Source organism: Lentibacillus salicampi, assembly GCF_004565465.1.
Classification (GTDB): domain Bacteria; phylum Bacillota; class Bacilli; order Bacillales; family Amphibacillaceae; genus Lentibacillus; species Lentibacillus salicampi.
On the sequence record NZ_SRHY01000003.1, the window covers coordinates 1 to 230,686 of the forward strand.

Annotated in this window: 223 protein-coding genes, 2 tRNA genes, 1 other RNA gene, 1 pseudogene and 5 other annotated features (1 of these 232 cut by a window edge); of the genes and pseudogenes, 186 read left to right on the plus strand and 41 right to left on the minus strand. The window is 43.1% G+C overall.

All coding sequences use genetic code 11. The annotated features are described in order from the left end of the window. The first annotated feature begins 182 nt into the window (after nucleotides 1-182). Nucleotides 183-941, plus strand: coding sequence for an SDR family oxidoreductase (locus E4U82_RS03470; protein ID WP_135108656.1), 759 nt, complete (start codon nucleotides 183-185; stop codon nucleotides 939-941). Nucleotides 942-1,028: 87 nt separating this feature from the next. Beyond that, the gene (gene ald, locus E4U82_RS03475) at nucleotides 1,029-2,147 is read left to right on the plus strand and encodes an alanine dehydrogenase (RefSeq protein ID WP_135108657.1); all 1,119 of its coding nucleotides are present in this window, start codon (nucleotides 1,029-1,031) and stop codon (nucleotides 2,145-2,147) included. A gap of 263 nt (nucleotides 2,148-2,410) precedes the next feature. On the opposite strand, the gene E4U82_RS03480 is transcribed toward ald, so the two are convergent. Continuing rightward, nucleotides 2,411-3,508, minus strand: coding sequence for a M24 family metallopeptidase (locus tag E4U82_RS03480; RefSeq protein ID WP_135108658.1), 1,098 nt, complete (start codon nucleotides 3,506-3,508; stop codon nucleotides 2,411-2,413). Nucleotides 3,509-3,671: 163 nt separating this feature from the next. Between E4U82_RS03480 and E4U82_RS03485 the strand changes: the two genes are divergently transcribed. From E4U82_RS03485 to E4U82_RS03505, 5 genes are all read left to right on the plus strand, one after another. Further along, on the plus strand, nucleotides 3,672-4,343 hold the full coding sequence (locus E4U82_RS03485) for a PspA/IM30 family protein (RefSeq protein ID WP_135108659.1): 672 nt from the start codon (nucleotides 3,672-3,674) through the stop codon (nucleotides 4,341-4,343). Between the two features lie 106 nt (nucleotides 4,344-4,449). Further along, nucleotides 4,450-5,130: a metal-dependent hydrolase gene (locus E4U82_RS03490; RefSeq protein ID WP_135108660.1), complete on the plus strand. Its 681-nt coding sequence runs from the start codon at nucleotides 4,450-4,452 to the stop codon at nucleotides 5,128-5,130. A 119-nt stretch (nucleotides 5,131-5,249) separates the two neighbouring features. Beyond that, nucleotides 5,250-6,005, plus strand: coding sequence for a prepilin peptidase (locus E4U82_RS03495; RefSeq protein ID WP_135108661.1), 756 nt, complete (start codon nucleotides 5,250-5,252; stop codon nucleotides 6,003-6,005). A 77-nt stretch (nucleotides 6,006-6,082) separates the two neighbouring features. Next, entirely contained in the window at nucleotides 6,083-6,304 is a 222-nt protein-coding gene (locus E4U82_RS03500; RefSeq protein ID WP_135108662.1) for a hypothetical protein, read from the plus strand. Nucleotides 6,305-6,382: 78 nt separating this feature from the next. Continuing rightward, a complete protein-coding gene (locus E4U82_RS03505; RefSeq protein ID WP_135108663.1) occupies nucleotides 6,383-7,690 on the plus strand; it encodes a DRTGG domain-containing protein in 1,308 nt (435 codons plus the stop codon). A 17-nt stretch (nucleotides 7,691-7,707) separates the two neighbouring features. On the opposite strand, the gene E4U82_RS03510 is transcribed toward E4U82_RS03505, so the two are convergent. Further along, a complete protein-coding gene (locus E4U82_RS03510; protein ID WP_135108664.1) occupies nucleotides 7,708-8,001 on the minus strand; it encodes a YtpI family protein in 294 nt (97 codons plus the stop codon). A 105-nt stretch (nucleotides 8,002-8,106) separates the two neighbouring features. Here E4U82_RS03510 and E4U82_RS03515 point away from each other — a divergent pair, with 105 nt between their 5' ends. Next, nucleotides 8,107-9,054, plus strand: a complete 948-nt coding sequence (locus E4U82_RS03515) for a DHH family phosphoesterase (RefSeq protein ID WP_135108665.1) — start codon at nucleotides 8,107-8,109, stop codon at nucleotides 9,052-9,054. A 285-nt stretch (nucleotides 9,055-9,339) separates the two neighbouring features. Here the strand turns inward: E4U82_RS03515 and E4U82_RS03520 are convergent, their stop codons facing one another. The 3 genes from E4U82_RS03520 to ytrH form a co-directional block, all read right to left on the minus strand. Continuing rightward, nucleotides 9,340-9,537 carry a YtzJ family protein gene (locus E4U82_RS03520; RefSeq protein ID WP_135108666.1) on the minus strand — a complete coding sequence of 66 codons (198 nt, stop codon included), beginning with the start codon at nucleotides 9,535-9,537 and terminating at the stop codon, nucleotides 9,340-9,342. 105 nt (nucleotides 9,538-9,642) lie between these two features. Next, the gene (ytrI, locus tag E4U82_RS03525) at nucleotides 9,643-10,143 is read right to left on the minus strand and encodes a sporulation membrane protein YtrI (protein WP_135108667.1); all 501 of its coding nucleotides are present in this window, start codon (nucleotides 10,141-10,143) and stop codon (nucleotides 9,643-9,645) included. Then, nucleotides 10,143-10,475, minus strand: coding sequence for a sporulation membrane protein YtrH (ytrH, locus tag E4U82_RS03530; RefSeq protein ID WP_135108668.1), 333 nt, complete (start codon nucleotides 10,473-10,475; stop codon nucleotides 10,143-10,145). Before ytrH ends, ytrI begins: the two co-directional genes overlap by 1 nt. Nucleotides 10,476-10,622: 147 nt before the next feature. Here ytrH and dnaE point away from each other — a divergent pair, with 147 nt between their 5' ends. From dnaE to E4U82_RS03570, 8 genes are all read left to right on the plus strand, one after another. Further along, nucleotides 10,623-13,988, plus strand: coding sequence for a DNA polymerase III subunit alpha (gene dnaE / locus E4U82_RS03535; RefSeq protein ID WP_135108669.1), 3,366 nt, complete (start codon nucleotides 10,623-10,625; stop codon nucleotides 13,986-13,988). A 233-nt stretch (nucleotides 13,989-14,221) separates the two neighbouring features. Continuing rightward, nucleotides 14,222-15,430, plus strand: a complete 1,209-nt coding sequence (gene ystJ / locus E4U82_RS03540; protein ID WP_167751327.1) for an NADP-dependent malic enzyme — start codon at nucleotides 14,222-14,224, stop codon at nucleotides 15,428-15,430. Nucleotides 15,431-15,499: 69 nt separating this feature from the next. Continuing rightward, nucleotides 15,500-16,114: a FadR/GntR family transcriptional regulator gene (locus tag E4U82_RS03545; RefSeq protein ID WP_245183523.1), complete on the plus strand. Its 615-nt coding sequence runs from the start codon at nucleotides 15,500-15,502 to the stop codon at nucleotides 16,112-16,114. Between the two features lie 118 nt (nucleotides 16,115-16,232). Continuing rightward, a complete protein-coding gene (gene accD / locus E4U82_RS03550; protein WP_135108672.1) occupies nucleotides 16,233-17,093 on the plus strand; it encodes an acetyl-CoA carboxylase, carboxyltransferase subunit beta in 861 nt (286 codons plus the stop codon). After that, nucleotides 17,090-18,040, plus strand: a complete 951-nt coding sequence (accA, locus tag E4U82_RS03555; RefSeq protein WP_135108673.1) for an acetyl-CoA carboxylase carboxyl transferase subunit alpha — start codon at nucleotides 17,090-17,092, stop codon at nucleotides 18,038-18,040. The genes accD and accA overlap by 4 nt, the downstream gene beginning before the upstream one ends. 211 nt (nucleotides 18,041-18,251) lie before the next feature. Next, nucleotides 18,252-19,211: a 6-phosphofructokinase gene (gene pfkA, locus E4U82_RS03560; RefSeq protein ID WP_135108674.1), complete on the plus strand. Its 960-nt coding sequence runs from the start codon at nucleotides 18,252-18,254 to the stop codon at nucleotides 19,209-19,211. A 21-nt stretch (nucleotides 19,212-19,232) separates the two neighbouring features. Next, nucleotides 19,233-20,993, plus strand: coding sequence for a pyruvate kinase (gene pyk / locus E4U82_RS03565; RefSeq protein ID WP_135108675.1), 1,761 nt, complete (start codon nucleotides 19,233-19,235; stop codon nucleotides 20,991-20,993). Between the two features lie 44 nt (nucleotides 20,994-21,037). Next, nucleotides 21,038-21,424, plus strand: a complete 387-nt coding sequence (locus E4U82_RS03570) for an FxsA family protein (RefSeq protein ID WP_135108676.1) — start codon at nucleotides 21,038-21,040, stop codon at nucleotides 21,422-21,424. 285 nt (nucleotides 21,425-21,709) lie between these two features. Here the strand turns inward: E4U82_RS03570 and ytvI are convergent, their stop codons facing one another. Continuing rightward, on the minus strand, nucleotides 21,710-22,819 hold the full coding sequence (ytvI, locus tag E4U82_RS03575) for a sporulation integral membrane protein YtvI (protein WP_135108677.1): 1,110 nt from the start codon (nucleotides 22,817-22,819) through the stop codon (nucleotides 21,710-21,712). A gap of 278 nt (nucleotides 22,820-23,097) precedes the next feature. Between ytvI and citZ the strand changes: the two genes are divergently transcribed. The 10 genes from citZ to E4U82_RS03625 all read left to right on the plus strand — a co-directional run bounded on the left by citZ (nucleotide 23,098) and on the right by E4U82_RS03625 (nucleotide 34,351). Further along, complete coding sequence (gene citZ, locus E4U82_RS03580; protein WP_135108678.1) at nucleotides 23,098-24,207, plus strand: citrate synthase; 1,110 nt, start codon at nucleotides 23,098-23,100, stop codon at nucleotides 24,205-24,207. A gap of 88 nt (nucleotides 24,208-24,295) precedes the next feature. Beyond that, nucleotides 24,296-25,570 carry an NADP-dependent isocitrate dehydrogenase gene (gene icd / locus E4U82_RS03585; RefSeq protein WP_135108679.1) on the plus strand — a complete coding sequence of 425 codons (1,275 nt, stop codon included), beginning with the start codon at nucleotides 24,296-24,298 and terminating at the stop codon, nucleotides 25,568-25,570. A gap of 17 nt (nucleotides 25,571-25,587) precedes the next feature. After that, the gene (gene mdh, locus E4U82_RS03590) at nucleotides 25,588-26,526 is read left to right on the plus strand and encodes a malate dehydrogenase (RefSeq protein ID WP_135108680.1); all 939 of its coding nucleotides are present in this window, start codon (nucleotides 25,588-25,590) and stop codon (nucleotides 26,524-26,526) included. A gap of 251 nt (nucleotides 26,527-26,777) precedes the next feature. Continuing rightward, nucleotides 26,778-27,470, plus strand: a complete 693-nt coding sequence (locus E4U82_RS03595; protein WP_135108681.1) for a response regulator transcription factor — start codon at nucleotides 26,778-26,780, stop codon at nucleotides 27,468-27,470. Continuing rightward, nucleotides 27,470-28,852 (plus strand): two-component system histidine kinase PnpS, encoded by a 1,383-nt coding sequence (gene pnpS, locus E4U82_RS03600; protein ID WP_135108682.1) that lies wholly within the window; start codon nucleotides 27,470-27,472, stop codon nucleotides 28,850-28,852. Before E4U82_RS03595 ends, pnpS begins: the two co-directional genes overlap by 1 nt. Before the next feature lie 66 nt (nucleotides 28,853-28,918). Further along, complete coding sequence (polA, locus tag E4U82_RS03605; RefSeq protein WP_135108683.1) at nucleotides 28,919-31,558, plus strand: DNA polymerase I; 2,640 nt, start codon at nucleotides 28,919-28,921, stop codon at nucleotides 31,556-31,558. Nucleotides 31,559-31,570: 12 nt separating this feature from the next. Next, nucleotides 31,571-32,395: a DNA-formamidopyrimidine glycosylase gene (gene mutM, locus E4U82_RS03610; RefSeq protein ID WP_135108684.1), complete on the plus strand. Its 825-nt coding sequence runs from the start codon at nucleotides 31,571-31,573 to the stop codon at nucleotides 32,393-32,395. 15 nt (nucleotides 32,396-32,410) lie between these two features. Continuing rightward, a complete protein-coding gene (gene coaE / locus E4U82_RS03615; protein WP_135108685.1) occupies nucleotides 32,411-33,010 on the plus strand; it encodes a dephospho-CoA kinase in 600 nt (199 codons plus the stop codon). A gap of 137 nt (nucleotides 33,011-33,147) precedes the next feature. Further along, entirely contained in the window at nucleotides 33,148-33,693 is a 546-nt protein-coding gene (locus E4U82_RS03620) for a shikimate kinase (protein WP_135108686.1), read from the plus strand. 91 nt (nucleotides 33,694-33,784) lie between these two features. Beyond that, nucleotides 33,785-34,351, plus strand: coding sequence for a Uma2 family endonuclease (locus E4U82_RS03625; RefSeq protein WP_135108687.1), 567 nt, complete (start codon nucleotides 33,785-33,787; stop codon nucleotides 34,349-34,351). 982 nt (nucleotides 34,352-35,333) lie between these two features. Here E4U82_RS03625 and E4U82_RS03630 read toward each other — a convergent pair. From E4U82_RS03630 to E4U82_RS03650, 6 genes are all read right to left on the minus strand, one after another. After that, nucleotides 35,334-35,957: a papain-like cysteine protease family protein gene (locus E4U82_RS03630; protein ID WP_135108688.1), complete on the minus strand. Its 624-nt coding sequence runs from the start codon at nucleotides 35,955-35,957 to the stop codon at nucleotides 35,334-35,336. A gap of 65 nt (nucleotides 35,958-36,022) precedes the next feature. After that, a complete protein-coding gene (locus tag E4U82_RS20750; protein ID WP_483414087.1) occupies nucleotides 36,023-36,316 on the minus strand; it encodes a Spi family protease inhibitor in 294 nt (97 codons plus the stop codon). 111 nt (nucleotides 36,317-36,427) lie between these two features. Further along, nucleotides 36,428-36,922: a GNAT family N-acetyltransferase gene (locus E4U82_RS03635; protein WP_135108689.1), complete on the minus strand. Its 495-nt coding sequence runs from the start codon at nucleotides 36,920-36,922 to the stop codon at nucleotides 36,428-36,430. Between the two features lie 18 nt (nucleotides 36,923-36,940). Beyond that, nucleotides 36,941-37,315, minus strand: a complete 375-nt coding sequence (locus E4U82_RS03640) for a VOC family protein (protein WP_135108690.1) — start codon at nucleotides 37,313-37,315, stop codon at nucleotides 36,941-36,943. Nucleotides 37,316-37,514: 199 nt separating this feature from the next. After that, on the minus strand, nucleotides 37,515-38,654 hold the full coding sequence (locus tag E4U82_RS03645; RefSeq protein ID WP_167751322.1) for an ArsR/SmtB family transcription factor: 1,140 nt from the start codon (nucleotides 38,652-38,654) through the stop codon (nucleotides 37,515-37,517). A gap of 381 nt (nucleotides 38,655-39,035) precedes the next feature. Continuing rightward, nucleotides 39,036-39,638: a DUF5694 domain-containing protein gene (locus tag E4U82_RS03650; RefSeq protein ID WP_135108692.1), complete on the minus strand. Its 603-nt coding sequence runs from the start codon at nucleotides 39,636-39,638 to the stop codon at nucleotides 39,036-39,038. 166 nt (nucleotides 39,639-39,804) lie between these two features. On the opposite strand from E4U82_RS03650, the gene E4U82_RS03655 reads away from it, so the two are divergent. The 11 genes from E4U82_RS03655 (at nucleotide 39,805) to E4U82_RS03705 (ending at nucleotide 50,464) form a co-directional block, all read left to right on the plus strand. Beyond that, complete coding sequence (locus tag E4U82_RS03655; protein WP_135108693.1) at nucleotides 39,805-40,836, plus strand: glyceraldehyde-3-phosphate dehydrogenase; 1,032 nt, start codon at nucleotides 39,805-39,807, stop codon at nucleotides 40,834-40,836. 115 nt (nucleotides 40,837-40,951) lie between these two features. Then, nucleotides 40,952-41,374, plus strand: a complete 423-nt coding sequence (locus E4U82_RS03660; RefSeq protein WP_342447715.1) for a cytosolic protein — start codon at nucleotides 40,952-40,954, stop codon at nucleotides 41,372-41,374. A gap of 26 nt (nucleotides 41,375-41,400) precedes the next feature. After that, nucleotides 41,401-41,871, plus strand: coding sequence for a transcriptional regulator NrdR (gene nrdR, locus E4U82_RS03665; RefSeq protein WP_135108694.1), 471 nt, complete (start codon nucleotides 41,401-41,403; stop codon nucleotides 41,869-41,871). A 38-nt stretch (nucleotides 41,872-41,909) separates the two neighbouring features. Continuing rightward, complete coding sequence (locus tag E4U82_RS03670; RefSeq protein ID WP_135108695.1) at nucleotides 41,910-43,241, plus strand: replication initiation and membrane attachment family protein; 1,332 nt, start codon at nucleotides 41,910-41,912, stop codon at nucleotides 43,239-43,241. Between the two features lie 21 nt (nucleotides 43,242-43,262). Further along, nucleotides 43,263-44,201 carry a primosomal protein DnaI gene (dnaI, locus tag E4U82_RS03675; RefSeq protein ID WP_135108696.1) on the plus strand — a complete coding sequence of 313 codons (939 nt, stop codon included), beginning with the start codon at nucleotides 43,263-43,265 and terminating at the stop codon, nucleotides 44,199-44,201. A 250-nt stretch (nucleotides 44,202-44,451) separates the two neighbouring features. Continuing rightward, nucleotides 44,452-45,309, plus strand: a complete 858-nt coding sequence (ytxC, locus tag E4U82_RS03680) for a putative sporulation protein YtxC (protein ID WP_245183519.1) — start codon at nucleotides 44,452-44,454, stop codon at nucleotides 45,307-45,309. Between the two features lie 916 nt (nucleotides 45,310-46,225). After that, complete coding sequence (thrS, locus tag E4U82_RS03685; RefSeq protein ID WP_135108698.1) at nucleotides 46,226-48,151, plus strand: threonine--tRNA ligase; 1,926 nt, start codon at nucleotides 46,226-46,228, stop codon at nucleotides 48,149-48,151. A 192-nt stretch (nucleotides 48,152-48,343) separates the two neighbouring features. Continuing rightward, nucleotides 48,344-48,471 (plus strand) — a sequence feature (ribosomal protein L20 leader region). Nucleotides 48,472-48,543: 72 nt separating this feature from the next. Next, entirely contained in the window at nucleotides 48,544-49,047 is a 504-nt protein-coding gene (infC, locus tag E4U82_RS03690; protein ID WP_135108699.1) for a translation initiation factor IF-3, read from the plus strand. A 29-nt stretch (nucleotides 49,048-49,076) separates the two neighbouring features. Continuing rightward, the gene (gene rpmI / locus E4U82_RS03695) at nucleotides 49,077-49,274 is read left to right on the plus strand and encodes a 50S ribosomal protein L35 (protein ID WP_135108700.1); all 198 of its coding nucleotides are present in this window, start codon (nucleotides 49,077-49,079) and stop codon (nucleotides 49,272-49,274) included. Nucleotides 49,275-49,326: 52 nt separating this feature from the next. Continuing rightward, complete coding sequence (gene rplT, locus E4U82_RS03700) at nucleotides 49,327-49,683, plus strand: 50S ribosomal protein L20 (protein ID WP_135108701.1); 357 nt, start codon at nucleotides 49,327-49,329, stop codon at nucleotides 49,681-49,683. Between the two features lie 208 nt (nucleotides 49,684-49,891). Then, nucleotides 49,892-50,464: a TVP38/TMEM64 family protein gene (locus E4U82_RS03705; protein ID WP_135108702.1), complete on the plus strand. Its 573-nt coding sequence runs from the start codon at nucleotides 49,892-49,894 to the stop codon at nucleotides 50,462-50,464. Nucleotides 50,465-50,527: 63 nt separating this feature from the next. Here the strand turns inward: E4U82_RS03705 and E4U82_RS03710 are convergent, their stop codons facing one another. After that, nucleotides 50,528-50,920 (minus strand): sigma-w pathway protein ysdB, encoded by a 393-nt coding sequence (locus tag E4U82_RS03710; protein ID WP_135108703.1) that lies wholly within the window; start codon nucleotides 50,918-50,920, stop codon nucleotides 50,528-50,530. Nucleotides 50,921-51,060: 140 nt separating this feature from the next. Between E4U82_RS03710 and E4U82_RS03715 the strand changes: the two genes are divergently transcribed. Continuing rightward, entirely contained in the window at nucleotides 51,061-51,546 is a 486-nt protein-coding gene (locus E4U82_RS03715) for a dUTP diphosphatase (protein ID WP_135108704.1), read from the plus strand. 65 nt (nucleotides 51,547-51,611) lie between these two features. Further along, on the plus strand, nucleotides 51,612-52,697 hold the full coding sequence (locus E4U82_RS03720) for a M42 family metallopeptidase (protein ID WP_135108705.1): 1,086 nt from the start codon (nucleotides 51,612-51,614) through the stop codon (nucleotides 52,695-52,697). A gap of 161 nt (nucleotides 52,698-52,858) precedes the next feature. Here the strand turns inward: E4U82_RS03720 and E4U82_RS03725 are convergent, their stop codons facing one another. From E4U82_RS03725 to sspI, 6 genes are all read right to left on the minus strand, one after another. Further along, nucleotides 52,859-53,509 carry a lytic transglycosylase domain-containing protein gene (locus E4U82_RS03725; RefSeq protein WP_135108706.1) on the minus strand — a complete coding sequence of 217 codons (651 nt, stop codon included), beginning with the start codon at nucleotides 53,507-53,509 and terminating at the stop codon, nucleotides 52,859-52,861. 65 nt (nucleotides 53,510-53,574) lie between these two features. Further along, nucleotides 53,575-54,246: an ABC transporter ATP-binding protein gene (locus tag E4U82_RS03730; RefSeq protein ID WP_135108707.1), complete on the minus strand. Its 672-nt coding sequence runs from the start codon at nucleotides 54,244-54,246 to the stop codon at nucleotides 53,575-53,577. Next, nucleotides 54,239-55,357, minus strand: a complete 1,119-nt coding sequence (locus E4U82_RS03735) for an ABC transporter permease (protein WP_135108708.1) — start codon at nucleotides 55,355-55,357, stop codon at nucleotides 54,239-54,241. Before E4U82_RS03735 ends, E4U82_RS03730 begins: the two co-directional genes overlap by 8 nt. Then, nucleotides 55,354-56,574, minus strand: coding sequence for an ABC transporter permease (locus E4U82_RS03740; protein WP_135108709.1), 1,221 nt, complete (start codon nucleotides 56,572-56,574; stop codon nucleotides 55,354-55,356). Before E4U82_RS03740 ends, E4U82_RS03735 begins: the two co-directional genes overlap by 4 nt. An 18-nt stretch (nucleotides 56,575-56,592) precedes the next feature. After that, the gene (locus tag E4U82_RS03745) at nucleotides 56,593-58,176 is read right to left on the minus strand and encodes a flagellar basal body-associated FliL family protein (RefSeq protein WP_135108710.1); all 1,584 of its coding nucleotides are present in this window, start codon (nucleotides 58,174-58,176) and stop codon (nucleotides 56,593-56,595) included. A 299-nt stretch (nucleotides 58,177-58,475) separates the two neighbouring features. Continuing rightward, the gene (sspI, locus tag E4U82_RS03750) at nucleotides 58,476-58,700 is read right to left on the minus strand and encodes a small acid-soluble spore protein SspI (protein ID WP_135108711.1); all 225 of its coding nucleotides are present in this window, start codon (nucleotides 58,698-58,700) and stop codon (nucleotides 58,476-58,478) included. Nucleotides 58,701-58,968: 268 nt separating this feature from the next. Between sspI and E4U82_RS03755 the strand changes: the two genes are divergently transcribed. The 3 genes from E4U82_RS03755 to pheT all read left to right on the plus strand — a co-directional run bounded on the left by E4U82_RS03755 (nucleotide 58,969) and on the right by pheT (nucleotide 63,537). Further along, nucleotides 58,969-59,715: a TrmH family RNA methyltransferase gene (locus E4U82_RS03755; RefSeq protein WP_342447716.1), complete on the plus strand. Its 747-nt coding sequence runs from the start codon at nucleotides 58,969-58,971 to the stop codon at nucleotides 59,713-59,715. A 346-nt stretch (nucleotides 59,716-60,061) separates the two neighbouring features. Continuing rightward, a complete protein-coding gene (gene pheS / locus E4U82_RS03760) occupies nucleotides 60,062-61,111 on the plus strand; it encodes a phenylalanine--tRNA ligase subunit alpha (RefSeq protein ID WP_135108712.1) in 1,050 nt (349 codons plus the stop codon). Next, nucleotides 61,111-63,537, plus strand: a complete 2,427-nt coding sequence (gene pheT, locus E4U82_RS03765; protein ID WP_135108713.1) for a phenylalanine--tRNA ligase subunit beta — start codon at nucleotides 61,111-61,113, stop codon at nucleotides 63,535-63,537. The genes pheS and pheT overlap by 1 nt, the downstream gene beginning before the upstream one ends. Before the next feature lie 404 nt (nucleotides 63,538-63,941). Here the strand turns inward: pheT and rnhC are convergent, their stop codons facing one another. Further along, on the minus strand, nucleotides 63,942-64,871 hold the full coding sequence (gene rnhC / locus E4U82_RS03770; protein WP_135108714.1) for a ribonuclease HIII: 930 nt from the start codon (nucleotides 64,869-64,871) through the stop codon (nucleotides 63,942-63,944). 426 nt (nucleotides 64,872-65,297) lie between these two features. Between rnhC and zapA the strand changes: the two genes are divergently transcribed. The 12 genes from zapA (at nucleotide 65,298) to uvrC (ending at nucleotide 78,575) form a co-directional block, all read left to right on the plus strand. After that, on the plus strand, nucleotides 65,298-65,561 hold the full coding sequence (gene zapA, locus E4U82_RS03775) for a cell division protein ZapA (RefSeq protein ID WP_135108715.1): 264 nt from the start codon (nucleotides 65,298-65,300) through the stop codon (nucleotides 65,559-65,561). Nucleotides 65,562-65,564: 3 nt separating this feature from the next. After that, nucleotides 65,565-66,122, plus strand: coding sequence for a CvpA family protein (locus E4U82_RS03780; protein ID WP_135108716.1), 558 nt, complete (start codon nucleotides 65,565-65,567; stop codon nucleotides 66,120-66,122). A 119-nt stretch (nucleotides 66,123-66,241) separates the two neighbouring features. Continuing rightward, nucleotides 66,242-67,960 (plus strand): DNA polymerase/3'-5' exonuclease PolX, encoded by a 1,719-nt coding sequence (gene polX, locus E4U82_RS03785; protein WP_135108717.1) that lies wholly within the window; start codon nucleotides 66,242-66,244, stop codon nucleotides 67,958-67,960. Between the two features lie 50 nt (nucleotides 67,961-68,010). Next, nucleotides 68,011-70,350 carry an endonuclease MutS2 gene (locus E4U82_RS03790; RefSeq protein ID WP_135108718.1) on the plus strand — a complete coding sequence of 780 codons (2,340 nt, stop codon included), beginning with the start codon at nucleotides 68,011-68,013 and terminating at the stop codon, nucleotides 70,348-70,350. 21 nt (nucleotides 70,351-70,371) lie between these two features. After that, nucleotides 70,372-70,785 carry a DUF350 domain-containing protein gene (locus tag E4U82_RS03795; protein WP_135108719.1) on the plus strand — a complete coding sequence of 138 codons (414 nt, stop codon included), beginning with the start codon at nucleotides 70,372-70,374 and terminating at the stop codon, nucleotides 70,783-70,785. Between the two features lie 189 nt (nucleotides 70,786-70,974). Beyond that, the gene (locus E4U82_RS03800; RefSeq protein ID WP_135108720.1) at nucleotides 70,975-72,660 is read left to right on the plus strand and encodes a long-chain-fatty-acid--CoA ligase; all 1,686 of its coding nucleotides are present in this window, start codon (nucleotides 70,975-70,977) and stop codon (nucleotides 72,658-72,660) included. A 136-nt stretch (nucleotides 72,661-72,796) separates the two neighbouring features. After that, the gene (locus E4U82_RS03805) at nucleotides 72,797-73,384 is read left to right on the plus strand and encodes a fatty acid metabolism transcriptional regulator FadR (protein WP_135108721.1); all 588 of its coding nucleotides are present in this window, start codon (nucleotides 72,797-72,799) and stop codon (nucleotides 73,382-73,384) included. Nucleotides 73,385-73,401: 17 nt separating this feature from the next. Then, nucleotides 73,402-74,175 (plus strand): enoyl-CoA hydratase, encoded by a 774-nt coding sequence (locus E4U82_RS03810; RefSeq protein WP_135108722.1) that lies wholly within the window; start codon nucleotides 73,402-73,404, stop codon nucleotides 74,173-74,175. Nucleotides 74,176-74,205: 30 nt separating this feature from the next. Beyond that, on the plus strand, nucleotides 74,206-74,979 hold the full coding sequence (locus tag E4U82_RS03815) for an electron transfer flavoprotein subunit beta/FixA family protein (RefSeq protein WP_135108723.1): 774 nt from the start codon (nucleotides 74,206-74,208) through the stop codon (nucleotides 74,977-74,979). Between the two features lie 23 nt (nucleotides 74,980-75,002). Continuing rightward, the gene (locus E4U82_RS03820; protein ID WP_135108724.1) at nucleotides 75,003-75,971 is read left to right on the plus strand and encodes an electron transfer flavoprotein subunit alpha/FixB family protein; all 969 of its coding nucleotides are present in this window, start codon (nucleotides 75,003-75,005) and stop codon (nucleotides 75,969-75,971) included. Between the two features lie 154 nt (nucleotides 75,972-76,125). After that, a complete protein-coding gene (gene trxA, locus E4U82_RS03825; protein ID WP_135108725.1) occupies nucleotides 76,126-76,443 on the plus strand; it encodes a thioredoxin in 318 nt (105 codons plus the stop codon). A gap of 338 nt (nucleotides 76,444-76,781) precedes the next feature. After that, a complete protein-coding gene (uvrC, locus tag E4U82_RS03830) occupies nucleotides 76,782-78,575 on the plus strand; it encodes an excinuclease ABC subunit UvrC (RefSeq protein ID WP_135108726.1) in 1,794 nt (597 codons plus the stop codon). A 124-nt stretch (nucleotides 78,576-78,699) separates the two neighbouring features. On the opposite strand, the gene E4U82_RS03835 is transcribed toward uvrC, so the two are convergent. Then, nucleotides 78,700-79,137 carry a YslB family protein gene (locus tag E4U82_RS03835; protein ID WP_135108727.1) on the minus strand — a complete coding sequence of 146 codons (438 nt, stop codon included), beginning with the start codon at nucleotides 79,135-79,137 and terminating at the stop codon, nucleotides 78,700-78,702. A gap of 280 nt (nucleotides 79,138-79,417) precedes the next feature. Between E4U82_RS03835 and E4U82_RS03840 the strand changes: the two genes are divergently transcribed. From E4U82_RS03840 to E4U82_RS03855, 4 genes are all read left to right on the plus strand, one after another. Next, nucleotides 79,418-80,038 (plus strand): succinate dehydrogenase cytochrome b558 subunit, encoded by a 621-nt coding sequence (locus E4U82_RS03840; RefSeq protein ID WP_135108728.1) that lies wholly within the window; start codon nucleotides 79,418-79,420, stop codon nucleotides 80,036-80,038. A gap of 115 nt (nucleotides 80,039-80,153) precedes the next feature. Beyond that, entirely contained in the window at nucleotides 80,154-81,905 is a 1,752-nt protein-coding gene (gene sdhA / locus E4U82_RS03845) for a succinate dehydrogenase flavoprotein subunit (RefSeq protein ID WP_135108729.1), read from the plus strand. A gap of 16 nt (nucleotides 81,906-81,921) precedes the next feature. Then, on the plus strand, nucleotides 81,922-82,686 hold the full coding sequence (gene sdhB / locus E4U82_RS03850) for a succinate dehydrogenase iron-sulfur subunit (RefSeq protein WP_135108730.1): 765 nt from the start codon (nucleotides 81,922-81,924) through the stop codon (nucleotides 82,684-82,686). A gap of 422 nt (nucleotides 82,687-83,108) precedes the next feature. Then, nucleotides 83,109-83,552: an acyl-CoA thioesterase gene (locus tag E4U82_RS03855; RefSeq protein WP_135108731.1), complete on the plus strand. Its 444-nt coding sequence runs from the start codon at nucleotides 83,109-83,111 to the stop codon at nucleotides 83,550-83,552. 117 nt (nucleotides 83,553-83,669) lie between these two features. Here the strand turns inward: E4U82_RS03855 and E4U82_RS03860 are convergent, their stop codons facing one another. After that, nucleotides 83,670-83,894, minus strand: coding sequence for a helix-turn-helix domain-containing protein (locus E4U82_RS03860; RefSeq protein WP_135108732.1), 225 nt, complete (start codon nucleotides 83,892-83,894; stop codon nucleotides 83,670-83,672). A 260-nt stretch (nucleotides 83,895-84,154) separates the two neighbouring features. Here E4U82_RS03860 and E4U82_RS03865 point away from each other — a divergent pair, with 260 nt between their 5' ends. The 13 genes from E4U82_RS03865 to yihA all read left to right on the plus strand — a co-directional run bounded on the left by E4U82_RS03865 (nucleotide 84,155) and on the right by yihA (nucleotide 96,964). After that, complete coding sequence (locus E4U82_RS03865) at nucleotides 84,155-84,604, plus strand: MarR family winged helix-turn-helix transcriptional regulator (RefSeq protein WP_135108733.1); 450 nt, start codon at nucleotides 84,155-84,157, stop codon at nucleotides 84,602-84,604. A gap of 21 nt (nucleotides 84,605-84,625) precedes the next feature. Continuing rightward, the gene (racE, locus tag E4U82_RS03870) at nucleotides 84,626-85,444 is read left to right on the plus strand and encodes a glutamate racemase (RefSeq protein ID WP_135108734.1); all 819 of its coding nucleotides are present in this window, start codon (nucleotides 84,626-84,628) and stop codon (nucleotides 85,442-85,444) included. A 143-nt stretch (nucleotides 85,445-85,587) separates the two neighbouring features. Then, nucleotides 85,588-86,688: a GerMN domain-containing protein gene (locus E4U82_RS03875; protein ID WP_135108735.1), complete on the plus strand. Its 1,101-nt coding sequence runs from the start codon at nucleotides 85,588-85,590 to the stop codon at nucleotides 86,686-86,688. Nucleotides 86,689-87,148: 460 nt separating this feature from the next. Further along, a complete protein-coding gene (gene rph / locus E4U82_RS03880; protein ID WP_135108736.1) occupies nucleotides 87,149-87,916 on the plus strand; it encodes a ribonuclease PH in 768 nt (255 codons plus the stop codon). Continuing rightward, a complete protein-coding gene (locus tag E4U82_RS03885) occupies nucleotides 87,913-88,509 on the plus strand; it encodes an XTP/dITP diphosphatase (RefSeq protein WP_135108737.1) in 597 nt (198 codons plus the stop codon). The genes rph and E4U82_RS03885 overlap by 4 nt, the downstream gene beginning before the upstream one ends. A gap of 17 nt (nucleotides 88,510-88,526) precedes the next feature. Further along, nucleotides 88,527-89,048: a YfcE family phosphodiesterase gene (locus E4U82_RS03890; protein WP_135108739.1), complete on the plus strand. Its 522-nt coding sequence runs from the start codon at nucleotides 88,527-88,529 to the stop codon at nucleotides 89,046-89,048. 137 nt (nucleotides 89,049-89,185) lie between these two features. Next, nucleotides 89,186-89,259: transfer RNA gene (locus E4U82_RS03895), tRNA-Gly, on the plus strand. 13 nt (nucleotides 89,260-89,272) lie between these two features. Next, nucleotides 89,273-89,346, plus strand: a tRNA-Arg gene (locus E4U82_RS03900). 151 nt (nucleotides 89,347-89,497) lie between these two features. Next, nucleotides 89,498-90,478 (plus strand): tetratricopeptide repeat protein, encoded by a 981-nt coding sequence (locus E4U82_RS03905; protein WP_135108741.1) that lies wholly within the window; start codon nucleotides 89,498-89,500, stop codon nucleotides 90,476-90,478. Between the two features lie 141 nt (nucleotides 90,479-90,619). Further along, a complete protein-coding gene (gene tig, locus E4U82_RS03910) occupies nucleotides 90,620-91,906 on the plus strand; it encodes a trigger factor (RefSeq protein ID WP_135108742.1) in 1,287 nt (428 codons plus the stop codon). Nucleotides 91,907-92,359: 453 nt separating this feature from the next. Further along, nucleotides 92,360-93,640, plus strand: coding sequence for an ATP-dependent protease ATP-binding subunit ClpX (gene clpX, locus E4U82_RS03915; RefSeq protein WP_135108743.1), 1,281 nt, complete (start codon nucleotides 92,360-92,362; stop codon nucleotides 93,638-93,640). A gap of 425 nt (nucleotides 93,641-94,065) precedes the next feature. Then, the gene (gene lon, locus E4U82_RS03920; protein ID WP_135108745.1) at nucleotides 94,066-96,402 is read left to right on the plus strand and encodes an endopeptidase La; all 2,337 of its coding nucleotides are present in this window, start codon (nucleotides 94,066-94,068) and stop codon (nucleotides 96,400-96,402) included. Beyond that, nucleotides 96,383-96,964 (plus strand): ribosome biogenesis GTP-binding protein YihA/YsxC, encoded by a 582-nt coding sequence (yihA, locus tag E4U82_RS03925; RefSeq protein ID WP_135108747.1) that lies wholly within the window; start codon nucleotides 96,383-96,385, stop codon nucleotides 96,962-96,964. Before lon ends, yihA begins: the two co-directional genes overlap by 20 nt. A gap of 43 nt (nucleotides 96,965-97,007) precedes the next feature. Here the strand turns inward: yihA and E4U82_RS03930 are convergent, their stop codons facing one another. Continuing rightward, the gene (locus tag E4U82_RS03930) at nucleotides 97,008-97,499 is read right to left on the minus strand and encodes a LiaI-LiaF-like domain-containing protein (RefSeq protein WP_342447717.1); all 492 of its coding nucleotides are present in this window, start codon (nucleotides 97,497-97,499) and stop codon (nucleotides 97,008-97,010) included. A 223-nt stretch (nucleotides 97,500-97,722) separates the two neighbouring features. On the opposite strand from E4U82_RS03930, the gene hemA reads away from it, so the two are divergent. The 8 genes from hemA (at nucleotide 97,723) to E4U82_RS03970 (ending at nucleotide 106,479) form a co-directional block, all read left to right on the plus strand. Beyond that, nucleotides 97,723-99,093 carry a glutamyl-tRNA reductase gene (gene hemA / locus E4U82_RS03935; protein ID WP_135108918.1) on the plus strand — a complete coding sequence of 457 codons (1,371 nt, stop codon included), beginning with the start codon at nucleotides 97,723-97,725 and terminating at the stop codon, nucleotides 99,091-99,093. Nucleotides 99,094-99,111: 18 nt separating this feature from the next. Further along, entirely contained in the window at nucleotides 99,112-99,933 is an 822-nt protein-coding gene (locus E4U82_RS03940) for a cytochrome C assembly family protein (protein ID WP_135108750.1), read from the plus strand. Between the two features lie 21 nt (nucleotides 99,934-99,954). Continuing rightward, nucleotides 99,955-100,884, plus strand: a complete 930-nt coding sequence (gene hemC, locus E4U82_RS03945) for a hydroxymethylbilane synthase (RefSeq protein ID WP_135108751.1) — start codon at nucleotides 99,955-99,957, stop codon at nucleotides 100,882-100,884. Continuing rightward, nucleotides 100,884-101,648 carry a uroporphyrinogen-III synthase gene (locus E4U82_RS03950; RefSeq protein WP_135108752.1) on the plus strand — a complete coding sequence of 255 codons (765 nt, stop codon included), beginning with the start codon at nucleotides 100,884-100,886 and terminating at the stop codon, nucleotides 101,646-101,648. Before hemC ends, E4U82_RS03950 begins: the two co-directional genes overlap by 1 nt. A 15-nt stretch (nucleotides 101,649-101,663) precedes the next feature. Continuing rightward, on the plus strand, nucleotides 101,664-102,644 hold the full coding sequence (gene hemB, locus E4U82_RS03955) for a porphobilinogen synthase (protein ID WP_135108753.1): 981 nt from the start codon (nucleotides 101,664-101,666) through the stop codon (nucleotides 102,642-102,644). A 21-nt stretch (nucleotides 102,645-102,665) separates the two neighbouring features. After that, on the plus strand, nucleotides 102,666-103,955 hold the full coding sequence (gene hemL, locus E4U82_RS03960; protein ID WP_135108755.1) for a glutamate-1-semialdehyde 2,1-aminomutase: 1,290 nt from the start codon (nucleotides 102,666-102,668) through the stop codon (nucleotides 103,953-103,955). A gap of 395 nt (nucleotides 103,956-104,350) precedes the next feature. After that, nucleotides 104,351-105,394, plus strand: a complete 1,044-nt coding sequence (gene spoVID, locus E4U82_RS03965) for a stage VI sporulation protein D (protein ID WP_245183520.1) — start codon at nucleotides 104,351-104,353, stop codon at nucleotides 105,392-105,394. Nucleotides 105,395-105,465: 71 nt separating this feature from the next. Next, nucleotides 105,466-106,479: a phosphotransferase gene (locus tag E4U82_RS03970; RefSeq protein WP_135108757.1), complete on the plus strand. Its 1,014-nt coding sequence runs from the start codon at nucleotides 105,466-105,468 to the stop codon at nucleotides 106,477-106,479. On the opposite strand, the gene E4U82_RS03975 is transcribed toward E4U82_RS03970, so the two are convergent. Continuing rightward, nucleotides 106,476-106,664 (minus strand): hypothetical protein, encoded by a 189-nt coding sequence (locus E4U82_RS03975; RefSeq protein WP_135108759.1) that lies wholly within the window; start codon nucleotides 106,662-106,664, stop codon nucleotides 106,476-106,478. The two genes, E4U82_RS03970 and E4U82_RS03975, sit on opposite strands and share 4 nt — an antisense overlap. Nucleotides 106,665-106,866: 202 nt before the next feature. Further along, nucleotides 106,867-107,094: a binding site (T-box leader), on the plus strand. A gap of 56 nt (nucleotides 107,095-107,150) precedes the next feature. On the opposite strand from E4U82_RS03975, the gene E4U82_RS03980 reads away from it, so the two are divergent. Further along, the gene (locus E4U82_RS03980; protein WP_135108760.1) at nucleotides 107,151-109,802 is read left to right on the plus strand and encodes a valine--tRNA ligase; all 2,652 of its coding nucleotides are present in this window, start codon (nucleotides 107,151-107,153) and stop codon (nucleotides 109,800-109,802) included. 24 nt (nucleotides 109,803-109,826) lie between these two features. On the opposite strand, the gene E4U82_RS03985 is transcribed toward E4U82_RS03980, so the two are convergent. Next, nucleotides 109,827-110,687 carry an ATP-grasp domain-containing protein gene (locus E4U82_RS03985; RefSeq protein WP_135108761.1) on the minus strand — a complete coding sequence of 287 codons (861 nt, stop codon included), beginning with the start codon at nucleotides 110,685-110,687 and terminating at the stop codon, nucleotides 109,827-109,829. Nucleotides 110,688-110,697: 10 nt separating this feature from the next. Continuing rightward, nucleotides 110,698-111,591 (minus strand): ATP-grasp domain-containing protein, encoded by an 894-nt coding sequence (locus E4U82_RS03990; RefSeq protein ID WP_135108763.1) that lies wholly within the window; start codon nucleotides 111,589-111,591, stop codon nucleotides 110,698-110,700. 163 nt (nucleotides 111,592-111,754) lie between these two features. Between E4U82_RS03990 and E4U82_RS03995 the strand changes: the two genes are divergently transcribed. From E4U82_RS03995 to yajC, 27 genes and pseudogenes are all read left to right on the plus strand, one after another. Then, nucleotides 111,755-113,047 carry a bifunctional folylpolyglutamate synthase/dihydrofolate synthase gene (locus tag E4U82_RS03995; RefSeq protein WP_135108764.1) on the plus strand — a complete coding sequence of 431 codons (1,293 nt, stop codon included), beginning with the start codon at nucleotides 111,755-111,757 and terminating at the stop codon, nucleotides 113,045-113,047. 93 nt (nucleotides 113,048-113,140) lie between these two features. Further along, entirely contained in the window at nucleotides 113,141-114,877 is a 1,737-nt protein-coding gene (locus E4U82_RS04000; protein ID WP_135108766.1) for a sensor domain-containing diguanylate cyclase, read from the plus strand. A 119-nt stretch (nucleotides 114,878-114,996) separates the two neighbouring features. Continuing rightward, nucleotides 114,997-115,929, plus strand: a complete 933-nt coding sequence (locus E4U82_RS04005) for an SPOR domain-containing protein (protein ID WP_167751323.1) — start codon at nucleotides 114,997-114,999, stop codon at nucleotides 115,927-115,929. A 197-nt stretch (nucleotides 115,930-116,126) separates the two neighbouring features. Next, nucleotides 116,127-116,816 carry a RadC family protein gene (gene radC / locus E4U82_RS04010; RefSeq protein WP_135108769.1) on the plus strand — a complete coding sequence of 230 codons (690 nt, stop codon included), beginning with the start codon at nucleotides 116,127-116,129 and terminating at the stop codon, nucleotides 116,814-116,816. 250 nt (nucleotides 116,817-117,066) lie between these two features. Then, complete coding sequence (locus E4U82_RS04015; RefSeq protein WP_135108770.1) at nucleotides 117,067-118,107, plus strand: rod shape-determining protein; 1,041 nt, start codon at nucleotides 117,067-117,069, stop codon at nucleotides 118,105-118,107. A 12-nt stretch (nucleotides 118,108-118,119) separates the two neighbouring features. After that, the gene (gene mreC, locus E4U82_RS04020; protein WP_135108772.1) at nucleotides 118,120-119,001 is read left to right on the plus strand and encodes a rod shape-determining protein MreC; all 882 of its coding nucleotides are present in this window, start codon (nucleotides 118,120-118,122) and stop codon (nucleotides 118,999-119,001) included. Then, nucleotides 119,001-119,549 (plus strand): rod shape-determining protein MreD, encoded by a 549-nt coding sequence (gene mreD / locus E4U82_RS04025; protein WP_209300536.1) that lies wholly within the window; start codon nucleotides 119,001-119,003, stop codon nucleotides 119,547-119,549. The genes mreC and mreD overlap by 1 nt, the downstream gene beginning before the upstream one ends. 31 nt (nucleotides 119,550-119,580) lie before the next feature. Next, nucleotides 119,581-120,267, plus strand: coding sequence for a septum site-determining protein MinC (gene minC / locus E4U82_RS04030; RefSeq protein WP_135108920.1), 687 nt, complete (start codon nucleotides 119,581-119,583; stop codon nucleotides 120,265-120,267). Beyond that, nucleotides 120,260-121,057 (plus strand): septum site-determining protein MinD, encoded by a 798-nt coding sequence (gene minD, locus E4U82_RS04035; protein WP_135108775.1) that lies wholly within the window; start codon nucleotides 120,260-120,262, stop codon nucleotides 121,055-121,057. Before minC ends, minD begins: the two co-directional genes overlap by 8 nt. Before the next feature lie 126 nt (nucleotides 121,058-121,183). Next, the gene (locus tag E4U82_RS04040) at nucleotides 121,184-121,945 is read left to right on the plus strand and encodes a M23 family metallopeptidase (RefSeq protein WP_135108777.1); all 762 of its coding nucleotides are present in this window, start codon (nucleotides 121,184-121,186) and stop codon (nucleotides 121,943-121,945) included. Continuing rightward, nucleotides 121,932-122,795 carry a site-2 protease family protein gene (locus E4U82_RS04045; RefSeq protein WP_135108778.1) on the plus strand — a complete coding sequence of 288 codons (864 nt, stop codon included), beginning with the start codon at nucleotides 121,932-121,934 and terminating at the stop codon, nucleotides 122,793-122,795. The genes E4U82_RS04040 and E4U82_RS04045 overlap by 14 nt, the downstream gene beginning before the upstream one ends. Nucleotides 122,796-122,868: 73 nt before the next feature. Beyond that, nucleotides 122,869-122,943 (plus strand) — a sequence feature (ribosomal protein L21 leader region). 13 nt (nucleotides 122,944-122,956) lie between these two features. Further along, a complete protein-coding gene (gene rplU, locus E4U82_RS04050) occupies nucleotides 122,957-123,265 on the plus strand; it encodes a 50S ribosomal protein L21 (RefSeq protein WP_135108779.1) in 309 nt (102 codons plus the stop codon). 12 nt (nucleotides 123,266-123,277) lie between these two features. Then, nucleotides 123,278-123,604 carry a ribosomal-processing cysteine protease Prp gene (locus E4U82_RS04055; RefSeq protein WP_135108781.1) on the plus strand — a complete coding sequence of 109 codons (327 nt, stop codon included), beginning with the start codon at nucleotides 123,278-123,280 and terminating at the stop codon, nucleotides 123,602-123,604. Between the two features lie 19 nt (nucleotides 123,605-123,623). Then, on the plus strand, nucleotides 123,624-123,914 hold the full coding sequence (gene rpmA / locus E4U82_RS04060; protein WP_135108782.1) for a 50S ribosomal protein L27: 291 nt from the start codon (nucleotides 123,624-123,626) through the stop codon (nucleotides 123,912-123,914). Between the two features lie 104 nt (nucleotides 123,915-124,018). Next, a complete protein-coding gene (locus E4U82_RS04065) occupies nucleotides 124,019-124,555 on the plus strand; it encodes a Spo0B domain-containing protein (RefSeq protein WP_135108783.1) in 537 nt (178 codons plus the stop codon). Between the two features lie 3 nt (nucleotides 124,556-124,558). Then, complete coding sequence (gene obgE / locus E4U82_RS04070; protein WP_135108784.1) at nucleotides 124,559-125,839, plus strand: GTPase ObgE; 1,281 nt, start codon at nucleotides 124,559-124,561, stop codon at nucleotides 125,837-125,839. A gap of 43 nt (nucleotides 125,840-125,882) precedes the next feature. Next, nucleotides 125,883-126,734, plus strand: a complete 852-nt coding sequence (pheA, locus tag E4U82_RS04075) for a prephenate dehydratase (protein ID WP_135108786.1) — start codon at nucleotides 125,883-125,885, stop codon at nucleotides 126,732-126,734. A 137-nt stretch (nucleotides 126,735-126,871) separates the two neighbouring features. Further along, a pseudogene (gene safA, locus E4U82_RS20615) lies at nucleotides 126,872-127,016 on the plus strand (SafA/ExsA family spore coat assembly protein); the annotation flags it as partial. Nucleotides 127,017-128,117: 1,101 nt separating this feature from the next. Then, nucleotides 128,118-128,864, plus strand: coding sequence for an NAD(+) synthase (gene nadE / locus E4U82_RS04085; RefSeq protein WP_135108789.1), 747 nt, complete (start codon nucleotides 128,118-128,120; stop codon nucleotides 128,862-128,864). Between the two features lie 64 nt (nucleotides 128,865-128,928). Then, complete coding sequence (locus tag E4U82_RS04090; RefSeq protein ID WP_135108790.1) at nucleotides 128,929-129,486, plus strand: YhcN/YlaJ family sporulation lipoprotein; 558 nt, start codon at nucleotides 128,929-128,931, stop codon at nucleotides 129,484-129,486. A gap of 238 nt (nucleotides 129,487-129,724) precedes the next feature. Next, a complete protein-coding gene (locus tag E4U82_RS04095; RefSeq protein ID WP_135108791.1) occupies nucleotides 129,725-130,456 on the plus strand; it encodes a YebC/PmpR family DNA-binding transcriptional regulator in 732 nt (243 codons plus the stop codon). A 113-nt stretch (nucleotides 130,457-130,569) separates the two neighbouring features. Beyond that, nucleotides 130,570-131,172, plus strand: a complete 603-nt coding sequence (gene ruvA / locus E4U82_RS04100; RefSeq protein ID WP_135108793.1) for a Holliday junction branch migration protein RuvA — start codon at nucleotides 130,570-130,572, stop codon at nucleotides 131,170-131,172. 15 nt (nucleotides 131,173-131,187) lie between these two features. Then, nucleotides 131,188-132,189, plus strand: coding sequence for a Holliday junction branch migration DNA helicase RuvB (gene ruvB, locus E4U82_RS04105; protein ID WP_135108794.1), 1,002 nt, complete (start codon nucleotides 131,188-131,190; stop codon nucleotides 132,187-132,189). After that, nucleotides 132,186-132,383: a DUF2905 domain-containing protein gene (locus E4U82_RS04110; protein ID WP_135108796.1), complete on the plus strand. Its 198-nt coding sequence runs from the start codon at nucleotides 132,186-132,188 to the stop codon at nucleotides 132,381-132,383. The genes ruvB and E4U82_RS04110 overlap by 4 nt, the downstream gene beginning before the upstream one ends. A gap of 19 nt (nucleotides 132,384-132,402) precedes the next feature. Then, a complete protein-coding gene (queA, locus tag E4U82_RS04115; protein WP_135108797.1) occupies nucleotides 132,403-133,440 on the plus strand; it encodes a tRNA preQ1(34) S-adenosylmethionine ribosyltransferase-isomerase QueA in 1,038 nt (345 codons plus the stop codon). Nucleotides 133,441-133,572: 132 nt separating this feature from the next. After that, the gene (gene tgt / locus E4U82_RS04120; protein WP_135108798.1) at nucleotides 133,573-134,712 is read left to right on the plus strand and encodes a tRNA guanosine(34) transglycosylase Tgt; all 1,140 of its coding nucleotides are present in this window, start codon (nucleotides 133,573-133,575) and stop codon (nucleotides 134,710-134,712) included. Between the two features lie 19 nt (nucleotides 134,713-134,731). After that, nucleotides 134,732-135,001, plus strand: coding sequence for a preprotein translocase subunit YajC (gene yajC / locus E4U82_RS04125; RefSeq protein WP_135108800.1), 270 nt, complete (start codon nucleotides 134,732-134,734; stop codon nucleotides 134,999-135,001). A 101-nt stretch (nucleotides 135,002-135,102) separates the two neighbouring features. On the opposite strand, the gene E4U82_RS04130 is transcribed toward yajC, so the two are convergent. After that, nucleotides 135,103-135,480 carry a TIGR04086 family membrane protein gene (locus tag E4U82_RS04130; RefSeq protein ID WP_135108802.1) on the minus strand — a complete coding sequence of 126 codons (378 nt, stop codon included), beginning with the start codon at nucleotides 135,478-135,480 and terminating at the stop codon, nucleotides 135,103-135,105. 140 nt (nucleotides 135,481-135,620) lie between these two features. On the opposite strand from E4U82_RS04130, the gene E4U82_RS04135 reads away from it, so the two are divergent. After that, on the plus strand, nucleotides 135,621-136,913 hold the full coding sequence (locus E4U82_RS04135; protein WP_135108803.1) for an ArsB/NhaD family transporter: 1,293 nt from the start codon (nucleotides 135,621-135,623) through the stop codon (nucleotides 136,911-136,913). A 961-nt stretch (nucleotides 136,914-137,874) separates the two neighbouring features. Here the strand turns inward: E4U82_RS04135 and spoVB are convergent. Then, complete coding sequence (gene spoVB / locus E4U82_RS04140; RefSeq protein WP_135108805.1) at nucleotides 137,875-139,428, minus strand: stage V sporulation protein B; 1,554 nt, start codon at nucleotides 139,426-139,428, stop codon at nucleotides 137,875-137,877. A gap of 128 nt (nucleotides 139,429-139,556) precedes the next feature. On the opposite strand from spoVB, the gene E4U82_RS04145 reads away from it, so the two are divergent. The 7 genes from E4U82_RS04145 (at nucleotide 139,557) to dtd (ending at nucleotide 148,382) form a co-directional block, all read left to right on the plus strand. Beyond that, entirely contained in the window at nucleotides 139,557-139,856 is a 300-nt protein-coding gene (locus E4U82_RS04145; RefSeq protein ID WP_135108807.1) for a post-transcriptional regulator, read from the plus strand. 46 nt (nucleotides 139,857-139,902) lie between these two features. Continuing rightward, nucleotides 139,903-142,173 carry a protein translocase subunit SecDF gene (gene secDF, locus E4U82_RS04150; protein WP_135108808.1) on the plus strand — a complete coding sequence of 757 codons (2,271 nt, stop codon included), beginning with the start codon at nucleotides 139,903-139,905 and terminating at the stop codon, nucleotides 142,171-142,173. Between the two features lie 122 nt (nucleotides 142,174-142,295). Continuing rightward, nucleotides 142,296-142,628 carry a LapA family protein gene (locus tag E4U82_RS04155; protein ID WP_135108810.1) on the plus strand — a complete coding sequence of 111 codons (333 nt, stop codon included), beginning with the start codon at nucleotides 142,296-142,298 and terminating at the stop codon, nucleotides 142,626-142,628. A 56-nt stretch (nucleotides 142,629-142,684) separates the two neighbouring features. Beyond that, nucleotides 142,685-145,012 carry a single-stranded-DNA-specific exonuclease RecJ gene (gene recJ / locus E4U82_RS04160; RefSeq protein ID WP_135108812.1) on the plus strand — a complete coding sequence of 776 codons (2,328 nt, stop codon included), beginning with the start codon at nucleotides 142,685-142,687 and terminating at the stop codon, nucleotides 145,010-145,012. Next, complete coding sequence (locus E4U82_RS04165; RefSeq protein WP_135108814.1) at nucleotides 145,002-145,514, plus strand: adenine phosphoribosyltransferase; 513 nt, start codon at nucleotides 145,002-145,004, stop codon at nucleotides 145,512-145,514. Before recJ ends, E4U82_RS04165 begins: the two co-directional genes overlap by 11 nt. 198 nt (nucleotides 145,515-145,712) lie before the next feature. Continuing rightward, nucleotides 145,713-147,914 (plus strand): RelA/SpoT family protein, encoded by a 2,202-nt coding sequence (locus tag E4U82_RS04170; protein ID WP_135108921.1) that lies wholly within the window; start codon nucleotides 145,713-145,715, stop codon nucleotides 147,912-147,914. Between the two features lie 21 nt (nucleotides 147,915-147,935). After that, complete coding sequence (gene dtd, locus E4U82_RS04175) at nucleotides 147,936-148,382, plus strand: D-aminoacyl-tRNA deacylase (protein WP_135108816.1); 447 nt, start codon at nucleotides 147,936-147,938, stop codon at nucleotides 148,380-148,382. Between the two features lie 62 nt (nucleotides 148,383-148,444). On the opposite strand, the gene E4U82_RS04180 is transcribed toward dtd, so the two are convergent. Further along, nucleotides 148,445-149,491 carry an N-acetylmuramoyl-L-alanine amidase family protein gene (locus E4U82_RS04180; protein ID WP_167751324.1) on the minus strand — a complete coding sequence of 349 codons (1,047 nt, stop codon included), beginning with the start codon at nucleotides 149,489-149,491 and terminating at the stop codon, nucleotides 148,445-148,447. Between the two features lie 92 nt (nucleotides 149,492-149,583). Here E4U82_RS04180 and E4U82_RS19795 point away from each other — a divergent pair, with 92 nt between their 5' ends. From E4U82_RS19795 to ssrS, 4 genes are all read left to right on the plus strand, one after another. Further along, on the plus strand, nucleotides 149,584-149,757 hold the full coding sequence (locus E4U82_RS19795; protein ID WP_167751325.1) for a sigma factor-like helix-turn-helix DNA-binding protein: 174 nt from the start codon (nucleotides 149,584-149,586) through the stop codon (nucleotides 149,755-149,757). 49 nt (nucleotides 149,758-149,806) lie between these two features. Beyond that, nucleotides 149,807-150,031 (plus strand) — a binding site (T-box leader). Between the two features lie 180 nt (nucleotides 150,032-150,211). Next, nucleotides 150,212-151,492, plus strand: a complete 1,281-nt coding sequence (gene hisS, locus E4U82_RS04185; RefSeq protein ID WP_135108818.1) for a histidine--tRNA ligase — start codon at nucleotides 150,212-150,214, stop codon at nucleotides 151,490-151,492. A 2-nt stretch (nucleotides 151,493-151,494) separates the two neighbouring features. Beyond that, nucleotides 151,495-153,261 carry an aspartate--tRNA ligase gene (aspS, locus tag E4U82_RS04190; RefSeq protein ID WP_135108819.1) on the plus strand — a complete coding sequence of 589 codons (1,767 nt, stop codon included), beginning with the start codon at nucleotides 151,495-151,497 and terminating at the stop codon, nucleotides 153,259-153,261. A gap of 119 nt (nucleotides 153,262-153,380) precedes the next feature. Continuing rightward, a non-coding RNA gene (gene ssrS, locus E4U82_RS04195) (6S RNA) lies at nucleotides 153,381-153,566 on the plus strand. A 369-nt stretch (nucleotides 153,567-153,935) separates the two neighbouring features. On the opposite strand, the gene E4U82_RS04200 is transcribed toward ssrS, so the two are convergent. Next, on the minus strand, nucleotides 153,936-154,586 hold the full coding sequence (locus tag E4U82_RS04200) for an RsfA family transcriptional regulator (RefSeq protein ID WP_135108820.1): 651 nt from the start codon (nucleotides 154,584-154,586) through the stop codon (nucleotides 153,936-153,938). Between the two features lie 428 nt (nucleotides 154,587-155,014). Next, nucleotides 155,015-156,301, minus strand: a complete 1,287-nt coding sequence (locus E4U82_RS04205; RefSeq protein ID WP_135108821.1) for a replication-associated recombination protein A — start codon at nucleotides 156,299-156,301, stop codon at nucleotides 155,015-155,017. A gap of 151 nt (nucleotides 156,302-156,452) precedes the next feature. Here E4U82_RS04205 and cymR point away from each other — a divergent pair, with 151 nt between their 5' ends. The 18 genes from cymR to E4U82_RS04295 all read left to right on the plus strand — a co-directional run bounded on the left by cymR (nucleotide 156,453) and on the right by E4U82_RS04295 (nucleotide 173,400). Continuing rightward, a complete protein-coding gene (gene cymR / locus E4U82_RS04210; RefSeq protein ID WP_135108822.1) occupies nucleotides 156,453-156,872 on the plus strand; it encodes a cysteine metabolism transcriptional regulator CymR in 420 nt (139 codons plus the stop codon). A gap of 30 nt (nucleotides 156,873-156,902) precedes the next feature. Beyond that, nucleotides 156,903-158,045 (plus strand): cysteine desulfurase family protein, encoded by a 1,143-nt coding sequence (locus E4U82_RS04215; protein WP_135108823.1) that lies wholly within the window; start codon nucleotides 156,903-156,905, stop codon nucleotides 158,043-158,045. A 15-nt stretch (nucleotides 158,046-158,060) separates the two neighbouring features. Then, nucleotides 158,061-159,170, plus strand: a complete 1,110-nt coding sequence (mnmA, locus tag E4U82_RS04220) for a tRNA 2-thiouridine(34) synthase MnmA (protein ID WP_135108824.1) — start codon at nucleotides 158,061-158,063, stop codon at nucleotides 159,168-159,170. A gap of 35 nt (nucleotides 159,171-159,205) precedes the next feature. After that, nucleotides 159,206-159,874 (plus strand): tetratricopeptide repeat protein, encoded by a 669-nt coding sequence (locus E4U82_RS04225; RefSeq protein ID WP_167751326.1) that lies wholly within the window; start codon nucleotides 159,206-159,208, stop codon nucleotides 159,872-159,874. A gap of 18 nt (nucleotides 159,875-159,892) precedes the next feature. Beyond that, a complete protein-coding gene (gene recD2 / locus E4U82_RS04230; RefSeq protein WP_135108826.1) occupies nucleotides 159,893-162,217 on the plus strand; it encodes an SF1B family DNA helicase RecD2 in 2,325 nt (774 codons plus the stop codon). Nucleotides 162,218-162,357: 140 nt separating this feature from the next. Further along, the gene (locus E4U82_RS04235) at nucleotides 162,358-162,549 is read left to right on the plus strand and encodes a hypothetical protein (RefSeq protein ID WP_135108827.1); all 192 of its coding nucleotides are present in this window, start codon (nucleotides 162,358-162,360) and stop codon (nucleotides 162,547-162,549) included. Nucleotides 162,550-162,595: 46 nt separating this feature from the next. Continuing rightward, the gene (locus tag E4U82_RS04240; protein ID WP_135108828.1) at nucleotides 162,596-163,663 is read left to right on the plus strand and encodes an AI-2E family transporter; all 1,068 of its coding nucleotides are present in this window, start codon (nucleotides 162,596-162,598) and stop codon (nucleotides 163,661-163,663) included. A gap of 377 nt (nucleotides 163,664-164,040) precedes the next feature. Beyond that, nucleotides 164,041-166,683 carry an alanine--tRNA ligase gene (gene alaS, locus E4U82_RS04245; RefSeq protein WP_135108829.1) on the plus strand — a complete coding sequence of 881 codons (2,643 nt, stop codon included), beginning with the start codon at nucleotides 164,041-164,043 and terminating at the stop codon, nucleotides 166,681-166,683. Nucleotides 166,684-167,002: 319 nt separating this feature from the next. Then, nucleotides 167,003-167,272: an IreB family regulatory phosphoprotein gene (locus tag E4U82_RS04250; RefSeq protein ID WP_135108830.1), complete on the plus strand. Its 270-nt coding sequence runs from the start codon at nucleotides 167,003-167,005 to the stop codon at nucleotides 167,270-167,272. Next, nucleotides 167,273-167,701, plus strand: a complete 429-nt coding sequence (ruvX, locus tag E4U82_RS04255; protein WP_135108831.1) for a Holliday junction resolvase RuvX — start codon at nucleotides 167,273-167,275, stop codon at nucleotides 167,699-167,701. Between the two features lie 2 nt (nucleotides 167,702-167,703). After that, entirely contained in the window at nucleotides 167,704-167,994 is a 291-nt protein-coding gene (locus tag E4U82_RS04260; protein ID WP_135108832.1) for a DUF1292 domain-containing protein, read from the plus strand. Nucleotides 167,995-168,170: 176 nt separating this feature from the next. Next, complete coding sequence (gene mltG, locus E4U82_RS04265) at nucleotides 168,171-169,289, plus strand: endolytic transglycosylase MltG (protein ID WP_135108833.1); 1,119 nt, start codon at nucleotides 168,171-168,173, stop codon at nucleotides 169,287-169,289. Nucleotides 169,290-169,510: 221 nt separating this feature from the next. Further along, a complete protein-coding gene (locus tag E4U82_RS04270; RefSeq protein ID WP_135108834.1) occupies nucleotides 169,511-170,170 on the plus strand; it encodes an O-methyltransferase in 660 nt (219 codons plus the stop codon). Then, a complete protein-coding gene (gene udk, locus E4U82_RS04275) occupies nucleotides 170,163-170,789 on the plus strand; it encodes a uridine kinase (RefSeq protein WP_135108835.1) in 627 nt (208 codons plus the stop codon). Before E4U82_RS04270 ends, udk begins: the two co-directional genes overlap by 8 nt. 254 nt (nucleotides 170,790-171,043) lie before the next feature. Continuing rightward, on the plus strand, nucleotides 171,044-171,520 hold the full coding sequence (gene greA, locus E4U82_RS04280) for a transcription elongation factor GreA (RefSeq protein ID WP_135108836.1): 477 nt from the start codon (nucleotides 171,044-171,046) through the stop codon (nucleotides 171,518-171,520). A 211-nt stretch (nucleotides 171,521-171,731) separates the two neighbouring features. Beyond that, nucleotides 171,732-172,379 (plus strand): DUF1510 family protein, encoded by a 648-nt coding sequence (locus tag E4U82_RS04285; RefSeq protein WP_135108837.1) that lies wholly within the window; start codon nucleotides 171,732-171,734, stop codon nucleotides 172,377-172,379. A 25-nt stretch (nucleotides 172,380-172,404) separates the two neighbouring features. Next, on the plus strand, nucleotides 172,405-173,094 hold the full coding sequence (gene mtnN / locus E4U82_RS04290) for a 5'-methylthioadenosine/S-adenosylhomocysteine nucleosidase (protein WP_135108838.1): 690 nt from the start codon (nucleotides 172,405-172,407) through the stop codon (nucleotides 173,092-173,094). A 78-nt stretch (nucleotides 173,095-173,172) separates the two neighbouring features. After that, complete coding sequence (locus E4U82_RS04295; RefSeq protein ID WP_135108839.1) at nucleotides 173,173-173,400, plus strand: YrhC family protein; 228 nt, start codon at nucleotides 173,173-173,175, stop codon at nucleotides 173,398-173,400. Between the two features lie 24 nt (nucleotides 173,401-173,424). On the opposite strand, the gene sigK is transcribed toward E4U82_RS04295, so the two are convergent. The 8 genes from sigK to E4U82_RS04335 all read right to left on the minus strand — a co-directional run bounded on the left by sigK (nucleotide 173,425) and on the right by E4U82_RS04335 (nucleotide 180,158). Beyond that, on the minus strand, nucleotides 173,425-174,132 hold the full coding sequence (gene sigK, locus E4U82_RS04300) for an RNA polymerase sporulation sigma factor SigK (protein ID WP_135108840.1): 708 nt from the start codon (nucleotides 174,130-174,132) through the stop codon (nucleotides 173,425-173,427). A gap of 398 nt (nucleotides 174,133-174,530) precedes the next feature. Then, nucleotides 174,531-174,908, minus strand: coding sequence for a monovalent cation/H(+) antiporter subunit G (gene mnhG / locus E4U82_RS04305; protein WP_135108841.1), 378 nt, complete (start codon nucleotides 174,906-174,908; stop codon nucleotides 174,531-174,533). Further along, a complete protein-coding gene (locus E4U82_RS04310) occupies nucleotides 174,889-175,200 on the minus strand; it encodes a Na(+)/H(+) antiporter subunit F1 (protein WP_135108842.1) in 312 nt (103 codons plus the stop codon). Before E4U82_RS04310 ends, mnhG begins: the two co-directional genes overlap by 20 nt. Next, complete coding sequence (locus E4U82_RS04315; RefSeq protein WP_135108843.1) at nucleotides 175,197-175,673, minus strand: Na+/H+ antiporter subunit E; 477 nt, start codon at nucleotides 175,671-175,673, stop codon at nucleotides 175,197-175,199. The genes E4U82_RS04310 and E4U82_RS04315 overlap by 4 nt, the downstream gene beginning before the upstream one ends. A 6-nt stretch (nucleotides 175,674-175,679) precedes the next feature. Next, nucleotides 175,680-177,155, minus strand: a complete 1,476-nt coding sequence (locus E4U82_RS04320) for a Na+/H+ antiporter subunit D (RefSeq protein WP_135108844.1) — start codon at nucleotides 177,153-177,155, stop codon at nucleotides 175,680-175,682. Then, nucleotides 177,148-177,486, minus strand: coding sequence for a Na(+)/H(+) antiporter subunit C (locus E4U82_RS04325; RefSeq protein ID WP_135108845.1), 339 nt, complete (start codon nucleotides 177,484-177,486; stop codon nucleotides 177,148-177,150). Before E4U82_RS04325 ends, E4U82_RS04320 begins: the two co-directional genes overlap by 8 nt. Then, on the minus strand, nucleotides 177,487-179,823 hold the full coding sequence (mbhE, locus tag E4U82_RS04330) for a hydrogen gas-evolving membrane-bound hydrogenase subunit E (RefSeq protein WP_135108846.1): 2,337 nt from the start codon (nucleotides 179,821-179,823) through the stop codon (nucleotides 177,487-177,489). A gap of 194 nt (nucleotides 179,824-180,017) precedes the next feature. After that, nucleotides 180,018-180,158 carry a sporulation histidine kinase inhibitor Sda gene (locus tag E4U82_RS04335; RefSeq protein ID WP_135108847.1) on the minus strand — a complete coding sequence of 47 codons (141 nt, stop codon included), beginning with the start codon at nucleotides 180,156-180,158 and terminating at the stop codon, nucleotides 180,018-180,020. A gap of 368 nt (nucleotides 180,159-180,526) precedes the next feature. Here E4U82_RS04335 and E4U82_RS04340 point away from each other — a divergent pair, with 368 nt between their 5' ends. The 11 genes from E4U82_RS04340 (at nucleotide 180,527) to E4U82_RS04390 (ending at nucleotide 189,489) form a co-directional block, all read left to right on the plus strand. Then, entirely contained in the window at nucleotides 180,527-181,066 is a 540-nt protein-coding gene (locus tag E4U82_RS04340; RefSeq protein ID WP_135108848.1) for a YqeG family HAD IIIA-type phosphatase, read from the plus strand. Nucleotides 181,067-181,068: 2 nt separating this feature from the next. Continuing rightward, complete coding sequence (gene yqeH, locus E4U82_RS04345; protein ID WP_135108849.1) at nucleotides 181,069-182,169, plus strand: ribosome biogenesis GTPase YqeH; 1,101 nt, start codon at nucleotides 181,069-181,071, stop codon at nucleotides 182,167-182,169. 182 nt (nucleotides 182,170-182,351) lie between these two features. After that, a complete protein-coding gene (aroE, locus tag E4U82_RS04350; protein ID WP_135108850.1) occupies nucleotides 182,352-183,197 on the plus strand; it encodes a shikimate dehydrogenase in 846 nt (281 codons plus the stop codon). Nucleotides 183,198-183,200: 3 nt separating this feature from the next. Next, nucleotides 183,201-183,491, plus strand: a complete 291-nt coding sequence (yhbY, locus tag E4U82_RS04355) for a ribosome assembly RNA-binding protein YhbY (protein ID WP_135108851.1) — start codon at nucleotides 183,201-183,203, stop codon at nucleotides 183,489-183,491. Between the two features lie 124 nt (nucleotides 183,492-183,615). Beyond that, nucleotides 183,616-184,185, plus strand: coding sequence for a nicotinate-nucleotide adenylyltransferase (locus tag E4U82_RS04360; RefSeq protein WP_135108852.1), 570 nt, complete (start codon nucleotides 183,616-183,618; stop codon nucleotides 184,183-184,185). Then, nucleotides 184,172-184,756, plus strand: a complete 585-nt coding sequence (gene yqeK / locus E4U82_RS04365; protein ID WP_135108853.1) for a bis(5'-nucleosyl)-tetraphosphatase (symmetrical) YqeK — start codon at nucleotides 184,172-184,174, stop codon at nucleotides 184,754-184,756. Before E4U82_RS04360 ends, yqeK begins: the two co-directional genes overlap by 14 nt. Beyond that, nucleotides 184,749-185,108, plus strand: a complete 360-nt coding sequence (gene rsfS, locus E4U82_RS04370) for a ribosome silencing factor (RefSeq protein WP_135108854.1) — start codon at nucleotides 184,749-184,751, stop codon at nucleotides 185,106-185,108. Before yqeK ends, rsfS begins: the two co-directional genes overlap by 8 nt. Nucleotides 185,109-185,110: 2 nt before the next feature. Beyond that, nucleotides 185,111-185,863 carry a class I SAM-dependent DNA methyltransferase gene (locus E4U82_RS04375; RefSeq protein ID WP_245183522.1) on the plus strand — a complete coding sequence of 251 codons (753 nt, stop codon included), beginning with the start codon at nucleotides 185,111-185,113 and terminating at the stop codon, nucleotides 185,861-185,863. Between the two features lie 120 nt (nucleotides 185,864-185,983). Then, nucleotides 185,984-186,571, plus strand: a complete 588-nt coding sequence (locus E4U82_RS04380) for a helix-hairpin-helix domain-containing protein (RefSeq protein ID WP_135108856.1) — start codon at nucleotides 185,984-185,986, stop codon at nucleotides 186,569-186,571. 68 nt (nucleotides 186,572-186,639) lie between these two features. Then, nucleotides 186,640-187,203 carry a ComE operon protein 2 gene (locus E4U82_RS04385; protein ID WP_135108857.1) on the plus strand — a complete coding sequence of 188 codons (564 nt, stop codon included), beginning with the start codon at nucleotides 186,640-186,642 and terminating at the stop codon, nucleotides 187,201-187,203. 9 nt (nucleotides 187,204-187,212) lie between these two features. Next, nucleotides 187,213-189,489 carry a DNA internalization-related competence protein ComEC/Rec2 gene (locus tag E4U82_RS04390; RefSeq protein ID WP_135108858.1) on the plus strand — a complete coding sequence of 759 codons (2,277 nt, stop codon included), beginning with the start codon at nucleotides 187,213-187,215 and terminating at the stop codon, nucleotides 189,487-189,489. An 80-nt stretch (nucleotides 189,490-189,569) separates the two neighbouring features. Here E4U82_RS04390 and E4U82_RS04395 read toward each other — a convergent pair whose 3' ends face one another. Next, a complete protein-coding gene (locus E4U82_RS04395; protein WP_135108859.1) occupies nucleotides 189,570-189,704 on the minus strand; it encodes a YqzM family protein in 135 nt (44 codons plus the stop codon). A gap of 308 nt (nucleotides 189,705-190,012) precedes the next feature. On the opposite strand from E4U82_RS04395, the gene holA reads away from it, so the two are divergent. Further along, nucleotides 190,013-191,029: a DNA polymerase III subunit delta gene (gene holA / locus E4U82_RS04400; protein ID WP_135108860.1), complete on the plus strand. Its 1,017-nt coding sequence runs from the start codon at nucleotides 190,013-190,015 to the stop codon at nucleotides 191,027-191,029. Nucleotides 191,030-191,073: 44 nt separating this feature from the next. Here holA and rpsT read toward each other — a convergent pair whose 3' ends face one another. Beyond that, on the minus strand, nucleotides 191,074-191,340 hold the full coding sequence (gene rpsT / locus E4U82_RS04405; RefSeq protein WP_135108861.1) for a 30S ribosomal protein S20: 267 nt from the start codon (nucleotides 191,338-191,340) through the stop codon (nucleotides 191,074-191,076). A gap of 458 nt (nucleotides 191,341-191,798) precedes the next feature. On the opposite strand from rpsT, the gene gpr reads away from it, so the two are divergent. The 37 genes from gpr to E4U82_RS04590 all read left to right on the plus strand — a co-directional run. Beyond that, nucleotides 191,799-192,896, plus strand: a complete 1,098-nt coding sequence (gene gpr / locus E4U82_RS04410) for a GPR endopeptidase (protein ID WP_135108862.1) — start codon at nucleotides 191,799-191,801, stop codon at nucleotides 192,894-192,896. A gap of 112 nt (nucleotides 192,897-193,008) precedes the next feature. Next, nucleotides 193,009-194,190, plus strand: coding sequence for a stage II sporulation protein P (gene spoIIP / locus E4U82_RS04415; RefSeq protein WP_135108863.1), 1,182 nt, complete (start codon nucleotides 193,009-193,011; stop codon nucleotides 194,188-194,190). Between the two features lie 11 nt (nucleotides 194,191-194,201). Beyond that, the gene (locus E4U82_RS04420) at nucleotides 194,202-194,513 is read left to right on the plus strand and encodes a hypothetical protein (protein ID WP_135108864.1); all 312 of its coding nucleotides are present in this window, start codon (nucleotides 194,202-194,204) and stop codon (nucleotides 194,511-194,513) included. Nucleotides 194,514-194,666: 153 nt separating this feature from the next. Then, the gene (lepA, locus tag E4U82_RS04425) at nucleotides 194,667-196,472 is read left to right on the plus strand and encodes a translation elongation factor 4 (RefSeq protein ID WP_135108865.1); all 1,806 of its coding nucleotides are present in this window, start codon (nucleotides 194,667-194,669) and stop codon (nucleotides 196,470-196,472) included. A gap of 75 nt (nucleotides 196,473-196,547) precedes the next feature. Further along, entirely contained in the window at nucleotides 196,548-197,708 is a 1,161-nt protein-coding gene (gene hemW / locus E4U82_RS04430) for a radical SAM family heme chaperone HemW (RefSeq protein WP_135108866.1), read from the plus strand. Nucleotides 197,709-197,784: 76 nt separating this feature from the next. Next, nucleotides 197,785-198,816: a heat-inducible transcriptional repressor HrcA gene (hrcA, locus tag E4U82_RS04435; RefSeq protein WP_135108867.1), complete on the plus strand. Its 1,032-nt coding sequence runs from the start codon at nucleotides 197,785-197,787 to the stop codon at nucleotides 198,814-198,816. Nucleotides 198,817-199,294: 478 nt separating this feature from the next. Next, nucleotides 199,295-199,891, plus strand: coding sequence for a nucleotide exchange factor GrpE (gene grpE / locus E4U82_RS04440; protein ID WP_135108868.1), 597 nt, complete (start codon nucleotides 199,295-199,297; stop codon nucleotides 199,889-199,891). 29 nt (nucleotides 199,892-199,920) lie between these two features. Then, entirely contained in the window at nucleotides 199,921-201,762 is a 1,842-nt protein-coding gene (gene dnaK, locus E4U82_RS04445) for a molecular chaperone DnaK (protein ID WP_135108869.1), read from the plus strand. A 205-nt stretch (nucleotides 201,763-201,967) separates the two neighbouring features. Next, on the plus strand, nucleotides 201,968-203,086 hold the full coding sequence (gene dnaJ / locus E4U82_RS04450; protein ID WP_135108870.1) for a molecular chaperone DnaJ: 1,119 nt from the start codon (nucleotides 201,968-201,970) through the stop codon (nucleotides 203,084-203,086). Between the two features lie 73 nt (nucleotides 203,087-203,159). Continuing rightward, entirely contained in the window at nucleotides 203,160-204,116 is a 957-nt protein-coding gene (prmA, locus tag E4U82_RS04455) for a 50S ribosomal protein L11 methyltransferase (protein WP_135108871.1), read from the plus strand. 1 nt (nucleotide 204,117) lies between these two features. Continuing rightward, nucleotides 204,118-204,876 (plus strand): 16S rRNA (uracil(1498)-N(3))-methyltransferase, encoded by a 759-nt coding sequence (locus E4U82_RS04460; RefSeq protein ID WP_135108922.1) that lies wholly within the window; start codon nucleotides 204,118-204,120, stop codon nucleotides 204,874-204,876. After that, on the plus strand, nucleotides 204,876-206,228 hold the full coding sequence (gene mtaB / locus E4U82_RS04465) for a tRNA (N(6)-L-threonylcarbamoyladenosine(37)-C(2))-methylthiotransferase MtaB (protein WP_135108872.1): 1,353 nt from the start codon (nucleotides 204,876-204,878) through the stop codon (nucleotides 206,226-206,228). Before E4U82_RS04460 ends, mtaB begins: the two co-directional genes overlap by 1 nt. A gap of 89 nt (nucleotides 206,229-206,317) precedes the next feature. Next, a complete protein-coding gene (deoC, locus tag E4U82_RS04470) occupies nucleotides 206,318-206,989 on the plus strand; it encodes a deoxyribose-phosphate aldolase (RefSeq protein ID WP_135108873.1) in 672 nt (223 codons plus the stop codon). 143 nt (nucleotides 206,990-207,132) lie between these two features. After that, nucleotides 207,133-207,306 carry a 30S ribosomal protein S21 gene (rpsU, locus tag E4U82_RS04475; protein ID WP_135108874.1) on the plus strand — a complete coding sequence of 58 codons (174 nt, stop codon included), beginning with the start codon at nucleotides 207,133-207,135 and terminating at the stop codon, nucleotides 207,304-207,306. A 19-nt stretch (nucleotides 207,307-207,325) separates the two neighbouring features. Further along, entirely contained in the window at nucleotides 207,326-207,772 is a 447-nt protein-coding gene (locus E4U82_RS04480; RefSeq protein WP_135108875.1) for a GatB/YqeY domain-containing protein, read from the plus strand. A gap of 471 nt (nucleotides 207,773-208,243) precedes the next feature. After that, nucleotides 208,244-209,506: an NfeD family protein gene (locus E4U82_RS04485; RefSeq protein ID WP_167751329.1), complete on the plus strand. Its 1,263-nt coding sequence runs from the start codon at nucleotides 208,244-208,246 to the stop codon at nucleotides 209,504-209,506. Nucleotides 209,507-209,532: 26 nt separating this feature from the next. Next, on the plus strand, nucleotides 209,533-210,537 hold the full coding sequence (gene floA / locus E4U82_RS04490; RefSeq protein ID WP_135108877.1) for a flotillin-like protein FloA: 1,005 nt from the start codon (nucleotides 209,533-209,535) through the stop codon (nucleotides 210,535-210,537). 30 nt (nucleotides 210,538-210,567) lie between these two features. Beyond that, on the plus strand, nucleotides 210,568-211,056 hold the full coding sequence (locus E4U82_RS04495) for a hypothetical protein (protein WP_135108878.1): 489 nt from the start codon (nucleotides 210,568-210,570) through the stop codon (nucleotides 211,054-211,056). Nucleotides 211,057-211,167: 111 nt separating this feature from the next. Further along, nucleotides 211,168-211,449 carry a sporulation protein YqfC gene (gene yqfC / locus E4U82_RS04500; protein ID WP_135108879.1) on the plus strand — a complete coding sequence of 94 codons (282 nt, stop codon included), beginning with the start codon at nucleotides 211,168-211,170 and terminating at the stop codon, nucleotides 211,447-211,449. A gap of 209 nt (nucleotides 211,450-211,658) precedes the next feature. Then, complete coding sequence (gene yqfD, locus E4U82_RS04505; RefSeq protein ID WP_135108880.1) at nucleotides 211,659-212,879, plus strand: sporulation protein YqfD; 1,221 nt, start codon at nucleotides 211,659-211,661, stop codon at nucleotides 212,877-212,879. 2 nt (nucleotides 212,880-212,881) lie between these two features. After that, nucleotides 212,882-213,841: a PhoH family protein gene (locus E4U82_RS04510; protein ID WP_135108881.1), complete on the plus strand. Its 960-nt coding sequence runs from the start codon at nucleotides 212,882-212,884 to the stop codon at nucleotides 213,839-213,841. A 76-nt stretch (nucleotides 213,842-213,917) separates the two neighbouring features. Next, nucleotides 213,918-216,068 carry an HD family phosphohydrolase gene (locus tag E4U82_RS04515; RefSeq protein WP_135108882.1) on the plus strand — a complete coding sequence of 717 codons (2,151 nt, stop codon included), beginning with the start codon at nucleotides 213,918-213,920 and terminating at the stop codon, nucleotides 216,066-216,068. Continuing rightward, nucleotides 216,068-216,532, plus strand: coding sequence for an rRNA maturation RNase YbeY (gene ybeY, locus E4U82_RS04520; protein WP_135108883.1), 465 nt, complete (start codon nucleotides 216,068-216,070; stop codon nucleotides 216,530-216,532). Before E4U82_RS04515 ends, ybeY begins: the two co-directional genes overlap by 1 nt. Next, entirely contained in the window at nucleotides 216,522-216,890 is a 369-nt protein-coding gene (locus E4U82_RS04525; protein WP_135108884.1) for a diacylglycerol kinase family protein, read from the plus strand. The genes ybeY and E4U82_RS04525 overlap by 11 nt, the downstream gene beginning before the upstream one ends. Nucleotides 216,891-217,074: 184 nt before the next feature. Further along, nucleotides 217,075-217,977 (plus strand): GTPase Era, encoded by a 903-nt coding sequence (era, locus tag E4U82_RS04530; RefSeq protein WP_135108885.1) that lies wholly within the window; start codon nucleotides 217,075-217,077, stop codon nucleotides 217,975-217,977. Nucleotides 217,978-218,059: 82 nt separating this feature from the next. Next, the gene (locus E4U82_RS04535; protein WP_135108886.1) at nucleotides 218,060-218,206 is read left to right on the plus strand and encodes a YqzL family protein; all 147 of its coding nucleotides are present in this window, start codon (nucleotides 218,060-218,062) and stop codon (nucleotides 218,204-218,206) included. 35 nt (nucleotides 218,207-218,241) lie between these two features. Next, nucleotides 218,242-218,985 (plus strand): DNA repair protein RecO, encoded by a 744-nt coding sequence (gene recO / locus E4U82_RS04540; RefSeq protein ID WP_135108887.1) that lies wholly within the window; start codon nucleotides 218,242-218,244, stop codon nucleotides 218,983-218,985. Nucleotides 218,986-219,047: 62 nt separating this feature from the next. Further along, nucleotides 219,048-219,222 (plus strand) — a binding site (T-box leader). 114 nt (nucleotides 219,223-219,336) lie between these two features. After that, entirely contained in the window at nucleotides 219,337-220,215 is an 879-nt protein-coding gene (gene glyQ, locus E4U82_RS04545; RefSeq protein ID WP_135108888.1) for a glycine--tRNA ligase subunit alpha, read from the plus strand. Further along, entirely contained in the window at nucleotides 220,215-222,299 is a 2,085-nt protein-coding gene (gene glyS, locus E4U82_RS04550; RefSeq protein WP_135108889.1) for a glycine--tRNA ligase subunit beta, read from the plus strand. The genes glyQ and glyS overlap by 1 nt, the downstream gene beginning before the upstream one ends. Nucleotides 222,300-222,385: 86 nt before the next feature. Next, entirely contained in the window at nucleotides 222,386-223,021 is a 636-nt protein-coding gene (gene ccpN, locus E4U82_RS04555; RefSeq protein ID WP_135108890.1) for a transcriptional regulator CcpN, read from the plus strand. 15 nt (nucleotides 223,022-223,036) lie between these two features. Then, nucleotides 223,037-223,840, plus strand: a complete 804-nt coding sequence (locus tag E4U82_RS04560) for a pyruvate, water dikinase regulatory protein (protein ID WP_135108891.1) — start codon at nucleotides 223,037-223,039, stop codon at nucleotides 223,838-223,840. A gap of 602 nt (nucleotides 223,841-224,442) precedes the next feature. Further along, nucleotides 224,443-226,257, plus strand: coding sequence for a DNA primase (gene dnaG, locus E4U82_RS04565; RefSeq protein ID WP_135108892.1), 1,815 nt, complete (start codon nucleotides 224,443-224,445; stop codon nucleotides 226,255-226,257). Nucleotides 226,258-226,281: 24 nt separating this feature from the next. Then, nucleotides 226,282-227,403: an RNA polymerase sigma factor RpoD gene (rpoD, locus tag E4U82_RS04570; RefSeq protein ID WP_135108893.1), complete on the plus strand. Its 1,122-nt coding sequence runs from the start codon at nucleotides 226,282-226,284 to the stop codon at nucleotides 227,401-227,403. A gap of 271 nt (nucleotides 227,404-227,674) precedes the next feature. Further along, a complete protein-coding gene (locus E4U82_RS04575) occupies nucleotides 227,675-228,094 on the plus strand; it encodes a c-type cytochrome (RefSeq protein WP_135108894.1) in 420 nt (139 codons plus the stop codon). A gap of 108 nt (nucleotides 228,095-228,202) precedes the next feature. Next, nucleotides 228,203-228,916, plus strand: a complete 714-nt coding sequence (locus tag E4U82_RS04580; RefSeq protein WP_135108895.1) for a tRNA (adenine(22)-N(1))-methyltransferase — start codon at nucleotides 228,203-228,205, stop codon at nucleotides 228,914-228,916. Next, nucleotides 228,897-230,012 (plus strand): Nif3-like dinuclear metal center hexameric protein, encoded by a 1,116-nt coding sequence (locus E4U82_RS04585; protein ID WP_135108896.1) that lies wholly within the window; start codon nucleotides 228,897-228,899, stop codon nucleotides 230,010-230,012. Before E4U82_RS04580 ends, E4U82_RS04585 begins: the two co-directional genes overlap by 20 nt. A gap of 182 nt (nucleotides 230,013-230,194) precedes the next feature. Then, nucleotides 230,195-230,686 carry the beginning of a DEAD/DEAH box helicase gene (locus E4U82_RS04590; protein ID WP_135108897.1) on the plus strand. It continues 822 nt past the right edge of the window, so 492 of the gene's 1,314 nt are visible here — the first part of the coding sequence; it begins with the start codon at nucleotides 230,195-230,197; the stop codon falls past the right edge of the window.

Here is a 230,686-nt window from a genome sequence, read left to right on the forward strand (position 1 = left end):
CCTCAATTTTGGCTTGTTTTTTGTGGTAAATTAACAATACCTTATATTTGAGTGTGCTGCCACTTTAATTTACTGAGATATTTGAGAGGGATGGTTTTAAGCCATCGCGATAGCGATTTTGTTCAATTTCCTGTATCATGAGCAGTTCACCTTTTATAAATGTAAAAAAGGAGGAATGGTTGATGGGACATGCATTAATAACGGCAGGGACATCAGGTCTGGGCAGACAGGTGATCCAAGCATTTCTGGAAGCCGGCCATTGTGTTACAACAACGTATTACAGCAATGCTGAAAAGGCCCGGGAAGTCCAGTACGAACTAGCATCTTACAGCCATTTATTACATATTGAACAAGCAGATGTAACGAATAAACAAGACATAGCAAATTTGGTGAACCGTGCAGTGGATCATCATGGTGGCATTGACTATTTAATCAATAACGCAGGACCGTTTGTATTTGAACGGAAAAAACTGCTTGATTATTCGGATAATGAATGGGATGAAATTGTTAATGGTAATCTGGATGCTGTCTTTTATTTACTGAAACAGACAGTACCTTATATGCGAAAACAGCGGTTTGGCAGAATTGTTAATTATGGTTTTCAGGGAGCAAACAGTGCTTCCGGTTGGTTGTACCGCGCAGCATTTGCAGCGGCTAAGAGCGGTTTGGTTTCATTGACGAAAACCGTGGCATTTGAAGAAGCCGAATATCAAATCACATCGAATATGGTTTGCCCGGGGAATATCGTCGGCGAGATGAAGGAAGCAGGCATTGAAAAAAGCAGAAAAGTGCATGATGACAAGACACCAATCGGAAGGCCCGGCACCGGAGAAGATATTGCACGCATGATTATGTATTTATGTGACCCGGATTCCGATATGATTACAGGGTCTGTTTTTGAAATTACGGGCGGTATTGACGTCATCAATCGCTATCGATGACGTTTTAATGTGTTTTTTGAGAGAGTTTGTTATAATGAAAGTGTTTTCAATTATCTTTATTACATATTATTCTAGGAGGTATATACATTGGAAATTGGTGTACCAAAGGAAATTAAAAACAATGAAAATCGGGTTGCTATGACACCGGCTGGGGTGGTCACATTAAAGAGTGCAGGGCATGAAGTTTATGTGCAGACTGGTGCCGGATTGGGATCTGGTTTTACCGATGAGGCCTATGCTGATGAGGGAGCAGTGATTGCCTCGACCGCGGAAGAAGCCTGGTCAAAAGAAATGGTTATGAAAGTCAAAGAACCGCTGCCCGAAGAATATGGCTATTTTTACGAAGGTCAAATTTTATTAACGTTCCTGCATCTGGCAGCGGAACCGGAATTGACGAAAGCATTAATTGATAAAAAAGTGGTTGGCATCGCCTATGAGACCGTTCAACTTGGAAATGGAGCGTTGCCGCTATTGACACCGATGAGTGAGGTAGCTGGGCGGATGGCTTCACAAATTGGTGCACAGTTCCTTGAAAAAACCAAAGACGGGAAAGGTGTTCTGCTTTCCGGTATTCCGGGTGTTCAGCGCGGAAAAGTGACGGTCATCGGCGGTGGCGGTGTCGGAACCAACGCGGCTAGAATTGCGATGGGGCTCGGTGCCGATGTGACTATTATTGATTTGGATCCCGAACGGCTGCGACAACTTGATGAAATGTTTGGTTCGGATGTCAACACGTTGATGTCCAATCCAAAAAACATTGCGGATGCGGTGTCTGAGTCTGATCTTGTGGTTGGAGCTGTTCTGATTCCAGGAGCTAAGGCGCCGACGCTGATAACAGAAGAAATGGTCAAGGCCATGCCGGAAGATTCGGTTATTGTTGATGTTGCCATTGACCAGGGTGGCGTTGTGGAAACAAATGACCGGATTACGTCGCACGATAACCCGACATACAAAAAACATGGCGTTGTTCATTACGCTGTTCCGAATATCCCCGGCGCAGTGCCGCGGACAGCAACGATTGGACTGACCAATGTAACCGTGCCGTATGCACTGCAATTGGCCAATAAAGGCTACCGGCGGGCTTGTCTTGATAATGAAGCGTTGCTGAAAGGTATCAACACTGTGGATGGGTATGTGACATATCAAGCCGTTGCTGAAGCCCATGACTTGCATTATGATGATGTGCATACACTGCTGAATAAATAATCAAAGCTGTCTCTGATTTAGTAGCAGATTGTTCAACGTAAATGGATAAAAAATGCACCCTGAATTGGGGTGCATTTTTGTACGACGGGCAGCCACACAAAAAGTACATCAGCTTACAAATGTAATTTTATGGACTTCCAATGAGCAACACAGTCCACCACTGGACGGCTCTTTGTTATTTGTTGATATCTACGGCAAGCGATTCCCTGATCGGACCAAACATAAAAGCACACAGAACCGACCAATAACTTCTCATGCACACTTCATCCCACGATCTGCAGTTCTTTTGGAAAGGTGGTTAATGCTTCAGCGCCGTTATCTGTCATGAACACCATATCTTCAATTCTTACGCCACCTTGACCTGGCACGTAAATCCCCGGCTCAATGGTATAACACATACCGGTCTGGAGTGGGAGTTTGTTTTGACTATGCATGGATGGGTATTCGTGTGTTTCAATCCCGAGTCCATGACCAACGCGATGGGTAAAATAGTCGCCATAACCGGCTTGTTCAATTGGCCGGCGTGCAGCTGAGTCAATTTCACCGACTGCCGTTCCTTTTGTGGAGGCGTTGAGCGCTTTCGTTTCTGCCTCAAGAACAGTTTGATAAATCGTCTTCTGCTCAGGCGTGATTGATTTATAAGCGACTGTCCGGGTCATATCGGAACAATAACCTTCATAAACGACTCCAAGATCAAACAGCACCAAATCGCCTTTTTCAACTTTTTTCATGGATGGCGTCCCATGCGGCGATGCCGTCTTAGCACCGGACAGGGCCATCGTTGAAAACGACATTTGCTGAACGCCTTGTTTTTTCAGTTCATATTCAATTCGTGCAATAATTTCCAGTTCAGGAACACCCTCATTGATGGACCTGATTCCTGTTTCGATTCCAAAATCAGCAAGCTCTGCAGCCTGTTTAAGGAGCTGATATTCCTCGTTGCTTTTAATCACCCTTAAATTGGCTAGTATTTCCTGTGCATCGCTGAATCTGGTATCCGGCAGCACGGACTTAATATGATGAAACCGCTCCATTGTCAGATGGTTTTGCTCGACTGCTGCGGATTCAGGAATGCTGTCATTGCGCATCAGAAATTGATAAAACAGTTCCCATGGATTTTCACTGTCACTGTACGCGATGATTTCGTGTTTCCATCCAGCATTTTTGGCATCTTCTTTCTCCATCGCGGGAACAATTAGTAAGGGATCGTGGTACTTGCTGACATAGACAGCGATAACGCGTTCGTGCGGATCGGTATAGTAATTGCTTAAGTAGTAAAAGTTGGCGCTTGATGTCACAAGGATACTGTCCAGGTTATTTGATTTCAGTTCGTTATAAAGTGTGTTAAGTCTTTCCGTCATTGTAAGCACTCCCTCTTCATACGATTTAGTCCATTATAACAAACCAAATACAAAAAAGTCGCTTCAGGATTGAAACTTTTCCCGGGCAATATCGTATGACATAGAGAATCATTCAAACTGACGGACCATGACTGACATAAATTTTAAAAAGGAGGCTATCTGTATGTTTAAATTTTTCAAACGTGTGTCGACAGTAGTTGGTTCTGAGTTGAATGCCATGCTTGACAAGGCAGAGGATCCGGTGAAAATGCTTGACCAGTATATCAGGGATATGGAAAGTGACATCAGGGAAGTCGAATCAGCTGTATCCAAACATGTGGCCAATGAAAAAATGCTTAAACGAAAAAGAGATGATGCACAAGCCAAGGTGAAAAAACGGCAGGACCAGGCTGAACAAGCGATTGAAGCAGATGATGAAGATCTGGCAAAAAGAGCACTGGAAGATAAAGCAGAACATCAGAACCAGGCTGAATTACTGCAGGAATCGTGGGAGCAGGCAAACAAAGACAGCAATAGTTTACGCGAAAAGCTGGATGAAATGAAAAAAGAATACCAGCAAATGAAATTGAAAAAAGATTCACTGCAGGCTCGTGCGGAAACCGCTAAAACCAAAACGAAAATGAACCGGACCATGTCTGCAATCGGCAGTGATGAGTCCAAAAAAGGGTTTGAACGGATGGAGGAAAAGGTACTGCAGTATGAGGCAGAGGCGGACACCAGTGAGGACTTTTCACAAGAAAGTCGTACATTGGATGATGAATTTGACAAATTGAATAACCATCGTGATGTTGATGATGAGCTGGCTGAACTCAAGAAGAAAATAGGAAAAGAATAGTCGTTTACACGTTATGCATGAAAAAAAGTTAAAACGGGTAAAGGAATCATTAGGGCCTCTATCGAATATAGAGAGCGCAGACTATTTTGCAAAAGGAGCGATATTCATGAAAGTATCCTATCATGGCCATTCTGTCGTTCGGGTTGAAACAGACAAACATACCATTTTAATTGACCCGTTTATTTCTGGAAACGAAGCATGTGATCTTGACGCTGCATCTGTTAAAGCGGATGTCATCCTGCTGACCCACGGGCATAATGATCACGTCGGGGATACCGAAACGATTGCCAAACGCAACGACGCGCTGATTGTAGCCCCGAATGAACTTGCTGATTACCTTGCGGGTAAAGGGTTGAACACACACAATATGCATATCGGTGGCGCACATGAATTTGATTTCGGAAAAGTGAAATATACCCAAGCTTTTCACGGTTCATCATTTACAGAAGAAGATGGTACGATTGTTTATACCGGAATGCCGGCTGGAATCCTGCTGACCGTCGATAGCAAGACGCTTTACCATGTCGGCGATACTGGCTTATTTAGCGATTTGAAGCTGATCGGCGATATGAATGATATCGACATTGCATTTGTGCCAATTGGTGATAATTTCACAATGGGGCCTCATGACGCACTCATTGCCTCAGACTGGATCAATGCCAAAACCGTCGTTCCGGTTCATTACAATACATTCCCAGTGATTGAGCAGGATCCGGATGATTTCGCCTCCAAGGTGAAAACCGGCAAAGGACTTGCGATGAAAATCGGAGACTCAGTGGAACTCTAAATGAAAAACGTGAGCGGGAATGCTCACGTTTTTAACTTCAGTAAAGTTTCTGACGATACATACCTTAAGAAGATGCTATAATAAGTTTAACCGCATAGAACGTAATAAGGAGCAATGTTATGGATAACATGTTAATACTGCTATTTTTTCTTCTTGGACTTATCTTCGGTTCATTTTTCAATGTAGTCGGATTGCGTGCCCCCCTTAAACAGCCCTTCGTCAATGATCGGTCGATTTGCCCGCAATGCAACCATCAGCTGAAATGGTATGAACTCATCCCCATTTTGTCTTACATATTCCAACGTGGCCGGTGCAGACACTGTCATAAAAAAATTTCATACCTTTACCCGTTAATTGAGCTACTAACCGGTCTATTATTTGCGTTTAGTTACATCAAGGTCGGATTGAATGCGGAAATGATGACGGCATTGTTATTCGTATCGATGCTGGTTATTATTTTTGTCTCGGACATGGCCTATATGCTGATTCCGAACAACATTTTGCTCTTCTTTTTGCCCCTGTTTATCGTGATGCGTATCATTCATCCGCTTGACCCGTGGTGGTCCTCAATTATGGGCGCACTTGCCGGGGGAATGATCATCGCGTTGGTCATTCTCGTGAGCCGTGGCGGTATGGGGGCAGGGGATATGAAACTGTTTGGTCTTTTAGGCATTATCCTGGGATTTGAAAAAACCTTGCTGACGTTATTTCTTTCCTGCATGATCGGTGCTGTCCTTGGACTCGTGTTGTTGTTACTGAAAGTCATTAACCGGAAGCAGCCTGTTCCATTCGGCCCGTATATCGTTGTTGCAGCGATGACAGCCTATTTCTTTGGTGATGCTGTATTAAGCTGGTATTTTAATGATTTGATGTAAAGACATGAACGTTTCCCTCTCATAAGTTCTGTTCCATCCGTGTTTATCATAGATTAACAGCAAGGGAGGAGATAGACATGCAGCATTATGCGATTTTACGGTTGCTTCTGGCGGGTTTTTTCCTTTATGTGGCCTGGCCCGTTATTCCGAGTGCTGTCACACCGGAAGCCGTTCTGTTTTGGGGTGCATGGCTTGGTTTTTTTGTCCTGGTGGTAGGGGCGAATTTTGCTACACTTATGCAAATGACCGAGCCGCCGATTATGGAACAGGATAGAACAGGGACACGGCAGCAAGCTTAACCATTGAGGTTTCAATGTATCAACTGTATAATAAATGACAAGTATACGTACTAGTACAGTTGAAAGTCGGTGAACCGGATGGCTACCAAACATGAACAAATTTTGCAGCATATCTTATCGCTGGAAATCGGGCATAAAATTTCGGTCAGACAGATTGCAAAAACACTGAATGTCAGTGAAGGCACTGCCTACCGGGCCATTAAAGAAGCTGAAAATCAGGGGATTGTCAGTACGATCGAACGTGTGGGGACGATTCGAATTGAGCGGAAAAAAAAGGAGAACTTTGAACGGCTGACGTTTGCAGAAGTGATCAAAATCGTTGATGGACAAGTATTAGGTGGCCGGAGGGGGTTGCATAAAACATTAAATAAATTTGTTATCGGAGCGATGCAGCTGGATGCCATGATGCGGTATACTGAAGCTGGTTCACTGTTAATCGTTGGTAACCGGGTGAAGGCACATGAACTGGCATTAAATGAAGAGGCAGCGGTTTTAATTACGGGCGGATTTGATACAAATGATGACATTAAGCAGCTGGCAGATGAAAAACAGCTTCCGATTATGTCGACAAGCTATGATACATTTACGGTTGCTGCCATGATTAACCGAGCGATATACGACCAGCTGATCAAAAAGGAAATTGTATTTGTCGGCGATATTTATACACCTTATGATGAATCGTTATATTTATATACAAAAGATACGCTTGAGCGCTGGTATGTGTTAAACGCGCAGTCTGCCCATACACGCTACCCTGTCGTCGATACAAAAGAGCGTGTCACCGGTATGATTACATCAAAAGACCTGATCGGGAAAGACCGAGACATGCGTGTTGAAAAAATGATGACGCGGAATCCGATTACCGCCCAGGAAAAAACATCATTGGCTTATGTGGCCCATATGATGGTGTGGGAAGGGATTGAGATGGTCCCTGTTGTGGATTCCTCCTATAAACTGCTCGGCGTTGTGTCACGCCAGGACGTTTTGAAAGCATTGCAGCAAATTCAGCGTCAGCCACAGACGGGTGAAACCATTGATGATATTGTTGCAAGTAATCTGGTTCCGGCAGAAGAGGATCAGACCGTTTTTCATGCACATGTGACGCCGCAAATGACCAACCAACTCGGCACACTTTCGAATGGTGTGTTCACATCGTTAATGACTGAAGCAAGCAGTCAGTTGCTAAGACATCATAAAAAAGGTGATCTTGTCGTGGAAAATCTGACGGTCTATTTTCTGAAGCCGGTACAAATTGACAGCAACGTGATAATCAGGCCGAAGCTGATGGAAGCCGGACGTATTTACGCAAAAATCGATATCGAAGTTTTTAACGGCAAGACAATGGTCGGAAAAGGTCTCCTCATGGCCCAATTAATCGACCGTTAAGCGCTGGAGGCGGCTGTTTACTCCGCATGTAGCCGCCTCCATTCATGACGGTAGTGTTTGGTTTCTTTCATGCCAACATATAAATTCGTGCCGCCGAAAATCAGAAAAACAATCCCGATAAATAACGAAATCCGTGTTTGATAAAATAGATATTGGTTAATGGCAAAAAAGAAAATAAAACTTCCGAGACAAATCCGTGACTTTGCGTTAAAATAAGCTTGAGTCAGCCTGTCATCACTTTTGACAATGGCTACTTTGTAATAAACCCACAAAACGAGTGAGAGTACGATAATCATTGGAAAAATAATCATAACATCTGCTCCTAATCCATTTAAGTCTTTATACAGTGTAGCTTGTTTTGTACCATTAGGAAAGTAATCCAAATCAATTAAATGTGACAAAGTCAGGAGAATTAAATGAGCATACAACCTATTATACAGGCAATCAAAACTTATGACACAATTATTATCCACCGGCATGTCCGGCCTGATCCGGATGCATACGGTTCACAGGCGGGCCTGAAAGAGATTATTGCACAATCATTTCCGGATAAAAATGTCTATATCACCGGTGAACAGGATCCATCCCTGGATTTTCTGGCAACAATGGATCATCTCGACGATCATACATACGAAAACGCACTTGTCATTGTCTGTGATACCGCTAATGCCACCCGTATAAGTGATGAACGTTATGATTTGGGAGATAAATTGATTAAAATTGATCACCACCCAGTTGTGGACGATTATGGGGACGTGGCTTGGGTAGATACGACCGCGAGTTCGACGAGTGAAATGATCTATGATTTTTACTTAACAGCGAAACATGAAGGGTTTATCATTAGCGATGAAGCTGCTCGCCTGCTTTACGCCGGAATCGTCGGTGATACGGGAAGGTTTTTGTTCCCGAGTACAACAAAGAAAACGTTCCAGCATGCCGCTGAGCTTGTGACGCATCATTTTGACCGTTCGAGTCTTTATGATGGTATCTACTGCATTAAGAACAATATGGCGAAACTGCAGGGTTATGTTCTGCAGCAATTTAAGCTTTCAGAATCCGGATTGAGCTCAGTGAAATTGACCAAAGCCCTGTTGGACGAATATGGTGTCAGTCCCATGGAAACCGGTCAGCTTGTAGGGGTCCTCGGGGATATTGAAGGAATTAAAGCCTGGGTACTATTTATTGAAGAAGAAGATATAATCAGGGTGCGTTTACGTTCAAAAGGCCCTGTTATCAATGGCATCGCCGCTAAATATAATGGTGGCGGACATCCAATGGCCTCAGGTGCAACTGTCAGCACCTGGGAGGAAACCGATAAGGTGATTAAAGACCTTGATGAGGTATGCAGGAATTATGAAGCGTAGTACGATTAGGGGCTGGGGTTGGAACAAAACTCAAACATCTAATATAAAAACGTATGAGTTAAGATGTGTGAACCATCATTTTGAAAAAATACTTCGCTAATGCTAAACACATCTCACTATAAAATAAAAATCCGAACAGATTTTAAATTTCTCTAAGGAATTTTCAATCATTGCTCGGAATTTTATTTTGCTAAATTTGTCTCAGCCTTCTTTAAATTAGGAATGTAAGTAATGTTCTAGCTGTTATATGCATGAACGGCCGGGGTAAAGGTGAATTTAACGATGCTAGGAGCTTTTCCGTGCTGGAAGGGGAATAAACCAGCATCCGGTGTTTGCCTGATCATAGTGGACGTAGAGTTCTTCCCGTTGAATCGCGCGCTGCATCAGCCGAATCAACTCTGCTGATTCCGCATAAGCCGATTTTCCTTCTTTCAGCCGGGTCATTTTCTCATCACGTAATTGTTGTTGATGGATAACATACATATGAATTCAACTCCCTCCTGAAAAAGTCATCTGGTACTACTATTAGTATAGTCGTTAAGAGCAAAAATGACCGTAATTCTGGCAATATTTCATGAAATATTCATATTAATTGGAAATATCCGCCTCAACGGCGATTTTAACCGTTTGATGGATGACAAGTGTCTCAACCGTAAACTGGTACGTGAAATCATCAACTGTAAAATCCTTGCCTTCAATGGTCGCCTTTAATAAGTCATCACTTTCAGAAATAATCGATACATTTTTGCCTACAATATGTGTGATTTCCTCCCTTATCAATTCCTCCAGGTCATGTATAATTAAGCTATCTGACAGATCTTCTTCGTTTGTAATCGTTATGTCAATTGTTTCCACTTTAATCGGTTCTTTTGATTTTTCGCCGAGGTTTTCGTTGTCCTCTAGCAATGCTTCATTCTGATTCCTAAGTTCAGTTACCTCTGATTTCAGATCACGATTTTCTTCCAGAAGGTGACTGTACATTGATCCATGCATATAGACAAATAGAAGATAGGCAATGACCGCCCCGGCAAACGTTCCGGCCAAAAATCGTTGAACAGACTTCTTTTTATGATACGGGGGAATATGCATTAGCCGACATCCTCCTGGATCAGCCAGCTGATAATGAGGATTCCGGCTTTAACGCCGCCCATCGCGGTTAAAATAAGCATGATTTGTTTAAACAGGTCAAAGGTTGATCCGTCCAAAACTCCTTTTTCAAAATTGGCGATGGCATCAAATGTACCGCCAATCGCTGCTACAATGGCCCAGATTCTTAATCGATCTGCAATTCTGTTCATTTGGGTGAATGGGGCATCACCTGTTGCAAATGCGCCGATACTGCCAATGATGGCCCCGCCTATAATGACACCGAATGCTATAAAAAAACAATGAATGAGCTGCGCTATGAACCGTTCTTCCATCATTTACGCCCCTTAACGATATATATTGTTAAATTTTATGATATGGATGGACAAGATATGCCGAGATGCGTGAAATGTATCAAATGCAGTTTTTTTCGGGATTAGCTATAATAAGAGTATAGAGTGAAAAAGGAGAAGTGGGATAGCATGGCGTTTACACATTTGCAAGTTCGAAGTGGATACAGCTTCATGAACAGCACCATAACCATCGAAAAATTGGTTAAAAAAGCACGGGAGCTGCAATTTGATGCGCTGGCACTTACCGATGAACATGTTTTATATGGTGCTATCCCATTTTATAAGGCATGCCAAATGAATGGGATTAAGCCGATCATTGGTATGAACGTGACCGTTACTTCTGAGGGGGAACACCCAGACTATTGTGTGCTTTTGGCTGAAAATAACCAAGGATACCAAAATTTGATTCAATTAAGTACACATATTCAGTTATCGCAAACAGACGCCATCAGCCATTCGGAACTGGCGTCATACAGTGATGATCTGGTCTGTATCATCTTGACAGCTGAATCCAGACTGGGCGGATTATTAGTGGAGGAACCGTATGATCAGGTCCAGGCATACTTGAAGGCAGCTTGGCATATGTTTGAGCGGGAAGATCTTTATCTCGGCGTTCAGGACCATGGGCAGCCTGTAGAACACAGGATAAACCAGGCCATCAAAGCTTTCCAGGAAACGCACGAAACAAAAGCCGTCTTGGTGAACGATGTCAGGTATTTAGACAGGAAAGATGATGCCGCCTATGATTGTCTGCGCGTGATGAAACAGGATAAAAAATGGCCGCTTCGTATAACAGACCGCACTGTTCAAGACCGCCACCTGCGATCAGCGTCTGAGATGGAAGAACTGTTTGGAGACGATTGGCCTGAAGTGGTTCGGGAGAGTGGTGTCATCGCAGATCGCTGTCATGTGAACCTGGATTTTGACAGAAGAATGCTGCCATCTTATCCAGTTCCGGAACAGACGGATGCCCATACATACCTCGAAAAATTATGCAGGGAAAATGTACAACGAAAATATCGAGTTGTCACAGACGAAATTGCTGATCGACTTACCTATGAACTGGGGATTATCCAGTCGATGCAGTTCAGTGATTATTTTCTGATTGTCTGGGATTTTGTTTCTTATGCAAAGGAACACAACATATTGGTCGGACCGGGCAGGGGGTCTGCTGCTGGTTCACTTGTTGCTTATGTACTGGGGATTACGGAGGTTGATCCGATCAAATACGATCTATTGTTTGAACGATTCCTGAATCCCGAACGTGTGACGATGCCCGATATTGACATTGATTTTTCCGACAACAGACGGGATGAGGTCATTGATTATGTCCGGAACAAGTATGGCCATGATCATGTTGGGCAAATTATTACGTTTGGTACGTTTGCAGCCCGGTCCTTACTGCGTGAACTTTTTAAAACAATGGATGTTGACCAGCAGGACGCTTATTTTATTTTAAAAGAAATTCCCGTTCAGGCAAAACAACCGATTGCAGCGTTTGTGAAAGAATCACAGGATCTGCAGCAGTATATCAAGCAATCGGACAAACTGAAAATTTTATTCACCATTGCAGCGAAATTGGAAGGACTGCCGAGACATATGTCCACACATGCTGCCGGTGTCGTTATCAGTGAGGAACCACTTGTTGAACATGTGCCACTGACTATTGGTACGCACGAAACCTACTTGACCCAGTATGCCATGAATGATCTCGAATCAATCGGTCTGTTAAAAATGGACTTTCTGGGATTGCGCAACTTAACATTATTAGAGAGAATTTTGCAGACACTCCGCTATTCAGCCAATCAAACAATCACACTGGCGGATATACCGGAAGAAGACGCTGAAACGTACTCACTACTGCAAAAAGGGCGAACGAACGGTGTTTTTCAACTGGAGTCACAAGGTATGAAACAAGTACTGACACGCTTACAACCGACAACATTTGAGGATATTGTGGCGGTCAATGCTTTATTCCGCCCAGGCCCGATGGAAAATATTCCGGTTTACATTGGTCGCAAACATGGGAAAGAGCTAATCGACTATCCGCACCCCGATCTGGAGCCGATTTTGAAAAAAACATACGGGGTTCTGATTTACCAGGAACAAATTATGCAAATTGCCCATAAAATTGCGGGACTTTCACTGGGACAGGCAGATATCTTGCGCCGGGCAGTCAGTAAAAAACAGCAGCACCTGATGGATGAACAGCATGACACCTTTGTTCAGGGCTGCCTGGATAATGGATACACGGCGTCTGTTGCTGAGGAAATGTTCCAGTGGATTGTCAAATTTTCCAACTACGGCTTTAACAGGAGTCATGCGGTTGCCTACAGTAAGATCGCTTATCAGCTGGCCTATCTAAAGACTCATTATCCTGCCAGCTTCTTTGCGGAATTATTGAGCTCTGCCGTCAATCAGCAGGATAAAGCAGATATGTATATCAAAGAATTGAAGGCATCGGGTTTATCATTAGCTCCGCCCGCCATTAATCACAGTTTTGGTAAATATTCTGTAGAGAATCATCAGATACGGATGGGGTTCCAATCCATTAAAGGCATCGGACATCAGGTCATTAAAGAAATCATTCGAGTGCGAAAAGACGGCCCATTCAAAAGTTTGTTTGACTTTTGCCTGCGGGTATCGGTGTCAGTAATCAATCGTCGAACATTGGAGACGCTGATCATGGCTGGTACTTTTGATATGCTGTATGACAACCGCGCAAGTCTCCTGGCATCGATTGATCAAGCTTTGGAACAAGGTGAGCTGTTTAAAGAGTTCGGCGGCCAGTCAAGTTTATTTCAGGACAAACTTGATTTGGAAGAAAATTATGTCGCGATAGAAGATTTCAGTCTGATGAAAAAGCTGGCTGATGAGAAAGAACTCCTGGGCATTTATGTCTCCAGTCATCCGTTTTATAATTACCGGTCTGTATTAAAGGCCAATGGTTATATCACGATGACAGATGCACAAAAATTGACTAAAAAACGGAACCTGAAGAGTGCTGGGATCGTACAAACCATTAAAACAATCCGTACGAAGCGCGGCGACCCAATGGCATTTTTAACGATAAGCGATGAAACAAGCGACATGGAAGCCGTCGTTTTCCCTGATCTGTACAGAGACGTTCACCGCTGGCTTCTAGAAGAGATGATGGTAACATTTACCGGAAAAGTTGAAAGCCGGAACCATCAGCTACAGTGGATTATGTCCGGTATGGATGCGTTGAACGAGCAGGAATGGGAGGTTGATCAGAACGAGCGTTTATTCATTAAAATAACAGATGGTAAACGTGAAAATGCTATAGAAGTCTTGAAAAACATGGCAAACCAACATCGTGGCAGGACCCCTGTTATAGTTTATGATCAGGGGGAAAGGACGACCTACCAGTTATCGTATGCCTATTTAATTCAGGCGGATCACGAATGTCTTGAATCGCTCAGAAATCATTTTGGGACAGATAATGTTGTATTGAATCAGGTTGAAAGATCATAAGGTAATCGTTTATAAAGGCTATTTTCGCTTTACATAGACAAGCGATTTGTTATAATGAAACCAGTAAGTGGTCAGACCACCTTGTTAATTTGAATTCCAAAGGAGTTGGATCCTGGAGCCTTCCGAACCTCCTGCATGATGTGGACGGTTTGCCGGGAGGTTCGACGTGACTTTTTGGGCTACCCTATAAAGGAGTGAGCAGTGTGCCAAATTTAAGAGACGAAGCGTTGCATATGCATAAAATGAACAAAGGAAAACTTTCCACAGAAACAAAAGTCCCCGTTCGCAATGCCCGGGATTTAAGCTTAGCCTATTCCCCTGGTGTGGCAGAGCCTTGTAAAGAAATCTACGACCGTAAAGGTGCGGTTTATGATTATACCATGAAGGGCAATATGGTTGCAGTTGTGAGTGACGGGTCTGCTGTCCTGGGACTCGGCAATATTGGACCTGAAGCGGCGTTGCCAGTCATGGAAGGGAAGTCCGTCCTGTTTAAAAGCTTCGCAGGCGTTGATTCTTTTCCAATTTGTCTCGAATCACATGATGTCGAAAAGATTGTTGAGACCGTTAAATTGATGCAACCGACATTTGGCGGGGTTAATCTGGAAGATATCGCAGCACCAAACTGTTTCATTATTGAAGAACGCCTGAAAAAAGAGACCAGTATTCCTATTTTTCATGATGATCAGCATGGAACAGCTATTGTTACCGTAGCCGGATTGATGAATGCTCTGAAACTATCGGACAAATCGTTTTCGGATATTAAAGTCGTGGCGAATGGTGCAGGTGCTGCCGGAATCGCCATTATAAAATTATTGTATAACCTCGGTGTGCGTGACATGATTATGTGTGATTCTAAAGGTGCCATTTTTGAGGGAAGATCATATGGCATGAACGAGGTTAAGGAAGAAGTCGCCAAAATGACTAACAAGGATAAGCAAGAAGGCTCACTGGACACGGTCCTGGAAGATGCGGATGTCTTTATCGGGGTTTCCGTTGGCGGATTGTTATCGAAAGAAATGGTCCAAAAAATGAGCGATGACCCCATTATTTTTGCGATGGCAAACCCTGATCCGGAAATTACACCAGACGATGCAAAAGAAGCAGGTGTCAAAGTGATTGGCACCGGACGCTCTGATCACCCAAATCAGGTTAATAACGTCCTTGCCTTCCCTGGTATTTTCAGAGGGGCATTGGATGTCAGGGCAACCCGTATTAATGAAAAAATGAAGATTGCTGCAGCTGAAGCAATTGCGTCACTTATAACCGATGATGAGTTAACGGAAGATTATGTGATACCGGGCCCGTTTGACTCAAGAGTCGCACCTCTGGTAGCATCCAGTGTTGCCCGTGCGGCTATGGAATCGGGCGTGGCAAGAATCGAAGTTGATCCGGAAAGTGTCGCCGAAAAAACACGAAAGCTGACAAAAATTGATGAGGAATAGAAACTCTTAAAGTCCGAGTTCACCAGACGTTTTGAACAACCTCTTAAAGGAGTGGCTGCGGCTGTGTCCATGTCACCAAAACACAAAGTATACCAAGGGGTTTTACAGGAAATCCGCAAGTATATCGATGATCATGAGCTGAGACCGGGCGATAAACTTCCATCTGAGCGGGAACTTTCTGAAAAGCTGCAGGCCGGAAGATCCTCGGTCCGTGAAGCATTAAGGGCAATGGAGTTATTAGGACTGATAGAAACGAAGCATGGAGAAGGCACATTTTTAAGCCATTACCAGCCGTATCACTCAGTTGAAGTTCTGTCGTCATTTATTCTTCAGGAAGCTAAAACAAAGAGTGATCTATTATTTGCCAAAAAAATTATTGAAAAAGAAGCGGCCAGAATCGCGTATGCGTATATTCGTGATGAAGATATCGGCGAGTTGTATGGGATTATTCATGACAATACATTGAACAGTAATGAAAAACATGTGGCTTTTTTCCAATACTTATTTTATAAAACTGAAAATCTGCTGCTCGCCAGGGTGTGGCAGTTGATGGATGAATTTTCCTATACGATTGCCAGTCTTTCTTATGATCAGTCATTTTATTTGAAGCTGATCCATCTTTATCAATCAAATGATTATGGTAAAATAGAAGATTTGTTTAATACATTGCCGGTAAAAAAATAATTTCCGGCTTTTCGGCTTTTTACCCCTTGAGAGACTGGATATCAGTTGAATTGTATCTACAGGCGTTTAATAAACACAAGCGCTTGCCCTTGCTGTTGTTAAAAAAGGAGGAATTCCCTTGCTTAAAGATTTTTTTGGCAAGAAAAAGAAATATGCTACCATTCCAAGTGAACAAAGCAAGCATGATGTTCCTGAAGGGTTAATGAAAAAATGCAGCAATTGTCATAAAATCTATTATCGCAAAGAAATGAACAAAAACATCAATGTTTGTCCAAACTGTGGTTATCATCACCCGCTGACGGCCTGGGACCGGATTGACAGTTTAGTCGATGAGGGGTCATTTGAGGAGTGGGACCAGCAGCTTACAACAACAAACCCGTTACAATTTCCCGGTTATGAAGAAAAAATTGAGAAGGACCGCCAAAAGACCGGTCTGAATGAAAGTGTCGTGACCGGAAAAGGATTGATTGACGGGCATATGACCGCATTTAGTGTCATGGATTCGAATTTTCGAATGGGGAGTATGGGATCGGTTGTGGGTGAAAAGATTGCCCGGGCAATCGAGAACGCCAATGACCAGTCACTTCCGTTTATTATTTTTACTGCTTCAGGTGGCGCCCGGATGCAGGAAGGTGTTTTAAGCCTGATGCAAATGGCCAAAACGTCAGTTGCCGTGAAGCGTTTTTCTGAAGCGGGCGGTTTGATGATTTCCGTTATGACACACCCGACGACCGGTGGGGTGTCTGCAAGCTTTGCATCGATTGGTGATTATAATTTTGCTGAGCCGGGCGCCTTGATTGGTTTTGCCGGGCGCCGCATTATTGAACAGACCATTCGTGAAAAGCTGCCGGATGATTTTCAGACGGCCGAATTTCTATTAAAGCACGGTCAGCTTGACAAGGTTATACACCGGCACGAATTGAAGTCTCTCCTTTCAAAATTGGTTTCCATGCATCAGAAAGGCGGGGAAAAATCGTGAAACAAGTACTGGATTTTGAAAAGCCGATTGCCGATTTAAGAGAAAAAATTGTTGAGTTAAAGTCGTTTACCGAAGACAGCGACATGGATTTAACAGACGAAATCAGTACACTGGAAAAGCGCCTGGAAACGCTGGAAAACGACATCTATGGTAACCTCCAACCGTGGCAGCGCGTTCAGATGGCCAGACATCAGGAGCGGCCGACGACATTGGATTACGTTGAGCGATTGTTTACGGATTTTATTGAATTTCATGGTGATCGTTTCTATGGTGATGATGAGGCCATTATCGCAGGTATTGCCCTTTATCAGAATAAGCCTGTAACCGTCATCGGACATCAACGCGGAAAGGATACGAAAGAAAATATCCGCCGCAACTTTGGCATGCCTCATCCTGAAGGGTACAGGAAAGCATTGCGGCATATGCAGCAGGCTGAGAAGTTCAGCCGGCCCATTATATGTTTCATCGATACCAAAGGCGCCTATCCGGGAAAGGCTGCTGAAGAACGCGGTCAAAGTGAAGCAATCGCCAAAAACCTGATGGAGATGGCCGGACTGAGGGTCCCCATCATCTGTATCGTTGTTGGTGAAGGCGGAAGCGGTGGTGCACTGGGACTTGGAGTCGGCGATCGGATTCATATGCTGGAGAATTCCACCTACTCGGTTATTTCGCCTGAAGGAGCGGCAGCATTGCTTTGGAAAGATTCCGGGATGGCACAGCAGGCAGCGGAAAACATGAAGATCACTTCATATGATCTGAAAGAACTTGATGTTGTTGATGATATTATTCCGGAACCAAGAGGCGGCGCCCATCGTAATCTCGAATTACAGGCAGAGAATATTGATGCTGTATTAGCCAAATCGATAGATGAACTGATGGACACCCCGTCAGATGCATTACTTGAAAACAGATGGGAAAAATATCAAAAAATGGGTGACTATAAATAGCTTAAAATAGAACCTGCCTGAGGAGGTTGACATGTGTCAGCCTCTTTCGCGCTTATAATGGTTGTTTAAACAGTCATTCGTCGGGGGCGACAAGGACTTAGCCTGCGAGCAGATTTTATATTGAACACGCATTTATAGCTGAAATAATTGATATTTTTTCTGTTTACAATTATCTTGGAAGTAGTGACAACGAGAGACTTGAGGTGAAAGCATGAAGAAGATTGGTGTTTTAACGAGCGGAGGCGATGCACCGGGTATGAACGCAGCGATCCGCGCGGTGGTGCGGAAAGCTATTTACCATAACATTGAAATATATGGTGTTAAAAATGGGTTTCAAGGTCTGATCGACGGTAATATTGAAAAGATGACGATCGGCTCTGTAGGTGATATCATTCAGCGCGGTGGTACGATATTACGTTCTGCCAGATGTGATGAATTTAAATACGATCAGGGACAGAATAAAGGTATTGAGCAAATGAAAAAGCATGGAATCGAAGGACTGATTGTGATCGGTGGTGATGGAAGCTTTCGCGGGGCCCAAAAGCTGACTGAGAAAGGCTATCCATGTATCGGAATTCCGGGTACCATTGATAATGACATTGCTGGCACTGATTTTACAATCGGGTTTGATACGGCTTTAAATACTGTGATTGAAGCCATTGACAAAATACGTGATACGGCCTCATCACATGAACGGACATTTATGATCGAGGTAATGGGCAGAAATGCTGGGGACCTGGCACTTTGGGCCGGTCTTGCCGATGGTGCGGAAAGTATTCTCATCCCAGAAAAACGGGATGAGATGAATGATATTATTGATCGTTTGAAGCGTGGGCAGGAACGCGGCAAAAAACATAGCATCATCATTCTCGCAGAAGGGGTCGGCAGCGCATTTGACTATGCGGATAAAATAAAAGAAACCGCCGATTTGAAGACCCGTGTGACTGTATTAGGCCATATCCAGCGCGGCGGATCACCGACTGCGTCTGATCGTGTGCTGGCAAGCCGGCTTGGCGCCCAGGCAGTTGACTTGCTATTGAGTGGTCAAGCGGGAAAAATAGCGGGAATCCAAAATAATCAGTTGGTCAGTCATGATATTTCGGAAGTGTTAGCAGAGAAACATACAATCGATATGAACATGTATCAATTATCCAAGGAATTATCGATTTAATTATGTAAGGAGGCGCTTGAAATGCGGAAAACAAAAATTGTATGTACGATCGGCCCTGCATCAGAATCAGTCGAAACTCTGATACAGCTGATCGAGGGTGGTATGAATGTTGCGCGGCTGAATTTTTCCCATGGTGATTTTGAAGAACATGAACGCCGTATTCAAAATATCCGGGAGGCAGCAGCAAAAACAGGGGAAACCATCGCGATTCTTCTGGATACTAAAGGTCCTGAGATCAGAACAGGCATATTCAAACAAGGTGAGGCAGAAATTGTTAAAGACAGTATCGTTCATGTCACCATGGATGAAGTGGAAGGGACAGCTGAACGCTTTTCCGTCACTTACGCCGGACTGGTTGACGATGTTCATCCGGGTTCCAAAATATTGCTTGATGACGGTTTAATCGAATTGGAAGTACTGGATGTTAACCGGGAAGAGAAAGAATTGAAAACAAAAGCATTGAATTCCGGCATCATTGAAAATAAAAAGGGTGTCAATGTACCGAATGTCAGTGTGAATTTGCCTGGCATCACGGAAAAGGATGCCAGGGATATTGAATTTGGCATTGAACAGGGCGTTGATTTTATAGCGGCATCGTTTGTTCGCCGTCAGTCCGATATCCTGGAGATACAGGGATTGCTTGAAGAACATGAAGCAACACACATTAAAATCATTCCGAAAATCGAAAATCAGGAAGGAATTGATAATATTGATTCAATCCTGGAAGTGAGTAACGGGCTGATGGTCGCACGTGGTGATCTTGGAGTGGAAACGCCGGCTGAGGATGTGCCGCTCGTTCAGAAAAAGCTGATTGCAAAATGCAACACAGCTGGTAAACCGGTCATCACGGCTACCCAGATGCTTGATTCCATGCAGCGGAATCCGCGCCCGACAAGAGCTGAAGCTTCCGATGTTGCCAATGCCATTTTTGACGGTTCAGATGCCATCATGCTTTCAGGGGAAACTGCTGCAGGTGATTACCCCGTAGAATCAGTCCAAACCATGAGCAACATTGCGTTAAAGGCGGAGACAGGCCTGGATCATAAACTCATCCTGGATAACCGGTCGAAATCGGTTGATATGACGATAACGGATGCGATCAGCCAATCGGTCACACATACTGCGATGAATTTAACTGTGAGTGCCATTATCACGCCAACGGAAAGCGGACATACTGCCAGGATGATTTCGAAATACCGGCCGGAAGCCCCGATTATTGCTGTCACGTTTCATGAAAGTGTGAATCGTCAGCTTTCACTTGTATGGGGTGTGCATGCTGTGATGGGCAGTAAAGCAGGCTCAACGGATGAAGTGCTGGATATCGCCATTGATCAGGGATTGGGCACCGGTCTATTTGAACGCGGGAGCCGGGTTATTATAACGGCTGGAGTTCCAATTGGTGAAAGTGGTACGACCAATTTAATGAAAGTTCATGTCATTGGTGATGTCATGGCAAAAGGGCAAGGCATTGGACGCGGCAATGCATACGGCAAGGCTGTCGTCGCAAAAAATGCCGCGGAAGCAATGGAGAGAGTCACTGAAAATGATATACTCGTTACGTATGGAACAGACCGCGACATGATGGAAGCAGTCGAAAAAGCAGCCGGTATTGTTACAGAAGAAGGCGGGCTAACCTCACATGCGGCGGTTGTTGGATTAAGCTTGGGCATACCGGTCATTGTCGGTGTCAAAGACGTGTTTGACAAAGTTCAGGATGGAACAGATATCACCATTGACGGAGCAAAGGGCGACATATACAACGGTCACGCACGCGTACTGTAAAAAAATTGATATTTCAGGGTTACAGATTGAAAGGGGGCATTCAGATGCGGTGGTTACTGCTTGCTTTAATAATCGTACCCGCCATTGAAATTGGCGTGTTTATATGGATCGGCGGCATGATAGGCGCTGGATGGGTCGTCGGGTTAATCATTTTAACTGGGGTTCTGGGTGTATCACTTGCCAAGAAAGAAGGTTTTGAGGCATGGAGAAGGGCGCAAAACGCCATGAACCAGGGACAACCTCCAGGTGATGCATTAATCGATGGTATATGCATTTTTACCGGCGGCGTTTTCCTGTTTGCCCCCGGGTTTGTCACAGATATAATCGGGTTTGTTTTGGTGCTCCCATTTACCCGTGCTCCCTTTAAAGGAATGCTGGAAAAGACGTTCCGCAAGTGGGCGAAAAATAGCACCATTATTTACCGCAGATAGTGCGTGTTCAAAAAGGATGAAAAGGACCGAGAAGTTCGAGGCGGCGCAGTTTCGATTGCGGGCTTCTCGCGTGTTGTGGTGAGTTCTGCGTTGGCGATTGACGTGGACGGTTTTAGCAGAACTTCCCCTATGCCTTTAGATACATGAGCATAAGGAATGCTTTACTGAATCCGCATCGCACGCGAGCATTAGTGGTTTTCTTTTCCAAGGGGCGGAGAAACAAGCCAACGAAGAATTTCGACGTGTCATTTTCACCGGACTTTTTGAACAACCTCAGATAGTCAATCAGGAACCCTTAATGAATCGTCCAGCCTCGTGGATAATTCCAGCCTGATAAAATGCATTTCCGATCATGATGAATAAGGGTCCCAGAAGCAATCCAAATGCTCCCCATATCTGAAAACCGATGAAGAGAGCTACCAGAGCTGCGAGTGGATTGATCCCGACACGGTCGGATACAATCTTTGGCTCGAGCACCTGGCGCTGAATAACGACAATCATGTACAAAATGGCCAGGGCAATGGTCAAAGCATAGTCGGCTGTTAAAAACAAATAAATGATCCATGGTACAAAGATGATGCCTGTCCCGATGAAAGGTAGAATATCGGCTGCGGCAGCAAATAGTGCAATCGTTAAGGCGTAATCGACCTGGAATAGCAAAAGCCCTGTCAATATGGTCAATGACGTGATAGAAATAAGAAGCAATTGTGCTTTAATGAAGCCGGCAAATGCTTTTTGCAAATGATTCCACACATTGCTGCCTGAGCGTAGTATTTTCTGGGGGATCATTTTTTTTGTGCCTATCACAAGGGCAGGCCAATCTTTCGTCATAAAAAAGACTGCCATGATAATAAACAGAAAAACCGTAAAAGATCCGGGCAACAACGTTAACGCACCCGGTATTTGCAGTAACAGGTTTTGCAGAATACCAGTACTGAATGATGCGAACTCATTCATGAACTGATTGATGCTTTCATTAATGCTTTCCTGTTGGTCCGGGCTCAATGTATGCACAAAAGACGCAAGCTTATGGTACAATGGCAGAAGTTGCTCGTTCATAAATTTTTCCGCGATCAATACGACTGTATGGAAGTGGTCGGGTATATTGTTTGCTAAATACGTTGTACCTTGAATCAGCTCCGAAATCATCAGGATAATAAATCCTAATAAAACAGTAACTGCAAGTGTGAGAACGGCAAAAGCGGCGACACCACGGGGCATTTTGAGTGTTTTTTCCAGAAATGTGACCAGCGGATTGAGAAACAATGCAAGAATGATGGCCAGCAAAAATGGGTAAATATATGGAAACGTGTATTGTATGATTAAAAACACGGTTAAAACGGACAATACAATGATCATAAACCGCAGAAGCTGGTATATTCTTAGCTTGTACATTCAAAACCCCCCCATAAACAGCATCATCATGCCCGTACTATGTTACATATGACGAAAAACGGGAAAATAGACTTGGGGCAGAAATTTTACGCTTAAGAAAAGATGATTAAGGCAAAATTATTGTTGAATTTAATCGGTTTCAATTCACAGAATGCGAATAATACTTTATAATTGTCCATGGATGGGCGATGTTATGTGTTAAAACATTGTCAAATGCAATAACGCGTTACTTTATCCTAAGTTAATGAACAATTCATAGAAAAAGGAGAGGGTTTGTTATGGCAAAAGGGCTTGAAGGGATTGTTGCAACAGAAACGTCCATTAGTTCAATCATTGATGACCAACTGACGTATGTTGGCTACACAATTGATGATCTCGCGGAAAATTCCAGTTTTGAAGAAGTTGTTTATTTGCTCTGGAATTTGAAATTGCCGAAAAAAGCCGAACTGGATGAGTTCAAGGCAAACTTGGCTGCTGAGATGGAGCTACCGGAAGCGGTGATTGATCATTTACGTTCATATGACTTATCAACGGTACACCCAATGGCGGCGTTACGTTCTGCTGTCTCGATTTTAGGGCTGTATGATGAAGAGGCGGACGTGATGGATGAAGCTGCCAATAAGCGAAAGGCAGTCCGTCTTCAGGCGCAAATAGCTACCATCGTCACGGCTTTCGCACGTATTCGTAAAGGCAAGGAGCCGGTTAAACCGAAAAAAGATTTGAGTTTTGCCGCCAACTTTCTTTATATGCTAAATGGTGAAGAACCTAAAGATATCGAGGAGGAAGCCATTAACAAGGCGCTCATTCTGCACGCTGATCATGAGTTGAATGCCTCTACATTTACGGCTCGTGTATGTGTCGCGACGCTATCGGATATTTATTCCGGTGTAACGGCTGCAATCGGCGCATTAAAAGGGCCGTTGCATGGTGGTGCAAATGAACGTGTGATGGCGATGCTGACAGAAATCGGTGAAGAGGATAATGCAATCCCATACATCAAGAAAAAAATGGACAACAAGGAAAAAATTATGGGGATGGGGCACCGTGTCTATGAAAATGGTGACCCACGTGCTAAATTCCTGAGAGAGATGTCAAAAGAACTGACGAAAATTACCGGACAGTCAAAATGGTACAACATGTCCATCAAGATTGAAGAATTTGTAAAAGAAGAGAAAGGTTTGCCTGCCAATGTGGACTTTTATTCAGCTTCTGTCTATCACAGTCTGGGAATTGACCATGACTTGTTCACACCAATCTTTGCCACAAGCCGTATATCCGGTTGGCTGGCCCATATTCTTGAACAATACGATAACAATCGTCTGATACGTCCGCGTGCCGAATATGTCGGACCCAAAACACAAAAGTATGTACCAATTGAGGAACGCTGAAGAATGAGTAACATCCTGCGGACACAAGCATTCCGCTGAATGATATGTTAAACTGATGATGTATAAGGATTAATAGGAGGTCTTTTTTATGACACAAGGTGAAAAAATTACGGTTGACAATGGTAAGATGAATGTTCCAAATCGTCCGATTGTCCCTTTCATTGAAGGCGATGGGACAGGTCCGGATATTTGGGCTGCAGCACGTCGTGTTATCGAAGCTGCGGTTGATAAAGCATATAATGGTGAAAAAGCCATTGACTGGAAAGAAGTATACGCCGGTCAAAAAGCCTATGACAAAACCGGTGAATGGCTTCCGGATGAAACGCTTAAAACAATTGACGAATATAAAATTGCGATCAAAGGCCCGCTTACCACACCAATCGGCGGCGGAATCCGCTCCCTGAACGTTGCATTGCGCCAGGAACTGGATTTATTTACCTGTCTGCGTCCTGTCCGTTATTTCACTGGTGTTCCATCACCTGTCAAGAATCCGGAAGATGTCGATATGGCCATTTTCCGTGAAAATACGGAAGATATCTATGCCGGAATCGAATGGCAAAAAGGCACAGATGACGTGAAAAAAGTAATCGACTTCCTGCAAAATGAAATGGGCGTCAACAATATCCGTTTCCCTGAGACTTCCGGAATCGGTGTGAAGCCGGTCTCTGAAGAAGGAACAAAGCGTCTGGTGCGTGCTGCTATTGATTACGCGCTTAATGAAGGACGGGAAAGTGTTACTTTAGTACATAAAGGTAACATCATGAAATTTACGGAAGGCTCATTTAAGAACTGGGGCTATGAAGTTGCTGAACAGGAATATGGCGACAAAGTGTTCACATGGGCTGAGTATGACCGGATTGTCGAAAAAGATGGTAAAGATGCGGCAAATAAAGCACAGGATGAAGCCGTCGCTGCCGGCAGGATTCTCGTCAAAGATGCCATTGCTGACATTTTCCTGCAGCAGATTCTGACTCGTCCAAAAGAATTTGATGTTGTTGCGACAATGAATTTGAATGGGGACTATATTTCCGATGCATTGGCTGCACAAGTTGGCGGAATTGGTATTGCACCGGGAGCAAACATCAACTATGATACCGGCCATGCGATTTTTGAAGCAACTCACGGGACTGCGCCAAAATACGCAGGCATGGATAAGGTCAACCCATCTTCCATGATTCTTTCAGCCGTATTAATGCTGGAACACCTTGAGTGGCGGGAAGCTGCTGATTTGATCACAAAAGCAATGGATAAGACAATCGCGTCCAAAGTTGTCACTTATGACTTCGCTCGTATGATGGATGGTGCAACGAAAGTGAAAACCTCCGAATTCGGTGATGAACTGATTAAAAATATGGATTCGTAAGGAAGGCAGGGACGAACATGGCTATCAAACGCAGGAAGATTTCTGTCATTGGCTCTGGTTTCACTGGCGCTACGGCTGCTTTAATGATGGCACAAAAAGAACTCGGGGATGTCGTGCTGGTTGACATCCCGGATATGGAGGACCCGACAAAAGGAAAAGCATTGGATATGAAAGAAGCAAGTCCTGTACAGGGGTTTGATGCGAATGTCATCGGAACTTCCAATTATGAAGACACGAAAGACTCTGACCTCGTTATTATTACAGCCGGGATTGCTCGCAGGCCCGGCATGAGTCGTGATGACCTGGTGAACACCAATGCGAAAATCATGAAAACTGTGACACGGGATATTGTGAAATATTCGCCGGAGACCACGATTGTTGTATTGACCAATCCGGTTGACGCCATGACCTATACGGTTTTCAAAGAATCCGGGTTCCCTAAAGAACGTGTCATCGGCCAATCCGGTGTACTGGATACAGCACGTTTTCGCACTTTTGTAGCGGAGGAACTGAACCTGTCTGTCAAAGATGTTACCGGGTTCGTTCTTGGTGGACATGGTGACGACATGGTACCATTAATCCGCTACTCATATGCTGGCGGGATTCCGCTCGAAAAATTAATTTCCAAAGACCGTCTTGACGAAATTGTAGAGCGTACCCGTAAAGGCGGCGGCGAAATCGTTGGATTGCTGGGCAACGGTAGCGCTTATTATGCCCCAGCCGCCTCTCTGACCGTTATGGCAGAAGCGATTTTGAAAGATCAGCGCCGTGTGCTGCCATCGATTGCATATTTGGAAGGCGAATATGGATACAAGGATATTTATCTGGGTGTGCCGACTATCATTGGCGGAAATGGTCTGGAGGAAATCATCGAACTTGATCTGACTGCTGACGAGAAAGCCCAATTGGACAAATCAGCGGATTCTGTAAAGAATGTCCTTGATGTATTAGGGTAGATTTCAATGAAAAAAGCTTCTCCTGACACATATAGCACAGGAGAAGCTTTTATTTTTCTGATGGTTCTTTTTTGTGTAATTGAAAGCGATTACAATATGGTGGTCTGCAATTGTGAGGACTTGACCCGGAAAAGAGCACAGATGGGTCTGGCTAACTATGTAAATTTTTCTTAACATACGGGTTGTTCACTTTTTCCATCTTTCATTGTATGATGAGGATAGCTTAGATGTCATAGAAATGGGGACAACAGATGGGGAAACGAATTCTGATTGTTGATGATGAAGCATCGATTGTGACGTTGTTAATATTTAATGTGGAGCAGGCCGGATTTGAAACAGATGTTGCATATGATGGTGCGGAAGCGATTAAAAAGGCTGAATCCGCTGATTTTGACTTGATTATTTTAGATCTGATGCTTCCGGAAATGGACGGAATGGATGTCTGTAAACATCTGCGAACAAACAAAATCGATACGCCGATTCTGATGCTGACAGCAAAAGATGAGGAATTTGATAAGGTGTTGGGGCTGGAGCTTGGGGCTGATGATTATTTGACGAAACCATTCAGTCCTAAAGAAGTTGTTGCCCGGATTAAAGCGATATTAAGACGCTCCGAAAAAACCGAAGAAACAAATACACTTTCAATTCAGATCGGGGACTTAATGATTTATCCTGATCGCTATGAAGCCGAAATAAAAGGCGAGGATCTGACATTCACCCGAAAGGAATTCGAACTCTTATATTATCTTGCATCCCACAAAGGGAAGGTTTTGTCACGGGATCAGCTGCTGAGTGCTGTATGGAATTATGACTTTGCCGGGGACACCCGTATTGTTGATGTGCATGTCAGCCATTTACGCGAAAAGATTGAACCAAAAAATAAAAAACCCGCCTACATTAAAACGGTGCGCGGGCTTGGTTATAAAATGGAGGAACCGAAATAATGCTGCCTTTATTTAAAAAACCGTTACTGGCTTACAATGCAGGACTGTTCATTCTGGTTGCTGTAACGGGAATTGCCATTGGACAAATGACCTCCGAATACATTATTCTCGTGTCAATTTTAATCGTGGAATATGTGATTCTGCTGGTCATCATGCTGCATGTTTATGATAAATACATGAAGCCGATTAAAAAGACATCCCTGGCGGTTGATGAGCTTGTAAAAGGGAATTATCGGGCAAGAATCCACCATGCCGAGGGTGGGAATATTGGTGAACTGAACCATAAATTGAATGTCCTGGCACGAAATCTGAGTGAATTTCAAATACAGGAACAGGTACATGAGGAGCAGCTTTCGACGGTTATTGATAACACACAAAGCGGTTTAGTGCTGATTGATGAAAAAGGGTATATCCACTTGGTTAATCGTAAATTTATAGCCATGTTTGGCGGTAATGCCCATGATTATCAAGGTTACTTGTACTATGATGTATTGGAAAACGAAACCATTCATGAGACAGTCCAGCAAACCTTTTTGTATGAGAGGAATATTAAACACTCCTTTACCCAGATAGTCGGTGTCGGCAAAAAATACATTGAAATTGTGGGTGCGCCCATTTTTAATGAGCGTGATATGCTGAAAGGCGCTGTGCTCTTGTTGTATGATATCACCCATTTGAAAAAGCTGGAATTGATGCGGAAAGACTTTGTCGCGAATGTTTCGCATGAGTTGAAAACACCGATCACATCCATTACAGGGTTTACTGAAACTTTGCTCAATGGGGCAAAAGATGAACAGGAATCACTCGATCGGTTTCTGAAGATTATTTATGATGAAAGCTATCGTCTTCAGGGGCTGATTGAAGATTTACTGACATTATCAAGGCTTGAAGCTGATGAATTTAAAATAGCGCGCTCAACGGTCGATATGAATCAGCTGGTTCAAGACATTCTACCGATAACTGAAGAACGGGCAAAACAGAAAGGCATCACGCTGACTTCGGATGTGAGGGACACGATCATACTAAAGGCAGATGGTGAGCGCATTAAACAGGTGATCATCAATTTATTGAACAACGCTATTAGTTATACCCCGGAAGATGGTGCCGTGAATTTGACGGTAACGGATGAAGGGGGAACAGTTCATATCCAAGTATCCGATAATGGGCTTGGCATCCCGCAAAAAGCTGTTTCCAGGATTTTTGAGCGCTTTTACCGTGTAGATAAGGCCCGAAGCCGGAATACAGGGGGAACAGGATTGGGATTGGCAATTGTCAAACATATTGTCGAAGTGCATGATGGAGCAATAGAAGTCGAAAGTGAGCCCCATAAAGGGTCGGCCTTCCACGTCTATTTGCCAACAAATGATCCGGCATCCTCTTAATAGGGGGTGCTTTTTGTTATACTATGTTAAAATGATAGAAGAACGGTATGATCGGAGGACGTTTTGATGCGTAATAAACTTGTATTGATTGACGGAAACAGTGTGATTTATCGGGCGTTTTTTGCCTTGCCTTTATTGAATAATGATAAAGGTGTTTACACCAATGCGGTGTATGGCTTTACAAATATGCTTTTGAAAATTCTCGGTGATGAACAGCCGACCCATATGCTGGTGGCGTTTGATGCCGGAAAAACAACATTCCGTCATGAAACCTACAAAGAATATAAAGGCGGACGGCAAAAGACACCGCCCGAATTGTCCGAACAGATCCCACTTTTGAAAGAAGTGCTTGATGCATTCCATATTTCCCATTACCAGCTTGATTTGTATGAGGCAGATGATATTATTGGCACCCTTTCCAAACAGGCGCAGGAAAAGGATTGGGATGTGACGGTTATTTCTGGTGATAAGGACTTGCTGCAGCTTGTATCGAACGAGGTTACGGTAAACTTGACCAAAAAAGGAATCAGTGATGTGGAACCTTATACACCGGCTTTTATGCAGGAAAAAATGGCCATTGCCCCTGAACAGATTATTGATTTGAAAGCATTAATGGGCGATAGTTCTGATAACATCCCAGGTGTGCCCGGTGTCGGGGAGAAAACGGCGGCAAAACTGCTGAAACAATTTGAAACGGTCGATAACGTGTACGAGCACCTTGATGAAGTCAACGGGAAAAAATTAAAAGAAAAACTGGAAAATCATAAAGATGATGCATTCATGAGCAAGAAGCTTGTCATTATTGACCGTGATTCACCGATTGATGTTTCACTGGACAAGGTTACTTATGCAGGATACCCGCAAGCGGAAGTCAGTGCCATCTTTAAGAGTTTGGGCTTTCAGTCACTTCTGAATCGGATCGATGGGGAGCGACGGGATGAAGAAGAGGAGCGCACTGAACTGAAGCATATCGATTATACGATAGCAGATGAAGTCACTGCAGATATGCTGGGTGATGAGTCGGCAGTGGTACTGGAAATGCTTGAGGAGAATTATCACTACGGCAGGATAGAAGGCATCGGTGTGGTGAATCAATCCAATGCCTATTTTATCCCGACCGAAACGGCTGTCGAATCGGAAGCATTTAAAACATGGGTTGAAGACAGCAACCGGTCAAAAGTTGTGTTCGACGCCAAGAAAACGCTGGTAGCTTTATTGAATAAGGGTATCCATATCAGAGGCATCACGTTTGACATGTTTCTGACATCCTATCTGCTTAATCCGGCGGAGAATAACCATGATATTCCTGCCATTGCTCATCGGATGGGTAAGACAGACGTGTTGTATGATGAAGAAGTTTACGGAAAAGGTGCCAAAATGAGGGTACCCGAACAGGGCATCCTCAGTGAACATGTCGCCCGGAAAACAAACGTTCTTTTTCAAATAAAGGATGAGATGAAGGAGCCGCTAAAAGCGAATGAACAATATGAACTGCTCAAAGAACTGGAAATGCCGCTTGCTCTTATTTTAGGTGAAATGGAACATACCGGTGTGCTGGTTGACACGGACCGTATCAAAGAAATGGGTGATGACCTGAAACAGCGGTTGAATGATTTGGAACAGGATATATATGGTCTTGCCGGCAGGGAATTCAATATCAATTCACCGAAACAACTTGGGCCAGTTCTGTTTGAAGAGCTTGAGTTGCCGGTCATTAAAAAGACAAAGACCGGATATTCGACAGCAGCGGATGTATTGGAGCAGCTGAAAAATGAACATGAAATCATCCCGAAACTGTTATTGTACAGACAGCTCGGTAAACTGCAATCAACTTATATTGCCGGTCTCTTAAAAGTCGTGGACTCAGACAGTAACAAAATCCATACGCGCTTTAATCAGGCACTGACACAGACTGGCCGTTTGAGTTCAGTTGACCCGAACTTGCAAAATATCCCGATCAGGCTTGAGGAAGGGCGTAAAATACGACAGGCATTCGTCCCATCCAGGGAAGGCTGGATCATGTTTGCTGCCGACTATTCCCAGATCGAGCTCCGAGTGCTCGCACATATTGCGGGTGATGAAAAACTCGTTGAGGCGTTTACGAACGATTTGGACATCCATACCCAGACGGCAATGGATGTGTTCCACGTTGACCGGGAAAACGTCACAGCTAACATGCGGCGTCAGGCCAAGGCAGTCAACTTCGGAATTGTGTACGGTATCAGCGATTATGGACTTTCCCAAAGTCTCGGCATCACACGCAAGGAAGCCAAACAATTCATTGAGCGTTATTTTGAAAGCTATCCTGATGTCAAAGCCTATATGGATAACATCGTGCAGGAAGCCAAACACCAGGGTTATGTGACCACGCTGATGAAACGCAGACGTTATTTGCCGGAAATTACAAGCAGGAATTTCAACCGGCGTTCATTTGCCGAACGGACTGCCATGAACACCCCTATTCAGGGAAGTGCTGCCGATATTATTAAAAAAGCGATGATCGATTTGCACGAAAAACTGCAGGATGAGAAAATCGAAGCACGAATGCTGCTTCAGGTGCATGACGAGCTGATTCTCGAAGCACCAAAAGAGGAGATTGAACAACTAAAAGAAATCGTACCAGCGATCATGGAAAAAACTGTGGATCTGAACGTACCATTGAAAGTCGACTATGAATATGGTGACAGCTGGTTTGATGCAAAATAAGGGGAAGATGAAATGCCGGAACTGCCGGAAGTTGAAACGATAAAAAACACACTCAAACGATTTGTCATCGATAAAACAATAACCGATGTTACGGTATTTTGGCCGAACATTATCAAACGGCCGGATGATGCTGAACAATTTAAGGATCTTTTACATGGACAGTCGATACGCGACATTCATCGAAAAGGGAAATTCCTGTTATTTGAACTGGATGATGCCATACTGGTATCCCATTTGCGGATGGAAGGCAAGTACAGTGTCCACCCGTCAGGGGAGCCTGTCAAAAAACATACACACGTCATTTTTACGTTTAACAGTGGTGAGGAGCTCCGCTATAATGACGTACGGAAGTTTGGGACAATGCATCTGTTTAACAAAGGTGAGGAACGGCTTGGTAAACCGTTAAATCAATTAGGTCCGGATCCATTTGATGAAGCATTTACGGTGGATTATTTTTACCAAAAGCTGAAAAAAACAGACCGGCAGATCAAATCGGTGCTGCTGGATCAGACGGTTGTCGCCGGTCTGGGAAATATTTATGTTGATGAAACGTTATTTAAGGCGAAAATCCATCCGTTAAGAAAAGCACGTCAATTAAAGAAAAGAGAAGTTCAAGCCATCCGGGAAGCAGCTATTTCGACACTGCGGGAGGCGGTGGCTCAGGGCGGCACCACCATCCGCTCGTATGTGAATTCCCAGGGTGATATGGGCATGTTTCAGCAGGAGCTGTTTGTTTACGGACAGGAAAACGAGCCATGCAAAGAATGCGGCAGGCCGATCACGAAAATGAAAGTCGGCGGACGCGGCACACACGTCTGCGTCTCATGTCAAAAATGAAGTGAGGAATGTATCATGACATTGGTAATTGGACTGACCGGAAGTATCGCAAGCGGCAAAAGTACCGTCTCATTAATGTTTGATGACTTTAATATTCCGGTGATTGATGCAGATAAGATTTCGCGGGAAGTTGTGAGGCCGGGCGAGAAGGCCTATGAGCAAATCGTGGACACATTCGGCGGTGAAATTTTACGGGATGATCAGACAATCGACCGAAAAAAATTAGGTGCCATTGTTTTTGAAAACGAAGATAAACGCCAGGCATTAAACAGCATTGTCCACCCGGCAGTCAGGGAAAAAATGCTGGAACGACGGGATGCTCATGTGGACACGGGAGAAAAATGTGTTGTGCTGGATATCCCATTACTGTTTGAAAGCAAACTGACAAACTTCGTGGATAAAACGGTTGTCGTCTATGTCGATGAACAGGTGCAGCTGGAGCGGCTAATGGATCGTGACGGTTATTCGGAAAAAGAGGCGTATCAGCGGATTCATGCACAGATGCCGGTTAAGGAAAAGGCGGAACTTGCTGATGCTGTTATTGATAACAATGGGTCAAAATATGATGCGTATCAGCAGTTGGAATCCCTGCTGCGGGAATGGGATGTTTTGTGATTCAGCATCTGGAGAGAAAGAAAGAAGAGGAATATTGATATAATAACAGTCTAATAGGCTTTTTGAACAACCGCTATATGTTACATTTGCAATAAATTACCACTTAACATGTTCTATGGAGTTGGAGTGTAAATTTGATGAAAATTATAATTGTAGGGGTATCTTGTGTTGGAAAATCTACTGTAGGCAGGATATTAGCTGATGAACTTGGCTATAAATTCTTTGATTTTGACATAGAGGTTGAAAAATACTTTAACAGTCACATTACCTTTTTAAAAAATGAATACCCTCTTGAGATTGCCTATAGAGAAAAGGTAAGTGTCGTTTTAAGCAAAATTCTCAAAGAAAATAATAATCATTTTATTCTTGCCATGCCACCAAGTGGACTGATGGATCACTATTGGAGATTAATCAACAAGGATGATCGTCTTATTACAATTGCGTTATGGGATAAGGCGAAAAACATTCTGGACAGGATTACGTTTTATGATGATTACACAAAACCAATGGAATCACCAGTAACCAAAGAAAATGAAAAATACTATTTGAGGGAAATAAGACTGGACATGGAGTATTTTGGCAGAAGCCATAAAAAGGCGGAAATTCAGAAGGACATCGATGGTAAAAGTGCTTTGCAGGCAGCAGATGAATTAAAAGATCTGCTTTCTGCTGAGGAACGGTAAAGAATCGGCCAGCTCAGTGGTACCTGAACAATTACAAAAAAGATGGATTGAACAATCATACGTTTGCTATTAATACGGTGAAAGGGTGGGAATGTTGGATTTCCGGGGGAAAAGAAACGTAACTGAGGAAGAATTTTATCAGCTACGGGAGAATTCCGACCGGATAATGGAGTATATCGATGGTAAAGTGTTTATATCACCATCTCCATCGACAAAGCATCAAAGAATTTCCGGCCGCTTGCATGCACAACTGTTTCAATTGCTGGATGGCTCCGATTGTGAAGTGTTTCATGCACCTTATGATGTTGAATTAACACATGATGAAATCGATGATACAACGATTGTGGTATCTGACCTGTCAGTCATCTGTGATAAGAGTGGATTAACCGGGGAAAAATATGTTGGCGTTCCTTCTATGATTATTGAGATCGTAGGCCCATCCAACCAATCTCATGACCTGGTTTATAAACCCAAACTCTATATGAAATATGGCGTGAAAGAGTATTGGATTGTGAACCCTATTTTGAATACAGTACAGGTTTATACCCTTGATGTTAATAAGGAATACCGGCTGCATGACATTGCAAAAGATAAAGGCAGCATCCATTCAACCATACTGTCAGAATTTATAGTAGACATTGAGGGCATTTTCGATTAACAGTTGAAAATAGCTCAGTTCTTTGTAGATTTAAAATAAAAATCGTCCAAAACGGATGTAAAACCTAAGTCAGCAAAAGGGCTGGAGCCTGCTTTTGATTATGAAATTGATTGAAACAGGCTCTTATATGTTTCGTTAGGAAGTATTTTTGTGAAATAGTTTATTGTTTTATGCCTGTGTTATTCAAGAATATGCCCTAATATGCAGACTACCGATGACTCTTATTCCATTACTGCGACCTATTGCGGAAGACTCGTACATTATCCTAGGGTATTCTAAATTTTTCATTCTCGATATTTGAAGTGTCTTAAAATAATACTGGCAAGGATGCTAATGCCATAAAATCCTATAAAGGTATATAGATTAAAAAAAATAGAATTTGTATGGACGTTTAAAATAGTTGACCGGTAAATTACTGAATTCGGGTCTTTAAAACTTCCCAATTCCCGAAATAGACTGATTGCAAATTTATATTCAAACAGTCCGCAACCAACAATAACGACTAAAATAATTAATGAACTGAGGTAAAATGCGATGTTCGTAACAGGTCTCCACCTTTGATAGACCAATAAGCTAAGAATAACACAGGAGTGTAGAAAGATTCCCACTACAATCGGAAAGAGAAGCAAAAATGGATTACCATTTCCACCTGCCATTTGAGGGGGAAATGTGGATATATACATAAGAAAGAACCCAATAATAGAGATGATTATCTCTGCTACAAAAATACCTATCCCTGTTTTCTCTCGAAAATTATGTTTTATGAAAACAAATAATTGTTTTCTTGTTGCATAAAAAACCAAAAGGAATACAATAACTGAAAGTCCCAGGAAAATCACTAACATAATTTGCTCCTTTCAGTATTTGCGGATAAAAATACTAAATTAAATAGGAACGGCAACTATTTGAGGTAAGATCAATGGTCCTTTAACCTATAAATAAAGGTCAGGAATCGTTGCCATTCCCAATTCAGGATATTTGACTAACGCATCCATACGATGTCGAGATCTTGATCGTTAGCGGACCAATCAACCCAGTGTGTAGCATCGTTGTTTTTCCCACCGTCAGGGTCTTTAATAGCAATTTTCCAATTTCCTCTATTTTCATTATACCCAATGATAGTGTACCAATGCCAATTGCTAAGATGCTCCGTTCCATTCATATCGGTTTGTGCACCAAGAGGATCGTTGCTATTAATAGCAGAGGTTATTTCTGATATACTTGGGGACTTGTCTTGATGGTTACTCCAAGCTGATGAATCATGTGTGACGTGTGCATACATACCTTTATTCCAAGGGTAAAGAAGAGTTCCGGTATAAAAAGATCTCATTTCACCATACAGATGGTTAATTAAATTTGCCCGACTGCCATAAACAGCATTATCCCTGACTGAATAGCCCATTACATCATGGTAGTAATCTGCTATCATTGCTCCAACAGCAGGACCACAAGCCGAATTTGGATGATTAACACCGTTCCTCCTTTGCCATATTCTATCAACATTTAATAATTTTCCATCATACGCCCCAGCAGGATGTATAGATTCAATAAACTTATCGTTTAAAAGTTGATCCCATCTTTCCTTAGCATTTTTACTTTTTTGCAAACTCACTAATTTTTGATTTGAAATTTTTTTATATAACTTTGAATTAACTGATACACTTTTGTTTTTTAATCTATTAAGAGTCCTTTCTTTTTTTTATGAAATTTTTTTCGTAATTCATTTTTGTTTTTTGCAAAGGCAAAATTGTTAAAACCAGAATAATACACATGTTGATAATTCTTTTTCTTTTGCAGGTACGATTTTAAACTACCGCCTTCACTATACTGCAAAATTGGGGCGATTGATCTATTGGCCGAGACGATGATGTAACCAGTGTGATTGCCATTTTTTTTGCCCTCTAAATAATAACCAATTAGAGAATCATTTTTGTTGTATAACTTTTGGCCCGATAATGGAACAATCCCTTATTTAATTTTAACATAATCTACCTTGTGGACAATATGAAATCCAAAGGGATAATACGGAACTATTTTTTAAATAATACTCAAATCACCATCCAGTAAACCGGGCTATTACAATAACCTTGCATAGCGCAACGAAACTTGCTGTTCATCTGTTCCGGTCGGCGTCACTCTTCTTTCCTGGTAGACGAAACCACGTGATTCATAAAAAGGGATACCACGCTGATTACCTTCCTGAACGGATACCCATTGTCTCTCAGCACCATTTTTTATATGATCTTTGGTTAGTGCCTCGAGCAAATATGTGCCAATACCTTTATACCGGTAACTCTCATCAACATAAAACATGAAAATCTCTGCCGTATCTGATCCAGTCATACCGCCGCCAATCACGCCGGCAATTTTTGAATCCGCCAGTGCAACATGTGTATAGGCACCTTTTCGAATATCTTGACGTACCCGGTCATGATTATACCAAAATGCAACATTCTCTCGCTGGTATTCTTCGCTGAGCGTACCTTCAACTGTTTGCCTCCAGCCCGCCGCACAAACGGCGGCAATGGTTTCTGTATGTTCTGTTTGTGGTTTAATGATTGCAATATCCATTTACAGTTTTTCCTCTCCTTATGACAATGGCTGGACAACCCAAATCCAATAACCATCCGGGTCAGCTATGACAGCTTCCTTCACACCCCAATCCCGGTCCACAGGTTCCTGAACGATTTTGCCACTGCCGCTTTTGATGGATTGAACAGCCGCCGTGACATCATCAGTCATTAATTCAAAGGTCACACCTTTTTCAACCGGTTCAGGCTCGTCAATGATATGCAGCATGATGGTCATTTTTCCATCACCACTCCCGACTGAATAGTTGGCCATCCCGTTTTCCACGAAATCTTCCCTAAGACCCAACACTTCTTTATAGAAACTTCTGGATCTTTCCATGTCCTTCACCGGGATCACGATCGTGTTGAGTTTTTCAATTTTAAAATTTGCCATTTGTAATGCCTCCTTGAAATATTAAGCTGACAGTCAAATTCTTTTCATTTATGGTTGTATAAAGGACAAACAGCAGCAGTATGCCGAACAGCAATGCCATAAAAACATGGTTCCTATGGGCGACAATGCCGCGGCAATCATAGTAAATATTAAAATTAAATACTAATTATGGCATCCATGGATTTTTATCGATCACCACTTACTGGAAAATTACTTCCAACACGTTTATCACGCGTTTAATGGCTTTCTTGTTGATTGAAAAGTACTTTGTAGTACCTTCTTTGCGAATTGAAACGAGCCCGGATTTGTGTAATTGGTTCAAATGACGTGATAGCGTGCTTTGTTTCATATCGAGCCTCGTGACGATTTGCTGGGCAAACATCTCCGTGTTGTCTGCAAGCAGGCCAAGAATTTCTAATCGTGTCTGATCGCCAAGGCCTTCGAAGGCGGGTGACATAGCGGTCAAATGTTTTCCCGATGCATTCGTTTTTCTTTCTGATGTATTGATGGAAGGTTCGAACATAACATACATATGCTGGTTGGTATTTTCAAAGGTCAGCAGTCTTCCCAAATTAACAACCGGTATAAATGTCAGTTGTTCTGATCGTTTCAGCTTGTCCATCTCATTTGTATCGGGATACAGACCAGTCATCTCAAGCAGGGCCTCGACGTTGGTGCGGAATGACTTGGATAACTTTGTATCATTATGCTCCTGCCATTCATATAATTTGTCTCGTTGACGTTCCCAAAGTTCCTTGAAGCCGGATGACCAGAACGATTCGATCAATCGTACAATTCTATCTTTAACAAGCTGCAAATCATTATAGAATGCCAGCGATTCCTCTATATCCTGCACTGACCAGCTCTCCAAAACAGCTTTTATGGCTCTGCGGCGGTTTTTCGGGTCCTTTAATTGATCTTCCGCCAGGCTCACACCCTTCATTGTTTTCTCGACAGGCTGAATACGTGGCAGATACTGATAGTAATAATCCATTGTCTCCCTGATCCCATAAATGAGAAGGTCCAGGATCTCTCTTTCAGACATGCTCTTCCACCAGCCGATAAATGCTTCCCAATCATCATTCAGATGAGCATGGGTTTTTATATAATAACCCCGAAAAATAACACCATGAGCGAATACGGTCCGCAGCAAACGCAGGTCATTTTTAGTCTGATCAGGCAGCTTGGCGGCGAAATCCTTTAACCATTCTGATGAAAGCGTGGAACTGTTGAAATAATAATCTGTCAGCTGGATAGTCGTCAGAAGATTAACACCTAACGATTGTGCAGTGCTCAAGTTTGGCTTAGGGTAGGCAGGCACAAAAAATGCTTTCTCCACAGTCGCCCTCCTTTTTATTAATATCTGTATATTGAATATTTGCATATAGTATATGGTGATCGCCCTTTCATTAAAAGTCAAGTGGAAGTTTTCGAAAAATAGTATATTCTACGTTTAGTGATATTCGGAGTAAAAGTGCTGGAGGAAATTTGAAACGAGAAACGGTCAAATAATGGCTGAGCCGCAAGAAAACATCCTTCATCAAAGTTATGAAGACCTGAATGAGGTTGAAAAACCGCGGAAAAGGCCTTCATCGCGGTAATGGGGGTGTTAACGTGGGAAACAGTGAAAAGAGAATAATCATGTTGTGATTCCTGCTGGTGCAAAAGCAAACCACGTGGTTACATTAATATGATACTGATTAAACTATTCGAGTGAGTTTCACACTAAATAATCATTCGCCGGAACCACATCAAACAATCCGCTTTCCTGCAAAAACTGTGTTACCAAATGAACGTGCGCGCTTCCAATAATCAGCAGTGTGCGGTCGGAAGGGCAGGTGGTGATTTCTGTCAGGTTGGCATAGATGGTCAGATTGCGCTGGTACCACCATCTCACCCAATCTATTCCTACATACCCATTTCCCCGTCCAATGCGGGCAATCGTCATATACATTTCATGGTTCAGCTTGATGTTCAGTTCCGTGTTAATGGCACGGATGCGATCGAAAATATTTGGACTCACCATTGCCCGTTCAATCTTTGGCCGGTAGTATTTGTTAATCATTTCAATCGTTTCCGGCTGATGTTTTTCCGCCCAGTCAAAAACCTTGCCAAGTCCGATATTACCAATTTCCTCCATCCAGTCAACCGCATATACTTTTTCATGCCGTAATTCCGAAGCGAGTCTAAAACCGAACTGATGCACTTCATTCACTTCCGGCTTCACTATGTCATTTTGTTTACCCTTGATCAAATCAGGTGTAGGTCGCATATGAAATGTGCCCAGCACGATTACTTTTGGCTTTTGGTTTACCGTTGTCATGTCAGTTCTCCTAAATAATACATTTTATCCATTGTAACACGGACATTTATATGATTTTTAACTGATACGGGAATTTTTCGTTAAAGTCTGGCACATTTTCATTTAAATATGTTATACTAATTCCAAACAACGACTTAAAAGTATAACATAAATTGGGGGATGTCAAATGAGTAAAACCCGTATTGCTATTAATGGATTTGGCCGCATTGGACGGATGGTCTTTCGTCAGGCGGTAAATAATAATAATTTGGATGTTGTATCAATCAATGCCAATTATCCTCCTGAAACACTGGCACATTTAATCAAGTATGACAGTATCCATGGTATTTTTGAAGGGGAAGTGAAAGCGCTCCAAAATGGTCTGGATGTTGATGGTAAACACATTCATCTGGTCAGTTCACGCGAACCGGAAAAATTGCCATGGAAAGACTATGAGATTGATATCGTAATTGAAGCGACAGGAAAATTCAAAACGAAAGAAGAGGCAGGCCGGCATCTCTTGGCAGGCGCTAAAAAAGTCGTTATTACAGCTCCCGGGAAACAAATCGATAAAACAATCGTTATGGGCGTCAACGAACAGTCCTACGATCCTGACCAGGATGAGGTGATCTCGAATGCTTCCTGTACGACCAATTGCCTCGCGCCGATTGTGCGTGTGCTGGATGATAACCTGACGATTGTCAATGGTCTGATGACAACGGTGCATTCGTTCACAAACGATCAAAAGAATCTTGATAATCCGCATAAAGATTTGCGCCGTGCCCGTGGATGCACACAGTCGATCATCCCGACATCAACAGGCGCAGCAAAAGCACTTGGCAAGGTCATACCGCATCTGGATGGAAAACTGCATGGCATGGCATTGCGGGTTCCGACACCAAATGTTTCCCTTGTTGACCTGGTCATTGACGTCGAGGAATCCGTCACACCGGAAATGGTCAATCACATTTTCCGTGAAGCATCGGAAAATGAACTAAAAGGTATAATTAAATACAGTGATGAACCACTCGTATCGATTGATTATACAACAACCGATTATTCTGCTATAATAGATGGATTGACAACGATGGTTATGGAAGATAAGAAGATTAAACTATTAGCCTGGTATGATAATGAGTGGGGTTACTCCAAACGGGTTGTTGACCTCGCCAGACACGTTGGAAGTTATATGAAACAGCATCATGTGAAAGTTTCGTGATAAATCGCATGAAGAAAAAAAGATTGACCATTTTAACATAAAGATGCGTCAATCTTTTTTTCTTTTATTTACTGCACACGCAAAAATCATGTTACAATAAGGAGACATAAAATGATTGACGAAAGTTATTTGGGGTGGGGTGCATGTGATGTCTTTTCGTCAGACTATTGCAAGGTATTTCAGTGATCATGCAGAAACAAATGATGTACATATCGATCCGTCACTGCAGACACACTATTATAAGACTACCAGCGAAAAAGGCATCAACATGCTGGAAAATCTATTTCAAAGCGACCCCAAATACCGCATTAATGCGATATCCAAGGACCGCGGAGAAATCAGTTCAGCTATTGTGAAAGGGAAAAAGGCATTTCTGGTCGCGACCGTGATTATGGTCAGGCCATACAGAACGGCGATTGATTTTTCAGTGACAACGGAGTCAATGCTTCCAGTTGATTTTGGCTACAGCTATAAAGTGATTCAGGAATTGTATTCATACGCCGATAAGGAACTGCCGCTGATCGAAAACAAACGGTAGTAATAATAAATGTGGGGTTGGACAATATGCGATGTTCAAATTGCCAAAACAAAAGTACAAAAGTATTGGATTCGCGCCCGATTGAAGAAGGACGTTCGATTCGCAGACGCCGGGAATGTGAACGGTGCGGCTTTCGATTTACGACATTTGAACGGATTGAAGAGGTACCGTTAATCATTGTCAAAAAAGACGGCACACGCCAGGAATATAGCCGTGAGAAGCTTATTCGCGGTTTGATTAAGGCATGTGAAAAACGGCCCGTTCCACTTGAAAAAATTGAAGGCATTGCGGTGGATGTAGAGAAAGAACTCCGTAATACAGGTGTTTCTGAAGTAGAGAGCAATGAGATCGGTGAAATGGTCATGGAGCGACTCTCAGAAATTGATGAGGTAGCCTATGTCCGCTTTGCATCTGTTTATCGTCAATTTAAGGATATATCAGTATTTTTGGATGAACTGAAGGATTTAATTAAATCGGATAAAGAACAATCCGAATGAATGGTTCGGTGCATCAGTTAGAAGAAAGGGTTAGCATCATGGATGATATTGGAAAAATTCTGCCAATCGAAGGGTATCAGGTCGTACTGAAGGGGAGTCTCCCAGCCGACTATACCAAATCACTAACACACCTGTATCAGCCGCTAGTCGGCATTCAGGCCATTTCTTTGTACCAGACGCTTTTCAATGAGTTGGATTTTCAGGATGGATCTACTGCCCAGACCCATCACACACTGATGAATTATATGAACTTGCCGCTGGATGACATTTACCGAGCCCGACTAAAACTTGAAGGAATCGGGTTACTGAAAACCTATCGGCAGGAATCTACTGCACATAACACCTATACATACGAAATTCAGCGTCCATTTGCACCTGCTGAATTTTTTGCTGATGACATGTTGACACAGTTGTTGTATCATCATATCGGTCAGGCAAAGTTTGCTATGCTGCAGAATCATTTTCGGGTACAGACAACCCAAAAAGGGACAAACATTACCGCTGTATTCAATGATGTTTTTCAAACATTTCACCCGCATACAACAGAACTGGATATCTCAGAATCCGAAGAAAATCAGCCTGTTGACGTCAACATTCCATCGATTGATTTTTCCTGGATGGAACAAATGCTCAAAAAACGGATGATCCCGGTCAGGAAGGTATTGACTGCCGCCAACAAAAAATTGATGTCACAAATGCTGACGCTATATGACTTGGCTGAATTTGAAGTAGAAAAAGCTGTGTTATGGGCACTGACTGATGAGAATACACTTGCTGCCAAGGAATTTAAGGAGGCCTGTCACGACCTATTTCAGGCCAAACACCAACAGGCGGCTGTCAAATTGACCGATAAAAAGGAAACCGAAACAGCTGAAACGGACTACAAACCGACGACGAAAGAAGAACAGCTGATCCTGAAGCTGGAAAAGATTTCACCGAAACAACTGCTGGAAGATTTGTCTAATGGCGGGCAGGCATCCAGCCAGGATTTAAAAGTGATCCGTGACGTGATGACGACACAAGGTTTACCATCGCCGGTCATGAATGTGCTTATTCATTATGTGCTGCTGCAATCCGATATGAAATTATCCAAAGCATATATGGAAACGATCGCCAGCCACTGGTCACGCGCTAATTTGAAAACAGCCGCCGAAGCAATGGCATTTGCGAAAAATCAAAAGTCCCGATACCAGCAAAGTAAAAATAAACCACAAAACTACCGGAAGTCCGCGTCAAAAGAAGTTGTTCCCGATTGGTTTAAAGAACGGAAAAAGAAACAACCTGATGTTCAACAGAATAATGCGGTCACGACAGAAAGTAACGAAGAATTTGCAGCTCTTCTCCGGGAATTCTCGGACGGAAAACAATAATCATTTGCAAGGATGACGATTATGAAGCCAGTACAGTCTGAAATCAAAAAATGGATGGAGCAAAACAAGAATTTTAAAGAAAACTATCTGAAAGTAAGGGAAGACGTTCTAAATGACCCTGAAATTAGTGAGTTCCTGTCGCTTAACCCACAGCTTTCACAAAAAGAAATTGATAAAAGTCTTATTAAACTTTACGAATATAAGACACAATCCAAGCAATGCGATCAGTGCAAGTCCTTTGGTGAATGTGTGAATATGATGCAAGGCTATTCGCCCATCCTGCGCACAGATAATAATGAAATACACCTTGTATACGAAAAATGTCATAACAGGATTGATTATGAAAAACAAAAAGAACAGCAAAGTTTGATCCAGAGCCTCTACATGCCAAAGGAAATTTTTAATGCCAGTATCGATAGTATTTCTGAAGTCAACGGCCAGCAGCGGAAGCCAGTTGTCTATGAAATGTTAAACTTTTTGAAGGAGGCCAAGACGGCTATTCCCGAAAAAGGTCTTTTCTTTTTTGGCCCATTTGGGGTTGGGAAAACGTATTTTCTCGGTGCGCTTGCAAATGAGCTGAAGCGGTTAAACATATCATCCATGCTCATTTATATGCCTGAATTCGTCCGGGAAATGAAAAGCTCCATCAAAGACGATTCTGTTAATCAAAAGATCAATTATTTCAAAAAGACGGACGTTCTGATGCTCGATGACATTGGTGCCGAAACGCAATCGGCCTGGTTTCGGGATGAGATACTAGGATCTATTTTACAGTATCGCATGATGGAAAACTTACCGGTATTCTTTACGTCCAATTATAGTTTGGCACAATTGGAAGAGCAACTTGCTACAACAAACCGGGGGGGCAGTGAGACGGTCAAGGCCGGCCGGATCATTGAACGGATTAAACAAGTCAGCAAAGAAGTTGAGTTGATTGGCAAGAATCGCCGTGATTTATGATCGTCGAAGTTTCACAAGAGTCTCTCCTCATTCCTACAATCGAAACGAACTTCAATTAGGGGGCATGTCTCATAAAATTTTTTGGGATGCCCCCCTTTTCGTATTGTGATCCGAATATAATAGTAGAAGAGCGGTAATGCATCATCCTATCTTGCCAGCTAAACCATAGATAGTTACTAGTTTCAAGGGACCATACATTTTTTCAGATGGATGTCCATATAATGTAACAGTTTGGTTTTGGGTGAGGGTGATGTTTTTGCTGGAAGTTTATTTCGAGTCGGATAAAGAGGCAATCAGTTTTTGCGAGCACCTGTTTCAATTGAACAAAAAGATTGAATTACATTGGAAAACGACAGAAAAGTGGGGTAATCATCTGCAGCTGGATCAGCAGGAGTCCAGCGATAATTTTATGGAAACGATTGCGGGGGCAATGGTCGGAGTCTTCGTGACACATCGGCTGACTGACATGATCAACGGTATTATTAAACATGATTATTATTATACAAATTCAGATGAAATTGAACGGATTATGGGGTTAGCGCATTGGGTGTTTGCGGGAGATGATGAAGACAGTCAAATTGTTCGAAATAATAAAGATCCAAGTCAATTGCTGTACTCACTGTTTCTGGCTAATATTAATAATTCCGGAGTACTCCATTTTGATTCCATCATCAATTTTCAGTTGAAAGTGTTTAAAGATCAGCTTATCCATTATGTCGGACTTGCGATTGATGAATTTAAACGGGAAGAAGATCACCAGGCATTTATCGATATGCTCAGGAGTTACATCATTAAACGTAAGCCAGTGGTGCAGACCGTCCACATTTTGCAGGGCGATCCCTTTTCATTTTTTAAGTCGGATGGAAAACCATTTTCCGGGATGGATTTACGAATACTTATGCAGAAAGAACCGCTTTATATTGTTGGCCTTGATGCTGAGGAGCTGAATTTATCACCACTGATTGCCATGGCACCTGAAAAAATTAAGCTGTTTGGTGATGATCCATCAGATCCGAAAACATTGACAGTGATCAATATTTTTCAGGAACGGGTGGAATTTGAACCGCTCAGTAACTTTCCGTTTCCGTATGATTTAAAAAATAAATAATAAAACTTGATTTTCTGAGAAACACAAGCTATAATACCATTAATATAATCTGAATGAATGGAAACGTGACGATAAGGACATGATCATTTGATGAGGGATAGATAAGAGAAGGAAGTCATCGGCTGAAAGCTTCCACTATACCGGCAAATGTTTACCACCTTTGAACTCTGCTGTTGAACATAATGAAGTAAGCAGCGGCGTATTTTCTGCGTTAAAGATGAATGAAGCCGCGTTTTTTGCGGAAATTAGGGTGGAACCACGTGCTGAGCGCTCGTCCCTTTGCTTTGAAGCAGAGGGGCGGGCGTTTTTTAATTGGCTCATTTTTAAAAGGTTGTGTTTAGGACGTAAAATCCATAAACTGCGACGTATTTACTGGAATGTCGACTTCTCGCGCACCGTCCGGGATCGCTACGGGCGGATGCTTTCCGCGGGCAACGCTTCAGCTTCCTCGGAAGCAAAAACCGCTTCCTGCGGGATCTTCAGCTGTTGCTTTTCCCGCAGGAGTCACCGCCCTCCGCTCACCCGGACTAATGAAGTGGTTTTAAACGTATTTCTATCACGACTCCTAGACCAGTCAATAAAACCAGCGGAGGAAATACACGGAGACTCCTGTGGGAGCAGAGGCCTGGATGAGACCCCTTAGTGCTTAGCTCGAGGAGGCTCATCAGCCGCCCACGGAAAGCGACGAGCAAAACATCCGCCGAGTTAGCTGCGAGTTGCGAGGAGTGCTGCTTCCCGCAATCACTTGCAACACGACGAGCACCAAGTGTATTTCCGCAGCGGCAGTTTAACACTCATGCAACATTACGTCGCAGTTTATCTCGATGGCGAAGGTTGGGATGTAGCAATTTTTCGAAAAATGATCCTTGATATTACAAGGTTTACGAATCAAATGATTTAAGAAGGAGCGATAAACATGGCAGATTTAACCATTACGTTTCCTGATGGCGCGAGTAAACCATTTCCACAGGGAACAACCGGAGAAGACATTGCAGCTTCGATTTCATCAGGATTAAAAAAACAGGCACTGGCCATCAAGTTGGATGGAATGTTATTTGATCTGAGAAGGGAACTTCCTTATGGCGGTGAGATTGAAATCGTCACATATAAAAACCAGGAAGGCATCGATATCATGCGCCATTCAACAGCCCATTTACTAGCCCAGGCGGTTACCAGGCTGTATGGTGATGTAAAATTTGGTGTTGGCCCGGTGATTGAGGAAGGTTTTTATTATGATATGGATCTGGAACGTGCCCTGACACCTGAAGATCTTCCGAGGATTGAAAAAGAAATGAAACGCATTGTTGATGAAAATCTGGAAATTGAACGTATCGAAGTTTCCCGCAATGAGGCGAAAGAGATGTTCCGGGAAATCGGGGACAATCTTAAACTTGAGCTAATCGATGCGATCCCTGAAGACGAGCAAGTAACGATCTACAGACAGGGTGAATTTTTCGACCTGTGCCGCGGGGTGCATGTGCCCTCAACCAGCAAAATCAAGGCATTTAAATTGTTGAGTATATCCGGAGCCTACTGGCGCGGCGACAGCAATAATCAACAGCTGCAGCGTATTTACGGGACAGCTTTTGAGAAACAAAGCCAGTTGGATGACCATTTGCGTATTTTAGAGGAACGGAAAGAGCGGGATCACCGTAAACTTGGTAAAGAACTGGATATTTTTACGGTTTCACAAAAAGTGGGTCAGGGGTTGCCGTTGTGGCTGCCTAAAGGGGCGACTATCCGACGCATTATTGAACGTTATATTGTTGATATTGAAGAACGGCTTGGTTATGACCACGTGTACACACCTGTTTTGGGCAGTGTTGATTTGTATAAGACGAGCGGGCATTGGGACCACTATCAGGATGACATGTTTCCGACCATGGAAATGGACAATGAAGATCTGGTGCTCCGCCCGATGAACTGTCCACATCACATGATGGTGTATAAAAATCAAATGTACAGCTACCGGAACTTACCGGTCAGAATCGCCGAACTTGGCATGATGCACCGCCACGAAATGTCCGGCGCACTGGCGGGACTGCAGCGGGTTCGCGCGATGACTCTGAATGATGCGCATATATTCGCCCGTCCTGATCAATTAAAAGATGAGTTTATCCGGGTTGTAGAACTTGTACAAAGGGTTTATAAAGATTTCGGGATTAACGATTATTATTTTCGACTGTCGTACCGTGATCCTGAAGATAAAGAGAAGTATATTGATAATGATGACATGTGGGAGAAAGCACAGGCCATGCTGAAGGAAACAATGGAGGAAATGGATGTCGATTATGTCGAAGCTATCGGGGAAGCTGCTTTTTACGGCCCAAAATTGGATGTACAGGTGCAAACAGCATTAGGCAAAGACGAGACGCTCTCGACTGTTCAGCTTGATTATCAATTGCCGGAACGATTTGACCTGACTTATATCGGCCAAGACGGCAATGAACACCGTCCGGTTGTCATCCATCGTGGTGTCGTTTCAACGATGGAACGGTTTGTCGCATTTCTGATCGAGGAATATAAAGGCGCCTTCCCAACGTGGCTCGCACCGGTTCAAGTGAAAGTGGTCCCGGTAGCACCGGATGCCCATCTGGACTATGCCAAAGAAATCGCGGACAAATTACGATTCGAAGGTGTGCGAATTGAAGTGGACGAACGCGACGAAAAGATCGGCTATAAAATCAGGGAAGCACAGACCGAAAAAGTGCCATTCAGCTTAGTGCTGGGAGACAAAGAAATTGAGAATGACAGCGTGAATGTTCGCCGGTATGGGGAAAAAGAGTCAGAAACGTTAAGCTTTGATGATTTTAAAGCGCTGATTAAAGAAGAAATCGATTAAAAGGTATTAAGAAAATAGTCTAAAATCCGGGCGTGCAGCATGGCCCGGATTTTCAGTTTTTAAAGTTTTGGGCTTCCTCTTTGGTTTTATACATGATATATTGAGTATGGAACTTTTACAGATTAGGGGGAAGGGAATGGTTGACACGCTGTTTAATAGATGCTATTCTGTAAAAGTTGAATAAAATGATCTAGAGACAAGTAGAGGCACCCGCTTCTCACCTGATCGACGCTTATGTGCAGTCGGCTGGTCTTAAACTTTTCAATAGCAATTATTGGAGACGTGTGGGTGCATATATGTACCGGCACTTTTTATTTGCGATATAATCACTTGTCAATGATGGATCTCGTATTATAAAAATATTTTGGAGGTGGCTGGCAATTAGCAAAGATATGAACGTCAATGAAAAAATCCGTGCCCGCGAGGTACGTCTGATCGATTCGAACGGGGATCAGTTAGGAGTTAAATCACGCAATGAAGCGCTGGATATTGCTCAGAAGCGCGATCTGGATTTAGTTTTGGTGGCACCAAATGCTAAACCACCAGTATGTCGTGTCATGAATTATGGTAAATACCGCTATGAGCAGCAAAAGAAAGAAAAAGAAGCGCGCAAAAAACAAAAAATCATTAACGTAAAAGAAGTGCGATTTACTCCGGGAATTGGCGACCATGATTTTAACACGAAGCTGAAGAATGCACGTAAATTCTTGACAAAAGGCGATAAGGTTAAAGCTTCTGTCCGTTTCCGCGGCCGTGCTATTACGCACAAAGACCTTGGCCGGGAAGTTCTTAACCGTCTGGCAGAAGAAACAAAAGATGTGGCAACTGTTGAATCCAAAGCAAAAATGGAAGGCCGCAATATGTTTATGATGCTTGCGCCAATCAAAGAAAACTAAGCGATTATCGATCCAAGGAGGACACCAATATGCCTAAAATGAAAAGCCATAAAGGTTCACAAAAACGTTTCCGTAAAACGGGATCAGGAAAATTGAAACGCGCGCATGCGTATACAAGCCATATGTTTGCAAACAAATCACAAAAGCAGAAGCGCAAACTGCGTAAATCTTCTATTGTTTCCAATAGTGATTATCGACGCATTAAAACCATGCTTCCATATAAATAAGTATAGACGTTAACTATAAATGATTTTTCAATTGTATTAGGAGGGAATTAACATGCCACGTGTAAAAGGTGGAACAGTAACGCGCAGACGCCGTAAACGCGTATTGAAATTAGCTAAAGGGTATTATGGTTCGAAACATGCATTATTCAAAACAGCAAAACAACAGGTTATGAAGTCCGGTCAATATGCTTATCGTGACCGCAGGCAGAAAAAACGTGACTTCCGCAAGCTGTGGATTTCCCGCATTAATGCTGCCGCACGCATGAACGATATTTCATACAGCAAACTGATGCATGGATTAAAACAAGCTGGTGTTGAAGTAAACCGTAAAATGCTGTCCGACCTTGCTGTGAATGATGAACAGGCATTCTCCCAATTGGCTGACAAAGCTAAAACAGCATTGAAATAAAAGATAACCAAACAGCCAAATCCGGTTCGCCGGGATGGGCTGTTTTTTTATTAACGTTTTAATGGCCGTCAGATAAGGAGGTCAGGGAGTAGGAGGCGCGGGGGAGGGGGATAGGAACTCCATCTTGCTTTTTTCTGTCATAATGGCTCGTCTATTGTCATATACATGTACCGACGTATGAAACAAGTACCGGTAAAGGAGGCGGGATATGGAGCAGTTTGGCAATTATATCATGGTTTTTATTGAAACGGGCGGGCTGTTTGCGCCTATTTTATTCATCAGCTTTCATTTATTAAGACCGTTATTTTTTCTTCCGGTAGTTTTCATATGTATCTCAGGCGGTGTGCTGTTTGGAACGGCTGCCGGAACATTGTACTCTGTTATCGGGATTACTCTTTCGAGCCTTATTTTTTACGCCGTTATTCGCTGGATGCCGAAAACGTTCGCGAAACTTGTCCATCTGCGGCAAAAATTAATGGGACAGCACTCCGACATGACGACATCGCAAATCGCGCTTTTGAGACTTGTGCCGTTCATTCATTTTCATTTGCTCTCCGTGTGTCTGATCGAAATATCATCAAACTTCAGGGACTATACCAAGTCATCCATACTCACAAATATTCCACTGGCATTTGTCTATACGTCGGTGGGAAAATGGATATCCAGCTTATCTTCAATTCATATCCTCATATTTTTATTAGCGCTGCTGCCACTCATCTACATTCTGAGACGGAAAGAAATGATTATTAAATGGCAGGATTTTTTTCAGGTCAGTACATGATGAAAGATGCGCATCCATCCGATGGGTGCGCATCTTTCATGGCTGGCCAAGAGATACTTTCTTCTAATCAATCGTTGTCAGGATCAGCTTGTTAATCGGGTATTTCCACGTGATTGCAGCATGTGGATAGCGGATCAGTAATTCTTTCTCAATAAAGTATAAGTCATCTCGCGTGATTCCTTCCAATTCATTAGCATCACGGGCAAATATGTGAATATCGACCACTTCAAACGCGTCTTCGGTCGCGCCGATATATTTTTCGCCTTCAAATAAACATCGCTTATAGACAAATTGAATATTTTTTTTGGAATTGCTGGCGTCATCCACCATATAAAATATGTTGGTTTCTTTGGCAATTTGCAACTTTCGGTCAGGGTTCCGGAAATATTGAACGATGGTATAGACGAGCATAACGAGTGCGGCCAGGATGAGCAATCGAAATAACAGAACAATCATATCCCTTGTCTCCTTGTAACGCTTGATAGTATGTATACGTTTTAGCTTTCCGGCAGGTTTCACGAATATGATGATTTCGTGGTATAATAATAAACAAATCTTATTATACATAGATTCAGCACGAAATGGGGGAAGCTGACGTGGAATGGACGTCATTATATACGAAGCAAAAACAATTGGATGCCTATATTGAATCACAGCACGATTTGTCGGACAAGGACTTGTTTCGGGAAAAATACTTAGCCTTGCTTGTGGAGCTCGGTGAGTTGGCGAATGAGACAAGGTGTTTTAAATTTTGGAGTGTGAAACCACGGAGTAAACCATCCGTTATCTTAGAGGAATACGTCGATGGAATCCATTTTATACTATCTCTGGGACTGGAAAAAGGTTACCGGTATCCAACTGACGCGGTAAACGCAATTGAAACGGATGAAACTGGGCAATTTAATCGCGTGTATGATCATTGTACGGTATTTTACCATGAACCTACAGAAGAACATTACCATCAGCTGTTTGAAAGTTATTTGCAGTTGGGCGTTTTACTCGGATTTGATGAACAAGGGGTTAAAGATGCCTATTTACAAAAGAATGAAGTCAATTACGAGCGTCAGGACCAGGGATATTAACAGAAAGATTTTGTCATTTAAGACGTTAGCGTTATAATAGAGGAATATAAAGGAGGTTCATACATATGGCAAATTTAGACGACATGAATACAATGCTGAAAGATTTGACAGATGCACGGGGAATCCCGGGTGATGAAAAAGAACCGCGGGAGGTCATGGAAAAATATATTTCGCCTTACGCTGATGACGTGTATACGGATAACCTGGGAAGTCTGATTGCGAAAAAGACCGGGGAAGAAAATGGCCCGAAAATTATGGTTGCTGGACACTTGGATGAGGTTGGCTTCATGGTTACCCGTATTGATGACAATGGCTTTGTCTACTTCCAAACGGTCGGCGGCTGGTGGAATCAGGTCATGCTGGCGCAGCGTGTCACGGTCATGACCAAGCGTGGCGATGTGACCGGGCTGATAGGTTCCAAACCACCGCATGTGTTATCAGCTGAAGAACGCAAAAAGCCTGTTGAGATTAAAAATATGTTCGTCGATATTGGCGCCTCAAGCAGGGAGGAGGCGCAGGATTTCGGTGTCCGGCCAGGGGATTCAATAGTGCCTTACTTTGAATTCACCCAAATGAAAAATGAAAAAATGCTGATGGCCAAAGCATGGGATAACCGGATCGGCTGTGCCATCGCCATCGAAGTATTGAAACAGCTGAAAGGCGAAAAGCATCCGAACACGGTGTATGGCGTCGGTACCATTCAAGAGGAAGTAGGCCTGCGCGGTGCACGCACATCAGCACATGCCATCAAGCCGGATATCGGTTTCGGCGTGGATGTTGGAATTGCCGGTGACATGCCGGGTGTTTCCGATAAAGAAGCGGACAGCAAACTTGGTAAAGGACCGCAGCTGATTATTTATGACGCGTCAATGGTCCCAAGTAAAGGTGTCCGTGATTTAGTTGTCGATACGGCAGACGAGCAAAACATTCCATATCAATTTGCATCCATTGCTGGTGGTGGAACGGATTCCGGTTCCATTCATCTAACGGCAGATGGTGTGCCATCGCTGTCCATCACCATTGCAACACGCTACATCCATTCTCATGCAGCAATACTGCACCGTGATGACTTTGAAAATGCCGTGAAGTTGATTGTGGCAACAATTAAAAATCTGGATGCTGATAAAGTAAAAGAAATAAAATTTGACTAATCTGCGCTAAAGTTTTAAATGAAGTGATCGGATAGCACACCGTGGGAATAATTCGGTGTGCTATTTTTTTATCGTCCAGGAAATTATAGTTTGGAAGCGCTGTGGATAACTGGCAGCCTTGTCTAATTCCGGGCGTTTCTATTCGTGCGAGCTGCAAATCCCTATGCCAAATATGTATTCATTACCTTTTCAACGTATTGCTGTGTTTCTTTAAATGGGGGAACACCCTGGTGCTTGTCCACATTGCCTGGCCCGGCATTGTATGCAGCAAGCGCCATCTCAATATTGCCATTATATTTTGTAAGCATCCGGCTTAAGTAGTTTGTCCCGCCGTCGATATTCTGCTTGGGGTCGTACGGATTGGTGACGCCAAGTCCTACTGCTGTTTTCGGCATAAGTTGCATCAATCCCTGTGCGCCTGCATAGCTTTTAGCATTCGGGTTAAAGTTTGATTCGGCTTTAATGACGGAATGAATCAACTTCGGATCAACTCCATACTTTTCAGCGGCTTGTGTTACGCTGGATGCAAACCTCTCCTCTGATACTGCATCGGTTGACAGAGGGTGGGTGATGTTGGCAGTTGGCTGGTTTGCCAGAACATACGGCCACGTGTAGTTCGTCCCCGTGTCCATCGATGGACTGACATATGATGTGCCCTGATCAGCTGGCTTTGAGTTGATCTGCTGCTGAAGCATTTGTTTGAACGGCAAATCTGTCATTGGCGCGCTCCATGAACTGTTGTCGGATGCTGATGATGTTATCGTTGCCAACGCTTGCCGCTGCAAGTATGTTTGCAAATGCTGTATATCCATAACCTTCACTCCTGACTGCTGTTACTAACAGTTTATAATGGAAATCACAAATGGGCAACACTTATTTACAATTGCACCGGACGTTCGCCATATTTCTGTAAGACGTCATAGTAAAATGGATCCTCTCCAATACAATAGATTCGGTCACATAATTGCATGATTTCGTCCATATCGTGTGAGGTGTATAAGATCATTTTCCCCCGGGATTTTGCTAAATTGGACAAATAGGCACCAATTTCTTTGCGGGATTTCAAATCAACGCCTGCTGTCGGCTCGTCCAGCAACAGCAGATTAGGCTCATGAATCAGGGTGACGGCGATGTTCAATTTGCGCTTCATGCCTCCTGATAACTTTTTGACGGATTCATTCCACTTGCTCAGTTTCATGTCATAGCATAGTTTCCTGAGCTCATCACCGTTTTTATGCTTCCAAGAAAGCTTCTCGAAAAAAATCATATTCTCTTTGACGGTGAACTCATCCCATAATGCAATATCCTGTGGCACGAAACCGATTTGTCTGCGGGTTTTTTTCAAATTCACTTGATACGACTCACCATTTAACATGACAGTGCCGGCTGTCGGGTTGGATAACGTTGCTAAAATCTGCAGCAGCGTTGATTTACCTGCTCCATTTTCCCCGACTAGTCCAATGACTTCGCCGGGTTTTACGGAAAAGGAGAGATTCTTCAAAATTTGTTTCTTGCCGTATGCTTTTGACAGTGCCTGAACTTCAAGCATGATAATGCTCCTTTCTGATCAGCCACAAAACAGCTGCCAGCACAACTGCTATCGACCATAAATTGATATAATCTCCCGAAAGAAGCGGTGCCAGCGGATTGACTGAATCAAACCATGCTAGCCGGCTGCTCGCCTCTGTTGGGAGCGCCGCACCACTAACGATCGTAACGATCAAAACGAGCGCAAATGATACGGTGTAATAGATGAAGGTGCTCCTGAATAGATGTGCAAACAAAAACGCTGCCGCACTGATAAATAGACGATAAATAACTAAATGGACAAGACTGACCCACTCTTCAAACATGACGTAAACAATACTAACAGTAATAAGGTCAGCTAAAAACAAAACAACCGTATACAACACAAAGTTATACAGCAAATAGGATGTTTTGGACCAACGGGAAAAGGCCAGACGTAACAGTGCCTTAGACCGTTTTTCTTTCACCACCCAGTCAAATAGAAGGAGTGTTGCAAGGAGACTGAACACCCCCCACAATCCCCACACAGGAAACAATCGCGGGTTATCAGTTGTCGTTGCAGATGTATCATGGAATGAGAGGTCTGTCTCCAGCAGGTTCTCGTTTTGCTGGATGGCCTTGCTTTTTGTCACGATTTCCTCAAATGCCCAATTTTCTTGGCCGTTATAGCGCTGGTCAAGCTCTTGGACTATAAACGCTGTTTTTGATCGGCCGGTTTCCTGCTGAACGTATGAGATGATCATCTCCTTGACAGGGGAATAAGCAAACGATAAATCGGATCTGTAACTGGTGATCAACCGGTTCCGGTTATCCTGTTGAACGTTTTGTGCAAAACCTTCATGGATCACGAACACACTATCGAGCTCATGTTTCTCCAAATCGTATAGCGCCTCGTCTTCAGACAATAATGTCATCCTGATAAACGGAGCCGATTTTATTTCCTGCACTAATTCTTCCGTAGCTTCTGTTTGCTCTTCCAGCACAACACCAACAGGCACTTTTGCATCATCCTGCAGTGTGCCGGCAGCCATCGTGACGCAGATCGTGGCAATGAGGGGGAACAAAAGCCAGAATAAGAGGCTGACCCACTGTTTTTTCCAACGCATCAGGCGTGTAGCTATCATTTGTTTCATTTGAGAGCACGCTCCTTCCAGATGGACGTGCCCATGAACAGTATCATAGTGGCCGCCAGCATGATGGTCATCGGTATGAAATCCGCATAGAGTCTGCCGTTTAATAGAATTTCTTGCAGCCAGTGGAACCCTTCACTTGCAAAAAAGTATGGCAGCAGATCCTGCACATATAACGGGAAGTATAACGTTGGGATAATGGCTCCGCTCGCCAGTAAAACGATCAACGTAAAGAGTGATTGCAACAATAACCGTATCTTTTGTCCCGTAAAAATTGTTTCGAGAATGGCCAGAACAGCTAGGTATGTGACGCTGTACAGTACGGTGATCAGAGCGATGCGGACATAATCTTCCCCGTATAGTGACATTTCCATTAACGAAGTGTATGTATAAAATGCGATTCCTGCAAAAATGCTGGTGAAGAGGAGTGCTGTGAATATTTTGGCCATCAATTGCTGCAGCATTGTCACCCCATATAATCGCATGCGGTTTTGCATACGGCTCTGTTTATCATTAGTAAAAAATGAATAAAACGCGAAGAGCCAAATCGTAACGATCATAAACCAGGCTGCCAGACCATAGTAGTCAACAGGTGTACTTGTCGCCCGATTATTGACTTGCTCCTCGTCCAGCAGTTTGTCTTTACCAACCGTATAAATGAGAAAGTTATTAAACTGTTGAAACAGCATGTCCTCGCGTTCCTCGTTGTCAATAGATAATTGCTTTGCATAAAAATTGACCGTTAAAATATTTGCCTGGGCGGTACGAATATGCCGTGCGATACTGTCGAGCAATTCCTTCACAAGATAGCTTTCCGTTTGCTTGTCGGGATTCCCCGTGATGTGCAGTGTCACGGAATGGCCATTGTATAAGTTTTCGGTAAAGCCTTCGGGAAAACTCACATAGGCACTCAACTGATCACCGATTTGTTTGTTTGCTTGTTCCTGTGTTAGTGCTTCCATGTTGATAAAGCTTCCTAATTGCGATGATTCCTCAATTAAGCTGATGACCATTTCGGTTTCCTGTGACTTGTCATGGTCGACCAGTCCGACCTGAATCGGTTCGTTTTCACCAGGTAGGAAGATGGAAATGACCATAACAGCGATGAGTGATATAAGTAAAACGGGAAACAGTAAAAGCAGAGGAAGCGCGGGCCACTTCCTCTGCAATTTCTTCAGGTTGCTTTGTATAAATAGAAAGCTATGTTTTATGAACATCATACAGGAACACTTCTTTCATCAAAAGCTGTTCATATTACCGCCGGGAACTCCCATCATCTCCATCAGCCATTGCTGGAATTTCGGGGCCACTTCTGTCTGGAAGTACATATCCAATTCCTGTACAGACATGTCGCCAAGGTTTTTTACATTCGAATCATCAGGCTGTTCAACCTTTTTAATGGTTTTGGCGTCATTTTTAATATGAAGGCTGAGCATATCCTGCGGCAAGTCCGGCAATTCTACGGAAAACGTATGATCTGCCGTTTTTTGATCATTTTCATACGTTGCTTCTCCGCTCCAGTTCAGACTCCCGGAACCATTTGGATCAGGACTGCTGAATGAAAACGTCCGTTCGAACTCCCTTGTGCCATCTTCAAGTGTGGATTCCCCGTTGTACGACAGTTCGTTTCCGTCACCAGCGATGGTGATGGAATCTTCAAGGTTATGGTCCTGGTTTGATAGATTGATATCCAATGTTGCCGCCGCATCATCCACAGCAAATTCATAGGCGAGATTTTGCTCAGAATCGTTCAGTAATTGATCACTGGAAATCGACAATGTGGATACGTCTCCATCTTTTGGCGCCATACCGATGGAAAAATCACGTTTAACAATCAGATTGTCCTGAACCCAAATGACGGATGTTAAACCATCTGGAATTTGGAAATCTTCCAATTCGTTCAGCGCTTCATCAATCGACTTCCGGAAATCCTCCATAGCCGTGTTTACTTCACCTTCCATTTCAGCAGGAAGTGATCCCGAGGTAAAGATTCCAAATTGACTTCTGATTTGTTGTTCAATAATCTTTTTTAACTGATCATCATCCTTAGCCTTCTCCAATACGGTTGTGATTAATTCTTTTAATTGCTCTTCTGTGAGGCTGAATGTTATTTTTTCAGTATCAATCGACTCGCCCTGAACATCAACGGTTTCACTTTCATTTTCAAAAGCATCATCAGGCAATTCGTTGTATACCATCATCAGATATTCGCTCATCAAATATTCTTTATCTTCTTCAGACAGTATACCATCCATCTGGTTGAATAGCGCTTCAAAATCGATTTCTGCACCGTCAAACGTGGGGTCGGATTCCTGAAGCAGCTTACTCAAATCAGTGTCCTGTATCTGCAGGGCTTCTTCTAGAAATGGAAGGCCAACAACGGCATTGTCGGCGTCCAGGAACATTTTGATACCCTTCATTTCGATTCCGCCGAAATCCAATTGCAGATCGGTTGCCAGCTGATTTTCCTCCTGATTCAACTGAGACGTCACGGTTAACGTCGAATTATTGATCAATTGTTCAGGGCTCATCCCCATCCCGCTTGTAGGAGGTCCGTTATATTGACCGGATAATTCCACTGTGTTTTCAACCGGATTGTCCAACCGCTTTTTTGCCCAGTCAAATTCCGGCTGATACCGTTCCTCAACTTTATCCGCCATAAATTCCACGGTGTTTTGCTCTGCTTTAAAATACTGTGCTTTTGGGGAGCCGGTAATTAGTATAAAAGCAGCAACACTTCCGCCAACAACCAAGACAGCAGCCACGATTATGGCTATGAATTTTTTGGGCATCCCTTTTTTGGTTTGATCATTCTCTTCCATTACATATAATCTCCTTTCTGAACCCTTCTAAAATATATGTATTATGAAACCCATTTCTTAATACAATAGTTCTATTATATATCATTCTTTAAAACAATGGTCAATTGTGTGGAAAAATAAAGATTAATATGCCTCATAATTGAATCAAAAGTAATAAGTCAATAGATTTATAAGATGGGTAAAAAAGGAAACTAGACGTTTGTAAATAAATGGTTTTAACAACAGCTAGGTCAAAAGATTTATTTTTAAAATAAAAAATAGGCGCGCTTTATTGGCTGCACCTATCTTTGAAAAATATCTTAGTTGCCGGTGTTGGCTTGTTTGACACCTTGTTCCAATGTTTCAACCATATCCTGTTTGTCCTGGTTGTCTGATTGTTGCCAAATGAGTTCAAAGAGAACCCCTAAACCCGGAAGCATTTTTTCCTCGCCGTCTTGAATAGCATCGGTAATGGTTGCTTCTAATTGTTCCTGATCATTTTCCGCGATATTGGATAGAATGGCTTTGCGTAAATTCAGATCCATGAAACCACCTCTTCTGTTTGTTTAACTAACGATAGTTTGACCTATACACAATAAAATATGTATGATAAACACATAAAGCAAAACTTCATTCAGTGGCGTGTTTTTTCTCCACTGAAGAAGAGGCACGAAGGTTATGTTCGCAACGTCCTGTTGCAACGCCTTTGTGAGTTGCATCCTGCAGGCTCGAGCCGAATCGGGCATTTAGGGTCAGTCAGCAGTCATAATCTGGCTGTATACTGACCATTGCAGGTACAAATGAGGAAATGGAATGAACATGATGATAACGTCAATGCAAAATGAAAAAGTCAAACAATGGGTGAAATTGCACAAGCGAAAAGGGCGCAAACAATCTGGAATGTTCCTGGTTGAAGGATTTCATTTGGTTGAAGAAGCCTATCAAAGTAACTGGGAAATAAATGAAATTATTGTGGAAGATGGACTTGATCACCCCGATTGGTGTGACCGTTTTTCCATTGTCAGTGTCAGCAGAAAAGTGTTGCAGCATGTTACGCAAACGGAGACCCCGCAAGGAATAGCCGCGGTTGTCAATGTTAGACAACTTGATGAAATCACCGGAAATTCGGTGTTGCTAATTGATGCAATCCAGGACCCGGGCAATCTGGGCACCATTATTCGAACGGCGGATGCCGCTGGTTTTGATACCGTCATGCTTGGAGATGGTACGGTAGACGTGTTCAATGAGAAAGTCATCCGAGCGACACAGGGGTCCTTGTTCCATTTGCCCATTTTACGGGCTGACTTGGTTGAGAGAATACCTAAACTGCAGACAGAAGGTTTTACCATATGGGCCTCGGCACTTACAGATGCTGTTTCAATGAAAGAAATAGAAGTACGTGAACAAAACGCTTTAATCGTCGGAAATGAAGGTACGGGAGTTCGGGAAGAGATCATCAAACTAGCGGATCAATCCATTAAAATACCGATATATGGGCAGGCGGAATCGCTGAATGTCAGTGTGGCAGCAGGCATTTTAATGTATCATATTAAGAAATAGTTGCATTTTGTTGTGCGATTTTCTATAATAGAGTCAATTATTTACTGACCTTTAGAAAAGCTTGGAAAGAGACATGCGGCAATAAACTGTACTGTGAAAAGGGAAGAGATGTCATGGACTGAAAGCATCTCCCGCCGATACATTTGCTGGCATTTCACTCTGGAGCTGGCACTTGGACCTTGACCTAAGTAAAGGTGCCCCGGATTGGTTAATCCGTTATCACGCTGAAGTTGGACACGATAACTGTGTCAACAAGGGTGGTACCGCGAAGAAAAGCCTCGTCCCTTAGTGGATGAAGGTTTTTTTTAATGTCTAAAACTAAAAAATCGTACAAGGAGGCATATTCATGAAAGAACAATTGGAAACAATTCGTCAGGAAGCGACCGCTCGAATAAAAGAAGCAGAAAACTTAAAAGAGCTTCAGGATATAAAAGTAACATATCTGGGTAAAAAAGGATCCCTTACAAGCGTCTTGCGTGGTATGGGGAAATTATCCAAAGAAGAACGGCCTGTTGTCGGTGAAATAGCGAACAAGGTACGTGAGGCGATCACGAACGAAATCGACGAAAAAACGGAAACACTCGAAAAGAAAGCATTGGAAGAAAAACTCAGGAATGAAGCGATCGACGTGACACTGCCGGGCCGCCCTGTCCAGGTTGGCGGTCCTCACTTATTAACCGGCATTATCGAGGAAATTGAAGATTTATTTATTGGAATGGGCTATGAAGTACGGGAAGGTCCGGAAGTGGAAACCGATTATTTTAATTTTGAGGCTTTGAACCTGCCTAAAGGCCATCCAGCACGTGATATGCACGACACGTTTTATATTACAAACAATTTGCTTCTGCGGACTCATACATCCCCGGTACAGGCTAGAACCATGCAGCAGTACGGTGGCATGCAGCCGGTGAAAATGATCTGCCCGGGAAAAGTCTACCGGCGTGATACCGATGACGCCACGCATTCGCATCAGTTCACACAAATTGAAGGGCTATACGTTGACGCGAATGTTCGGATGAGTGATTTAAAGGGAACATTGAACACATTTGCCAAAAGTATGTTTGGCGAGGACAGGGAAATTCGTCTGCGCCCAAGCTTTTTCCCGTTTACCGAACCATCTGTTGAAATGGATATCTCTTGTAAAGTTTGTAAAGGTGATGGCTGTTCAGTCTGCAAGCATTCCGGCTGGATTGAAATCCTTGGTGGCGGCATGGTACACCCGAATGTATTGGAAATGGCCGGTTATGACTCTGAGAAATATACCGGCTTTGCGTTTGGCATGGGACCGGAACGCATTGCCATGCTGAAATACGGCATTGACGATATCCGTCATTTTTATACCAATGACAAACGGTTCCTCACCCAGTACCATCACGCAAAAGGAGGGGCATTATAATGTTTGTATCATTGAATTGGCTGAAAAATTATGTTGATATCGATTCACTGAGCTCTGAAGAACTCGCTGAAAAAATTACGAAGACCGGTATCGAAGTGGATGGAATCGAGTATATTGCAGAAAAAAGCCGTGGAGTGGTTGTTGGGTATGTCGAAACATGTGACCAGCATCCAAACGCCGATAAATTAAACATTTGTCAGGTTGATGTCGGTGAAGAACAGTTACAGATTATCTGTGGTGCACCGAATGTCCGCCAGGGCCAGAAAGTCGTGGTGGCCAAACCTGGAGCCGTTTTACCGAAAAATTTCAAGATCAAAAAAGTCAAACTGCGCGGCGTCGAGTCCAACGGTATGATTTGCTCGCTGCAGGAACTTGGCATTGAAGAAAAATATGTCCCCAAAGATATCGCAGAAGGCATTTTTGTATTTCCAGATGATGTGACAGTGGGCGAAGATGTTGAGCCATTGCTGAACTTAAACGATGCTGTACTGGAATTTGATTTGACCCCAAACCGCTCGGATGCCTTGAGTATGCTTGGTGTTGCCTACGAGACAGCGGCCATTCTCGGTCAGGACGTGAAGCTGCCGGAAGAAACGGTACATTCAGCAGCTGAAAAAGCGGCGGATTATGTTTCAGTCAGTGTAAAAGACCCTGATTTGAATCCTTACTATGGTGCATTCATTGCCCGGGATATTACGATTAAACCAGCACCTTTATGGATGCGTAATGCACTGATTGCAGCCGGTATACGGCCGATCAATAACGTTGTGGATATTACCAATTATGTTTTGCTGGAATACGGTCAGCCGCTCCATGCGTTTGATTATGACCAGTTTGGCTCGGAACAAATCGTTACCCGGCGTGCCGGCCAACATGAAAACATGACAACACTTGATGGTGAAGAAAGAACATTATCTAATGAGAACCTAGTCATTACAAACGGTAAAGAACCAGTTGCTCTTGCCGGTGTGATGGGAGGATTGAATACAGAGGTCACCGATGATACGACAACCGTTTTACTGGAGGCTGCCTATTTCGCCCCATCCACCGTCAGAACGTCTGTTAATGATACAGGACTGCGGAGTGATTCAAGTACACGGTTTGAAAAAGGGGTCGATCCCAATCGTGTGGAAAAGGCCGGATGGCGTGCATGCCATTTACTCGAAACGTATGCTGGTGCAACCATTCTCGCTGGTCCCGTTTCATTTGACGCGCTGGACCGCAGCGAAAAAACAGTGGAAATGGAAACAGATGAGATCAATAAGCGGCTTGGCACAGCGGTTACAGCAGATGATGTTGTGTCCATCCTGAACAAACTGCAATTTTCGTTTGAACAGGACAAAGATACGTTTGTTGTTCACGTTCCGACCCGTCGTGGCGATATTGCGATTTTCGAGGATATGCTTGAGGAAGTCGCCCGTATCTATGGCTATGACCAACTGCCATTCACCCTTCCGGAAGGTGCTTCACAAGCAGGCGGGTTAACAGGCAAACAACAGTTGAAACGCGAGGTTAAGCAATATCTGCAAAGTGCGGGATTAATGGAAACCATCACGTATTCCTTAACGGACGAGGCGATGATTGACAAGCTGATCAGTCCGGAATTAAAGGAAAAAAGACCAACCCCTGTGCAGCTTGCTATGCCAATGAGTGAAGATCATAAATATTTGCGATTAAGTATCTTGCCGGAATTACTGAAGACCCTGGCACATAATCGTGCGCGAACGCAATCAGACATTCACTATTACGAGCTTGGAAGTGTATTTGTTACGAATGGAGAACCCATAACACGCCAACCGGATGAAAAACTGCGCTTAGCCGGTGCGCTGACCGGACTGTGGATCAGCCATCCATGGCAGCAAGAGAAAAAGCCGGTCGATTTTTACCTGGTTAAAGGAATAGTTGAGGGACTGTTCGATTATTTAGATATTCCGGCAGCCTTTGAACAAGTGGAATTGCCTGATATGCATCCAGGCCGATGTGCCACCATTTCAATCAACGATCGTACTGTCGGATTTTTAGGGCAGCTGCACCCGGCATTTGAAAAGTCAATGGACCTTAAGGAAACGTATGTGTTTGATATGAATTTGGAGGCTGTTTTGGACGACTACACCAATACCACTGGTTACCGGCCGATTCCTAAATATCCGTCAATTGCCAGGGACATTGCCTTCATTGTTGATGAAGACATTAAAGCAGGAGCCATTCAAGAAGCGATTGCGGAGGCCGGGGACCCACTGGTTAAAAATGTGCAGATTTTCGATGTTTATAAAGGGGAACATTTACCTGAAGGCAAAAAATCAATAGCGTATAGCCTGTTTTATCAGGACCCTGACAAAACATTGAAAGACGATGAAGTCGAACAGTCGTATCAGCAAATTGTCAGCACGATAAATGAGAAATTTAATGCATACGTCAGGTCATAAGAACAAAAGCGGAAGCGCCCGTTTAGCGACGTACAAACTGCGCCTGTGCATCACAGGTGGGTCGGCGTTGCCGCGCATCGCGACGGGGTTAGTCGATCCTCCCCACTAGCCGCAATGAGATAAAGGAAACATGCCCCTGCATCAGGGGTATGCCGACGTTGGCCGGCAAGGCCGTTCTTAGTCGGCCTTCCTTTATCAAGCGAACCGATGTTGACTTATCGTAGTGGAGGAGTGTGAAGTTTGGGACTGCGCCGAGGGCTCGTCCCATCTAGATCTCTGCTACAGCTTTAGCGCTGGAGCTGGACGTGGCTGATAAGCCTGTCAGTTATCCATAGCACTTTCAATCTATAATTTCCTGGACTTTAAAAAGGAGCAAGCACCCTGATGGGGTGTTTGCTCCTTTCTTACAGTCGGCCCAGTGCTTTTTTTGTATTGGCAAAATGTGTTTTAGCGAAGGCATTCAGTTTCTCTTGGCCTTTTGATTTGATGAGGCGGGCAGCCGCTTGGTCGACTCTTCCCGAAGCGCCTTTAGGTATTGTAAATCCTGCCTTTTCGGATAATTGGTCCATCTCTTTCAAAAAGCTTGTCCTGGCAATGATGGAAGCTGCAGCGACTGCAATGGAATACGTTTCTGCTTTTGTCATGAAATAGGTCGCCTCAGGCAGCTTCTCCCGTTCGGAGGCAATATGGTGCTTGTAGATGGCCGGTTCACAAAATTGGTCAATCAAAATGCCTTCTGCTTGAGCTGGATCAATTTTATTCAGAACGTTGGTTATCACATGGTGATGGAGCATCGCTTTCATCTTTCCCTGTGACCAGCCCTGCTTTTGCAGATGATTGTATTTCTCGTTTCGTAAAACCAAAAGTGAATAAGGCATCTCAAGCTTCAGAATGTCGCCTGCGATTTGACGGATGGTGGGGTCAGAAAGGTTTTTGGAATCCTTGACACCCAATTCCTTCAGTAGTGCGATTTGGTCTTTTTTGATAAAGACAGCCGCGGTGGTAATGGGACCAAAGTAATCACCTGTACCTGCTTCATCCGAACCAATATGACTCCCGGTCAAAAGTGTTTCCGGCGTTGTAAATGCCGTTGATGGTCGGTTTTTCTTCGGCTTAGCCGGGTTTTCCTGATTGCCAACAGCCCATTTTTCTGCCTCAGCTTTTGGATCTTTCCCCTGGAATAATACTTTTCCGGATTTATAGGCCGTGATTACCGCATGCTGCGTTTTGGCGCGGAATACAGCACCCTGTGGGGCCGTTTCCAGCATGCTGGTATAATACGTCTGCATCGTGTCAATGGTTGCCTGTGACAATTTATGTACTTGTTGTGGCATACAGGACTCCTCCATGGTGAATCAACTAGGTGAACTATAGCAAATCCGGGATAAAAATGACAATGAAAAGTTTTGCATTTCCCGAATGGCGGTGTTTGTGTTACGATATAATGGACTATTTTTTCAACGTTATAGTGCGTGTTCAAAAAGGAGGATAAAAAGGATCGAGCAGTTTGAGGCGGCGCAGCTTTGAGCAGCGGAATGTATGCATTTAGATACATGAGCATAAGTAATGCTTCACTGAATCCGCATCGAACGCAGGAAAAGTGGTTTTCTTTTCCAAGGAGCGGAAAAGCAAGCCAACGAAGAAATGTGACGTGTCATTTTTACCGGACTTTTTGAACAACCTCTTATAGACTACTGATTTATCAACTATTCAAATTGGAGGAAACAGAAACTTCCAACCATTACAGGAGGTTGTGGCTTGTGGCCCAGGATGATAAAACACGAGTAACTGTTGAGATATATAATAAAAATTATACAATTGTCGGAAGTGAAGAGTCGAGTCATGTCAATCTGGTAGCCAGTCTTGTTGATCAGAAGATGCGCGAGATTCACGGCGCAAACCAGCAGCTGACGCCTGCGGAATTGGCGGTGTTGACTGCTGTCAATACTATGAATGATTACATGAAATTAAAAGAGGCATATGCAGCAATGGTCGGATCACAACATAAGAAAGAGGATAAGTAGCAGATGGTGAATTTCATTTTAATCATATTATTGATTTTTGGTTTTTTTATCGGTTTAAAACGTGGGTTCATTTTACAGGCATTTCATTTGATTGGGTTTATTGCAGCTTTCATCCTTGCTGCTTTATATTATGATGACCTGGCACCACAGCTATCGTTATGGATACCATACCCCGAATTGGATGATCATAGCGCATGGGCGGATTTTCTCGAGGCTATCCCCCTCGAAGGTGCTTTTTACAGTGCGATAGCGTTTGCCATTATCTTTTTTGCCGTCAAAATCATTCTGCATATTATTGCTTCTATGCTTGATTTTGTAGCGGAATTGCCGATTTTGCACACACTCAATAAAATACTCGGAGCGGTTTTGGGGTTTGCTGAAGTATATTTGCTACTATTTATTGTATTATATATCCTGGCTTTGACACCATTAGCCGGAATTCAATCGTGGATCAACGATTCGTCAATCGCATTGTTTATTATTGAGGATACTCCAGTGTTATCGGAACAGCTCAAAACACTATGGTCGACGGGTATGGACGAATTAATGAAGAGCAATTGACGCTTAGACTGATTCAGGCGGTGGGGCACTGAAGTTGTCGTGTGCAGCCTGATAGTGGATCGGTCTTTTTTCGTGTTTAAGTGCATTGATCTTTATAACATGGAAACGGGTGATGGATTATGGCCGTGAACAAAAAAGATGTTATCAAATTATTGGAGAAAATAGCCATTTATTTAGAGCTTAAAGGTGAAAATCCGTTCAAAACGTCAGCTTATCGTAAAGCTGCTCAGGCGCTTGAACGGGATGACCGTTCGCTTGCAGATATTAATGATTTCACGAAAATCAAAGGAATCGGTAAAGGAACGGCGGCCGTCATGTCGGACTATATTCAAACCGAGGGTTCAGAAACACTGAACCAGCTGGAGAACGAGATTCCCAAAGGATTGATTCCACTTTTGGATCTGCCTGGTCTTGGCGGCAAAAAGCTGGCAAAACTTTATCAGGAACTTCATATCACGGATGCGGAGTCGCTTAAACAGAAATGTGAAAGTGGTGAAGTCGAACAGCTTGAAGGGTTCGGGAAAAAGTCTGCTGAGAAAATTCTGGCCGCACTGGAAGAAGCAAACAGACGCCCTGAGCGGTTGCCGATTGCAACGATGCTCCCGATTGCCGAGGCGATTGAAAGCTATCTGGAGACAATTCCAGAAATTCAGGATTATTCGCGGGCCGGGAGTCTGAGGAGAATGCGGGAAACCGTTAAGGACATTGACTTTATTATTGCATCCAATAACCCTTCAACTGTCCGTGACCGGCTGCTTGAGCTCGACAGGATAAAAGAAGTGATTGCACAGGGGGACACAAAAGTGTCAATCACCCTTGAGGACGTTTACGATATTAACGTCGATTTCCGCATTGTTGAACAGGTGGAATTCGCGTCAACATTGCATCACTTTACCGGGTCAAAGGATCATAATGTCACCATGAGACAGCTTGCCAAATCAAAAGGTGAGAAGATTAATGAGTATGGTGTGGAAGTTGATGAAACAGGTGAAACGCTGACTTTTAAAAGTGAAAAGAAATTTTTCGATCACTTTGGTCTGCATTACATCCCCCCTGAGGTGCGAGAGAATACTGGTGAGGTGGAGGCGTATCGCGACCCTGTTTCCTTAATTAAGTTAGAAGATATTCGCGGTGACTTGCATATGCATACGACTTGGAGTGACGGTGCCCAATCACTTGAAGAGATGGTAAACCAAGCACGTGCGAAACAATATGATTATATAACGATTACCGATCACTCCAGGTTTTTGCGTGTTGCGAATGGGTTAAATGAAACGCGTCTGCTCCAACAGCGTGAGACCATTGCCGAATTGAACGAAAAATACGATGACATTCATATTTTTGCTGGTGTTGAAATGGATATCCTGCCTGATGGGACATTGGATTTCAGCGATGAATTTTTAGTTGAGATGGATTTTGTGATTGGGGCTATCCATTCAAGTTTCAACCAATCACAGGACAAGATAATGGGGCGACTGGATGCTGCACTGGAAAATCCATATGTGTCATTAATCGCCCATCCAACCGGTAGACTGATTGGTCGTCGAAAAGGGTACGATGTCGATGTTGAACGGTTGATCGAACGTGCCAGGGAGACGGACACTGCGCTGGAGATCAATGCCAACCCCAACCGATTGGACCTTTCCAGTGAATGGGTGCGGATTGCGCAGGAGGCCGATGTGAAGATCGCGATTAATACAGATGCGCATGATTACTATATGCTTGGTCATATGACATATGGTGTAGGTACTGCCCGCAGAGGCTGGATTAAAAAGGATACCGTTATAAACACATGGTCCAAACAGCAATTAATGGCTTTTATGAATCGTACGAAGTGAAAAGCTTGCTCATATAATCATGTCTGGAATGAACTGAAGGGAAAATCCTGATGAACGAACGCATATTTCAAACACTTGAATTTAACAAGATCATCGAACAATTGAATAGCCAGGCAGCTACGTCGACTGGGAAAGAGCTTGCCGTGCAGCTGAAGCCTTCAGTGGATATAGCCGAAGTGAGAGAATTGCAGGCGGAAACAGATGAAGCAAGCCGGATTTTACGCTTGAATCTGGCTGTTCCCCTAGGCGGCATTGCGGATATTCGTGCCAGTATTAAGCGGAGCGTCATTGGCGGTGTTCTAACTACCGCCGAATGTCTTGATGTTGCCAATACCATTTATGGTGGACGCCAGGTTAAGAATTTTTTGGAAAAAATGGAAGAAGAGCTTCCGATTTTAAAGGAACTTGCTGGTAGAATTGAGACATTGCGCAGACTTGAAACAGAAATCAATAGTTGTATAGATGACAGAGGAGCCATGATGGACAGTGCTTCGGCTAAGCTGCGGAGTATCCGCTCGTCGATTCGAACTTATGAAAGCAGGGTACGCGATAAACTGGACAATTATACGAAATCCCAGAGCAAGATGTTGTCCGATGCCATTATCACGATTCGCAATGATCGCTATGTCCTGCCGGTGAAACAAGAGTATCGCGGGGCTGTAGGCGGTATCGTTCATGACCAATCGGCCTCTGGTGCCACACTGTTTATGGAGCCAAAAGCCATTGTTGATTTGAATAACGAGCTACAGGAATCGAAAGTGAAAGAGAAACAGGAGATAGAGCGAATCCTTCGCGATTTGAGCGGCAAAATTGCTGAAGACGAAGCAGTTCTGTCTGAAAATGTGTCTATTTTGGCTAGGATTGATTTCATTGTGGCAAGGGCAAAGCTGGGAAGACAGATGAAGGCTGCCATGCCGGCCATTAATGATAATCGCACAATCAATGTTAAACAAGCACGTCATCCGCTGCTTCCTGAAGATGAAGTCGTCGCCAATGATGTTGCCCTCGGAGATGATTACACGTCAATCGTAATTACCGGCCCAAACACGGGTGGTAAAACGGTTGTTCTGAAAATGATCGGATTGTTTACGTTAATGGCACAGTCCGGTCTGCAGATTCCCGCTGATGATGGCTGTGAAATGGCCGTTTTTGATGATGTTTTCGCTGATATCGGTGATGAACAATCAATCGAACAAAATTTGAGCACATTCTCTTCACACATGACCAATATTGTTTCGATATTACGTGAAGCGGGTCATAAATCCCTTGTGCTGTTTGATGAGCTTGGGGCGGGGACAGATCCACAGGAAGGTGCAGCACTAGCCATGTCCATTCTGGATGACATTGTTTCTCGTGGTGCTCGTGTTGTGGCAACAACACACTATCCGGAATTGAAGGCCTATGGCTATAATCGTGACCATGTTGTCAACGCGTCAGTTGAATTTGATGTGGAAACGTTGCAGCCAACTTATAGGTTATTGATTGGTGTTCCCGGACGGAGTAACGCGTTTGACATTGCCAAACGGCTGGGGCTTGCACAAACCGTGATTGACCAGGCAAAAAGCCATGTTGGTCATTCCGAAAGTGTTGAGAACATGATTGCATCTCTTGATGAGTCGCGGCGTCAGGCTGAAGCGGATTATGAGCGAGCAAACAGTGTCCTTGAGGAAAGCAAACAATTGCGCAGTGACCTTAAAAAAGCATGGGAGCAGTTTGAACATAAACGGGAAGACCTGTATCTAAAAGCAGAGAATAAGGCGGATAAAGCATTACAAAAAGCCCGGGATAAGGCGGAAATGATTGTAGATGAAATACGCCATATGAAAACCGGCGCACAGTTAAAAGAGCATGAGTGGATTGAAGCCCGCAAAATGCTTGAAGAAGCTCAACCAGATCTATCCGCTAAAACATCGGATAAACCAAAAAAGCCATCAAATACAGAACAGGAATTAAAACCCGGAGATGCCATTAAATTAATAACAGCAAACCAGCAGGGAACCGTTCTGGAAAAAACCGGTGAAAATGACTATCTGGTTCAAGTTGGTATTATGAAGGTTAAAGTGAAGCGTAACGAGATACAGCCCGTCAAACAGAAAAGTACGGTAACCGAAAAACCACTTGCAACCGTGAAGGGCTCCAGTTACCACGTTAAAACGGAACTCGATTTGCGCGGCGAGCGTTTCGAGGATGCCATGGGAACATTGGAAAAATATCTTGATGATGCATTGCTTGCAGGCTATCCCAAAGTTTTCATCATTCATGGTAAAGGGACAGGTGCACTTCGCAACGGCGTGAAGGAGTTTGCCAAACGCCATCCCCGTATTGCCTCAGACAGGCCAGGTTCAGCAGGTGAAGGCGGAAACGGTGTAACCGTTCTTGAATTGAAGTAATGGATAAAGGGGTTGTTGAAAATGGCTGGTTTTTGGGAAAATATTTTTGTGGTTACTGCTGCACGGTACAGTGTTGTCGTTCTCTGCACCATTGTATTTCTTGCTGTGTTTGAATTTGTGACCTCATACCGTAACTGGTACGAAATCAAACAGGGCAACGTGGCAGTGGCCATGGCAACCGGCGGGAAGATATTCGGTATTGCAACAATTTTCCGGTATTCCATTGAACATAATGATACCCTTGTGGAAAGTATGGGGTGGGGCATTTTTGGATTCGTGCTGTTACTGTTTGGTTATATGATCTTTGAATTTATGACACCATCCATAAAAATTGACGAAGAAATCGGCAATGGCAATAAAGCGATTGGGCTCATATCCATGCTTATTTCCATCGGGTTGTCATTCGTCATCGGAGCGAGTATAGGGGGAGATTAAACTGTTTCTGGAAAAGTTGGCTAAAGCGATGTTCATCGTTGGTGCTGTTTTTTTAATTGTGGGGGTCATTTATTTCCTTTAGGAGGTTGCACTTTCAAAAAAAGTTTTGGAAATAAGTGACTTTAAGTTTCAAAAAATACGTATTTATCGGTATAATGAAATTACCCATCAATAAAGGAGGAGAATTCAATGGCAGAACAGAGGGTTTGGCATGCTCATTATCCGAATGATATTCCGACAACGATTGCGTATGATGAGAAGCCGCTTGATTCGTTTTTGGCAGAAACCGCTGAAGACTTCCCTGGAAAGAAAGCGCTTCATTTTATGGGGAAGGAAATGACATTTGCACAAGTTTATACCGAGGCACGTAAATTAGCAGCGTATTTTCAGTCCCAGGGTCTTGAAAAGGGCGACAGGGTAGCCATTATGCTTCCGAATTGCCCGCAGGCTGTGATCAGTTATTACGGAGCATTGCTCGCAGGCGGGGTTGTCGTTCAAACGAATCCGCTCTACAAGGAAAGGGAATTGGAATATCAACTCAACGATTCTGGTGCAACGTTCATCATTTGTTTGGACGTCTTGCTGCCGCGTGTTACAAATGTCCGCGGTAATACAACACTTAAACATACAATTGTAACCGGTATCAAAGATTATTTACCGTTTCCTAAAAATCGTGTATATCCATTTATCCAAAAAAGGGAATACAATATGGTTGTGAAAGTAGAATCGTCAAAGGATACACACGTCTGGCAAACGATTTTGGAAGAAGGACATGAACAATACAGCCCGGTCGATGTGGATCCGAAAGACGATTTGGCATTACTGCAATACACGGGCGGAACAACAGGGAACCCAAAAGGTGTTATGCTGACACACTACAACCTGGTAGCTAATGTGCAAATGTGCCGGAACTGGTTATACAATGCCAAACGCGGTGAAGAAACCGTTATGGGCGTTCTCCCGTTTTTCCATGTATATGGCATGACGACGGTTATGAATATGTCGATCATGTACGGCTTTAAAATGATCCTGATGCCCAAATTCGATGCTGAGGATGTGCTTAAGACCATCCAGAAGCAAAAGCCGACCATGTTTCCTGGTGCCCCAACGATTTATGTCGGGCTGCTCAACCATCCAAAACTGAAAAAATATGACTTGTCGTCTATTAATGCCTGTATCAGCGGCTCTGCCCCATTGCCTGCGGAAGTACAGGAACAGTTTGAAAAGGTAACAAATGGGCGGCTTGTTGAAGGCTACGGGTTAACGGAATCCTCACCGGTGACACATGCCAATTTCATAAGCGGAAGCTATGTGAACGGCAGTATTGGTGTACCCTGGCCTGATACAGATACCAAGGTCATGCTGGAGACCGGTGAAGAGGCGCGCGTCGGAGAAGTTGGTGAAATCACTGTCAGTGGTCCGCAGATCATGAAAGGCTATTGGAATAACCAGGATGAAACGGAGCAGGTATTAAAAGATGGTTGGCTTCGGACCGGTGATATGGGTTATATGGATGAGAATGGCTATTTTTATATCGCTGACCGGAAAAAGGATATCATCATTGCCGGGGGCTATAATATTTATCCGCGGGAAGTGGAAGAGATATTGTATGAGCATGAGGCAATTCAGGAGGCTGTTGTAGCTGGGATTCCGGATCCATACCGTGGTGAAACAGTTAAAGCATATGTCGTACTGAAATCCGGTCATAAGATTGGTGAAAAAGAATTAAACGCCTATTGCCGGAACAATCTCGCAGCCTTTAAGGTACCGAGAATTTACGAATTCCGTGATGAACTGCCTAAGACAGCAGTCGGGAAAATATTGCGGCGTCAGCTTGTCGATGAAGAAAAGAAGGCAGACAAGGAGACGATTTGACATGACTTCGCTCTCTCTTTTTTTAAAAGATATTCGAACAAGCCAGCTATTGACATCCTGGAACGGATTTTATAGAATAAGATATGAATGATTATTCATTCATTTTATACGCAATGTATGTGTTAAGGAGATCATCATGCGAAACAAGAAACCAAAATACAACCAAATTATTGAGGCGGCCGTGGCAGTCATCGCAGAGAACGGCTACCATGCTTCACAAGTATCCAAAATTGCTAAAAAAGCAGGCGTGGCGGATGGTACGATTTACCTTTACTTTAAAAATAAAGAGGATATTCTGATTTCTGTTTTTGAAGAAAAAATGGGGCAGTTTATCGAAAAGATTGTACGTGGTACCAGCCAATTGGATAGTGCGGATGATAAGTTGTTCACGCTGATTGAAATGCATTTCCGCCAGCTTTCGGAAGATCATCATCTGGCTATTGTGACACAGCTGGAATTAAGGCAGTCCAATACAAAGATCAGACTGAAAATTAATCAGGTTCTAAGACCCTATCTTATTGTCATTGATGATATAATCAAAGAGGGGGCCAGGGAAAAGGTATTCCGGGATAATCTGAATATTCAGCTGGTAAGACAGATGATTTTTGGAACGCTGGATGAAGTCGTGACGAACTGGGTGATGAAAGAACAGAAATATGATCTTGTGCAGCAGGCCTGGGAAGTCCACGCATTTATCACACACGGTCTTTCCGCAAACAAATAAAAGAGGGGGGATTTGATTTGACGACACTGGCTTATGAAGTGACTGGTCATGTAGGTGTACTGACCATACAAAGCCCGCCGGCCAACGCATTGTCTACGAATCTATTAATTGATTTGGGTAACAGGCTTGACGAAATTGAAACCGATAACAATGTGAAGGCTATTGTTTTAAAAGGGAATGGTAAGTTCTTTTCTGCAGGTGCTGATATCAAAGAATTTACCGCTCTACAAAAGGCTTCCGACTATGAATCTCTGTCTGAAAAAGGACAGCAGCTATTTAGTCGAATCGAGCACTATCCGGTTCCGGTCATTGCTGCTGTTCATGGTGCTGCTTTAGGAGGCGGTCTTGAGCTTGCCATGGCTTGCCATATCCGGATTACAGCTAAAAATGCTAAACTTGGTCTGCCCGAACTGACATTAGGCATTATCCCGGGTTTTGCGGGAACACAGCGCTTACCGCATTATGTTGGGACGGCAAAAGCATACGAAATGATTCTGACCGGTCAACCGATCACAGGAAAAGAGGCCGAAGCGGCAGGGCTGGCAAATCAGGCCGTTCAGGATGAAAATGTATTTGACAGAGCATTTGAATTGGCCCGGGCAATTGCTGCTAAAAGCAAACTGTCAATTGACGCTGTTATGGAATTGATTCCTTATGCAAAAACCGAACAATTTGCTAAGGGGGTTCAAGAGGAAGCTAAAGCGTTTGGAAGTATTTTCGGTTCAGAGGATGCCACAGAAGGTATTCAGGCGTTTATGGAGAAGCGCAAGCCAAACTTCCGGGATCAATAGAATGATGGGATATACAAGGGAGGAATAGATATGAACATCTACGTATTGCTGAAAAGAACGTTTGATACAGAAGAAAAAATTGTCGTTTCTGATGGGCGAATTGAGGATGAGAGTGCTGAGTACATTATTAACCCATACGATGAATATGCCGTGGAAGAGGCCATTAAGCAGCGTGATGAACATGGAGGAGAAGTGACAGTTGTGACAGTGGGGGACGAAGAATCCGAGAAACAATTGCGTACGGCACTTGCTATGGGAGCAGATAAGGCTGTCTTAATTAACACAGAAGATGATGTTGAGGACGGCGATCAATATACAACTGCAAAAATTCTGGAGTCCTTTTTTGAGGATAAAGAAGCCGACCTTATTCTGGCTGGAAATGTTGCCATTGATGAAGCAAGCGGCCAAGTCGGTCCGAGACTCGCTGAAAGTCTGGGAATCAATTATGTGACGACTATCACGGCACTTGAGATTGATGGCGAAAGTGCAAATATCGACAAAGACGTTGAAGGCGACGTCGAGAAAATCGAAACAGCTCTTCCGGTACTCGTAACTTGTCAGCAAGGTCTGAACGAACCAAGGTATCCATCACTTCCAGGGATCATGAAAGCAAAGAAAAAACCGCTTGAAGAATTGGAAATAGATGATCTGGATTTGGATGAAGACGATGTCGAAGCAAAAACGGAAACGATTGATATATTTCTGCCTCCTGAAAAAGAAGCAGGAAAAGTTCTCGAAGGTGAGATTGATGACCAGGTGAAGGAATTGATCTCCCTGCTTAAAAACGATGCAAAAGTACTATAAACATAGCGGAGAGGAGAAATAAAATGAGTAAACTACTCGTCATAGGTGAAGCAAGAGACGGCGAATTGCGTAATGTAACATTTGAAGCCGTTGCAGCGGCTAAAAAGATAGATACGGATGCGGAAGTTGTCGGCGTTTTATGCGGCGGTGATGATTTGAATGGGCCTGCACAGGAAGTCATCTATTATGGGGCAGACCGTGTTGTAACGGTCAAGCACAATCTTTTGGAAGCTTATACGTCAGAAGGCTACTCGCAAGCGGTTCTTGCCGTGATTGATGATGAAGCTCCGGATGGGGTCATCATGGGTCATACAGCGATCGGTAAGGATTTGACACCAAAACTTGCGGCAAAACTAGAAACCGGTTTAATTTCAGATGCGACCGATATCGAACATGATGGGGATAAAGCTGTATTTATCAGACCGATCTATTCAGGAAAAGCGTTTGAGAAAAAGGTTATCTCCAGTGGCTTAACGTTTGCGACGATCCGCCCGAACAATATTCCAGCGTTGGACCGTGACGATTCACGAACTGGTGAAGTGACGGCAAAAGATGTTGATGTTAAAGATATCCATACTGTTATTAAAGATGTGATCCGTAAAGCTTCCGAGGGTGTTGATTTGTCCGAAGCAAATGTCATCATTGCCGGTGGGCGCGGTGTGAAAAGTGCGGATGGATTCAAACCTTTATACGAACTGGCAGACGTGCTGGGAGGGGCGGTCGGCGCCTCACGCGGTGCATGTGATGCCGAATACTGCGACTATTCCTTGCAGATAGGGCAGACCGGTAAAGTGGTCACCCCGGATTTATATATTGCTGTCGGTATTTCCGGCGCTATCCAGCATTTAGCCGGTATGTCCAACTCAAAAGTAATCGTTGCCATCAATAAAGATCCGGAAGCAAATATCTTTAATGTAGCGGATTACGGCATTGTCGGTGACATATTCGAAGTGATTCCAAAACTGACAGAAGAATTCAAACAGGTCGTATAAAAAGTTTTAAGATCTGACCATGTTTGGTCAGATCTTTTGCGCTGACAAAAAGCCTGTGCTTCCTGAGTCATTTGCATAAGCAAAGTATTCGCGAGGAATGACTAACGGTGGTATACTATGAACCATAGTTTACTGAATGAGGAGGGAATTTATCATGGCAATTGAACATGTGACTGATCAAAACTTCGGTCAGGAAACAGCTGAAGGTCTAGTGCTTGCTGATTTTTGGGCTCCATGGTGCGGACCATGCAAAATGATTGCCCCGTTACTTGAAGAAATAGACGGTGAAATGGAAGATAAAGTACAAATTGTTAAGCTGGACGTTGATGAAAATCAGGAAACAGCCGGTAAGTTCGGTGTTATGAGCATACCAACGCTTCTGCTTTTCAAAGATGGGAAAGTGGTCGACCAGGTTATCGGTTTTCAGCCTAAAGAAGCACTAGTTGATTTAATTAACAAACACGCCTCATAAGGTGTATAATAAAATGTGGAATGTTTGATAGGATCCCTTGTTACTGAATGTGACAAGGGATTCTGTTTGATAAAAGGATGTTCAAAAAGTCCGGTGAAAATGACGCATTGACAGGGGATTTTCTGCTTAAAGCGCCCACGTCAATCACCAACGCAGAAGTCACCACATCCTGTGGAAGCCCGCGCTCAAAACTACGGCGCCTCGAACTTTGACGCACAGGACGTGCTAATATCGGCGTTGCGATTGTCGTCGCGAATTTAGCCGATGACGGTCCTTTTTACCCTCCTTTTTGAACACGGATTAACAAATGTACAATTTTTTCAGGGGATGAGTTTGCGATGAACCAGCAACTTAATGAGAAATTGGCTGTTTTGCCAGCACAGCCTGGATGCTACTTAATGAAAGATAAGAATGGTACGATTATCTATGTCGGGAAATCAAAAAAACTGCGAAACAGAGTCCGATCCTATTTCACCGGTGCTAATGATAAAAAGACACAGCGGCTCGTTCAAGAGATTCAGGATTTTGAGTATATCGTGACAACTTCCGAAGTGGAAGCATTGATTCTTGAAATGAATCTGATAAAAAAATATGACCCGCGATACAACGTTTTATTAAAAGATGATAAATCTTATCCATACTTAAAAATCACTTCAGAGCGACACCCAAGGCTGCTCATAACAAGGCGGATCAAAAAAGATAAAGGAAAATATTTTGGACCATATCCCAATGTGCTGGCGGCCAGGGAAACAAAAAAACTACTTGACAGATTGTATCCATTGCGCAAGTGTAATAATCCAGCAGGGCGCCCGTGTCTGTATTATCATATGGGGCAATGTCTTGCTTGCAGTGAAAAACCGGTTTCAGAGGAAAAATATAAAGAAATTATTCAAGATATCACGTCGTTTTTGCATGGTGGCCATAAAGAAATCAAGAACGATCTGACCGCTAAAATGCATGAAGCAAGCGATGATCTTAATTTTGAACGGGCAAAGGAGCTTCGCGATTTGATCCAGCATATTGAAGCGGTAATGGAACGACAGCGAATGACGCTGAATGATCGGACGGATCGTGATATATTCGGTTACAGTTATGACAAAGGCTGGATGTGCATCCAAGTGTTTTTTGTCAGGCAAGGGAAATTGATCGAAAGGGATGTCTCGATATTTCCATTTTTTGATGAACCTGACGATACATTCATCAGTTTTATCGGAAGGTTTTATTTACATCAGCACCATTTAAAACCGAAACAGCTGCTGGTTCCGATTGGTACCGATGCGGATTTACTGGGCGAATTGCTGGAGTTAAATGTCCACACACCATTTCGCGGTAGAAAAAAAGAACTTGTGGAATTAGCCATGAAAAATGCTAAAATTGCGCTTGATGAAAAATTCACATTGATCGAACGTAATGAAGAAAGAACCGTCCAGGCAGTAGAGACGTTGGGTGAAGCACTCAACATTGAAACACCGCTCAGGATTGAGGCGTTTGATAACTCCAATATTCAAGGGGCTGACCCTGTCTCAGCAATGGTTGTTTTTACAGACGGCAGACCTGATAAAAAAGGCTACCGCAAATATAAAATTAGAAATGTGGAAGGGCCAGATGATTATGAAACAATGCGGGAAGTCATTCGCCGCCGTTATACGAGAGTATTGAAAGAAAAAGACCCGCTCCCTGACCTGATTATCGTTGATGGTGGCAAGGGCCAAATGAGTGCTGCCCTTGATGTATTGGAAAATGAACTCGGGCTGGATATTCCGCTGTGTGGTCTGGTGAAAGATGATAAACATAAAACAAGTGAACTGTTATATGGTGATCCGCCGGAAGTAATCGAATTGTCCAGAAAGTCTCAGGCATTTTATTTGGTGCAGCGTGTTCAAGATGAAGTGCACCGGTTTGCGATTTCCTTTCACAGGCAACTAAGGGGGAAAAACCTGTTTCGGTCAGAGCTTGATAAGATTCCGGGGGTCGGGGAAAAGCGGCGGCGTTTACTGTTGACACATTTCAGGGACGTGAACGAAATCAAAGAGGCAAGCTTGGAAAATATTACGAAGTTGGGTGTACCGCAGGATGTTGCTCAAAATATATTGGCTCATTTGAACGATGAAGAGGGGAGCGAAACAACGTAATGTTCCGCTTCTCTCGTAACTCCTCCGCGATAGTCCCGATTCATCTGCAACACCGAGCGTAGTTTGAACGTCGCTAAACGGGCGCTTCCGCTTTTGCTCTTTTATCCCGCTTCGCCCCGGATAGTTAATCGGTAAAAATGACGGTAAATTCGATTTGATGGATTTTTTTATGCTGTTCTTCCTGACATTCGCATGATCGTTCTTTAATCTGCTCGATTGCTTCCGACAAAAATCCGGCTTCAAGCCGGAATTCTGTATCCAGAGGGGCTTTCAGCCGATAGACGACTGAATCAGCCATTAATTGAAAAACAAGTTCTTTCTTTTTTTCTTTAACAAGTTCCAATCGCCCCCATCCCAATTTTTCAAATGCATAAACAATATCGGATACGGATTGTATGTCCAGCCTTCTGGAAAGGTTTTTACCCATGAAATAGAGGAGGGTAGGTGATTCCGATCCAAATATATCAGGTAAACCGATGTATCGGATAATGTCATACCCGGCTCCTGTTGTATGCAGCTCATCAAGAAGTGTGACAGGCATGGATTCGTGATCTTTTGACATTGATGTCATCCTTTCCCCAATAACTAATGCACAATGAATTCATTGTTTCATTCAAGTATTTTTCTATTATTATTATCTATGTAAATAGGTTAAAGTGCAAGAGTGTCGTAAAGATTTCACAGCAGGCTGGTTTATTTCCTTTTCTTGACGCCCTTCATAGTTAGAAGTACAATAAACATGTCATAAATTGTACATTTTTGGGCAATAAATATATGAAGGCTTATTGTTAAATCATGTACATTCTGTAAAAATTAACATCTTAAGCGAGGGGGGTAAACACATGGCAGAACATCGAGAGTTTTTTTATCGCAGACTCCATTCCCTGTTAGGCGTCATTCCAATCGGGATTTTCCTTATTCAGCACCTTGTTGTGAACCATTTTGCGGTATATGGTGAAGAAAGTTTTAATCAGGCGGCGAGCTTTATACATGATTTGCCGTTTCGATTAGTATTGGAAATCGTGGTCATCTATCTGCCGATTTTATTTCACGCGGTATTAGGGGTTTATATTGTCCTTACAGGAAAAAACAATACAACCCGGTACGGTTATTTCCGTAATTGGATGTATCTTATGCAGCGGGTAACTGGTATCATTACGCTTGTATTTATTGTATGGCATGTATGGGAGACTCGCGTTCGAATTGGTCTTGGCGCAGCAGAATTGAATTATAATCTAATGGAAAACATTCTTGCTAGCCCAATCATGTTCTGGTTCTATATTCTTGGTGTTATTTCGACCACTTTCCATTTTGCGAATGGTCTATGGAGTTTCCTGGTTTCATGGGGCTTTACACAATCACCGAAATCCCAGAAAATTGCTACATACGCAACACTGATCATCTTCCTGGCTCTAAGCTATGTTGGTGTCAGAGCACTGATTCAATTTGCTTACGGAGTTTAATCGTTCAGTGTTCAAAAAGGAGGATAAAAGGATCGGCCTGTCAGCCAACGAGCTCGTGGGTCATTTTCACCCGACTTTTTGAACAATCTTTAAGAACAAGGAGTGAGGAATCGATATGAGTAATCGTAAAGTTATTGTTGTCGGCGGCGGATTAGCTGGCCTTATGGCAACAATTAAAGCAGCAGAAGCAGGTGTGAATGTTGACCTGTTTTCGATTGTGCCTGTGAAACGGTCTCACTCTGTGTGTGCTCAAGGTGGCATTAATGGTGCCGTTAATACCAAAGGTGAAGGTGACTCACCATGGGTTCACCTTGACGATACAGTTTACGGTGGGGACTTCCTTGCCAATCAAAAGCCGGTTAAAGCAATGTGCGACGCAGCACCAAGCATTATCAATATGCTTGACCGCATGGGTGTCATGTTCAACCGTACACCTGAAGGGCTGCTTGATTTCCGGCGTTTTGGCGGTACATCTGTACACCGCACAGCATATGCAGGGGCAACAACAGGACAACAGTTATTATACGCATTGGATGAACAGGTCAGGCGCTATGAAGTGGAAGGGTTGGTTACAAAATACGAAAACTGGGAATTCCTTGGAGCCGTTCTTGATGATGATGGTGTCGGCAAAGGGATTGTTGCACAGAATATTCAAACACATGAAATTAAATCATACCCGTCAGATGCAACGATTATGGCAACCGGTGGCCCTGGAATCATATTCGGGAAATCAACCAACTCCATGATTAATACAGGGTCTGCTGCAAGTATTTTGTACCAGCAGGGTGCGAGATATGCGAACGGTGAATTTATTCAGATCCATCCTACAGCCATCCCGGGAGATGATAAACTCCGGTTGATGAGTGAATCAGCACGGGGTGAAGGCGGACGTATCTGGACATATAAAGACGGTGAGCCATGGTACTTCCTGGAAGAAAAGTATCCGGCATATGGTAACCTTGTAACGCGCGATATCGCAACACGTGAAATTTTTGATGTTTGTGTCAACCAGAAGCTTGGCATCAATGGCGAAAACATGGTCTACCTGGACCTGTCACATAAAGATCCGAAAGAACTCGACGTCAAACTGGGCGGTATTATCGAGATTTATGAGAAATTTGTCGGTGATGATCCGCGTAAAGTTCCGATGAAAATTTTCCCGGCTGTTCACTATTCCATGGGCGGTCTTTGGGTTGACTTTGATCAGATGACAAGCATTCCTGGAATCTTCGCCTGTGGTGAGTGTGATTATTCACAACATGGGGCGAACCGTTTAGGAGCCAATTCACTGCTGTCAGCAATTTACGGTGGTTCTGTCGCAGGTCCGAATGCGATTAAATATATTGACGGACTTGATCAGCATGTTGAAGATATGTCACCTGAACTGTTTGAAAACAGGGAAAAAGAAGAACAGGAAATATTTGAGGAGTTCATGAAGATGGAGGGCGAAGAAAACGCATACCAGATTCATAAAGAGCTCGGTGAATGGATGACTGATAACGTTACGGTTGTCCGTCATAATGATAACCTCTTGAAAACCGATGAAAAGATTCAGGAACTTCAGGAGCGCTGGCACAAGATCAATATCAATGATACATCACGCTGGAGCAATCAGGGTGTCATGTTTACTCGTCAGTTGAAAAACATGCTACATTTGGCACGGGTTATTACAATGGGTGCATACAACCGTAATGAAAGCCGAGGCGCGCACTATAAACCTGATTATCCTGAACGTAATGATGAAGAATGGCTCAAAACGACCATTGCAACGTTTGACAAGGAAAATAATGCGCCGGAGATATCCTATGAGGAAGTTGATACATCACTGATTGAACCACGGTTAAGGGACTATACACAAAAACACTGAGGGGAGAAAGATAAACATGGCTGAACAGAAAACTGTTAAATTTATCATAACGCGTCAAGACAGCCCGGATTCTGCTCCTTATGAGGAAGCCTTTGACATTCCTTATAAAACAAATATGAATATCATTTCCGGACTAATGGAAATCCGTCAGAATCCGGTAAATGATAAAGGCGAAAAAACAACACCGGTAGCATGGGACATGAACTGTCTTGAAGAAGTATGCGGGGCATGTTCAATGGTCATTAATGGAACCGCGCGCCAATCCTGTGCAGCGCTGGTTGATAAATTGGAACAGCCCATTCGGCTGGAACCAATGAGCACATTTCCAATTGTTCGCGACCTTGTCGTGGACCGTGAGCAAATGTTTGATGCTCTGAAACAAGTCAAGGCATGGATTCCGATTGACGGAACCTATGACCTTGGCCCTGGTCCACGGATGCCGGAGAAAAAACGCCAATGGGCATATGAACTGTCAAAATGTATGACGTGCGGTGTTTGTCTGGAAGCATGTCCAAATGTGAATGACAAGTCGGATTTCATTGGCCCGGCTGCCCTTTCCCAGGCACGTTTGTTCAATTCACATCCAACAGGTGAAATGAATGCAAGTGAACGCCTGGAGGGATTGATGGAAGACGGAGGTATCGCAGGCTGTAGTAACGCACAAAACTGTGTGCAGGTCTGCCCGAAAGGTATTCCATTGACAACATCGATTGCTGCTATGAACCGTGCCACGAACATTCAGTCGTTCAAGAACTTCTTTGGCAGTGATGAAGCGCATTAGGTTAGAAATCTATTAATCTATGAGGCCGGGACAAAAGTATAGCATCAAAATGAAAATCCGAACAATTATTTAAAATATAATATGTTCGGATTTTATTTAATGATAACAGTTGTTTTATCAGCGGAGGAAAAATACGGAGACTCTTGGGGGGGAGCTGAGGCCTGGATGAGACCCCGGAGCGCGCCAGCGCGAGGAGGCTCATCAGCCGCCCCCGGAAAGCGACGAGCAAAACTTCTGCCGAGTAAACTGCGAGTTGCGAGGAGTGCTACTTCCTCGAAATAACTTCCAACACGACGAGCACCAAGTATTTTTCCGGAGCGATGATTAGCACTTACAAACAAATACGAACGATCATTCGTATTTTATAATAAAATAGTTGAGTTTTGTTCCAGCCTCATTATCATATAGGAGGAGTGATGCAGTTGAGTAAAGCTTCATATATTGAAAACATGGAAAAGTGGCGGTCTGCATTTACGTTTTTTATCCCGGTCAAAATCCGCTTTTCGGAAACAGACATGTTTGGGCATGTGAATAACGTCTCACCATTTATTTATTTTGAAGAAGCACGAATTGAATTTCTGAAATCAATCGGTCTGTTTGATGATGATAGTAACAACGGAGCGATGCCCATCGTTGCAGACTTGCAATGCGATTATCATAAACAAATTTATTTTAATGAAAAATTGAACCTATATGTGAAAGTTAATCATACCGGGACCACTTCGTTTGATATCCATTACATGGGTCTGAACGGTGAAGACGAACTTTGCCTCACAGGACGGGGAAGAATGGTTTACATAAAACCTGATACCGGTCAGCCGATACCATTATCCGATGCCATGAAAAACAGCTTAATGGCGGTGTAAGTGGAGAAGCTCGCGATGGATCTGATTTGCTAATCTGTAAGGGATACACTACACCTTCAAACTATCTTTTTCTGACAATAGTAGAAAACCGGCTTTCTACAAGAAAGCCGGTTTTCTTTAGAGCTTCAACTCCCCCATACGAAGAAGTTCTACTACTGCTTGCGATCGCCCCTTGACTCCTAATTTCTGCATTGAGTTGGAAATGTGGTTGCGGACCGTTTTTTCAGAGATAAACAATTCCTGGGCAATTTCCTTGGTTGTTTTATCTTGTACTAAGAGCTCGAATACCTCTTTTTCACGTTTGGTCAATAGTTGCTTCGGTTTGTACGTGTTTTCCTTCAAATGATAACCCCTCCTTGCTGTCAAAGAGCTGCAGATGAAGGGTGAATTATTTAGTCACTATTAGCTTATGAAAAGAAGTGTAAACGGTGAGCACATTTTAAAAGAAGTTTAATATCATGGCTGTAGTCCATCCCTGTTCATTTTAAAAATTTGACCCCTCTCGTTAAAGATTGGAGGCAATAAGAAAACTGCTATTTTTGTCATGATATGTTAAAATACGTATATAAAATTGGGAAATATTCAGAGGGGGTTCACCCGTATTGGATCGTGATATATCAATAGAAACCATTGCAAATCTTGAAAAACATTTACGTTACATATCCGGTATTATTAAACAAAACGGGCGAAAAATACTGAATCATTACCCGATCACTTCACCACAATTTATTGCCCTGCAGTTTTTGGTTGACGGTGATCTGACGATTGGTGAGCTTTCTAATAAAAACGGTTTGGCGTTTAGTACGACCACAGACCTGGTTGATCGGCTGGAAAGGAACGATCTTGTTGAGCGAGTGAGAGATACGAAAGATCGGCGGGTTGTAAGAATTCATGTATTGGCAAAAGGCCGTACGATTATAAAAGAAGTCATCAAAAAACGACAGGAATATTTAGGTGAGGTATTGAAAAACTTTTCAAAAGATCAGACAGAATCATTAAGTGGCATGTTAGCCTTTCTGTATGAGGAAATACAACATGTCGACCATCAATAACAGCAAGAAGAGGCGATTTTTTTGAATCAGGCAATAGGCGTAATTGATTCCGGTGTGGGCGGTTTGACCGTTGTCCATGAGTTGATGCGGCAGCTGCCGAAAGAAAGTCTGATTTATTTGGGTGATACGCTCAGATGCCCATATGGACCGCGATCAAAAGAGGACGTTAGAAAATTCACATGGGAAATGACAGATTTCCTGCTCGATAAACAGATTAAATTGCTTGTTGTTGCATGCAATACGGCAACAGCATTTACGCTGAATGAACTACAGGAACACCTTTCAATCCCGGTGATCGGCGTGATTAAACCGGGTGCACGTGCAGCAATCAAAGCGACGGAAAACAGTCACATTGGTGTGATTGGGACAGAAGGAACAATTGGCAGTAAAGCCTATAACCAGGCATTGTCTGGTATTAAGTCAGATCTTCATGTCAATTCACTGGCATGCCCGTTATTTGTTCCAATGGTAGAGCAGGGCGTTTTATCAGGCAAAGAGGCGGAAGAGATTGTTGAGAAGTCATTGCTGCCAATGAAGGAACAAAACCATATCGATACACTGATTCTTGGTTGCACACACTATCCGCTGATTAAAGAGACCATTCAAAAAGTTATCGGCAGCCAGGTCACTGTCATTTCATCGAGTGAAGAAACAGCACGTGAAGTCAGCACGATTTTGGAGTTTCACAATCAGTTATATAATGGACTGGATACGCCGGCACATCAATTTTACACAACAGGTGAAATGGGGGTATTCGCGAAAATCACAGAAAGTATTTTCAGAGAATCGGCCGCTTATTTTCAGTCTGTCACTATTAAAAAGGCTGTCATCGCGCATTAACATTCAATGGGAAAAAGCATCCCGCCGGAATCCTGACTGATCAATTATTTTCAGTCAGGATTCATTTTTTTGTTTTCAGGTTGGTCTAAATTTCTGATGAGCTCGTATATATAATAGTACAAACCATCGCAGGAGGGAAAAACATGCAAAAGCGCAGTCTATTGCTATTAAGCCTAACGGTGTTTCTCACGATTATATTATCCGGGTGTTTTCAAGGGGAGCAATCATTGGATAACGAAGAAGGGGAAATGGACCCGCCAAAGGATGCTGAAGCTGTAGATGATTTAGAGGATAAGCCGGGTGAGAAGACAAGTGCAGAAGGGGAGGAAAATCAGGAAGATACTGAAGAGGATACATCGTCTGGCACGGTCGACAGACAATTATATTTGCTTGATGCCAATGGAATGGTAGCGTCGCAGACACTGCAGTTGCCACAGGCTGAATCGAACGCGGTAGCTCAACAGGCAATGGAATATCTTGTAAAGGATGGACCGGTCGCTTCGTTATTGCCAAATGGTTTTCAGGCGGTTTTACCGGCAGGCACGGAAATACTTGGCGTAAATTTGAAAGACAATGGGACGATGGTGGTCGATGTTTCCGGAGAATTTGAAAATTACAAGGCTGAGCAGGAGCTGGAAATACTTCAGGCGATGACTTATACTGCAACACAATTTGAAAATGTGGATAAATTGAAGCTGCGCATTGATGGACAGCAGCAAGAGACAATGCCGGTTGATGGAACACCTATTGGCGAGGGGTATTCAAGGGTTAACGGCATCAACCTTGTTCAATCCAATACAGTGGATCTGCTGAGCAGTGAACCTGTCACACTGTACTATCCGTCTGCTCAGGGTGATAACGAGTATTTTGTTCCCGTCACCCAACACATTGAGGTTGAAGATAGCGATTTGTATGGGTCCATGGTTCAGGCGTTAATGCAAGGGCCGAGTGCCGATACCAATTTGCAGCATGTTTTCAATAATGCGACGGAATTGACCAATCATCCCAGTTTAAAAGAAGGTGTGCTGGAAGTCGTTTTCAACCAGAATGTTTTGCAGGATGAAGGCCAGTCCGTTATCTCCAATGAAGTCATGGAAACCCTTGTCCGTACATTAACACAGGATGAAGCGATCGAAGCGGTCGAAGTCAAAGTGGAAGATGTCGAGACGCTCTTTAATGAGAACGGTGAACCATATACTGAGCCCGTCACAGCCCAAAATTTCATCTCAACCGAAAAATTATAGCGTGAACGGTTGTTCAAATTCGAGACTGTGTCAAAGCAGTCTTTTTCTTTTTTTAAAAGATAAAGGTATAAAATTTTGGCTATATGAAGCTCTTTGTCAGCAATAGCCATGTCCAGCTCCAGCGTCCAGCGACTAGCAAACTTCACACCCCTCCACTACGATAAGTCAACAACGGTTCGCTTGATAAAGGAAGGCCGAATAAGAACGGCCTTGCCGGCCAACGTCGGCATATCCCTGATGCAGGGGCATGTTTCCTTTATCTCATTGTGGCTAGTGGGGAGGGTCGGCTAACCCCGCCGCGATACGCGGCAACGCCGACCCACCTGTGATGCACAGGCAAAGTTTGTACGTCGCTAAATGGGCGCCCTGCGCATTTGTTCTGACATTCATAATTCATGTCTGATTGTCAAAAATATGTTAGGATAACCGTGGATGCATAAATAAGGAGGCAAAGGTTCTATTGAGACATGACCAGCGACATGATAACGAACTACGATCAGTTACCATTACACCGGATTTTGTTAAACACCCGGAAGGTTCCGTACTGATTGAATTTGGTGATACGAAAGTGATTTGCAATGCAAGTATAGAAGATCGGGTGCCCCCGTTTATGCGTGGTCAGGGGAAAGGCTGGATTACAGCTGAATACGCGATGCTGCCAAGGGCAACGGAACAGCGCAATATTCGTGAATCCTCCAAAGGAAAAGTAAGTGGACGTACAATGGAGATCCAGCGCTTAATTGGACGTTCTCTAAGATCGGTTGTTGACTTGAAACAAATCGGCGAACGAACCGTGTGGGTTGACTGTGATGTCATTCAAGCGGATGGCGGCACACGGACGGCTTCCATTACAGGCGCATTTGTTGCCGTTGTATTAGCGTTCAATCAGCTGCTTCAAGCCAAAACCATTAAAAAAATGCCTGTGACAGACTTTTTGGCAGCTATCTCTGTTGGTATTTCCCCGGAAGGTAGAGAGCTTTTGGATTTAGACTATAAAGAAGACTCTGAGGCAGCTGTCGATATGAACGTTGTGATGACCGGTACAGGCGAGTTTATCGAAATACAGGGGACAGGGGAAGAAGCAACATTTACACAGAATCAGCTACACAGAATGCTGGACCTTGCCAATAACGGTTTGCAAGATTTGAATGCCATTCAAAAAACCATACTGGGCGAACAGGCTGGCCGGATTGGAGAAACAAATAAAACGAAGGAAGATTCACCATGAAAGAGATTGTCATAGCCACAAAAAACCCTGGCAAAGTAAAAGAGTTCAAAACATTTTTTGCTGAATACGCGATTGATGCTGTTTCGCTCCCTGAGTTGTCCCGGGAAATAAACGATATTGAGGAAACAGGATCGACATTTGAAGAAAACGCCGCATTGAAAGCTGAGCAAATAGCAGAGTTACTGCAGATACCAGTCCTGGCTGATGATTCAGGTCTGGTCATTGACGCACTGGCTGGACGTCCAGGCGTTTTTTCAGCAAGATTTGCCGGCGAGCCGAAAGATGATCAAGCAAATATCGATAAAGCGCTTCATGAATTACAAGGCGTTGAAACTGTCGATCGGACAGCACGTTTTGTATGTGTCCTGGCAGTGGCTATACCAGGGGAGACAACACAATTTAAAAAAGGATACTGTGAAGGCAGCATTGCCCGTGTACAGGCGGGTCATAACGGATTCGGCTACGACCCGGTATTTATTCCGGATGGTTATACGGAAACGATGGCACAGCTTTCTTCGGATGAAAAAAATCAAATCAGCCATCGGAGCAATGCTATCCGACAATTGGACGACTGGGTCAAAAATTTGCAGTAATCAGTTGAGGTGATATCATGCCAAGTGTGTTAATTGTCAGTGATAGTCATGGCTCCAGAGACGAGCTTGCAGCAATAAACCAGCGTCATCATACCGATTACAAAATTCATTGTGGTGATTCGGAGCTTGAAATGGATGACCCAGCACTGGAAGGGTTCATGAAAGTTGCCGGTAATTGTGATGGCGATGCCAGATATCCTGAAGAACAGGTGAGCACCATCGATGGTCTAACGTTTCTTATTGCACATGGCCACTTGCACCAGGTGAAATCAAATCCGCTGGCGATTGCTTATCGGGCAGAGGAACAGCATGCGCAGGTCATTTGCTTCGGTCATACCCATATCGCTGGTGCAGAAAAAGTCGGCAGCCAATTGCTGATAAATCCGGGCAGTGTTCTGCTGCCCCGGAAGAGAAATGAGAAGACATATACGATTATGGAATGGGAAACGTTGGATGATATTCATGTGTATTTTTATACAATCGACGGCAAACATGTTGATGATTTATCATTTAATACATCCCTTCCGCAAAGAATTTAGATAGAGGAGAAACCGGCTTTTTGCCGGTTTCTGCTAATCTTAAACGGGTACCAGACAAATTAATGTATATCGCTAAACTATTGACAAATCGTTTGAAAGTGCATATAATAATCGTTGTTCGCTAAAAATCAACACGTGCGGGTGTAGTTTAGTGGTAAAACCTCAGCTTCCCAAGCTGATGTCGTGGGTTCGATTCCCATCATCCGCTCCATACATAGTATCTTGTCCCAGTAGCTCAGCAGGATAGAGCAACAGCCTTCTAAGCTGTAGGCCGCAGGTTCGAATCCTGCCTGGGACGTTTGTCAACCTGGGAAACCCGTGTTTTTGATGACTGGGTTTCTTTTTTCATATACAATAAAAAATAGTCATGGCACAATTTACAGGTTTTATTTCGCGGGATTCAGGGTATGGCTGGTTATTGAAACACTTGAAACGAAAGGGGTGAATTTATGGAAAGAAGCTGGGAAAATGTCATTCTTTTCCCGAAATGGCGGACGACCTTAGAAGAGGAAAGTCTTCTGGCACTGAAAGAGAAAAGATATCAGGAAGCATTGGCCAAACTGGATCAGTTATTGGGCTTCGGTGTTCAAAACCAGGAAATACTCATCGGTAAGCTTATGTGCCTGATGGAGCTAAATCGGTATCAGGATGCACAGGATTTTTGTGAGGATCTGCTAATACATAAGGATGAGAATTACTATCAATATGTGCATATTTACTTAACGATATTATTCCAGACGAGTCAATATCAATTGTTAATGGATCAGGTTGAACAGGAATTGGAGAAAAAAATGGTACCGGATGATATGGAAGAACAGTTCCGGCAGCTGTATAATATGAGTCGTAAGATGCGGCATGAAATCCGGATTGAAAAGTCTCCCGAATACATAAAGGAATTACTAAAAGCAGTTGAAGAGCAAAATCATGTCTATCAGTACACACTCGTTGAACAAATCCTTAAAATGGATATAACACCTACAGAGCAATTGCAGTCACTCCTAGCAGATGATCGGGTACATCCGGTTACCAAAACAGCAATTTTTATATGGCTTCAGGATAAGAACATATCAGATGAGGTTTTGGTACAGAAATTAGGTGTTAAGTGGAAAATAGCACCAAATGCTATACCGGCGCTCGACTCGCATCCAACCATAAAGCAGACATTCGTGTTCCTGAACGATCAAGAACAAGAGAATCCAACTTTATTTCGGTTAATGGAACAATTGCTGCACCATTATTTTTATGTGCGTTACCCGATGGTGCCTGCCGAAGATGATGCCCGGTTTATTGCTGCAGCATTAACAAAAATAGGCGAAGATTATCTCGACATACATATGGAAAAGAGAGAAAACAAGGATGAACAGTTGATCCGATATATGGAAGAAATTAAAATGTGTGAAGCTTTATACGCTACGATCATCGAAGCCTAAACAGTAAATCAGGTGGGGCTATCGGTTGAAAGGACACATAATTATGTTATAATGAGTTGGTTGAAATTTTGCTATTATAAATCGGACGTATGTTAATACACCGTTATCATGAAAGGAATAATAGATTTTGGAGGGTATGTTATGTCAGCAAAATGGGAAAAACAAGAAGGGAATCAAGGGCTCCTGACGTTTGATGTCAGTGCCGATGAATTTGATAAAGCGTTGGATCAGGCATTCAAAAAGGTTGTAAAAGATGTGCAAATCCCTGGATTCCGTAAAGGAAAAGTACCACGTAAAATTTTTGAATCACGTTTTGGCGTCGAATCCCTGTACCAGGATGCCGTAGATTTGTTGCTGCAGGATGCCTATGCGAATGCTATTGAGGAGACGGGCATTGAACCGATTGAACAGCCTGAAGTTGACATTGATCAAATTGAAAAAGGAAAAGATCTTATTTTCAAAGCAACCGTCAATGTTAAACCGGAAGTCACATTAGGTGAGTACAAAGGGTTGGAAGTGGAAGAGCAGTCAGTTGAAGTCACAGATGAAGATGTAGAACACGAAATCGAACATCAACGTGAACACCATGCTGAACTGATCGTTAAAGATGAAGGCGAAGTCGAAGAAGGCGACACGGTCGTGATGGATTTTGAAGGCTTTATCGACGGGGAGGCATTTGAAGGCGGAAAAGGTGAAGATTACTCGCTGGAAGTCGGCTCTGGTCAATTTATTCCCGGTTTTGAAGAGAAATTAATTGGAAAAACGTCCGGGGAAGAAACGGAAATTACGGTCACATTCCCTGAAGATTATCATGCAGAACACCTGGCAGGAAAAGAAGCCGTCTTTAAAGTAGTGATTCACGACGTTAAAACAAAAGAAATGCCAGAGTTGGATGATGAATTTGCCAAAGATGTTGATGAAGAAGTTGAAACACTTGATGAACTGAAAAAGAAGACAAAAGAAAATTTGCAAAGTCAGCGCGAGCAGGAAGCTGATAACGAAAAACGAGAAACATTGATCGAAAAAGCTTCCGAAAACGCAGAAGCGGATATTCCGAAGCCTATGGTTGAAACGGAATTGGATCGCATGCTCCAGGAATTTGAACAGCGCCTGCAAATGCAAGGTATGACAATGGACATGTATTATCAGTTCTCCGGTCAGGATAGCGATGCTTTGAAGGGACAGATGCGTGAAGATGCTGAGAAACGTGTCAAAACAAATCTGACACTTGAAGCGATCTTTAATGCTGAAAATCTTGAAGTAACGGACGAAGATGTTGAAGAAGAGCTAAGTAAAATGGCATCCATGTACGGTACTGAAGTCGACCAGCTCAAGCAGATGCTGGGCGGGAACGCCGACGCACTTAAGGAAGATCTTAAAGCAAGGAAATCGATTGAGTTCTTAGTTGAAAACAGCCAAACCGTGTAAGGTGTGCGGATAACTCAATGAAATAATTGTAGTAAAACAAGGTGCGAGTTATCGCACCTTGTTTTACACTTTTTCCGTATATTAAGCGGGGCTAAAGGTTACCTCCTCGGTAAATGTCCGATTCTGTCAGCAAGGAAATAACGCTCCGCTGAAAATCAAGTGCCACTTTCGTTATTTTTTGTTATCGATCCTGTCCAATGAACATACGCTAATAAAAGAATGACTTGAATGTGGCATAGTTGTGTATAACGTCAGATATGATAAGTTGTAGATGGCCTTATAAGGAAAACGACGCCTTCACTAAAGAACGAATGGATGCACGTTTTTCTAAATCAGCTTTTGCAGAAGAGTTATTGTTTTGTTTTCACATTCTGATTTGGTATGATGACGTTAAGTTAAAATGTACACAAAAAGATAAGAAGCAGATTTAAACCTTTTAGGAGTGAAATTGTAATGTTTAAATTCAATGAAGAAAAGGGACAATTAAAGTGTTCGTTTTGCGGCAAGAGCCAGGATCAGGTTCGCAAATTAGTGGCTGGTCCGGGCGTTTATATATGTGATGAATGTATCGAGCTTTGTACAGAAATCGTGGAAGAGGAACTCGGTACGGAGGAAGCTACTGAGTTTGAAGAACTTCCTAAACCAAAGGAAATTAATGAAACACTGGCAGATTATGTGATTGGCCAGGAAGAAGCTAAAAAGAATTTGTCTGTAGCGGTGTATAATCATTATAAACGAATTAACACACCTCAAAATAATTCCGACGATGTCGAGCTGGCAAAGAGCAATATCGCCATGCTTGGGCCCACCGGCTCCGGTAAAACACTGCTTGCCCAAACACTTGCAAGAATCTTGAATGTACCGTTTGCGATGGCGGATGCAACGTCGCTGACGGAAGCTGGATATGTCGGCGAAGACGTTGAAAACATTCTGCTGAAATTAATTCAGGCAGCAGATTATGATGTGGAAAAAGCGGAAAAAGGCATCATCTATATTGATGAAGTTGATAAAGTCGCCCGTAAGTCGGAAAACCCTTCCATCACCCGTGACGTGTCCGGAGAAGGTGTACAGCAGGCACTCCTGAAAATTCTGGAAGGAACAGTAGCCAGTGTGCCTCCACAGGGCGGACGGAAGCACCCACATCAGGAATTTATTCAGATTGATACAACCAACGTATTATTTATTGTCGGTGGTGCATTTGATGGAATTGATCAGATTGTGAAACGCCGTTTGGGTAAAAAGGTTATTGGCTTCGGATCTGATAGTCAGCAGGAGGATCTGGACCAAAGTGAACTGTTGCAGAAAGTATTGCCGGAAGATCTGTTGCGGTACGGTCTGATACCGGAATTTATTGGCAGAATCCCGGTGATCGGCAGCCTGGCCCCACTTGATGAGGATGCGTTAGTTGAAATTCTGACAAAACCGAAAAATGCTCTGGTTAAACAGTATGAAAAACTCTTTGAAATTGATAATGTTGAGCTTCAATTTGAAGAAGAAGCACTCAGAGCGATTGCCAACAGAGCGATTGAACGGAAAACTGGAGCACGTGGTCTACGGTCGATTATTGAAAGTATTATGCTGGATGTCATGTTCGACCTTCCTTCCCGCGACGATATTGAAACATGCATCATTACAAAAGATACAGTTGAAATTGAAAATGGAAGACCAAAATTGGTGTTCCATGATGGTACCGTCCAGGATGAAAATGAAAACTCGCCAAGAGAGAGTGCATAATTCAGATGAATGAAATTTAATATTCCGGGACTGACATTCGTTTGAGCCTCTGGCAACCAGCGGGCAAGAGGCAATCAGATGGATGTCAGTCTCTTTCTATGTTTCAATGATCTGAGTAATTTTTTTCGACCGGGCTATACTATGACAAGTAGTCATCATTTACAAACAGGTACGTTTTCTATAAACTTTTTCTGAAAGAGGCTGGGACAAAACGAAAAATTCAGCACAAAAATCGGACAATTAATTGAATTGGCGAAGTATATTTCCGTAGCGGGTTATTCCAGTTTTGTTGTTCGGATTTTTTCCTGGTACAAATACTTATGTCCCAGGCTCATTTATGGGCAGTTAGCTGCCGTATTTTTGACGGTTTACTGACCAATAGATGCACGGAAATTATTCCAGTATAGATGGGGGTATACATAACCATGACCAAAGAAGCGACACAACTGCCTCTCCTGCCATTGCGGGGATTGCTCGTCTTTCCATCTATGGTGTTGCACCTGGATGTTGGACGCGAGAAATCTGTCGCAGCTCTGGAAAAAGCAATGATGGGGGACCAAACCATTTTCCTTGCTGCCCAAAAACAAGTCAGCCTGGACAAACCGGAGTCAAAAGATATTTATCAAATTGGCACCGCTGCATATGTCAAACAAATGCTGAAGCTTCCCAATGGCACTATGCGCGTATTGGTAGAAGGGCTCAGGCGTGGAGAAATCAGCCGTTATATCGATGAAAATGAAGAATTTACAGTTGAGATAAATGAGCTGGAAGATGAACATGGAGAACAGAATGAAGAAGAAGCACTTATGCGTTCACTACTCAAACAATTCGAACAATACATAAACGTTTCACAAAAAATAACAAAGGAAACATTAGCTACTGTAACGGATATTGATGAACCGGGCAGGCTTGCCGATATTGTAACGTCTCACCTGTCCCTGAAGATAAAGGACAAGCAGGATTTATTGGAAATGGTGAATGTCAAAGAGCGTTTGCAGCATTTAGTTCAACTCATCTCAAACGAAAAGAAAGTGCTTGATCTGGAAAAGAAAATCGGCCAACGTGTCAAAACGTCGATGGAAAAAACCCAAAAAGAATATTATTTGCGTGAGCAGTTAAAGGCCATCCAGAAAGAGCTTGGAGAAAAAGAAGGAAAATCCGGTGAAGCAGAACAACTAAGAGAAAAAGTCGACGCTTCAGATATGCCGGACCGGATTACTGAAGTAGCGATGAAAGAACTCAATCGATTTGAAAAAGTTCCACAAAGTTCCGCTGAGAGTTCGGTTATCCGGAACTATATTGAATGGCTTTTAGCACTGCCATGGACGGAAAAAACGAACGATACGATTGAAATTGACAAAGCACAGGATATATTGGATGAAGATCATTACGGACTTGAAAAAATAAAAGAACGAATACTCGAATATCTGGCTGTTCAAAAGTTGACAGAATCCATTAAAGGGCCCATTCTTTGTCTTGTTGGACCACCGGGAGTCGGCAAGACGTCCCTGGCTAAATCGATTGCCCGTTCCATCAATCGAAATTTTGTCCGTATTTCCCTTGGCGGCATTCGTGACGAAGCTGAAATCCGCGGCCATCGGCGAACGTATATTGGCGCCATGCCAGGTCGGATTATTCAGGGAATGAAAAAAGCCGAAACGGTTAACCCGGTATTTTTGCTTGATGAAGTCGATAAAATGGCTACCGATTTCCGCGGCGATCCATCTTCCGCGATGCTCGAGGTGCTGGACCCCGAACAGAACAGCCATTTCAGTGATCACTTTATTGAGGAAACATACGACTTATCAAATGTACTGTTTATTGCGACGGCCAATTATGTCCATAACATCCCTGGACCACTAATGGACCGGATGGAGCTTATATCGATAGCAGGTTATACGGAAGTGGAAAAGCTGCATATTGCAAGGGAACATCTATTTCCAAAACAGCTGAAAGAAAATGGATTAAAAAGAAGCAATCTACAAATCCGTGATGAGGCCCTGTTGAAATTGATCAGAACCTATACACGTGAAGCTGGTGTCCGGAGCCTTGAGCGTCAGTTGGCCAAGCTTTGTAGAAAAGCTGCAAAGATTATTATTTCCGGTGAAAGGAAACGTGTGATTGTTACCGAAAAAAGTATAGAAGAATTGCTTGGCAAACCCTCGTTTCGATATGGAATGCGGGAACAAGAAAATCAGGTGGGCGCTGCTACAGGTTTGGCATACACAACTGCCGGCGGTGATATTTTATCAATTGAAGTTTCGCATTACCCTGGCAAAGGGAAATTAACGCTTACAGGTAAGTTGGGAGATGTGATGCAGGAATCAGCCCAGGCTGCGTTTAGCTACATACGTTCGCGTGCTGATGAATTGAATATTGATCCTGATTTTCATGAAAAAAATGATATTCATATTCATGTCCCTGAAGGCGCCACACCAAAAGATGGACCATCAGCCGGTATAACAATGGCAACAGCTCTTGTTTCGGCATTAACGGGCAGAGCAGTGAAAAAAGAAGTCGGTATGACAGGAGAAATTACCCTGAGGGGCCGCGTGCTGCCGATTGGGGGTTTGAAGGAAAAGTCCCTGAGTGCACATCGGGCAGGTCTGACGACGATTATTATCCCGGAAGAAAATGAAAAAAATATTGAGGATATACCGGAAAGCGTGCGCGATGAGCTGTCATTTATTAAAGTGAACCATTTGGATCAAGTATTAGAACACGCATTGACGGAGGAAAAACATGAAAGTAACGAACGCTGAAATTGTTATAAGTGCCGTCAGCCAAAAGCAGTATCCGAACGACCAGCTTCCGGAAATAGCATTGGCTGGCCGTTCAAATGTCGGAAAATCATCGTTTATCAATAAACTGATCCAGCGAAAAAATTTGGCCCGGACGTCATCCAAACCGGGTAAAACACAGACAATCAATTTTTATAAAATGAACAGTCAATTTTATTTTGTTGATGTCCCCGGCTATGGCTATGCGAAAGTTTCCAAAAAAGAGCGGGAAAAATGGGGCATCATGATGGAAGAATATTTTGAGATAAGGGAAACACTGAAAGCATGTGCTCTGATTACCGATATTCGGCATGAGCCAACACAAGATGATGTCTTAATGTATAATTTTTTGAAGTACTATGAGCTTCCAGTAATGGTTATCGCCACAAAGCTTGATAAAATTGCCAAAGGGAAACGCGCCAGTCACATAAAGCAAACGCATCAGATATTGGAAGTTCAATCTGAGGATATCGTCATCCCTTTTTCAGCAGAAACCGGTGAAGGCAAAGATGATGCTTGGCGGGCTATCCGACAATTTATCTAAAAGGCTTCATTAAAAAGTAATCCGACCCGATTGAGGAGCCGGATTACTTTTTTCTTTTGAGCCAGTATATCCCGATGATAATTAGGATTATCGGCCAAAAACGTTCCAGTAATGATGTAACGTCATAAACCCAGCCAAACGCTGCGGGTAATTGAACTGAAAAAATAAGGAAAATAGAAATTGCACTTATGATGATGCCGGTAAAAATCCCGCTTTTTGTTCGTAACCCACGGATGATAAAAGCAATGCCAACCATTAACGGATAAACAGCCCAATGATCAATCCAGAACGTATAATGGTTAAGTCCGTGAAAGTGAATTCCCAGCCCTAATACAATCGTCCCGCTCAACAAGTGCTGATAATCTCTGGCTGTATAACTGTGAATAAGTAACGCAATACCGATAATAATAAGCAATGTCGGCCATGAATAGAAATCGGTTATAATGGGGATTTTTAACTCTCGTAATAAAAAGTAAACACCGATGCCGATTAATATATAAGCAGCAAAAGAATGTTGCCGTTTCAAGTGGTTCACCAACTTTCATGTTTAGAGTTACACTTCATGTATAGCTCCCGACTGGCAGATTTCTTGCGTATTCCCAAATGCGTGTGATAAAGTACAAACGGATTAACATACAATGAAGTACGATTGAACCTTTATTTTGGTTTCAAAATCTGTTCACATTTTAAGACAATTATTATGGGTTGTCCATGTTATAATAAGGGTTGACGTTTTAGAGTTTTTGGGGGTCATTATGGTGCATATACTCAAAGTTGGTTTTAATTATAAATCAGCACCTTTGGAAATCAGGGAACGGTTTATGATTTCTGAAGATGCTATTGATAAAGCGATGATAGAGCTGAAGAAGCAAAAAAGCATTCTTGAAAATGTCATTGTCTCCACGTGTAACCGGACAGAAGTTTTTGCTGTAGCCGATCAGGTTCATACAGGGCGTTATTATATTAAGCAATTTCTTGCTGACTGGCTGCAGATTGATAAAGAAGACATTTCACCATATCTGCGCATAACCGAAAGTGATGCAGCGGTTGAACATTTATTCCGGGTGACTTCAGGGCTGGATTCGATGGTTCTGGGCGAAACCCAAATCCTGGGTCAGGTTAAACATGCTTTTTTGACCGCTCAGGAAAATCAGACGACCGGAACGATTTTTAATGAATTGTTCAAGCAAGCCATTACATTTGCCAAAAAAGCGCATAAAGATACAGCGATTGGTGAACACGCTGTATCTGTAAGCTATGCAGCTGTTGAACTGGCAAAGAAAATTTTTGGCAATTTACAATCAAAACATGTGGTCATCCTCGGAGCCGGCAAAATGGGCGAATTGGCAGCCCGGAACATACATGGTTCCGGAGCGCCGAATATGACGGTGGTTAATCGCACGTTTGAAAAAGCCCAGGCAATGGCCGAAACGTTCCAGGCACAGGCGAAACCTGTTGAACAATTACAGGAACTGCTTTATGATGCCGATATTCTAATCAGTTCAACAGGATCAGATTCAGTCATGTTATCAAAGGAATCGGTGGAAGCCATTCAGAAACACCGCAAAGGCAGGGCGCTATTCTTTGTTGATATTGCTGTTCCACGTGATTTGGATCCGGCGATTGGTGAATTGGACAATGTATTCCTGTATGACATTGATGATCTTCAGCATATTGTTGATGAAAATCTGGCAACAAGAAAAGCTGCCGCTGAAAACATTGAAATCATGCTTGAAGCAGAAATCTCCGCGTTTAATGACTGGATTCAAACACTTGGCGTTGTCCCGGTTATATCGGCACTGCGCAAAAAAGCGTTATCCATTCAGGCGGAAACCATGAAAAGTATTGAACGAAAAATGCCGGATTTAACGGTACGTGAGAAGAAAGTCTTGAACAAACATACCAAGAGTATTGTGAATCAGCTGTTAAAACAACCGGTGACACAGGCCAAGGAGTTGGCTGCAAATGATAATAAAGAAGAAGCACTCCAGCAATTTATCGATATTTTTGGAATTGAAGATGCTGTCCAGGAAGAGCTGCAAAGACAGGCTAAAAAAAGTAAGCCAACATTAAACGAAACAGACGAAAAAGTATCCTTTCCTGTTACCGAAAGCATATCTTTGCGATAGGATGAAAGGAATTGCCTTATGGAAGATCCAAAGTGGCTTTACGAAATCATACTGATCATTTATGGACTGAGTCTGGTAGGATACTTTATTGAATTTATACAATATAACCGGAAGGCGAACAGGCTGGCCTTCTGGTTGCTTAGTATGGTTTGGCTTTTGCAAACCGTTTTTTTGTTACAGCAAACATTTATCGAGAAAAGTTTCCCGGTATTAACGTTATATGATGGTCTGTCCTTTTACGCCTGGGTGCTGATCACTTTTTCACTTATTCTCAGCAAGCTTTTCCGGGTTCATTTTACGCTGTTTTTTATTAATTTACTTGGTTTTTTCATTCTTTTATTATCCATTTCAACCACAGCCACAGAACATATGCCGACCAAAGGAATCGAGCTGGTTCATGAAATGCTGATTGCACATATAACGTTGGCATTCGTATCGTATGGTTTTTTTACTATTTCCTGTATTTTTTCACTCATGTACCTTGCCCAATACCGGTTTTTAAAACAAAAAAAAGGATTTCGCTGGGTATGGAAAATCGGTGACTTGAAGCAGCTTGATCAGCTTTCATTTAAAGCAGTGACAGTTGGTGTACCGCTTCTCTCGATAGCGATTATTCTTGGCGTTGCCTGGGCGTATGCTGCAGACACTGAGTTTTATTGGTTTGATCTGAAGACAATTGGCTCCATACTTGTACTAGCTGTGTATGTGCTATACTTGCTTTTAAGATTAGGCAAGGGTTATCAGGGAAAAGCAATATCCGTCTATAATTCGGCGGCGTTTCTCATTTTATTAATTAACTTTTTTCTGTTCAGCAATTTATCCAATTTTCATTTACAATAGGTCTCATAAGGAGGAATACGGATGCGTCATATTGTTGTCGGATCGCGCAAAAGCAACCTGGCGTTAACCCAGACAAATTGGGTGATTGACCGGCTGAAACAAGCCGGAATTTCCAATGAATTTGAAGTGAAAAAAATTGTGACAAAAGGCGATCAGATTCTTAATGTCACACTGTCAAAAGTTGGCGGAAAGGCGCTTTTCGTTAAAGAAATCGAAAAAGCGATGTATGAGAAAGAAATCGATCTTGCTGTCCATAGCATGAAAGACATGCCTTCTGAAATGCCTGAAGGTCTTGTGATTACGTCAATACCAGTAAGAGAAGATCATCGTGATGCCTATATTGCCAAACATCATATTCCTTTAAAAGACTTGCCCGAGGGGGCCATTGTCGGTACCAGCAGCTTAAGACGAAAGGCACAAATCCTGGCGGAGAGGCCTGATGTTGAGATCAAATGGATTCGCGGCAATATCGAATCCCGTATTCGCAAATTAAATGAAGAAGATTATGATGCGATTATTCTGGCGGTTTCCGGCCTGAAACGTGTCGGTTTAAGTGAAGATCTTATTACCGAATATCTGGAACCGGATATTTGTGTTCCTTCCGTCGGTCAGGGCGCTCTGGCAATTGAGTGCCGTGAAGATGATCACGAATTACGCGAATTACTGGCTCGTATCAGTGATGAGTATACAACGAAAACGGTCACTGCTGAAAGAACTTTTCTGAATTTATTGGAAGGCAGCTGTTCCGTACCAATTGGCGGTTATGCTTCACTGGATAATAATGAGATCAAATTAACGGCTTTTGTTGGGAAAACGGACGGCAGCACGATGCTACGTGAAGTCGTACACGGGACCGACCCGAAAGCTGTCGGAACAGAGGCAGCAGAAAAGTTGATTGCCCGGGGTGCCAAAGATATTGTGGAACAAGTTAAAGAGGAGCTTGACAGTTAATGGTCATGCCATTAAAGGGAAAACGAATTTTAATTACCCGGGATGAAAAGCAGGCAAAGGAATTTGCAGATAAGGTTTTGCAGTCTGGCGGCACACCTGTGGAAATACCTCTGTTACAGATATCGTGTAAAGGTGATGAAGCAATCAAGAAGCTGCGTCAGACCCGGGAGACGTTCAGGTGGCTGTTTTTCACGAGCGTTAATGGGGTTCATTGTTTTTTTCAGTTTTTGGGAAATGGCGCTATTGACAATGCCTTTTTAGCTGACAGCAAGTTTGCTGCTGTCGGACGTAAAACAGCACAAGCGCTGGAAAGCCACGGTTATCAGGCAGACTTTATTCCTTCCACATATAGTGCAGAGGCGATGGCAAATGAATTCTTTGCAATTTACCCCTGTATTGAAGAGCCCGTTCTTATCATTAGGGGAAACCGGTCGCGGGATGTTCTGCCCCTTTGGTTGGATAAGCAGGGTATCCATTTTCAGATGGTGGAAGTATATGAAACAGGCTACCGTTTTTCAGAAAAAGATAACTTAAACGCCATCCTAAAGCAATATGATTTGGATGTGATGACCTTTACGAGTCCGTCCTCGGTTGATGCGTTTATGGAAATGAAAGAGGTGCCGGTTAAGAACCTGCCACCAAGTGTCTGCATTGGCACAACAACCGAAGCACGCGCTTCTGCATTTGGTTTAACTAATCTTCTTGTTCCAAACGAGTTCACCATCGATGGTATGTTAAAACGTATGGAAGAATATTATGAATAGAAAGGATAGATTCGTATGACAAACGAATGGGAGTTCAAGCGGCATCGTCGTCTGCGCTCTACACCTGCAATGCGCTCACTCGTCCGTGAAAATCATCTGCAAATGGATGATTTCATTTACCCGCTTTTCATCGTTGAAGGCGAAAACATTAAAAATGAAGTGCCATCCATGCCAGATGTCTATCAAATTTCACTTGACCATGTCAAAACGGAAATGGAAGAACTGCAGTCACTCGGAATTAAAGCGGTGATGCTTTTTGGTGTTCCGAATGAGAAAGATGAAGAAGGTACGGGCGCATTCGTTGAAAGCGGGATTGTCCAGCAGGCTACCCGCCTTATCAAAAGCAAGGTGCCGGAAATGCTTGTCGTTGCTGATACATGTCTGTGTGAATATACATCACACGGTCATTGTGGTGTAATCCATCATCATGATGTCGATAATGACGAGTCTTTGAAACTGTTAGCCAAAACCGCTGTATCTCAGGCAGAGGCAGGGGCGGATATCATTGCGCCTTCCAATATGATGGATGGGTTTGTGACAGTTATCCGTCAGGCACTGGATGATGCCGGATATAAAAATATTCCAATTATGTCATATGCTGTTAAATATGCGTCAGCTTTTTATGGTCCGTTCCGTGAAGCAGCAGACAGTACACCACAGTTTGGCGACCGCAAAACCTATCAGATGGACCCGGCAAATCGCCGGGAAGCACTGCGGGAGGCAGAGACCGATGTTGAAGAGGGCGCAGACTTTCTGATTGTGAAACCGGCCATGTCATTCCTGGATATCGTCCGCGATGTGCGCAACCAGTCCAATGTACCGGTTGTCGCTTATAATGTCAGCGGCGAATATGCGATGGTGAAGGCGGCTGCTCAGAATGGTTGGGTGGATGAACAAGCGTTGGTACTGGAAAAACTGACTGCCATGAAACGAGCTGGTGCGGATTTAATTATCTCGTATTTTGCCAAAGACGTAGCTGTTTGGCTTCAGAATTAATTTTAATTGGGGTGATGAATTATGCGGAATTTTGACAAGTCACAGGAGGCTTATAATGAAGCGGTGGATTTAATGCCAGGTGGTGTGAACTCACCGGTGCGGGCCTTTCAATCGGTCGGGATGTCACCAATCTTTATGGAGCAGGGAAAAGGCTCCAAAATCACCGACATTGACGGTAATGAATACATTGATTATGTGTTGAGCTGGGGCCCTTTAATTTTAGGACATGCCGATGACCGAGTTGTTTCAAGCTTAAAAGAAGCTACAGAAAAAGGAACAAGTTTTGGTACACCGACTATTCTAGAAAACAAACTTGCGGAACTAGTCATGGAACGGGTCCCATCCGTTGAAATGCTGCGAATGGTAAACTCAGGAACAGAGGCCACCATGAGTGCATTAAGAATTGCCCGCGGGTACACCGGCCGTAATAAAATTTTGAAGTTTGAAGGCAACTACCACGGCCATAGTGATTCACTACTCATTAAAGCAGGATCCGGTGTCGCAACATTGGGATTGCCGGATAGCCCGGGTGTTCCTGAATCGATTGTCAAAAACACATTAACCGTGCCATATAATGATGTTGAAAGTGTCCGTTATGCGTTTTCTGAATACGGTGATGATATTGCCGCTGTTATTGCTGAACCTGTTTCCGGCAATATGGGGGTTGTACCGCCGCAGGAAAACTTCTTGCAGGAACTAAGGAAGATAACCGAGGAAAATGGATCACTTCTGATTTTTGACGAAGTGATGACCGGGTTCCGGGTTGGCTATAACTGTGCGCAAGGCTATTTTGGCGTCACGCCTGATATGACTTGTCTCGGAAAAGTAATCGGCGGGGGATTGCCTGTCGGCGCGTACGGCGGAAAACGTGAAATCATTGAAAAGGTTGCCCCGACTGGGTCGATCTATCAGGCAGGAACGTTATCAGGGAACCCACTCGCCATGACAGCAGGATATCAAACGTTAAGTGCTCTTGACGAATCATCGTACGAAGACATCAATCAAAAAGTTGATAAACTGGTAGAAGGGTATAAACAGGCTTCCATTGACTATGATATTCCGCTTCACGTAAACCGTGCTGGTTCAATGGTTGGTTTCTTCTTCACGGATAAACCGGTTATTGACTATGAAACAGCCCAAAACGCGAATGTTGATTATTTTGCCCAATACTACCGGGCAATGATTGAAGAAGGGATCTTCCTGCCGCCATCACAATTTGAAGGTGTCTTTTTATCAACTGCCCATACGGATGAAGATATTGATAAAACCATTCAGGCTGTACGTACAGCATTTTCGAAAATAGAAAAATAAGAAAAGCGCGGGGCGCCTTGTTCACCCCCGAAAAGCTTAAGCAAGAATTTGCAGTGGCGGGTTTGGCCACGTAAAATGATTGCTTAAGACCTCGAGGGGGTAGGCGCTGGCCGGCTAAGTTCGGCACGTCCTGTGCCAACGCCGGCACTAGTACGTCCTGTACGTCGAAGCTGGACATGGCTATTGCTGACAAAGAGCTTAATATAGCCAAAAATTTTATACTTTCTTATCTTTAAAAAAAACAGAAGCTATTCCATTATACCGGGATAGCTTTTTTCCTGGGTCAAAAAACACCGGAGCGTTTTCATCATAAAGGCATATCCTTCCATTCTGTGTCATATAGTTGAACTGAGACGTATAAGTATATGGAATATATGCTGAAGGGAGGAAATCGCTTGGGAACTGGGCAGGAAGTCTTTCGTTTTGAATTAAATGAATCGCTTTATTTTGAAAAAGGACAGGAAGTTGGTGAAATGACGGGAATTTCACTGGATCCGGACATTTCCATACAGCCATTCAATGATTATATTTCAATCAGGGGTGTTATTGAACTTCGTGGCTCTTATCAAAAAGAAGGGGCACCCCCGGAAGCGGATGAAAATACATTTGATTATGACGATTATCATTCGAGGCGGTATGTTGAAAAAGTCGTTAACCTTGATGATGATCAGGCAGAGTTTACGCACCGTTTCCCAGTTGAAATTTCTGTTCCGGCCTATCGTGTATCTGATCTGGATGACGTGACAGTTGGTATTGAATCATTCGACTATGAAATACCTGACCAGAATCAGTTGAAGCTAAATTCAACAATCGAAATACTCGGGATCAGTGATGGAATGGCAAACACGAACGGGAACGAACCTGAAGAAGAATCTGCATTACCTGACCGGGACGAGGAAACATTTGAATTTGATTTAAAGATGGAAAAAGAAGAGACGGAATCAGATGAAGCGATCTATCAGGAACATCCGCCGGTCTTGTCGCAGCAAGAAGATCAATTCGTAGATGAGCCGGCAGAAGATGAATCATCCTCAGCCAAGGCACGTTGGAAGAATAAAAAATCGCAGACGCTCGCCGAATTTTTTGCCAAGGATGAAAAAGAATCATCCCATGAGGAGTCATCAGGGGCAGTGGAAAATGCTCAAAACCCGGAGGAGCCTTCTGCGTTTTCGGATGATGCAGATTATGAAGAGGAAAGCACGGAAGACCCAGTAGAATCACTGGAAGATGTCCGCTATTTGGCTGACATGTTTAGAAATGATGAGGAAGAAACGTTTACTAAAATGCGACTATGTATCGTACAGGATCATGATACAGTAGAATCGATTGCAGAACGGTATGAGATATCTGCACTCCAGCTGTTAAAACAAAATCGGCTAACTGAAGAAGGTTTGGAAGAAGGTCAACTATTATATATTCCATATCGGAAAAATTCATAGGAAACTTAACACCCCTTGCTTGTTTGCGGTAAGGGGTATCTGCTTCTTTAAAAAGGTGGTGAAGGGTACGTGTGGCAGCAATTAAACGAATAGCAGCCGCTTATGGGGTATCCCCATATCATATTGAGCAGATTTCAAACCGGCTTCACAAAGTAAGTGACGGCCAGCATGCATATGCACTAAAACAAAGCAAATTGACGGAAACGAATCTTTTAGCATGGGAACAGGTTTATCATCAGGCTTATGCCTCTAATTTATCAAATATATTACCGGTTTATTTAACAAACCAATCCGACTTGTACGTAAAACAAGACGATTCCTATTATTACTTAACCCCATGGATATCCGACGAAAAGCCCGATGATGAACGGGTTATCAAAACTGCGTATGAAGCGATGGGGGATGTTCATGCGAAAACGAAACAATCTTTATCCATTGATACAGCTCCGATCATTCAGGAATTCAATGATTACCAACAATACTGTGCTGAATACCACCATACATTATTAACGTATGTGGCGATGTTTGAACAAAACCGATTTATGTCACCATTTGAGCTGCAGGTTTGTACGCATTATCATGTGCTGACGAATGTTTTGGATGAATTGAATAACCATCTCGAGCGGTTGAAAGATCAGCTGGAACATGAGCCCAAATGGAATTATAGTCTTTTACACGGGGACCTGGATTCATCCCATTTTCTTTATCGCAACCGTACGTATTTGATTAATTGGGAAAAGGCGACCTATGATAATGCTGTCTTGGATTTGGCAATGCTGTTGCAAAAAGAAGCACAATTCAACAACCAGCAGACCGCACAATGGGCTGAATTGTTCCAATCATATCAGGATAAAAACCCATTGACGATCAGTGAACAGCATTTGCTCACGATTTATTTACTCGACCCTTCTCATTACATAGCACTTATTGATGCGTACATGGCGAACTCCGGACCATTGACGATGGTTGAACACGTTCAATTGTTGCAGCGTGCTTTCCGGCAATTGGAGTTCGGACTCCGATGGTCGCACCACCATGAATACGATGACAGCAGTGCCAACTTTGAAAATGAAGCTGAAAGTTAAATCCATTCCAGGTAAAAGGCAATAAATAACCCGGTTAATGCGCCAAGTAAAAAGACATCCAGTGACGTTGGAAACAACAGCGTGCGGACTAATTGAAAAATTAATATCGGCATCGTTACTTTTTCGATGATAATAATGCAATTTCGTGCCCATGGCGGTAGCCGGTAGCGGTAATAACGCGCCATTTTGGATGCACCTCTTTCTTTTTTTGTAACGTCAGAAAGTAAAAGTTATGGGTGACCTTATCAGAAAAACACTCATTCACTAAAGGACGAGTGAATGCGGGTTTTTCTAATAATATAGTATGTATACAACAAGCCCTTTTGTGCCATTCTTATCGTAATAGTTGATTTTGTGATTGAAAAACGGTAAAATAAATAACAACATTTACAAGCGATGATTGGGAAGAGTACAGAATGATGACCGTGAAGAGAGGGAATGTCTGGTGGGAATTTCCCGGGAATGATCATGCTGGAAGGTCGCCCATGAAGCTGCTTCTTTGAATTGAGTAGAAGAATGCCGGTAGCTGACCGTTATCATGTGATGAGTGCATAGGCGCTTCCTGCCTATGAACAAAGGTGGTACCACGGAACCCAAGTCCTTTTCGTCCTTTATGGATGAAAAGGATTTTTTGTTGTATTTAACGTAAGATTAAAGGAGGAACAGAGCCCATGGCGAGTGAAGACTACACAACAAGATCGATGTCATCCAAGTATAATCCGAATGAAATTGAAAAAGACATGTATCGGTTTTGGGTGGAAGGTAAATTTTTTGAAACGACAGATGAGAAGGAAAAAGAACCGTTTACAATCGTGATTCCGCCGCCAAATGTGACGGGAAGACTACACTTGGGGCATGCATGGGATACGACAATGCAGGATACGATTTCCCGGATGAAGCGGATGCAGGGTTATGATGTACTATGGCTGCCTGGCATGGATCATGCGGGAATTGCCACACAGGCAAAAGTGGAAGCCAAATTGAAAGAACAAGGTGAAAACCGGCATGATCTCGGTCGGGAAAAGTTTTTGGATATTTCCTGGGACTGGAAGGAAGAATATGCTGATTTTATCCGCTCGCAATGGGAAAAATTAGGTCTGGGACTGGATTATTCACGCGAAAGGTTTACATTGGATAGTGGTTTGTCTGATGCTGTCCGGGAAGTATTCGTTACCTTATATGAAAAAGGATTAATCTACCGTGGCGAATACATTATCAACTGGGATCCGGATACACAAACAGCCCTTTCCGATATAGAAGTTGAATACGCGGAAGTCCAAGGTAAATTTTATCATATGCGTTATCCGATCAAAGACAGTGATGAAACAATTGAAATTGCCACGACCCGCCCGGAAACCATGCTTGGGGATACAGCAGTCGCTGTTCATCCGGATGATGAGCGTTACCAGCATCTTCTCGGTAAAACCGTAGTTCTTCCGATTGTCGGCCGGGAAATGGAAATTGTAGCTGACACGTATGTCGATATGGAAATGGGTTCCGGTGCGGTCAAAATTACACCTGCCCATGACCCGAACGACTTTGAGATTGGCAATCGGCATGATCTTGAGCGTATTCTAGTCATGAATGAAGACGGATCAATGAATGAAAATGCCGGACACTACCAGGGGATGGACCGGTTCGAATGTCGGAAACAAATCGTGAACGATCTGCAGGAACAGGGCGTGCTGTTTGATATAGAGGAGCATGTTCATCAAGTTGGCCACTCTGAACGAAGTGGCGCAGTTGTCGAACCCTATTTATCCACGCAATGGTTTGTTCATATGCAGCCGCTGGCAGATGACGCCATCGGGCTTCAAGATGGGGATGGAAAAGTTCATTTCGTTCCGGACCGGTTTGAACGGACATACCTGCATTGGATGGAAAATATCCGGGACTGGTGTATTTCCCGGCAACTCTGGTGGGGTCACCGGATTCCGGCCTGGTACCACAAAGAAACAGGAGAAATATATGTCGGGAAGGTAGCGCCAGCCGATATTGAAAACTGGGAACAAGATGAAGATGTGCTTGATACATGGTTTTCATCAGCTTTATGGCCGTTCTCAACGATGGGCTGGCCTGATGAAGATTCAGAAGACTTCAAGCGTTATTTCCCGACAGACGTGCTTGTGACTGGATACGATATCATCTTTTTCTGGGTTGCCCGGATGATTTTTCAGTCAAAACAGTTTACCGGTAAACGGCCATTCAAAGATGTTCTCATCCATGGCCTGATCCGCGATTCGGAAGGGCGGAAAATGAGCAAGTCACTCGGCAATGGCGTCGACCCGATGGATGTGATTGATCAATATGGCGCTGATTCATTGCGATACTTTTTATTGACTGGTTCAACGCCGGGGCAGGATTTGCGCTTCCACTGGCAAAAAGTTGAATCGACGTGGAATTTTGCTAATAAAGTGTGGAATGCGTCCCGTTTTTCGCTGATGAATATGGAAAACTTCGCTTATGAAGATATTGATTTAAACAGGGAAAAGTCACTTGCGGATAAATGGATCCTGACACGGTTAAATGAAACCATTGAACACGTTACGAAAAATACGAATAAATATGAATTTGGTGAGGCAGGGCGTCATTTATACAATTTTATTTGGGATGAACTGTGTGACTGGTATATTGAAATGGCCAAACTGCCGCTCTACGGGGATGATGAGCAACAGCAACAGACCACCCGGTCAGTGCTCGCTTATGTTCTCGACCAAACCATGCGGATGCTGCATCCGTATATGCCGTTTATTACCGAAGAAATCTGGCAGCAGCTTCCGCACAAGGGCGAGTCTATAACGGTAGCCAATTGGCCGGAAATAAAACCGGCATTTCATGATGAAGTGGCGTCAAACGAAATGAAGAGGCTTGTTTCCATTATTAAGTCTGTACGTAATATCCGGTCGGAAGTGGACACGCCATTGTCTAAGCAAATTAAACTGTATATCAGAACAGAGAATGACGCTATTACGAATGAATTGGAAAAGAACCGGAGCTATTTGGACCATTTCTGTAATCCAAGCGAATTGGTGATCACAACGGACGTGGAAACACCGGAAAAAGCGATGTCGGCGGTTGTTACCGGTGCAGAACTATTTCTGCCGCTTGAAGGGCTGATTAATTTTGACAAAGAAATTGAACGGCTGGAAAAAGAGCTGACCAAATGGACAAGAGAAGTTGAGCGTGTACAGAAAAAGCTGGCGAATGAAGGCTTTGTTAATAAAGCGCCTGAGCATGTTGTGGATGAAGAAAGACAGAAAGAGTCCGATTACCTGGAAAAGCAGGCTAAGGTAAAAGCGAGGCTTGCGGAATTAAGATCATAACATCAGTAAAGCGGAAATTCATTATCACGATGAATTTCCGCTTTTAATGTATGCGACATACTTTTCCAGAATGTTAATATCACTGACGGCACTTAATGTGCGCGACCCAACAACATCTTCTACTTCATTCAAAATAAACTGGCCATCGTGATCCAGAAGAAAGTCAATACCAGCCATTCCAAACCGGAAGACGTCACAGATTTGTCTGACCAGTGCTATTTCATGCGGTGCAAGGGGATACCATAACGCTGAGCCGCCCAGTTTGTAATTGGCACGAAAATCATGTTTATTTTCCCTTAGTACAGCTCCAATGATTTCTGTGCCGATGACAAATACACGCACATCTTTTCCAAGCTGGATTTTTCCTGCTGATTGAAAAATCAGGTCGCCTTCTTTCTGGTCTCGCTGCATGTGCTGCCAATCCAGGACGTTTGTTACCAGATCGACTTGTTTGCCGCTCCTGCCATGGACGCCTTTAATCACAAATGGAAAAGCCAAAGGGGGTGATGCAGGCAGTCCGGTTTTTTCTGACACAAACACAGTATCTGCCATAGGGATAGCTAATTTGCTTACATAAAAATGTGTCAGAGCCTTGTTGTTGCAGATTGTGGCTGTTTCCGACGGATTGTATACCACTATTCCAAATGATTCAAGCTGTCGGTTCAAAAGCGGTTCGATTGTCCGGATAACGGCGAAATCAGGCAAGGTCACAGGTCTGCCATCAAGTAAAATGGTCCGCTGATCATCCATCACCCCAACTGTCAGGTTTTCCCTTAGAATCAAATGAAGTGCTACGTTTTGCAGCCGTGCTTCTTCGAGAAACCAATTGATGTAGGACGCATTTTGGTTTGCGTCTGTTTTGTTATAAATCAGCCAGCCTTTCATAATGGCCCCCTCACTTTAGGGTGTTTTGAATATAATCCATGATAAAATCAGCAACATTGATCCCGGTGCAGTCAAACATATTACGGATGTGCGCATTCGAGTTAATTTCACAAATAATCGGTGCATTATCAGAACCGAACAATAAATCCACCCCGGCAATATCAGCACCAATCGCTTTGGCAGCTGCAACTGCCAGCGTTTGCTCCTCAGCTGTCGGGTGATACGCCTGCATGGTCGCTCCGGCCGTTATATTTGCCCGAAAATCGTTGGCTGCATGGCGTGTCATCGCAGCAACAACTTTATCACCGACAACGTGAAGACGCATGTCCCGCCCGAAACTTGTGCCAATGAATTCCTGAAGCATAAACGGATGTCCTTGAAGCTTATGGACTTTTTCAGCCAACTTATCCTTAGAGTGAATAAGATAAACTTGTTCGCCAAAGGACCCGAATGCTTCCTTGACAATCATGGGAAAACCGAGAATCCTGATAGCCTCATGGTAGTCATCAATAGGATTTTCCGGCGTACTGTGGAACGCTTTAGGAGCAATGACCGTTTCGGGCACGGGCAAATGGTTTGACGCCAACAGCTGATATGAGGCAATTTTATCATCGCTGACAGCAATCGCTTCTGAACGATTGAAGACACGTATACCCAATAACTCGAGTTGTTTTGCGAGATGGATATCTTTATCGGCAAAAACAACAAAATCAGGTTTCCTTACCTGGGCGTCACTGAGCAGCTGTATCGAATCAGTAGCCAGCAATCCCAACAGCTCATTGTTTTTAACAATCTTCGTTTCGATATAAAGTCTGGCTGCAGCCCGCTGGATCCATTCAGCGAAATCGCGAAACTTGTCTCCTGGCAAATAGCCGTTATAAACAATCCAACCATTCAACGTCACTTAGAGTCTACCCTTTCTGCATTCAAATTGTAGTTGTTTATTGCTATAATGGTGCTGTTTAGGTTAACACAATGATTGACTTATCCGATAGTGAGATGATTATAAAGTCATTTATAAAGTTTTACTTTCAGACGTTATCAAAAACGAAAAGCGGTGTTATATGATGTTCGAACATTTTTACCAAATCGAAACGTTTTTCCAGGACCGGAAGCAATATGGTGTTAAACCAGGCCTGGATCGTATCCATAAACTACTGGAGTTACTTGATAATCCACAGAAAAAAATAAACGCTATTCATGTGGCCGGAACCAATGGTAAAGGTTCAACCATTCACTATTTGAACCACGCGCTGATGTCGAATGGGTACACGACCGGTGTATTTAATTCTCCAAGTCTTGAAGGGCTAACAGGTCATATCCTGCTTAACGACAACAAAGTTCCGGAAAAGACTTTCATTCAATATGTCAATAAAATCCGTCCGTTTATCCAACAGCTTGACGAGGCATCGAATCATCCGACTGAATTTGAAATAATTACAGCGATTGCTTTTTTATATTTTGCTGATAATGCTGATATTGCTCTCGTTGAAGCCGGAATGGGCGGAAGGGAAGATACAACAAATTGTTTTAACCCTATTTTATCCATTATAACAAATGTGGCATGGGATCATATGGATTTCCTTGGGAATAGTATCGAATCCATTGCTTATCATAAAGCCGGTATTATCAAAGGAACACGGCCCGTTATTATCGGTGAAATGAACGTAGACGCTACGACACTCATAACGGGTGAGGCCCGGAAGAAACATGCGCCACTTTATGCAGCAGGTGAAGCCTTCCAGTATACTGTTACTGATATAACAGCGACACACCAAACATTTCAATGGATTTCAGCTTCCGGAAACAGACTGGAAGTAACCATCAGGAAAACAGGGGTTTATCAAATAAGAAATGCTTCGTTGGCTATCATGGCGCTTATGCTTCTGAAAGGCAAGGGTTTTGAATTGTCCTGGCACAATAGTTTAAATGGCCTGGCTGCTGTCCAGGTCCCAGGCAGATTTGAGCAAATTCACACCAGACCTTCCATTGTGTTGGATGGTGCTCATAACCCGGCAGGTGTACAGGCTTTCATTGATACCTTGACTACCTATTTTGCTGATGTAGAGAAACACCTGATTTTTGCCGCTTTTAAGGATAAAGATTTAAAACAGATGCTGGAAAATTTGGAGCCCTATTTTTCTACTGTAACATTGACGACATTCGACCACCCCCGGGCTGCCGGCATTGAACAGCTTCAAAAATTCAGCAGCTCCCGGCTTACTCTATACCAGAATGACTGGCAGGAAGCGATTAAGTCAATCAGTTTACAACAGGAACATGCCTGTTATTTTATAACCGGATCATTGTATTTCATTGCCATAGTAAGGAAATATTTTGAAGAAATAATAGATTTGTAGTAAACTATAATTATTCGAAAATTTTTAAACTATGGGTCCAAAGTCATGCATAAAAATAAGCTGTATTATATGGTGCGGGGAGATGTGCAATAAATGGTAACGACAAAAAAGGTTATCGTTATATGGCTGTTATGGTTCATAATTTGGCCGGTTATTTTGTGGCTATCCTATCACAATTATTATGTGGCTATTGAAAACCAATTAATCGATGTTCTCCTGTTTGCTTTATTTATGGGAATTGTCGCTTGGTTCCCGGTCATCATCAGGAATAACCCGATTTTTTTCATAAATGGGATCAGTTTGGCTGTCTTTCTAATTTTTGGTCTTTTTGTGGAAATGATATTAACACAAATCACCATTATTATTGTTCTGCTCAAAACGGGTGTCGGAAAGCGAAATTCATATAGGTATCCATTGAATATGTTGATGTTTTCGATTGTCTCGATTATTGCTGCTGGCGTATTTAATCTATTTGGGGGAAGTCATGAAACAATTTCAGCGCAAAGCCATGAACAAATCACAGCTATTTTCGGGTATGCGTCAGCCGTTTTCCTCGTTAATACAATTCTGAATGTCATATTGGACAAACTGTTTTACAGACGTGACATAAAACTACTTGACGAAGGTGTAAAATGGGAATTCTTTTCGGCACTGTTCACGATACCGGTCGGGTATGTACTGTTTGCTTTATATACTGAAATTGGTAGAAGCGGAATTTTTTATTTAGGTATTCCATTTGTATTTATATCCATCATCCTGAGACTTCTGTACTCCTACCAGGAAATTAACCGGTATCTTGAAAAGACAGGTGACATTGGCCATCAATTGACGAATCGAATGGATCTTGCCAATGTTTATGATGTCTTTATTCAGGAAGTCAGCCATTTGTTGCCGGTGGATTATACTTACATTTTCATGGTCGATAAAGAAAGGCTTGTGCTGGAACGATTTGAGGATGTCAGGCACCATACAGATCCATCTTTCCGCTCGATTGAACGGAATGCGACGTTCAGTGAAACCGTATGGACGACCGGGAAACCCGTACTGAATAAAAACGCTGCTGACTGGTTCGGGCTAGAAAACAATGAAATACCTTCAGGGATAGAAAGTGTATTGTCGCTTCCAATCGAATACGGTGATTCTATTATTGGTGTGGTAACACTTGAATCGAATGATAGAAATGCTTTTGGGAAAATGCACTATCAGGTGATGACGATCTTAAACAGCTATCTGGGCGTGGCGGTTGAAAATGCCAAAAACTACGAAACCACTAAATTAAAGAGTGAAAGAGACGGCCTGACAAACCTGTACAATCTTAATTATTTGGAAGATATACTGGATAATCATTTTGCAGCCATGGAACGAGGAGATGTAAAAGAATCTTCTTCTTTGCTGATATTGGATCTGGATTACTTTAAACAAGTGAATGATACATATGGTCATGAAGCAGGAAATGAAATATTATGTACGGTTGCTGACAGACTTTCCAGCTTTATTAGCAATAATGGCATCATAGCGCGATATGGTGGAGAGGAATTTGTTGTTTTCCTTCCCGGCATTGGCTTATCAGAAGCAGTGAAGCTGGCTGAATCTTTACGTACTACCTTATTTGAACGACCATTTAGGATTCAAAACTATATGCTCGATTATAAGCAGGAGATGGCTATTTCTGTTACAGCCAGCATAGGTGTAGCCTCTTATCCAGAAAATTGCGAAACGTCAAATGAACTTATCCGCCATGCTGACCGGGCGATGTATATTGGTGCAAAACGGAAAGGCCGAAACAAAGTCGCGGTTTATTCCGGCTTAACGGGTAGTGACCCCCACTGATCACCAACGACTTTTGTTGTATTATGTTGAAAGTTTTTTTGAAAGAGTGACAACAATCGTGTTACTTCTTATTTTCCATATGCTAGAGTTGAACAAACTGGTATATGGAGGGAGAATGGTTGGGTAAAGATCAAAAGTTAGTCATATGGATGAACGGCAAAAAAACAAAGTTGAAAAAAAATGACCAGTTCCCGGAAGAAAAGTATTCGATAAAAGAATTCAACCATGAGCATGCTGCTGCGTTGGAAGAATCCGATATACCTGAACTTACTAGACAGGACAGTGAGGATTATAACAGGGAGCTCTATTATGCCAAAAAACCAAGATTTAAAGCGTTTAAGCCATTTTTGGTTGCCACGATTTCTGCGATTGTTATCGGATCTGTTTTAGGTTTCTTCATGCTCAATATGTTTGTGGATATTAATGCTGATATAAACCAGGAGAATGGTTCACCTATATCTGCTGCAGCCGGTGATGAGGACAATGACGCTGGCGGTGAAGGAAATCAAGCTGAGGCAGATGGTGGCACAGCTATTACGGCTGAGGCAGTCGATGCCTTTGTGTTGCAGGCCGGTAAATTTGGCGAAAAAGCAAATGCTGATGAAATGGCCGCTACCGTACAACAGGCAGGTTTTGCTGCTATGGTTTGGGAAAAAGGGGAGTTCTTTTTTGTTTTATCCGGAATAGCGGGTTCTGAACAACAGGCCTCCCAATTAGCGAATGCATTCGCTGATGAGGGGTTGGACGTTTATGTTAAAGCGTGGCAGACAGAAGCAAATGAATTCAATCTGCCGGATGACGAAAAAGCATGGCTTCAGGATTATCAAAAGCAATGGCATGAAGCGGTTGAGACGATAAGTAACGGTGATTCCCTATCCAAGAAAGCATGGTCGGACGTTGTCAATGCTATTCCGGAAAAGACAGAGTCACTCACCGATTTGACGAACGTTTTAACAGAACAGTATCAACAGATGGGAGAGGCGGATCAGTGGCAGGATCAGGTCATATTGCTTCATTTGTGGGAACAATACCATCAACTGGCTGTAACATGATCATACAGATTTTCGATTTTTTAATAAAGTCAGCAATTTTATGTTTTGGTACGTCTGACTGGTGTCAAAAATAAATTTTGACCAGGAGGATTTTAAATAATTCGGGCAATGAGCCGCCAACAATGCGTTTTTATCAAGTTGTCCCAGCAAAAAGAAACGGGTACGATAAGCGTATCTTAGCATAGGGAGGACTTTGAATGAGCTCACCGTCAATCATGATCAAGGATGTACCGAAAGAAGACCGGCCCCGGGAGCGTTTACTCAAACATGGGCCAGGCCATTTATCCAATCAGGAATTGCTTGCCATTTTGATGGGCAGCGGAACGAAGAACGAATCCGTTATGGTCCTGTCAAACCGGATTTTAATGCATTTTGAAGGACTCAACTTATTAAAGGATGCTACAATTGAGGAATTGATGGCTATAAAGGGTATTGGGACTGCCAAAGGTGTATTGTTGCTGTCTGCTTTGGAGCTGGGGAAACGTATGAATCAGTATCAGCCCGATAGTCGGTATGTTATACGCTCGCCGGAGGACGGGGCGGACTATGTTATGGAAGATATGCGGGATTTGAATCAGGAGCACTTTGTGGTTTTATTTTTGAACACGAAAAACCAGGTTATCCATAGACAAACGATTTTCGTAGGGAGTCTGAATGCTTCGATTGTACACCCGCGTGAAATTTACAGGGAAGCCGTCAAACGCTCAGCAGCTTCTATCATTTGCGCACATAACCACCCAAGCGGGGACCCGGCACCTTCCCAGGAAGATATTCATGTGACAAGACGTCTGGTAGAATCAGGTAAAATGATCGGCATCGAACTTTTGGACCATTTGGTCATCGGCGATCGGAAATTTATTTCGCTAAAAGAAAAAGGTTATCTATAAACACTATCTATTTTTTTATTTTTTTCGTATAATTGAATAGACGTCATTAAGTCAGCGCCAGTTTCTAATTTTTGAGATGAGATTGGCGCTTCGTCTGCTTTATGTCATGTGAATATTTACTTTCCATGTCAACAAGTTTAAAATAATGGATTGGGTTCAATTGATGATGACTACATATGATATATGATGATAGATGCTTCGTTACATTTGCTGAGGAACCAATGAATGGTGATTGGAAAGGAAGATTGTTTTGGGAAGATTCAGTTTGTCACAGGATTTAGGAATAGACCTGGGGACAGCCAACACACTTGTTTTTGTGAAAGGAAAGGGTGTTGTTGTCCGAGAACCGACGGTCGTAGCTAAAAATATTGAGACAGGGGAAATTGAAGCAGTCGGAAAATCAGCCAGGAATATGATTGGCCGGACCCCTGGTAATATCTCAGTTGTCAGGCCGATGAAAGACGGTGTTATTGCCGACTATGATACAACCGCTGTTATGATGCAATATTTTATTAAGAAGGCCATGAGTAGAAGATCGCTCTTTGCTAAAAAACCAAATGTGATGATATGTGTTCCATCAGGCATTACAATGGTAGAGGAGCGTGCTGTCGTTGATGCGACAAAACAGGCCGGGGCAAAAGATGCCTTTCCCATTGCTGAACCTTTTGCAGCGGGGATTGGGGCGGGTTTGCCTGTCTGGGAGCCGACGGGTAGCATGATTGTGGATATCGGCGGTGGCACAACTGAAGTTGCTGTTATCTCACTTGGCGGGATCGTAACAAGCCGTTCGATTCGTACAGCAGGTGATAATATGGATGAATCGATCACAAATTATATTCGCAAGCATTATAACCTGCTGATTGGTGAGCGGTCTGCCGAGTCAATTAAATTGGATATCGGCGTCGCGGGAGAAGTTGCGGAAGATGTCGAAATGGATATTCGGGGCCGCGATCTGCTTACAGGCCTGCCGAAAACCATTACCGTTACATCCAGAGAGATCGCCGGTTCGTTACATGATACGGTTGAAGCGATCACTGAAGCTGTGAAAAGTACATTGGAAACAACACCACCGGAACTTGCTGCTGATATCATGGACCGTGGAATTGTCTTGTCAGGTGGTGGCTCTCTATTAAGAAACTTAGATAAAATGGTTAGCGATGAGACGAAAATGCCTGTATTTGTTACGGATGACCCTTTGGAAAGTGTAGCAATCGGTACAGGTAAATCACTGGAATACATTCATCATTTCCGTTCCCATCCGAATGTATCTTCCCGTCCAACCGTTGAGTAAGCAGGTGTTCACATGAAGCTTATACAAAAAAAGAGATTATTTATCCTGTTGATTGGCATTATTGTTCTTGTAGGGCTGATCGGATATTCATTACAGGACAGGGATGACGAGACAACAGCAGAACAATTCATCAAAGATACCGTTGGATGGGCACAGAACTTAATACACACACCGGTTAGTTATGTAACAGGTGTTTTTAAAAACATTGATGACATCAAGAACACCTATGAAGAAAATAAAATACTACGTGATAAAATAGCGGAATATAAAAGTTTGCAATATGATGTGCAGGAATTAAAAGAGGATAATGCTGAACTAAGGGATACATTGGAGAAGACGGAATCAATCCGCGAGTACAACCCGATTCAGGCGACCGTTATATCCCGGTCTTCCGAACGATGGATTGAACAGGTTACTATCAACAAAGGAACCCAGGACGGTATTGAAGAAAATATGGCGGTAATGACTGCTGAGGGGATGGTCGGTAAGGTAGAGACGCCTTCAAAATTCACATCAACAGTAAAATTACTAACCGGCTTCGATCAGTTTAACCGTATATCCGCTACCATTTCCAGAGAAAAGGAAGACGATGTTTTTGGTATGATTGAAGGGTACGACAACGAATCAGATCACCTTTTGTTCCGAATTATTGAGGAGTCGGACAAGGACCTGGAAGAAGGAGAATTGGTCTTATCCTCCGGGATGGGCGGTGTCTTTCCGGCAGGCCTGCAAATCGGTAAGGTTAAAGAAGTGAAGCCTGATGAATATGGCTTGACGCGAATGGCCTTTGTTGAACCACTGGTCGATATGTATGATATTAATAACGTAATCGTGGTCGAGCGGCAACAGCCGGACGATAATGATTCAGAAGGAAACGGGGAGGATGAATCGTGATGAAACGATTGCTGATTCCATTGATACTTTTTCTTCTGCTCGTTATCGAAGGCGTTGCGCTGGATATATTGCCTGTTTCTCTACTGAAAGGTGACCTGGTGTTCGTTTCCCACTGGGTGTTCGTATTTCTTGTTCTGCTTGCTATTTTTTATGACAGGGGAGATACTCATTTTTCCGTATTTTACGGATTGTTGTTTGGTCTCTTGACAGATATCGTTTATACCGGGATTTTAGGTGTGTACATGTTCAGCTATGCATTCATCGCCTATATGATCCATGGCATGACAAAAATATGGCACGCCAATTTTTTTGTAACGATTTTGCTTGGAACTGTAGGGTTAATATTTGTTGAGATTTTTATCAACCTTATCTTTTCCGTTACCGGAGTAGCTGAGTTAGTCTGGAAAGATTATTTGGTTGATAGACTGGTGCCAACAGTTATTGCAAATGTTGCATTTTTACTCGTTTTATATCCTATTTTCACGAAGCGGCTAATCAGATGGAAAGATGAACAACTATCGGACAGCACGAAATTTAATCGTCTGTAATGTCAGGGAGAATTTTGAGGTGAACATAAACGTGCTTGAGGAAAACCAATCGATTACAATTAAAGGTACAAAAGATGGATTGACGCTATTCATAAATGACCGCGGATCGTTTGAGGATGTCATGAAAGAGCTCGGTGATAAGCTTTCGGAATACAATCCAAAAAAAGATGAACCAGTCGTCCCGATGACCGTGAAACTAGGAGATCGGTATATTAATGAACGGCAAAAGCAACAACTGCGTGAATTAATTGGGGGTAAAAACCGCTTCACGATCGATTTTTTTGATTCCAACGTTATTCATCGGGATGAAGCCTTGACATGGAAGGAAAATAGTGACGTCAAGGTGATTAATAGAATGGTACGATCCGGGCAGGTGTTGGAAAATGTCGGTGATTTGCTGTTAATTGGAGATGTCAATCCTGGCGGAAGAGTTGTGACAACAGGCAATGTGTTCATCATGGGGAATCTGTTTGGGATAGCGCATGCGGGTTCGAATGGCGACCGTGAAGCAATCATCGCTGCTTCCTATATGAAACCGAGTCAGCTCAGAATAGCCGATTATATCAGTCGCGCACCAGACTATGAAACGGAAGGGGTCTACATGGAATGCGGGCTCATTGATGAGGGACAGGATAAGATCGTCATTGATCGGCTTCAGGTTCTTTCACATAAACGAAAAGGTATAAGCGGGTTTGAAAGGAGAATACTGAATGGGTGAAGCGATAGTCATTACGTCCGGTAAAGGCGGAGTAGGTAAAACGACCACAACAGCAAACATTGGTACAGCTCTGGCTCTAATGGAGAAAAAAGTCTGTCTGATTGACACCGATATTGGCCTCAGAAATCTGGATGTTATAATGGGTCTGGAAAACCGGATCATTTATGATATTGTGGATGTCATTGAAGAGCGCTGTAAACTCGGACAAGCATTGATCAAAGACAAACGATTTGACGATTTGACACTTTTACCTGCAGCACAGACGAGTGATAAATCAGCTGTTACAACTGAAGGTATGAAAAAAATCATTCAGGAATTGAAACAAACCTATGATTATATCATTATTGATTGTCCGGCAGGAATCGAACAAGGTTTCCAAAATGCGATTGCCGGCGCCGATAAAGCCATTGTCATTACAACCCCGGAAAAATCCAGTGTCAGAGATGCCGATCGCATTGTCGGTTTATTGGAAAACGAGGCGATCGATCCGCCGAAAATGGTCATTAACCGCATTCGGAACCATATGATAAAAAATGGTGATATGCTGGATATAGATGATATCATGCAAATACTTTCGATCGATTTAATCGGAATTGTAATTGACGATGATGCCGTTATCAAAGCATCCAATAACGGTGAACCTGTGGCACTTCAAGGAAGTTCAAAAGCTTCTGTTGCGTATCGGAATATTGCACGCCGGATGCTGGGTGAAACAGTTCCGCTTCAGTCACTGGAAAATGAAAAAGGGATGTTTCAACGGGTGAAAAAGTTTTTCCGACTAGGTTCCTGATCGAATCGCCCACATGTAAAAGCGCTGCAGCTTGCTGCATGAACCAAAACTTTCAGAACGTTGTATCATAACATCCTCTCACAACTCATACACTTGTACAAAAGCGTGACAAGGGTTGTGAAAAGAATGGATAAAGGAATAAAAAAAGTAAGAAAATCGATTAATCAGCGAAAAAAGGTGCGCGGAACTGCCTCCGGTCAAAACGCTACTAAACAAATGCTGTCATCATCCTTTCCACAAGAAGAAGAAAAACATGGCTACTCCCCCGTCTTCACGGATGATACAGGTTTATCAAAGCGTAAAAGTGTGCGTATTACCGGACTTACCATTAAAGGGATATTATCAGCAATGCTTTTTTTCGCTGCAGCCCTGCTGTTTCAGACGGATTCTGAACTACTTTCCGAACCGAAAAAATGGACAACCAATACCTTGACAGAAGAGTTTCCGTTTGCCCGTGTCAACCAATGGTATCAGGAGTCGTTCGGGGCACCGATGGCTTTATCATCCCAATCTTCCGACAAGGGACAGGCCTTGGCACTTCCAGTCAGCGCTACCGTTTCGGAATCGTTCCAGGCCAATGGAACGGGGATCATGCTTTCACCTGAGAACGAGACAGATGTTTCAGCTCTCAAGGGCGGCGTGGTCACGTTTTCTGGTAATGATCAGGAACATGGTAAAACGGTTATTGTCCAGCATGCCGATAACAGTAAAACAGTATACGGGAATTTAAGTTCGATTGACGTTCACTTGTATCAGTTTATTGACAATGGTCAAAAAGTTGGTTTATTCAATCCGGATGCCGAACATAAAAATGTTTATTTTGCTATTGAACAAAACAATTCGTATGTGGATCCTGTACAGGTGATTCAAGTTGATGACAGGCCGTAAATTTATGCCGGCAGTCCATATCCACCCCATACTGTTAATATTTATCATCATTTCATTTTTAACCGGTACATTTATTGAACTGATGGTTATACTAACGATTGTCCTGATCCATGAACTGGGGCATTTTACAGCAGCTAAATGGTTCGGCTGGCGGATTCGCGGAATCATGCTATGGATATTTGGCGGTGTTATGGATACGGATGAACATGGCACAAGGCCGTTTCATGAAGAAGTATGTGTGACATTGGCGGGACCGCTCCAGCATCTATTCATTTATTTGGTCTTGTTTTTGCTCTCCGGAAGCGAGATTATTCCACCTTTCATTGTTGAAACGGCGTATGTTTATAATACGGCGATCCTGTTGTTCAATTTGTTGCCTGTCTGGCCTCTGGACGGTGGTAAACTGGTACTGTTGGTGCTTTCCGAGAAACTGCCATATCGCAAAGCGTATGATTACTCCATCATGTTTTCGATGATTTTGAATGTGATCCTGGCGCTTTTTGTGCTGTTTTTCATGCCATTTACACTCAGTGCATTTCTGTTGTTTTCGTTTTTGGTGATGGAAAACAGAAGAGACTGGAAGCAGCGCTATTACGTGTTTATACGCTTTCTTTTGCTGCGCTATCACGGGGAAAATCACCTCAGACGCGTTCAGCCAATTGAAGTGTCACACCATGCTATTTTAATGGACATATTCAGCTGTTTTCGCAGGGACAAAACCCATACGATATATGTGATACTCCCGGGTGGTCGCAGGCGGCAGATGGATGAGATGGAGTGCCTCTACAGTTATTTTCATGGACAGTATTACCGTCAATCCATTGGTGAGATTATTAGTCAGGTATCTTGATGAATTGGTTTCCGGCAAAGCTTGACAACTGAATTTAAATCATGGTAATATTTATACGTTATTCATCGTAGCACCAGTGCTACAACCGCTCAGAGCAGGTTTCTAAATTCCATTAAGGAATACCTGTATGGCGAGTCTTAGTTATTTAGGGAGGTGCAAACATGTACGCAATTATTGAAACAGGCGGCAAGCAAATTAAAGTGACTGAGGGACAGGAAGTTTATGTCGAAAAAGTTGTAGCCGAGCCTGAAGAAACGGTTACATTTGAGCAGGTTTTATTCGTCGGTGGCGACGATGCGAAAGTCGGCGCGCCGTATGTTGATGGTGCTTCTGTCACGGCAAAAGTTGAAAAACATGGTCGTCAGAAAAAGATCGATGTTTTCAAATATAAGCCGAAGAAAAATTATCATCGTAAACAAGGCCATCGTCAGCCATATACCAAATTAGTTATTGACAAAATTAATGCATAAAGGTTATAAATTATGATTAATGTCAGTGTCAAGAGAAAAAATGGTCGCATAAACCAGTTCGAATTGTCCGGACATGCAGCTAGTGGTCCTCACGGCTATGACCTAGTGTGTGCGGGTGTTTCGGCTGTGTCGTTTGGATCTGTTAATGCAGTCATGACATTATGTGATGCGGATATTAAGATTGAGCAGGGTGATGAAGGAGGCTTCCTTCGAGTGACGGTTCCGAATGGCATACCGGATAAATCGATGGAAAACGTCCAGCTATTGCTTGAAGGGATGCTTGTTTCCCTGCAAACAATCGAACAGGAATACAGTGAATTTATTAAAATTGAGGACTAAAACAGGGAGGTGCGATATAATGCTACGTTTGGATTTGCAATTTTTCTCTCAGAAAAAAGGAGCCGGAAGTACGAAAAACGGTCGTGATTCTGAATCGAAACGCCTTGGAGCAAAACGTGCCGACGGTCAATTCGTAAATAGCGGAAGTATTTTGTTCCGGCAACGTGGGACAAAAATCTATCCGGGTATGAATGTCAGCCGTGGCGGAGATGATACATTGTTCTCCAAAATTGAAGGTGTTGTCAAATATGAGCGCGTTGGACGTGACCGTAAGAAAGTCAGTGTTTATCCGGTCGCTAAAGAGGCCTGAGCCCGCTGAATTAAAAATGAACTCCAGTCAGTTTTTGGCTGGGGTTTTTTTGGTAGTAGGGCTCATTTTTTGCTATACTTTTCTTACTGTTGGAGGGGAGTAATATGGATGATAAAGACGTTATCGAACTGCTCCGCCATTACCGGCACGATTTGATGAACCATTTGCAGATTGTGCAGGGATATTTAAGTATGGGGAAAACAGACAAAGTACAAGTCAAATTAAAGGCTTATATGGAGGAGCTGCAGGAAGAGGGTAAACTGATTCATTTGAATGTACCGGCGTTTGCATTATCTATACTGCAATTTAATTTCTTACATACGAATTTTCGGTTAACCTACCATATACATACTGAAAATGAAAAGTTGGCTTCAGTGGATCAGCTGCTTGCAGAACGTTGTCAAAACGTGATGAAAGAGATTAAGAAAGCAGCGGATGAGATGGCATTGTATGAACTTGATGTACACCTGTACGATGCGGATTCAGATACGCTCGAATTGGAAGTTGCCGTCAGTGGAAAATTGGCGGATGAACGATCATTCATGCAAACGATGGAGAACATGGGTCATGATGTGACGGTCCATTATCAGGATGAGAAAATCAAGTGTACTGTCAGTATTCCATGTAAACGAGGTGGATAGCAAATGTTTGTTGATCAGGTTAGCGTTTATGTCAAGGCTGGAGATGGCGGGAATGGTATTGTTGCCTACCGTCGGGAAATCTATGTGCCAAAAGGCGGTCCTGCCGGTGGAGATGGCGGGAATGGCGGTGATGTCATATTTAAGGTTGATGAAGGGCTGAACACATTGATGGATTTCCGCTATAAACGGCATTATAAAGCGAAACGCGGCGAAAATGGTATGAGCAAAAGTAAACATGGTAAAAATGCGGTACCATTGGTCGTTGATGTTCCACCCGGTACGACCGTGAGTGATGAGGATACCGGGGAAGTGATTGCTGATTTAACGGGACATGGACAGGAAGCTGTCATTGCCAAAGGCGGCCGCGGGGGTCGCGGTAATTCCCGTTTTGCAACAGCACGTAATCCCGCACCTGAACTCGCTGAAAATGGTGAACCAGGGCATGAACGCCAAATTAAAGTTGAGTTGAAAGTGCTTGCTGATGTCGGATTGATTGGCTTTCCAAGTGCCGGGAAGTCCACACTATTGTCTGTTGTCAGTGCTGCTAAGCCGAAAACGGCCGACTATCATTTTACGACACTGGCGCCTAATCTCGGGGTTGTTGATACAGCTGATCAGCGCAGTTTCGTGATAGCCGATCTTCCTGGTTTAATCGAGGGAGCTCATACTGGCGTTGGTCTGGGGCATCAGTTTTTGCGGCATGTTGAACGTACGCGTGTGATGCTGCATGTCATCGATATGGCAGGAATTGAAGGACGGGACCCGTACGAGGATTTTGTGAAAATCAATCGTGAATTAAAGGAATATGACACAAGGCTGATGGAGCGACCACAAATCATTGCGGCCAATAAAATGGACATGCCAGGTGCGGCGGAAAACCTTCGTGAGTTCAAGGAGAAATTAAATGACGCGCATCCGGTTTATCCGATTTCAGCATTGACAAAGGATGGGCTCCAGGAGCTTGAGTTTGCCGTTGCAGATCTATTGGATAAGACACCGTACCATAAGCGGGAATTAGAGGAATCAGATGAGAAAGTTGTTTATCGGTATCAAAAAGAAGAAACACCGTTTACGATTACAAAAGATTCGGATGGTGTCTATGTTTTATCAGGAGCCAAGGTTGAGAAACTGTTCAGAATGACAGATTTCACAAAAGATGAATCGGTCCAGCGTTTTGCACGACAGCTGCGCGGTATGGGCGTGGACGAGGCCTTACGCCAACGAGGTGCGGGCGATGGTGATACAATCAGATTAAAGAATTTTGAATTTGAATTTATTGAGTAACGAGCGTCGGAATATGGGATGTTGCAGACAGGGGGACGTTTATATGGTGAAAATAGGTTATTTAGGCCCGCGTGGAACGTTTACAAAACTGGCGGTGGACACCGCCTTTAATGGCGAAAACAAACAAAGTTTTACAACTATTCCGGAATGCATTGATGCTGTCTATCGTGACGAAATTGATATAGGTGTTGTACCGCTGGAAAATGCGATTGAAGGGACGGTGCAATTAACAGTTGATTATCTGGTCCATCAGGTCAGATTACCGGTCATGGCTGAGATTGTTGTGCCAATACAGCAGCATTTGCTGGTGAAACCAGGATTTACAGGTGAACTATCCGAACTGTCGAGTGTTTATTCACATGGTCAAGCCATTGCACAATGTCACCAATTCCTGCACAGTCATATGCCGGATGCGAATATGAATTTCACGTCATCGACCGGGAAGGCAGCGGAAATGGTCAGTGAAAGTGGAGAAAGTATAGCTGCTATTGGCAATAGACTAGCCGCAAGTGAATATGGACTAACGATCCATCAGGAAAATATCCACGATTATCCGAATAACCATACCAGATTTGCGGTGCTGGCAAAAGATAAAGAAATCATCCGCATTAAACATGAAGCCGAAACAGAAAAGACAAGCTTATTGATTACGTTGCCGAGTGACTATGCCGGTGCTTTGTATCAAGTGCTAGCAGCGTTCGCATGGCGTAAGATGAGCCTTTCGAAAATAGAATCAAGGCCAATGAAAACAGGGTTAGGGAATTACTTTTTTATTGTCGATGTCAATCAGCCATATGACGATGTTTTATTTCCGGGGGTCAAAGCTGAACTGGAAGCCCTTGGGTGTGATGTGACGATTCTTGGTACATATCCTGTTCATCAGATAGATCTATAATCGAAACCGTCTGACCTTAATCGGGACAGGCGGTTTTTTCTTTTTTAGTTCAACATTTATCATTTCGTTGCATATGTTGATAATGAGCGATTTGCCCAGTATGAAATGAAACTGGATTGAAAGGAGTTCGTTGAGAGTTGAGAATTCACATTGTACAAAAAGGCGATACATTATGGGAAATAGCAAAGCAATATGGGGCAGATTTTGAACAGGTGAAACAGCTGAACCCGCAATTGTCAAGCCCGGACATGATTATGCCAGGTATGAAGATTAAAATTCCTGCCTCATCAAAACCGGTCAAAAAAGAGGGGACGCACAAGAAAGAAATTCAGAAAGAGACACAGATGCCTTCTGTCGAAAAACCGTATAAGGACACGTCGCCAAAACCGATGCCGATTATGAAGGAAGATGATGTTAAGCAGCCAAAAGAAATTAAGCCCAAAATGCCCATGCAGCAGAAGATGTCAACAGTAGAACAGGAAATGAATTACTACAACATTAATCTCCCACAAATACCAGCCTACAAAAAGCCAGAAGAAGAATCGCCTGAGAAACAGTATTACCTGCCGCACCCGAAACCAATGCTGCCGATGTATCAGCAGGAAAAATGCCCGCCGCCTCCAATGCCGCAAGTAAACCCATATTCCGGATGGCAGCAAGATTGTGGGTGTGGAGGTTCGAAATCAAAGCACATGCCAATGTATCAACAGCCAATGCCAATGCCACAAGTTAGTCCTTATTCCGGATGGCAGCAAGATTGTGGCTGTGGTGGTTCGAAGCCAAAGCACATGCCAATGTATCAGCAACCAATGCATCAACAACATCACCCAATGCCAATGCCGCAACCGATGTACCACCCGCAAGGTCACATGCCACAAACGCCGTTCTATGGTCATATGCCCAAACCGGATGAATCGTCGTCAAAAATGGAAATGCCGGTAAAACCAAAAGAGCATCACAATATGAATGATTTTGGATCCTACAGTCCAAAATATGCCCCAAATCCGATGGGGATGCAGCAAGGCTATCATTATCCACAAATGCCGCCAACAAGTCATCCGCATTTCGCCGGTGATCACATGCCAATGCCGAAGCCGCCTGGGTCCCACGGAGGATTCCGTGAAGATGAGGAAGAATCAACAAGTGAGTGAATTCATGCAAGGAGACGAGATGAACAGTGATCGTCTCTCTTCTTTTTGCACGAAAAGGAGGTGCTGCAAACAACTTATGTGGACCGAATCCATCAGCACGTTACTCAGGCCAGGTTTATATGATTATTTTACAGAAATGAAAGAAAAATGGAGAAAACGCCAATCTTTTTTGAAAATGGCTCAAATTATGCTAAACTAACTTTAGGAAATTTGAACAAATAGGGTGATCATGATGAAAAAAAATGCAGACGACATTGTACAATGGTTACAGAATTATGTACGTGAAGCTGGTGTTAACGGGTTAATGGTCGGTGTCAGCGGTGGACTGGATTCAGCGGTTGTCGCTTACTTGATTCAACGAGCTTTCCCCAGCCATTCGCTTGGGGTCTTGCTACCGCTTAATAGTAACCCGGAGGATATGGCACATGGAAAAAAGGTGATTGAAAGCTCGGGAATTCAAGAGCTGACTATTGATTTGACGGAGACACATGACACCATGTATTCGACAATCAGCGGGCAATTAAAACAGAACAGTGCTTTTGAACAGGAAAACGATCAGCTTGCTGGAGCCAACCTCAGGGCACGTCTGAGAATGAGCACCCTTTATACGATTGCTGCCCATTATAATTATTTGGTTGTCGGGACAGATAATGCGGCAGAGTGGTATATCGGTTATTTCACCAAATATGGTGACGGTGGTGTCGACATCCTTCCGCTAGTGGAATTTACAAAACAAGAGGTCAGGGAAATGGGTGATTATTTGGGCGTTCCCGATGAAATTTTAGCTAAAAAACCTAGTGCCGGGCTTTGGGAAGGACAGACAGATGAAGCAGAAATCGGCACAAGCTACGATAAAATTGATGCGTACCTGAATGGAGAAGAAATTCCAGATAAAGACAAGGAGATTATTGAGAGAGCACATCGCCGTACTGAACACAAGCGCCAACCCGCAAAGCAATTTCACCGTAAAGATCATTAATTCCTTAATTTAACTGTTTAAAATAACCTCGCTTATCCAACCTAATGATAAGGGAGGTTGTTTTATGCAGATAATTAGATGGATGATGTTTCCAGTCTGTTTGTTTTTACTGATTGGCTGTGCACAATATGAGTCAGGGGAACAAGACTCTGGGCAAAATATGAATTCCCAGCCGATCCATTATGAATCGGAAAAAGAGCATAACGAGCGGCTTGGGGCAGAAGATCAGGGAATTGATGAAGACGGCGGTTACCCGCAAAGTGAGCAGAAAGAGTTGAACAACGGCGATCGGAATGGACAAAGTGACAAATTCACAAATGAAATGTCTTTGAACATTTCTAATCACCTAAAACAGCGTAACGATGTCAGACAGGTACAGGTCGCCGTATCGGAAGAGCGGGTAGTCGTTGGTATCATGCTGAGCGACCATGCGCCACCGGATATGCGTGAACGCGTTGAACAGGAAGTGCAGGAAATGGTTCCCAACAAAGAGGTTTATGTTTATACAGATGAGATCTTTTGGGACCGCATGCGTAACAAAGATGCGCGACTTGATCAAATAAATGGGGACACACGTGAATTTCTGCGCGAATTTTTTAACAGGGACAGAGAACATTTTTAAAAATGAATGCTCTCACAATTACGGACGGTAAACCGCCAAAGACCAGCGGTTAACTGTCCGTAAACGCATGTAATGGACAGTAAACCACCAAAAGACGGTGGCTAACTGTCTATAAAAGCCCGATTCTGCTCAACTAACATTCAATGGGAAAAGCATCCATTGAATGAAGTTTCGCTTTATTGATGGCTGGTTTTTTGGTATAGTTATAAAGAAAGTTCTGGAGAGAGGAGAATGTCCTATGGCTGGTCATTCCAAATGGCATAACATACAACGAAGGAAAAATGCTCAGGATGCCAAAAAAGGCAAAATTTTTATGCATCATGCCAAAAATATATATACGGCCGCTAAGGAAGGCGGGGGAGACCTTGATATGAACGCCTCGCTTAGGACAGCGGTTGATAAGGCTAAAGCGGATAATATGCCCAACGATAACATTGACCGCGCCATCAAAAAAGCGACGGGTGATCTTGATGGGGTTCATTATGAAGAAATCACATATGAAGGCTATGGGCCGGGCGGTATTGCTGTAATTGTCAATGCATTGACGGATAATAAAAACCGTACGGCTTCTGAAATCAGGCATGCGTTCAAAAAAAATAACGGCAATCTCGGAGAAAATGGCAGTGTCACATTTATGTTTGACCGAAAAGGTTATATCGTCGTGGAAGATAAGAATGGATCCATTGACGAAGATGACATTAGCCTGGAAGCAATTGAAGCGGGAGCCGATGATATCAGTATTGAAGATGAAGCCTACGAGATTTATACGGATCCCGAAAATTTTCAAAGTGTCCGTGATTATTTGCGTGACAACCATTATGAGCTTGCCGAAGCCGACGTGACTTATTTTCCGCAAACATATAGCGCCCCCTCCGAAGATGAAAAGCAAAAAATGTTAAACTTGATTGAGATGCTGGAAGACAGTGAAGATACACAGGACATCCATCACAACATGGAAATCTCAGAGTAATCAAGAGGCAGGGAGAGGCTTCTATTCTTATTTAGTAAGAATAGGAGTTTTCTTTCTGCCTTTAGTGGCTGGTTGTGTTAAACTGGCTAAAGGGTTGTAAAGGAGAACGTCACATGATTGCTTATATAAAAGGGACTTTAGTTCAAATCCATGAAGATGCTGTGATTGTTGATGTGCATGGAGTTGGATATGAGATTGTCTGTGCCACTCCATTCGCGTTTCAGGCATCATTGGATAACCAGGTAACGATTCATACATATCATTATGTTCGTGAAGATACACAGGTTCTGTACGGGTTTCGGAATGACGATGAAAAATTGCTGTTCACAAAGCTCATTTCTGTATCAGGTATCGGGCCAAAAGGTGCGCTGGCCATTTTGGGAAGCGTTGATACGCAAGCGTTCATTGAGGCCATTGAACGAGAAGATGACAAGTTTCTGACAAGTTTTCCCGGCATCGGCAAAAAAACAGCAAGACAAATTATTCTGGATTTAAAAGGAAAATTGACAGCCCTCGCATCAATGCCTGCCCAATCTTCCGTGAATACGCCATCCGGAGAAGACGCGAGCGGTATACAGGAAGCTCAGGAAGCATTAAAATCACTCGGCTATACTGAACGTGAGATTAAATCCATTATTCCTGAACTGAAACAAGAAGACACCCAAAATACAGATGAGATGGTACGAAAAGCATTAGCATTACTTATGAGAAAATAACAAGGTGGGATGATGATGGATGAGCGTATGGTCACAGGTGAATTACAGAATGAAGATTCCACTGTGGAACTCAGTCTCCGCCCCACAATTTTGAATCAGTATATCGGTCAAAAGAAAGTTAAAGATAATTTGAGTATTTTTATTCAGGCTGCGAAAATGCGGGAGGAGCCCCTTGACCATGTACTATTATATGGGCCGCCTGGTCTTGGTAAAACGACGTTGGCAGCTATTATTGCCAATGAGATGGGGGTGCAGTTCCGATCAACTTCAGGACCGGCGATAGAACGGTCCGGTGATTTGGCGGCCATCCTGTCATCTCTTGAACCTGGCGATGTTCTGTTTATTGACGAGGTACACCGTTTGCCGCGATCTGTTGAAGAAATTTTGTATCCTGCCATGGAAGATTTTTTTATTGATATTGTCATTGGTAGCGGACCAAGTGCCCGGTCCGTACAAATTGATTTGCCGCCATTTACACTTGTGGGTGCAACCACAAGGGCAGGATTACTGTCAGCACCATTGCGCGATCGTTTTGGCGTTCTAAGCCGACTGGAGTTTTATGGGACAGAGGAATTGTGTGATATTGTTGAGCGGACTTCAGAAATTTTCGGAGCAAAGATTACACATGAAGCTGCCCGGGAAATCGCCGGCCGTTCAAGGGGTACGCCTCGGATTGCCAACAGGCTTCTGAAACGAATTCGGGATATTTCACAAGTTAAAGGGGAAACAGAAATTAGTTTACAGACAGCTGACGAGGCATTGGACATGTTGCAGGTTGATGAGGCAGGACTGGACCATATTGATCATAAACTGCTGACTTCCATTATCGATAGCTTTCAAGGCGGACCAGTTGGGTTGGATACGATTGGAGCAACTATCGGTGAAGAATCACAGACGATTGAAGATGTGTATGAACCGTATTTACTGCAAATCGGTTTTATTCAGCGCACGCCACGCGGACGCGTCGTGACACCAAAAGCATACCAGCATTTTGGCATAAGGAAAGATGACGGATGAACATGGGTAAACTATTTATTATCCTTGGTATTATGTTTGTGGTAATTGGTGTCATATGGTCACTTATCGGCAAATTACCCGGGGATATCACAATCAAACGTGAAAATTTCACGTTTCATTTCCCGATTATGACCTCAATAGTCGTGAGCATTATTTTGTCGCTTATCTTTTTCATCATAGGAAAATTTCGCTAGACACAGTTAGGAGCGCATCATGAATATAGAGGATTTTGATTTTAACCTACCGGAAGAATTAATTGCACAGACACCATTGAAAAATCGTGCCGCGTCCCGGTTGCTCGTTTTACATCCTGATACAGGAGAAGTGGCACATAAACAATTTCCCGATATTAAAAACTACCTGAAAAAAGGTGACTGTCTTGTACTGAATGACACGCGAGTTCTGCCTGCGCGATTATATGGCATCAAAGAGGGTACAGGAGCAAAAGTGGAAGTCTTGCTGCTCCATCAGCAGGAAAAGGATACATGGGAAGTTCTTATGAAACCCGCCAAAAAAATTAAAATAGGGACTGTTATTGTCTTTGGGGATGGAAAAATCCGCGCAACATGCACTGGCATTAAAGATCACGGCGGCCGGGTTTTACAAATGGAATATGAAGGCATTTTTTATGAAATACTAAATGAACTCGGGGAAATGCCGCTGCCGCCTTATATAAAGGAACAATTGCCTGAGAAAGAACGATACCAGACGGTGTATGCAAGAGAAGAAGGATCGGCTGCTGCTCCGACTGCGGGTTTGCATTTCACGAACGAACTGCTTGATGAGATTCGGGCGATGGGCGTGACCATTGAATTTATTACACTGCATGTTGGTCTGGGAACGTTTAGACCGGTAAGTGCTGATAAAATTGAAGACCATCAAATGCATGCTGAGTTTTACCAAATGTCGGAAGAAACAGCTGATGCCCTGACCTCTGTCAGAGAACATGGCGGTAGGATTATAACAGTTGGTACAACCTCTACACGGACTTTGGAGACGATCGCCCGTGACCATGATGGCCAATTTGTAAAATCAAGCGGCTGGACCGATATTTTTATCTACCCGCCGTATAAATTTCAAGCCATTGACGGGCTGATCACAAACTTTCACCTGCCTAAATCGACGTTAATTATGATGGTCAGTGCATTAGCCGGCAGGGGAAACATTTTGAAAGCATATAACGAAGCTGTTCAGGAAAGATACCGGTTTTTCAGCTTTGGAGACGCGATGCTTATTTTATCCCGCATGTAAGGGGCTCTAGTCAGGCCCAGTACGCCTGACAACTGCCCCTAAATGCCCGATTCTGTTCAACTAACATTCAGCGGAATAAAATACGATTCCACTGAATGAAGTTTCACTTTATAATAAAGGATTGGATGGCTAATGACTGCAGTTACGTACGAACATATTAAAACATGCAAACAGACAGGGGCGCGCCTCGGGAAAGTTCATACACCGCATGGGTCTTTTGATACGCCAGCATTTATGCCTGTCGGAACGCTGGCAACTGTTAAAACTATGAGCCCGGATGAGTTAAAGGAAATGAATGCGAACATGATTCTTTCCAATACGTACCATTTGTGGCTGCGTCCAGGTGAAGATATTATTCAAGAAGCTGGCGGGCTTCATCAGTTTATGAACTGGGATGGGGCAATTTTGACTGATTCGGGCGGATTCCAGGTTTTCAGTTTAAGTGATATGCGGAATATTAAGGAAGAAGGTGTCCATTTCCGGAATCATTTGAGCGGAGAGAAACTGTTTCTTTCACCTGAAAAGGCTATGACCATTCAAAATGCTCTTGGCTCGGATATTATGATGGCATTTGATGAATGCCCACCATATCCGGCTTCACATGATTATATGAAAGCCTCTGTGGAACGGACATCACGCTGGGCGGAACGTTGTTTGAACGCCCACGAACGGCCTTCTGAGCAAGGGCTGTTCGGCATTGTCCAAGGCGGTGAATATAAGGATCTAAGAAAGCAGGCTGCAGAAGAGTTGGTGTCCCTGGATTTTCCTGGGTATGCCATCGGAGGCCTCTCTGTCGGCGAACCAAAAGATACCATGAACCGGGTGCTGGAGTTTACAACACCGCTTCTGCCTGCTGATAAGCCACGTTATCTAATGGGTGTCGGATCACCGGATTCGTTGATTGATGGCGCTATCCGTGGCATTGATATGTTTGATTGCGTGTTGCCGACACGTATAGCGCGCAATGGGACTTGCATGACATCTAATGGCCGATTGGTTGTGCGCAATGCCAAATACGCCCGGGATTTTAATCCGATTGATGAAAATTGTGATTGCCATGTATGCCAAAATTATACCCGTGCCTACATTCGTCACTTAATAAAATGTAATGAAACATTCGGATTCAGGCTTACTACTTACCATAACTTATATTTTCTGTTAAAATTAATGGAGCAGGTACGAGCAGCTATTGCTGAAGATCGACTCGCTGATTTTAGAGAGGCATTCTTTGAACAATATGGTTTTAATAAACAGAATGCGAAGAACTTTTAGTAGAAGGAGGGAACAATGAATGGGAACCCTGGCATCGTTATTACCGATTATTTTAATGTTTGTCATTTTTTACTTTCTGCTTATCCGTCCGCAGCAAAAGCGGCAAAAGCAAGTTAGACAAATGCAATCCGATTTGCAAAAGGGTGACAAAGTGGTGACAATCGGCGGATTCCATGCAGAGATTCATGCGATTGATGAAAACACAGTTGTACTTCAACCCGGCGACGGGCCGAGACTGACGTATGACCGATCAGCCATCCGGGAAGTCAGAAACGATAATGAACAATAACACTTTATGATTTATACATAAAGAAAAGTAAACGTTTGATTGATCGTTTTCAAAACAAGAAAAAGAAGCCAGTTCATCCGGGACTGACTTCTTTTTTTATTTCAGCTTTCTGATTTGATCACATTCACTCCAATAACCCCGCCAAGGAGTGCTGCCAGTATAAAGCCTGCATGGTGCAGTGATTGGTCCAGTGAGAACCCTTGTTGATAACCCAGGTATTGGACAAGGAATGTAAAAAGTGTAAAACCTGCCCCTGTTATGGCTCCAATAACCCAGCCTTTTTCTTTACCTTTAACACCGGCAACAATTCCGCCGACGAATAAGCTGACTAACCCAACCGCTAGTGTGATCCATGATAGGGTCACTTCATTCATTGCTGTAAATCGAAGTAAAAACGCGAGAAAAATACTTGTCAGTAATAATAGTCCGAGAATGATAATCCATCCATACAGCAGGGCAACAAATTGTTGTTTCCGCACGTTGTTCAGCCTCCCTCCAAATGATTGTCCATGTATCATTAGCCTATTCGTCTAAACAGAAAAATAGACTGAAAATATTTTGTGTTCTGCAGCATATATTGTTAAGAAGAACAACTTATTATGCTGAAAGAGGATGCTGTATGGACGTTATATTAGCGGGAGTCATTTTTGCTGTTAGTTATATATTTATCATGACAGAGAAAATAAACCGGGCAGTTGTAGCAATGGCAGGTGGAACATTGCTGTTATTAACCGGCATATACAGTGTCAATGATGTGTTTACATCCTATATTGACTGGAATACGATTGCATTACTGTTTTCCATGATGGTGCTTATTTCTATTACTGAGAAAACGGGGCTGTTTTCGTTTATTGCCGTCCGGTTCGCCCAGCAAGTGCGTGGTTCGCCTGTTCCGCTTTTAATGGGTGTCAGCATATTGACCGCCATTGGCTCAGCGTTGTTGGATAATGTAACGACAGTGCTGATATTGGCGCCGATTGTCTTGAAGATTACCAAGCAGCTTGGTTTGCCGGCGTTTCCCTATTTGCTTGTTGTCATTTTCAGTTCCAATATTGGCGGCGCTGCAACACTTATCGGGGATCCGCCGAATATTATGATCGGACAGGCTGTTGATCATTTGACATTCCTGTCATTTCTCAATCATATGGCACCGGTCGCTCTCATTATGTTTATGGTGATGCTAGTGGTAGTATTGCCTTTGTTCAGGCGGTCATTGCGAACCGGAAATGGCAACACAGAAGAGTTGATGAAAGCTGATGCATCCGCTTATCTTGTGCGCTCTCCGATGTTGTATCAATCAATAGCCGTCCTGATTATGACATTAGCTGGTTTTCTGCTGCAGCCATTTCTGCATATTGATCTGACTGTTATCGCCTTAAGTGGAGCTGTGCTGCTGCTTCTGTTGACGGAAAAGGAATTGGCTGTGGAACACGTTTTTTCCCAAGTTGAATGGGTGACCTTATTTTTCTTTATCGGGCTTTTTGCACTAGTAGGCGGACTCGAATCAGCGGGGATTATTGATGAACTGGCGAGAGCAATCATTCTTTGGACAGATGGTGATTTTGCTGCGACAGCTCTTTTAATTTTATGGGTGTCCGGGCTGTTCTCGGGTGTTGTTGATAACATCCCGTTTGTGGCGGCAATGATTCCGGTCGTTGAAGAATTTGAAGGTTATGGCATGGTTTATTTGGATCCGATATGGTGGTCATTGGCATTGGGTGCCTGTCTTGGAGGAAATGCAACACTTGTCGGAGCTTCAGCTAATGTGGTCGTGGCAGGACTTGCAGAAGGTGCGGACCAAAAAATATCGTTTATCCGTTTTATGCTGTACGGGATTCCTTTTGTGGTTTTATCACTCGCGGTAGCGACGGTTTATATTTACATCCGGTATTTGGTTCCATATATATCTTAGAATTTCGCTGTTTTCTAAAAGGTTGTAGTTTTTGACACAAAATTCATAAACTGCGACGTAGATTGAGATGGTGGTTGGATTGCCGCTACGGAAATACACTACGCTTTCCGCGGGCGGCTGGTGAGCCTCCTCGTGCTCGTCGTGTTGCAAGTGATTGCGAGAAGTAGCACTCCTCGCAGGACGAAGCATACTCATGGAAGCTTTGCTTTGTGCTGGCGCACTGCGGGGTCTCACCGATGCCTCTGCTCCCGCAGGAGTCTCCGTGTATTTCCTCCGCTAGATTTTACGCGCACATCTTGCAAAAGAACAAAATGCTTTATACCGGAAAAAACCAGATTTCTTAACCATTAAATCGAGAAGCCGGATTATAATTGTCTTGCCGCTGAAACACTTTACTGTATGTTTCCTGCTCCATTGCAGCGTTTGATTGGCGCGGAGGACTGTTCCCGAATATAAGGATTCGTCGCTCAGGAAATACACTCGCTTTCCACTGGTTTAAAGTCAATTATATCGCTAGCGGAGGCAATATACGTAGACTCAATCAGAACAGTCACGTGTCCGAAGACCCCGCAGGAAGCATGGTTCAAAGGCTAAGAACGCCACGTCCTGTGGCAACGCCTTTGTGACCAACGTCCTGTTGGCCCGAGGCCGTGCCCATGGAAAGCGACGAGCCAAAGCTTCCACCGAATACGCTACGAGTTGTGAAGAGTGCTGCTACTTCGAAAAGTCTTGCAACACGACGAGCACCAAGTATATTGCCGGAGCGTTTCAAAGCACTCAGCGGTAATCAGAGTGGCATAAGCCGCTATATGAAAATTTTCGTTACGTCGCAGTTTATCTCAACTGCGTTTCTACAGAGCAACAAATTTACGAAAAGGGTTTTGTATTTAAAAATTGTTTAACATAGTTTAAATACAAAACATAACGCCGGTATGCGGGGCGTTATGTTTTTTAGTTCTGTTCATGAGAACCACTTTTGCAGGATGGGTATTTGGCTTAATTCTTCCTTTGTCAGGAACCTTAAGAAGAAAAGCAGCATGATATAAATGACCAGCAAGGCCATGAGCATCAGGATGAAAATAAACAGGTTCGAGTCCATGCCAGTAAAGACATCCCGTAAGAATTTTCCGGATAACCACGTCAGGGTGACGAGTAGCCCCATTTTCAGCAAATCCCTGCCCGCTATCATAAATCCGATTTCCTTGTAAAGACTTGCCAGATGCAGCAATGTAACAAGGATAACACCAACGGACATGGCAATGGCGACCCCATTTATGCCAAAGTTAGGATTCGATGCCAGTAAAAAGAGCACAGTTAGTTTGATGGCTGCTCCGATTAAACTGTTCCACATGGCCGGTCTTGCCAAGTCGAGCGCCTGCAATGCAGCCTGTAATGGTGATTGAATATAAAGCAAGATAAAAAAAGGTGCCATTAACACTAAAAAATGACTTGCATTTGCGGTCCCATACATATACGTTAATATTGGCGATGCAAATAAAGTAAGCACAACAGTGGCAATCGCACCCGAAGCAAATGAAATTCGGATTGACTGATGAACCCGGTAATGAATAAGCTGTTTGTTTTGACGTGCGTCGGCTTCTGATATGGACGGCACTAAAGCAATTGACAATGAATTGGTAATAAAAGTAGGCAAAAAAAGTAAAGGTAATACATAGCCCGTTAACTCCCCATATTGTTTCGTTGCCAGTGAACTGGAGATGCCGGCAATGGCCAGACTTTGTGCAACAAGAATCGGCTCCAGAAAATGGGACATCCTGCCAATCAGCCCGCTACCGGTACTTGGCAATGAAATGGAAAACAGTTCTTTCATTGTATCTTTGCTGGACTTAATATAGTCAAAAAAACGGTGCCGCACCCGTATCATTTTTTGCCGTTTAAATATACCAGTCAAATATGACATGGAGGCCAGTTCACCGAGTATCACACTGAACATGGCACCGGCAGCAGCAAACTCAACGCCGTAAGGAAGCAATAATTTTATAAAAAAAGCAACACAGGTGATCCGGACAAGTTGTTCAATGACGAGTGCAAAGCTTTGCGGTTTCATATTCTGCCGTCCCTGAAAATAGCCTTTGAGAACGGAGGATATGGCAATGATTGGGACAATGGGGCTAATGGCGATCAATGGATAGAGTGTCCGCTCATCCGTCAGCAATGTTGTGGCAATAAATGGTGCGGCCATAACCATGCCAATGGTGAAAACAATACTCGTGATGCCCGTTATGAGCAATGATATGACAAGAATTCGTTTGATTTTAGCTTGATCATTTTTGGCTTCCGCTTCAGATACACGCTTGGAAATGGCAACCGGAAGACCAAGCTGTGTCACCGTGATAACCAGAAATAGGGTGGGAAGTGCCATCATATACAAACCGATACCTTCCTCACCCATAAACCGAGCTAAAACCAGCCGGTTAATAAAACCGAGCAGTCGTGTTATCATGCCTGCCGCTATCAGGATTAGCGTTCCCTGCAAAAATGTTTGTTTGGTCAATATTGCCGACCTACCTTCTCAAAAAATAAAATTTCAGATACAATGATATATATGCAATAGAGTGGGCCAAGCATGACAAGCATCCTGATATAAGTCGATAAAGGTATGACGAGGGGTTGGTAGAGGACATGATAAGAACCGTCAATGAATGGAAAGCGGAAGTTGAACCTGCATTGAAAAGTAAAGCAACTGAACTGCGGTTGATGGGCTACCATAACGCAACAGGCGGAGACGTCTGGAAGTGTCTGAAGAAAAAAGTGTGGAAAGGGGACCCTCAAGTGCGTTTATATGAAGTGGTTCAGGATATTTTCCGTCTATCATCCAATATTTATATGAGCTATTTAACCGTTAATGCCCAGCAGGATGATAACTTAGCGGCGTCAATTGCAGCACTGACTGAAAACGGCCAGGCAGAAATGCATGAATGATACATAATAAATGACCCGTGCCATATTAAGGGAGGCAGAACTACAGATGAAAACAAGAGGCAGAATAGTTGCCTTTTTCCTGATCGTTCTCGTATTTGCAGGAACGGTCGGTTCAACGGTAACTGGGATTGCGAAAGATATTAACCTGGGTCTTGATCTGCAGGGCGGCTTTGAAATTTTATATGAAGTGGAGCCTGTTGAGGAAGATGAGGAAACGGACAGGGAACTGCTCGAAACAACCGTCCGGATTCTGAATGAACGAGTAAACAGATTAGGTATCAGCGAAGCAAATATCGATATAGAAGGCGAAGACCGGATACGGGTGCAACTCGCCGGCGTTGAAAACCAGGAAGAGGCGCGTGAGTTACTATCAACTTCGGCACGTCTGTCATTACGCAATGTTGATGATGAGAAACTGCTGGACGGTTCAGACTTTGTCGAAGGGGGCGCACAACAGGATTTCAGCCAGCAGACAAACCAGCCGATCGTCACACTGCAGCTGAAGGATGCATCCCAATTCGGTCAAATCACCAACCGGATAAAAGATAAAAAAAATCCGGAAACACCTTATCCGGATAACCTGCTCGTCATCTGGATGGACTACCAGGAAGGCGACTCATTTGCTGAGGAATACGAAAAAGAGGACTCAAAATACGTTTCCGCACCCACTGTCAAAGAAACGCTGAATACAGCCAATGTGCAGATTGATGGTGATTTTACCGTTGATTCGGCACAACGGCTGGCCGATATTATCAATGCCGGGTCACTGCCGGTTAATATGACAGAACTCTATTCCAACACAGTCGGGGCGCATTTCGGTGAACAGGCATTGGATAAAACCGTGTTCGCCGGTATGGTCGGCATTGGTATCATCTTCCTGTTCATGATGGCCGTGTATCGTTTTCCGGGTGTCATGGCAGTGATTAATTTGAGCATTTACATTTATTTGGTTCTGTTGGTATTTGATTTAATGAATGGTGTCCTGACATTACAAGGGATAGCGGCCTTAATTCTCGGTGTTGGTATGGCGGTCGATGCAAATGTGATTACGTTTGAACGGATTAAGGAAGAACTGAGGCAGGGCAAATCCGTTCAGGCGGCCTTCAAAGCAGGCTCGAAAAACTCGCTTCGGGCCATTGTTGACGCCAATATTACAACCATACTGGCGGCAGCAGTCCTATTTATTTTTGGCACAAGCTCTGTTAAAGGGTTTGCGACTATGCTGATTCTCAGTATCGTTGTCAGCTTCCTGACAGCTGTCTATGGTACGCGCTTATTAATGGGGCTATGGGTCAAAAGCAAATTCCTGAAAAACCGTCCAGGCTGGTTCGGTATCAAGCAGAAGGACATCAAGGACATAGCTGATTCAACTGAATATGAGCCGCGCGTGTTTAACAAGGAACTTCATGTGGTTCAGCACCGGAAGAAATTCTTCCTGGCATCTGCAATCATGGTCATTCTGGGAGCTGTCTCACTGGGCATTTTCCAGATGAACCCGGGTATTGATTTTACGAGCGGATCACGCATTCAGCTTTCAGCAGAAGACACTTTGAATACGGAAGAAATCGAAAGCGGTTTGGAAGAAATGGATTTACAAGCCCAGTCAGTCGTCCTGACAGGTGACAACAACAAGGGAGCCATCCTCCGTTATGACCGGGTAATTGATGAAGACCGAATTTCGGAAATCCAAACGTACTTTGGAGAGAACTTCAATGCGGACACGAGTGTAAGTGTTGTTTCACCGATCGTCGGGGAGGAACTGGTTAAAAATGCGCTTTATGCAGTAGGAATTGCTTCCATTGGCATGATTATCTACGTCACCATAAGGTTTGAACTGTTTTTCGGGATAACGGCAATCATTGCCTTAATCCATGACGCCTTTTTCATATTGACCATATTCAGTTTGACACAGATTGAATTTGATGTGACGATTGTTGCTGCTATTCTTACCATTATTGGTTATTCGATCAACGACACTATAGTGACCTTTGATCGGATTCGTGAAAATTTGAGGAAAAAGAAACGGGTCAAATCCTTTAAAGAACTTGCCAAAATCGTTAACCGAAGTCTTGTGCAAACCATGACCCGGAGTATCAATACGACAGTCACGACCATGATTGCCGTGCTGGCATTCTTATTCCTGGGTGCTCAGTCTATCGCTGGCTTTGCGATTGCACTGGCAGTCGGACTTCTGGCAGGTACTTATTCGTCGTTATTTCTCGCATCCCAGCTATGGCTTGTATGGCGCGGGAAAAATATACAGGAAAAACCGGTTATCTTTGCCAAAAAGAAACGTACGGAAGGACCCCAGGTATAATGAAACAGTCCCCCTGATGCTCATGTGCTTCAGGGGGTTCGCTTTATGGTTAATTCAAGACTGAAAAGGGTAATGTAGAGGATAAAGTGGTTTAAAAATGGCGTGTTGAAAGGAGGGTAAATGTGCGGGGACAGACCTATGTCATACTGGCTATTATTTTTGTTTTAATTGTCGCCGTTTTTGCAGTGATTAATGTTGATCCGGTCGAAGTTAATTACTTGATTGATAGCGGAGAGGCACCATTAATATTGGTGATACTGTTTTCCGTCTTAATGGGAGGAGTCATCACAGCAGCGGTTGGCCTGGTGAAGATGATCCAATTGCAGCGTGAGCGGCGTACCGTCCTGTCTGAAAACAAACAGTTAAAAGCAACCTTGAAAAAACATGACTTACTTCATGAAGCTGAATCCAAAAATGAAATAGCCGGTCAATCGGTTGAAAAAAACGGTAAATAAACTCGATTGCTCCCCATGGCTATCTCCTGTATACTGGATTAGTCAGGGGTGAGTATATGTTAGAGAGTAAAATGAAATGGACGTTTGCAAACAGCCAAAGCAATTCAGCAAATTGGGGTTCCAATCGATTCTCACCGCTTATTAAAGAATTGCTATTGCAGCGGGGGATTACTTCACTGGATGAAGCTGAAGCGTTTGTATCTCCTGATCTTGCACAATTATACAACGGACAGTTATTGTCAAATAGTGATAAAGCAGCTGAACGAGTACATGAAGGCATTGCTAATGGTGATAAAATTCTTGTATATGGGGATTATGATGCTGATGGTGTCAGTTCTACCGCCATCATGATCAAAACATTGCAAGAACTTGGTGCGGAATGTGATTACTATATTCCAAATCGTTTCACAGAAGGATATGGACCAAATGAGGAGGCATTCCGAGCGGCCTCTGAAAAAGGGTATCGCCTAATTATAACCGTCGATACAGGAATTGCCGCCATACCAGAAGCAGTGGTTGCTAAGGATCTCGGGATTGACCTGATTATTACCGATCATCATGAACCACAGGAACCATTACCGGATGCATTAGCGATAATCCATCCGAAGTGTTCGCCTGATTATGGGTTTAAAGAGCTTGCGGGCGCAGGTGTCGCTCTCAAATTCGCAGAAGTATTACTTGGTTATTTTCCAAAACACCTGCTAGACTTTGCTGCCATTGGGACGATTGCTGACCTTGTACCATTAACGGGCGAAAACCGTGTCATTGCCTATTACGGGTTAAAAGCGTTATCCGCCTCCAGCAAACCAGGATTGCATGCTTTAAAGCAAGTTTGCGGTATTAACGGCGACGTCACTGAAGAGGATATCGGTTTTTCAATTGGGCCAAGACTAAATGCGGTCGGAAGGTTACAGGATGCTGATCTGGCGGTTCATCTGCTGTTGACCGATATTCAGGAAGAAGCTGATGAAATCGCTGAGACGGTTCAATCGATCAACCAGGAACGGCAGCAGATTGTCAGTACGATCGTGAAAGAGGCTGAAGAAATGACGGAACCTCTTGACGATCAGGGAGTCATTGTCGTCGCTAAAGAAGGGTGGCATCAGGGGGTATTGGGGATTGTTGCCTCAAATCTGGTGCGGAAATACGACCGCCCGGCAATTGTCCTTTCCATTTTGCCGGAAACGGGCACTGTGAAAGGTTCTGCCAGAAGTATTCCTGCCTTTGATTTATTTACAAACTGTATGAAAATAAGGGATGTCTTTACACACTTTGGTGGCCATGCACAAGCCGCTGGGATGACGCTGCCCCTTTCCAACCTGCAAACATTAAAAACGGAATTGAATGATCGGATCCATCAGGAATTGACCACAGAAGATTTCACCCAGGAAATTGAGGTCGCTGGGACAATCGGTTTACCGGAAATGAATGAGGAACTGGTTGAGGAAATCAGGCAGCTGGCCCCGTTTGGTATGGCCAACCCTAAGCCTGTTTTCCATGTGAAAGAAGTGCCTGCAAACATCAGACAAATCGGAAAAAATAAAAAACATTTAAAAATGCAGTTCCGGCATCAGGGGCAGACACTTGATGGCATCGGTTTTGGGCTTGGAAATTTATATAATCACCTCACTCCGAAGACTCCAATATCGATTGTTGGTGAGCTCGGGATTAATGAGTGGAACGGTTTCCGGAAAGTACAGCTCATAATGCAGGATATGACCATTGGGGAGAACCAGTTGTTTGACCATCGGGGAAAAAATGACTTTGATATAACGCCTTATGTGCAACAACATAGGGATTATACAGCAGTTTATCATTCCTTACCGGATGAGACGAATCAGCCTGATCATGTCCGGTGTGTTACATATGATACGGAAGTAAGCAGTTTAGGGGCTGTTGATACGGTGTTTTTATTCGATATGCCAACTGATTTGAAAGCTTTTAAGCGGTTGCTGCTGCAGCTCAATCCCGCCAATATCCATGCATGTTTCCAGATCCGGGACAGTGCATTCATGACCGTTTTTCCGGCCAGAGGAGATTTCAAATGGCTGTACGCACTTCTGTTCAAGCGAAAGCAAATTGATATAAACCAGGAATTGCCCTTGATTATGGATGCGAAAGCATGGACAAAAGACCATATTGAATTTATAACAAACGTGTTTTTTGATCTTGGTTTTGTTAAAATAGAAAATGGTTTTATTAAATTGAATCCAAATCCTGTTCAAAAAGATTTAGCGGAGTCTGCTATCTATCAAGATCGTCTGACCAAAGCTGAAATTGAAAAAGCATTATACTATTCAACATATGATGAACTGAAAACATGGCTGTCACAATATATGGAAGACAGGGGAACGCTCAAGGAGGAACTTGTTTATGGACTATAAAAAACATATACAAATTGTTGAAGATTGGCCAAAGGAAGGCGTACAATTTAAAGATATAACACCATTAATGGATAATGGCAAAGTATTTAAGTCAGCAGTGGATGAAATTGTGGCATTTGCCCGCCAAAAAGATATCGATATCGTTGTTGGTCCTGAGGCAAGAGGGTTCATCATCGGCTGCCCTGTTTCCTATGCGCTGGAAGTAGGATTTGCACCAGTAAGAAAAGAAGGTAAATTGCCGCGTGACGTGATTAAAGTTGACTATGGTCTGGAATATGGAAAAAATGTTTTGACGATTCATAAAGACGCCATCAAACCCGGTCAGCGTGTTTTGATAACAGACGATTTGCTTGCAACAGGCGGCACAATCGAGGCAACCATCAATTTAGTTGAAGAACTGGGTGGTATTGTCGTTGGATGCGCTTTTCTAGTCGAACTATCCTATCTGAATGGACTGGGAAAATTGGATGGATATGACGTACTGACGTTAACACGTTATTAGTCCGGGATGAGAGGCCTGATCGAATGCATCAGGCCTGTTATGATTCATTCGGTTTTCGGAAATATAACGGTTTTTCCTTTACATTTCAGCAAAAATTTTTAATACTATAAACAATAGTAGAGGCAGGTAATGACTCAAACAGCTCGAGTCCGGATCCGTCTGTCGAGAACCATTGTCAAAGTGAATTCAGGTGATTTTATGGCGAAAGAAGAAATGTTAACAAATGAAGAAGTGATTGCGAAAGCCAGGACGTATCTTACAGAGGAAGATGCTGCTTTTCTCCGACGTGCATATGAATTTGCTAATGATGCACATCAGGATCAATTCCGGAAATCTGGTGAGCCTTATATTGTTCATCCGGTTCAGGTTGCCGGGATTCTGGTTGATCTGGAAATGGACCCGGTAACAATCGCGGTCGGTTTTTTGCATGATGTCGTTGAGGATACGGACGTGACGCTTGATGACCTGGAAGATTCGTTCAATGAGGAAGTGGCCATGCTTGTGGATGGCGTTACGAAGCTTGGTAAAATCAAGTATAAATCGAAGGAGGCCCTTCAGGCAGAAAACCACCGGAAAATGTTTGTGGCGATGGCAAGGGACATCCGGGTGATTCTGATCAAACTTGCCGACCGTTTGCATAATATGCGGACACTGAAACACTTGCCGCCGAATAAACAGCGGAGAATTTCAAATGAGACCCTGGAAATATTCGCACCCTTAGCCCACCGACTCGGGATATCGACCATTAAATGGGAACTGGAGGATACGGCATTACGCTATTTGAATCCACAACAATATTACCGGATCGTTCAGCTGATGAAACAGAAACGTGAAGAGCGGGAAACCTATATCGATGAGGTTATTGATGAGGTGAAGCAACAACTGAATGATGTGAGTATTGAAGCTGATATTTCAGGCAGACCAAAACATTTATACAGTATTTACCGGAAAATGGTCAAGCAGAAAAAACAGTTTAATGAAATATATGACTTGTTGGCAGTAAGGATTCTTGTTCACAGTATTAAAGACTGTTATGCCGTGCTGGGCATTATTCATACGTGCTGGAAACCGATGCCTGGCAGGTTTAAAGACTATATTGCAATGCCCAAGCCCAATCTTTATCAGTCATTGCATACGACGGTTATTGGCCCAAAAGGAGATCCGCTTGAAGTGCAGATCCGCACAAAAGAGATGCATGAAATCGCCGAATATGGAATCGCAGCACATTGGGCCTATAAAGAAGGAAAGCAATTACCAAAAGATAGTAAATCATTTGAGGAAAAATTGACCTGGTTCAAGGAGATTCTTGACTGGCAAAGTGAAACACACGATGCTGAAGAATTTATGGAAACATTAAAAGTTGATCTGTTTTCTGATATGGTTTATGTCTTTACGCCAAAAGGTGATGTCATTGAACTGCCATCCGGTTCAGTACCACTTGATTTTGCTTACCGAATTCATACGGAGGTTGGCAATAAGACAATTGGTGCCAAAGTGAACGGGAAAATGGAGCCGCTCGACTATCAGCTGAAGAACGGGGATATTGTGGATGTGATGACTTCCAAACATTCGTATGGCCCCTCCCAGGACTGGCTGTCGATAACTCAAACGTCGCAAGCCAAAAGTAAAATTAAGCAATTTTTTAAAAAACAACGCCGTGATGAAAATATAAGCAAAGGGAAAGAAGCGGTCGACAAAGAAATCCGTGCGCTGGGAATCGAACCAAAAGAAGTGCTCACCAACGATAATTTGAAACGTTTGTTTGAAAAGTTTAATTTTTCCAGTGAGGACGACATGTATGCTGCAGTGGGATATCAGGGAATCACATCCGCATTAATCGCAACTCGGCTGACAGACAAATTGCGCCAGGATAAACAGAAGAAACAAAACCTGGAAGAGACAATTCAGGAAGTCAAAACTGACAGACTTACCAAAAAGGTGCAAAAAAAGGATTCGGGCGTAAAAGTTGAAGGTGTTGATAACTTACTGGTGCGCCTGGCTAAATGCTGTAACCCGGTGCCTGGCGATGCCATTGAAGGCTATATTACAAAAGGCAGGGGCGTGTCTGTTCACCGGGCGGATTGCCCGAATATCCAGACCGAGGAAGCTAAAGAACGCGCTATTCATGTTGAATGGGAAAACGGCAACATCGACAAGAAACAATACCATGTTGACTTGGAAATATCGGGTTATGACCGCCGTGGCTTAGTGAATGAAGTCCTGCAGGCGGTAAATGAAATGAAGACAAATATTACGTATGTGAACGGCCGCTCTGACCGAAATAGAATGGCTGTTATTCACATAACGATCCTCATTCATAATACCGGGCATTTAAAGCGGATTGTTGAACGGATTAAACAGATAAAGGACGTTTATACTGTAACACGCACCATTCAATAGATTAAAGGAGAGCTTAAGGCTATGAGGGCAGTCATTCAGCGTGCGCGAGGCGCAAGTGTAACCGTGAACGAAAGTACGGCTGGTACAATTGATCACGGTCTGGTCGTCCTCGTCGGCGTTACACACGATGATACAAGAGAAGATGCGGATTACCTGGTTCATAAACTGGTTCATTTACGGATTTTTGATGATCAGGACGGTAAAATGAATCTTTCACTAAAGGATGTTGCCGGAAAAGTCCTGTCCATTTCCCAATTCACTTTGTATGCGGATACGCGCAAAGGCAGGCGGCCCAACTATTTGAATGCCGCCGGACCAGAACAGGCGAATGAACTTTATCATTATTTTAATCAACAGGTTGAACAGCAGGATATTCATGTGGAGACAGGGGAATTTGGCGAAATGATGCAAGTACAGCTGACCAATTCAGGTCCGGTGACCATTATTCTGGATACGGATGATAAATAGCGGAGAATGGGGGCCCATTCTCCGCTATTTATTTCCAAACGTAACGAGCAAGCGGGCAATCGTTATTTAAAATATTGGGTAAGACCGGTAACCATCCCCGAGACTAATTGTTTTTGATAACTGGTTGTCTGGAGACGCTGCTCTTGTTCTGAATTGGAAATAAATCCAAGTTCCACGAGAATGGATGGATTGAAATTTTGTCTGATGACATAATAATCTTCCTGAAGAGCCTCGCGGTCAGTTGCTTCGGTTTTGTTTATCAGTCCTTCCTGAACGAACCGGGCAAGTTCCTCACTCTGCTTATGATAATAATACGTGTTGATTCCAGTAATATCAGGTGCCTGAGGAAAGCTGTTATAGTGGATACTGATAAAAGCATCAGTATTTGCCAGATTGGCCAGGCTCGTCCTGCTGGCAAGTGAAACAAATTGGCCCGTGTCTCTGGTTAAAACAACCTCGGCGCCAAGCATGGTCAGTTCTTTTTTGAGTTCCTGCATCGTTCGGTAAGTAAAGTCTTTTTCATATGTTCCGCTTGCACCGATCGCTCCTACATCACGCCCGCCATGACCAGCATCAATAACGATGGTTTTATTTTCGAGGCCTGCCGGAGATGACGGTTTATGACGATCAACAAACTCCTGTCGTACATACCCGGACATTTCGCCATTTGCAATCTTATACCAATTGTTCTCTGCGGCTATAACGTCAAAATCATCACCTTTTTTGGCAAATCCAGTGATATCATATGACGTTGAAGGGCCTTCCCGTAAATGGGTGTTGTCATGTTGTATGGTAACGCTGCTGATGACATGGCCTATCGTTGTATCACCGGTCGATGCATCCCTGTGTGCCGAATCGATGTCAACGAATTCGCGTGTTACCCAGCCGCTTTCATGGTCAAACGCTATTTCCACCCAGTCATTTTGCAGGCTGATAATCTGGAGCGCTTCGCCGGTATGCACCTGGCCGATTCGTTCATAATCCGTCCCGGGCCCTGACCGGATATTCAGATCATCCGTGATGACCACAGCCTTGTCAGCTTGTACAGAAGGCGTAAATGAAAAGCATAGAATAAACAGTAATACTCCGACTGATTTTTTAAAATGCACACCTTTTCCTCCTATCCAACCTTCATTAACCTTGATTGTAATAAAAAGTTTTAAAAGAGGCAAAACTAAAGATAGTGAGGGAGGGTACGGTTATGCGTACAAACGAAAAACAGTGGAACGCAAATGTCAATAAAGGCGTTTACGGGGCAGACTTTCATCGCTTTATGGAAATGGAAGATCAGTTTAATCATATGGAAATAGCAGAAGAATTGGGAATTTCCCTTGGCGAGGTTAAAAGGCTGAAGAAAAAAATTATCCGTACTTGACAATATAATGGTGAAACATTAATATAGAAGTCATTCAATACGAAAATTAAACCGACCAGTGAGGGAAAGAGTAGTCAGATTGTGAGGTCCAAAGAGAGAAAATGTCATCGGCTGAAAACATTTTCGTACCGAGCCCTGATGAACGACATTCCTTAGGTTCTATATCGAAAAGAAACAAGTAGGTATAGACGTCTTGCAGGCGTTAACTGTGAAGAGCGGATGCTTAAGACGGCATCAACCAGGGTGGCAACGCGGGTAAACTCCCGTCCCTTATTACCAGTAAGGGACCGGGGGTTTTTTGTTATAATGTCAGAAAATATACGTTATGGATGTCCTTATAAGAATACAACTCATTCAATAAAAAATGAGTGAATGCGTATTTTTCGAATATTATTTACCTGAAGCATCGACACTAACCAAGCCATTATTTTAAATGATTTAGGGGGTATAGATAATGAGTATAAAAGCGCCACGCGGGACAGCTGACATTTTACCGGAAGAAGCGGCGAAATGGCAATTTATTGAGGAAAATATAAAGGACGTTTGCAGACGATATCATTTTGAGGAAATCCGCACACCTTTATTTGAGCATACGGAGCTTTTTCAGCGAGGGGTGGGCGATTCGACCGATATTGTTCAAAAAGAGATGTATACGTTTGAAGACAAGGGCGGCAGGAGTCTGACGTTACGACCGGAAGGCACTGCATCGGTGGTACGACCTTTTGTTGAACATAAACTGCATGGAAGTCCTAATCAACCAGTCAAACTTTATTATTTTGCTCAAATGTTCCGTTATGAACGACCGCAGAAGGGCAGAATGCGACAGCTAAATCAGTTCGGGGTTGAGATCATGGGAAGTGCGGATCCGGCAGTGGACGCCGAGGTAATTGACCTGGCCATGACGTGTTATCGTGAACTTGGACTGACGTCACTGAAATTAGTGATTAATTCGTTGGGAGACAAGGAGAGCAGCTATCGGCACCGTCAGGCATTAGTTGACCATTTCACGCCCCATAAGGATGAGTTTTGCAGTGATTGTCAGACACGGCTTGTCCAAAATCCGTTGCGAATTTTGGATTGTAAAACAGATCAGGACCATCCCGCCATGAAGACGGCACCTTCTATTTTGGATTATTTGAACGAGGATTCCTCTCAGTATTTTGAAAAAGTCAAAAGCTATTTGACGCTGATGGGGATTGATTATGAAGTCGATCCAAATTTGGTGCGCGGGCTTGACTATTATAATCACACTGCTTTTGAAATCATGAGTGAAGCTGAAGGATTCGGAGCAATTACCACACTTGCCGGCGGTGGCAGGTATAATGGACTGGTTGAGGAATTAGGAGGACCTGAGACCCCCGGTATTGGTTTTGGCATGGGGTTGGAGCGCTTGTTAATGGCATTGGAAGCTGAAAAGATTAATATTCCGGTAGACAGCGATCTGGACTGCTTTCTTGTGACAGTTGGTGATGAGGCTGAAAAAGTTTCGGTTCAGATTCTCCATGATTTGCGCAAACGCGGCATCCAAATTGATCGGGACTACCAGGGCCGTAAAATCAAAGCACAATTTAAAGCCGCCGACCGTTATCACGCCAAATATGTCCTTGTTCTCGGTGAAACTGAAATGGAGCGGGGAACCATTAATGTGAAAGAAATGGCGACCGGAGATCAGGAAGAAGTATCATTGGCTGAACTGGCCGAGTTTATGAACGGAAAACTTCTCAGGAGGAAATGATAATGAGTGAGCGCATATTAGGCGGAACATTAAGTGAAAAAGATGTTAATCAATCGGTGTTGCTGAAAGGTTGGGTGCAAAAACGCCGTGATTTGGGCGGGCTGATCTTTATCGATTTACGTGATAAGTCCGGTCTTGTGCAAGTTGTATTCAATCCGGATCATTCGAAAGCTGCTTTGCAAGCGGCTGAAGGGGTGAGAACGGAATACGTTCTGGAAATAAAGGGTAAGGTTGTGAAACGTGCCGAAGAAACCGTAAACCCGGCAATGGGGACTGGCCGGATTGAAGTACTGGCGACAGATTTAGTCGTTTTAAATAAGGCCAAAACGCCACCGTTTCTTATTGAGGAAGAGACAGATGTTGCCGAAGATTTACGTTTGAAGTATCGTTATATTGATTTGCGGAGAAGTACGCTGCAGGAAACATTTAAAATGCGGCATCGGGCAACACAGGCAATTCGAAACTTTTTAAATGATGATGGGTTTTTGGAAATGGAGACACCCATTTTAACGAAAAGCACGCCGGAGGGCGCAAGAGACTATCTCGTGCCAAGCCGAGTCCATCAAGGTCATTTTTATGCACTGCCACAATCTCCCCAGCTATTTAAACAGTTGATCATGATGAGTGGTTTTGAAAAATACTATCAGATTGCCCGATGTTTCCGGGATGAGGATTTGCGGGCGGATCGTCAGCCGGAATTCACGCAGGTTGATATTGAAACATCATTCCTGACTAGCGATGAGATTATGGAAATGACGGAAAACATGATGCGAAATATGCTGAAAGAAGTTAAAAATAAAGACCTCTCACTTCCGCTGCCACGTATGCCTTATGATGAAGCAATGGAGCGTTTCGGATCCGATAAACCGGACACAAGATTTGGTATGGAATTGATTCATGTATCGGATATTGTGGAACATGCGTCGTTTAAGGTTTTTCGGGATGCGATTGAATCAGGAGGAAAAGTCAGCCTCTTAAATGTTAAGGGACAAGCAGCTCAATATTCCCGGAAAGATATTGATAAATTGACTGAATTTGCGAAGGTTTACGGTGCTAAAGGACTGGCATGGCTTAAAGTTAACGATGGCGAATTGACTGGTCCGATCGCAAAATTCCTTACTGATGAAGAAAAAAATGGACTGATTGACCGGTCGGCTGCCGATGATGCTGACTTGCTTTTATTTTGCGCCGACAAAACTGCTGTTGTGTATGACAGTTTAGGCGCACTAAGGCTGAAACTCGGAAAGGAATTAAACTTGATTGATGAGAATCAGTTCAATTTTCTGTGGGTGACGGACTGGCCATTATTGGAGTATGATGAAGATTCCGCTCGTTATTTTGCTGCACACCATCCGTTTACGATGCCGGTTGAAGAAGATCTTGACAAGCTGGAACGTGACCCGGGAAGTGTCCGGGCAAATGCGTATGACCTTGTATTGAATGGTTATGAACTTGGCGGGGGATCGTTGCGGATTCACAAAAAAGAACAACAGCTGAAGATGTTTGACGTATTAGGGTTTACAAAGGAAGAAGCAAATGAACAGTTTGGTTTTCTGCTTGAAGCACTGGAATACGGTGCACCGCCGCACGGGGGCATTGCTCTGGGGCTGGACAGGATTGTCATGTTATTGGCAGGAAGATCTAATTTGAGAGATACGATCCTATTTCCAAAGACGGCCTCGGCATCAGATTTACTCACAGATGCACCAGGTGATGTCAGTCAAGCACAGCTGGACGAATTGTCTATTCGAATCAATGATGGTATATGAGTTAAATGCAGAATTGTTGTAGAATTGTCATGTTTGTCATGAATATTTTATTTGCTCGAATATTGATTACAAAGCATCTGTATGATAAGATAATTCTACAGTAAATTTTTATTGCATGATCAATCCTGATGTGTTCGTCTGATAAATTCGTTTTGACCGAACACTTTTATAAACGGGAGCCCACATAGGTTTTCATATTGCGTGCAAGCCCCGGGGCCGGGGAAGCATAATAAATATGGAACAGGGCACCCACCTGCCAGGAGCGGGATCAAAACAAGAAGACAGACGGCACAATTGGGATTGATAGATACATAAAAATGCATAGAAATAGTAATTGGAGCTGGGACAAACCTCAACTACTTAAACTAAAAAACGAATGATCATTCGTTTTTTTAGTTTAAGTTAGGATGTGCTAGCCATCGCTCCGGAAGAATACTTGGTGCTCGTCTTGCTGCAAGATGTTGCGATTTTAGCCTTTGAACCTAAATGGCGCGCTCCGGGCCCCCATCCAGCCCTCCGCTTGCCCTGGAATCTCCGTATTTTTACTCTGCTGGTGAAACGCCTATCACTATAATAAAAATCCGAACAGATTACATATTTTTTACATCTTGTTCGGATTTTTATTTTAATGCTATTCTTTTGGCCCAGCCTCTTGCCACTGCAGAATTTGAGCGTTATTGATTTGGACCATCCGCAACTTGCTGCAGATTGCCATTTTTATCCATTCGGAATGAAGGGGTTTTGAATGAATCCTGATCATCAAAGACTGTCATTTTTCGGGCTCTGTCCATAATCTGCATAAACACCTGATAATCTTCCTGTACAGTTTCCAGTTGTTTGGTTGTACGGCTCAGCTTATTTTCCAATTCACTTACTTGATCCCTTAGAGTGTCATTTTCCTGTTGTGTTTGCTCCAGGGATTGTTTTGATTGATTGGAAGCCTGATAGTCTTTTTTTAACTGCTTTAAAAATTGGATGACAGAATCCATTGTTATTGGTGGCTGCTCGTGCACTTCCTCTGTTTTATCCAGTTCCACAACCTGATTATTCTGTGGAATCGTGATGACTGGCTGTTTTGCTTTTGCAGCTGTTTCGCGTTTTTTCTCTTTTCTTTGCCGTTTTGCAATTTCTATCGCATCATTATATTTATTTCTGACTTCGGCATTCCAGCGGAAACCACAAGCTGCTGAGGTGCGATTTAATTGATCGCCCACTTCCTCAAAGGCATGCAGCTGTGTGCTGCCTTCTCTGATATGGCGCAATACCGTCTCCGCCAGAAGCAAATCATCTTCGTGCGACCAGGCATCTTGTCTTACTTTAGCCATAATATTCAACTCCTTTTTCAATACGGTCCAACAATAGATTTTTGTCTTACTATTTTCTGTACTATTTAGTGTGGCCGCTTGAAAAAAGAATTATACCTTTAAAGTCTGGTTCTTTACCAAAATCTAAGGTTGACAAATTAGAAGAATATTTAATGCAGGCAATCGCTATGGAAAAAACACTTGGTGCTCGTCGTGTTGGAAGTTATTTCGGGGAAGCAGCACTCCTCGCAACCCGCAGTATACTCGGCAGAAGTTTTGCTCGTCGCTCTCCGTGGGCTTGTCCTCAGCCTCCTCGAAAAAAAGAGCACTTTTTCTGCTCAGGTCTACACTGCGCATTGCCACAGAAGTCTCCGTGTTTTTCCTCCGCTAGCTAGCTTTTTGTTCTCATTTTTATTCATTCACTTCAACCATAGATTTTGATGTCAATCCTAAAATCTAGTATTATTTTTCTCTGCCTGTATTTTTTCGTGAACCTGCTTCAGCTGCTGTTCAAATTTGCTGCTGTTTTTAGGTTTGTAGTAATCTTTCTTTTTGATGGCATCCGGTAAATATTGCTGACTAACCCAGCTGTTTTCATATTGATGCGGATATTTATAATCAATGCCTCGTCCCATTTTTTTCGCCCCTTGGTAATGGGCATCCTTCAAGTGTGCCGGCACGTCTCCGCTTTTACCGCTGCGGATGTCGGACAGTGCCTCGTCTAGTGCCTTATAGGCTGTGTTCGATTTAGGTGACAGCGACAGTTCCACGATAGCTACGGCTAGCGGGATTCGTGCTTCAGGAAAACCAAGACGTTCGGCAGCCTGAACAGCGGTAACAGCGCGCGGACCGGCTTGCGGATTCGCGAGGCCGATGTCTTCATAGGCAATGACGATCATCCGGCGAGCGATGCTGTCAAGATCACCTGCTTCAATTAGTCGCCCCAGATAATGAAGTGCTGCATTGGCATCACTGCCCCGGATCGATTTTTGAAAAGCTGATAAAACGTCATAATGAGCATCCCCGTCTTTATCATGGGAGAAGCTTTTCTTCTGCATGCATTCTTCGGCGATATCAAGTGTGATAGCAATGTTACCCTCCGCATCTTTTGGTGTGGAGGATACGGCAAGTTCAAGGCCATTTAGTGCTGCACGCATATCGCCATTTGCTGCCAGCGCCAAATGGTTTAATGCGTCATCTGTTAGTTCAACAGACTCAGCACCCAACCCATTCTGATCATCTGTTGAAGCCCTTTTGATAGCTGTTTTTATATGTTCCATCGTTAATGGATGAAGCTCAAATAAATGACACCTGCTGCGTATAGCAGGATTGATAGAATGATAAGGGTTGCTTGTCGTGCAGCCAATCAATGTGACAAGGTTGCTTTCAATATGGGGAAGTAAAAAATCTTGTTTGGCCTTATCAAGCCTGTGCACTTCATCAAGCACCATCACGACCTGGCCGCTCATTTTGGCTTCTTCTACAACGATTTCCATATCTTTTTTCTTGTCGACAACGGCATTCAGCATTCTGACGGGCAGCTGCAGACTTTTAGCAAGTGCGAAAGCCATGGACGTTTTGCCGGTACCCGGTGGCCCGAACAGTATCATCGACGCCAGACGGTCGGCTTGAATCATGCGGGAAAGTATTTTTCCGTCGTCAACCAGGTGTTCCTGACCGATAATGTCATCTATGTGTTCAGGGCGCATACGATATGCAAGTGGTTTTTGTTTCAATTTAATCGTCCTTTTTATAAAATAGTAAACTGTATATGTAAAAGCGTAATGCTGATTGTGTTAAAATGCAAGAAACAGGCCATTCATGCTATAATAATTTGTATTGTAAATAATGACTATGAACGAAAGAAGCAGGCGTGAGGTGTTATTAATGAAAATTTCGACAAAAGGTCGTTATGGCTTGACGATCATGCTGGAACTTGCCAGAAAACATGGCAATGGGCCCATATCACTGAAGGCGATCGCGCGGGAAAAGAAACTATCGGAACATTATCTGGAACAACTGGCGTCTCCGCTGAGGAATGCCGGTCTGATTAAAAGCATCCGGGGTGCCTATGGCGGCTATGAACTGGCAAAGAAGCCGCGTGACATTAAAGCAGGCGATATTATTCGCGTATTGGAAGGGCCGATCTCACCAGTCGAAGGAATCGAGGATGAAGAACCGGCAAAGCAGGCATTATGGATACGGATCAGAGATGCAGTGAAAGATGTGCTCGATACCACAACACTGGAAGATTTAAAACAGCGTGAAAACGATCAGCAGCAAGATTCATATATGTTTTATATTTAAGTCAGTTTGGGATTGGAAAGGGTAATCAACATGGAAACTATTTATTTGGATCATGCAGCAACGGCTCCGATGGATCAACGGGTTGTTGAAGCGATGACTCCTGTGATGATGGATGTTTTCGGGAACCCGTCAAGTGTACATTCATTTGGACGAAAAGCAAGACGTTATCTTGATGAGGCAAGGCGAACGATGGCTAAAAGCATTCAGGCCAGTGAAAAAGAGATTGTTTTTACGAACGGCGGAACAGAAGCAGATAATCTGGCGCTGATTGGTGTCGCACAGGCTAACAAGGATAAAGGCAATCATATCATTACGACGGCTCAGGAACACCATGCTGTCCTTCATACGGCTGAATACTTGGAACAGCAAGGATTTGATATAACGTATCTTCCAGTTGATGAAACAGGAAGCGTGAATATTGATGATTTGAAAGAAGCCCTGACCGATGAGACTATTTTGGTGTCTGTGATGTATGTGAACAATGAAACCGGCATGATTCAGCCAGTCGAAGCAATCGGTAATCTGTTAAAGGATCATCAGGCGTATTTTCATACAGATGCGGTACAGGCTTTCGGAATGTTAGCGATTGATGTTGAGAAATTTGGGATAGATCTCCTGACGGTTTCTTCTCATAAAATCAACGGCCCAAAAGGAAACGGGTTTTTATATGTTTCGAATGGCGTGAACATCGAAGCACTGCAGTTTGGCGGAGAACAGGAAAGGAAGCGACGGCCTGGCACGGAAAATGTTCCGGGCATCGTTGGTTTCCAAAAGGCTGTGGAACTGATGATGACTGACAGGGAACAGCGGAAACAGACATATGGCGATTATAAAGAACAATTTATGAAGCAGCTGTCTGAAAACGGGGTAACCTATGAAGTGAACGGCGTGCTGGAACATAGCATCGCCCCGATTGCCAATCTCAGTTTTCCCGGAGCTAATGTGGAGCTATTGCTGACAAATTTTGATCTGGATGGCATTGCCGCATCGAGCGGCAGCGCGTGTACTGCGGGGTCGATTGAACCATCTCATGTGCTTTCGGCCATGTATGGAGACAATGATGAACGGACGACCAATTCAATCAGGTTCAGTTTTGGAGCGTTTAATACGCATGAAAATGTGATCGAAGCGGCCAGCCGTGTTGCAAAAATCGTTAAACGGTTAACAGACTAGAAGGTGATAAAAATGATGAAAGACAAACAGGATACACGGGTAGTTGTCGGTATGAGCGGCGGCGTTGATTCATCTGTCGCTGCTCTGCTCCTAAAAGAAGAGGGCTATGACGTTGTCGGTATTTTCATGAAAAACTGGGATGATACAGATGAAAATGGCGTCTGTACTGCAACGGATGATTATGATGATGTCGTTCGGGTCTGTAATCAACTGGGGATCCCCTATTTTGCCGTCAATTTTGAAAAACAGTACTGGGATAAAGTGTTCACCTATTTTCTTGATGAATATAAAAGAGGAAGAACTCCAAACCCGGATGTGATGTGTAATAAGGAAATCAAATTCAAAGCTTTTCTCGAGCATGCCATGTCACTTGGGGCGGATTATCTGGCGACAGGCCATTACGCACAAGTGCGGGAAAACAATGGGAATTACGAAATGTTGCGCGGTGCTGATGACAATAAAGATCAAACGTATTTTTTGAATCAGTTGACGGAAGATGTGCTGGCGAAAGTGATGTTTCCATTGGGCGATCTAAACAAGAGCGAGGTACGGGAAATTGCCAGGGAACACGATCTGGTGACTGCAACGAAAAAAGACAGTACCGGTATTTGTTTTATTGGTGAACGGAATTTCAAGGAATTTTTGAGCGACTATTTGCCAGCACAGCCTGGTCTAATGAAAACGTTGGAAGGCGTGGAAAAAGGGCGTCATGACGGACTCATGTATTACACGATTGGACAGCGTCAGGGATTGGGCATTGGCGGATCGGGTGAACCGTGGTTTGTCGTCGGCAAAAATTTGGACGAAAATGTGTTATACGTTGGACAGGGATTCGACAATAATCAGCTTTATTCAGATAGCCTGGTTGCCTCGGAAATCAACTGGATCAACAACACACCTCATCAACCATTTTCATGTACAGCGAAATTCCGGTACCGACAGAAAGACAGTGCTGTTAATGTCACCAATATGGAAAATGGCAAAGTTCATGTGGAATTTGCTGAAAAGCAGCGGGCCATCACACCCGGGCAAGCCGTGGTGTTTTATGATGGTGATGTTTGTTTAGGCGGCGGAACAATTGATGACGTCATCAAAGACAAAGACTATTTGGACTATGTCGGATAAAATTATTCACACTAACCAGGAGTGGAGGTGGGATGATGGACAAGAATCAACAGGCAATCGAGCTTATGAAAGAACAGAAATACGAAGAAGCAGCAGGCCTTTTTAATGCTATTATAGAAGAAAACCCGCAGGACCCGGTCGGCTATATCAATTTCGGAAATTTATTGCTGCATATAAATGATTCAGAACGTGCCCGCCGCTTTTATGAACGGGCGATTGAATTGGACCAGGATGCAGCGACAGCTTATTACGGGCTAGCCAATCTTTACTATGAAGCATCCGATTTTCCAGCGGCTCAAGAGAATTTCCTAAAGGCGATTGAAATCGGGTTGGAGGAAGCTGATGCCTTTTATTTGCTGGGCATGACCTTCTTTCATCAAGAGCAATATAAACTGGCACTCCCGTATTTACTGCGTGCAACGGAATTGAACCCTGAGAATATAGAGTATCTGTTTCAATATGGACTATCGCTTGCGCAAAGTGAGCATATTGATGATGCTAAGCCAATCTTCCAAAACGTGCTGGAACTGGATGACCACCATAGTGATGCCCACTACAACCTGGGCGTCATTGCCTTGTATGAAGAAAACCTGTCTGTAGCATTGGATCATTTCAATCAGGCACTGGCGATTCAGCCTGAGCATGCCCTTGCGGAAAATGCCAAAACACAGATTATGAACGTGTGGAATAATACCGAAATGTAAGATAGCGAGGTTATTCGTATGGTAACGGATGAACAATCTCATCAGGAGCAGGGGTATATAAAAGGGGAACCGCTGTATACCATTTTTCACAATGAACAGGAACACTTCTCCATCGCCAAAATCAAAATTCTTGATACGAATGAGGATTATCAGGAAAAAGAGATTGTCATTAAGGGATACTTTTCCGGGTTGCAGGAAGCCGCTGCCTATTGTTTTTATGGAAACTTTGAACGGCATGCTAAATTCGGATTGCAATACAAAGTAACCTCCTACCAGACGTTTATTCCAGATACAAAGGATGGGCTGATTGCATACCTCTCCAGTGATTTGTTCCATGGGATCGGTCAAAAAACTGCAGAAAAAATTATTACGGCGTTGGGGGACCATACGATTTCTAAAATTTTGAATGACCCTGACGTGTTATCAAATGTTCCCGGCTTAAAACCGGATAAAGCGAAACGGCTTGCCGAAACGTTGGCAGAAAACCAGGGATTCGAGCATATTGCCGTTTATTTATCCAACTATGGGATCGGTCTGAAGATGGCACAAAAAATTTACAAGGAATATAAAGATGAAGCAATCAACGTATTGCAGGAAGATCCTTATCAATACGTGTTTGACATTGAAGGGTTCGGTTTTCAGACAGCCGACAGAATAGCCCGCGGAAATGGTTTGTCATTCACACACCCAAGCCGGATTGGCGCCGGGTGTATTTACGTGTTGCAAAAAAATATCCAGGATGGGCATGTTTTTTTGCCGGTTGAAACATGTGTCACACAGGTCCTTCAGTTATTGGCCAATCTGGAAGAACCGCTAACAAGCGACATGGTCACAGATCGCCTGGAGGAATTGAACCAGGAAAAAACAGTGATTATGAATGGCGGGAATATTTACCTGCCTTCTCTTTATTATGCTGAAGACGGGTTTGCGGCCAACGTTAAACGATTGATGGCGGGGCCTGTTGAAGATGATACGTCTTTAGCCGATTTGATGAAAATGATCGGGGATATTGAAGAGCAGGAAGCACTGAGTTACGGCAATGAACAATTTGAAGCGATTCAGCAGGCACTAAGCTCGAAATTAATGATTGTAACCGGTGGACCTGGTACAGGAAAAACCACTGTTATCAAAGGAATCTTGAATGCCTATGCAGCCATACACGACTTACCGACTGATCCGGACGCCTACGATTCCGAATCCGAGTATCCGTTTATTTTAACAGCACCCACCGGCAGGGCAGCCAAACGGTTAACCGAATCAACCGGTCTTCCTGCTCTAACCATCCACCGGTTGTTGGGGTGGGATGGACAAAGCGGCTTTGCGAAGAATGAACATGAACCACTGGCAGGCAAATATCTAATCGTTGATGAATTTTCCATGGTCGATATTTGGCTGGCCAACAGCCTGTTCAAGGCTATTCCAGATGATATGCAAGTATTGCTGGTTGGCGACGAGGATCAGCTGCCGTCGGTCGGGCCTGGTCAAGTGTTGGCAGACCTGTTGGGGTGTGAGCAGATTCCATATGTCAGTCTTCATGATGTCTACCGGCAAAAAGAAGGGTCAAAAATCATTGAGCTGGCACATTTGATCAAACAGGATACGTGCGATCAGAACGCTTTACAGAATGACAAGGACTTCAGCTTTATTTCCTGCAGCGAACACCAGCTGATCGGTGCTGTGACGACAGTATTTAAGCGGGCTAAAGCAAAAGGAATCGATTTGAAAGATATTCAGGTTCTAGCACCGATGTATCGTTCACAGGTTGGCATAACAGCGATTAATCAGCATTTGCAGACACTTGTCAACCCGTCTTCACCCACAAAACGGGAAATTAAAGCGAAAGACGCCGTGTTCCGGGTCGGGGATAAAGTGCTGCAGCTTGTCAATCAGCCGGAAGATGGCATTTATAATGGTGATATTGGAAAAGTGGCAGCAATATTTGAGGAAGATGAGAATGTTGATCATATTGAACAGCTGGTCGTGGATTTTGAAGGAAAAGAAGTTGTATATGAACGAAAAGATTACGTAAATATCACGCATGCTTATTGTATTTCAATCCACAAATCACAAGGCAGCGAATTTCCGATTGTGATGATGCCGGTAGTATCCGCTTATCATCGTATGCTTAAGAAAAATCTCCTCTATACGGCAATCACCAGAAGTAAGAAATCATTGATTGTCTGTGGGGACAAGCATGCATTTTTACGTGGTGTCAGAACACTTGATTCCAACAAGCGCTATACATCGCTTCAAGAGCAGCTCGGTGAACGTCTACAGGACGATCACACCAATCGGGAGCCGGATACAAAAGAGCAAGAGATGACACCCTATGATTTTATGTGAATCGTATGTATATTTTTTTGGCAATCGGGCAAAGCTAACAAAATAATGTGAAACTTATCGGGCACTTCCAGACTGTAGTTAGCTGCCGTTTCCTGGTGGCTTATTGTTCATTAGGTGCGGGATAAAAAGGAGCTTTGACTATGTTGGTATGCCCGAATTGTCAAGGGAAGGACATAGGGAAAATCGGCACACAACAATTCTATTGCTGGAACTGTTTTATTGAACTGTCTGTGTTTAATGAAAAACTTGCCATTCACCAGGTTGAAGCAGATGGTTCACTAAGTTCCCTTGATGATTTGTTTACGGAAGACGAACGGAAAATTCAATGGTAGTTTCCATAATGCAGATGATCTTCCCTATTTCAGGGGGTGCTGGGCCGTGTTTCAGGATAATAAACCGCTGAATTTTCTTTTCTGGATTATCACAGGCATTTTTACATTTTTATTTATTTACTTACTTGTGAAGCTTTTTCCTGTATATGGTGCTGTTTTTTCATTCCTCTGGCATCTGCTGCTCCCATTTTTGATTGCTGTTCTGATTGCCTATCTGTTATACCCGGTTATTCAAAAAATGCATGAGCATAATATGCCGAAAAGCTTGGCTATTTTCCTGATCTATTTGCTTTTTTTTGGCGGGCTCGGTTACCTTGGCTATCGTGTCTATCCGGCTGTCATTCAGCAGATAAGTGATTTGCAGGAGCAATTGCCGCATTTGATAAAGATGTATCGGAATTTCATTTACAGCCTTTATGAGTATACATCGTTTTTGCCGGAAACAGTGCATGATCGGATGGATGAGCTGGTATCTGAAGCAGAATCATATATTGAAAATTTGCTGACAGACCTTGTTCGGGGTTACACGAAAATTTTTGATATGATTATTGTTATTACGGTCATACCGGTTCTTGTTTTCTATTTCCTGAAAGATTTTGCCTCGATCAAAACATATATCAAACAATGGATCCCGAAAAAATATCATACGCAAACCCGACATTTATGCCAGGCAATCGATGAGGGGCTGGGAAATTACATACGTGGCCAGTTTATTGTCTGTTTGTTTGTTGGACTGGCGGCATTCGCTGTTTTTAAATTTTTGGGTATCCCGTATGCATTATTACTGGCTATTATGATGGGGCTGACGAACATCATTCCATATTTCGGGCCGATAATCGGAGCCATCCCGGCTGTTGTTATCACCGCCCCTATTTCAGGAAAACTGGCGTTGATTGTGTTGGGAAGTATTTTTGTTATTCAGGTAATTGACGGCAACCTACTGTCCCCTTATGTTGTCGGTAAAAGTATTCATATACATCCGATTGCGATCATTTTCGCCCTGTTGTTGGGGGGGCAAATAAGTGGTGTGCTCGGAATGATTTTGGCGGTTCCAGTTCTGGCTGTTATCAAAGTGGCCCTGAATCATGTTGTATCTGTCAGAGAATATAATTGACATTTTTAACATAGTTGTCTATACTATCAGCAAATCAAACGTGAAAAACGCGCAGAAGGTTACGAGTACATGTGCCTCCATTCGTAAGAGTCAGGGAACAGTTGAAAAGGAGCAGGCTGACCGGTCAGGCTCCGGCTGTTCAAACAAACTCTTCAGAGAGGGATTTCAGCAGGCTGGAAGAATCCCGGGTGTCGAGTCATGGAAGCTAAACCCGAGTACGGTTAATATCCGTCGGTTTCATACCGTTATCATTAGAAGTGATGAATGGAAAGGTTCATTCATAATTAGGGTGGTACCGCGGTAACAATCTCGTCTCTAAAAATGAAATAGAGAGGGGATTTTTTTATTGGTAAAATTCAATTGGTGGAGGTTCAGTGATGAAGCAGTTAACTTCAGCTCAAGTCAGGCAAATGTTTCTGGATTTTTTTGTTGAAAAAGGGCATCAGGTAGAACCGAGTGCACCACTGGTCCCGAAAGAAGATCCGACGTTGTTATGGATTAACAGTGGAGTGTCAACCTTAAAAAAGTACTTTGACGGTCGGGTTATCCCGGAAAATCCTCGCATCGTTAATGCCCAAAAATCGATTCGGACAAACGACATTGAAAACGTAGGCTTTACCGCAAGACATCATACGTTCTTTGAAATGCTCGGCAATTTCTCGATCGGTGATTATTTTAAAAAAGAAGCCATCGCGTACGCGTGGGAATTTTTGACAAGCGACAAATGGATTGGTTTTGATCCAGAGCTGTTATCTGTAACAGTTCACCCGGAAGATGATGAAGCTTATGAAATATGGTTGCGGGATATTCAAATTCCAAAAGAGCGTATCATTCGACTCGAAGAAAACTTCTGGGATATCGGCGAGGGCCCAAGCGGACCAAATACGGAAATTTTTTATGACCGCGGTGAGGCTTACGGGAGTGATCCAACAGACCCCGAACTTTACCCGGGCGGTGAAAATGAACGTTATCTGGAAATTTGGAACCTGGTCTTTTCTCAGTTCAATCATAATCCTGACAACACGTATACTCCGTTGCCAAAGCAAAACATTGATACGGGGATGGGACTGGAACGGATGGTGTCGGTTATCCAGGATGCCCCGACGAATTTTGATACGGATTTGTTTATACCGCTCATCCGGGAAACGGAGGAGATCTCCGGAAAAACATACGGACAAAAAACAGTGTATGATACAGCATTCAAAGTCATTGCCGACCATATCCGAACTGTTGCTTTTGCAGTAGGTGACAAGGCGCTTCCATCCAATGAGGGCAGAGGTTATGTGCTGCGCAGATTACTGCGGCGTGCTGTCCGATTTGCCAAACAAATTGGAATCGATGAACCGTTTATGTATAAACTGGTACCAATCGTTGGTGAAATCATGGCGGATTTTTATCCAGAAGTACTCAAGCAGCACACCTATATCGAAAATGTGATCAAAACAGAAGAAGAACGGTTCCACGAGACATTGAACGATGGTCTGGACATATTATCGAACATTATTCAAAAAGAAGAACAAAAGGGAAGCACTGTATTTCCCGGTGTCGAAGTGTTCCGATTATATGATACGTATGGTTTTCCGAAAGAATTGACGGAGGAATACGTTGCTGAGCATGGATTCACCATCGACGAAAAAGGCTTTGCACAGGAAATGGAAAAGCAGCGTGAACGCGCTCGTAATGCCCGGCAAAAGGTTGATTCTATGCAGGTTCAGGATGGTGTGCTGGGTGAAGTGGATAAAGACAGCACTTTTGTCGGATATGACAAATTGGATGTAGAAACAACCGTTGAAGTAATCGTAAACGGGAAAGAATTCGTTGATACAGCAGCAGTGGGGGATGAGGTCCTCTTATTCTTGAAAGAAACACCATTCTATGCCGAAAGCGGTGGGCAGATTGCCGACAATGGCTGGATCTATACAGACCATGCATCTGCATATGTCGAGGATGTTCAGAAGGCACCAAAAGGACAAAACGTGCACAGGGTTCGTGTAAAAGAAGGCGAAATCCGCACGGGCGAAAATGTGAAAGCAACAGTGGAATGGGCTTTCCGTTCCGGGGTTGTGAAAAATCACACAGCAACACATTTGCTGCACCAAGCGCTGAAGGATGTCCTTGGCGACCATGTCAATCAGGCGGGATCATTGGTTACCCCAGATCGATTACGCTTTGACTTTTCCCATTTCAGTTCTGTCAATCAGGAACAGCTGGAGCGGATAGAACAAAAAGTGAATGAAAAGATTTGGGCTTCGTTACCCGTTTCCATTGACCATAAGAAACTGGATGAAGCAAAAGCGATGGGGGCAATGGCTTTATTTGGTGAAAAATACACCGACATTGTCAGGGTCGTTCAAATAGGCGGTTACAGTATTGAACTGTGCGGCGGGTGTCATGTACGCAACACTGACGAAATTGGTTTATTCAAAATCGTCACGGAAACAGGAATAGGAGCCGGAGCAAGAAGAATTGAAGCCGTATCAAGCAAACAGGCATACGGGTATGTTAATGAAAAACTGGGAATACTGCAGACTACTGCCGGACTGTTGAAAACGAATGATGACAAAATCGTTGAGCGTGTCAAGAGTTTATACAGCGACATTCAATCATTACAAAAAGAAAATGAATCGCTGAGCGCCAAATTATCCAACCAGGAGACGTCATCCATCATCGAAAACAGTGAGACTGTTGAAGGTATCACCGTACTTGCACAGCAGGTTAGCGTAAAAGATATGAACCAGCTTCGGAATATGGTGGATAACCTGAAACAAAAACTTGAATCAGGTGTTATTTTGCTGGCAGCGGAGAATGGACCAAAAGTGCAATTGGCTGCAGGGGTATCCAACGATTTGACAGATAAGGGATTGCATGCTGGCAACATGATCAAACAAGCTGCGGAAATTTGCGGAGGTGGTGGCGGTGGTCGTCCTGACATGGCTCAGGCAGGCGGCAAAAACCCCGACAAAATTAATGATGCACTTGATAGTGCCAGACAATATGTTACAAAATATTTAAATGAATAGACAACCTCTATTCTATTTGGTATAAAAGTTATAATATGAATGCTAAACATGTTAGAATAAAAAATAAAGGTAATAAAATGGTCCGGTGAAATAATGCATCGACAGGAGGGTTTCTGCCAAAACCGTACATGTCAATCGTCAACTGCAGTACTCACCACATCCTGTGGAAGCCCGTGCTCAAAAACGACGCTTCCTCGAGCTCTGTCGCGATTGGCGTGCTCGTGCAGGTGCTTGTGAGGTCTCCCGGGAACTTAGCCTGCCGGTCCTTTTTATCTTCCTTTTTGAACACGCAGCAAAACATATGGAATGAGGTGTCACGATGAGCTCTATTGATAAAACAATGAAATTTAATTTTTCGGAAGAGCCTTTTGAGCAGGACATTAAAGAAATCTTGCTGACAGTTCATAGTGCGCTTAAAGAAAAAGGCTACAATCCAATCAATCAGATCGTCGGCTATTTATTATCCGGTGACCCCGCCTATATTCCGAGATATAATGATGCACGGAATTTGATTCGTAAGGTTGAACGTGATGAGGTCATTGAAGAAGTTGTAAAGTTTTACCTTGAAGAACAGCAGAAGGAAAGCTGAATGAAAATCATCGGACTGGATGTAGGTTCTAAGACGATCGGCGTTGCTGTAAGTGATCCCTTGGGTTTGACGGCACAGGGTCTTACAACAATCAAATGGAATGAACAAGCTATTGAATCCGCTGATGAGCAGCTAAAAAAAATCATAGCTGAAGATATGATTGGGAAAGCTGTCATTGGACTGCCGAAACACATGAATGGAACGATTGGTGAACGTGGCGAGGCGTCTAAGGCATATGCCGAACATGTCGAGGCAGTCCACGGCATTCCGGCGGTGCTTTGGGATGAGCGTTTAACAACTGCCCAAGCTGAACGTGTTTTACTTGAAGCAGATATGAGCCGAAAAAAGCGAAAAAAAGTGATTGATAAAATGGCGGCAGTCATGATCCTGCAAAGTTATTTGGATCAGGATAAATATAAAGGAGTGTAGTAATGGCACTGGAGGAAAATGAACGCATTATCATACCTGACGAAAACGGAGAAGAACATCTTTTTGAAGTGTTATTCACGTTCGATGTTGACCAGACCGGGAATTCTTATGTAGCGGTCGTGCCGGCTGAACAAAAAGAAGATGAAGAAGTTGAAGTGTATGCTTTCCGGTTTGAAGAACAGGCAAAAGATGATGATCTTTCTCTTTTTCCGATTGAATCGGATGAAGAATGGGGAATGGTTGAGGAAATGCTGCACACATTGATTGACGAGGATGAAGAGAACCACGAGTGAAGATAGAATCGGTTGACCGTAAGCTGATATCTTGATGGGTATCAGTTTTTCTTTTGCCACGTCAAGGAATACCGATGGTTCTTTGAAAATTTTGAGACCAGGGCTCGGATTTTTCTAAGCATGTCGTGATAGATTGTTGCCGCGTTTTTTAGTATAATATAGCGGGGGGAAAACGGATGTCCAAAAAGAAAATGTCAGGAAGTTATAAAGAAAACTTACAGAAGCGCAGTGAGGATGCTAAAATGGTCCGGAAAATAGCTGCAGTGATTATCATTTCACTAGTCCTGATTTTTATTGTGGGCTCTGTATCAGGATACATTTATATAAAATCCGCATTGCAACCTGTCGATCCTGACAGTGACAAGGATGTTGACATTGAAGTTCCAATGGGGTCCTCTGCATCTGATATAGCAGCAATCCTTGAAAATAATGATATTATAAAAGATGACATTGTCTTTCGGGTCTATACGAAAATTAATAATGAGACTGATTTCCAGGCGGGTCAATACACTTTTTCCCCTTCTATGGAAATTGATGAAATAATAGAAGCGCTTCAAAATGGGAAAGTAATGGAAGACCCGACATATACCGTGACAATACCTGAAGGAAAGGCAATGGACGAAATAGCTGAAATCTATGCAAATGAAATGACCTTCAGCAAAAAAGAATTCCTCAACAAGGTGAATGACCGGAGCTATATTGAGGCATTAATGAATACATACCCGGAGATATTGTCAAATGATATTTTAAATCCTGAAATCAGGACACCATTGGAAGGGTATTTATTTGCGGCCACCTATAAATTTTATAATAAGGACCCATCGATCGAAACGGTGGTAAACCAGATGCTTGAAAAAACGGTTAATGTTCTCACGCCTTATTTGGACGAGATCGCCGCTCAGGATTTATCCGTTCATGAGGCAGTGACGATGGCATCGCTCGTTGAGAAAGAAGCAAGCTCTGAAAAACAGCGGAAAAGAATTGCCGGATTGTTTTATAATAGGCTTGAAGAGGAAATGCCGCTTCAGACAGACCCCACTGTGTTGTATGCACTTGGGAAACATAAAGAAAAGATTATCCATGAAGACCTGGAAGTGGAGTCACCCTATAATACGTATCACGTCAATTCATTGCCTGTCGGGCCAATATCAAATTTTGCCGAAACATCGTTGCAAGCAACCATTAATCCGGAAGAATCGGATTATTTATATTTCTTGCATGATGATGAAGGCAATATTCATTTCTCGGAAACAAATGCAGAACATAATCAATTAAGAGAGAAGTATATGAATTAAGGACGAGTGGTAATAAGGTGTGAACCTCCCATTCGCATTTCCGTTTTTAAATGTGTTAAGGGCAAACGTGCATGAATTACCTGCGTCCTGATCAATTGGCTCATTGAAACAGGGTTTAGGAACTTTCATTTATGGGTCACTTTATACGAAAAACGACGCATTCACTAAAGAACGAGTGAATGTGAGTTTTTTTAATGCCCGAAGCTGGAGAGGGTGGTAAAATGGATGAGATGTTAACGAACTATTTAGTGCAGTCGTTGCCGGCTGAGGAGAACTGGGTGGCTGAACTTGAACAGAGCGCCCGCAATGATGGCGTCCCCATTATGGATCCTGTGGGGATGCATTTTGTGATGCAGTTAATCCGGTTGACCAAGTCTGGACGAATTTTGGAAATTGGTACAGCTATCGGGTACTCAGCTCTTAGGATGCTGCAAGCTAACCCGGAAGCATACATTGTAACGATTGAAAAAGATGACGAGCGTTACCAACAGGCAAACCGGATTATCAGGGATGCAGGTAAACAAGATCATATTTATACGATTCACGGGGATGCCGTCAGTGAACTACAGGAAATGACAAACCGCACGTTCGATCTGGTATTGATTGATGCAGCGAAAGGGAAGTATCAACGCTTTTTTGAACTTTCCGCTCCGCTTTTAGCAAATGATGGATTTGTATTAACCGATAATGTTTTGTTTAAAGGGTATGTGGCAGATACTGAAAAAGAGCACCCAAGATATCAGAAAATCGCCTCAAAAATTCGCGCATATAACGAATGGCTCATCAAGCAGCCGGATTTTACAACGACGATCGTGCCTGTAGGTGACGGCATTGCCATCAGTCAAAAAACAGAAAAGAAGGAGTTATCATCCGATGCCTGAAAAACCAGTTGTTATCGGTGTTGCCGGCGGGAGCGGAAGTGGCAAGACTTCCGTGACCCGTTCGATCTGCCAACGCTTCCAGGATAAAACAATTCTTGTGATTGAACAGGATTATTACTATAAAGACCAAAGTCATTTACCATTTGAAGAACGATTGAATACTAACTATGATCACCCGCTGGCATTTGATACCGATTTGTTAATCAGTCACGTCCATGACCTGATCGACCATCGGATGGTTGAAAAGCCGGTTTACGATTATAAAATGCATACCCGGTCAAATGAGGTGATCACTGTTGAACCAAAAGAGGTGATCATTCTGGAAGGGATCCTCATTTTGGAAGATCAACGTCTGGTGGATTTAATGGACATTAAAGTATTTGTTGACACGGATGCAGATGTTCGTATTATCCGCAGGCTGTTAAGGGATATTAAAGAACGGGGTAGAACGTTGGATTCTGTTATTGATCAATATGAAAATAATGTCCGGCCAATGCATCTTCAATTTGTAGAACCAACCAAACGCTATGCAGATATTATTATTCCGGAAGGCGGTCAGAACCATGTAGCGATTGATATTATAGCTACAAAAATTGAAAAGATTTTATCCCGCATATGACGAAGGATTAGTCTGCGAAGTACGACGGCTAACTGTTCGCATCGCAAATGTCCGGTTCGGCTCATGCCTGCAGATACAGATCACGGGATGTGTTGGCGACTGACGCGGTGGTTTTAACTTTATCCCGATCCAGGCAAAATTAATAGGGAAAGGTATTGAAAATTTAAATTAAATCTGCCATAGTAGTTGCTAGTAATAATGAATCATATCAATACGGTTATGCAGTACTGGCGACAAAAGGAGTGTAAATGTTCATGGCTACAGAGAAAAGTTTTTATATGACACAAGACGGGAAAGAAAAACTGGAAGAGGAATTGCAGCATTTAAAGACAGAGAAAAGACAGGAAGTAGTGGAGCGCATTAAAGTTGCACGCGGGTTCGGTGACCTTTCCGAGAACTCCGAATACGACGCGGCCAAGGATGAACAGGCTTTTGTTGAATCACGTATATCACAGGTAGAAAAAATGATTCGCAATGCTGTCATTATTGAAAATGATAATGAGAATCCTGATATCGTTTCGCTGGGCAGTACCGTTACATTTCAAGAGTTGCCCAATGGAGATGAAGAGACCTATACCATCGTCGGCAGTGCTGAATCTGATCCATTCGAAGGTAAAATTTCAAATGATTCTCCAATGGCAAAAAGCCTGATAGGCCAAGAAGCAGGGGCTGAAGTATCTGTATCAACACCTGCTGGGGATATCATGGTAAGAATTGAAAAAGTTGAATAATTTACGGTAAGATATCTACAATGATTACTTATATGACGAATCAAAAGGAGCTATAGCTGAATATATAGCTCCTTTTATAATGATGAGGCCAGGACCTGAACTGAAATATCTATGTATAATAAGAAGTCTTTACTGAGAAGTAAATATCGGCAAATTGTCATATAGCATCTTTAATAAAATATGATACTATAATAGATAGGAGGGATTATGGGTGCCGACCTCACGGGTTAATAAGTTTGAAAAGAGAAGGAAAAACACGAAACTGTTATCAACTTTAATAGTGGCAGGAAGTATTTTATTGGTTGTTTTATTCGGAATACTCATTTTTGGTGGTGACGAGACAGATGAAGCAGATAACGAGCAAGGGTCACCACAGGAAGAGGAGACCGATTCGGCATCAGAAAAGCAGGATGCGTCTGCCGAGAATAATACCGATCCAAACGGTTCTACTGATGAGACAGGCTCCACAGAGGATTCTGATACAGAAGAAGGAAATAACCAGGAAGCAGATACTGAACAGGTAGATCCATCTGATGATAATGTGATTGAGGCCTATACAGGTGATTGGCAGCCAGTGGGTACAGAACAGTCTGAGCCGCATACCATTAATTATGATGAGGGGTCACAGGACAGACATGAGATGCGGACAGCCGTTGCATCTGCGACCGGACTGGATGAGGATAAATTCACCATGTGGTGGATTGAACGAAATGGTGACCAACAAGTGGTTAATACGGTTTCAGATCCAGATGAAACCGAAATATACCGTGTTTACAATACGTGGTTAGCCAATGAGGGATGGCAGCCGACTAAAGTGGAACAACTGAAAGAAAATGATCAAAAAGCACGGTTTGAGTAATTCAGGCAGCAATGGAGGAAACGCTATGATGATCGGAATAATCGGAGCGATGGATGAAGAAATTGCTTTATTACGGAAAAATATGACCGAGAAAGTGGAAACAGCAGTTGCGAATTGCTTGTTTGTTCACGGTAAATTGTTTGGCCGTGATGTGGTATTGTTGAAATCAGGGATAGGAAAAGTGAATGCTGCTATGGCATCTGCGATTTTGCATGAACGGTTTACGCCGTCCTATATTATCAATACCGGTTCTGCCGGTGGATTTGCCGATGAATTAGAAGTTGGGGATATTGTCATTTCATCACAGGTTGTTCATCATGATGTGGATGTTACCGCGTTTGGCTATGCATATGGACAAGTTCCGGATATGCCTGCCATGTATGCAGCGGATACTGATTTAGCTGCACGGGCAGGACAGGCTGTTAAACAATTGGACATTCATTTCCGGGAAGGGGTTATTGCAACCAGTGATTCCTTTATGGGCAATGCCGCAAAAGTTGAAGCAGTCAAGGAGAAATTCCCAGCTATGATTGCAGCAGAAATGGAGGCTGCAGCAATCGCACAAGTTTGTTATCAGTATGGTACACCTTTTGTCGTCATCAGAGCTTTATCCGACATCGCCGGAAAACAATCATCGGTTTCATTTGATGCATTCCTGGAAACCGCCGCAAAAAATGCAGCAGATTTGATCATGGAGATGGTTAAGACACTTTAACACGTCCGCCATCCATGATTTACCTCCCTTTTACAATCATGCGATATGTTATGATTCTTTATAAGGAGGGGAAATCGTATGAAACGCCAGGGACAAAAGCTGGAATTAAAGTTAAAAGACTATCGTCGCTTTACTGCGACATTGATAATACTATCCTCTTATTTATATATGGGAGCCATCATCAATACGTATATTCATTATTCCCCTGATGGAAGAGGATTGACCGTACTGTCATTTGCTGTGGCGCTTGTTGCAGGGTGGCTCGGCTTTAGGACACACCGCTTAAAAATAAAATTACAGCAGTAGCGTGCAGGTTTGATAACCCGCACGCTATTTTTGACTATATTCTTTTCGATAATATTCGTGAAAAACTTTCATCAGCGCCCGTTTCTCTATCCGTGATACATAACTTCGCGATATGTTAAGCATTTTGGAAATTTCCCGTTGTGTCATTTCTTTGTAGTTATTTAACCCATAACGATACAGAATCACTTCTCTTTCTCTCGCGTCAAGGATCGATAAGTAATCATTCATCTTTTCAATTTCCATATTCAATTGAATGTATTCGATGATATTCTGATTTTCAGCTTCCAGAATATCGATCAGGCTAATTTCGTTTCCTTCTTTATCCTGCCCGATCGGATCATGCAGTGAAACATCCTTTTTCACTTTTTTCAATGCACGTAAATGCATTAATATTTCATTTTCAATACATCGGGCTGCGTATGTCGCAAGTTTAGTTCCTTTATCTGAGGAATAGCTCTCAATTCCTTTAATTAAACCAATTGTTCCAATGGAAATGAGATCCTCCATATCCTCTCCTGTGTTTTCAAATTTCTTGACGATATGGGCGACGAGTCTTAAATTATGTTCAATCAGTTTGTTTCGGGCTTCCTCATCACCTTCCTGCATTTGCCTGATATACTTTGCTTCGTCTTCCGGGGGCAGTGGCTGGGGAAATGCGTGGTTTTTTACATAGGAGACAAAAAAGATCGCTTCTTTTATTAGCAGGCCGAGAAAACTTAAAACACCTGACAAATACATGCACCTCCTTTGGGATAGCGGCAGGGCTAATGCCTATATATCATCTGTATGAAGGAGATGCCGTTTTTGTGTCTGTCCGATTATAAAATGCTTGCCCAAATGCTTGCCCAAAATAAGAAAAGCGCAGGGGGCCTTGTTCACCCCCGAAAAGCTTAAGCAAGTATTCGAGTGGCGGGTTTGGCCACGTAAAATGATTGATTAAGATCTCGAGGGGGCAGGCGCTGGCCGGCTAAGTTCGGCACGTCCTGTGCCAACGCCGGCACTAGTACGTCCTGTACGTCGAAGCTGGTCATAGCTATTGCTGAAAAAGAGCTTCATATCGCCAAAAAAATTTTATCTAGGCGAGCCATGATGGTTTCTTATCTTTCAAGAAAAAAAGCGACCCGTTAGAGTCACTTCTGGTGCTGCTTCTCTCTTTGGATGGCTTTTTCATACTCATCCGTTCTATTCTTCGTGACCGGCTTGACACCTGCTTTGTGAGCCGCCCTTGAAATCATGTGCCCTGCAACAGGGGAGGTCAAAAGCGTGAACACAATCGCCAGCAATAACTTCCCACTGATGATGCCGTATTGTGTGTACATGAATAAAAAGGCACCAATCAAGAGTCCGGAAATGCCAAGCGTAGCCCCTTTCGTTGTTGCATGAAGTCTTGTATAAACATCCGGAAAGCGGATCACCCCAATGGAGCCTGATAACAGAAAAAAGGAGCCCGATAACAGCAAAATCGCAATAATGATGTTTGAAATAATTTCAGTCCAAGTTTCTATCAATAATAACACCCTTTTCCAGATATTTCGCGACAGCCAGTGTCCCGATGAATAAAAGGATGCCGATTAATAAAATGACATCGTTTAATTTTGTCGTTGGAATCAGGATTGCCATTAACGCAGCAATCCCCATCATATTCATGCCCATGGAATCAAGAGCAACTGCGCGATCAGCATTTGTAGGGCCGCTTACAATCCGGAATAGCAACAAAATAAACGAAACAGAAATGGCAGCCAGACAAATGACGGTCGCTATTTCAACAATGATATGGGTCAGGGATAAAAAATTGTTCATCGTGTTACCTCCATTATTGCCTTTTCAAATGTACTCTTGATGGAATGTATTTCTTCGTTGATGTCGTCAATATTCATCGCATGAATATATAAGTGTGTATTATCATGCGCTACTGCAACTGAAAGCGTTCCAGGGGTAAGGGAAACCAGATTGGCCAGAAGTGTAATTTCCCAGTTACTTTTTAATTCGATCGGCAAAGCAAAAATACCTGGTTCGAATTCAGGTTTGCGTGCATACACAAGTTTGACAATGTCGTAGTTGGATAAAACTAATTCCTTTATGAACAGCAGAATCAGCCTGCAGATTTTAAAAACACGTTTCAAGTAAAAGGTATCCGGAATAAAACGGTTCAATAGCAGCAATAACAGGATTCCAAGTAAGTACCCGGTAATAAAGCTGGGTACGGTGTAACTTTCACTAAGGAGCATCCACATTACCGCTATGATCAGATTAATAACAATTTGGAATGTCATAAAGCATTACCCCTCTAATACAGCATTAATATAGTTCGCCGGATCAAGCAAATACCTCGAAATCGATTCGACTGACGGATAAATAAATTCCGCTCCGATACCTAAGAAAACGGATAGCGCCAATAACGCAACAACCGGTGCCGTTCGTCCTTTGACGGGTTTTGGTTCAAAAGTGTCGTCTTTCTCTCCCCAGAATCCTCGGATAAAGATTTTCATAATGGAATAAAGTATCAAAAGACTTGACAGCAAGGCGATGATCACAACCGCTACTTTCTCATCTGCCAGAGACCCTTTCAGCAAGAGCAGCTTTCCGATAAAACCGCTGAAAGGGGGGATTCCCGCAAGAACAAATCCGGAAACAAACAACAGCCACCCCAGGAATGGATAGTAGTGAATCAGCCCGCTGAACTTCCGTAAATCAGACGTGCCGGCAGCATAAGCAATTGTCCCGACAAGGAGGAAAAGACTTGCCTTAATGATCATATCATGGATGAGATAATAGATCGCTCCGCTAACAGCTTCCTGGTTGAATACACCAATGCCCCACAGGATAAATCCAATCGCAGGAATGATATTGTACGCAATGATTAATTTTATATTATTGGTCGATAGTGCTCCGATTACCCCAAAAATCATCGATAAACCGGCTATCCATATAAATACTTCATGTGTCAGGTCGATTCTATGTATAAAGATTAACGAAAAGACCCGGATGATGGAATAGATTCCAACCTTTGTTAGCAGGGCTCCAAATAATGCTGAAATGACTGGGTTTGGAACAGCGTATGATTTTGGCATCCAGTAATATAATGGGAACAGTGCTGCTTTTACAGCAAATACAAAGAAAAGAAGGATGCCGATTGCCGTTAGGATCCCCTGCTGATCGACTTCCTGTACACGCTGCGCAATCTGAGCCATATTCACTGTACCGACAGTGCCATATAAAAAACCAACGGCTGTTACGAACAGCATGGACGAGAATAAATTAATGAATACATATTTAACGGATTCCCGAAGCTGCACTTTATCCCCGCCCAGCACAATCAATGCATAGGAAGCCATTAACAGTACTTCAAAAAAAACAAACAGGTTGAAAATATCGCCGGTCAGAAATGCCCCTGAAACACCCGTAATCAGGAAGAAAAAGAAGGTATAAAAGTAATAGCGTTCTTTCCTGTCCGGCAGGGAATAGGGCGCATAAAATGCACAAGCCGCTGCCATAATGTTTGTGGTAAGGACCAGTAGAACAGAGAGCTGATCGGCAACGATAATGATGCCATATGGCGCTGCCCAGTCACCGGTCTCAAGTATAATAGAACCATGATTGAATACATGCCACGCTGAAAAGCCAGCTACGGCCAGATTTCCGATGATAAAAACTTTCGTAAGTGTGCGGACAAGCGCTAATTTTTTTGGGAAAAAAGCAAGAATGATCCCCGCTATCAGTGGAATGATGATTGGTAAAACTGCCAGATTACTCATTTTCGTTACCCCTTAATTGTTCCATATTATCCGTATTGTTTTCATTTGAGGTGCGGTATGCCAGAACCAAAAGCAGACTGGTGATTCCAAAACTGATGACAATTGAAGTTAAAATCAGAGCCTGTGGCAATGGGTCGGTGTATTCACTGATACCTTCTGTCAAAATGGGCGGATTGCCTCTTTTTAACTCTCCCATCGTCAATAGGAACAAGTGGGCGCCATGGGAGAGCAGAACAGAGCCGATGATTAGTCTAAGCAACTGTTTTTGCAGCAAGTTATAAATAGCTGTTGCAAATAGAACTCCTGCAAGAATTAGAATAATAATTTCCATTTATTTTCCCCCTTTATCTGTTTTAAATTTAATAAGGGTGTAAATGGCAAGCGCCGCAATACCCAGAACGGTGATTTCAAATAATGTATCAAGCCCGCGCATGTCGACTAGGATGACGTTGACAATATTGCTTCCGCCACCGATCGGTTTCGACGTTTCGATGAAGTAATCGGAAATGGTCTCGAACCAACTACTGCTGTGTGCCGAAATCCCTACAAGCGTCATCAACGCTCCAAATCCAACTGATATGATGAGATTCGTTGTCCTGGTACTGAGTGGTGCATGAAGCCTTTTTAGATCTGGCAGATGGTAGAAGCAGAGCAGGAACAAAGCTACCGAAACTGTTTCGACTACTAATTGTGTTAATGCCAAATCGGGCGCCCGGTAAATAAGAAACAGCAGGGAAACACCATAACCAGCTACCCCGACAATTAAAATGACCGCCAAATTCTTTTTTGCAAAGATGGTTCCAATTGCTGAGGCTATAATGATCAATACCACAGTCAGCTCAATAAAGGTGATAGGCGCCAGATTGCCGAAATCAATCGTAAAGCCGTCTGTTGCCAGCATAAAGCCGACAGTGACAACTAGAATGGTACTTAAAATAATCGCCATATAGTTTCTTAATGAGCCGCTCATATAGAATGTCGTAATCGTTCTTGAATAAGCATTCAATTTTCCCATAATGGTATCGTAGACTTTATTGACGCTTAATTTACCAGGGAAGACTTGATAAATCCCGTTCCATTTTCTTCTCGTGGTTACAAGAAGCGCACCAAGCCCCACAACAACAAGCGACATTTGGAATGCCGGAGAATCCCATCCATGCCAGAAATGAACATCTTTTGTGATTGGCTCCCCATATACCGCTTCGGCTGCATGGGCAATAAATGTTCCATTGACAGCACTCGGGAACAAACCGATCAAAATAACTCCGAGCACAAGAATTCCTGGTGAAACGAGCATGCCGATCGGTGCTTCATGCGGCTTTTTAACGAGTTTATCAAGCTGTGTTTTTCCACCGAATGTGCCAAACAGAAAATAAAGTGCATAAACGAATGTGAAGATGCTGCCGAACACTGCCAGGTACGGGATAACATCAATAAGGAATCCGGCGATCCCGCTCGCTCCGCCCTCCAAATCCAACGTTGATTCAAAAAACAATTCTTTACTGTAAAAACCGTTTAAGAAGGGCAGTGGAATACCAGCCATGGAAAATGTTCCGAACAGGGCGAGTGTCGCGGTGATCGGCATAAAGGTTAACAGTCCGCCAAGCTTGCGGATGTCACGGGTGCCTGTTTCATGGTCAACGGTGCCGGCAACCATGAACAGACTGCCTTTAAAGGTGGCATGGTTCAGGATATGGAAGACAGCAGCGAAAACGGCAGCTTTTGTACCAAAGCCAAGCATTGCCATAATCATACCTAATTGACTGATGGTAGAGAAGGCCAAAATGGCTTTCAAATCAGTCTGGTGAACGGCCATATAAGATGCCCAGCAAAGCGTCACAATCCCAGCGATACTTACGATAATAAAAAACCATTCATAAGAACCGAAAATCATGGAAAACCGTGCCACTAAATAGAGGCCTGCCTTGACCATTGTCGCTGAATGGAGGTAAGCACTGACAGGTGTCGGCGCCTCCATGGCATCAGGCAGCCAGATATGGAATGGGAATTGGGCCGATTTCGTAAAAGCTCCCAGCAAAATAAACCCGAGAGCAAGTGGCATATATGGATTATCCAGAATGACATCAGCATTTGCAATCATCGTCTGGATGCTTGTTGTGCCAGAGATAACTGATAACAGGGCAAATCCACCAAACATGCTCAGTCCGCCGAATATGGTAATGATCATCGACTTTAGTGCACCATAACGTGATTTTTCTTTAAAATGCCAGTAGCCAATCAGTAAAAATGATGAAATGGATGTTAGTTCCCAAAAGGTATAAAGCACAAAAACATTATCTGATAAAACAACCCCAAGCATGGCTGACATGAACATCAGCAAATAGACATAAAAATGGCCAAGCGGTTCACTGCGGTCAAGATAATAGACCGAATACAATACCACGAGCGCTCCAATGCCGCTAATTAGTAAGACAAATAATAGACTTAGTCCGTCCAAATAAAAATCGAAATTTATTCCAAGCGATGGTATCCAGCTATATGTATGCCGTATCGGCTCAAATCCTGAACCGATGAATTGGATAAAATAAAAAAATATCGCCAGCGGTATAAAGAATATAACAGTACCTGTATGTATTTTATGTTTAAATTTACTTATGAATGGAACAAAACAAGCAAGCAGAAGTGGAATGAGTACTGTGAATATCATCTGAATTGAAATCCTCCTCTAAATGGTTACAGGCAAGCTTCGTGCAGCTTAGGGGAAGTGACCGGCGGCATGTCTGTTCAGTAGTTTATGTATAAATTGTCATCTTATCATGAATAGCTTATCATAATCTGACCGCCATAGAAAACGAGAACCCCTTGACAATTTAGTGTCAGAGGGGTTGACATGTGTTTTACTCAGATATACGATTTCATTTTGTCTGTTAAATTCCGTCTGTAAATTTCTTTTTCAATTAAATATATAAAGTCGGGGCTTAATTTTAATTCATTCGCTTTGTAATAGGATTCCAGCAACAGTTCATCAGATAAATACTCCATGAATATAGCCCTCCTAACTTTTGAAACACTCAGGTTGTCTATCGAGTTGATAGTTAATAATTTATCACGAAATAGATGTCAGAACAAGCTGATTATTATCTACAGACGCTTGTAGATAACTTGTGCACAAATAATGAATAAGAGCGAAAAATGTTGATATTACAGTGTGGATTTTGTGAATAAAGTTATCCACATATCGAATAATGAAAGAAATTGTCGAACGTTTCCTGGCATATTTGCTTTTATTTCTTATGGGATATTTCTTTCATATGATGGAAAGGTGGTATAGGATTGCGTTATAATGAATATCTGTTACATGGTGTTTCAGGGACAGGATTGGGTGAACGTTTTACATAAGAAAAAATACAATTGCAGTAGTAGAGGTGTCACGGTTGTTGAAACTCTTTTTACCAAATGAACATGTGAAGAGTATTTTTGATATTAAACCCGAATCATTGCAAAAAAAAGGAATTAAAGGGATTATTACGGATCTGGATAATACACTTGTAGCTTGGGATGTTGCGGATGCCACACCAGAAATTATCGAGTGGTTTAAACAGATGAAGGCCCATAATATAAAAATAACCATTATATCCAATAATAAACGGGAACGGGTGAAGATCTTTTCCGAACCGCTTGATACGCCGTTTGTGTTCAGTGCCAGAAAACCTTTGAGCCGGGCGTTCAAAAGCGCTGCCAAGGAAATGCAAATAAATAAAGATGACATTGTTGTGATCGGTGACCAGATTTTGACGGATGTGCTTGGGGGCAATTCGGCGGGTTTTCGTACCATATTGGTTGTGCCCATCGTTCAAACGGATGGAAAAGTTACCCGGTTTAACCGGAGAATCGAACGGCGGATTTTAAGTTACATGCGTAATAAGGGAAAGATAAGCTGGGAGGAATAAAAATGGAAGATGTAAAATGCCAGGGCTGCGGCGCATTTATTCAAACGTCTGATCCGGATAAGGCTGGTTACACACCCGAATCAACACTCGACAGAGACACCATCCTGTGTAAACGGTGCTTTCGGTTAAAGCATTATAATGACATTCAGGATGTGTCCATAACTGATGATGATTTCCTCACGATGGTTAGTCAAATCCGGAATAAAAAAGGTCTTGTCGTCCATCTGGTTGACATTTTTAATGTAGACGGGACAATGATCAAAGGTCTTCCACGGATTGTAGGCAATAAATCAGTTATTTTAGCAGCGAACAAAATGGACTTATTGCCGAAATCGACAAACCGCAATAAACTGATCAAATGGCTTCGGACAGCAGCCAAAGAGGCGGGGGTTTCTGTGGAAGGTGTTTATCTGATTTCGTCGGTAAAAGGTCATGGCTTGACTGATTTGACAGAAGCCATTGAGACGAAACGTAACCAGCAGGATGTTTATATCGTCGGAACCGCAAATGTCGGTAAATCTACATTCATTAATAAGCTGATCCAACAAACAACCGGGACAACGGAGGTGATAACAACCTCGTATTTTCCGGGGACAACATTAGGGTTTATCGAAGTACCATTGGATGAGCATACGGCATTAATTGATACACCGGGAATTGTTAATAACCAGCAGATAACACACGATATCTCTGACAACGATCTAAAAATCATTACACCAAAGAAGGAAGTCAAGCCGCGGGTGTATCAGTTGAATAATCAGCAGGCGCTTTACTTTGGGGGACTCGCGCGTCTGGATTTCGTGAAAGGGGATAGGCAATCATTTATATGTTATTTTTCAAATCAATTGACCATTCACCGAACGAAACTAAAAAATGCTGACAATTTACTTAGAGAGCACAGGGGCGGGCTTTTATCACCTCCCGACGATGAAACCCTTAACATGATACCAGATTTGACTGCACAGACGTTTCGGATTGAGCGTGGAAAAACGGATATCGTGTTCCCTGGATTGGGCTGGGTCACGATCCCCGATGGTGATATGACGGTTGCAGCATACAGTCCAAAAAACGTCAAGGTTTCATTAAGACAATCATTTATATAGTTCGTGTTCAAAGAGGAGGATAAAAAGGACCGTCATTGGCTAAGCTCGCGACGACAATCGCAACGCCGATATTAGCACGACAATCGCGTCAAAGTTCGAGGCAGCGGAGAAACAAGCAACGATGAAATTCGACGTGTCATTTTTAGCGGACTTTTTGAACAACCTTATATAGGAGGATTTCTATGAATTACCGATTAGGTCTTATCGGCTTTCCCATCCAACAATCACTGTCACCTTGGATTCATCAGCAGTTTCTTAAACAGGCTGGTCTGGAAGGGGACTATTGCCTTTTTGAAATAGCCCCGGACAGGCCGTTTGAAAAAGAAATCAGCAGGGTAAAAAACGAGCAGCTCGATGGATTTAATGTGACAGTCCCATATAAAAAGCGGATAATCGATTGCCTTGATGATTTGGATGAGGATGCGCGGGCTATCGGGGCGGTTAATACGGCTGTGCAGAGAAACGGGAAGTGGATCGGCTGTAATACAGATTGGATTGGCTATACAACTGGTTTAAAGCATCATTATCCGTCCATTTTTCAAAATACAACGTCCAGCATATTATTAATCGGTGCCGGTGGTGCTGCCCGCGGCATATTTTATGGTTTGATGAAAGAGGGCTTTACCCGGATTGATATTGCCAATCGGACACAATCAAGTGCCGAAGCCATTGCGGCGTTAGCCCGAACCAATACCCATACATCTGTCATAACACTGCAGGAAGCCGAAAACAGACTGGCACAATACGACTTGATTGTCCAGACGACAAACATCGGGATGAAACCGAATGTTACGGACACGATTATCTCATTGGAACAGCTGCATGAAGACAGTATCGTCAGTGATATCGTATACCAGCCACTTAACACTGAGTTTCTGCATCAGGCAAGTCAAAAGGGTGCTTCGATACACTATGGTCATACAATGCTTCTGTATCAGGCACGAACTGCATTTGAACTTTGGACGTCTAAACAAGTACCGGTTGATGATATGGACGAGCAACTAAAACGTAAATTGGAAGGGAGTTAAACCATGCTGACAGGAAAACAAAAACGGTTTTTGCGGTCCGAAGCGCATCATTTAAAGCCGATTTTTCAGGTAGGTAAAACAGGGGTCAATGATAATATGGTCAAACAAATCGGAGAGGCGCTGGAAAAACGTGAATTGATAAAAGTGAGTATTCTGCAGAACAGTCCCGAGGAAAAAAATACTGCAGCTGAAAAACTAGGTTTAGAAGCTGGGGCGGAAATTGTTCAGATTATCGGTAACAATATCGTCCTTTATAAAGCTTCACAAGAAAACAAACAGATTCATCTTCCATAACAAGCGTGTTTGAAAAAAGCATAAAGGGGCGGGAGGGCATCGTGAACGGTTTTAACAGAGGGCACCAAATGCGGTATGCCCTTTTTCGCCGGACTTTTTGGCAACTCATAAAGGAGCTTGATACATGCGACATATCGGAATATTAGGCGGCACTTTTGATCCGCCGCATATTGGACATTTAATCATAGCTGAAGGTGTGCGCGGGGCGCTGGACCTCGATGAAGTCTGGTTTATGCCTTCATATGAGCCACCGCATAAACACAAGGCTTTCGTCGATTCATCTGACCGTGTCGAAATGGTGGAAAGAGCAATTGCGGGGAACTCTTATTTCAGCATTCATACCATTGAGGTTAATCGTTTAGGGAAGTCCTACACATTTGATACAATGAAGCTGCTGCATGATGAGAACCCGGATGCTCACTTTTATTTTATTATTGGGGCAGATATGGTCGAGTATTTGCCACATTGGAAGGATATAGATGAACTGGTTAAACTGGTGACATTTGTTGGCGTTAATCGAAAAGGGTATGAGCTTCAAACAGACTATCCAGTCATGGAAGTGGAGGTTCCGTTGATTGAACTTTCGTCCACAGAAATAAGACAGCGCACGTCCGACCATCAACCGGTGAAATATATGGTGCCATCTGGTGTGGAGACTTATATAAAGGAGAATCATTTATATGAAGAAGGATGAAGCAATCGATGTTGTCAGGCCACACCTGAAACAGGAAAGATTCGATCACACATTACGGGTGGCTGACACGGCTGTAGCATTAGCGGAAAAATACAAGGAGTCGGCTGATCAAATGGAACTGGCTGCGATATTGCATGATTACGCTAAGTATTTTCCGTTAGAGGACATGAGACAGATCATTAAAGAAAGTGACTTACCGCAGGACTTACTTTTATATCACCATGAATTATGGCATGGCCCCGTTGCGTCAGTGATTATAGCAAGCGAACATGGGATAACGGACGTTAATGTGAAGAATGCTATTCGGTACCATACGACCGGAAGAGCGGGCATGAATCAGTTTGAGACAATCTTGTTTATTGCCGATTATATTGAACCTGGACGATCTTTTCCAGGTGTAAAGGATGTAAGGGAAACAGCAAAGACAGACTTGAATAGTGCTGCGCAGATGGCGTTAAGCAATACGATTCAGTTCCTTGCCGGCAAACAGGGGACTATTTACCCTGATACGTTTTTTGCGTACAATGATCTAACAATGCGTTTGAATGGAGGTCATGGAATTCATGGATAATAAGGAAGTCATTGAAGTGGTTGCAAAAGCTTGTGACGATAAACAAGCTGAAGATATTGTTGCTCTGAATATGCAGGATGTTTCGTTAATGGCCGATTATTTTCTGATTTGTCACGGCAGCAACGAACGTCAGGTACAGGCAATTGCCAGAGCGATTAAAGAATCGATGGATGAAACGGATATCCATGTCAAACGAATGGAAGGCTTTGAACAGGCACGCTGGATTTTGGTTGATTTGAATGACATTGTCTGTCATATTTTTCATAAAGATGAACGAAATTATTACAATCTGGAACGGTTATGGGGCGATGCATCAAGAGTTGATCTGCATATTGCCGGTAACAGGTCATGACGATGGCTTATCATCAAATGGCCTACTACTACGATCTGCTGATGGAGGATGCACCATACGATAAATGGGCGTTATTTACGGAACAAATGATTCAGCAAACCGGAACGACAATTGCATCAATTATAGATCTTGGCTGCGGTACCGGGCAGATTACGGCGCGGCTGGCTCGGGCTGGCTATCGGATGATTGGTGTGGATGATTCCAGTGACATGTTGAGTATGGCAGAACAGCGAGCAAGTGCAGAAAACACCCCCGTTCAATGGGTGCAGCAGGATTTGCGCACATTGACAGGTATTAAAAATCAGGATATGGCAATCAGCTATTGTGATGTGTTGAATTACATAACAGAACCGGAAACGCTCCGTACGGTGTTCGCAAATGTTGCCAGTGCATTAAAGCCAGGTGGTCTGTTTATTTTTGATGTCCACTCGCTTTACCATGTTGAAAATAATCTGACGGGTCAGACATTTGCTGAAGTCGGTGATCCTGTTTCTTACGTCTGGTTTTGTTTGGAGGGGGAAACCTCGGGAGATATGCACCATGATCTAACATTTTTCGTCAAGAATGATGATCACTATTCCCGCTTTGATGAATGGCATCATCAGCGGACATTTTCTGTTGATTTTTACAAACGATTATTGCATGATGCTGGATTTGACATGAAAGATGTATCAGGTGACTTTTCACTGGGAGAACGTCCTATAGATGAACAGGCAGAACGGATTTTTATAACGGCTGTTAAACGATCGGACTAATTTCTTCCGATCGTTTTAATTTTTTAGGAGGATTTTGAATACATTTGTCGAATAGTAATAATAGACTCTCTCGATTTTTGCTTTTACCTCCCATTTTCTCCAAAAGGATGTGGCCTCAAATTGTTTGAACCCTTCAAAAAATATGTTTTCCCGATTGGAATTGTTGTTGTGGTTGGTGCTTTTTTATTGCTGAATCATGATGGTGATAATGCCCACCCATCAAATCCTGTGCCTGAAGAATCTTCAGTGCCAGCCAGTGAAGCTGAAGCGGAGCAATCTGCTGCAGATGCAGAAGTGATGGTGGATGTGAAAGGAGAAATAACACAGCCGGGTGTATATGAAATTGCATCCGGATCACGTGTGAATGATGTCATTGAAATGGCCGGCGGATTCACAAAGGATGCCGACCAATCAATGGTTAATCTGGCACAGAAAGTACAGGACGAAATGGTGATTAAGATCCCAAAATCCGGTGAGCAGGGATCGGCTTCTACTCCTGGAGGCAGTAGCCATGACAAGATACGGATTAACGACGCAACACAGGAGGAAATTGAAAGTCTTAATGGGATTGGTCCGTCCAAAGCAGCTGCTATCATTCAATACCGTGATGAAAATGGCATTTTTAAAACCGCAGAAGATTTGCTGGGGGTATCAGGTATTGGTGAAAAGACGCTTGAATCCCTTGAAGATGAAATACAAGTCCCCTAGCATTTGTTGACGAAATTTGCAGGCTGAATGTAAACTAAAAAATAGATTGATAAAGGTGGTTATACAATATGGAACGAATCTCATGGAATCAGTATTTTATGGCGCAAAGCCGTTTGCTGGCGCTTCGCAGCACGTGTACAAGGCTGATGGTGGGGGCGACTATCGTCCGTGACAAACGGATCATTGCAGGCGGGTATAACGGCAGTGTTTCCGGTGGTGTCCACTGTATCGATGAGGGATGCTATGTGATTGACGGGCATTGTGTCCGGACGGTCCATGCGGAAGCTAACGCCCTGTTACAGTGTGCTAAGTTCGGCGTTCCGACTGAAGGGGCTGAAATTTATGTGACCCATTTTCCTTGCCTGCAATGCTGCAAGCAAATTATCCAAGCAGGCATCAAAACACTTTACTATGCTGAGGATTATAAAAACCATCCATATGCGGTTGAGCTGTTTGCGGAGGCGGGGATTGAAACCAAACAAGTGGCACTAACCGAGTTGGCTGTTGATGATCACTACCGGGAAAAAGAGAAATATATCCGCGAACTCCTGGAAGAATTGAAATCACAGACAAATGATCCAAAAAAATATTATGCCTTAAAAGCAGATGCGGAATCACTGTTTGAACTTTAAGGTGCAAATATGAAGGGTTATTGGCATGTCCCCGCGTTAGGGATTGCTGTCAGTTTTTTGGCGGTTATATTTGAAAACATTTGGTTTCTGGCGGTGTTCTTCCTCTGGCTATTGTACTTGTATTATGATCAAAGGTTAGGGAAGATAGCCATTCTCATTTCCTTGACCTGCTCCATATTCGCTTACACCTATATCCCCGAACTGGAAGTACCCCAGGAAGACGAGGCGTTCACATCACACCAATCAACGTTTACAGGTCAAATCACAAGCCCGATATCCGAATCAGAAGCAAGGATTGGTTTTGAATTGAAAGATGAAGAATCTGATCGTAAATGGCTTATTGTCTATTTTAAGGATGATCAGGACGGGGATCATGATTTAAAACATGGTGCTTCATGCACGATTTATGGTCAGCCGGAATTGCCAGAAGAAGGTCGGAACCCGGGACAGTTCGATTATCAGAAATATTTGCTCGGTCAAGGCATCACTTACCAGATCACAGTTGATTCATTGGAAAGCCTTGACTGCAGTGGCTCATCGTTTTTGAATAACATTTATCAGCTCCGTAGCAGGTTGATCCAATTTGTGCAAGATGAGATTAGTCCCGAAACAGCTGCCTGGTTGAATGCGCTTGTACTCGGGGATGACGCACAAATTGATGAGGAAACAACTGAATTGTTTCAGCGGTGGAACCTGTCTCATATATTGGCTATCTCCGGATTGCATGTCGGCCTGCTTGTCGGATTGTTCTACTTTCTGCTTGTTAAAATGAATATACTCACCAAAGAAAAAGCTCAATGGGTAATGATCTTCTTTCTGCCGTTTTACGCACTGATTGCCGGTGGAGAGCCGTCTGTCTTAAGAGCGAGCGCTATGGTTCTTTTGTTCATGCTGGCAAACAAAATGAATTGGAAATTTAGTGTGACAGACGTACTCAGCATCGTGTTTATAATGCTGACACTGCTGGATCCTTATATGTTGTATCATATCGGGTTCCAACTATCGTTTAGCGTAACACTGGGGCTGCTTCTGTCCAAAAACTGGCTGTCGCAAACATCCATCTCTTTTTTCTCCATTCTTAAGATCAGTTTCGTTTCACAAATGATCATTTTACCGCTTCAAGTGGAATACTTTTATACATTTCAACCACTCTCCATTTTATTAAACCTGATCATTGTTCCTTATTTCACCATGTTTGTTATACCATTAATGTTCTTCATGTTGTTACTTGCCCCGATGGCAGGTTTTCTGATTTCATATATTGACCGGTTATTTGTTCATATTCATGAGGTTTTTATGGTATTCATCCAATTCATTGATCAGACCCTGTATTATCCACTGGTGATTGGGTCGTTTCCGTTAGCAGCTGCCATCGTGTATTATGTGCTGTTTTTAATCTTGATGGAAAAGTTGGAACGTAAACAACAGAAACAGGCTTTTAAGCTCGGATGTTATTTGACAGCATTGCTGATCATTATCGTTATTAAACCTTATTTTTCACCGACAGGACATGTAACAATGCTTGATATCGGTCAGGGTGATGCGATTGTTATTGAGCTGCCATACCGGAAAGGTGTCATCTTCATTGATGCTGGAGCAAAAGTAGCGTTCGACAGTGACGAGCCAAGTGATAATATTTTTAAACAGGTCATCCAGCCCTATTTATATTCGAGAGGGATCAGCAAGGTTGATACAACTTTTATTTCGCATGCAGACACAGATCACATGGGGAGCCTGCAATATATGGCAGAAAGCGGGATGGTTGACAATGTCGTTGTCAGTCAGTACTACGCATTTTCTGAAAATGTGACTGAAGTGTTAGCGGACATTGGAACAGAAGTTATCCGGGCTTCTCAAGAAGAGGCAGTAACAATTGGGGGACAGACATTCTATGTATTGGGACCGATACGTGATAAACAGTCCGCCAATGAGAATTCGCTCGTTTTATATACAGCAATAGGGGGGAAATCCTGGCTGTTTACCGGAGATATTGACAGTGACACGGAACGGGAGTTATTAAACAGATATCCTGAATTGCATGCGGATGTATTGAAGGTCGCGCATCATGGAAGCAAAACATCCACCGACCCCGTGTTTCTGCAAAAGCTCCAGCCGATATATGGCCTCATTTCGGTAGGCGAGAATAATACGTACGGGCACCCTCATGCGAGTGTGATGAATGCACTGAAGGAAGCAAATATCAGCATCATCAGAACGGATCAGAACGGGGCCATTCAATATCATTTCAGCGAATCGGAAGGAACATTTTCAACGTTCCTCCCATAAGCTGTATTGACATATGAAAAAGAGACTGCTTCGCCCGTGGGCGCAGTCTCTTTTAAAGTATAAGTATGTGGCGTTCACAATCAGGAAGCAACAACATTGACAACAGTACCAATGGCAAAAATCAGTACAAAGAAAATAAACGAAAAAGCAAATCCCTTAATGGAATCAACAACATCGTTATTTTTTGACTGTACGTCCTGTTCAAATTCGTTCACGTTTACCCCTCCTATACAGTTCCAAGTATAAAATAAATACATAAAAAAATCCACTTTTGACTTCAAACGTTTTAAATGAAGGACCACCATTTTTAGAAAGAGTTAACAGCTATACTTTTGGCTATAGAGGTTACGCTATAATTACAAAACATCGTTTAAAATTTAGTTCCTAGGGCTGGGTTTTAAACGTTTATATAAATTCGGAGGGAAATGAAGCTACCCATTTCCCTCTACTTCATATAAAATAACTTGCGAATCCGCTGATTACGTTTTACGCTTAACTATATCGTATAATTGGAGTGAATCGTATGACGTATGCGGAGGTATTGAAGCAGGTAAAACAAAAACAGATTGCACCAGTATATTTATTATATGGAACGGAATCCTATTTTATTCAGAATATCATAAAACATGTGGAAGAAGCGGTATTGGAGGGTGAGACAGATGAAAATTTGTCTGTCTACGATCTGGCCATGACACCTGTACAGGAAGTAATCACAGATGCAGAGACATATCCCTTTTTTGGCGGAAAAAAACTGATTTACGCCAATAACCCCTCGTTTTTAAAGGCAAAACCAGATAAATTGTCGTTTGAGCATGATCTGGAGACGGTCATACAGTATTTGAAACAGCCTGTTGATTATACAGTTATTGTGTTTACAGCGCCATATGAAAAAATTGATGAGCGTAAAAAAATAAGCAAAATTTTAAAGCAGCATAGCGTGGTCGCTGAATGCAATCCGATTAAGGGCTATGAACTGAAGAATTGGATCACAAACCTTGCCGGAAGCATGCAGATAACAATTGAGGACGATGTTTATGATATGCTTGAATCGGAACTGTCGACCAATTTGCACCAGGTAAAAAATGAGTTGACAAAACTGGCCTTGTATGTCGGCAAAAACGGTGTTGTCACGAAAGAAATTGCGGAAAGTCTGGTTTCCCACACCGAAACCAATTCATCGTTACGTTTAGTTGATGCCGTGATTGACCATGATCTGCACAAAGCCATTTCGATTTATAAGGATCTTGAAAAAATGAAAGAAGAGCCAATTGGACTGATTGCCTTGCTTGCGTTTCAGTTTCGTACGATTTTGCGTGTAAAGCTGCTGAATCAAAAAGGATACAGTCAATCCCGGATGCAAAAACAAATCGGAGCCCATCCATATGTCATTAAGATGGCAAGCCAAAGGGAAAGACAATTCCCGACCGGTCGACTGGAAACCATCATTGACAAATTAACCCGGACAGATACAGCTATAAAGCAGGGAAAAATGGAGAAAGAACTGGCTTTTGAACTGTTATTGCATGAGCTAACCAAATAGCATTCATATACAAAAAACGACCCTTATACAGGATCGTTTTTTTCTTAGGCACTCAGTTCATTTATCTTTTTCGTTAAACGTGATTTCTGGCGGTTGCCATTGTTTTTATGGACGCCGCCTTTCTGAACAGCTTTATCGATCTTTTTGAATGTGGTTGGCAGAGCCGATTTTGCTTGCTCCACATCGTTTGCTTCAATCAGTTTTTCTATATGTTTGACTTGGGTGCGCATATCTGACTTGAAGTTCGTATTTTGTGCGCGTTTTTTTCTGTTGACATCAACACGTTTAATAGCTGATTTAATATTTGCCATTATGTCACCTCCCGGACAGTACGATTTATTTAGGTAGACTGCTTTTTTTATCACGTACAGCAGAAATAATTTTACCAGATGAACGGCATCTTTTCAATAACTTTGGTCCTCCTGGTAGTGGTGTTCAAAAAGGAGGATATAAAAGACCGTCATCATCGGCTAAACCCGCGACGACAATCGCAACGCCGATATTAACACGTCCTGTGTGTCGAAGTTCGAGGCGGCGTAGTTTTGGCGGGCAGAATGTATGCATTGAGATACATGAGTAGCGCAAAACAAGCCAACGAGCTTCTCACGCATCGTGGTGACTCCTGCGTTGGTGATTGACGTGGGCGCTTTTAGCAGAAGATCTCCTGCCGATATGTCATTTTCACCGGACTTTTTGAACATCCTCTGGTATGATTTGAGCGATAATCGTGTAGCCTACAATTAAAACCCGTAAGTCAGGAGGATGCGCTTTGGAAGATAAGAATCAGCATTACGAAGTCCGGACAGATCTGGCAGTCGAAGCCAAAGATATGTATGTTGAAAAAGAAGAAGAGCAAAAACAGGATGTTAAAGGTGTGACCATTAAAGAAAAAAAAGAAGGTGACATTGCAGTAACCTATGTTGATATTAATGCTGAAGGAGAAAAGCGGCTTGGTAAAAAGAAGGGTTCCTATATCACGATTTACGCTGACGGAGTCAAAAAACAGGATACCGGGAAACAGGAGAATGCTGCTAAGATCTTTGGAAAGGAACTTGAACAATTACTCGAGAAAAATAACGTTCCTTCAGATGGCACCGGATTAATCGTCGGACTCGGCAATTGGAATGTGACGCCAGATGCACTGGGACCAATGTCCGTTGAGAAAGTGCTTGTGACAAGCCATCTATTCCAAATGGAGCATGAATCCGTCTCAGAAGGATATCGTCCGGTGGCGGCAGTCACGCCGGGTGTCATGGGTGTGACCGGTATGGAAACGAGCAATATTATCTTTGGGATAGTCGAAAAGTTCAACCCTGATTTCGTGATTGCCATTGATGCACTTGCATCCAGATCGGTCGAGCGTGTCAATGAAACCATCCAGATATCCGATGCAGGGATCCATCCCGGTTCGGGTGTGGGAAACAAACGGAAAGAATTGAGCGAGGAAACAATCGGGGTGCCCGTATTCGCCGTCGGATGTCCCACCGTTGTGGATGCTGTAACGATTACAAGCGATACGATCGATTTTATGCTGAAACATTTCGGCAGAGAGTTGCGTGAAAAGGATAAACCGTCCAAATCATTGACACCTGCCGGGTTATCTTTTGGCGATAAGGAATTTTCGGAAGAGGACTTGCCAGACGAAGAAAAGCGCAAAACGTTTCTTGGAATCGTCGGAACATTATCAGAAGAAGAAAAGAAATCATTAATCCAGGAAGTTTTGACACCGATCGGTCATAATTTAATGGTTACCCCAAAAGAAGTCGATGGATTCATGAAAGATATGGCAACCGTGATAGCAAACGGATTAAATGCGGCTTTGCATGAAAAAGTAACAGTGGAAAATTTTGCATCCTACACGCGCTAACCTAAAGCGCTATGAACTCTACCATATTTCAATTATTTAAAAGAACTGGTTCTAGCAACTGAAGCTATTTCATAGATTCTAATATCCGGAAATACTTCAGAGGAGTGGAACCATGTATCTTAAAGGTCATCGCAGCCCAAAAACCAGGAAGCTACTACGTCATTTTTACAAAAAGAGTGGTATTTATATCATTTGTGTAGCTGTTTTATTCATATTAGCCGGATTCCTGGCGACGGTCTCTCCGGCCTACCGGTTTTCCTCCAATACGCTTACCAACTGGACAAGTGATTTAAATAGTTCAACTTTTCTATATCTGATGGGAATGGAAAATCGGGCTTTCCTGGGAGCCTATCCAAATAACCAGGAATGGCCGGAAATATCCAATTTTTTGTTTGAAATGACGACCAATATCAGGCCAAGTGATACCAGAAGTTTATTGGGACAAGAACTGCCGGGCTTTTTAACGTTTCAAAATGAAATCATTATAGCCGGTGAAGGGACTGATTACACAAACTTGCCTGTTGAATCTGCCCCTCCGCTTGAAGCTGTTTTAAAAGATAGAGAAGCAATTGTTGATAAGCCCGAACCAGAGGGGGAACCAGAAAAAGAACAGCAGGAAGAGGATAAACAGAATACGGGCAATCGCGATGTTGTCTATATTTATAATACCCATAGCCGTGAATCATTTTTGCCGCATTTGCCCGATACGAATGATCCGGATGAAGCCCAGCATAGTGACGTTAATATTACGAAAGTCAGTGACAGATTTGCAAAAGCGCTTGAGGCAGATGGTATCGGGGCACAGGTTGACGATACGGACATCATGGATATTTTAAATGAAAAGGGTTGGGAATATTACCAATCCTACAAAGCCTCCAGAGAAGTGGTACAGGAAGCATTTGCCGGTAATAACGATTTTCAATATTCATTTGATTTGCATCGTGATGCAAGTCCGAAAAATAAAACCACAAAGGAAATTGATGGGAAAAATTATGCCCGGATTATGTTCGTTGTTGGTGCCAAATATGAAGGATATGAAAAAAACCTTGAAATTGCCAATGAACTTCATAAGCTTGTTGAAGAGCGTTACCCGGGTCTTAGCAGGGGAGTCATTACCAAAAAAGGTGCAGGAAGCAATGGCGTTTATAATCAGGATTTATCGCCGAATGCCATGTTAATCGAATTTGGCGGCGTCGGTAATAACCTGGATGAATTATATCGATCTGCGGATGCGGTTGCAGAAGTGTTTAGTGATTATTACTGGGATGCCGAGAAAGTAAATACGAGCCAATAGGAGGAGAAACAATGCGCTCACTTATAATATTATTGTCGTTAACTGTGTTTTTTTTGACAGGTTTAATCGTCGGAATGGATCGCAGCAGCCAGGAGAATACTGGTGATCAGAGAGTCGATGAGATGGCTATGCAGGAAGAACAGGAAATTGTCAGAGAGATAAATTCAGGTGAAGAGAACCCGGCTGATAAAGAGGTTGTTATGAGCCCGGAAGCACCTGAGCACTTCACGTATAAGGCGGCATCATTTTTGGAATCCAGTGTTAAACGATTTTACGAACTTATTGTTGGCGCCCTCTATCAGCTTACTCAAGCTTTTTTCTGACTGCTGCAGCCAGCGATTGACACCGTCAATTCCGTCTTGATTCTTGAATGTATGCAGTGCAATTGCTATAATCAATCCTAGTTATTGAATGTCTCGATTCTGCCTTTTAATTGAAAGACACGGCAGGAGACGACGTAGGAGTGGACTGCATTTATGATCAAACAAGAGAATGTACGCAATTTTTCCATCATTGCTCATATCGATCACGGGAAATCAACGCTCGCAGACCGTATTCTTGAAAAAACAAAAGCTTTGACACAGCGTGAAATGAAAGAGCAATTCCTTGATGCGATGGATTTGGAGCGTGAGCGCGGAATAACCATCAAACTGAATGCTGTACAGTTGAATTATGAAAGTAAGAATGAGGAAGAGTATTTATTTCATTTAATCGATACACCAGGTCATGTCGACTTTACATATGAGGTATCCAGAAGTCTTGCGGCATGTGAGGGCGCCGTTTTAGTAGTGGATGCTGCCCAGGGCATCGAGGCGCAAACACTGGCTAACGTCTATCTCGCTCTGGATAATGATCTCGAAATCATTCCGGTTATCAATAAAATTGACCTGCCGAATGCCGATCCGGACAGGGTTGCTCAGGAGCTGGAAGATGTCATCGGAATCGATAAGGAGGAAGTTATCCTGGCTTCAGCAAAAGATGACATCGGTGTTGACGAGATCATGGAACGTGTTGTATCGGATATACCAGCACCCTCCGGTGAACCTGATGAACCGTTGAAAGCACTTATTTTTGATTCATTATATGATCCCTATCGTGGGGTCATTACTTACATTTGTATTAAAGCGGGTTCTGTCAAAGTCGGGGATAAAATTACATTAATGGCGAATGGGAAAAAATTTGAGGTTAATGATATCGGGGTTTTCAGACCCAACCCCATTCCTAAAGATGAACTGACTGTTGGCGATGTTGGTTTTTTGACTGCCTCGATTAAAAATGTAGGGGACACAAGAGTCGGGGATACCATCACACTGACCAATAACCCGGCAGAGACACCTTTACCAGGGTACAAACGGCTGAATCCGATGGTGTTTTGCGGGCTGTTTCCGGTTGATGCCAGTCAATATAACGATCTCCGTGAAGCACTTGAACGCCTGGAACTTAATGATTCTTCTCTGCAATATGAAGCCGAAAGTTCACAAGCATTGGGATTTGGTTTTCGGTGTGGATTTTTGGGATTATTGCACATGGAAATTATCCAGGAACGTATCGAGCGGGAATTTAATATTAATTTAATCACAACGGCACCATCCGTCATTTATGAAGTCGAGAAGACAGACGGAGACGTCGTGGAAGTGGATAATCCTTCCACCATGCCAGATACACAGCTTGTCAACGAAGTTCGGGAACCTTTTGTTGAAGCAACCATTATGGTGCCGAATGATTATGTTGGACCAGTGATGGAAATCGCCCAGAAAAAACGCGGTCAGTTTACTGATATGAAATATCTTGATGAAGTCCGGGTTAATATCGTCTATCATATTCCACTGTCTGAAATTGTTTATAGTTTCTTTGATCAGCTGAAGTCACAAACGAAAGGGTATGCCTCGTTTGACTATGATTTAATCGGCTACAGACCGTCCAATCTCGTGAAAATGGACATCTTGCTGAACGGTGACACGATTGATGCACTGTCATTTATTGTCCACCGCGATTTTGCCTATGAGCGTGGGAAACATATTGTCGATAAGCTTAAGGATCTTATTCCAAGACAGCAATTTGAAGTACCGGTTCAGGCGGCTATTGGGAATAAAATTATTGCCCGTTCGACAATCAAGGCTATGAAAAAGAATGTTTTATCCAAATGTTACGGTGGCGATATTTCCCGTAAACGGAAGCTGCTGGAGAAACAAAAAGAAGGCAAAAAACGCATGAAAATGGTCGGCTCTGTCGAGGTGCCCCAGGAAGCGTTTATGGCTGTACTCGAAATGAATGATGATTAACTAATTTAACGGAACAGGGAAAATCTTTGCTGTCCGGCAGGGGTTATCCCTTTTCTGCGTGTAGGAGAGAAACATATGAAAGCACAGTCTGTATATATCCATATCCCATTTTGTCAGCAAATCTGTCATTATTGCGATTTCACGAAGTTTTTTTATAATGAAAAATTGGCAACCGAATACATTGAAGCACTTGCAAATGAAATTAATACACAAATTGACGGTAAAAAGAATCGGGTCAACACAATCTTTATCGGTGGAGGGACTCCAACAGCATTGAATTTGGGGCAGTTGCGTTCGCTTATGCAATTGATTGACGCTAAATTTGATATAGCCGGTGCTTCCGAATTTAGTATTGAAGCAAATCCCGGTGACTTTGATGAAGAGAAAGCAAAATTACTCAAACATTTTGGTGTGAGCCGTGTCTCGCTGGGTGTGCAGGTGTTCGATGATGCCATGCTTGAAGAACTCGGCCGTTTGCATCAAATAAAGGATGTTTATAAGACAATTGAGTTGTTGCAACAAAATGGCTTGGAAAACATTAGCATTGATTTGATTTACGCATTGCCAAATCAGACAGTTGAGCATTTCAGGAGTACATTGGATGAAGCTCTTTCATTTAATCTGCCGCATTATTCTGCGTATGCTTTGCAGATTGAGCCAAAAACGGTTTTTTACCAGCGTTACAATAAAGGCAAATTGCATCGTCCACCACAGGAAGATGAAGTTCGTATGTATGACATCTTGAAGGAATCGATGAGAAACAATAGCCTGCAGCAGTATGAAATCAGCAATTTTGCAAAACCGGGTTATGAAAGCCAGCATAATCTTGTTTATTGGAAGAATGAGCACTATTATGGCTTTGGTGCAGGAGCTCATGGTTACTTGCCAGGTAAACGAACGGGGAATTTGCGGCCATTGCCGGCATATGTCAAACAGGCACTGGAAAACGGAAATCCCGTGTTAAACACAGAGGAAATTGGGATGAAAGAAATGATTGAAGAGGAAATGTTTCTTGGCTTACGGAAAATGGAAGGGGTCAGCAAACACCAGTTTCTTGAAAAATTTGGTTTTTCGTATGAACGGTTATATCAAGACGTGATTTCCTATTTATCAGATAAGGGCTGGCTTATGACAGATGGTGACCAGTTGCGGCTGACAGATCAGGGTGTTCTTTTTGGAAATGATGTATTTGAGCAGTTTTTACTGGAAGATGGTGACCTGAGTGTTGTTCGTTGACAAAAAAAATAGGATTTGATAATTTATATTTAGCATTAGCACTCGGCAGGGCAGAGTGCTAACAGAGGTGATCATCATGTTAACCGAACGACAATTGCTGATTCTGCAAGTCATCATTGATGATTTCATCGAAACGGCACAACCGGTGGGTTCCCGTTCGATTGCTAAGAAAAATAACGTCAGGTATAGTTCGGCTACCATACGAAATGAAATGGCTGACCTGGAAGATATGGGTTACCTTGAGAAAACACACTCTTCCTCTGGCCGAATACCTTCAGAGAGAGGGTACCGGTATTATGTCGATCATTTAGTTTCACCCAGGGAAACAGCAGGTAATATCCATATTATCCGTAACATCATGCAGGATGGTCTGTTTGAGTTTGAACAAATCGTCCAAAGCTCCGCCGAAATACTATCCCGGATCACAAACTATACATCCATTATACTGGGTCCGGAAGTTTTCGAGACGAAGTTAAAGCAGCTGCAAATTGTGTCCTTGTCTGAGAATACGGCCGTGGCTATACTGGTTACCAACACTGGCCACGTGGAACATCGGTCGTTTTCCGTTCCCGAAGCGATTCGTGCATCAGACCTTGAGAAAATGGTTAACATCTTAAATGACCGGTTACGAGGTGTACCGATATTTAAGTTACATGAAATGCTCAATACGGAGATTATCAATCTGATGACGAAATATGTGACAGATTTTGATACGACCTATGATTATCTGAAAGCTGTGTTTTTCAGTGAAAACCCTGTTAAGTTATATTTCGGGGGCAAATCAAATCTGTTAATGCAGCCCGAGTTCAATGACATTGATAAAGTCCGGTCGTTTTATTCCATGATTGAAAAAGAAGATGAAATCGCCAATTTACTGAAAGGCGCAGCTGACGGTATTAAAGTTTCAATTGGCCATGAGAATGAAGTTGATGCTATCAAAGAATGCAGTCTGATCACAGCCACTTATGAAATGAATGAAGAGCAGATGGGTACGATTGCATTACTTGGACCGACCAGGATGGAATATAAAAAGGTGATTGCGCTGCTTGACACCCTGTCGACTGAAATGTCAGATGTTTTATATATGTGGTATAAAAATAATGAATAAGGCAAGTCTCTTCAGGGTATATCGGAATGGTGGAGCTGATCCTATTAATCGTTTTGCTGACCGATAGGAGAGTTTAAATTCTTCTATCTGAACAAGTGTAACAAAGACTTGGGAAAGCCATGGTTTTGGATATTTATTTGTTTACTTTGGCGTGTAACTTCCGGTGAACGCTCAATTCTGCTTGGGCTTGGAGGATGCAGGTCACAGGGCGATGCCACAACTCGTGGTGTTCTTAGCCTTTGGCCGGCTTGTTCAATGAGAGGGAAATACCCCCGTTGAATGAAGTTTCACTTTATCCCGCATGTAACGAACAGTAATTCGCCAAAGAACGGCGGCTGACTGTCCGTAAACGCCCGATTCGGATCAACTAACATTCAAAATGGGAAAAAAACACCCCATTGAATGAAGTTTCGCTTTATCTCAGGCATTAATCATGTTATATTCTATCGTGGCAATTTCATATGAGGAGGTGGCAGGAATGGCAGAACAAAACCAAGAAAAAGCGAACCAATACGATTCAAAAGATGAAGAACGGAACGAACAGGAAGAAGTTATCACTGAAGTCATCGATGCAGATGATCAGAACGAACCAGAACAAGCTGATTCAACTGCTGAAACAGACCCGCTTCAAGCCGAACTGAGTGAGCTGAAAGAAGAAAACGATAATTTGAACCAGCGCTTGTTGCGTGTTCAGGCAGAATTTGATAATTTCAAAAAACGTTCCCAAAAAGAAAAGGAAGCGGATCGTAAGTACAAAGCAGAAAATCTGGTTACAGAATTATTGCCTGCAATTGATAACTTTGAACGGGCAATGCAAGTTGAAGTTACCGACGAAACAAAAGGCTTTGTTGATGGTGTATCAATGGTTTACAACCAAATTAAGGATGCGCTGAAATCGCAGGGTGTGGAAGAAATAGAATCTGTCGGCAAACCATTTGATCCGAATATTCACCATGCCGTCATGCAAGAGGAAGATGAGAACGCTGAACCCGACACAGTGATAGAAGAATTACAAAAAGGTTATATGCTTAAGGACCGCATTTTACGACCGGCAATGGTTAAGGTTAATAAGTAATTGTAAGAGCAGTGAAGGAGGAATTGATTATGGGAAAAATAATCGGAATTGACTTAGGTACGACAAATTCAGCTGTGGCAGTGATGGAAGGCAGCGAATCCGTCATTATACCAAATCCTGAAGGGAACCGAACAACACCATCAGTTGTTGCTTTTAAAAATGGTGAACGGCAGGTTGGTGAGGTGGCAAAGCGTCAGGCCATTACCAATCCTGATACGATCCAATCAATTAAACGCCATATGGGTACTGACTATAAAGTTACAATTGATGAGAAAGAATATACACCTCAGGAAGTCTCAGCCATCATCCTGCAACATTTAAAGTCATATGCTGAAGAATACCTTGGAGACACTGTGGATAAAGCGGTTATTACAGTTCCGGCATACTTCAATGATGCAGAACGTCAAGCGACCAAAGATGCCGGAAAGATCGCCGGTATGGAAGTTGAACGTATCATCAACGAGCCAACAGCAGCATCATTGGCCTATGGGATTGACAAAGAAGACCAGGATCAGACAATTCTTGTATATGACTTGGGCGGCGGTACGTTTGACGTATCAATCCTTGATATTGGTGACGGCACATTTGAAGTTGTTTCGACTGCCGGTGACAACCGCCTCGGCGGGGACGATTTTGATGAGGTCATCATGGATTACATGGTTCAGGAATTCAGAAAAGAACATGGTATCGATCTTTCACAGGATAAAATGGCAAAACAGCGTTTGAAAGATGCAGCTGAAAAAGCCAAAAAAGAACTGTCAGGTGTAACGCAAACGCAAATTTCACTGCCTTTTATTACGGCTGGCGAGAGTGGGCCACTGCATTTGGAAATGAACATGACACGGGCTAAATTTGATGAACTTTCAACAGAACTGGTTGAACGCACCATGCAGCCAACCCGTAAAGCATTAAAAGATGCCGGACTTTCAGCAAAAGACATTCATAAAGTTATCCTGGTTGGTGGTTCAACACGGATTCCTTCTGTCCAGGAAGCAATCAAACGCGAAACAGGCAAAGACCCTTCAAAAGGCGTTAACCCTGACGAAGTCGTGGCTTTGGGTGCAGCTATCCAAGGTGGGGTATTGCAAGGCGATGTCAAAGATGTTGTATTGCTTGACGTAACACCACTGTCATTGGGTATCGAAACAATGGGAAGTGTCTCAACAAAATTAATTGAACGGAATACAACAATCCCGACAAGTGAATCACAAGTGTTTTCAACTGCAGCAGATAACCAAACAGCGGTGGATATCCATGTCCTGCAAGGTGAACGGGAGATGGCTGCAGACAACAAAACGCTGGGACGTTTCCAGTTGACCGACATACCGCCTGCACCACGCGGTGTTCCACAAATCGAAGTAACATTTGATATTGATGCGAACGGTATTGTGAATGTCAGCGCAAAAGATAAAGGAACGAATAAAGAACAATCCATTACCATCAAATCTTCTTCAGGTTTATCAGATGATGAAGTGGATCAAATGGTTAAAGAAGCCGAAGAAAACGCAGAAGAAGATAAAAAACGTCGTGAGGAAGCGGATCTGCGCAATGAAGCTGATCAACTAGTCTTTACGACAGACAAAACCATTAAAGACCTCGGTGACAATGTAACGGATGAAGAAAAACAAAAAGCAGAAGAAGCAAAAGAAGAACTGCAAAAAGCGATTGAATCTGATGATCTTGAACAAATCAGGGAAAAGAAAGATGCACTGCAGGAACAAGTGCAGCAGCTTTCGGTTAAAATGTATGAACAAATGGCACAAGAACAGCAGGACAATCAAGAACAACAAGGTGAAGACCAAGGTTCTTCTGATGAAGACGTCGTGGATGCTGACTACAAAGAAGTGGACGACGAAGAAGACAAAAAATAACGATCAATATCAAATAGGCAAAGGAAGTTTGACTAAGAGTGCCACGTCATATGGCAATGTCGAACTGAACTACATCCTGTAGGCCGAAGTCAAAGTCAGGACTCTCTTGACTTTGACTTTTTTCACTCACTCAGGAATTTGCCATAAGAATGGAAATGATGATATGATAAACTGTATGCAATAGTGTCGGGAGAGTGATTCACAAGTGAGTAAGCGTGACTATTACGAAGTGCTCGGCGTCGATAAGGACGCTTCTAAAGATGAGATAAAGAAAGCTTATCGTAAACTGGCAAGAAAGTATCATCCGGATGTCAGTGATGAGGAAAATGCAGCTGATAAATTTAAGGAAGCAAAAGAAGCTTATGAAGTCTTGAGTAACGATCAAAAGAAAGCTCAATATGATCAGTTTGGTCATGCAGGTGCACAAGGTCAAGGCGGTTTCGGAGGTGCACAGGACTTTGGTGACTTCGGTGGTTTTGGCGATATATTTGATATGTTCTTTGGCGGCGGCCGCCGGCGTGATCCCAATGCTCCGCAACAAGGCGCTGATTTACAATACACCATGACCCTGGGATTTGAAGAAGCGATTTTTGGAAAAGAAGCGGATATCAACATACCAAAAGAAGAGGAATGTGATACATGTAACGGATCAGGTGCAAAACCTGGCACTAAAGCCGAAACATGTTCACACTGTCAAGGGTCAGGTCAATTAAATACGGAACAAAATACGCCGTTCGGCCGTGTGGTGAACCGGCGTGTATGCCATCACTGCAATGGTACCGGTAAGATCATTCCGGAAAAGTGCAGTACGTGTGGCGGTTCAGGCAAAGTTAAAAAGCATAAAAATATTCACATTTCCATCCCTAAAGGTATTGACGAAGGGCAACAAATCAGAGTTGCGGGTAAAGGTGAACCTGGTGTGAACGGAGGCCCTCCAGGCGATTTATTTGTTGTTATTCAAGTACGTTCCCATGAGTTTTTTGAACGGGAAGGGGATCATATTTACTGTGAATTACCGATCACATTTGCTCAGGCCGCTCTTGGTGATGAAGTTGAGGTACCAACAGTGCACGGGAAAGTAATGCTGACAATACCTGCGAGTACTCAAACCGGAAAAGTTTTCCGCTTAAAAGGAAAGGGCGCCCCAAATGTTCGCGGTTATGGTCATGGGGATCAACATGTCCAAGTGAGGGTTGTGACACCAAGCAAGCTTACCGAACATCAGAAAGAATTACTACGGGAATTCAATGAGATTGGTGGAAATGAAACAACGGATGAACAAGATTCATTGTTCCAACGGTTTAAAAATGCTTTTAAAAGTTAAATATGGTGCTGTGCTCCGAGCACCATTTACATAGGTCATTTCTATAATATTTTCAGAAGACGGGTGGATGATTGTGAATTGGTCTGAAATACGTATTCATACAACAAATGAAGCTGTCGAACCTATTTCCAATATTATGCATGAATCAGGCGCCAGTGGTGTCGTAATTGAGGACCCGGTTGATTTGATCAAAGAACGGGATTCCTTCTTTGGAGAAGTTTATGAATTAAATCCGGATGAATACCCCAAAGAGGGCGTGTATCTTAAGGCCTATTTGCCTGTTAACAGCTCTCTGGATGAAACAGTGGATGAAATCAGGCAGGCAGTCAATCGTCTGCGGTTGTATGATATTGACTTGGGCAGGAATGAGATAACCTTAAACGAAATAGACGAAGAAGACTGGTCAACAGCTTGGAAAAAGTACTATAAACCTGTTAAAGTTTCAGAAAAGATTACAATTATTCCAACCTGGGAAGAATATGAGCGAGCAGCAACTGATGAAGTGGTAATTGAACTAGACCCCGGGATGGCATTTGGAACGGGCACACATCCAACTACAATGCTGAGTATCCAGGCTATCGAGCAATACATAACCAAAAATGATTTTGCCATCGATGTAGGGTCCGGTTCCGGTGTGCTGAGTATTGCTTGCGTTTTACTTGGGGCTAAAGAAGTTCATGCTTTTGATCTGGATGACGTTGCCGTTAAAAGCACACAAATGAATACCAGGTTAAACCAAATAGCAGACAACGTGATTCCGAAACAGAACAATTTGCTTGATCGTGTGGATATGCAGGCAGATATCATTGTATCGAATATTTTGGCTGAAATTATTGTCACTTTCATTGCCGATGCATGGAAAAATCTGAAACCGGATGGTATTTTCATTACGTCCGGTATTATTCAGGCTAAAAAACAAATGGTAAACGATGAGCTGGAACAAGCGGGTTTTCGGATCGTCGCCATCAATGAATTGGAAGACTGGGTATCGATTGTTGCCCAGAAGACTCAGGAGAAAAGTGGTGCATGATTTGCAGCGTTACTTTGTACCAGCGGAAAACTGGATAGATAGCCAGGTTATCATTACAGGGGATGATGTGCACCATATCAGCCGTGTTATAAGATCTCGTCCAGGAAATAAAATAATTTGTAATCATCCGAATGGAGACGCTGCGATCTGTCGGATTACGGACATCGGAAAGGATCAAATTCATACAGTTATCAGCGAGTGGCTTGAGGAATCATCCGAACTGCCGCTTGATGTAACCATCGCACAGGGGCTGCCTAAGAGTGACAAGCTGGAATGGGTGCTTCAAAAAGGAACCGAGCTTGGCGCCGCTGCGTTTATCCCGGTCCAGGCAGACCGATCAGTGGTGGTCTGGGATCACCAAAAGTCGGAAAAGAAGATGAACCGTTATAGGAAAATTATTAAAGAGGCAAGTGAGCAGAGTCACCGCAATAAGATTCCATCCATTAAACCGGTAACACCGCTGACTGAATTAGTGAAACAAAGTACTGACTATAACGTAAAATTATTCGCGTATGAGGAAGAGGCAAAAACTGAAGTGTTTCAGTCATTCGGCATGGCTGTCAGCAAAATGGGCCCGGGTGACCGGGTGTTCATTGTGATTGGACCAGAAGGCGGCTTTTCCAAGCAGGAAGCTGCAGTGCTCAAACAGCATGACTTTACCCCAGTCCGGTTAGGGCCGCGTATTTTGCGTACCGAAACAGCAGCCCTTTATGCATTGGCAAGTATTTCGTATCATTTTGAAGAATTGAGGTGTACATAATGTCAACAGTAGCTTTTCATACCTTGGGATGTAAAGTGAATCACTATGAAACGGAAGGCATCTGGAACATGTTTAAGGACAATGGATATGAGCGTGTTGACTTTGACCGTCAGTCTGATATATATGTTATTAATACCTGTACTGTAACCAATACAGGTGACAAGAAGAGCAGACAGGTTATCAGAAGAGCAGTCCGCAAGAATCCGGATGCCGTTATCTGTGTGACAGGTTGCTATGCACAGACATCCCCGGGAGAGATCATGGAGATTCCTGGTGTCGATGTGATTGTCGGAACACAAAACAGAAAAAAGATGATTGACTACATTGAGGAACACCAGAAGACACGGAAACCGGTCAATGGTGTCACTAACATCATGAAAAATCGTGTCTTTGAAGAAATGGACGTGCCTGAATTTACGGATCGTACACGCGCATCTTTGAAGATTCAGGAAGGGTGTAATAACTTCTGTACATTTTGTATCATTCCATGGTCGAGAGGTCTACTTCGGTCAAGAGAACCTGAGAATGTCATCAATCAGGCGCAAAATCTCGTGGACGCAGGGTATAAGGAAATCGTCCTGACCGGGATTCATACGGCAGGTTATGGAGAAGACTTGAATGATTATAATTTTGCTAAATTGCTGCAAGATTTGGAAGTAAGGGTGGACGGTCTGAAGCGAATTCGTATTTCATCAATTGAAGCCAGTCAAATCACCGATGAAGTTATCGATGTACTGGATAAATCCGAGAAAATCGTCCGTCATTTACACATTCCCCTCCAGGCTGGATCAGACTCGGTGCTGCACCGTATGCGCCGAAAATATTCAACGGCGTATTATAAGCAGAAAGTTGATAAGATCCGTCAGGCACTCCCCGGACTTGCGATTACATCAGACGTTATTGTTGGCTTCCCGGGTGAAACAGAAGAGGAATTCATGGAAACATATCAGTTTATTAAAGATGTTGGCTATTCAGAGCTTCATGTTTTTCCATTTTCCAGACGGACAGGAACGCCGGCTGCGCACATGACAGATCAGGTTGATGCTGAAGTCAAAAACGAGCGTGTCAACAAAATGATTGAACTGTCAGATCAACTCGCGAAAGAGTATGCATCCGGTTATGAAGATGAAGTACTCGAAGTTATACCGGAAGAGCATGTGCATGAAACTGAGGAAAATATACTGGAAGGGTACACTGATAATTATTTGAAAGTGCGGTTTAACGGAACAAAAGACTTAATTGGAAAAATTGTGCGCGTAAAAATCACCCGGTCGGGCTACCCTTATAATCAAGGTAAATTTGTAAGAATTATGGACGATACTGCAAGTGGAAGGATTGAAGTGACTTCTTAATTCCCGGAGCTTACCGGGGATTTTCTCTCCGCATCCAATGCTAAGATGAGTAAGGGATGCGAACAACCAAAGCTGGGAGGAAGAAAGATATGCGTATTAATCTTGCAGACTACATTGATCATACACAATTGAAACCTGATACAACGAAAGAAAAAATTACTCAGATTGTTAATGAAGCAAGGGAACATGGTTTTGCTTCTGTTTGTGTCAATCCGTACTGGGTACCATATTGTTATGACAATTTGAAAGACACTGATGTGAAAGTGTGTACTGTCATCGGATTTCCATTGGGTGCCACATCAACAGAAGCCAAAGTGTTCGAGACGAAGCAAGCCATTCAGGATGGCGCGACAGAGGTCGACATGGTGATTAATGTCGGTGAACTGAAGTCAAAGAATGATGAAGCAGTACAGCGGGATATTGAAGCCGTTGTGGAAGCAGCAAAAAGCAATGCTTTAACCAAAGTGATTATTGAGACCGCCTTGCTGACAACTGATGAAAAAGTACGGGCATGCAAGATAGCTAAAACAGCTGGAGCTGACTTTGTCAAAACGTCTACAGGCTTTTCCGGTGGTGGCGCCACTGTAGAAGATATTAAGTTAATGCGTGAGACAGTTGGCAGCGACTTGGGAGTCAAAGCCTCCGGCGGCGTCCGTGATCCTGAATCAACAAAATCCATGATTGACGCTGGTGCAACACGGATTGGTGCAAGTGCTGGTGTTGATATTATAGCAGGGGAAACAGGCAGCTCAGACTATTAATGGATGACCAAATTAGGTTATTTAGTAATATTTAAGTTGACCTGGACTGCCCTGGTATATTATAATTAGCAAAGACATGTGGTATGTTATACATGTTTTTGCTATTATTTTTTGTTTTGTGCTTCGGAGGGAGGGAAATTAGCATGTCAAATACAACTCGCGTTCGTAAAAACGAGTCTCTTGAAGATGCTCTTCGTCGCTTTAAACGCAACGTATCCAAAAGCGGTACATTGAAGGAATATCGTAAGCGGGAACATTATGAAAAACCTAGCGTACGACGCAAGAGAAAGTCTGAAGCTGCCAGAAAACGCAAATAGTAAAGAAGGTGCGGGGTCCATGACATTAGTTGAACAACTGAACCAGGACATGAAGCAAGCTATGAAAAGTAAGGAAAAGGATAAGCTTGCGGTCATACGCATGCTAAAAGCTTCATTGCAAAATGAATCAATTAAACTTGGTAATAAAAATCTTTCAGAGGACGAGGAGTTATCAGTACTCTCAAGAGAGCTGAAGCAAAGGAAGGATTCCCTCCAGGAATTTAAATCGGCTGGACGCGATGACCTTGTTGACAAACTTGAAATGGAAATAGACGTTGTTCAGGTATATATGCCCCAGCAGCTTACAGAAGAAGAGCTGGAGAAGATAGTCAAGGACACAATCAAGGAAGTTAATGCATCTTCCAAGCAGGACATGGGCAACGTCATGAGCACGCTCATGCCTAAAGTCAAAGGACAGGCAGACGGTGCACAGGTCAATAAGCTTGTTCAAAAACATTTAAATTGATTTTTCAAAGGTCTTGCCACATGGGGCAAGACCTTTTACCATGTTGGGATAACGTGACAGCCATCAACTTTTAACAGAGAATTACCAACCTCGATGTGATTATGTTACGATAAGGTAAATAAAGTGAAACTTCACTTAGCGGGGGACCCTTCCACCCCCGCACTGAAATAAAGGAACAAAGGCTAAGTTCGCAACGTCAATCGCAACTTCTTTGTGACCTGCATCTTCCAGGCCTGAATAACATCGGTCATTTATGGGCAGTTTCCCCCCATTTATCTTTTTGGTTTTCACCTCTAATTTTGTAATGGGGTCTTACGGCTCGTTAAGGCGGGATAAATTGAAACCATTTACACATATGTAACGTAGGAATGATTGTCAGGACCAATAGAGAGGGGGGATAGATTGTATGACAGATGCAGGCTGCTCAAAGTGTTGACATTGGTACTTATTGTAATAGGTTCCTTATTTAGCATGGTATCTTCTTCCCACGCTGAAGAACACGGCGGCGGGAAACGTGTTTATGTTATTCCGGTTGAGGACGAAGTGGAAAAAGGACTCGAAGCTTTCCTGACCCGGACCACGAAAGAGGCAGAACAGGAAGGTGCCGACCATATTATTTTTGAAATTGATACCCCGGGCGGCGCTGTTGATGCTGCTGAACAAATTGGTGAATTACTGCAAAATATGGAATTTGAAACGACAGCATATATTGTTAACCGGGCTTTATCTGCGGGGTCCTATATTGCACTAAATATGGATAATATTTACATGAAACCGCATGCGACGATGGGAGCAAGCGGCGTTATTACCCAGGACGGTACAGCTGCAGACAAAAAAGCCCAATCAGCATGGCTGTCAGCAATGAAAAGCGCTGCAGAATCAAAGGGAAGAGATTCGCTGTATGCCGCAGCAATGACAGATCCAAGTATTGACTTGCCGGAATATGCTGCTGAAGAAGGCAAGTACCTGACATTAGGCCCCGGTTCAGCCGAGGAAGTCGGGTATTCAAATGGTACAGCTGAAACCCGTGAAGAGGTTCTGGGAGATTTGGGACTTCAAGAGGCAACCATTGTTGAAAAAGAAATGACGATTTCTGAGCGAATTGCCCGGCTCATCACCAATCCTGTTGTGGTTCCCATTTTGCTGTCGATTGCCAGTCTTGGTTTGGTTATTGAATTATTTTCTCCCGGATTTGGACTTCCAGGTATCATGGGGGTACTGGCATTAATTCTGTTCTTTTACGGACACTTGGTTGCGGGTCTGGCAGGGATGGAAGCCATCATATTATTAATCCTGGGTGTTGGTTTAGTCATCGCGGAGTTATTCTTGCCGGGTGGTATTGCAGGTTTAATAGGTGTTGGAGCAATTATCGCATCTCTCATCATGTCCGGTCAGGATATTGGACATATGGCAATGAGCATTGGTATTGCGTTTATTGTCACCATTATTGCTTCAATCATCTTATTTAAAACGATGGGAGGGGATAAAGGATTCTTCCGTCGTATGGTATTGACGAGTCAGACGTCGACAAATTTGGGTTATGTTTCCTCTGAAAACCGTTTGGAATTAATCGGATTGGAGGGTAGAACGGTGACCCCCCTGCGTCCATCAGGCAGTGCATTGGTTGGAGATGAAAGATTGGATGTTGTAACAGAGGGAGGGTTTATTGATAAAAATAAACTGATTAAAGTCATTAAAGTAGAAGGCGTTCGTATCGTTGTAAGGGAAGTATAAACAAGAGATAAATAGGAGGAATATCTATGGGTCTTGAACAATTGATGCCGATTATTATCATCGCAATCATTATTATTGTTCTGGCAATATTACTAACGTTTATTCCAGTGATGTTGTGGATCAGCGCTCTGGCAGCGGGTGTAAAAGTTGGTATTTTCACACTTGTTGGTATGCGTTTGCGACGGGTTGTACCAGCAAGGGTTATTAATCCGCTGATTAAAGCACATAAGGCAGGGTTGAACGTAACAACGAATCAACTGGAAAGCCATTATCTTGCAGGGGGGAATGTTGACAGAGTCGTCAATGCCCTGATTGCCGCTCACAGAGCTAATATTGAACTATCATTTGAACGGACCGCGGCCATCGATTTGGCCGGACGGGATGTCCTGGAAGCTGTGGGAATGAGTGTCAATCCAAAAGTGATTGAGACACCGTTTATTGCAGGTATTGCGATGGATGGTATTGAAGTAAAGGCGAAAGCACGTATCACGGTTCGGGCCAATATAGACCGGCTCGTCGGCGGCGCTGGGGAAGAAACAGTTATTGCCCGCGTCGGTGAAGGGGTTGTCAGTACCATCGGGAGTTCGGAGGCACATACAGCTGTTTTGGAGAATCCTGACTCTATTTCTCACAATGTATTAGGCAGAGGTCTGGACTCTGGGACAGCATTTGAAATTCTGTCGATCGATATTGCCGATGTGGATATCGGGAAAAACATCGGAGCTATTCTGCAGACCGATCAGGCTGAGGCGGATAAAAATATCGCTCAAGCCAAAGCGGAAGAAAGACGCGCCATGGCTGTTGCCCAAGAGCAGGAAATGGTTGCCCGCGTTGAAGAAATGCGTGCAAAAGTTGTTGAGGCTGAAGCTGATGTGCCGCGCGCACTCGCAGAAGCATTACGTTCTGGTAATATGGGTGTCATGGATTATATGAACTACAAGAACATTGATGCTGATACTGACATGCGTGATACAATCGGAAAACTGACACAGGATAATGAAGAAAATGACGATAATAACAATAACCAGTAAAGTGTCGGCTAATGACCAAGGAGGTTTACGATGGAATTCATTTTAGTCATTCTTGGTATCGTTGCAGCGCTTTCAGGCCTTTTCAAAGATAACAGTGATTCAGATTCACCTATTCCGAAACGCCGCAACAATCCGCCAAGGCCAACACCAACTCCTTCTGGCGGTGGAGGAAGCAGCAGCAGCACATGGGAACGACAGAATGAATCTGGTTCCCAGCCGTCTGCTTCCTCCATAGAAGAGCAGGAGTACGAACAGCGCAAACAACTGGCTGAACGGATGAACACCATGCCATATCAATCTCAGGAACCAGAACTTGAACATGATGCAACCATCCGGTATGACCCCCGTAAATCGGAGAACGGTCTAGCTGTTGAACAAGAAAAATTAAAAAGAAGCATGAAGAGGAGTTTAACGCGCTCCGGTGTCATCAATGGTGTGATGATGTCTGAGGTTTTGGGGCAGCCTAGAGCTGTTAAACCATATCGCAGTATTATCGCCCAACGAAAAAACAGAAATTGAATGTACTTGAACCAATATCAGGCAGACTGGAAAACTGCCCGATATTGGTTCTTTTTTTGTTCTTATCCTTCTACTAATTTCATAAACATATTGTGAGAGGGGGCCTCATCAGTGAAGAAATGGCAACAGCAGATTAGGCCATGGTTATCAAAATATTTTTCACTTCCTTCTGATGTCATGATGGAGCTGCCCAGGATTACGATGATTGGACAGCTTCATGTCTATATTGAGAATCATCAGGGTTTAGTCGTTTATTCTGACACAGAATTGAGACTTAAATCCAACAAAGGTTATATTCAAATAACCGGATCCGCATTTGTATTAAAAATGATGCTACCTGAAGAAATATTACTTGAAGGCACGATAGAGGAAGTGAAATTTATCCCGGTGTAACCGGAAATAACACCCCCGCCTCAAATACTTGAGTCAGTGTCGATGACGATTTGACGAAATCAATTGCCAGTGATGTCCGATTCTGTTCGGGCCTGCCCGATGCAGGTCCCGGGAGGTGTTGGCGACTGACGTGGAGCTTTTAGTCTTTGTTCTTTAATAGCAGTAAAGATTCACCATATACCTGAGTAAACCAATTTGAGGAGGAGGAAATGAAACATATACAAGGTTCTTCAATGATGGGTTTTATAACTATCCTAGTAAGAGGGAAGGATCCGGAATTATTCTTTCAGAAATGTATTGAGCGGGATATCCTCGTTTGGAATGTGAAGAAAAAATCAGATACGGCCTGTGCCGGAAATATTAAATTAAGAGATCTTTCCCAGTTAAAGCAGGTAAAACGCGGGACGCATTATAAGTTAACGTTTACAAATAAGCGCGGTTTTCCATTCTTATTAAAAAGTTTCACCCGAAAAAAAGAACTGGTTATTGGTCTTTTATTAAGTATACTGCTTGTTTTTTTCCTGTCCAATATTATTTGGGAGGTCAGAATCACCAACGTCCCGAGGGATATTGAAGAGAAAATTAGTGATCAACTTACAGAATATGGTATCCATCAAGGCACTTGGACGTTCACTTTAGATTCTCCAAGTAATATTCAGCAGCGTTTAATCAATGATATACCTGAATTGCTGTGGGTGGGCGTTCAACAAAATGGGACAAGCTATATTCTGGAAGGGGTCGAGAAGACAATCGTTGAAGAAGAAGAAGTTGAAGGTCCGCGAAATCTTGTGGCTTCCAAAAAGGGTGTCATTGAAAACATGTACGTTTCCAAGGGGCAGCCCAGAGTACAAGTGAATGATTATGTCGAGCCGGGGGACTTGCTTGTTTCGGGAGATATCCAATTTGCAGACGAAAATGAGGAGGATGATGAAAAAAAGGACAAGAACTATGAGCCAATTGCTGCAGAGGGGGAAGTTATTGCTAAAACGTGGTATGAAACAGAGGTGACGGTGCCCCTGAAAGCAAATCATGAGCGTTTGACTGGCAATAAAGAAACGAAATACCATTTAAAAATCGGTGGTGTTGAATTCCCTGTGTGGGGATTTGGCGAACCAGAGTATCATAAGATTCACCGTGAACGTTATGAGAAAGATCTTTATTTGTTCAAATGGAACTTGCCGATATCTTTAATGGAAACAACTTTAAGCGAAAAGACCTATCACAAAGCTGAGCGGAGCAAATCAGAAGCGATTGATATTGGGATCAGGCAGGCTAAAAATGAACTGCAATTAAGACTGGGACCTGAAGCAGACATTGTTTCAGAAAATATTTTGCAAGAAATCACCGAGAATGGTAAAGTTAAATTAATCTTATATATAGCTGTCGAAGAAGATATTGTTAAACAAGAACCAATCGACCAAGGAGATTGATTATGCCAAATAACTTGAGAACAATCGAGTTACAGCTAGTGAACCCAAATGAAGCGTTGGCTTTGTTTGGAATAAATGATAAATACTTAAAACAAATTGAAGAATTGCTGGAAGTTTCAATCGTTACCAGAGGCGAACAGGTAAGTGTTTCGGGTAGTAATGAAAACATCGAGTTGGCTGAGGAAATTCTGCTGACTTTATTGTCGGTTGTCAGGAAAGGGCTGGATATTACTGAACGGGATGTTGTCTATGCTGTTGACCTGGCAAAAAAAGGAAAGATTAACCAATTCGAAACCCTTTTTGAAGATGAAATAACCAAAAATGCAAATGGAAAATCAATCCGTGTCCAGACATTGGGACAGAAACGCTACATTGATGCCATCAAGTCGGACGATCTTGTCTTCGGGATTGGTCCGGCCGGTACCGGCAAAACATATCTTGCCGTTGTTATGGCTGTAAATGCCTTGAAAAATGGGGAAGTGAAACGGATTATTTTAACACGGCCTGCAGTCGAAGCCGGAGAGAGTTTAGGTTTTCTGCCGGGTGACTTGAAGGAAAAAGTGGATCCATATTTACGGCCTTTATATGACGCATTACATGATGTGTTTGGCAGTGAGCATACGTTAAGGTTGATCGAACGGGATACGATTGAAATCGCACCATTGGCGTATATGCGCGGCAGGACGCTTGATGATGCATTTGTTATATTGGACGAGGCTCAGAATACTACTCCTGAACAAATGAAAATGTTTTTGACACGGCTTGGATTTGGATCAAAAATGGTTATTAATGGTGACATCACCCAGATTGATCTGCCTAATGGGGCTCAATCGGGTTTGCAGGTCGCCAGCCGGCTTTTAGCGTCAGTGGAGGGCATCTCATTTGTCCATTTTAACGCAACAGATGTCGTACGCCACCCGTTAGTGCAAAAAATCATTGATGCCTATGAAAAAGCAAAGTAACGGATAGGAAAGAGTAAGACCCCAGAGTTAGTGGGTCTTATTTCTATATTAATTCACGGTTGCGGGAGGGATCATGATGAAATGGCTGCATAACATGAATCTGTTTATCAAGAGGATTTGGTCTGGATGGGTTGTGATTTTAACGGTCCTTTTGATAGGTATTTTCTTTTTTCTTGTTACCGTCCCGAACGTTTTAACCGAAACATATGATATAGAACGGTTTACAAGTGCCGAAGAGACAATCCGTTCACCCGTAACAATTGAAAATAAACAGGAAACCGAGCGGAAAACACGGAAAACGGTCCAATCTGTAGAGGACCGGTTCAATATCTCCAGTGAAATAACGGAAGAACGAGAAGCATACATTCAAGAAGTGTTTGATGCGATTGCAACGTTGAATAAAGCTGAAAAAGAGCGTAATATACCGAAATCAGCAGATAAAAATACAAATGACGTCACAGGGTCTCAAGGGTCCGAGGATAAGTTAGATAGGTTGAAAGAGGTGTTATCGCCGGAAATAACTGAATCAATCAATAATGGTCTGCTTTATGAACTGCTAAACGCAGAACCTGAGGAACTTGAGGATGGCAGAAAACTGTTAAGCCGTTCTGTGAATGACGTGATGGAAAATGGCATAAGGGCTGAAAATATTCAACGCGCACAAACTGAAGTCGAGGAAAGCATTCAATTTTCAGATTTGAGTCCTGAAATGAAAACAACATTGACCGGTTTAGCTGAATTTGTTGTTACCGAAAATTCTTTTTTTGATGCTGAACGAACAGCTGAAGCCCGTAAAGAAGCAGCCGGCAATGTGGATCCTGTCGTTATCCGGGCTGGTGAAGTTATTGTCAGGGAAGGGCAGACTATTACCAATGAAATTTATGAGGAGCTTGATCTCGTCGGTATTTTGGATGACGAGCTGAATATATTTCCTGTTTTTGGATTAGTGTTGTTGATTATTCTCATGATGATTGTTCTGACTTATGAGCTGAAAATGTTAGCGAAAAATGCGGAATTGGATAAAAAGCAACTTGCTGCTATATTTTTTATCAGTATCATTGTTCTGGCACTCATGAAAATCGTCAGCTTGTATACAACCTCTGTCAATCAATTGTTTTTTGCCGTACCTGCAGCTGCAGGGGTTTTATTGGTAAAGCAATTACTGGATGAAAGACTTGCAATTGTTCTGTCCATTTTATATGCGATTCTTGGAAGTATTATGTTTAATGGGCATATCCCCGGTTCACTTAATGTGGAAGCAGGTATTTATTTCTTATTCTCACAGATGGCCGGCATCATTTTTCTCAGGAATGTCAAGGATCGTTTGGCTGTGTTAAAAGCGGGTGTCGGGATGACTGCTATTAATATGATGGTGATACTTTTATTTTTATTCTTATCTATTGAAAAGTATGCGTTACCTGACTTTTTTCTGCTGTCAGGTTACGGTGTCATTGCCGCGTTTTCGTCGGTTGTCCTGACACTTGGTTTGCTGCCGTTCTTTGAGACTGGGCTGGGGATATTGTCTGATTATAAGTTACTGTCACTTGCAAAGCCTAATCAGCCACTGCTCCGGAAGATATTGACTGAAGCCCCTGGAACTTATCATCATTCGGTGATGGTGGCGAATTTGGCTGAGACAGCATGTGAATCTATCGGAGCAAACGGCCTCCTGGCACGGGTCGGCGCATATTATCATGATATCGGTAAGACCGTCATGCCCCATTACTTTATTGAAAATCAAATGTCTATTAAAAATCCGCATGATGTGTTGGATCCGAAACAGAGCGCAGACATTATCATCAACCATCCATACGATGGGGCTGCAATTCTTAAAGATCATAAGCTGCCGACAGAGATTGTTGATATTGCGATGCAGCATCACGGCACAACGCTGTTAAAATATTTTTATTACAAAGAACTGGAAAAAAACAAACATGAAAAGGAAGAAGCTTTTCGGTATCCTGGGCCAAAACCGCAAACAAAGGAAGCAGCAGTTATTTGTATTTGTGATGCTGTAGAGGCAGCTGTAAGGTCGTTAAAAGAACCGACAGAGGAGAAAATTGACGAAATTGTTGCATCGATTGTAAACGACCGTTTGATGGATGAACAGTTGAACGAATGTCCGCTTACTTTGAAAGAATTGGCTCGAGTGCATCAGACCATTCGTGAGACATTACAGGGAATTTTTCATTCGAGAATTCAATATCCTATGAAGGAGGCAAAATAATGCATATCGATTTTCACGATCAGACAAAATCCGTACCCGCCGATTACATTGATTTGTTGCAGCGTTTGCTCGTATTTGCAGCAGAAAAAGAAGCAGTTGCCAGCCAGGCTGAAGTCTCGGTTTCGTTTGTAAGTAATCCGGAAATGAAGGAAATCAATCGAAACTATCGTCAGCAGGATAGACCGACAGATGTCATTTCGTTTGCGATGCAGGAGAAAATAAGTGATGAAGTGGATATTATCGGTGAAGACCCTCCACTTGTTCTGGGGGACATAGTCATCTCGGTCGATAAAGCAAGCGAGCAAGCAGAAGAATACGGTCATTCGCTGGAAAGAGAACTGGGTTTTCTAACCGTGCATGGCTTCCTGCATCTGCTTGGATATGATCATATGAACAAAGAAGACGAGACACAGATGTTCGGGAAACAAAATGAAATATTGAGTGAATTTGGCGTTGAGCGATAAACAATGGCAATCGATAGTTGGTTTTTCCCATGCCTGGAACGGTATTAAAGCAGCTACCCGAACGGAGGGGAATTTCAGGATTCACCTCATAACAGCTTTTGCCGTCATTTCGGCCGGTATTTTCTTTCGTTTGACAGTTATCAAATGGTTGATGATTATCGTCGCAATTGGTTTCGTGTTAGCCGTTGAATTGCTGAATACAGCGATTGAAAAAATGCTGGATTATTTAAAACCGGATATACATCCGCATGCGAAAGTGATCAAGGATCTGGCGGCAGGTGCGGTCTTAGTATCTGCAATGACTGCTGCTGTTGTGGGGCTGCTCGTTTTTCTTCCCGAAATTTATGAACTCGTGTAAGCCCCCTTAAAGGATCGTCTGTTATAACCTTCCATAGCTGAAGGTTTTTTTACTTGTCGTTTTTTGTTGTAATAACAGTTCTTTTCAAAGGTTTTGTCCAAATGAATGAAACGTACTTGATTTTATAGTATGATAAAAAATATCAATAGAAAATATATTCCAATGATGACCCGGAGGCTACAACATGGCAGACAATTTTAAATCAGGGTTTATTGCCATCATCGGCAGACCAAACGTAGGAAAATCAACTTTCATGAATCAGATGATCGGGCAAAAAATTGCGATCATGAGTAATAAAGCGCAGACAACACGAAACCGCATCCAGGGAGTGCTCACGACGGATGATGCGCAAATGGTATTCATCGATACACCTGGAATTCATAAACCAAAGCATCGTTTAGGAGATTTCATGGTGAAGGTAGCTGAAGACACTTTAAATGAAGTGGATGCCGTACTGTTTATGATTAATGCCCAGGAAGGTTATGGCAAAGGCGACCAATATATATTGGACCGGCTGCAGCAGGTTAGGCGACCGGTTTTTCTGGTCATCAATAAAATTGACCTCGTGCACCCCGACGAGTTATTGCCTCTAATTGACCATTACAAGGATAAATATGATTTTGAAGCGATTATCCCTGTTTCCGCACTAAAGGGGGATAATCTGGTCCATCTGCTTGGTGAATTGAAAAATTATATCCCGGAAGGACCGCAATATTATCCTGAAGACCATGTGACCGACCATCCGGAGCGATTCATTATCAGTGAACTTATACGGGAAAAGGTGCTGGAATTTACGCGGGAAGAAGTTCCACACTCCATAGCAGTCGTGCTTGAAAATATGGAAGAAAGACCGTCATATGCAGTTTTTATCCAGGCAACGGTTGTGACCGAACGCAAAACACAAAAAGGAATTGTGATCGGTAAACAGGGTTCAATGCTGAAAAATATCGGCAAAAACGCTCGCAGAGATATTGAAACACTGCTCGGTTCAAAAGTATATCTTGAACTTTGGGTGAAGGTCCGAAAAGATTGGCGGAACAAACCGTCCCAGCTTCATGAACTCGGTTTCCGGAGTGACGAATATTAAACATGGTAAATTTTAAAACTCATTGATTCAGCGCCTATGGAAAATCTAATAGTGAACACATTATGGAAAGGCGGGGTTTCTTGTGATCGACTTTACCTGGAAATTATTTAGTCAAACAGGAAACATTGAAACTTATTTGTTACTGAAAGAGCTGGAAAAAAATGAAACGGTTGTACAGACTGAGGATCACCAGAAGGGACAGAAGACGTCCCTGAATACAAAATCCTAGTTTCATCATCTGGACTGTTAAGAAGGTGATACGGTTTGCTCGAAAAAATGCAGGGTATTGTTATGAAAACACAGGATTATGGTGAAACACACAAAATTGTTACGATATTCACTGATAAAGCAGGAAAAATTTCTGCTATAGCCAGAGGCGCAAAAAAACAAAAAAGCAGAATGGCTGCAGTTACGCAGCCATTCATTTATGCTGACTTTTTCATCTATCTCAATTCCGGATTGAGTACAGTGCAGCAAGGTGATGTTGTCAATTCACTGCGGCACATTCGGGAGGATATTATTAAAACAGCATATGCATCCTATATTGTTGAGCTGACGGATAAGTTAACGGATTCCCATTCAGCCGATCCGTTCATTTTCGATCAGTTGTTTCAGACATTGAATTGGATTGCCGAACATGACGATGCCAGCGTCCCAATCATGATGTATGAACTGAAACTTTTTAAGAAAGGCGGCTTTGCACCTACCGTTGATCAATGTGTCAACTGCGGCAAACAAGATGGTCCTTTCGCTTTTTCAATAGCTGAAGGTGGTTTGCTTTGTACAAGGTGTAACCAGATTGACCCAAATTCAATTGCACTTCCGAATAACCTGGCACGTTTATTTCATATATTTTCTGAAGTTGAATTGGAACGGGTTGGAACCATTTCAGTAAAACCAGGGAATAAAAAGTTGCTTCGTGATATCATGGATGCCTATTATGATCAGTATGGCGGCTACTACCTCAAATCAAAACGATTTTTGAAGCAATTGGATAAGCTGAAATAGATCCGGTCCTTGACAATAAGGCGGCCATGTCGTAGTATTTTGGTACATAACGTTAACAAATCAAAATTGCGCTGATAGAGAAAAGTACTTATTGACTTCTGTTTCCTGAGCGAATCCGGGGTGGTGGGAGCCGGATAACGGGACATAAGGAACGGCGCTCTGGAGCAATGACAATAAAGTGGCTCTTTGAGAAAAGGGCAAGTAGGGTGGAACCGCGGATTAACCCCCGTCCCTATGTCGGCTTGTCTGACATAGGGACGGGGATTTTAATTTCCACGCTGGCTTCCGGCATCTGTCTTCTAATGAATAAGGCTATGCCGAGTTTTTCGAACGAATATGGAGGGTGTAATCATGACAATTCAGGAAATGATTTTAACATTGCAAAAACATTGGTCAGATCAAAATTGTATTTTAATGCAAGCCTACGATGTGGAAAAGGGGGCTGGTACCATGTCACCAATGACGCTGCTCCGAAGTCTTGGTCCTGAGCCGTGGAACGTGGCCTATGTTGAACCGTCACGGCGCCCCGCAGATGGAAGATATGGACAGAACCCAAATCGCCTGTACCAGCATCATCAGTTTCAAGTCATTATGAAGCCCTCACCGGACAACATACAGGAATTATATCTTGATTCATTAAAAGCGCTGGGCATCAATCCGCTTGAGCATGATATCCGGTTTGTAGAAGATAATTGGGAAAACCCGACTCTCGGTGCTGCCGGATTGGGATGGGAAGTCTGGCTTGATGGTATGGAAATTACTCAATTCACTTATTTTCAGCAAATCGGTGGCCTTGAAGCCAATCCTGTTTCAGTTGAGCTAACCTATGGCATTGAACGTCTGGCCTCTTATATTCAGGACAGGGAAAACGTTTTTGACCTGGAATGGACCAACGGAGTAAGTGTCAACGATGTCTTTTTCCAGCCGGAATATGAACATTCCAAATATACGTTTGAAGAATCTGATACAGATATGCTCTTTCAGTTGTTCACAATGTATGAGAATGAGGCAAGGACCACAATGGAAAAAGGATTGGTATTCCCGGCATATGATTATGTATTAAAATGCTCCCACACGTTTAATTTGCTTGATGCAAAGGGTGTCATTTCAGTTACTGAACGAACAGGGTATATCGCCAGAATTCGCAATCTGGCCAGAGGTATTTCCAAAGCATATGTGGAAGAGCGGGAACGGTTAGGTTTTCCAATGCTGAAAAAGGAGGCAGAATAATGGCGAAGGATATACTAGTAGAAATAGGACTTGAAGAACTTCCGGCACGATTTGTGGACGATGCGGAATATCAGCTGCTGACGAAAACGGAAAACTGGCTTAACGATTCTCGCATCTCCTATACGTCTATCGTTTCTTTTTCAACACCGCGCAGACTGGCTGTTTTGGTTAAAGATGCTGCTGAAGAACAGACATCACTGGAGGAAGAAATGAAAGGACCGGCATTAAAGATCGCTCAGGACGAGGCTTCTAACTGGACGAAAGCAGCAATCGGTTTTACAAAAGGCCACGGAAAAACGGTTGATGATATTTATACAAAAGACGTAAAGGGTACCGCCTATATTTTTGTCAAAAAACAAATTACCGGTAAGCCAACGCACGAGTTACTGCCACAACTTAGTGAGATTATAACGTCAATTCAATTTCCAAAAAACATGCGCTGGGCAGAACAGCCATTGCGCTACGGCCGTCCTATTCGCTGGATTGTTGCGTTATTCGGTACGGAGGTCATTCCATTTGAAGTTGCTGGCGTCCAAACCGGCAACCTTACTTATGGCCATCGATTCTTAGGTGAAATGGTAACATTATCGGTACCGGCTAATTATGAAAGGACGCTTGCGGATCAGTATACAATCGTTAATCCGGCAAAGCGCAGGCAAATGATTGCCGACGAACTAACAAAAACTGAAACGGATCAAGGCTTTCAAATTCCTGAAGACGACGAACTGCTTGGTGAAGTGTGTAACCTGGTGGAATACCCGACTGTATTCGTAGGATCGTTTGATCAGTCCTATCTGGCCCTTCCTCCCGAGGTGCTAATAACGTCAATGAAGGAACATCAGCGCTATTTCCCTGTTAAATCGAACAATGGAGAGTTGCTGCCATACTTTGCCGGTGTCCGGAATGGCGATGAAAATGGGCTCGATACGGTTGTGAGGGGAAATGAAAAAGTATTGCGGGCACGATTATCGGATGCGCAATTCTTTTTTGAAGAAGACCAAAAACAGTCGATTGATTATTATTTGGAAAAACTGAAACGGATCGTGTTCCAGGAGAAACTGGGGACCATCAGTGATAAGGTCAGGCGGATTACAGCAATTACTAATCAACTATCACAATGGCTTGATCTTGATGAACAGACGTGTTCAAATGCAGCGAGAGCAGCGGAAATATGTAAGTTTGATCTGCCGACAAGTATGGTTAACGAATTTACCAACCTGCAAGGAATCATTGGTGAAACTTATGCTCTGAATGCTGGTGAGACACAAGCAGCTGCCAGGGCAGTGGCCGAACACTATTTACCTGTTCAGGCAGAGGGAACACTCCCAGACAGCATTGAAGGTGCAATTGTCAGTGTTGCAGATAAACTCGATACGATTGTCGGGTGTATTTCAGCAGGATTGGTTCCAAGCGGTTCCCAGGACCCATATGGGTTGAGAAGACAGGCAACAGGCGTTTTGAAAATACTTAAAACATACAACTGGCATATAACCGTTGAATCCTTACTGGAATTGGCTGAACAGCAGTATGAAAATGCTGAGTCTGAATTAATGGATCAAGATAAATCCAGATCCGAAACTGAGCAATTTTTTAGACACCGTATGACGTATCTTTTAAAAGAATCAGCGATTGAGCAGGATGTTATTCAAGCTGTTTTATATAACGGGATTGGAGTCATTCCGTATATGGTTGCAAAGGCTGAAAACTTATCACATGAACGGAATAATCCTGACTTCAAACCGGTCCAGGAGGCACTTGTTCGCGTGTTGAACCTCGCTCGCAAAACAGATTTAACTGAAGTTAGCCAGTCAGCTTTTGAGACGGATTCCGAGCAACAACTGTATGAAGCTTATTGGTCAGTAACGGATGGCTATAAAAAAGCAACCATTCAACAGGAGGCAGCTGAGGCATTGCGCCAGTTAGGAAAGCTGTCACAGCCGATCCATGACTTTTTTGATCATAATATGGTGATGTCCGATGATGAAGTGATCCGCAATAATCGGCTGGCGCTGATCAATCAGATTGCATATTTAATATATGATTACGCGGATCTGTCGGCGATTGAATGGAAACAGCATTTTTGAGAGCGACCGCAGTTCCTTTTTCACTGTAAATCGTGTATAATATTGAGAAACAGTATGACACATTTGAGCAAGCAGGTGGTGAAAAAGTGGAGTTATCGAATAGACAGGAACAGATTATCGGCATCGTGAAAGAAAATGGACCGATAACCGGTGAACATATAGCTGACAAGTTGAGTTTAACACGCGCAACATTACGTCCGGATTTAGCCATATTGACCATGGCAGGATTTCTTGATGCCAGACCACGGGTGGGTTATTTTTATACTGGCAAGACAGGTACAGAACTGCTAACTGAAAAGATAAAGCAGTTTAAAGTGTATGAATACCAGTCTGTTCCAATTGTCGTAAAAGAAGAGGCATCTGTATATGATGCTATTTCAACGATGTTTCTTGAAGATGTGGGGACCTTGTTTGTCGTTGATGAGCATTCATGTTTAACAGGTGTTTTATCACGAAAAGATTTATTGCGGGCAAGTATCGGGAATCAGGACTTAGATGCAATTCCGGTACATATTATCATGACAAGAATGCCTAACATCACGGTCTGTTACCGGAACGAGATGCTGATTGACGCAGCTAAAAAACTGATTGACAAACAAATTGATGGTCTGCCGGTTCTGAAAGATTCAGAGAAAGGACTGGAGATTGTCGGACGTATTACAAAAACAACCATCACCAAAGTATTTGTTGAACTGATTATGGATGAGCACGAGCATTTATAAGGGAGGCGCATATCCATGCAAGATAAACCACTTGTTTACGTTCTCTCCGATTCGGTGGGTGAAACGGCGGAATTAGTTATCAAAGCGGGATTAAGTCAATTCAATAATGGCGAATATCAAATACAGCGGATTCCGTATGTAGAAGATACTAAGACGATTGATGAGGCATTACAACAGGTGAGAGAAAAACAGGGGATTGTCGGTTTTACTTTAGTAGACCCCGGGCTGCGTTCCTATTTAAATAAACAAGCCTATGACATGAACATCGAGGCAATCGATATAATGGGGCCTATGATGGATGCGATGAAACGCTCTTTTGAAAGTGACCCCCGTTTAGAGCCTGGACTGGTCCATCAATTGGATGAAGACTATTTTAAGCGTGTGGAAGCAATTGAATTTGCCGTCAAATATGATGATGGCAGAGACCCGCGCGGAATCGCACGTGCTGACATCATCCTGATTGGCGTTTCCCGGACATCCAAGACACCATTATCGCAATATTTGGCCCATAAGCGGTTGAAGGTTGCCAATGTTCCAATTGTGCCGGAAGTTGAACCGCCTGAAGAACTTTTTGACATGAACCCCGACAAGTGTATTGGTTTGCGAATAAGTCCAGCGAAATTAAATGACATTCGAAAAGAACGGCTCAAGGCACTCGGGCTGGGCGACCAGGCAACTTATGCAAATATGGAACGGATTAACCAGGAATTGCAATATTTTGATGAAGTTGTCGGAAAAATTGGATGCCAAGTTGTCGACGTATCCCATAAGGCAGTCGAAGAAACCGCCAATACAATCATGCGCAAGATCAAAGGCTAAAGAATCAGCTATGCTGTCAGCGCTTTTGTCACCCGCTTCGTGAAGGGATAGATGAATGGAATCATGTGGATAAGACATCATGATAGTGAAATGAAAACATTCTGCGCGACAGCGGGGTGTTTTTCTGATTTTAAGTGATTTACCTATACAGCCCTAAAGAATGATGGATATCAGTTTTGAGTACGGTCTTACCAGCCAAAGAAGAGGCATAAAAAAGAATTGAATTTTATGATGGCGTTTTGAGCAATTTTGTATTATAATTAATTTTTGTGTCAAAATATACGAACCATCGATGGGTACGAGCAAAGTATATTCTGAAAAATAAAATATCGCGATTTAAGAAGGAATAATGAATCATGGTGTAGAATACAAGTATGTAAGAATCTATGAGCAAAGTACGTTTATACAAGCCCTTCAAGAGGTACAATAATACGGTGACCTGAAATTCTTCCAGTGTTAGTCCGAAAAAGACAACATGATTTTGGACATGCCATGCAGACTTTGCAGGAATGGAAGAAATTTTTTACGACATGGACAAAAAGTTTGTCGAATGATGAAGGATTTTCTTTATGACTATCGAATAAAAAGGCATGGTGGTAAATATGCCTGAACAGGTATCTGAAGATGTTATTGAGGAAGTGCGCAAGACGAATGATATAGTCGATGTCATTGGCGAATATATACAACTGAAAAAACAAGGACGGAATTATTTTGGTCTTTGTCCATTCCATGGTGAGAAAACACCATCGTTTTCCGTAGCTCAGGAAAAACAAATTTTTCATTGTTTTGGGTGCGGAAAAGGCGGAAACGTTTTGACATTCATCATGGAAATGGAACAGTATTCATTTTATGAAGCCTTAAGATTTCTTGCCGACAGAAGTGGTGTGCATTTGCCTGAGCTCGCTCAGCAGCAGACATCGTCCATTTCATTGGAAAATCAGAATTTGCTCGATGCTTCCGGGTGGGTCACCAAGCTTTACCATCATCTGCTCAGGTATACAAAAGACGGAAAAGAAGGTTATCAATACTTTCACGACCGCGGTATAACAGATGACACAATCGATGTGTTCCAACTGGGTTTTGCCCCGAATGTAAAAGACTTTACGGCAGAGTTTCTGCAAAAAAAAGGGTTTCATCAGCAGATACTTGTTAAGGCCGGGCTATTGTCATTAAACGAGGATAATACGATAACAGACAGGTTCCGTGGCAGGGTGATGTTTCCAATCCGCAATCACCTTGGAAAAACGATTGCCTTCGGGGGCAGAACCATTTCAGATCAGGAGCCTAAGTATTTAAACAGTCCTGAAAGTGATTTGTTTCAGAAAGGGAGAATTCTTTACAATTTTGATTTGGCTAAAAAACACATCCGTAAACAAAGTGAGGCCGTTTTATTTGAAGGCTATATGGATGTCATATCCGCTTATCAAGCCGGTGTGAAGAATGCTGTTGCCACGCTTGGGACATCGTTGACGGAATCGCAGGCAAGGCTGTTAAGACGGTATGTCGATACAGTCATTATCTGTTATGATGCTGATAAACCAGGAACTGACGCTGCGTATAAAGCAGCCGGGATGCTGCAAAAGGCAGGCTGTGAGGTCAAAATAGGCAATATGCGTGAGGATATGGATCCCGATGACTTTATAAAAGAATTCGGGGCTGAAGCCTTTCAACATCAGGTTATCAAATCGAGTCTGACCTTCACAAGTTTTTACATGAGGTATTTGAAAAAAAACTATAATCTTAGTCTTGAAGGAGATCGCATACACTATATAGAAAAATTATTGGAACATCTCGCAACGATTGAAAGCTCTGTCGAACGGGAATATTATTTAAAAGAGGTTAGTGATTCATATAATGTATCAATGGATTCATTAATACAGGAAATTCAGGCTAACCGTGAAAAGATGGCACTTGTTGAGGATAAGAAAAATAAGAACAGATATACTAATAAAACATCTGTTCATCATCATATAAAAAAACTACTGCCGGCGTTTCATAACGCAGAACGTCAGCTTCTTGCATATATGTTGCAAGATGCGGCTATTACTGATAGTGTGCAGGAGGAAATAGGTGTGTCCTTTAATATTGAAGAGCATAAAGTTGTTGCGACGCATTTATATGCCTTTTATGAAGAACATCAACAAGCTGATGTCAGTATGTTCGTAGAGATGCTGACAGATGACAGACTGAAACAATTGGTCACAGACATTGCGATGATTCCTGTGCATGACCATATACAAAGAGAGGAAATGAATGATTTAATACGCGTGATTCGCGCTGAAAACAGTAATAAGAAGGACATTCAGTCATTAAAAGAGGAACAAAAACTGGCTGAGCAGCAAAACGACCCGATCAAGGCAGCCGAAATAGCCATGCAAATCATTGAGCTTCAAAAGCAATGGAAAAGTATAAACTGACTGTAGTTGGAAGGAGGGGGACTCATGGCCGAAAATAAGCCTTCACAAACAAAAGAAAATAACAGTGAACTGACACTCGAACAGGCAAAAGACCAGCTGCTTGAAATAGGTAAGAAGCGCGGGACACTGGCTTATGAAGAAATTGCTGACCGTCTGTCGGCGTTTTCAATGGAATCCGAACAGATGGATGAGTTTTATGAGTACCTGACAGAGCAAGGTGTGGAAGTCATCGGGGATTCCGAGGAAGATCCCAAGATGCAGGAGATTGCAAAAGAAGAGGAATTCGATCTGAATGACCTTAGTGTGCCGCTTGGTATCAAGATAAATGATCCTGTCCGCATGTATTTAAAGGAAATTGGCAGGGTGGATTTGTTATCAGCCGCTGAGGAAATTGAACTGGCCACACGGATTGAGAATGGTGATGAAGAAGCGAAAAAACGACTTTCAGAGGCGAATCTGCGTCTGGTTGTCAGTATTGCCAAGCGTTATGTCGGTCGGGGAATGTTGTTTCTTGATTTGATTCAGGAAGGGAACATGGGCTTAATTAAAGCTGTCGAAAAATTTGACTACCGGAAAGGCTTTAAATTTAGTACGTATGCTACATGGTGGATACGTCAGGCCATCACACGGGCAATAGCAGATCAGGCTCGAACGATCAGGATACCGGTTCATATGGTTGAAACGATCAACAAGCTTATTCGTGTCCAGCGGCAATTGCTGCAGGATTTGGGCAGAGAGCCAACCCCTGAAGAAATCGGAAAAGAAATGGAACTTTCACCTGACAAAGTCCGTGAAATTTTAAAAATAGCTCAAGAACCCGTTTCGCTGGAAACACCGATCGGTGAAGAAGATGATTCACACTTGGGTGATTTCATCGAAGACCAAGAGGCTGTGTCGCCTTCTGACCATGCTTCGTACGAATTGCTTAAAGAGCAACTGGAAGACGTTTTGGATACCCTTACCGACCGCGAAGAAAATGTGTTGCGTCTGCGCTTTGGTCTTGATGACGGCAGGACAAGAACGTTGGAGGAAGTCGGGAAAGTATTCGGCGTTACCAGGGAAAGGATCCGCCAGATTGAAGCAAAAGCGTTGCGGAAACTGAGACACCCCAGCCGAAGCAAACGACTGAAAGATTTTTTGGAATAACGTATTTCAGTCATTGAACACAATTTTTTGGTGTGCAATGACTGCTGTACATAGTTTAGTGCAAGGCCGTATCAATTGTGAGTATGCACATTTTAAAATCGGAAGATGAAACAGTGAACCATAAATCGAGTCGAGAGCATCAAAGGCCTTATTATGCATTGTTCTATAAAATGTCACATCTTTTTCCTTTAATCTAAACTGTTTTTCGAGTAAACTGTATACAGGTATGCTATTAACTTCAGTGAAGGAATATACATAAGGAGGAACTACGATGGGTAAAAATGCGGTCATACCTTACGCTTTAATTGCTGGTATAGGGATACTATTAGTAATTGTTGTATCATTTGTTGGTTTAAATCAGCAGAAAGCTATTCAAGAAGAAGAAAACGGCGGGGAGCAAAGTGAACAGCAGGAAGGTGACTCCGGCGGCGGGGAATCTGGAGGTGAATCCGACGGCGGAGAAACGGCCGCAAACGGTGAAGAGGTCTTCCAGAATAACTGTGCGCAATGTCATGGGCAAGACTTGTCGGGCGGTGCCGGGCCAGCTCTGGACGCTGTCGGAGGCAAGTATTCAAAAGACGAAATTAAGCAAATTATAGCAGATGGGTTTCCTGATGCCGGAATGCCTCCCGGACTGATCCAGGGCGAAGATGCGGATGCTGTAGCGCAATGGCTTTCTGAGCAGAAGTAACAAAGATATGAACAACGATAACGCTAAAGAGTAAGCTTACTGGACAGACAGCAGGCTTACTCTTTTATACTATTTTCAAGAAACACAGGAACATATAAGGGGATTGACATGAGCAACCATTTAAGACTTTCCAAACGTCTGGAAAAAGTAGCATCATTTATAACACAAGGTGTTCAATTTGCGGATATCGGTTCAGACCATGCGCATCTTCCTTGTTATGTGTGCCTGCACGATGAAGATGCATACGCGATAGCCGGTGAAGTGAACGAAGGACCTTTCCGAAGTGCACGGGAAAACATCAGCCGTCATGGTTTATCTGATCGGGTAGATGTGCGGCTCGGAGATGGGTTGCAGGTTTTGCAGAATGGAGAAGTTGCATTAATTGTCATAGCAGGAATGGGAGGCTCCCTGATCAAAACCATTTTAGATGAGGGGAAAGACCGCCTTAGCAATGTTGAAAAGATCATTGCACAGCCTAATATTGGTGAACACAATGTACGTCGTTGGCTCTATAGCCATGGCTATGAGGTTACGAACGAGGTGATGGTTGCAGAGAACGGGCATATTTATGAAATAATTGTGGGGGACAAAAGAGCTGATGGACAGAAGCTGACTGAAAAGCAGCTACTGTTTGGCCCACATTTACTGAATCAAAAGCCGAAACTTTTTTACCAAAAATGGACACATGAATATGATAACCGAAAGCGGACAGTGGAACAGATGAAGAATGCTAAATCACCGGATGATAAAAAAATAGCCGCATTTACTGAAGAGTTAACGTGGATAGGGGAGGTTTTAGGCAATGACAACGATTGTTCGTAACGCGGATATCTTTAAGGCAATGGAAACATGGGCACCTAAACATTTGGCTTATGACTGGGATCATATCGGCTTGCAAATTGGTTCATTTCATCAGCCTGTCAAAAAGGTTATGGTGACACTGGATGTACTGGAATCAACCGCCGACGAAGCGATTGAAAAAAACGTGGATCTAATTATTGCGCACCACCCATTACTATTTAAATCGATGCAGCACGTCAATGTAGATACAGCAAAAGGACGCACGATCCGAAAACTCCTGCAGCATGATATTACGGTGTATGCGGCTCATACAAACCTGGATGCTGCAAATGGGGGTGTGAACGATATGCTTTGCGATAGGCTGGGTATTGGAGATCGGAAAATATTGGATGTCAGTCATACGGAAAAATTGGTTAAACTGGCTGTGTTTGTGCCAGTAACACACGCTGAACAAGTGCGGAATGCCATAAGTGAAAAAGGCGCGGGGCATATCGGGGATTATAGTCACTGCACTTTCCAGACAACCGGACAGGGGACCTTTAAGCCATTGGATGGGACGGACCCCTATATTGGCACTCATGGAAAATTAGCATTTGTTGATGAGGTTAAAATCGAAACTATTTTGCCAGCGTCAAAACTTCCCCCGGTATTGGAAGCCATGATCACCGCCCATCCATACGAAGAAGCAGCTTATGATATTTATCCGGTTGAAAACAGCGGTACAGTGTATGGTGTAGGACGGATAGGCAAGCTGGATCAAAAGCTGACACTTGAAGCATTGTGTGAACATGTTAAAACAGCACTGAATGTCCCACATGTTCGGGTTACCGGAGAATTGGCTAAAGAAGTCCAAAAAGTTGCTGTATTAGGCGGCAGTGGTGAAAAGTATATTCATAAGGCCAAACAAATGGGTGCTGATGTCTATATTACCGGTGATATGACATTCCACGCAGCTCAGGATGCAGAAGCCATGGGGTTGTCCGTGATTGACCCCGGCCACCATATTGAAACAATAATGAAAGGATACACCAAGGCGTATCTGGAAGATTGTTTTACATCTGATGCATTTGAAATCATAGTATCCAATACCAATACGGAACCATTTCAATTTATTTGATGCATAACGTGTTAAATGCGTTTATAATAAAGTAATATGGTATTCAGCGGGGTGGTTTTGTCGCTGAATGTAAGTAGAATTGATTCGGGCAAGCTGCCGTCATTCGGTGGGTTACTGTCCGTTTGAATACAGCAGTATGAGACAAAAACTAATTTTTGCACCAATTAAAGGAGTCCAGCAATATGGATAATCAATTCAGCGCGTTTCCGTTTCAGCCCGTTATGACGAATGTCATTGATCGATTAAATTTTCATGAACCAACAGCTATACAGAAGCAAGTAATACCGGCTGTATTAAAAGGAACTAGTGTTATTGGGCAATCGCACACAGGCTCCGGTAAAACACACGCATATTTATTGCCTTTATTGAACCGTATTGATGCCAATAAGCGTGAAGTTCAATGCGTGATAACCGCACCGACTCGGGAGCTGGCAACGCAAATCCATGAAAAAGTCCGTCATATGATTGATTATGCCGGCATGAATGGCACTTGGCATGCTAAATTGCTTGTTGGTGGGACAGATAAGCAAAAAATGATCGAGAAATTGAAGACGCCGCCACATATTATTGTTGGTACACCTGGACGGGTCCTTGATTTGGTAAAGGAAGAAGCTGTTTCAATTTATGCCGCATCTGCTTTTGTGATTGATGAGGCTGACCTGATGCTCGAATTG

What these genes read in the sequence shown, in the direction of transcription:
- E4U82_RS03510 (WP_135108664.1), bottom strand. Translation starts at nt 8,001, where the DNA reads ATGATTATTTTTCCAATGATTATCGTACTCTCACTCGTTTTGTGGGTT.
- rpmI (WP_135108700.1), top strand. Translation starts at nt 49,077, where the DNA reads ATGCCTAAAATGAAAAGCCATAAAGGTTCACAAAAACGTTTCCGTAAA.
- cymR (WP_135108822.1), top strand. Translation starts at nt 156,453, where the DNA reads ATGAAAATTTCGACAAAAGGTCGTTATGGCTTGACGATCATGCTGGAA.
- mdh (WP_135108680.1), top strand. Translation starts at nt 25,588, where the DNA reads ATGGCTATCAAACGCAGGAAGATTTCTGTCATTGGCTCTGGTTTCACT.
- mutM (WP_135108684.1), top strand. Translation starts at nt 31,571, where the DNA reads ATGCCGGAACTGCCGGAAGTTGAAACGATAAAAAACACACTCAAACGA.
- E4U82_RS03800 (WP_135108720.1), top strand. Translation starts at nt 70,975, where the DNA reads ATGGCAGAACAGAGGGTTTGGCATGCTCATTATCCGAATGATATTCCG.
- E4U82_RS04485 (WP_167751329.1), top strand. Translation starts at nt 208,244, where the DNA reads ATGGTATCTTCTTCCCACGCTGAAGAACACGGCGGCGGGAAACGTGTT.
- tgt (WP_135108798.1), top strand. Translation starts at nt 133,573, where the DNA reads ATGACTGCAGTTACGTACGAACATATTAAAACATGCAAACAGACAGGG.
- spoIIP (WP_135108863.1), top strand. Translation starts at nt 193,009, where the DNA reads ATGTATCTTAAAGGTCATCGCAGCCCAAAAACCAGGAAGCTACTACGT.
- E4U82_RS03495 (WP_135108661.1), top strand. Translation starts at nt 5,250, where the DNA reads ATGGATAACATGTTAATACTGCTATTTTTTCTTCTTGGACTTATCTTC.
- ytrH (WP_135108668.1), bottom strand. Translation starts at nt 10,475, where the DNA reads ATGGAAGAACGGTTCATAGCGCAGCTCATTCATTGTTTTTTTATAGCA.
- ruvA (WP_135108793.1), top strand. Translation starts at nt 130,570, where the DNA reads ATGATTGCTTATATAAAAGGGACTTTAGTTCAAATCCATGAAGATGCT.
- E4U82_RS04575 (WP_135108894.1), top strand. Translation starts at nt 227,675, where the DNA reads ATGGGTAAAAATGCGGTCATACCTTACGCTTTAATTGCTGGTATAGGG.
- E4U82_RS03635 (WP_135108689.1), bottom strand. Translation starts at nt 36,922, where the DNA reads ATGGATATTGCAATCATTAAACCACAAACAGAACATACAGAAACCATT.
- pyk (WP_135108675.1), top strand. Translation starts at nt 19,233, where the DNA reads ATGCGGAAAACAAAAATTGTATGTACGATCGGCCCTGCATCAGAATCA.
- E4U82_RS03490 (WP_135108660.1), top strand. Translation starts at nt 4,450, where the DNA reads ATGAAAGTATCCTATCATGGCCATTCTGTCGTTCGGGTTGAAACAGAC.
- hemB (WP_135108753.1), top strand. Translation starts at nt 101,664, where the DNA reads ATGACAAACGAATGGGAGTTCAAGCGGCATCGTCGTCTGCGCTCTACA.
- E4U82_RS03980 (WP_135108760.1), top strand. Translation starts at nt 107,151, where the DNA reads ATGGCGAGTGAAGACTACACAACAAGATCGATGTCATCCAAGTATAAT.
- alaS (WP_135108829.1), top strand. Translation starts at nt 164,041, where the DNA reads ATGAAGCAGTTAACTTCAGCTCAAGTCAGGCAAATGTTTCTGGATTTT.
- E4U82_RS03650 (WP_135108692.1), bottom strand. Translation starts at nt 39,638, where the DNA reads ATGACAACGGTAAACCAAAAGCCAAAAGTAATCGTGCTGGGCACATTT.
- E4U82_RS03745 (WP_135108710.1), bottom strand. Translation starts at nt 58,176, where the DNA reads ATGGAAGAGAATGATCAAACCAAAAAAGGGATGCCCAAAAAATTCATA.
- citZ (WP_135108678.1), top strand. Translation starts at nt 23,098, where the DNA reads ATGGCAAAAGGGCTTGAAGGGATTGTTGCAACAGAAACGTCCATTAGT.
- yqeK (WP_135108853.1), top strand. Translation starts at nt 184,172, where the DNA reads ATGAAGAAGGATGAAGCAATCGATGTTGTCAGGCCACACCTGAAACAG.
- E4U82_RS04135 (WP_135108803.1), top strand. Translation starts at nt 135,621, where the DNA reads ATGGACGTTATATTAGCGGGAGTCATTTTTGCTGTTAGTTATATATTT.
- recD2 (WP_135108826.1), top strand. Translation starts at nt 159,893, where the DNA reads ATGGTAACGGATGAACAATCTCATCAGGAGCAGGGGTATATAAAAGGG.
- ystJ (WP_167751327.1), top strand. Translation starts at nt 14,222, where the DNA reads ATGCATAAAATGAACAAAGGAAAACTTTCCACAGAAACAAAAGTCCCC.
- E4U82_RS03985 (WP_135108761.1), bottom strand. Translation starts at nt 110,687, where the DNA reads ATGAAAGGCTGGCTGATTTATAACAAAACAGACGCAAACCAAAATGCG.
- clpX (WP_135108743.1), top strand. Translation starts at nt 92,360, where the DNA reads ATGTTTAAATTCAATGAAGAAAAGGGACAATTAAAGTGTTCGTTTTGC.
- E4U82_RS03835 (WP_135108727.1), bottom strand. Translation starts at nt 79,137, where the DNA reads ATGTCAAAAGATCACGAATCCATGCCTGTCACACTTCTTGATGAGCTG.
- E4U82_RS03940 (WP_135108750.1), top strand. Translation starts at nt 99,112, where the DNA reads ATGGAAGATCCAAAGTGGCTTTACGAAATCATACTGATCATTTATGGA.
- ytxC (WP_245183519.1), top strand. Translation starts at nt 44,452, where the DNA reads ATGTTTTTGCTGGAAGTTTATTTCGAGTCGGATAAAGAGGCAATCAGT.
- minD (WP_135108775.1), top strand. Translation starts at nt 120,260, where the DNA reads ATGGGTGAAGCGATAGTCATTACGTCCGGTAAAGGCGGAGTAGGTAAA.
- rpsU (WP_135108874.1), top strand. Translation starts at nt 207,133, where the DNA reads ATGTCAAATACAACTCGCGTTCGTAAAAACGAGTCTCTTGAAGATGCT.
- rplU (WP_135108779.1), top strand. Translation starts at nt 122,957, where the DNA reads ATGTACGCAATTATTGAAACAGGCGGCAAGCAAATTAAAGTGACTGAG.
- E4U82_RS04055 (WP_135108781.1), top strand. Translation starts at nt 123,278, where the DNA reads ATGATTAATGTCAGTGTCAAGAGAAAAAATGGTCGCATAAACCAGTTC.
- rpmA (WP_135108782.1), top strand. Translation starts at nt 123,624, where the DNA reads ATGCTACGTTTGGATTTGCAATTTTTCTCTCAGAAAAAAGGAGCCGGA.
- E4U82_RS04580 (WP_135108895.1), top strand. Translation starts at nt 228,203, where the DNA reads ATGAGCAACCATTTAAGACTTTCCAAACGTCTGGAAAAAGTAGCATCA.
- E4U82_RS03570 (WP_135108676.1), top strand. Translation starts at nt 21,038, where the DNA reads ATGCGGTGGTTACTGCTTGCTTTAATAATCGTACCCGCCATTGAAATT.
- E4U82_RS03815 (WP_135108723.1), top strand. Translation starts at nt 74,206, where the DNA reads ATGAACATCTACGTATTGCTGAAAAGAACGTTTGATACAGAAGAAAAA.
- mreC (WP_135108772.1), top strand. Translation starts at nt 118,120, where the DNA reads ATGAAGCTTATACAAAAAAAGAGATTATTTATCCTGTTGATTGGCATT.
- E4U82_RS04295 (WP_135108839.1), top strand. Translation starts at nt 173,173, where the DNA reads ATGAAACGCCAGGGACAAAAGCTGGAATTAAAGTTAAAAGACTATCGT.
- E4U82_RS04385 (WP_135108857.1), top strand. Translation starts at nt 186,640, where the DNA reads ATGGAACGAATCTCATGGAATCAGTATTTTATGGCGCAAAGCCGTTTG.
- yihA (WP_135108747.1), top strand. Translation starts at nt 96,383, where the DNA reads ATGAAAGTAACGAACGCTGAAATTGTTATAAGTGCCGTCAGCCAAAAG.
- coaE (WP_135108685.1), top strand. Translation starts at nt 32,411, where the DNA reads ATGACATTGGTAATTGGACTGACCGGAAGTATCGCAAGCGGCAAAAGT.
- E4U82_RS04225 (WP_167751326.1), top strand. Translation starts at nt 159,206, where the DNA reads ATGGACAAGAATCAACAGGCAATCGAGCTTATGAAAGAACAGAAATAC.
- pheT (WP_135108713.1), top strand. Translation starts at nt 61,111, where the DNA reads ATGTTTGTATCATTGAATTGGCTGAAAAATTATGTTGATATCGATTCA.
- E4U82_RS03520 (WP_135108666.1), bottom strand. Translation starts at nt 9,537, where the DNA reads ATGTATGTTATCCATCAACAACAATTACGTGATGAGAAAATGACCCGG.
- E4U82_RS03740 (WP_135108709.1), bottom strand. Translation starts at nt 56,574, where the DNA reads ATGATGTTCATAAAACATAGCTTTCTATTTATACAAAGCAACCTGAAG.
- E4U82_RS04045 (WP_135108778.1), top strand. Translation starts at nt 121,932, where the DNA reads ATGACAGGCCGTAAATTTATGCCGGCAGTCCATATCCACCCCATACTG.
- queA (WP_135108797.1), top strand. Translation starts at nt 132,403, where the DNA reads ATGAATATAGAGGATTTTGATTTTAACCTACCGGAAGAATTAATTGCA.
- E4U82_RS03485 (WP_135108659.1), top strand. Translation starts at nt 3,672, where the DNA reads ATGTTTAAATTTTTCAAACGTGTGTCGACAGTAGTTGGTTCTGAGTTG.
- udk (WP_135108835.1), top strand. Translation starts at nt 170,163, where the DNA reads ATGCCTGAAAAACCAGTTGTTATCGGTGTTGCCGGCGGGAGCGGAAGT.
- E4U82_RS04200 (WP_135108820.1), bottom strand. Translation starts at nt 154,586, where the DNA reads ATGGCTAAAGTAAGACAAGATGCCTGGTCGCACGAAGATGATTTGCTT.
- pnpS (WP_135108682.1), top strand. Translation starts at nt 27,470, where the DNA reads ATGCTGCCTTTATTTAAAAAACCGTTACTGGCTTACAATGCAGGACTG.
- glyQ (WP_135108888.1), top strand. Translation starts at nt 219,337, where the DNA reads ATGACAATTCAGGAAATGATTTTAACATTGCAAAAACATTGGTCAGAT.
- deoC (WP_135108873.1), top strand. Translation starts at nt 206,318, where the DNA reads ATGCGTATTAATCTTGCAGACTACATTGATCATACACAATTGAAACCT.
- rnhC (WP_135108714.1), bottom strand. Translation starts at nt 64,871, where the DNA reads ATGCCACAACAAGTACATAAATTGTCACAGGCAACCATTGACACGATG.
- mtnN (WP_135108838.1), top strand. Translation starts at nt 172,405, where the DNA reads ATGATGATCGGAATAATCGGAGCGATGGATGAAGAAATTGCTTTATTA.
- E4U82_RS04000 (WP_135108766.1), top strand. Translation starts at nt 113,141, where the DNA reads ATGGTAACGACAAAAAAGGTTATCGTTATATGGCTGTTATGGTTCATA.
- hemW (WP_135108866.1), top strand. Translation starts at nt 196,548, where the DNA reads ATGAAAGCACAGTCTGTATATATCCATATCCCATTTTGTCAGCAAATC.
- E4U82_RS04110 (WP_135108796.1), top strand. Translation starts at nt 132,186, where the DNA reads ATGAACATGGGTAAACTATTTATTATCCTTGGTATTATGTTTGTGGTA.
- E4U82_RS04090 (WP_135108790.1), top strand. Translation starts at nt 128,929, where the DNA reads ATGCAGATAATTAGATGGATGATGTTTCCAGTCTGTTTGTTTTTACTG.
- hrcA (WP_135108867.1), top strand. Translation starts at nt 197,785, where the DNA reads ATGTTAACCGAACGACAATTGCTGATTCTGCAAGTCATCATTGATGAT.
- radC (WP_135108769.1), top strand. Translation starts at nt 116,127, where the DNA reads ATGAGCTCACCGTCAATCATGATCAAGGATGTACCGAAAGAAGACCGG.
- E4U82_RS04065 (WP_135108783.1), top strand. Translation starts at nt 124,019, where the DNA reads ATGGATGATAAAGACGTTATCGAACTGCTCCGCCATTACCGGCACGAT.
- E4U82_RS03890 (WP_135108739.1), top strand. Translation starts at nt 88,527, where the DNA reads ATGCCAAGTGTGTTAATTGTCAGTGATAGTCATGGCTCCAGAGACGAG.
- E4U82_RS04315 (WP_135108843.1), bottom strand. Translation starts at nt 175,673, where the DNA reads ATGACATTCCAAATTGTTATTAATCTGATCATAGCGGTAATGTGGATG.
- pheA (WP_135108786.1), top strand. Translation starts at nt 125,883, where the DNA reads ATGGTGAAAATAGGTTATTTAGGCCCGCGTGGAACGTTTACAAAACTG.
- pheS (WP_135108712.1), top strand. Translation starts at nt 60,062, where the DNA reads ATGAAAGAACAATTGGAAACAATTCGTCAGGAAGCGACCGCTCGAATA.
- E4U82_RS03790 (WP_135108718.1), top strand. Translation starts at nt 68,011, where the DNA reads ATGAACGAACGCATATTTCAAACACTTGAATTTAACAAGATCATCGAA.
- nadE (WP_135108789.1), top strand. Translation starts at nt 128,118, where the DNA reads ATGAAAAAAAATGCAGACGACATTGTACAATGGTTACAGAATTATGTA.
- E4U82_RS03735 (WP_135108708.1), bottom strand. Translation starts at nt 55,357, where the DNA reads ATGAAACAAATGATAGCTACACGCCTGATGCGTTGGAAAAAACAGTGG.
- infC (WP_135108699.1), top strand. Translation starts at nt 48,544, where the DNA reads ATGAACGTCAATGAAAAAATCCGTGCCCGCGAGGTACGTCTGATCGAT.
- secDF (WP_135108808.1), top strand. Translation starts at nt 139,903, where the DNA reads ATGAAAACAAGAGGCAGAATAGTTGCCTTTTTCCTGATCGTTCTCGTA.
- aroE (WP_135108850.1), top strand. Translation starts at nt 182,352, where the DNA reads ATGAATTACCGATTAGGTCTTATCGGCTTTCCCATCCAACAATCACTG.
- dnaK (WP_135108869.1), top strand. Translation starts at nt 199,921, where the DNA reads ATGGGAAAAATAATCGGAATTGACTTAGGTACGACAAATTCAGCTGTG.
- rpoD (WP_135108893.1), top strand. Translation starts at nt 226,282, where the DNA reads ATGGCCGAAAATAAGCCTTCACAAACAAAAGAAAATAACAGTGAACTG.
- rplT (WP_135108701.1), top strand. Translation starts at nt 49,327, where the DNA reads ATGCCACGTGTAAAAGGTGGAACAGTAACGCGCAGACGCCGTAAACGC.
- ytrI (WP_135108667.1), bottom strand. Translation starts at nt 10,143, where the DNA reads ATGCATATTCCCCCGTATCATAAAAAGAAGTCTGTTCAACGATTTTTG.
- hemL (WP_135108755.1), top strand. Translation starts at nt 102,666, where the DNA reads ATGCGGAATTTTGACAAGTCACAGGAGGCTTATAATGAAGCGGTGGAT.
- E4U82_RS04335 (WP_135108847.1), bottom strand. Translation starts at nt 180,158, where the DNA reads ATGGAGTATTTATCTGATGAACTGTTGCTGGAATCCTATTACAAAGCG.
- trxA (WP_135108725.1), top strand. Translation starts at nt 76,126, where the DNA reads ATGGCAATTGAACATGTGACTGATCAAAACTTCGGTCAGGAAACAGCT.
- E4U82_RS04270 (WP_135108834.1), top strand. Translation starts at nt 169,511, where the DNA reads ATGGATGAGATGTTAACGAACTATTTAGTGCAGTCGTTGCCGGCTGAG.
- E4U82_RS04040 (WP_135108777.1), top strand. Translation starts at nt 121,184, where the DNA reads ATGGATAAAGGAATAAAAAAAGTAAGAAAATCGATTAATCAGCGAAAA.
- E4U82_RS03515 (WP_135108665.1), top strand. Translation starts at nt 8,107, where the DNA reads ATGAGCATACAACCTATTATACAGGCAATCAAAACTTATGACACAATT.
- E4U82_RS04510 (WP_135108881.1), top strand. Translation starts at nt 212,882, where the DNA reads ATGCCAAATAACTTGAGAACAATCGAGTTACAGCTAGTGAACCCAAAT.
- floA (WP_135108877.1), top strand. Translation starts at nt 209,533, where the DNA reads ATGGGTCTTGAACAATTGATGCCGATTATTATCATCGCAATCATTATT.
- E4U82_RS04235 (WP_135108827.1), top strand. Translation starts at nt 162,358, where the DNA reads ATGTTGGTATGCCCGAATTGTCAAGGGAAGGACATAGGGAAAATCGGC.
- rpsT (WP_135108861.1), bottom strand. Translation starts at nt 191,340, where the DNA reads ATGGCAAATATTAAATCAGCTATTAAACGTGTTGATGTCAACAGAAAA.
- yqfD (WP_135108880.1), top strand. Translation starts at nt 211,659, where the DNA reads ATGAAACATATACAAGGTTCTTCAATGATGGGTTTTATAACTATCCTA.
- lepA (WP_135108865.1), top strand. Translation starts at nt 194,667, where the DNA reads ATGATCAAACAAGAGAATGTACGCAATTTTTCCATCATTGCTCATATC.
- E4U82_RS04250 (WP_135108830.1), top strand. Translation starts at nt 167,003, where the DNA reads ATGAGCTCTATTGATAAAACAATGAAATTTAATTTTTCGGAAGAGCCT.
- tig (WP_135108742.1), top strand. Translation starts at nt 90,620, where the DNA reads ATGTCAGCAAAATGGGAAAAACAAGAAGGGAATCAAGGGCTCCTGACG.
- E4U82_RS04095 (WP_135108791.1), top strand. Translation starts at nt 129,725, where the DNA reads ATGGCTGGTCATTCCAAATGGCATAACATACAACGAAGGAAAAATGCT.
- E4U82_RS03470 (WP_135108656.1), top strand. Translation starts at nt 183, where the DNA reads ATGGGACATGCATTAATAACGGCAGGGACATCAGGTCTGGGCAGACAG.
- ruvB (WP_135108794.1), top strand. Translation starts at nt 131,188, where the DNA reads ATGGATGAGCGTATGGTCACAGGTGAATTACAGAATGAAGATTCCACT.
- E4U82_RS04560 (WP_135108891.1), top strand. Translation starts at nt 223,037, where the DNA reads ATGCAAGATAAACCACTTGTTTACGTTCTCTCCGATTCGGTGGGTGAA.
- E4U82_RS03625 (WP_135108687.1), top strand. Translation starts at nt 33,785, where the DNA reads ATGTTGGATTTCCGGGGGAAAAGAAACGTAACTGAGGAAGAATTTTAT.
- E4U82_RS03995 (WP_135108764.1), top strand. Translation starts at nt 111,755, where the DNA reads ATGTTCGAACATTTTTACCAAATCGAAACGTTTTTCCAGGACCGGAAG.
- E4U82_RS04260 (WP_135108832.1), top strand. Translation starts at nt 167,704, where the DNA reads ATGGCACTGGAGGAAAATGAACGCATTATCATACCTGACGAAAACGGA.
- ybeY (WP_135108883.1), top strand. Translation starts at nt 216,068, where the DNA reads ATGCATATCGATTTTCACGATCAGACAAAATCCGTACCCGCCGATTAC.
- uvrC (WP_135108726.1), top strand. Translation starts at nt 76,782, where the DNA reads ATGAACCAGCAACTTAATGAGAAATTGGCTGTTTTGCCAGCACAGCCT.
- E4U82_RS04170 (WP_135108921.1), top strand. Translation starts at nt 145,713, where the DNA reads ATGGCGAAAGAAGAAATGTTAACAAATGAAGAAGTGATTGCGAAAGCC.
- E4U82_RS04310 (WP_135108842.1), bottom strand. Translation starts at nt 175,200, where the DNA reads ATGAACAATTTTTTATCCCTGACCCATATCATTGTTGAAATAGCGACC.
- E4U82_RS04320 (WP_135108844.1), bottom strand. Translation starts at nt 177,155, where the DNA reads ATGAGTAATCTGGCAGTTTTACCAATCATCATTCCACTGATAGCGGGG.
- E4U82_RS03500 (WP_135108662.1), top strand. Translation starts at nt 6,083, where the DNA reads ATGCAGCATTATGCGATTTTACGGTTGCTTCTGGCGGGTTTTTTCCTT.
- E4U82_RS19795 (WP_167751325.1), top strand. Translation starts at nt 149,584, where the DNA reads ATGCGTACAAACGAAAAACAGTGGAACGCAAATGTCAATAAAGGCGTT.
- polA (WP_135108683.1), top strand. Translation starts at nt 28,919, where the DNA reads ATGCGTAATAAACTTGTATTGATTGACGGAAACAGTGTGATTTATCGG.
- mnmA (WP_135108824.1), top strand. Translation starts at nt 158,061, where the DNA reads ATGAAAGACAAACAGGATACACGGGTAGTTGTCGGTATGAGCGGCGGC.
- hemC (WP_135108751.1), top strand. Translation starts at nt 99,955, where the DNA reads ATGCGTCATATTGTTGTCGGATCGCGCAAAAGCAACCTGGCGTTAACC.
- E4U82_RS03595 (WP_135108681.1), top strand. Translation starts at nt 26,778, where the DNA reads ATGGGGAAACGAATTCTGATTGTTGATGATGAAGCATCGATTGTGACG.
- thrS (WP_135108698.1), top strand. Translation starts at nt 46,226, where the DNA reads ATGGCAGATTTAACCATTACGTTTCCTGATGGCGCGAGTAAACCATTT.
- E4U82_RS03795 (WP_135108719.1), top strand. Translation starts at nt 70,372, where the DNA reads ATGGCTGGTTTTTGGGAAAATATTTTTGTGGTTACTGCTGCACGGTAC.
- E4U82_RS04145 (WP_135108807.1), top strand. Translation starts at nt 139,557, where the DNA reads ATGATAAGAACCGTCAATGAATGGAAAGCGGAAGTTGAACCTGCATTG.
- E4U82_RS03875 (WP_135108735.1), top strand. Translation starts at nt 85,588, where the DNA reads ATGCAAAAGCGCAGTCTATTGCTATTAAGCCTAACGGTGTTTCTCACG.
- E4U82_RS04325 (WP_135108845.1), bottom strand. Translation starts at nt 177,486, where the DNA reads ATGGAAATTATTATTCTAATTCTTGCAGGAGTTCTATTTGCAACAGCT.
- dnaG (WP_135108892.1), top strand. Translation starts at nt 224,443, where the DNA reads ATGCCTGAACAGGTATCTGAAGATGTTATTGAGGAAGTGCGCAAGACG.
- E4U82_RS04420 (WP_135108864.1), top strand. Translation starts at nt 194,202, where the DNA reads ATGCGCTCACTTATAATATTATTGTCGTTAACTGTGTTTTTTTTGACA.
- E4U82_RS03725 (WP_135108706.1), bottom strand. Translation starts at nt 53,509, where the DNA reads ATGGATATACAGCATTTGCAAACATACTTGCAGCGGCAAGCGTTGGCA.
- polX (WP_135108717.1), top strand. Translation starts at nt 66,242, where the DNA reads ATGGCCGTGAACAAAAAAGATGTTATCAAATTATTGGAGAAAATAGCC.
- E4U82_RS03670 (WP_135108695.1), top strand. Translation starts at nt 41,910, where the DNA reads ATGGATGATATTGGAAAAATTCTGCCAATCGAAGGGTATCAGGTCGTA.
- lon (WP_135108745.1), top strand. Translation starts at nt 94,066, where the DNA reads ATGACCAAAGAAGCGACACAACTGCCTCTCCTGCCATTGCGGGGATTG.
- dnaE (WP_135108669.1), top strand. Translation starts at nt 10,623, where the DNA reads ATGGCGTTTACACATTTGCAAGTTCGAAGTGGATACAGCTTCATGAAC.
- E4U82_RS03975 (WP_135108759.1), bottom strand. Translation starts at nt 106,664, where the DNA reads ATGGCGCGTTATTACCGCTACCGGCTACCGCCATGGGCACGAAATTGC.
- icd (WP_135108679.1), top strand. Translation starts at nt 24,296, where the DNA reads ATGACACAAGGTGAAAAAATTACGGTTGACAATGGTAAGATGAATGTT.
- nrdR (WP_135108694.1), top strand. Translation starts at nt 41,401, where the DNA reads ATGCGATGTTCAAATTGCCAAAACAAAAGTACAAAAGTATTGGATTCG.
- holA (WP_135108860.1), top strand. Translation starts at nt 190,013, where the DNA reads ATGACGTATGCGGAGGTATTGAAGCAGGTAAAACAAAAACAGATTGCA.
- grpE (WP_135108868.1), top strand. Translation starts at nt 199,295, where the DNA reads ATGGCAGAACAAAACCAAGAAAAAGCGAACCAATACGATTCAAAAGAT.
- obgE (WP_135108784.1), top strand. Translation starts at nt 124,559, where the DNA reads ATGTTTGTTGATCAGGTTAGCGTTTATGTCAAGGCTGGAGATGGCGGG.
- mbhE (WP_135108846.1), bottom strand. Translation starts at nt 179,823, where the DNA reads ATGATATTCACAGTACTCATTCCACTTCTGCTTGCTTGTTTTGTTCCA.
- E4U82_RS03820 (WP_135108724.1), top strand. Translation starts at nt 75,003, where the DNA reads ATGAGTAAACTACTCGTCATAGGTGAAGCAAGAGACGGCGAATTGCGT.
- sdhA (WP_135108729.1), top strand. Translation starts at nt 80,154, where the DNA reads ATGAGTAATCGTAAAGTTATTGTTGTCGGCGGCGGATTAGCTGGCCTT.
- aspS (WP_135108819.1), top strand. Translation starts at nt 151,495, where the DNA reads ATGAGTGAGCGCATATTAGGCGGAACATTAAGTGAAAAAGATGTTAAT.
- E4U82_RS04515 (WP_135108882.1), top strand. Translation starts at nt 213,918, where the DNA reads ATGAAATGGCTGCATAACATGAATCTGTTTATCAAGAGGATTTGGTCT.
- E4U82_RS03620 (WP_135108686.1), top strand. Translation starts at nt 33,148, where the DNA reads ATGAAAATTATAATTGTAGGGGTATCTTGTGTTGGAAAATCTACTGTA.
- E4U82_RS04375 (WP_245183522.1), top strand. Translation starts at nt 185,111, where the DNA reads ATGGCTTATCATCAAATGGCCTACTACTACGATCTGCTGATGGAGGAT.
- E4U82_RS03780 (WP_135108716.1), top strand. Translation starts at nt 65,565, where the DNA reads ATGGTGAATTTCATTTTAATCATATTATTGATTTTTGGTTTTTTTATC.
- E4U82_RS04480 (WP_135108875.1), top strand. Translation starts at nt 207,326, where the DNA reads ATGACATTAGTTGAACAACTGAACCAGGACATGAAGCAAGCTATGAAA.
- dtd (WP_135108816.1), top strand. Translation starts at nt 147,936, where the DNA reads ATGAGGGCAGTCATTCAGCGTGCGCGAGGCGCAAGTGTAACCGTGAAC.
- E4U82_RS04360 (WP_135108852.1), top strand. Translation starts at nt 183,616, where the DNA reads ATGCGACATATCGGAATATTAGGCGGCACTTTTGATCCGCCGCATATT.
- E4U82_RS03655 (WP_135108693.1), top strand. Translation starts at nt 39,805, where the DNA reads ATGAGTAAAACCCGTATTGCTATTAATGGATTTGGCCGCATTGGACGG.
- E4U82_RS03720 (WP_135108705.1), top strand. Translation starts at nt 51,612, where the DNA reads ATGGCAAATTTAGACGACATGAATACAATGCTGAAAGATTTGACAGAT.
- yhbY (WP_135108851.1), top strand. Translation starts at nt 183,201, where the DNA reads ATGCTGACAGGAAAACAAAAACGGTTTTTGCGGTCCGAAGCGCATCAT.
- mltG (WP_135108833.1), top strand. Translation starts at nt 168,171, where the DNA reads ATGTCCAAAAAGAAAATGTCAGGAAGTTATAAAGAAAACTTACAGAAG.
- pfkA (WP_135108674.1), top strand. Translation starts at nt 18,252, where the DNA reads ATGAAGAAGATTGGTGTTTTAACGAGCGGAGGCGATGCACCGGGTATG.
- rsfS (WP_135108854.1), top strand. Translation starts at nt 184,749, where the DNA reads ATGGATAATAAGGAAGTCATTGAAGTGGTTGCAAAAGCTTGTGACGAT.
- E4U82_RS03905 (WP_135108741.1), top strand. Translation starts at nt 89,498, where the DNA reads ATGGAAAGAAGCTGGGAAAATGTCATTCTTTTCCCGAAATGGCGGACG.
- yajC (WP_135108800.1), top strand. Translation starts at nt 134,732, where the DNA reads ATGGGAACCCTGGCATCGTTATTACCGATTATTTTAATGTTTGTCATT.
- recJ (WP_135108812.1), top strand. Translation starts at nt 142,685, where the DNA reads ATGTTAGAGAGTAAAATGAAATGGACGTTTGCAAACAGCCAAAGCAAT.
- E4U82_RS03710 (WP_135108703.1), bottom strand. Translation starts at nt 50,920, where the DNA reads ATGATTGTTCTGTTATTTCGATTGCTCATCCTGGCCGCACTCGTTATG.
- E4U82_RS03755 (WP_342447716.1), top strand. Translation starts at nt 58,969, where the DNA reads ATGAACATGATGATAACGTCAATGCAAAATGAAAAAGTCAAACAATGG.
- yqeH (WP_135108849.1), top strand. Translation starts at nt 181,069, where the DNA reads ATGGAAGATGTAAAATGCCAGGGCTGCGGCGCATTTATTCAAACGTCT.
- mtaB (WP_135108872.1), top strand. Translation starts at nt 204,876, where the DNA reads ATGTCAACAGTAGCTTTTCATACCTTGGGATGTAAAGTGAATCACTAT.
- E4U82_RS03545 (WP_245183523.1), top strand. Translation starts at nt 15,500, where the DNA reads ATGTCACCAAAACACAAAGTATACCAAGGGGTTTTACAGGAAATCCGC.
- mreD (WP_209300536.1), top strand. Translation starts at nt 119,001, where the DNA reads ATGAAACGATTGCTGATTCCATTGATACTTTTTCTTCTGCTCGTTATC.
- E4U82_RS04390 (WP_135108858.1), top strand. Translation starts at nt 187,213, where the DNA reads ATGAAGGGTTATTGGCATGTCCCCGCGTTAGGGATTGCTGTCAGTTTT.
- hisS (WP_135108818.1), top strand. Translation starts at nt 150,212, where the DNA reads ATGAGTATAAAAGCGCCACGCGGGACAGCTGACATTTTACCGGAAGAA.
- ruvX (WP_135108831.1), top strand. Translation starts at nt 167,273, where the DNA reads ATGAAAATCATCGGACTGGATGTAGGTTCTAAGACGATCGGCGTTGCT.
- E4U82_RS03505 (WP_135108663.1), top strand. Translation starts at nt 6,383, where the DNA reads ATGGCTACCAAACATGAACAAATTTTGCAGCATATCTTATCGCTGGAA.
- era (WP_135108885.1), top strand. Translation starts at nt 217,075, where the DNA reads ATGGCAGACAATTTTAAATCAGGGTTTATTGCCATCATCGGCAGACCA.
- E4U82_RS04585 (WP_135108896.1), top strand. Translation starts at nt 228,897, where the DNA reads ATGACAACGATTGTTCGTAACGCGGATATCTTTAAGGCAATGGAAACA.
- greA (WP_135108836.1), top strand. Translation starts at nt 171,044, where the DNA reads ATGGCTACAGAGAAAAGTTTTTATATGACACAAGACGGGAAAGAAAAA.
- dnaI (WP_135108696.1), top strand. Translation starts at nt 43,263, where the DNA reads ATGAAGCCAGTACAGTCTGAAATCAAAAAATGGATGGAGCAAAACAAG.
- E4U82_RS03730 (WP_135108707.1), bottom strand. Translation starts at nt 54,246, where the DNA reads ATGCTTGAAGTTCAGGCACTGTCAAAAGCATACGGCAAGAAACAAATT.
- E4U82_RS04215 (WP_135108823.1), top strand. Translation starts at nt 156,903, where the DNA reads ATGGAAACTATTTATTTGGATCATGCAGCAACGGCTCCGATGGATCAA.
- E4U82_RS03705 (WP_135108702.1), top strand. Translation starts at nt 49,892, where the DNA reads ATGGAGCAGTTTGGCAATTATATCATGGTTTTTATTGAAACGGGCGGG.
- glyS (WP_135108889.1), top strand. Translation starts at nt 220,215, where the DNA reads ATGGCGAAGGATATACTAGTAGAAATAGGACTTGAAGAACTTCCGGCA.
- E4U82_RS04495 (WP_135108878.1), top strand. Translation starts at nt 210,568, where the DNA reads ATGGAATTCATTTTAGTCATTCTTGGTATCGTTGCAGCGCTTTCAGGC.
- ytvI (WP_135108677.1), bottom strand. Translation starts at nt 22,819, where the DNA reads ATGTACAAGCTAAGAATATACCAGCTTCTGCGGTTTATGATCATTGTA.
- sdhB (WP_135108730.1), top strand. Translation starts at nt 81,922, where the DNA reads ATGGCTGAACAGAAAACTGTTAAATTTATCATAACGCGTCAAGACAGC.
- sspI (WP_135108711.1), bottom strand. Translation starts at nt 58,700, where the DNA reads ATGGATCTGAATTTACGCAAAGCCATTCTATCCAATATCGCGGAAAAT.
- E4U82_RS03640 (WP_135108690.1), bottom strand. Translation starts at nt 37,315, where the DNA reads ATGGCAAATTTTAAAATTGAAAAACTCAACACGATCGTGATCCCGGTG.
- E4U82_RS04165 (WP_135108814.1), top strand. Translation starts at nt 145,002, where the DNA reads ATGGACTATAAAAAACATATACAAATTGTTGAAGATTGGCCAAAGGAA.
- E4U82_RS03950 (WP_135108752.1), top strand. Translation starts at nt 100,884, where the DNA reads ATGGTCATGCCATTAAAGGGAAAACGAATTTTAATTACCCGGGATGAA.
- E4U82_RS03480 (WP_135108658.1), bottom strand. Translation starts at nt 3,508, where the DNA reads ATGACGGAAAGACTTAACACACTTTATAACGAACTGAAATCAAATAAC.
- E4U82_RS03840 (WP_135108728.1), top strand. Translation starts at nt 79,418, where the DNA reads ATGGCAGAACATCGAGAGTTTTTTTATCGCAGACTCCATTCCCTGTTA.
- E4U82_RS03805 (WP_135108721.1), top strand. Translation starts at nt 72,797, where the DNA reads ATGCGAAACAAGAAACCAAAATACAACCAAATTATTGAGGCGGCCGTG.
- E4U82_RS03885 (WP_135108737.1), top strand. Translation starts at nt 87,913, where the DNA reads ATGAAAGAGATTGTCATAGCCACAAAAAACCCTGGCAAAGTAAAAGAG.